Raw genomic sequence first — 223626 nt, 5'->3', positions numbered from 1 at the left:
GCTGCAACCCTCGGCGGTCGGGGCTTCCGTCGAGACCTTCAGGCCCTCGATGCCCCCGAACCACTTCTCCAGGAGCTGCTTCATCGTCCCCTTCTGCCAGAGCGACTGGACCGCCTTGTTGACGGCCTCACACGTCTTGGTGTCGCCCTTCTTCAGGCCGATGCCGTACTTCTCGTCGGTGAAGCCCTGACCCAGCACCTTGAAGTTGCCGCCGGCCTGCTTGGCGAAGCCCGCCAGGATCAGGTCGTCGGTCGTGACCGCGTCAAGGTTGTTGCCGCCCAGCTTCTGGATGCACTCCGAGTAGCTGGCCGCGTCGACCGTCGTGGCGTCGAGGTCGAGCTCGCCGTCCGGCGGCGGGTCGGTGATCCGCTTGTAGGAGTTGGAGCCGGCGGCCTTGCAGATCTTCTTGCCGACCAGGTCCTGCGGGGTGTTGATGGAGGTGTCGTCCTTGCGGACCATCACGTCCTGGTGGGCGATCACGTACGGGCCGCCGAACGTCACCTTGGACTTGCGCGACTCGGTGATGGAATAGGTGGCGAAGATGATGTCGACAGTGCCGTTGGCCAGGAAGGGCTCCCGGTTGTCGGACTTCGACTCCTTCCATTCGATCGCCACGTCCTTGCCGCCGTTCATCTCCTTCAGGACGGCCTTGGCGACGTCGACGTCGAAGCCCTCGGGCTCGGCGCCCTTCTTCAGGCCCAAGCTCGGCTGGTCCCACTTGGTGCCGACCACCACGGTGCCGCCGTCGGCGACCTTGTCGGCCACGGACGCATAGGTCTCGCCACCGCCGCAGGCGGCCAGCCCCGCGGCCATCGCCGCAAAGGACAGCACCGCTCCCATTCGACGCATGTGCATGTGTACCTGCCTCTTGCTCGTCAGTGCGTAAGGATCTTCGAAAGGAAGTCGCGCGCCCGATCCGTCTGCGCGTTGGTGAAGAACTCGTCCGGGGTGTTCTCCTCGACGATCTGGCCGTCGGCCATGAACACCACCCGGTTGGCCGCCCGCCGGGCGAACCCCATCTCGTGCGTGACGACCATCATGGTCATCCCGTCGCGAGCCAGCCCGATCATGACGTCGAGCACCTCCTGCACCATCTCCGGGTCCAGTGCCGAGGTGGGCTCGTCGAACAGGATCATCTTCGGATCCATCGCCAGGGCCCTGGCGATCGCCACACGCTGCTGCTGGCCGCCGGACAGCTGCGCCGGGTACTTGTCGGCCTGCGCCGCGATCCCGACACGCTCCAGCAGCTCCATCGCCCGCTTGTCCGCGGCGTCCTTCGCCTGGCCGCGCACCTTGACGGGGCCCAGGGTGACGTTCTCGCGGATGGTCTTGTGAGCGAACAGGTTGAACGACTGGAACACCATGCCGACTTCGGACCGCAACCGCGCCAGTGACTTGCCCTCTGCCGGCAACACCTGGCCGTCGAAGACGATCCTCCCGCCGTCGATGGTCTCCAGCCGGTTGATCGTCCGGCACAACGTGGACTTACCACCGCCGGAAGGACCGATGACGACCAGAACCTCGCCACGAGAGACGGTCAAGTTGATGTCCTTCAGGACGTGCAGCGCCCCGAAGTGCTTGTTGACGTTCTCCATCTGCACCAGTGGAGTGACGTCCCCGTTCTCCGTCATGGAGTCAAACGGTAGAGGCACGAAGGGCGCTGGTCACTAACCGGCCGGTACCGATCCGGTCACATCGTGCCGTCAAGCTGGACTTTTAGCTCCGGAGGGCTGTCGCGATCCGCGCAACGACTACCCTTGAACATGCGATGACTGTGACCCAGGAGAGCGCCCGCACCTATCAAGTGCGCACATACGGGTGCCAGATGAACGTGCACGACTCCGAGAGGCTGTCCGGCCTGCTGGAAGACGCCGGTTACGTGCCCGCGGCCGACGGCGAGACCGCCGACGTGGTCGTCTTCAACACGTGCGCCGTGCGCGAGAACGCCGACAACCGCCTCTACGGCAACCTCGGCCACCTGCGGCCCGCCAAGGTGTCCAACCCGCGCATGCAGATCGCTGTCGGCGGCTGCCTCGCGCAGAAGGACCAGGGCGAGATCGTCCGCAAGGCGCCGTGGGTCGACGTGGTCTTCGGCACCCACAACATCGGCTCGCTGCCCGTGCTGCTGGAGCGCGCCCGCATCGAGGGCGAGGCGCAGGTCGAGCTCAAGGAGTCGCTGGAGGTCTTCCCCTCCACGCTCCCCACCAGACGCGAGTCCGCCTACGCCGCCTGGGTGGCCATCTCCGTCGGCTGCAACAACACGTGCACGTTCTGCATCGTGCCGTCGCTGCGCGGCAAGGAGAAGGACCGCCGGCCCGGCGACGTGCTCGCCGAGGTCCGCACGCTCGTCGAGCAGGGCGTCCTCGAGGTCACGCTGCTCGGCCAGAACGTCAACACCTACGGCGTCGAGTTCGGCGACCGGCTCGCCTTCGGCAAGCTGCTGCGCGCCTGCGGCGATGTCGAGGGCCTGGAGCGGGTCCGCTTCACCTCGCCCCACCCGGCCGCCTTCACCGACGACGTCATCGCCGCCATGGCCGAGACGCCCAACGTGATGCACCAGCTCCACATGCCGCTCCAGTCGGGCTCCTCGCGCCTGCTCAAGGCGATGCGCCGCTCCTACCGCGCCGAGCGCTACCTCGGCATCATCGAGCGGGTGCGCGCCGCCATGCCCGACGCCGCGATCTCCACCGACATCATCGTCGGCTTCCCCGGCGAGACCGAGGACGACTTCCAGCAGACCCTCGACGTCGTACGGCAGAGCCGCTTCGCCAACGCCTTCACCTTCCAGTACTCCATCCGGCCCGGCACCCCGGCCGCGACCATGGACGACCAGATCCCCAAGGAGGTCGTCCAGGAGCGCTACGAGCGGCTGGTCGCCCTCCAGGAGGAGATCTCCTGGGAGGAGAACAAGAAGCAGGTCGGCCGCACCCTGGAAGTGCTCGTCGCCGAGGGCGAGGGCCGCAAGGACGACGCCACCCGCCGCCTGTCCGGGCGCGCCCCCGACAACCGGCTCGTCCACTTCGCCGTCGGCGACCGGACGCCCCGGCCCGGCGACATGGTGACCGTCGAGGTCACCTACGCCGCCCCGCATCACCTCGTCGCCGACGGCGCCCCCAAGGCCGTGCGCCGCACCCGCGCGGGCGACGCGTGGGAGTCCCGCCAGGCCGGCCCGACGCAGGGGCCCGGCGTCCTGCTCGGCATGCCCGCCATCGGCCGCCCCGCCCCTCTCCCGCCGCCGGTCAACGGCTGCTCCACCCACTGAGCCGTACGCGACGCCCCCGCACCGAAGCCAGGCGCGGGGGCGTCGGCATGCGTGCTGAAGGGTCAGCCCACCGGCCTTTGCCCGGCGTGCGTGCCGGGGGTGGTCAGCCCACTGGCCCCGGTCCGGCGGGCGTGCCGGGGGTCAGCGGGTGAGCTGGTCCAGGAAGCGGTAGCAGGGGTCGCGGCGGAAGTCGTGGAAGGTCGCGCACGGGTCGGGGCCCAGGCGCGCCGTGGACGCCGGGGTCGGCGCGGGCGGCGGCGGGGTGGTCGCCGGGGCCGGGGCCGGGAGCGTGCCGGTGGCCTTCGCGGACGGGGGGCGGGTGGACGACGGAGCCCGGGTTCTGGCGGGGGGCGGGACGGCGTGCGCCCATCCGGTCGTGGCGGCCGGCGAGGGCGCTCCGGACGAGGGCACGCCTGCTTTCGGGACCCCCGCCGAAGGCGCGGTCCCGGACGGAACGCCCGGTGACGGCACCCACGTGAGCCCGCCTGAAGGCGCCCCCGACGGCGCCCCCGACGGCCCTTCGGAAGGCGTCCCCGAGGGGGCCGGGCGGACGGGGGATGACCAGGGAGTTCGCACAGATCCGCTTGATCCATGGAAAAGCGGCTTTTCCTGATCATATTCCGGCGCGCTATTCCGGCCTTGATTCCCCGGGGCGGTGAACGCCAGCAGAATGCCGAGACCGGCGACGGCCAGGACCGCGATCACGCCGGCGGCGGGTGCGAGCCGCCCCCGGCTACCTGGGCGAATGGATCTAAGGGGGGACAAGTCGTGATTCCTTTGTGATTGTTGCGCGAGCATTCAGCTGTTGCGGCTAGTGTGGTCCATCGCCCGCGGAAGCCGGAGAGCTTTCCCGATACGACCGCAGGGAGCTGTAAAACCATGCAAGATCCGACCGAGCCGGATCGCCAGGAGATCCTCGACGGGCCGGGTGACCGCCGTCGCAGGCCAGGCAGGAACAACAAGAAGACCGCGATCATCGCCGCCTCCGTCGTCGCCCTCGCGCTGGCGGCCGGGGGAGCGGGCTACCTGCTGACCGGTGGCCCGTCAGGCACGACCCCCGCCTCGACCCAGCAGCAGCAACAGGCCGAGCCCGCCCCCGACCCCGCGGAGCAGGAGCTGCTCGGCGAGGAGGAGGCCGAGATGGGCGACGCCAAGACCGACGCCCCGGCCGAGGACGCCCCCGCCGAGGACGGCGGAGTCGGCGACGTCGCCGACCCGGCCCCCGACAGCGGCAACACCGGCAACACCGATGCCGGCGACACCGGCGACACGGCCACGACCGGCAACACGGGGAACTCCTCCGACAAGGGCTCCGCCGGCAAGAAGGACGACAACACGGGCAAGAAGCCCACGACCGCCCCCAAGCCCTCGGAGGACGCCGGCAGCAGCCCGGCGGACGGTCCGGCGGGCGCCGTGACCGGTCAGTGCGCCAAGGACGGCTGCTGACCAGGGTTCTCCTTCGCGGGCTGTGAAGGCAGCGCGGGGCCGCGCGTCCGCCCACCCTCCGGACCGCGCCCCGCGCTTCCCTTTCCGGCCGCCCCAGGAGCCAGGCCAAGTGCCGTTCCAGGGCCCGGCCAAGTGGTCCGGCGGTAACCGCCGCGACTGGACCTACAGGCGCGCCCGGCCGCTCCGTAGGGTTCCGGCATGACGACTGACAGAGCAGCCGAGCTGCGGGCCCTGCACGTGCCCGGCAAGCCGCTGATCCTGCCCAACGCCTGGGACGCCGCGTCGGCGCGGGCCGTCCGGGAGGCGGGTTTCCCGGCCGTCGCGACCGGGAGCGCGGCGGTGGCGCGGGTGCTGGGCTACGACGACGGCGAGCACACGCCGGTCGAGGAGATGCTGGCCGCGGTGGCGCGGATCACGCGGGTGGTGGACGTGCCGGTGACCGCCGACCTGGAGCGCGGGTTCGGGCTGGAGCCCGCCGAGCTGGCCGCCAGGCTGGCCGCCACGGGCGCGGCCGGGTGCAACCTGGAGGACTCCGACCCTCGTACGGGCGAGCTCGTGGACGTGGAGACGCAGGCGCGGTTCCTGGCGGAGGTGCGCGCGGCGGCAGGGCCCGGGCTGGTGCTGAACGCCCGGATCGACACCTACATCGCGGGCGACTCCAGCCGCGCGGCGGCGGTGGCGCGGGCACGCGCCTACCTGGACGCGGGCGCCGACTGCGTCTACCCGATCGGGCTGGCCGACGAGCGGGAGATCGACGCGCTGGTGTCGGAGGTCCCGGGGCCGGTGAACATCCTGTTCAGGCCGGGGGTGCCCGGCCTGGCGAGGCTGGCCGCGCTGGGCGTGGCCCGGGTGAGCTACGGTCACGGCCTGCACCAGGCCGCGCACGCGTACGCGGTGGGCCTGATCGAGGCGGTCGCGCAGGGCCGCGACCCCTACCAGCGGGGGGAGTGACCGGGTCCCACTACGCTGACGCCTGTGCTTGTCGCCGCGGCCGTCTGCCCGCACACCCCGCTGCTCGTCCCCGCCCTGGCCGGCGCCGGCCAGGGCGAGCTGGCCGGTCTCCGTTCCGCCTGTCATGAGGCCGTCGCCGCCCTGCTCGCCGCCGGGCCCGACCGGGTCGTGGTCGTGGGCGGGGCCGATCACGACAGGGCGTTCGACGGGTGGGCGGCGGGCTCGCTGCGCTCCTACGGCGTGGACGTGACGACCGGGGCGGGCGTGCCGGTGCTGCCGCTGTCGCTGACCGTCGGCCGCTGGCTGCTGGAGCGGGCCGCGTACGACTTCGGCGCGGTCGCGCTGCGGGCCGTGGCGGCGGACGCGCCGGCGGACGCCTGCCTGAAGCTCGGCGCGGAGCTGGCGGGGGAGGGCCGGGTGGCGCTGCTCGTCGCGGCCGACGGGTCGGCCTGCCTGACCGCGAACTCCCCTGGCCACCTCGACCCGGCGGCGGCCCCGTACGACGACCTGGTCGCCGGCGCGCTCGCCGGGGGCGACCACGAGACGCTGGCCGCGCTCGACCCCGGCACGGCCGACCGGCTCTGGGCGAGCGGCCGGGCCGCGCTCCAGGTGCTGGCCGGGGCGGCGGCGGGCGGCGCGTTCGACGGTAGCCTGCTCGCGCGGGCCGCCCCCTACGGCGTCGGCTACTTCACGGCCGTGTGGCGACGGCGCGGCGCGGCACCGGGATCTTCATAAGGTCCCTGGCCAGGATCACCTCACCGTCGTAGGAGCGCCGCACCTCCTCCAGGAACGCCGCCTCCTGGGTGATGCCGTAGCGCTCGGAGAAGTGCGTCAGCACCAGCCGCCGCACGCCCGCGTCGGCCGCCACCACGCCCGCCTCGTACGCCGTCAGGTGCCCGTACTCCTTGGCCAGCACGCCCTCGGACGACAGGAACGTGGCCTCGATCACCAGCAGGTCCACCCCGTTGGCGAGCTCGAAGACCGTGTCGCACAGCCGCGTGTCCATGACGAACGCGGCGCTCTGCCCCGGCCGGGGCTCGCTGCACTCGGCGAGCGTCACGCCGCGCACCGACCCGGTGCGCTGCAGCTCGCTCACCTCCGGGCCGCGGATGCCGTGCGCGGCGAGCCGGTCGGGCAGCATGCGGACGCCCGGCGGCTCCTGGACGCGGTAGCCGTAGGACTCGACCGGATGCGACAGGCGGCGCGCGGTGAGCGGCCCGACGGCGGCGCGCGAGCCGGAGACGGGGTGCTCCTCGATGACCTGCGTGTCGGCGAAGGCGGCGGCGTGCCGCAGCCGCCGCCAGTAGGACGTGCCGGACGCGGGGAAGACCGCCCGGACCGGATGCCGGACCCGGTCGCGGGCGATGCGCTGCACGACCCCGGGCACGCCCAGGCAGTGGTCGCCGTGGAAGTGCGTCAGGCAGATCCAGTGCACGTCGTGCGCGCTCACCCCGGCGTGCAGCATCTGCCGCTGTGTGCCCTCCCCGGGGTCGAAAAGGTAGCCTTGGCCGTCCCAGCGCAGAAGGTAACCGTTGTGGTTGCGGTGCCGGGTCGGCACCGCGCTGGAGGTGCCGAGGACCACGAGCTCACGTGAGGACATGATGGCCGCATCTGCCGTTACGGTCGCGTTCGCCGAGGTGCCGACGCCGGTCGGCGCGTTCGTGCTGGCCGTCACCGAGGACGGGCTGGCCGCGTCGGGCTGGGGCGCCCGCGAGCGGCTGGGCGAACTTCTCGGCCTGCCTGAAGTTCATGACCCGGATCGTACGGGTTTCGTGGTGGAGGAGTTGCATGCTTATTTCGGCGGCGGGTTGCGGCGCTTCGAGACGCCGATCGACTGGCGGCTGACGTCCGGCTCGCGCCGCCGCGTGCTCCAGGCCCTGTTCGAGGTCCCGTACGGCACCGCCGTCACCTACGGCGAGCTGGCCGAGCGCAGCGGCTCGAACGTGCCCGCGCGCGGCATCGGCTCGATCATGGGCTCCAACCCGCTGCCGATCGTGGTGCCCTGCCACCGGGTGGTCGCGGGCAACGGGCTGGGCGGGTTCAGCGGCGGCGTGGGCGTGGAGACCAAGCGCTGGCTGCTCACCCACGAGGGCTACCTGCAGCCGACGCTGCTCGATCTGTGAGAGTGGCGAGGGTGCGCGAAAAGCCGGTCATCGCCGTGGTGGGGCCCACCGCGGCAGGGAAGTCCGATCTCGCCGTGGACATCGCGCTGCGGCTGGGCGGCGAGTGCGTCAACGCCGACTCCATGCAGCTCTACCGGGGCATGGACATCGGCACCGCCAAGCTGACCCTGGAGGAGCGGCGCGGGGTGCCGCACCACCTGCTCGACATCTGGGACGTCACGGTGACGGCCAGCGTCGCCGAGTATCAGAGGCTGGCCAGGGCGGTGATCGAGGCCGTCGACGTGCCGGTGCTGGTCGGTGGCAGCGGCCTGTACGTGCGGGCGGCGATCGACGACCTGGAGTTCCCCGGCACCGACCCGGAGATCCGGGCCAGGCTGGAGGCGGAGCTGGCCGAGACCGGCCCGGCGCCGCTGTACGAGCGGCTGCGCGGGCTCGACCCCGTCGCGGCGGCGGCGATCCTGCCGAGCAACGGCCGCCGCATCGTGCGCGCGCTGGAGGTGATCGAGCACTCCGGCAGGCCGTTCTCGGCGACGATGCCGTCCTACGACGCGGTCCACCCCGCCGTCCAGATCGGGCTGGAGGTGCCCAGGCCGCAGCTCGACGAGCGGATCGAGGTCCGGGTCGGGCGCATGTGGGCGGCCGGTCTGGTGGAGGAGGTGCGCGGGCTGCTCGGCCAGGGGCTGGCCGAGGGCCGCACGGCCGGGCTGGCGCTCGGCTACGCGCAGGTGATCCGGTTCCTGCGGGGCGAGTGGAGCGAGGAGCAGGCGTACGAGGAGACGGTCCGGGCCACCCGGCGCTTCGCCCGGCGGCAGGAGTCGTGGTTCCGCCGCGATCCGCGGGTGTGCTGGCTGCCCTATGACGCCCCCGACCTGCTCGAACGGTCCCTGGCGCGGATAGCGGGGGAAGGCTGCGCTTAAAATTCGACCATGCGCTTTCTCAAGGGGCACGGCACCGAGAACGATTTCGTCATCCTCCCCGACCCCGATGGCGAGCTCGACGTATCCGCCTCGCTGGTCGAGAAGATCTGTGACCGCAGGGCCGGGATCGGCGCCGACGGCGTGCTCCGGGTGGTGCGCACCAAGCAGGCTCCCGAGGTGGCCGACCAGGCCGGTCAGGCCGAGTGGTTCATGGACTACCGCAACGCCGACGGCAGCGTGGCCGAGATGTGCGGCAACGGCGTGCGCGTCTTCGCCCGCTACCTGGCCGAGGCCGGGCTGGCGGAGTCCGACGAGTTCGGCGTGGCGACGCGGGGCGGGGTGCGCCGGGTGCGGCTGGAGCCCGGCGGTGACGTCACCGTCGACATGGGCAAGCCGCGCGTGGGCGGCACCAGCGTCACGACGGTCGCGGGGCAGGAGTACGAGGGCATCTGCGTCGACATGGGCAACCCGCACCTGGCCTGCTCGATCGGCGACCCGGTGGTCCAGCTCGACCTGTCGCACCAGCCGAACTTCGACCCGGGGGTGTTCCCGGCCGGGGTCAACATCGAGCTGTTCAACGCGGTGGGCACCAGCCGGGCGGTGATGCGCGTGTTCGAGCGCGGCTCCGGCGAGACCCGCGCCTGCGGCACCGGCGCGGTCGCCACGGCCGTCGCGGCGGCGGCGCTGTCGGGCGACACCACCGGCACCTGGACCGTCGAGGTGCTGGGCGGCACGCTCACGGTCACGCTCGACGAGGAGACGAGCTACCTGAGCGGCCCGGCCGTGATCATCGCGTCCGGCAACCTGATGCTTGCAGAATGATGTTCTCCTGAGCGATGCTGGGTCTGCTAACCGAACCGAGAGGGGTGGAGATGGCGGACCCGCGAGCCACCGCGGTGGCGGTCAAGGGGCCCATCGGGCACTACGGCGGCGGCTTCATGGTCTCCCGCGAGGCCAAGGCCGTCTGCGAGGAGCACGGCCTGGGCCCCAGGGAGCTCTACTTCCGGGGCCGCTGCGGGGTCCTCGGCGAGTGCGACGCCGACGTGGTCGTCTCCGTGGCGGTCTTCTTCCCGGCCGAGCACGTCGCCGACAACTGGAACGGCGGCCGCAAGATGCCCGTCGAGCAGGCCGTCGACCTCTACGCCGAAGCCTGCCGGCAGTGGGGCAGGCGCAAGCTCGGCGGCTACGCCGGGTGCGCCAGGATCGCCGAGCTGCTGGAGCCGGTCGTCGAGCACGCCTCGCCCGTCGGGGCGCCGCTGTTCGCCGGGTGGCGGGCCGTCCCGCTGGCCGACGACGCGCCCGCGCGGGCCACCCAGCTCATGCACGTGGTCCGCGAGCTGCGCGGCGCCCTCCACGCCAACGCGGTCGTCGCCGCCGGGCTGCACCCGCTCGACGCCACGCTCGCCGCCGCCCACGACGGCACCCCGTTCGGCCCGGCCGCCGGAGAGGTGATCGCCCGCTTCTTCACCTGGCCCGAGCCCTACGACACGCCGGGACCTGACCTGATCGCCCGGCGGGCCGCTGTGGAAGATGTCACCGACGATCTGATGGCACCGGTCTTTTCGGTCCTTAACAGTGACGAATCAGACGAGCTCATCGAGCTTCTGCGTTTTGGGCACGGTGATTGACCTGGCAGACTGACTGCCCATGGACGTGGACATCTGGGCCTGGGTCGGCGAAACCCAGCAGCAGCTTTCCGAGGCGGGCAACGTTGGCCTCGCCATGGCGCTGGGAGACCTCCCCGCACAGGCCTATGAGGGGCGTTATCCCCAGCTCGACGTGATGGCCCCGGCCATCGCCCAGCAGGCGGAGACCCTGGAGCAGCCCTGGCTCGAGTTCTACGCCCGCTACTGGCACCTGATCGGCCGCATCGGCGACCGCGCCCAGGGCGCGGTCGCGATCGAGGACGCCCAGCACCTGCTCGCGTTCGCCCAGCGCGAAGAGGTGCGCTCCTGCCCGGCCACGCCGGCCGCGGTCGAGGCCCTCGCCATCGCCTGGGCCAACGCCGACGGCCCCGGTTACGCGGCCGAGCGCCTGGAGACGCTCGGCGCCGCGATCGAGCAGGCCGAGCCCGCCGGTCCCGCCTACAGCGGCCTCGTGACGCAGTACGTCGCCGCCCTCGTCGACGCCGGCCGCGCCGGTGAGGCGGTCAGCTACGCCGAGTCCGCCGTCGAGCGGCTGCGCGCCGCCGGCCGCGAGTCGAGCTGGGAGCTCGGCGCCGAGAGCGCCCGCGCGCTGCTCGTCGCCGGCCGCGCCGAGGACGCGCTGACCGCGCTCCAGGCCGCCGCCGGCTTCCAGGCCGACGACCCCGTGGCCAAGGACCACCGCGACGGCGTCCGCCGCGCCCTCATCCTGGCCACCCTCGGCCGCGTCGCCGAGGCCGTCGACGCGCTGCCCGACCTCGACGTGGTCGGCGAGCACCCGAGGGTCTTCGTCGAGTGGACCCGCGCCGTCAGCCTGCTGGCGAGCTCGTCCCAGATCACCAACACCTGGCAGCTCGGCCGCGTGCTGCGCCAGTGGATCGACTACTTCGGCATGATGGGCGGCTACCGCTCCCGGGTCGAGCTCGCGCTGGTCGCGGGCGACCTGGCCGTCGCCCGGCAGGGCGTGTGGCAGGCCCGGCTGCTGGCCGACCTGGCCGAGTCCGGCGCGGGCGAGCTGCGCGACGCCTCCGGCGTGGCCGAGCGGGTGGCCGCCCTGCGCGCCGCCGCCGACGCCGCCACCGAGCCCGAGGCGCCCGGCCCGCTGGAGGAGCGCGTCGGCTACTTCGACGCCGCCGACGGCTACAACGCCGACCCCGAGCGCTGGGTCGGCTGGCTGGCCCCGCTGTCCGGCAAGGACATCGAGGCGACCCGCCGCCACACCACCACGCTCGGCTTCCTGGGCTACCCGTCCTCCGGCGCCGACATCTACTGGAAGATGCTCGTCGACAGCGGCGACATCGCCTCCGCCGACGGCGACGACGTCGCCTACCTCACCACGCTGCTCATCGAGGCCCGCCAGGACGAGCGGCTGGAGCAGATGGCCGGCAAGCTGCCGCACGACGCCAAGTGGCTGACCCTGGCCCGCCTGCACAGCGCCCGCGAGCGCTGGGCCGAGGCGCTCGACGCCGCCGAGCACGCGGTGGCCGCCGGCGCCGGGGTGGAGGCCCGCCGGGTGCTCGCCGGAGCCGCCCAGCAGGTCGACGAGAACGCCAGGGGCGCGGGCGCGCTGCTGGAGGTGCTCGACGAGCTCACCGACGAGGACGTCTGGCGCATGATCGTCATGGCGACCGCCGCCGAGGACTGGGACACCGTGCGCAAGGGCGCCGCCAAGATCGGCATGCCGATCAAGTCCACCGAGGGGCCGATCGAGGAGGAGCTGGGCCTCATCCGGGTCATCCTCCCGGCGCCCGACGGCGGCCAGCGGCAGGTCCTGTCCATCCGCACCGGCCCCGCCACCGCCCGGCTCGCCCTGCCGCAGCCGCGCGGGATGGAGTACAACGCGGGCGACCTGGTCGTCTTCGACCCGCAGCTGCTGGAGCCGCTGCCCGAGGACCCCCAGGAGCAGCAGAACTTCGTGCCCCCGTTCGCCGCGGTCAGCATCCTGCGCCCCGGCGGCTACACGAGCTACTTCTTCGACGGCGCCGCGCCGAGCGAGGCCGACTGGACCGAGTTCACCGAGGTCATGGCCGAGCGCGGCTGGCCGATGTGGGTCTACAGCGACGAGAACTACAAGGTCACCCACCCGACCACCGGCGAGCAGATCCCCGGCGTGTTCGGCTGGGTCGCGGTGCCGCCCAACGTCTCGGCGGTCGAGGTCGACGCCCTGCTCGACGACGCCACCGAGCGCTGGTCCCACCCGCTGGCCTGGCTCGACCTGGCCCGCGAGGTCGACGTCGAGGTCGAGCGGCACGAGCGGATCGTCAAGGAATACGGGCTCTGACATGCTGGGCCGCTTCAGCCTCGACGGCAAGGTGGCCATCGTCACCGGCGCGTCCGCGGGGCTGGGCGTCGCCTTCGCCCGCGGCCTGGCCGAGGCGGGGGCCGACCTCGTGATCGGCGCCCGCCGCGCCGACCGGCTGGAGGAGACCAGGCGGCTGGTCGAGGAGACCGGCCGCCGCTGCGTGGCCGTCGCCACCGACGTGACCCGGGTCGAAGACTGCGACGCGCTCGTCGCGGCGGCCGTCGACGGGCTGGGCGGCGTCGACGTGCTGATCAACAACGCGGGCGTCGGCACCGCCGTGCCGGCGCTGCGCGAGACGCCCGAGGAGTTCCGGCAGGTCGTCGACATCAACCTGCACGGCACCTACTGGATGGCGCAGGCGTGCGCCAGGGTGATGCGGCCCGGCTCGTCCATCGTCAACATCGGCAGCGTCCTCGGCGAGACCACCGCCGGGCTGCCGCAGGCCGCCTACAGCGCGTCCAAGGCGGCGGTGATCGGGCTGACCCGCGACCTGGCCCAGCAGTGGACCGGGCGGCGCGGCATCCGGGTCAACTGCCTGGAGCCGGGCTTCTTCGCCTCCGAGATGACCGAGCAGTACAAGCCGGGCTATCTGGAGGCGATGCTGGAGCTGCGCGTGCCCATGCGGCGGGCGGGCGATCCGGCCGAGCTGGTCGCCGCCGCGATCTTCCTGGCGAGCGACGCGTCCTCGTACATCACCGGGGTGACGCTGCCCGTCGACGGCGGGATTCTGATCACCTAGCCGCGCCCTCCGGGAGCGGGGGCCTTGTCGGAGGTCCCGCTCGGCCTTATGTTCGTTGCGTAATCCGGTCCATGTTGCGCATCAGGGAACAACCGGAGGGCCCATGGTGAGCCGGCCGCGTACCGTGATCATCGGAGCCGGCATCGTGGGCTGCGCCCTGGCCGACGAGCTCACCGGCCGGGGGTGGACCGACGTCACCGTCGCGGACCGCGGGCCGCTTCCCGCCACCGGCGGATCCTCCTCCCACGCGCCCGGCCTGGTCTTCCAGACGAACCCGTCCAAGACCATGACGGAGTTCGCCGCCTACACCGTGCGCAAGTACGCCGCGCTCGGCTGCTTCGAGCGGGTCGGCGGCCTGGAGGTGGCCACCACCCCGCAACGCTGGCTCGACCTGCACCGTAAGCACGGCTGGGCCGAGTCGTGGGGCGTCGAGGGCCACCTGGTCGACGCCGCCCGGTGCGCCGAGCTGTGGCCGCTGCTCGACCCCGCCCGGGTGCTCGGCGGGTTCCACGTGCCCGCGGACGGGCTGGCCGACGCCGTGCGCTGCTGCGAGGCCCAGGCCGGGCGGGCCGTCGGGCGCGGCGCCCGCTTCCTGCCCGGCCACACCGTGGTGGGCGTGCACCACAAGGGCGGCCGGGTCACCGGCGTGGCCGTCGAGCACGCCGGCGGCTACCGGGTCGTCGAGGCGGACGTGGTCGTGTGCGCGGCCGGGTTCTGGGGGCCCTCGATCGGCGCGATGGCCGGGCTCACCGTGCCGCTGCAGCCGCTGGCCCACCAGTACGCCAGGTCGGGGCCGGTGCCCGGCGCGGCGGCCGGGCCGATCCTGCGCCACCAGGACCGTGACCTCTACTTCCGCCACCACGGCGACCGGATCGGCGTCGGCTCCTACTCCCACCGCCCGATGCCGGTCGCCCAGCACGAGATCGAGCCCGGGGGCACCACGATGCCGTCGGTGCGGGCGTTCACCGAGGAGGACTTCGAGCCCGCCTGGCGTGACGCCGCCGAGCTGCTGCCCGCGCTCAAGGAGGCGGGCTACCGCGACGGGATCAACGGCGTCTTCTCGTTCACGCCCGACGGGTTCCCGCTGATCGGGGAGGCGCCGGGGCTGGACGGGTTCTGGGTGGCCGAGGCCGTCTGGGTGACGCACTCGGCGGGCGTCGCCAGGGCCGTCGCCGAGCTGCTGGTCGACGGCCGCTCCGGCTACGACCTGCACGAGTGCGAGCTGAGCCGGTTCGAGCCCGTCCAGCTCGCCCCCGCCTACGTGGCCGAGCGCGGCGCGCAGAACTTCGCCGAGGTCTACGACGTCATCCATCCGCTCCAGCCGATGAGCTCGCCGCGCCCGATGCGCACCAGCCCGTTCCACGTCCGCCAGCGCGAGCTGGGCGGCTGCTTCCTGGAGGCGGCCGGGTGGGAGCGGCCGCACTGGTTCGAGGCGAACCGGCCGCTCGCGGACCGGCTCGCCGAGCCCGCGCTGGGCGCCGCCCGGCGCGACGAGTGGGCGGCGCGGCACTGGTCGCCGGTCGCCGCCGCCGAGTCGCACGCCACCCGCGAGGGCGTCGCGCTCTACGACATGACGCCGCTCAAGCGGATCGAGGTCGGCGGGGCCAAGGCGGCGGCGTTCCTGCAACGGCTGATGACCAACGACGTCGACAGGAAGCCGGGCTCGGTCACGTACACGCTGCTCCTGGACGCGGGCGGCGGCATCCGGTCGGACCTGACGGTGGCGCGGCTGGCGGAGGACCGGTTCCAGATCGGCGCGAACGGCAACCTGGACCTCGACTGGATCACCCGGCACGCGCCCGGCGACGTGTACGTGCGCGACATCACGCCGGGCACCTGCTGCGTCGGGGTGTGGGGGCCGCGCGCCAGGGAGCTGGTGCAGCCGCTGACCGACATGGACCTGTCGAACGAGGGCTTCCGCTACTTCACCTGCCGGACGGGACACGTGGGGATCGTGCCGGTGACCGCGATGCGGGTCTCGTACGTGGGGGAGCTGGGCTGGGAGCTCTACACCACCGCCGACCTGGGGCTCAAGCTGTGGGACACGCTCTGGGCCACCGGGCTGCCGGTCGCGGGCGGGCGGGCGGCCTTCAACAGCCTGCGGCTGGAGAAGGGCTACCGGCTCTGGGGGGTCGACATGACCACCGAGCACAGCCCGTACGAGGCCGGGCTGGGGTTCGCGGTCAAGGAGGGCAAGGACTTCGTCGGCAGGGACGCGCTCAGCCCCGACATCGGCCGCACCCTGGCGCCGCTGCTGCCGGACGAGGTGGTCATGGGCAAGGAGCCGGTCCGGCACGCGGGCCGCACGGTCGGGTACGTGACCAGCGCCGCCTACGGGCACACGATCGGGCGGCCGATCGCGTACGCGTGGCTGCCGGTCGAGCTGGCCACCCCCGGGACAGAGGTTGAAATTTCCTACTTCGGGCGGCGGGTTGCCGCCGAGGTCGCCGCCGAACCGCTGTACGACCCGCGGATGGAGAAGATCCGACGTTGACCCACCCCGACTTCCTGTGGCGCGACCCCGACCCCCGGCCCGCCTACGACGTGGTGATCGTCGGCGGCGGCGGCCACGGCCTGGCCACCGCCTACTACCTGGCCCGCGACCACGGCATCACCAACGTGGCCGTGCTGGAGAAGGGCTGGCTGGCCGGCGGCAACATGGCGCGCAACACCACGATCATCCGCTCCAACTACCTGTGGGACGAGAGCGCCGCACTCTACGAGCACTCGCTCAGGCTGTGGGAGGGGCTGAGCGACGAGCTCGGCTACGACCTGCAGTTCAGCCAGCGCGGCGTGCTCAACCTCGCCCACAGCGTCGCCGACGTGCGCGAGGGCAGGCGGCGGGTCAACGCCAACCGGCTCAACGGCATCGACGCCGAATGGCTCGACGCCGCCGAGGTCAAGAAGTTCTGCCCGGTCCTCGACGTCTCCGGCAGCGCCCGCCACCCGGTGCTCGGCGCGACGTTGCAGCGCCGGGGCGGGATCGCCAAGCACGACCACGTCGCCTGGGCGCTGGCCCGCCGGGCCGACGCGTACGGGATCGACCTGATCCAGGACTGCGAGGTCACCGGGTTCGAGATCACCGGCGGCCGGGTCGGGGCCGTGCGGACCTCGCGCGGCCGGATCGCGGCCGGCAAGGTCGCGCTCGCCGCCGCCGGGCACACCTCCGTGCTCGCCGGACGCGCCGGGCTCCGGCTGCCCCTCCAGTCCCACCCCCTCCAGGCGCTCGTGTCGGAGCTGCTCGAACCCGTGCTCGACTGCGTCGTCATGTCCAACGCCGTGCACGTGTACGTCAGCCAGGCGCACAAGGGCGAGCTCGTCATGGGGGCGGGCATCGACGCCTGCAACTCCTACGGGCAGCGCGGCGCCTTCCACGTCATCGAGGCGCAGATGGCGGCGGCGCTGGAGCTGTTCCCGATCTTCAGCCGGGTGCGGGTGCTGCGCACCTGGGCGGGCGTCGTCGACGTGTCGCCCGACGCCTCGCCGATCATCGGCCCCACCCCGGTCGACGGCCTGTACGTGAACGCCGGCTGGGGCACCGGCGGCTTCAAGGCCACCCCCGGCGCCGGTTCCGTCTACGCCCACACGATCGCGCACGGCGTCCCGCACCCGCTCGCCGAGCCGTTCGCCCTGGAACGGTTCGCCACCGGGGCGCTCATCGACGAGCACGGCGCGGCGGCGGTGGCGCACTGATGATGCTCATCCCCTGCCCGCACTGCGGCCCCCGCGACGAGAACGAGTTCCGCTACGGCGGTCAGGCGGGCGTCGCCTACCCCGAGACGCCCGCCGAGCTCACCGACGACGAGTGGGCCCGGTACGTGTTCCTGCGCGACAACCCCAAGGGCTGGTTCCACGAGCGGTGGTTCCACGTGCACGGGTGCCGCGTCTGGTTCACCGTCGAGCGCCACACGGTCACCCACGAGATCCGGGATGCCCCCTCATGACCCGTCTGCCGTCCGGCGGTCTCATCGACCGATCCGTCACGCTCCCGTTCCGTTTCGACGACCGTCCGCTGCACGGGCATCCCGGCGACACGCTCGCCTCCGCGCTGCTGGCCGCCGGGGTGCGGGTGGTCGGGCGCAGCGTCGAGCTGGGCCGCCCGCGCGGCGTCTTCACCGCCGGGGCCGAGGAGCCGAACGCGCTCGTCCGCGTCGGGGACGACCCGATGCTGCCCGCCACCACCGTCGAGCTGCGCGCCGGTCTTGAGGCGTGGAGCCTGCGCGGCAAAGGCCGCCTTGACCCCGCCCGCCCCGTCACTGGGGCCGTCCGCTGCGACAAGGCGTACCTGCACTGCGAGGTGCTGGTCGTCGGCGGCGGCCCCGCCGGGCTCGCCGCCGCCCTGGCCGCCGCCGGGACCGGGGTCCGGGTGATCCTCGCCGACGACCAGCCCCGCCTCGGCGGCGACCTGCTCAACGGCCGCGACCCGCTGGACCGGGCCGGCGGCGCCGCCCGCCGGCTGGCCGGGATGCCCGAGGTCCGCGTCCTCACCAGGATGTCCGTGATCGGCTACTACGACCACAACCACCTGGTCGCCGTCGAACGCCGCCACGACGGCGAACGCCTGTGGCACTTCCGGGCCGCGCAGGTCGTGCTGGCGACCGGCGCGCACGAGCGCTCGCTGCCCTTCCCGGGCAACGACCGGCCCGGCGTCATGCTCGCCTCCGCCGCCCGCGCCTACGTCAACCGGTACGGGGTCCGGCCCGGGCGGCGGGCGGTCGTGTACGCGTGCGCCGACTCCGGGTACGAGGCGGCCCGCGACCTGGAGGCGGCCGGGGTGGAGATCGCCGCCGTCGTCGACCCGCGCCCCGGCGGGGCGGGCCAGGTGATCACCGGGACCACCGCCGATGGCGACGGCCTGCTCACCGGCGTCCGCGTCGGCGGCCGGCACGTGGCCGCCGACCTGCTCGCCGTCGCGGGCGGCTGGAACCCGGCCGTGCACCTGTTCAGCCAGTCGCGGGGGACGATCGTGTTCGACGAGGCGCTCCAGGCGTTCGTGCCGGGCCGCTCCGCGCAGGCCGAGCGCTCCGCCGGGGCCTGCCGCGGCCTGTACGGCACCGAACAGGCGGCCGAGGACGGCCACGCCGCCGGGCTCGACGCCGCCCACGCAGCCCAGGGACGGCCCGCCCGCCGCGCCGCCCGGCCCGTCCCCGCCGGTGACGCGCCCGCCGCGTACTGGGGGGAGCTCGCCCCCGACCCGACCGCGTTCGTCGACCTCCACCGCGACGTCACCGTGGCCGACCTCGCCAGGGCGACCGGCGCCGGGCTGCGCTCCGCCGAGCACGTCAAGCGCTACACCACCGCCGGCACCGGCGCCGACCAGGGCAAGACCTCCGGCGCGCTCGTCGCGGGCGTCCTGGCCGCGCTCCTCGGCGCCGCGCCCGGCCAGGTCGGCCCGACCACGTACCGCGCCCCGTACGTGCCGGTGGCCTTCGCCACGCTCGCCGGCCGCGCCCGGGGCGAGCTGTCGGACCCCGTCAGGACCACGGCCATGCACGACGCGCACGTCGCCCGCGGCGCCGTGTTCGAGGACGTCGGCCAGTGGAAGCGGCCCCGCTACTTCCCGATCGGCGGCGAGGGCATGCGCGAGGCCGTGCTGCGCGAGTGCCGCGCCGCCCGCGCCTCCGTCGCCGCGATGGACGCCTCCACCCTCGGCAAGATCGACCTCCGGGGCCGCGACGCCGCCGTCCTCCTCGACCGGATCTACACGAACCTGTACTCCACGCTCCCCGTCGGCGCCTGCCGCTACGGCCTCATGTGCACCGCCGACGGGATGGTCCTGGACGACGGCACCACCACCCGCCTCGCCGGCGACCACTACCTGATGACGACCACGACCGGCAACGCCGCCACCGTCCTCGACCGGCTGGACGAATGGCACCAGACCGAATGGCCGCACCTCGACGTCCGCCTCACCTCCGTCACCGACCACTGGGCCACCGTCGTCGTCGCCGGGCCGCACGCCCGCCGCGTCCTGGCCGCCGTCGCCCCCGGCGCCGTGGACCTGCCCTTCATGCGGTACGCCGCCACCCCCGTGCTGGGCGTCGCCGGGCGCGTCTTCCGCATCAGCTTCTCCGGCGAGCTCGCCTACGAGGTCAACGTGCCCTGGGCCTACGGACGGGCGCTCTGGGAGACGGTCCTGGACCTCGGCGCCGTGCCGTACGGGACCGAGACCATGCACGTTCTGCGCGCCGAGAAGGGCTTCCCCATCGTCGGCCAGGAAACCGACGGCACCGTCACGCCGCACGACCTCGGCATGTCGTGGATCGTCTCCCGGAGCAAGCCCGACTTCGTCGGCAAGCGCTCCCACAGCCGGCCCGACACCGCCAGGACCGACCGCAAGCGCCTCGTCGGCCTCCTCCCGGACGACCCGGCGGCCCTCCTGGAGGAAGGCGCCCAGCTCGTCCCCCCGGACGCGGCCCCGGTGCCGATGGCAGGGCATGTGACCAGCAGTTACGAGAGCGCCGTGCTGGGGCGGACGTTCGCGCTGGCCCTGGCGCGCGGGGTGGGCCCCGGGGACCGGCTGGTGGCCGTGGCGGGGGAGACGGCCGTCGGGGTGCGCGTGGTGGATCCGGTCTTCTACGACCCGGAGAACGCCAGGCGGGAGGGCGACCCGGCGCCCGCGCGGCCGTGGGCGACGGTGGGACCGGCGCGTGCGGAGAGCCCGGCGGCGGCGTTCGCGGAGCGGTTCGCGGCGGCGGGCGGCGAACGGGTGCGGCTGCGGGAGCTGCCGCCCGTCCCCAGGTGGGAGGTTCGCGGCGCCGACCCCGGGAGGGGGCTGCGGCTGGGCCCGGCGTGGTGGCTGGTCGAGGGGGAGGGCGAGGACGGCTGGGTGGACGTGTCGGGCCAGCGCACGGTGCTGGAGCTCGGCGGCCCCGGCGCGCTCGACGTGCTCATCACCGGATGCGCCCTCGACCTGCACCCGAGCGTGTTCACCGGCCCTGCCCAGACGCTGCTCGCCGGGGTGCCGGTGATCCTGGAAAAGGGGATGGACGCGTACAAGATCCACGTACGTTCCTCGTACACGCGATACCTCGCCGAATGGCTTCTTGACGCCATCAGGAGATAAGTGCGGCGTTACGGGTAATTGATATACCTAGGCTTTTACATCAGGAGTCTGGGGGCAAACGTGCGGGGACGGGCGAGAATGGCCGCGGCGGCGCTGGCTGTCGCGATGACGGTGACAGGCTGCGGGGAGCTGGGGTCGAGCCTCACCCCCGATTCCGGCAAGGCCGCCAAGGGGGACGCGGCCGACGTCGGCGAGGCGCGCAAGAAGCTGGACGACCTGGTGGTCAAGGGCCGGGCGCCGAAGACGGGGTTCGACCGTGACGAGTTCGGCCCGGCGTGGGCCGACGTCGACCACAACGGCTGCGACACGCGCAACGACATCCTCAAGCGCGACCTGCGCGAGGAGACGTTCAAGAAGGGCACCCACGACTGCGTCGTGCTCACGGGCATCCTCGACGACCCCTACAGCGGCAAGCGGATCGACTTCAGGCGCGGCCAGGACACCAGCTCCGAGGTGCAGATCGACCACCTGATCCCGCTGTCGGACGCCTGGCAGAAGGGCGCCCAGAAGTGGTCGGAGACCAAGCGCAAGGAGTTCGCCAACGACCCGCTGAACCTGCTCGCGGTCGACGGCCCGCTCAACGGCCAGAAGAGCGACTCCGACGCGGCGACCTGGCTGCCGCCGCGCAAGTCGTACCGGTGCGCGTACATCGCCCGGCAGATCGAGGTGAAGGCCAAGTACGAGCTGTGGGTCACGGCGGCGGAGAAGGACGCGATGAAGGGCGTCCTGTCCTCCTGCTGACGCCGGGCCGGGAGGGGACCAATCGGGGCGGATTGGCTCTGGGGCCGGGCCGCCCGAGGGGTCACGATGGCCGGCATGGAGCTGATCGTGCACGACCCGGCCGAGGGCGTCTACGCCGCCACCGACGACTACGCGCACGCGATCGAGGTGCGTGATCCGTCCCGGTTCCTGTTCGTCGCGGGGACGATGGGCCTGGACCGCGACGGCGTCGCCGGGGCCACGCTGGACGAGCAGCTGGAGCTCGTCTGGGCGAATCTGCGGGCGATCCTCGCGGCGGCGGGGATGGGGGTGGACGACATCGTGCGGCTGACGAGCTACCTGCGTGACCCCGGCTACGCCGAGGCGAACGCCAGGGCCAGGGTGGCCGCCCTGGGCGGACGCCGGGTGCCCACCACGGCGGTCGTGGCGCAGACGCTGGCCGGCGACTGGCTGGTGGAGATCGAGGTGGTGGCGGCGGGCTGAGCGCCGGAGGCTCAGTCGTCGTCCCGGTCGCCGTCGTCGTCGACGGGCTCGGTCTCCTCGTGGAGGAGCTTGCCGGTGGCCGCGTCGATGTCGAGCTCGTGCGCGACGTCGCCCTTGACGACCTTGACCTCCCACACGTCGGGGCGGGTGCCGCGCCGGTCGAAGTCGACCTCGCACACCCAGGAGCCGGGCACCTGCTTCTGGGCGAGCTGGATCGCCTGCTCGGCGCTCACCTTGGGGGCGGGCCGGTTGACGGCGGCGAAGGCGGCGGACCCGCCGGCGACGAGGGCCATGGTGACCCCGCTGGCAACGATGATCTTCTTGGTGATGTGCATACCCAAGACGAAACCGCGAACGACGGTAAACGCGCGCTAAGGCCGCGTTAACACCATCTCCACGATGGCGCCGCCGTGGGAGGAGACGGTCAGGCGCCCGCCGCAGGACTCGGCGGTGCGGCGGGCGATGTCCAGGCCGAGCCCGGTCGAGCCGGCGCCGCTGGTGCCACGCGCGAGCAGGGCGGGGTCGAAACCGGGGCCGTCGTCGCTGACGGTCAGCACGGCCCCGGAGGGGTGGGGCGCGAGCCGTACGGTGAACGACACGCCCTCGGGGGTGTGCGCGAAGACGTTGCCGAGCAGGGCGTCCACGGCGGCGGCCAGGGCCTCGCCGCCGACGGCGACCGGCAGCTCGCCCTCGGGCAGCGCGACCGTGACCGCGCGGCCCTGGTCCTCGGCCAGCACGGACCAGAACCGCACCCGCTCGTCCACCACGGCCGTGGCGTCGCAGCTCTCGCGCCCGGCGGAGCGGCGGCGGGCGTCGGTGATGACGGCGCTGACGGCCCGCTCCAGCGCGTCGACGCGGGCGCCGATGCGGGCGGCCTCCTCCGGGTCGCGCAGCGACTCGGCGTCCAGCCGCAGCCCCGTCAGCGGCGTGCGCAGCCGGTGCGACAGGTCGGCGACCGACTCGCGTTCGGCGGCGAGCAGGTCACCGATCCGCCCGGCCAGATGGTTGAGCGCGAGCGCGACCGAGCGCACCTCGGGCGGCCCGCCGGGCTCGGCCCGCGCCTCCAGGTCGCCGCCCGCGAGCCGGTGCGACACGCGCGCCAGCCCGTCGACCGGCCGGGTGACGGCCAGCGCCAGCCGGTCGGCCAGCGCGATGCCCAGCACGACCAGCGCGAGCCCGAGCCCGAGCAGCGCCAGCCACGCCTCGCGCACGCCGCGCCACAGCTCGTCCTCGCTCACGTACACCCGGATCACCACCGTGCCGTCCGGTGACTGCACGGCGACCAGCACCTCCCGGCCGCCGTCGTCGCACTCGGCGGTGACGCTGCGGCCCGTCGCCGCCAGCCGGACCGCGGCGGAGCGCTCGGCCTTCTCCCCGAGCCGCCCGCCGTCCGGCAGGAACACCGTGACCGGCCGCGCCACCTGCTCCAGCGCCAGCGACAGCTCCGGCGTGCCGACCGCGACGGCGACCGACTCGGCGGCCGTGGTGGCGCGGCTCGTCGCGCCGTTCTCGGCGACGGCGCGGATCAGCAGCGCCATCGGCACCAGCAGCGCGACCAGCACCAGCGACGTGGTGGCCGCCACCAGCAGCGCCAGCCAGCGCCTCACGACGGGCCGACCAGCTTCACGCCGACGCCGCGCACCGTGTGCAGGTAGCGCGGCTCGGAGGCGGTCTCGCCGAGCTTCCTGCGCAGCCACGACAGGTGGACGTCCACGGTCTTGTCGGCGCCGCCGTACGGGAGCTGCCACACCTCGGTCAGCAGCTCACGCTTGGTGACCACCTCGCCGGCCCGCGCCGCCAGGTAGTGCAGCACGTCGAACTCGCGCGGCGTCAGGTCCAGCGTGGCCCCGTCCAGCCGGGCCTCCCGCGCCCTGGGGTCCACCCGCAGCCCGCCCACCCGCAGCGGCTCCTCCGGCGTCGCGTCGGCGGCCCGCCGCAGCACGGCCCTGATCCGCGCGTCGAGCTGCGCGGCGCTGTACGGCTTGACCACGTAGTCGTCGGCCCCCGCGTCCAGCACCGGCACCATCTCGGCGTCGCCGTCGCGGGCGGTCGCCACGATCACCGGCACCCTGCTCACCGCGCGCAGCATGCGCAGCAGCTCGGCCCCGTCCAGGTCGGGCAGCCCCAGGTCGAGCACGATCAGGTCGGGGCGGTCCTGGACGGCCAGCCGCAGCCCGTCGAGCGCCGTGGGGGAGGAGGACACGGCGTGGCCGAGATCCCGCAGGCCCCGGCTCAGCGCGGTGCGGATCGTCACGTCGTCCTCGATGAGCAGGATGTCAGCCATATACGGAAACGGTAGACGGTCGGCGGTGTTGTGACGTCGCCTGTTATCGCGGTCTTAACCTGGGCTTAGCCGTACAGGGGGGAAGGTGGCGGGGTGAAGAGACTCGTCCTGGCCTGGGCGGCCACCGCGGTGGCCGCGACGGGCGCGGCCGTGGCGGTGCTCGGCCTGGTCGGCGGCGCGCTGACGGGCTCGTCCGGCGAGGTCATGACGCAGGACGAGGCTCGCGCCGCGCTCGCCACCGCGTCGGCCCGGCAGCCGGCGCCCGCGACCACGACATCCGGCCCGTCCGCCCAGCCCACTTCGCAGGGCGGTGAGTTCGTCCGCAGCCCCGGCGGCACCGTGATCGCCTCCTGCGACGGCGACCGGGCGACCCTGCGGTCCTGGAGCCCGGCGCAGGGCTACTCGGTCGACGGCGTGGAGCCGGGCCCCGCCCTCGAGGTCCAGGTGGAGTTCGAGGCCGACGAGGGCGAGGACGTCGAGCTGACCATCGGCTGCCGCGGCGGCCGGCCGGTCACGCTGACCGGCTAGCTCTCACGCCTCGGCGCTGAGCGCCGACTTCGTCAGCTCCGCCTGCCGCCTGATCTGCCCCATGACGATGGGATTGAGACCCTTGGCGGCGAACGTCGCGACCATCGCGTCCATCACCGCGTGCGCCTTGCGCAGCTCGCCCTGCCGCGCCTCGGCCCGGGCCAGCCGCCGCATCACCAGGTTGAGCGTGATGTTGTCGATGCCGCCCATCCTGGCCACCTCGGCGAGCTGCTCGACGCCCTGCTTGGCGTCCGGCGGCCGGACCCGCAGCCGGTTGCCGGGCGTCAGCGCCTTGAAGCCGCGCTCGGCGTTCAGCCCCTTGACCAGCCGGGCGTACACCGACAGCGGATGCCCGCCGTAGCGGTCGATGACCTCCTCCAGCGCCAGGTTGCCGGAGCGCAGCGCCGGGGAGTCGGAGCCGAGCAGCGAGAACAGCTGGCCCTGCTCCTCGCCCAGCATCAGCTCGGCCACCCGGTGGTCGTCGTCGCCGACCGGCCGGCGCACCCGGACCAGGCACGGGGGCGAGACGACGCGGGAGCCGTCGGCGGCCACGTACTGGGCCCTGACGTGATACTCGCCGGGCTGCTGGAAGTAGTGCCCGTCGCGGCCATGCCCGATGTACGCGCTGCGGTACATGGCCGGGTTGCCCGCGTCGAGCCGGATCCGCGGCGAGCTGTCGACGCAGTGGCGCATCATCGGCCGGTACAGCACGGTCCTGCCGCCCGGCTGGGTGATCGTCACCTGGGTGAACTCGGTGTCGGGATGCAGGTGGCCGTGCGTCGTGCGCGGCTCACCGGTGCACGACAGCCGCAGCTCGACCACGACCGGCTCGCCGAACCCGAACGACTCCTTGGCCCGCAGCTCCAGCGCCAGCCCCGACAGGTCCTCGACCGGCTGCTCGAACGGGGCCGGCTCGGCCGCGCCGCTGCCGAACGCGCCGCCGCCCATGACCACGTCCCGGTAGAAGCCGTGGCGCAGGTGCACCAGCTCGGAGTCGGTGAACTGGAACGGGAACGCCGCCCAGTAACCGGCCTCGCCGCCCGGCTGGTAGTTCTGCACGTAGTTCATCCACGACAGGTCGCCGAAGCCGCCCGACGGGCCGAGCGGCTGGGGCGGCGTGGCCAGGTTCTTCTGCCAGGAGTGCAGCAGGTTGAAGGCGTGCCCGAGCTCGTGCACGTACGTCCTGAGCATGGCCCGCTGCGCCTGCGGCGAGTCGCCCTTGATCGCGTCGTGGAAGACGGCGGCGCCCTGCCGCTGGTGGGCGTCGCCGTAGTCGAACATGATGCCCCGGTAGCCGCCGACGTGCTTGCTGGCCACCAGCAGCCACACCCGCCAGGCCGCCGCGTCGCCGAACCTGCTGAACTGCTGCGTCATCGCGTGGTGCAGCTCGGCGTCGTCCCACGCCAGGTCGGCGCCCGCGCCGTCGACCGGGATGACGCCCGGCTCGGCCACGGTCAGCTCGATGCCCGCCTCCGCCCACGCGGCGGCGACGCTCAGCTCGCGCGCGGGCGACCCGGCGGGCCCCGGCAGCGAGCCGGTGTCGTAGCTGACGAACGGCACGGCCCCGGCGACGGAGTCCTGCTCCAGCAGGACCTTGCGGAAGTGGCGCGAGACGAACGTGATCGGGTAGGTGCGCCCCGCCACCTGCGCGGTGCCCGATTCGCCGGAGATCGTGACGCGCACGTCCTGATCGCCGGTCTCGTACGTGAACGCCCCGCGCCCCTCGACGGCCCCCGCCGTCACGGCCGGCGCGTGCACCACGAACGAGCCCGTGTAGCCCGTCGTGGCGCCGGAGACGGTGAACAGGTCACCGCTGACGCGCCCGGTCGGCCTGGTCCCGTCGACGTCCACGCGCAGCTCCAGCCGCGAGTCGCCGTCCTGCCCCTGGTAAAGCCCGCTGATCATCGCGGCCCCCTGCAGTCGGTGTGGTTACACCGGGGACACTTCTCCGGCGGGCCGGGCCTGTCAACGGCTTCCGCGAACCTGCAATGCGGCCAGCAGCTCCTCCGAGGCGCGGGTGATCGTCTCGACGGCCCGGTCGAACGCCTCGGCGTTGTGGGCGGCGGGGGCGCGGAAGCCCGAGATCTTCCTGACGTACTGCAGCGCGGCGGCCCGCACGTCCTCCTCGGTCACGTCCTCGGTGTAGGGCGGGCGCAGGGTCTTGATGCTTCGGCACATGCTTTCAACGGTAATGGCCGATCCGCTGGCTTATCTCCCTCGCGCCGTCGGCCATGACCTCGCCCACCTCGGGCAGCCGCTGCGGCGTCAGCCGGTAGGAGGGCCCGGAGACGCTCACCGCCGCCACCACCGCGCCGTCGCCGCCCCGCACGGGCGCGGCCACCGCGTTCAGCCCCAGCTCCAGCTCCTCGACGGTGAAGGCCCAGCCGCGCCGCCTGATCTCGGCCAGCCCGAGCAGCCGCGCGTCGGTGATGGTCAGCGGCGTGAACCGGTCGAGCACCTCGGGCAGCGCGAGCGCGCCGAACGCCAGCAGCACCTTGCCGCTGGAGGTCGCGTGGGCGGGGGTGCGCTGGCCGACCCAGTTGTGCCCGCTGATCGCCGACGGCCCGCGCACCTGGCTGATGTTGACCGCGCACCCGTCACGCGGCACCGCGACGTTGACGGTCTCGCCGAGCTCCCCGGCCAGCCGCAGGCACACCTCGCGGCTCTCCTTGGCCAGGTCGAGCTGGGCGGTGGCGGCGCCGGCCAGCCGCACCACGCCGAACCCGAGCCGGTAGCGGCCCCGGTCGCCGCTCTGCTCGACGAGCCCGCCCTGCTCCAGGGCGGCCAGCAGCCGGAACGCGGTGGACTTGTGCACGTCGAGCTCGGCCGCCAGGTCGGTCACCCGGCTCGCGCCGTCGCGGGCCAGGATCTCCAGGATCGCGATGGCCCGATCGACCGACTGCACCGAGCCGTTGCTCATGGCGCAACACTTTACCCCGCCGGTTACCGGGCGGCCGGGCTCAGCTCCGCCGCGAAGTCACGGGCGATGCCGCGCATGCCCTCGGCCAGCTCGCCCCGGTCCAGCGCGCCGATCCGCTCGGCCGGGCCCGACACCGACATCGCGGCCACCACCCGGTCCCCGTCGAGCACCGGCACGGCCAGGCAGTGCACGCCCAGCTCCTCCTCGCCCAGGTCCATCGCGTAGCCCCGGGACCTGACCTGGCCCAGCTCGGCCAGCATCGACTGGATGTCGGTGATCGTGTTGGGGGTGCGCCTGGGCATGCCGGTCCGCTCGAACACGGTCACCGCGTCGCCGCCGGGCCGCCAGGCCAGCAGCACCTTACCCACGGCCGTGCTGTGCGGCAGCACCCGCCTGCCGACCTCGGCGAACATCCGCAGCCTGCGCGGCGACGGCACCTGCGCCACGTAGACGATGAAGTCGCCCTCCAGCACCGCCAGGTTCGCCGTCTCGCCCGACAGCTCGACCAGCCTCGCCAGGTACGGCTGCGCCCACACGGCCACCATGCTCTCGGCCACGCCGCCGAGCCGCACCAGCCCGCCGCCGAGCGCGTAGCGCCGGTCGGACTCCTGACGCACGTAGCCGCGCGCCAGCAGCGTCTGCAGCAGCCGGTGGATCGTTCCGTAGGGCAGCCCGGTCCTGGCCGCGATCTCCGACAGCCCGGCCTCGCCGCCGTGCTCGGCCAGCGCCTCCAGCACGTCGAGCGCCCGCTCGACCGACTGCACGCTCACAGGCCCACCCCGCGCAGCGACGCGTCGAGCACCTCGGCGGTGTGCGCCACCCTGATCGCGGCGCCTTCGCGCCGCATCGCCGCCGCGATCTGCATCGTGCACCCCGGGTTCGCCGACACCAGCAGCTCCGCGCCCGTCGACCCGACCGCCTTGGCCTTGCGGTCGCCGAGGTCGCGCGCCGCCTCCGGCTCGAAGATGTTGTACGTGCCCGCCGACCCGCAGCAGACGGCCGAGTCGGGCACCTCGCGCAGCTCCAGCCCCGGGATGCCGCGCAGCAGCTCGCGCGGCTGCGCCCGCACGCCCTGGGCGTGGGCCAGATGGCAGGCGTCGTGGTAGGCCACGGTGACCGGCAGCGGATGGCGCTCGGCCGCCGGCCCCAGCTCGGCCAGCCACTCCGACAGGTCCACGACCCGGAAGCCCGGCTCCTCGCCGAGCAGGTCGCCGTACTCCTTCATCGTCGACCCGCACCCGGCGGCGTTGACCACGACCGTCTCGACCCCCGCCTTACGGAACGCGCGGACGGTCCGGCGGGCCAGCCGCCTGGCCTGGTCGCGCCGCCCGGAGTGCACGCTGAGCGCCCCGCAGCAGCCCTGCCCGGCCGGGACGATCACGTCGCAGCCCTCCAGCGCCAGCACCCGCGCCGTGGCGGCGTTCACCTGCGGGAAGAACTCGCCCTGCACGCACCCGGTGAGCATGCCGACCACCGCCCGGCGCGGACCCCGGGCGCGCACCAGCCGGGGCAGCCGCTGCCGCCGCGCCACCTCGGGCGCGAGCCCGGCCATCGCCCCCAGGCCCGGGTGCGCCCGCGCCAGGAACGGCGCCAGCCGCCGCGCGATCCCCAGCCCCGGGCGCAGCAGCCGCAGCCTGCGCGGGTAGGGGAACAGCCCGAACACCAGCCCGCGCACCGCCCGGTCGCGCGGGTCGCGCACGTGCGTGCGCTCCACCTCGGCCCTGGTCTGCTCGATCAGCCGGTCGTAGCGCACCCCCGACGGGCACGCGGTCACGCACGCCATGCAGCCCAGGCAGGCGTCGAAGTGCCCGGCCATCTCCGGCGTGACCGGAGTCCCCTCGACGTGCTGCTTCATCAGGTGGATGCGGCCGCGCGGCGAGTCCATCTCCTCGCCCCACAGCACGTACGTCGGGCAGGTCGGCAGGCAGAACCCGCAGTGCACACAGTCGTTGATCAGCTTCGGGTCCACGTCAGAGCCCTCCTGCGAACCGCCCGGGAGACATCCTGCGCCCCGGGTCGAACCGTTCCTTCACCCGCCGCATCAGCGGCAGCGAGCTCACCTCGCCCCACCGGTCCACGCCCTCGTACGGCGTCGCCAGCACGGTCATCCGCGCGCCCAGCGCCGTCAGCCGCTCACGCAGCCCGCGCAGCGCGGTGACCGTCTTGTCCTCGCCGGGGTCGTCCCACAGCTCCAGCCACATCCGGCCCGACACCGCCGACCCGCGCAGCGAGAACCCGCTGTAGTGCACCGCGTCCAGCACGCCGGTCAGCCTGGACGGCCGGAAACGCACCTCGGCCAGCACCTCGTCACGCACGATCGCGCCCCACTGCGGCGGCGGCTCCGCGCGCACCGAGCGCAGCGCGTCGCCCATGAGCGCGGCCAGCGCCTCGGCCCGCTGCGCCGCGGCGGCCCCCTCGACCAGCACGCTCATCCAGATCGGCCCCTGCCCGTGCGGCCAGTCGAGCTCGACCGCGCTCGGCTCGGCCTGCGAGGCCGCCAGCGTCGCGGCCAGCTCCCGGACCCGGCACGGTCCGCGCTCGGCCATGCCGGGCGGGTCGGCGACGGCCACGATCCAGCGTCGGTCGGCGGGCAGCGGATGCAGCCGGAACGCCGCCTCCGCGATCACGCCGAGCGAGCCGTGCGAGCCGGTGAACAGCTTGCCCAGGTCGTAGCCGGCGACGTTCTTGACGACCTTGCCGCCCGACTTCGCCACCGTGCCGTCGGCCAGCACGACCGTGACGCCGATGAGCAGGTCGCGGGCCGTGCCGTAGCGGAACGCGCGCGGCCCGGCCACGGCCGTGGCCAGCGTGCCGCCCACGGTGGCGTCGGGGAACGGCGCGTCCAGGGCCAGCTCCTGCCCCTCGGCGGCGAGCGCCCCGGCCAGCGCCCCCATCGTCACCCCGGCCTGCGCGCGCACCACCAGGTCGCCGGCCGCGTGCTCGACCACCCGGTTCAGGCAGCACAGGTCGAGCAGCACGTCGAAGCGCTCAGGCGGCGGACCCCAGTGCAGCTTGGTGCCGCCGCCCACGGGCACCACCGCCAGGTCGTCGCGGGCGCACGCGCGCAGCACCTCCGCCACCTCCTCGACGCTCTCCGGCAGCGCCACGCGGCGCGGCAGCATCCCCAGGACCGCGTCGTCCGGCCCGGGGTCCCTGACCGTCACGCCCGTCTCCAGCATCAGAACTGCTCCGCCTTCCCGGACTCCACCAGCGGATGCGCGCCCTTGCGCACGCCGGGCACCTCGCCGCAGAGCCGCGGCGTGGGGAACACCTTGCCCGGGTTGGACAGCCCGGCCGGGTCGAACGCGCAGCGGACGAGCTGCATCGTGTCGAGGTCGTCGGGCGAGAACATCCGCGGCATGTGCTTGGCCTTGTCGACGCCCACGCCGTGCTCGCCGGTGATCGAGCCGCCGTGCGCGATGCACAGGTCGAGGATCGCGCCCGACACCGTCTCGGCCCGCTCGCCCGCCCCCGGCTCGGCGTCGTCGAACAGCACCAGCGGGTGCAGGTTGCCGTCGCCCGCGTGGAAGACGTTGGCCACCCTGATCCCGTGCTCGGCCGACAGCCTGTCGATCTCCGCCAGCACCCGGGGGAGCGCGGTGCGCGGCACCACGCCGTCCTGCACGATGTAGGCGGGACTGATCCGGCCGACGGCCGCGAACGCCGACTTGCGGCCCTTCCAGATCGCCGCCCGCTCCTCGGCCCCGGCCGCCACCCGCAGCTCGAACGCGCCCGAGCAGATCTCCCGGAGCTGCGCGAACTGCCGCTCGACCTCCTGCGCGGGCCCGTCCAGCTCCACGATCAGCACCGCGCCGGCGCCGCGCGGGTAGTCGCAGGCCACCGCCGCCTCGGCCGCCTCGATGGCCAGCGCGTCCATCATCTCGATCGCCGCGGGCACGATCCCGGCGGCGATGATGGCCGACACGGCCTCGCCGCCCCGCTCGATGCTCTCGAACGCCGCCAGCACCGTGGTGACCGCCTCGGGGGCGCGGCTCAGCCGTACCGTGATCTTGGTGGCGATGCCGAGCGTGCCCTCCGAGCCGACGAACGCGCCCAGCAGGTCGTAGCCCGGGTCCATCCGGTCCAGCGTCACCAGGTCGCCGTCCGGGGTGACGATCTCGCACGCCTCCACGTGGTTGACGGTGAAGCCGTACTTCAGGCAGTGGGCGCCGCCCGAGTTCTCCGCCACGTTGCCGCCGATCGAGCAGATCTGCTGGCTGGACGGGTCGGGCGCGTAGTAGTAGCCCTGGTCGCGCACCGCCTCGGTGATCGCCAGGTTGGTCACCCCCGGCTCGACCACGGCCCGGCGGTCGGGCAGGTCGATCTCCAGGATGCGCCGCATCTTCGAGGTCACGATGAGCACCCCGTCCTCGCGGGGCAGCGCGCCGCCGGACAGGCCGGTGCCGGAGCCGCGCGCCACGAACGGCACGCCGGCCTCCCGGCACAGCCTGACCACCCCCGCCACCTGCTCGGCGGTCTCGGGCAGCACGACCACGCCGGGGGTCGCACGATGGTAGGTGAGGCCGTCACACTCGTAGGTACGCAGCCGGACCGGGTCGGTTATCACCGAATCGGCGGGCAATATGCCGGCCAGCGCCGCCGTCAGCTCATCCAGCATGGCCTCACCTGCTCTCTATATCAGGATATTTACGGCATGCGGGCGTATGCCGGAAGCGTCAGGAACTCGGCGAAGTCGTCGTCCAGCGCCACCTCCTTGAACAACGCCGTCGCCTGGCCGAACAGCTCCTCGTCGTAGCCCGGCTCGGCGGCGGCCTTCGCCAGCTCCTCGCCGATGATGCGCTCCACCAGCTCCTTCGTCACGGTCTCGCCCGTGTCGGCCAGCGTGATGCCGTTGTGGATCCACTGCCAGATCTGCGAACGGGAGATCTCCGCCGTGGCTGCGTCCTCCATCAGGTTGTGGATCGCCACCGCGCCCAGCCCGCCCATCCACGCGGCCAGGTAGCGCAGAGCCACGTCCACGTTGTTGCGCAGCCCCGCCTCGGTGATGTCGCCCGGCGTCTCGGAGACCGCCAGCAGGTCGGACGCCGACACCGACACGTCCTCGCGCAGCCGGTCGATCTGGTTGGGCCGCGAGCCCAGCACGCCGTCGAACACCTCACGGCAGATCGGCACCAGGTCCGGGTGGGCCACCCACGAGCCGTCGAACCCGTCGCCCGACTCGCGCGTCTTGTCCGCGCGCACCTTCTCCAGCGCCGTCGCGTTGACCTCCGGGTCACGCCGCGACGGGATGAACGCCGCCATCCCCCCGATCGCGTGCGCGCCGCGCTTGTGACAGGTGCGCACCAGCAGCTCGGTGTAGGCGCGCATGAACGGCGCCGTCATCGTCACCGCGTTGCGCTCGGGCAGCAGGAACTCCCGGCCCCGGGTGCGGAACTTCTTGATCACGCTGAACAGGTAGTCCCAGCGCCCCGCGTTGAGCCCGGCCGAGTGGTCGCGGAGCTCGTACAGGATCTCCTCCATCTCGAACGCGGCCGGGTACGTCTCGATGAGCACCGTCGCCCGGATCGTGCCCTGCGGGATGCCGAGCAGCTCCTGGGCGCGGACGAACACCTCGTTCCACAGCCGCGCCTCCAGGTGCGACTCCAGCTTGGCCAGGTAGAAGTACGGGCCGCGGCCCTTGTCGAGCTGCCGCTGGGCGCAGTGGAAGAAGTAGAGGCCGAAGTCGAACAGCGAGGCCGCCACCGGCCGCCCGTCGACCAGCGCGTGCTTCTCGTCCAGGTGCCAGCCGCGCGGCCGCACCACCACAGTGGCCAGCTCCTCGTCGGGTCTGAGCGCGTACGTCTTGCCGCCGGTCTCGAAGTCGATCGCGCGGTCGAGCGCGTCGCGCAGGTTGAGGTGGCCGCTGACGCAGTTGTCCCACAGGGGGGAGTTGGCGTCCTCGAAGTCGGCCAGCCACACCTTGGCGCCGGAGTTGAGCGCGTTGATGGTCATCTTGCGGTCGACCGGCCCGGTGATCTCGACCCGCCGGTCCTCCAGGCCGGGCGCCGGCGGCGCGACCCGCCACTCCGACTCCCTGACCTCCTTGGTCTCCGGGAGGAAGTCGAGGGTGCCGCCCGCCGACAGCTCCTCCTGCCTGGCCTGGCGCGCGGCGAGCAGCTCCAGGCGCCGGGGGCCGAACTCCCGCTGGAGCGCCGTCACGAAGCCGAGCGCCTCCGGCGTGAGGATCTGGTCGAACCGGTCGTGCATCGGGCCGGTGATCTCCATGGCTCCTCTTTTCCGTATGGTGGAAACCAAGTTCTGAATGATGAAAGTGACGCTAGAGCATGGGGGTTCGGCAGGTCAAAGGCAGGGGTCGTCCCGGGGGGAACCCCGATGCCCCCGTCGCCCGTCCGCGACATGATCGAAGGCATGAAGACGATCGCGATCGCGGGCGGCGTGCTGGCCTCCGCGCTGCTGTTGACGGGATGCGGCCTCGGCGGGCTCGGCGGCCCCACCCACCAGGACACCGTGTCCTATGAGGTGACCGACAAGGTGGCCAAGCTGTACGTCAAGAGCGAGTCCGGCGACACGGTCATCACCGAGACCGGGGGCAGCGCCATCCGGGTCGTCGAGACGCTGCGCTGGCGCGACAACAAGCCGCAGGCCGAGCACGCCGTCGAGGGTGACACCCTGCGCGTGAGCTTCGACTGCAAGCCGAGCTGGGGGAGCTGCGGCGTCGACTACCGCATCGAGGTGCCCAAGGGGCTCAAGGTCGAGGCGGAGTCGGGCTCGGGCGACATCACGCTGCGCTCGCTGAGCGGCCCGCTCGTCCTGACCGCCGGCTCCGGCGACATCGACGCCTCCGGCCTGACCGGCAAGACCGTCACCGGCGAGGCCGGCTCGGGCGCGATCGAGCTCAAGTACGCCAGCGCCCCCGACAGCGCCGACCTGGAGTCCGGCTCCGGCAACGTGACCCTGCGGGTGCCCGCCGGCGCCTACGACGTGACCGCCGACGTGGGCTCCGGCGAGGCCACCGTCTCCGTCGACGACGACGACGCCTCCCCGCGCAAGCTCAACCTCACCTCCGGCTCCGGCGACGTGAGCGTGCTGCCGGGATAACCAGGTGATGACATGAGTGAGGTCGTGTCACCATCGGGGAAGACACCGAGGTGCCCAGACGTTCCCTAATAGAGATGACACGAATGCACGATTACTCCGAGCTCGACGACTTCGCGACCGGCGACATGGACCTCGAGGAGCGGCAGGCCCTGCGCCGCGTGGCGGGCCTCTCCACCGAGCTCCAGGACGTCTCCGAAGTCGAATACCGCCAGCTGCGGCTCGAGCGGGTCGTCCTCGTCGGCGTCTGGACCTCCGGCACCGCCGCCGACGCCGAGAACTCACTCCAGGAGCTCAAGCTCCTGGCCGAGACCGCCGGTTCCCAGGTCCTCGAGGGCCTCATCCAGCGGCGCAAGTTCCCCGACCCCGCCACCTACATCGGCTCCGGCAAGGCGCTGGAGCTGCGCGACGTGGTCGAGTCGACCGGCGCCGACACCGTGATCTGCGACGGCGAGCTGAGCCCCGGCCAGCTCCGCCAGCTCGAGGAGACGGTCAAGGTGAAGGTCATCGACCGCACCGCGCTGATCCTCGACATCTTCGCCCAGCACGCCAGCAGCCGTGAGGGCAAGGCTCAGGTCGAGCTTGCCCAGTTGCAGTACCTGCTGCCGCGCCTGCGCGGCTGGGGCGGCAACCTGTCCCGGCAGGTCGGCGGCCGTGCCGCCGGCGGCGTCGGCATCGGTGGCCGCGGCCCCGGTGAGACGAAGATCGAGCTGGACCGCCGCCGCATCCGCGAGCGGATGTCCAAGCTGCGCCGGCAGATCAAGGGCATGTCGACCGCCCGCGACACCATGCGCCAGCACCGCCAGAGCCGCGAGGTGCCCGCCGTGGCCATCGCCGGCTACACCAACGCGGGCAAGTCCTCGCTGCTCAACCGGGTCACCGGGGCGGGCGTGCTGGTGGAGGACGCGCTGTTCGCCACCCTCGACCCGACCGTGCGCCGCTCGCGCACGCCCGAGGGCCGGGTGTTCACGATCGCCGACACCGTCGGGTTCGTGCGCCACCTGCCGACGCAGCTCGTCGAGGCGTTCCGGTCCACGCTGGAGGAGGTCGCCGACGCCGACCTGATCCTGCACGTGGTCGACGGTTCGCACCCCGACCCCGAGGGCCAGCTCGCCGCCGTGCGCGAGGTCTTCGCCACCATCGAGGGCGCGAGCGACGTGCCCGAGATCGTGGTGATCAACAAGGCCGACGCCGCCGACCAGGAGGTGCTCGACCGCATCAGCAGGCGCGAACGCGACAGCATCGTGGTCTCCGCCCGCACGGGCGCCGGCATCCCGGAGCTGATGAGCCTCATCGAGCGCCGGCTGCCGCACCTGGACCACGAGGTCACGCTGCTGATCCCGTACGAGCGCGGCGACCTGATCTCGCGCGTCCACAAGGAGGGCGAGGTGCTGTCGCTCGACCACGTCGAGGACGGCTCGATCCTGCACGCCCGCGTGCTGCCCAGCCTCTTCCAGGAGCTGGAGCGGGTCGGCAAGCCGGTCGAACGTGTCGCATAAAGGCACGGCAGGGCAGCTCTCGCTTTAAAAGGCGCAGAGCTGCCCAAAAGCGGCAGTGGTCCCGGGCGGCTGGTGTTGCTACGATGAGCCAAGCCTTACGAAATTGAGACAGAGCACGGGTTTCGACGATGGCTGCTGTGGTTCTGGACACGCGCGGGGGCCTGTGTGTGAGATCGGGGCCGAGTGGCGGCTGGGATGAGTGGGCTTTCTTCCGAATAACCCTGTACAGCGAGCCCACCTGTGAAATAACGTAACTGAACTGAAATCGCCGGATCATGCGTCCGGCGATACGGTCACCGCACAGCATTTGCGGATGAGAGCAGGAGACCCCCCATGTCGTCCGGACCCGGAGCGGACTCAGTGGGCGCGGCACAGGCCGTGCGCTGCGTGCTGCTCATGCACGGGGCGGTGATGCGGTGACCGTTCGCCTTCTGACCAACATCGGCCGCCTCTGGACCGGCAACGAGGTCCTCAGCAACGCGGCCATCCTCGTGCACAACGACCGCATCGCGTGGGTCGGGCGGGCGCCCGACCTGCCGCAGAGCGTGCCCGGCGTCGTCGACGACATCGTCGACGTCGACCACGTCGAGAACCTGGGCGGCGCCCTCGTCACGCCCGGCCTCATCGACGCCCACACGCACCCTGTTTACGCCGGCAACCGCTACGCCGAGCTGGCCATCCGCACCGGCGGCTCCAGCGCGGCCTCCATCACCGCGGCGGGCGGCGGCGTCGGCTCCACGGTCACCGTGACCCGAGGCACCGACCCGTGGACCCTGTGCAACGGCGTCCGCGAGCGGCTGCGCGGCTGGCTCCTCAACGGCACCACGACCGTCGAGGCCAAGACCGGCTACCACCTCACCCGCGACGGCGAGCTCGCCGACGTGCGGCTCCTGCGCGAGCTGGAGAAGGAGCCGATGATGCCGCGGGTGCACGTCACCTTCCTCGCGGCCCACGTCGTGCCCCCCGAATACTTCGGCCGCCAGCGCGAATACGTCGAGGCCGTGGGCGCCTGGTGCGCCGACGCGGCGGCGGCCGGCGCCGACAGCGTCGACGTCTACTGCGACGAGGGCCACTTCACCACCGAGGAGTCCCGCTGGGTGCTCGCCTCGGGGCGCAACGTCGGCCTGCTGCCGCGCATCCACGCCGGGCTGTTCAGCCGCCGCGGCGCCGTCCAGCTCGCCGCCGAGCTCGGCTGCGCCTCCGCCGACGGCCTGCACCACATGTCCGACGAGGACATCGCCATCATGTCGCGCTACGGCGTGCCCGCCGTCGTCTGCCCGGCCACCGCGCTCCAGCGCGGCAACCTGCCGCCGGTCCGCCAGATGATCAAGCACGGTGTGCAGATCGCGCTCGGCAGCGACCACAACCCCGGCCACTGCGGCATCACCTCGATGTCGCTGGTCATCGCGATGGCCGTGTCGGCGTTCGGGATGAGCGTCAACGACGCGCTGCGCGCCGCCACGCTCGGCGGCGCCACCGTGCTCGGCGCGCCCGACCGCGGCGTGCTGGCGCCCGGGCGGCTGGCCGACATCGTCCAGTGGGACGCCGACCACGAGGGCGCCTTCGCCTGGTCCTTCGGGCTCAAGCCGCGCCGGGTGTGGCGGGGTGGCACGCCGGTTCAGTAGTTACTCTCGGGCTATGCCGTCTGAAGTCGCCGTGGTGACCGATTCCACCGCATACCTGCCCGAGGTGCCCGGCGTCACGGTGGTTCCCGTACAGGTGGTCTTGGGGGAGATGGCCTGCGACGAGGGCGATTTTTCGGGAAATATCGCCACAGCAACCACTTCGCGGCCCGCGCCGTCCCGCTTCGCCGCCTGCTACGAGGCGCTCGCCGCAGGCGGCGCCTCCGCGGTCGTCTCGATCCACCTGTCGGCGGCCCTCTCCGGTACGGCCGAGTCCGCCCGCACGGCGGCCCGCGACGCCCCCGTCCCGGTCGAGGTCGTCGACAGCCGCTCCATCGGCATGGGCCTCGGCTACCCCGTCCTGGCGGCGGCCCGAGCAGCCGCCGCGGGCGGCGACGCGGAAGCGGCCGCCACGGCCGCCCGCGACTGCGCCGCCCGCACCCGCACGTTCTTCTACGTCGACACCCTCGACCACATCCGCCGAGGCGGCCGCATCGGCGCCGCCGCGTCCCTGCTGGGCTCGGCCCTCCTGATCAAACCGCTGCTGCACCTGGTCGACGGCCGCATCTCCCTCCTGGAGAAAGTCCGCACCCCTTCCCGCGCCCTGGCCCGCCTGGAAGACATAGCCGTCCACGCGGCCCAGGCCATGGGAGCCGCCGAGAGCGCCGGGGCCCCCGGAGCCTTTGACCCTCCCGGCATGGGCAGCATTTCCGGCACCGGCACTCCCAACACCTCCGGGGGTACCGGGGGCGAACTGGTCGAGATCGCCGTCCAGCACCTCGCGGCCCCCGACCGCGCCGAGGCCCTGGCGGACCGCCTGGCCAAACGGCTCCCCGGGCTGCCGCGCCCCCACGTCGTGGAAGTGGGTGCCGTCATCGGCGTCCACGTGGGCCCAGGCATGCTGGGCGTCACCATCACCCCCGCCCACTGAACCCCGGGTTATCCACAGAACTCCATTCGGCCCCACCGCACCACCCACCGCGTCCGTACATTCCTCGCCGTGCGCACCCACGACCTCGCCGCCGAGCGGGCCATCGCGGAGACCCGGCTCCGGTCCATCACCACCCCGGCCCGGGCCCCACTGCTCACCGGCATCCCCACCTCCTTCCAAGCCTTCCGCGCCTCCACCCGCACCGGCACCGCCCCCACTCCCCACATCTCACCAGCCCCGCCCACAGCTTCCGCCCGGTCCCCACTGCTCGGCTCCTCCGCACTGTCAGACGCGGCCCCCGGCGCTGGCGGGGCCTACGTGTCTGGCGCGGCCCCCATATCCGGCCCGTCCCCCGTGTCCGGCCTGACCGCCGCTTCCGGGGAGTCCATACTGTCCAAACTGGCCGCCGCTTCTGGCATGCCCCGCCCCGCCCTGGACCCTGGCCGCCCAGGAGTACGCGCACTCTTCGCCCTGGCCGTCGTGGCCGTACTGGTCGCAGGGTTCTTCCTCTGGCGCTCCCGCCCCGCCCCGGAGCCCCTGCCCGCCCCCGCCCCGATCGCCTCCCCACCGGCGACCACCACCCCCACCACCGGCAAGGTCACCGTCCACGTCGCCGGCAAGGTCCGCGACCCCGGCGTCTACACCCTGCCCATCGGAGCCCGGGTGACCGACGCCATCACAGCCGCCGGGGGAGTCCGCCGTGGAGCCCCGCTGGGCCCGGTCAACCTGGCCAGACGCCTTGTGGACGGCGAACAGATCATGGTCGGCGCCCCCACCGCAGCCACCGCCGCTGCGCCCGCCCCCGAAGCCTCCGTCCTGGACCTCAACTCCGCCACCCAGGACCAACTGGAGCAACTCCCAGGCGTAGGCGAGGTCCTCGCCGCCCGCATAGCCGAATACCGCAGTGCCCACGGCGGCTTCACCAGCATCGACCAACTCCGCAACGTGACTGGCATAGGCCCTCGAACGTTCGAAGAAATCAAGCCCAAGGTCCGCGTCTGACATGCCCCACCGCAGCCCCCAACCCGCCGACCGCCCCCAGCCCGGCCACAGCCCCCAGCCGCAGTGCCATCCTCAGCCCGAGCCCAAGCCCCCATCCCGCCTGCATCCCGACGCTTGCCCTCAGCCCCAACCCCAGCTCCAAGCCCACCCCCACCCTCCAAGCCGGCCCCGACCCGGGACCCCGTCCCAGTCTGATCCCGAGTTCGAAGGAGTCGTCCAGCGCGCCTGGCCACTCCTCCTCCCCGCCCTGGCCTCCTGGACGACCGCCCTGACCCTCCTGACCACCTCGACTCCCGCCGCCACAGCCACCGCCGCCCTCGCAACGGCGTCGGCCCTAGCGGCATGCGCCCTCATCCCCACCTCCGCACGCCGCAACGTGCTGATCGCCATCCTCGTCTGCGTCGCCGCGACCGCCGCCTCGATCGCCCTGCGCCTCCACGCCGTCACCACAGGCTCTGTGGCAGCCCTTGCCGCCCAGGACATCACGATGACCGCCGAGATCACTCTCACGAACGACCCCAAGATCAGACGCCCCAAGCCTGGCCACTTCGGCCGCGACAGCGTGGTAGCCGAAGCCACCCTCGAATCCCTCCGCACCCCACGCCACCACCTCACCGTCCACACCCCCATCACGGTCTTCGCCGACGGCCCTCAATGGCGCCACCTGCTCCCCAGTCAGCGCGTCGAGGTCACCGGCCGCCTCGTCAAGCCCACCTCCGCGCCCCTGACCGCCGCGACCCTCCTGGTCCGCACCCCGCCCCGCATCCTCACGCCCCCGTCCAACCTTCAGTCGGCAGCCGGAATCTTCCGCAAGGGCCTCCGCGATGCCGCCGACGTCCTCCCGCCGGACCAGCGCGGCCTCCTCCCGGCCCTGGTCGTAGGCGACGTCTCCCGCATCGATCCCCAACTCAACTCCGACCTCCAGGAAGCCGGCCTCAGCCACCTCAACGCCGTCAGCGGGGCAAACCTGGCCATAGTCGCAGGCGCCGCACTGGCCCTCTCCCGCCTCGTCGGCCTCCCCTTGGCCCCCAGAGCCGCCTTCGCCGCACTGGCCATGCTCGCCTTCGCCGTGGTGGCCAGGCCGTCCCCGAGCGTCCTGAGGGCCCTCCTCATGGGCCTCGTCGCAGTGCTCGCCCTGGGCACCGGCCGCGCCAAGGACGGCCTGGCGGCGCTCTCGGTGACGGTCCTCCTGTTGATCCTCTTCGCCCCCGACCTGGCCCACTCCTACGGCTTCGCCCTGTCGGTAACGGCAACGGCAGGCATCCTGCTCCTGGCCCCCCGCTGGCGCGCCCACCTCACCAACACCCCCACAACAGCCCAGAGCCCAACGTCGCCGGGCCCAACGTCGCCGGGCCCAACGTCGCCGGGCCCAACGTCGCCGGGCTCGACGCCGCCGGGCTCGACGTCCACAGGCCCGGCGTCCACGGGCTCGACGCCCGAGGGCCCGACATCCACAAGCCCGACGTTCCTGGGCCCAACGCCCCCGCGCCCGACGCCCCCGAGCCCGACGCCCCCGGGTCCGAGCTCCCCGTGCCCAACGCCCTCGCACCCGCCGCACCCGAATCCGACCCCCCAGGGTCCGAGCTCCCTGTGCCCCACGCCCTCGGACCCGCCACCCCTGCCGCCCACCTGGGAACCGGCATCACCCCTCGCCCCGTACCGATCGGACGAACACCCCGGAGCTGGTGCGACGAAGGGGCGGCGGTGGCGGATGCCTCGGTGGGTGGCGGAGGCGATCGCCGTGCCGGCCGCAGCTCAGGCTGCCGTAACCCCGGTGCTGGTGCTCATGTCCGGCCAGATCAGCCTCATCGCGGTCCCCGCCAACCTGCTGGCCGGTCCGGCTGTCGCGCCCGCGACCCTGCTGGGGTTCGCCGCCGCGCTGATCGCCCCGGTGTGGCCCGAGGCCGCGCAGTGGCTCGTGGTCCCGGCGGGCTACGCCGTCGGCTGGATCATCCTGGTCTCCCAATGGGCCGTGAACGTCCCGATGGCCAACATCCCCTGGCCGGGAGGCGCGGCAGGACTGGCCCTGCTGGCCCTGGTGGCAGCCGTGGCGGTGCTGCTGCTGAGACGCCGCGCTTGGCGGACGATCACGCTGGCCGTCGTAGCGGGCACCCTGTTCACGATGATCGCGCTACGGCCCATCATCGCCCCCTGGCCGCCCAAGAACTGGCTCATGGTGATGTGCGACGTGGGCCAGGGCGACGGCCTGGTGCTGGCGGCCGGTCCAGGCCGCGCGGTGGTCGTCGACACCGGCCCCGACCCCTCCGTGATGGACGCGTGCCTGCGGCGCCTGTCCGTCCGCGACGTCCCGCTCGTGATCCTCACCCACCCGCACGCCGACCACGTGAACGGCCTCCCCGGCGTCTACCGCAACCGTCGCGTCGGCGCCGTCGTCACCACTCCGCATCGCCACCCGACGCCCCAGACCGCCCGCCTCACCGAGGAGCTCGCCCATCACCGCACACCCGAATGGACCCCGCCCCCAGGCACCGGCTGGGACCTGGGCCCGGCCTCCCTGACCGTCCTGGCACCCAGCGCGGACGAAGCCACGGCGGAAGGCCCCGGCGAAGGCAGCGTCCTCAACAACGCCAGCATCGTGATCCACGTACGATGGCGCTCCGGCACGGCCCTCCTCAGCGGTGACATCGAGTCCGAAGCCCAGGAGAGCCTGCTGCGCGCCACCGTCCCGCAGGCGGACATCCTCAAGGTTCCCCACCACGGCTCGCCTCGGCAGGTCCCCGCGTTCTTCGCCGCAGTACGCCCGCGCGCCGCCCTGATCAGCGTCGGCGAGGACAACACGTACGGGCACCCGGCCCCGCCGACCCTTGCGCACCTACGCCACCTCGGCGCCCGCATCTACCGCACGGACAAATCCGGCGACCTCGCAGTCATCACCCACAACGGCACCCTGGCGGTGGTAGCTCGTGGCCGCTGACCGCACCCCGCCGAAACCACGCCGCCGCGCAGAATGCGGCTCGGTGTGGTCAGGCGGGTTCGCCGAGTTGGGCGGCCAGCCGCTCCAGGCCGCCCTTGATGAGCCGCCCGTAGTCGTCGTCGCCCAATGCGCCGATCTCGGCCCGTGCTCGCCGGAGGTGGTCACGGGCGCGGTCGAGGTCGCCGAGCTTGCGGTAACACTCGCTCACGTTGAGGTGCAACGACGGGTACAGGCCGGCCACCGAGAGCGGCACGCCGGCCTCGGCCACCCGCTCGTCGGTGACGAGGTCGGCCGCGGCGAGCGCCCGCAGGTCCCACATCAGCTCCTGGCCCACGTCGTCCTGGACGTCGGCCATCGAGTGGGCGAGGACGCAGACGTGCAGCGGGTCGCCCTGTTCGCCGCCGATGTCATCCCAGATCTGCGCGAACAGGTCACGGGCGGCGTCACGACGGCCCTGCTGGTGATTGAGCTCCACCCCCTGGCCGATCCGGGTGATCGTCGGGTCGGTGGTCATGAGCCGCTCCTTCACCGCCGGGGGCGATCGCGTTCGGACTGCTGGCCTGACGTGCTTCGACGACATGCCTACCAGCGATCACTCGAACGCGCCAAGCGGGCAGGTGAGGGCAGCGCCGGTGGACGGCGCGATCGGCGGGGATCCGGTTTCGGGTTGTCGGTGGGGCATGGCATGCTGCTCGACATGGCGGGAACCGATCCAGCACCTGTGACCTTGGTGGTCGGCGACGAGGAGTTGCTGGCCGAACGGGCCGTGAGCGCCGTGGTGGCCGCGGCGCGCGCCGCTGAGGCGGCCGAGGTGCACGATCTGGTGGGGTCGAAGGTGACCGCCGGTGAGCTGAGGCACCTGACGTCGCCGTCGCTGTTCGGTGATCGGACCGTGGTGGTGATCCGGTCGGCGCAGGACCTGGTCAAGGACGTCATCGCCGAGGTCGTGGCCTATGCGAAGCAGCCGTCGGACGAGGTCGTGCTCGTGCTGTCGCATCCCGGCGGCGTCAAGGGCAAGGCGCTCGTCGACGGGGTGAAGAAGGCCGGGGCGTCGGTGGTCACGGTCAACAAGGTGACCAAGGCGGGGGAGCGGCTCGACTTCATCAAGCAGGAGGTGAAGCGGGCGGGCCACGGCATCTCCGCCGACGCCGCCCAGGCGCTGCTCGACGCCGTCGGCAACGACCTGCGGGAGCTCGCGGCGGCGTGCAGCCAGCTGGCGTTCGACACGCAGGACAAGACCATCAACCTCAACGCCGTGGCCCGCTATCACAAGGGCCGGGCCGAGGTCACGGGCTTCAACGTGGCCGATTCGGCCGTCGAGGGCCGGCTGGCCGAGGCGCTGGAGCAGTTGCGCTGGGCGCTCGGCACGGGGGTCGCGCCGGTGCTGCTGGTGAGTGCGCTGGCCGGTGGCTTGCGGTCCATCGCCAAGGTGGGCGGCGCACCGCGTAACCTGCGCGGCGGGCAGCTGGCCAGCCACCTGGGCATGCCGCCGTGGAAGATCGACCGGGTCAAGCGCCAGCTGAACGGGTGGGGGCCGGAGGGGCTGTCGCGGGCCATGCAGGCGGTGGCCGACGCCGACGAGCAGGTCAAGGGCGGCGGCGCCGACCCGGCCTACGCCTTGGAGCACACGGTCCAGGTCATCGTGGCGAGCCGCACCGGCCGCTGACCCGGCGCGGGCGTTCGGCCCTCCGCATGGGGGCTTCTCGGCGCGTCACGTGTGAGGGCTGGCTACCGACCGGCCGGTATTCGAGGGTGTCCAATCCCTGGGGGCCGGGGCCGGGGCCGGGGCCGGGGCCGGGGGCTAGGGCCGGGCCTGGGTTAGGAGCGGGCGCTGTCAGGAAGGGCGGGATTCGACGCTGGTCAGGAGGGTCTTGAGGAGGCCGTCCAGGGTCTGGCGTTCGGCGGGGGTGAGGGCGGCGATGAGGGCGGTCTCGACCTCGGCGCGCAGGAGCATCGCCTCCATCCACAGGTCGTGCCCGCGGGCGGTGAGCTCGACGTCGACGCGCCGCCGGTCGGAGGTGCCGCGTACGCGACGGACGAGGCCGGACTTCTCCAGCGTGTCGAGGCGGCCCGTCATGCCCGCGGGTGACAGGAGGAGCTCGGCGGCCAGCTGGGAGGGGGTGGCGGTGCCTCCGGCGGCCACGAGGCGGTGCAGGGTCTCGTACTCGAAGTCCTGCATCCCGACCTGGGCCAGGGCCGTCTCCTTGCTGTGGGCCAGGTGTTTCACCAGGACCTGCATGCGGGTGACGATGCCCTCCACGCGCTCGTCGTAAGGGGCCTTGCCGCGCCAGCGGGCGAGATGACGGTCGACGGAGTCCTCCACGCGACGCACTATACGGCAGCAAGTATTTTGTTGACGAAACATTAGCTGACGAATTAACGTCGTGGCCCATGACGAGACGGTTGCTGATCGGGCGTGCGCTGTCCGCGCTGGCCACGGCGTTGATCCCGACCACGCTCACGCTGGCGGTGCTGCGGGCCACGGGGAGTGCCGAGGATCTGGGTCTGGTGCTGGCGTGCGAGCTGCTGCCGCTGCTGCTGTGCCTGCCGGTGGCGGGGGTGGTCGCCGACCGGCTGCCGCCCGCGCGGGTCGTGCTGGTCGCCGACCTGGTGCGTTGTCTGGCTCAGGCGGGCATCGGGATCGAGCTGCTGGCGGGGGTTGGGCGGATCGCCGATCTGGCGGTGTTGTCCGCCGTGACCGGGGTGGCGATCGCGTTCGGGATGCCGGCGGTGCCCCGGCTGGTGGTCGCCGTCGTTCCGCCGGACGCGCGGCTGCGGGTGAACGCGCGCATCGGCGTGGCCACCAGCCTGTCGAGCGTGCTCGCGCCCGCTCTGGCGGGCGGCGTCGTGCTGGCCGCCGGTCCAGGCTGGTCGGCGCTGCTCACCGCCGCCGTGTTCGCCTGCTCGGCCCTGACCCTCGGCGGCATCCGTACGAGCTCCGACTTGAAGGCGGGTGGTGTCGGGTCGGCCCCCGCGCCGGGTGGCGTCGGGTCGGTCCCTGCGCGAGGTGGCGTCGGGTCGGCCCCCGCGCCGGGTGGCGTCGGGTCGGTCCCTGCGCGAGGTGGCGTCGGGTCGGCCCCCGCGCCGGGTGGCATGGCGTCGAGCCCCGCGCTGGATGACGCCCGTACAGGGTCCACCTCGGCGACGGATGGCGTTCGTACGGGGTCCGCTCCGGCGGCGGGTGGCGTTCGAACGGGGTCCGGTTCCAGGGCGGGAGGGCGGGGAGGCAGGGGGGCGTTCGGGCGGGAGCTGGCCGAGGGGTGGCGGGAGGTGCGGGCGCGGCGCTGGTTCGTGGCGGCGGTGCTGGGGCACGGGGTGTGGCATTTCGTGGCCGGGCTGTTCCTGACGCTGGGCCCGCTCACGGCGGTGAACGCGCTGGGCGGCGAGGCGAGCTGGGTGCTGATCGTGCAGTGTGGCACGGTGGGCCTGGTGCTGGGCGTGCTGGTGGCGCCGAGGCTGCCGGTGCGCAGGCCGCTGGTGGCGGCGCAGGCCGGGGCGGCGCTGTACGTGCTGCCGCTGGTCGCGCTGGCCGTGCCGTTGCCCGCGTGGGGGATCGCGGGGGCGTACCTGGTGGCGATGTTCGGGCTGGGCGTGCTGAGCCCGCTGTGGGAGACGCTGCTGGCGGAGGAGATCCCGGAGGCGGCGCTGGGCCGGGTGCGGTCGTTCGACGGGCTGATCTCGTTCGCGTCGCGGCCGCTCGGGCTGGCGGTGGCGGCGCCGCTCGCGGGGGTGACGGGGATGCCGGGGCTGCTGGTGGCCGGGGCGGTGCTGGTGGCCGTGGCGAACCTGGCGGCGGTGGTCAGGTTTCCTGCAGCGCGGCCTCTCGCAGCACGCCGTCGCTGATCTCCAGGACCCGGTCGGCGAGCGTGATCAGGCCCGGGTCGTGGGTGGCGACCAGGGCGGTGACGCCTTCGCTGCGGACGAGGGCGCGCAGCAGTTGCATGATCTGCCGGCCGGTCTGGGAGTCGAGCTGACCGGTCGGCTCGTCGGCGACGAGCAGGCGGGGCCGGTTGGCGAGCGAGCGGGCGATGGCGACGCGCTGCCGCTGGCCGCCGGACAGCTCGTAGGGGCGCTGGTTGGCGTGCTGTTCGAGGCCGACGAGGGCGAGCAGCATGCGGATGCGCTTCTCGCGCTCCTCGACGGGGGTGCGGGCCAGGCGCATGGGCACGCCGACGTTCTCGGCCGCCGACAGCACGGGGATCAGCCCGAACGACTGGAACACGAACCCGACGACGTCGCGGCGCAGCGCGAGCAGGTTGTCCTCGGACAGCGAGGTGACCTCGTGTCCGGCGACGACCACGCGGCCGGCGTCGGGCCTGTCGAGGCCGCCGATCTGGTTGAGCAGCGTCGTCTTGCCCGATCCGGACCGGCCTCGGATGGCGACGAGCTCGCCGGGGTACGCCTCGAACGACACCTCCCGGAGCGCGACGACCTCCTTGGGCCCGCTGCGGTAGACCTTGCGGACGCCTTCGACGACGACGAGCGGCTCACTGCTCACCGGACGGCTCCTCTCTCGCCGGCCATACCCCGATATGGTCGGATTCCAGCTCCAGGCGCACGCGGCGCTCCATCTCCAGCGCGTTCATGAAGTCGCGCGGCAGCTGCAGGCGGCCCACGCGGTCGAGCACCGCGTACTCCTCGGCGATGATCTGGCCCTCGGCGTCCTCGCGGCGCAGCGTCTCGCTGCTGGTGCGGCCGTCGCGGATGCCGACGGTGCGGTCCACCTGCTCCGACACCAGCGGGTCGTGCGTCACCACGACCACGGTCACGCCCAGCTCCCTGTTGGCCTTGCGCAGCGCGTCGAACACCTGCTCCGAGGTGTCGCTGTCGAGCTCGCCGGTGGGCTCGTCGGCGAGCACGAGCTGCGGGCCGTTGGCGAGCGCGACCGCGATGGCCACCCGCTGCTGCTCGCCGCCCGACATCTCGGGCGTGGTCCGGTCGGCGCAGTAGCCGACGCCCAGGAGCTCCAGCAGCTCCGTCGCCCGGCCGCGCCTGGCCTTGCCGGCCAGCTTCATCGGCAGCTCGACGTTCTCCCGCGCCGACAGGTACGGCAGCAGGTTGCGCGCCGTCTGCTGCCAGATGAACCCGACCACCTCGCGCCGGTAGCGCAGCCGGTCCTTGGCCGTCATCGACAGCAGGTCCATGCCGCCCACCTTGGCGACGCCCGCCGTGGGCACGTCCAGCCCGGACAGCACGTTGAGCAGCGTCGACTTGCCGGAGCCGGACGCGCCGACGATGGCCAGCAGCTCGCCCTTCTGCACGAGCAGGTCGAGCCCCTGGAGGGCGACGACCTCGACGCCCTCGGTCTTGTAGATGCGCACCAGGTTGTCGCAGACGATGTGCGCGTCGCCGCCGAAGGCGGCCTTTCCCTTGCTGGCCTGCGCCTCCAGCTCGGACAGGGTCGGGTTCAAGACAGATCACCCACTCGGAGTACGGCGCCGAGGCTGCGGCGGCGGCTGATGGCGGTGTGCGCGTAGGCGCCGAGCACGGCCACGAGGGTGAGCCCGGCGGCCAGCGCCGTCGGCGTGACCAGGTCGAGCTCGTAGTCGCCGACGGGCAGCCCGCCGGCGTAGGCGGACAGGTCGACGCCGGGCCCGAGCGCGGCGGGCAGGACGAGCCCGAGGGCCAGGCCCACCAGGGCGGTGACGAGGATCATGGGCATGACCTCCAGCACGGTCAGGCGTTGCGCCTGCCGGTCGGACAGGCCCAGCGTACGCAGGAACGACAGCGCCCTGGCCCGGTCGGCGGCGCCGATCACCAGCGCGATGATCACCGCGACGAGCGCGTACGCGGACAGCGCGATCGTCACCACGAGCAGCGTGGTGCGGACGGTGCCGGTCAGCGGGTCGTCCTGGATGTCGGCGAGCGCGGCGGCCTGCGTCCGCACGATCGTGCCGGGTAGGGCGGCGCGCAGCGCCTCGGCGGACGCGGTGCCGCCGACGATCAGCGTGTTGACCACCGGCCGCTGCCCGACGTCGAACGGCACCACGATGAACTTGCCCTCGGTGAAGAAACCGGGCAGCGTCGGGGCGACGCCGGTCTCGGTGATCTTCAGCCGCGAGTTCCAGCCGATCTCGAACGTGCCGCGCCCCGCCAGCGCGGGCGAGACCACCGCCGGGATGCCGGACGGCGCGGTCCCCGCGGTGGGCAGCGTGATCGGGGAGCCGCCGAGCAGCCCCTGCCAGCTCCGCAGGTCGACCGCGAGCAGCTCGGCCCGTTCCGGCGTGTGGCCGACCTGGACCGAGGCGTACTGCGCGGGCACCACGGCGGTCACGCCGGGCACCTGACGCACGCGCTCGATCGTCTCGGCGGGCAGTTCCATCCTGGAGGTGACGGTGGCGGGCGCGCCCACGCTCTGCCAGGAGGCCAGCCGCTGCGTGTCGCCGACGCCGCCGGAGACCACCGAGGCGAACACCGACACGCCCAGCGCCGGCAGCAGGATCAGCACCGGCAGCATGCTGAACGAGCGCGCCCGGGCCGCCCGCGTCAGCCCGAGGAACGGCACGGCCGGCCGCATCCGGGCCGCGAGCCGTACCAGCAGGCGCAGCGGATAGGGGTAGCAGCGCATGGTGATCAGCCCCGCGGCGAGCGCGAGCGCGAGCGGGACCAGCAGCAGGAACGGGTCCTGTCCCTCGGTCCGCACGTCGGTCGTCAGCCCGCGCGTGCGCAGCAGGTAGGCCCCGGCCAGCGCCAGGCCGACGACCAGCACCTCCAGCGTGATCCGCTTGGCGGACGGCCGGGCGGTGGCCACGTCGTCGCGCCGCTCGTTCAGCGGGGTCCGGTGGGCGACGGCGATCCGCGCCGCCGCGAACGCCACCGCCACGACGACCACGAGCAGCGGGCCCCCGTGCACGAGCGGCAGCACCGGCCCGGGGAAGAGGTACGAGAGCGCGTACCCGGCCAGGGCGGCGGGCACGACGGCCAGCGCGACCAGCCCGGCGCCCGTCCCGGCGAGCTGCCGCAGCGCCCCGCCGCGCGCCCGCATCAGCCCGAGCGCGGTGTCCATCCGGTCGGCCAGGAGCTGCACGGCCAGCAGGATCACGCCGAGCGCGACCAGCAGCAGCCCGCCGAGCACCAGGTACATGACGGTCTGCGCGGTCGCCAGCCGGGCCTGGAACGAGCCGAGCATCTCCGGCAGCCCGGTCCGCAGGATCTGGCGCGGCAGCATCCCGTCGGCGACCTTCATCCGCCGCTCGAACTCCTTGATCGCCGGGAGCAGTTCGGGCACGTCGAGCGCGGTGGCCGCCTGCGTGCGCAGCGGCAGGATCCAGAAGTAGGTCAGGTTGCGGTCGCGCCCGCTGAGCTTGCTCAGGCCCTGGTCGGAGATCAGCGCGGTGGCGTGCACCTCCTCGTCGAGGCTGCCCGCCGGGCGGTTGAGCTGGAGGTTGATGACGTCCTGGTTGTGGCTCCAGTAGCGGTCGGCCGGGTCCTTGGCCTCGAAGGCGCCGACGACCTTGACGGCGGCGTAGTTGTTCTCGCCGATGACCCGCGTGTCGCCGATCTTGATGCCGAGCGCCGACATGGCCTCGCGGGCCATGCCCGCCTCGAAGAGCGTGAGCTCCTGGTTGTTCCAGGTGGTCGTGGCCGGCTCGCCGGGGGCCCGGCCCTCGACCCAGGTGACGCGGCGTTCCTGGTCGGACAGCCAGGCGAGGTTGAGGTACTGCTTGCCGCCCGTGCCGGAGACCGGCGTCCCGTACGTCTTCGCGCCGGAGTGGCCGGTGCCCGTGCCGGCGGGGGCGATCAGCCGGTCGAGCGGCGCGGGCAGCACCGCGCGCATGTCCTGCTCGACCTCGTCGAAGGACTGGGCCCGGGTCAGGTCCTGGCCGGGGGAGTCGGTCGTCATCATCGTCGTCAGGTCGACCCGCTCGGCGGGCGCCTTCAGCAGCGCCTCGCGCAGCGCGGCGTCGAACGCCGCCTGCGTCACGCGCGGCAGCCCCGCCACGAGCAGGCACGCGCTCAGCGTCAGCGCGAGCAGCACGGCCACCGCGCCCAGGTGTACCCGGGCCAGGTGCAGGAGCTTCACTGGTCCTCCCCGATCCGCAGGACCCGGCCGAGCCCTTGCCTGCGCAGGTTGCGCGCGAGTCCCGCGACGATGGCGAACAGCACCAGCGCCACCAGCGCGAGCATGCCCGCGGTCGCGAGCCACGGAATGTCGAGCAGCACCGACGGCGTGACCGCCGCCGCCTGCCCGGTCAGCACGATGTGCGGCACGACGAGGTTGCCCACGACCACGGCGAGCGCGGTGCCGGCCACCAGCGACAGCCCGACGACGAACGCCTGCTCGACGGCCAGCAGCCCGAACACCTGCCGGAAGCTCACGCCGAGCGCCCGCAGGATCGTGAACTCCGACATCCGTTCGCGCGCCGCGACGGTCGCGTTCACCAGGAAGCCCAGGGCGGCGAACACGAGCGCGGCCAGGAAGCCGAGGATGAGCGCGCCCTGGAGCCCGCTGGCCAGCGGGTCGTCCTGCAGCTCGGCCGCCAGCCGCCGCTGGTCGGTCACGGTGACGTTCCACTGCGGGTTGACGCGCAGCGCCGCCGTCGCCGCGCTCGTCTCGCCGTCCTCGGTGGCCAGCCACCACTCCGTCGCCGGTCGCGGCAGCAGCGCCGCGGACAGGCCGTGCTCCTGGAGCGTCGTCCAGTCGGCCAGCAGCGCCGGCTGGGCGGGGTCCGTCGTGGGCATCCGGTCGACGACGCCGGCGAGCGTGACGTCGATGACGCGGCGGTCCAGGTTGATCCGCCCGGTCTGCCCGGCGGTCAGCTTGCTGGCGGCGGCCAGGTCGGCGGTCATGACGACGGGCAGCGGGGCCGGCTTCGGCAGCGGGGCGAACGTCCGCAGGACGGGCAGGTCGCCGACCACCTCCATGCTGACCTGGGGTGCGCCGAGGTCGCGGCCGTCGGCGGCCAGGCCGGACACGGTGACGGTCACGGCCGCCTCGTCGACGGGCGGCGGCGTGGCGATGAACCCGCGGACCGTCAGCGGGTAGGCGATCTTCCCGGTCTTGCCGCCCAGCCACTTGAGGTCCACCCGGCCCGTGCCCTGCTGGTCGACGACGACGGGCAGGTCGTGCCAGACGCCGAGCGCGTCGGAGATCCGCGCCCGCACCGGCCACACGCGGTTCGTGCGCACGTCCGCGGTGAGCGTGGTGGGCTGTCCTGGCAGTTCGAGGCCGGTGGCCTCGGCCCGGCCGGCGACCAGGCCGCGCGCCATCGCCCCGACCGACTGCGCCGACAGGTCGGGCCGGAGCTGGAAGAGCCGCTCCAGCTTGCCGCCGTCCAGGGCGAGCAGGGTGACGGTCTGGCCGCTGAGGTCGACCTGGCCGCGGAAGGCGGGCGAGGCCGCGGTGACGCCGGGCAGGGCGGTGAACGCGGTGCCGCGCCCGGACACGCCCAGCTCGGGCGATTCGGGAGGTCCGGACAGCCGCAGGTCGGCGCCCGCCTGATGGCGGGCCTGGTCGAGCTGGGAGGCCCGCCAGGTGGAGGCCGTGGCCATCGACACGATGCCGATCGCGATCGCCATGGTCAGCAGCAGCGCGGGCCCGGAGTAGCGCAGCGGCCGCCTGCTGACCTGCCACGCGCCGAGCGCGGGGGCCAGGCTGGGCCGCTTGGCCGTGAGCCGTTCGGCCAGCCGGGAGATGCGCGGCACCAGCCGCAGGCCGAGCATGCCGCCGGTGAGCAGCGCCAGCGCCGGGCCGGAGATGATCAGCGGGTCGATGCCCAGGCCGCCGCCGGCGGTCGTGGTGACGGGCGCGCCGTAGTGCTGGAGCTGCCAGATCGCCAGCGCCGCCACCACCAGCAGCGCCAGGTCGGCGCCCGCGCGCTGGATCAGCCCGCGCCCGCCGCCGCGGCCCCGCGACGCCTGCTCCTCGACGTACGTGCGCCGCGCCCCGGCCAGGGCGGGCAGCATGAGCAGCACGGCCGAGGCCAGCGCCACGCCCGCGGAGACGAGGAACGTGCCCAGGTCGGCGACGGGCGCCAGCCGGACGCCGGAGGCGGCGATCCACGGCAGCATGTTGATGAGCGCGAGCAGCGGCGGCGCGAGGAACGGCGCGGCGACCGCGCACGGCACCGCCACCAGCAGCGCCTCGCCGCCCGCCAGCCCGGCCAGGCGCAGCGTCCCGGCGCCGCGCGAGCGCAGCAGCGCCACCTCCATCCGCCGGTGGTCGGCCAGCAGGCGGGCGGTCAGCATGAGCGCGTACGCGGCGAGCAGCAGCAGTTGCAGCACCGGGATGAGCATCGTGGAGCGGGCGACCAGCGAGGCGGTGTCGAGCTGGGTCAGTACCTCGGCCAGCCGCGTGGTCGTCTGGCAGGACGGGCAGCCGCCGGACTTGAGCGCCTCGGGCAGCTCGTCCACGGCGGCGGCGAGCGGGCGAAGCTGCTCGGGCGTCAGGTCGCGCACGGCGGGGACGAGCGTCCACGTGGTCGTGACGTGGGTGGCGAACTTGGACAGGAACGTCTCGCGCGGCACCATCAGCGGCCCGTACGTGGTGAACTGCCCGCTCTCCACGCCCCGGCTGAGCAGCTGCTCGCCGGTCCAGCGGTCGCCGAATGGGTCGTCGAGCTGGAAGACGCCGGTGATGCGCACCTTGACGGTCTTGCCGTCGAGCCGGCCCTCGGTGCTGATCTCCTGACCGGCCGTCAGCCCCGACGCCGAGGACGCCGACAGCGGGATCGCCGCCTGCACCACGTCGCCGCCGGGCTCGGGCCAGGTGCCGGAGACCAGCTTGGCGTGCTTGTCGAGCCCGTCGTAGGCGCCGAACCTGAGCAGCTCGGGAACCTTGCGGTCCTGCTGGCCCGGCATCGCGTACGAGTCGGAGCGGAAGCTGGTGGAGATCTCGGCCGGCACGCCCCCGAAGGCCTCGGCGGCGGCGTCGCGTACGGTCTTGTCCTGCCTGCCGAAGTCCTCGGCCGTCACCGGGGCGTTCACGGTGACGGCGATCTGCCGCAGCGGCGCGGTCTCCATCGTCCGGAGCACGCCCGCCTCGGCGATCGAGGAGGCGTACATGGTGAGCGCGACCAGCGTGGTGGTGGCGAGCAGGATCGAGCCGAACGCCGCCAGCAGGAGCAACGGCTCGCTGAACGCACGCTTGACGACTAACGGCCCCCGCATGCGACCCCCATTCACCCGGTTAGGTGAACCTTTGAGCAGTGCCCGCTCCGGCCGCAAGGTCGTCTTTTCAACGGTGACACAGCCGATACGCTGCGGCGATGCGTATGTGATATTGAAACTGTGACACATTCCGCATGGACATACTTCACTCAGCGGAGTATGGGAGGAGTGGGGGCGCAACACAAAACGCCGCACCCCCCGTCAGAGGGTGCGGCGTCGCGCTGAAGCGTTACTTGGCCAGGGCCGCGGCCTGCTTGGCGATCGCGGACTTGCGGTTGGCGGCCTGGTTCTTGTGGATGACGCCCTTGCTGACGGCCTTGTCGAGCTGACGGGCGGCGACCCGCTGGAGCGCCGCGGCCTGCTCGACGTCACCCTGCTCGGCAGCCTCGCGGAACTTGCGGACAGCCGTCTTCAGGGAGGACTTGACCGCCTTGTTGCGCAGGCGGGCCTTCTCGTTCTGCCTGTTGCGCTTGATCTGGGACTTGATGTTCGCCACGAAGAAGCCTCGGTGAAAGTCTTAGGTGATGGATGAAGCGCGCGGGCTCGAGAGAGGGCGCGCCACACGCAGTTGCCCAGGCTACCAATAACCCAGCTGGCAGCTCAAATCAACGGCGTTCTACGACAGCCAGCGTGTCCGGTATTCCGCCCAGTCCTCCGCCGTGGCCGCGAAGTCCACGTACAGGGCGAGGCCGAACCGCTCGCGCGGGCCGTGGCCGGACAGCGCCAGCTTGGCGCCCTCGGCCGCGAGCGCGACGCTCTCGGCCGCGTCGCTCCACGGGACGTCGTGGTCATGATAGGCGGGCGCGCCGACGAACACGTGCTTGGTCTCGGGCACCAGCTCCAGCGCCAGCTCAGCCTGCCTGGCCACGTGACCGCCGTAGAGCGACTGCAGGGGCAGGCCCGAGTCGTACGTCATGACGGCGACCTGGTCGACCCGGTCGGCGACCTCCTGGAAGAAGCCCCGCGACCAGTACTTGTCGTGGGTGAGGACGGCCCTGGTGGCCAGGCGCATGCCCGGGTACGGCTCGATCTGGGGCGTGGAGGTCGACAGCAGGCGCGTGTGCTTGCGCGTCTCCTCCAGCAGGACCAGGAAGTCGGTGTCGCCGTCGCCGATCGGCTCGAAGTTGTAGTGGATGCCGTCGTAGCCGGTCCGCATGACGGCGGCGACGCCAGCCAGGACGTTCCGGCGGGAGGCGGGGTCGTCGAGGTCGAGCGCGTCCTCGACGGACTGGCCGAGCCAGGCGGAGACGCGGACCCCGGGGAGGTAATTCTTCATCCATTGGACGAAATTTTGGGCGTCGGGGTATTTGGCGGGATCTAGTCGGCCATCCATCTCGAACGGCCCGGAATGCACGTACACATCCTTGATGCCGGTGGCGCGCAGCCGCGTGGCCAGCTCCCGCACGTCCGCCTCCGTGCGGCGGCCGTCCACCCACATGTGGCCCAGCCACATGGCGTCGTTACCGGTGCTCTTCGCCCAGCCCGCGGGCTCGCCGGTAAACTGGAGGCGGAACGCTGCGGCTACGACGCCGGTCAGCACCACCACGACGGCCACGACCAGCGCGACCAGGCGCAGGCCGCGGCGGATGACGGCTCGGGAAGTCACCCGGGCATGTCACCATGAAAGACTGCTTGTCCTCAACCCTGTCGAAACGGACTTCGGTGCGCACTCAGCCTGGCCAGACCGACCCCGCGTTGATCCGCAACTTCTGCATCATCGCGCACATCGACCATGGCAAGTCGACCCTTGCCGACCGGATGCTGCAGATCACCGGTGTGGTCGACGACCGCTCCATGCGCGCCCAATACCTCGACCGGATGGACATCGAACGCGAGCGCGGCATCACCATCAAGTCCCAGGCGGTCCGCCTGCCCTGGGACGGCCACGTGCTCAACATGATCGACACGCCCGGCCACGTCGACTTCACCTACGAGGTGTCGCGCTCGCTCCAGGCGTGCGAGGGCGCGATCCTCCTGGTCGACGCCGCCCAGGGCATCGAGGCGCAGACGCTGGCCAACCTCTACCTGGCCATGAACGCCGACCTGCACATCATCCCGGTGCTCAACAAGATCGACCTGCCGGCGGCCCAGCCGGAGAAGTTCGCCGAGGAGCTGGCAGGCCTCATCGGCTGCGACCCCTCCGACGTGCTGCGCGTCTCCGGCAAGACCGGCGTGGGCGTGCGCGAGCTGCTCGACCACGTCGTCGCCACCGTGCCCGCCCCGGTCGGCGACGCCGACGCGGCCGCGCGGGCGCTGATCTTCGACTCGGTCTACGACACCTACCGGGGCGTCGTCACGTACGTCCGCGTCATCGACGGGCACCTGGGCAAGCGCGAGCGCATCCTCATGATGTCCACCGGCGCCACCCACGAGACACTGGAGATCGGCGTCATCTCGCCCGAGCCCAAGCCGTCCGAGCCCGGCCTCGGCGTCGGCGAGGTGGGCTACCTGATCACCGGCGTGAAGGACGTACGCCAGTCCCGCGTCGGCGACACCGTCACCACCGCCGTCAAGTCCGCCCGCGAGATGCTCGAAGGCTACGAGCACCCCAAGCCGATGGTGTTCTCCGGCCTCTACCCGATCGACGGCGACGAGTACCCGGAGCTGCGCGAGGCGCTCGACAAGCTCCAGCTCAACGACGCCGCGCTCGTCTACGAGCCGGAGACGTCGGCCGCGCTCGGCTTCGGCTTCCGCGTCGGCTTCCTCGGCCTGCTCCACATGGAGATCGTCCGCGAGCGGCTGGAGCGGGAGTTCGGCCTGTCGCTGATCTCCACCGCGCCCAACGTCGTCTACCGCGTCGTCATGGAGGACGGCACGGAGCTGACCGTCACCAACCCCTCGGAGTTCCCCACCGGCGGCAAGATCGCCCAGGTCTTCGAGCCGGTCACCAAGTCCACCATCCTGGCCCCCGCCGAGTTCATCGGCGCGATCATGGAGATCTGCCAGGGGCGGCGCGGGCAGCTCCAGGGCATGGACTACCTGTCGGAGGACCGCGTCGAGATCCGCTACACGCTGCCGCTCGGCGAGATCATCTTCGACTTCTTCGACCAGCTCAAGTCGCGCACCCGCGGCTACGCCTCGCTCGACTACGAGCCCGCCGGCGAGCAGGAGGCCGAGCTTGTCAAGGTCGACATCCTGCTCCAGGGCGAGGCGGTCGACGCCTTCAGCGCCATCGTGCACAAGGACAAGGCCTACGCCTACGGGGTCGACATGGCCAAGAAGCTGCGCGAGCTCATTCCCAGGCAGCAGTTCGAGGTGCCGATCCAGGCCGCCATCGGCGCCCGCGTCATCGCCCGCGAGAACATCCGCGCCATCCGCAAGGACGTCCTGGCCAAGTGCTACGGCGGCGACATCTCCCGTAAGCGCAAGCTGCTGGAGAAGCAGAAGGAAGGCAAGAAGCGGATGAAGATGGTGGGCCGCGTCGAGGTGCCCCAGGAGGCGTTCGTCGCCGCGCTGTCCACCGACTCCGGCGGCGACAAGACCAAGAAGTGACGCCCGGCTCCCGCTGAGGAGCCGGGCGGTTCAGCGGGCCCGCAGCACGTACGCGGCCAGCACCGCCGCGCCCGTCACCGCCTGCGCCACCAGCGTGGCCGTGAGCGTGGCGGGCGTGAACATCAGCGCGTTCACCAGCGGCAGCGCGCCGATCAGCGCCAGGTCCGGCCCGGTCGCCGCCCAGAACACCGGGCCCAGCGGGATCGCCCCCGACCCCGTGTCGAGAATGGGCAGCGAGTGGTCGACCGGCCGCCTCCTGGCCATGCGCAGCGCCGCCGCCGCCAGCGCGGGCGCCATCAGCGGGCCCATCAGCCACCACGCGCCCACCGGAGGCAGCGCGCCCGCCAGCGACAGGCCTGCCAGGGCCAGCGCCGCCCACACGCCGCTCGTCAGCGCGGGCAGCAGCGCCCTCGCCAGCAGCGCCGGGCGGCGGCCCACGCCGAGCAGCCGGGCCAGGGCCGGGTTGTCGCCGTCCCTGCGCGCCCCCGACACGCCCGCCGCCGCCACCGCGAGCGCCCCGCCGAGCACCGCCGCGCCCGCCACCGCACCGGCCCCCGCCAGCGCCAGCAGCGCCGGGAGCGCCGCCGCCGCGAACGTCGCGGCCAGCCGCCACGGCCGCCTGGCCGTCCGCAGCCAGTCCTGCCACGCCAGCGCGAGCGGCGCCGGCAGCGACGGCCAGCGGACCGAGCGCAGCCGCCTGGCGCGCCAGTGGTTGTCCTCCGCCATCCAGGTCAGCGCCCCGGTGTCGAGGCTCACGGCCGCCGTCGCCAGGTGCCCGGCGCGGGCCGAGGAGGTCAGCAGCGCCGCCGCCGGGATCCGGTCCGCCCGCGCCCACGCGCGCCCCACCAGGAGCGCCGAGGCCAGCGCCGCCACGGCCGCCACCGCGGCGACCGTTCCCAGCGGCGCCCCCGCCACCGCCTCGACCACCCCGCGGAACGGCGCCTCCGCACCGTCCCCCACGGCCGCGGCTGTGCCTGCGGTCGTGCCGGTCACGGCGGCGGTGGTGAAGGAGGCGCGGGCCGTGCCCACGGCGGCGACCGCCGCCGTCACGAGAAGCGCCACCACGACGGCCGTCAGCCAGAGGTGCCACGTGTGAGACGTCTGAGCCAGTACGGCCAGCGCCATCCCGCCCGCCGTCGCCGAGACCCCGACGACCATTGCCGCCACGAGCCGCCACACCAGGTGGTCCGGCGCCCCCACGAGCGCCAGCAGCGCCAGCCCCAGCACCCCGCCCGTCACCAGCGCCACCACGGCCAGCACCCGCAGGGGACGCCCGAGCACCGCGCGCCGGTCCAGCGGCGACATCACCAGCCAGCCCGCGTCGGACCCGCTCAACGCCACCGGCCCCACCGCCCGGGCCAGCGCCAGCCCGCCGGCCAGCGCCACCAGGGTGACCGCCACGCCCGGCGCCACCCCGGCGAGGTCCGCCGGGCCCCGCAGCCCCGCCACGGCGTCGGCGACCGGCCTGCCGAACACGGCCACGGCGATCGCCGTCATGATCAGGCCCGCGTACCGGTCCAGCGCGCCGACCGGCGTGCGGCGGCGGCGCGTGCGCACGAACGCCCGCACCTCACGCACGGCCGTCACCGGGCCACCTCACCCGTGGGAGAGGCGGCAGGAGAGGTGGCCGACGAGGCGGCGGGCGAGGCGGTGGACGAGGCGGTGGGCGAGACGGCGCGGCCACGGGCGGCGAGGGCCGCGTCGTGGGTCGCCATCACCACCGTGCCGCCCTCGCCCGTGTACGCCTTCAGAAGCCCGGCCAGCCGCTCGCGGAAGGCCGCGTCCAGGCCGCGCTCGGGCTCGTCCAGCAGGAGCAGGTCGCTGGGCCTGAGCAGCGCGGCGGCCAGGGAGAGGCGCTGGCGCTGCCCGGTGGACAGGTTCAGCGGCGGCGCGTCGGCGCGCACCTCCAGCCCGAACACCGAAAGCGCCTCCGCGACCGTCATGCGCGGCCCGGCGTGCACGGTCAGCATCAGCTCCAGGTGCTCGCGGGCCGTCAGCCCCGGGTACCACGCGGGCTCGTCGGCCGCCAGCGCCACCCGGCGCCAGAAGGCGGGCTCGTCGGCCGGTGGCGTGCCGAAGACCTCCACGGTGCCTTCGGTGGCGGGTTGCAGCCCCGCCAGGCAGCGCAGCAGCGTGGACTTCCCCGCCCCGTTGGGGCCGACGACGGAGACGGTCTCTCCCCGGCTGACGGTGAGGTCCATGCCCTGGATGACCGGGTTGCCGCCCAGGTCCACGGTCAGATCGCGGACATGAATGATCTTGTTGGACACCGTTCGAGTCTATGGCGCGGCACCCGCCGCCGCTGTGCCGCCGCTGTGCCGCCGCTGTTCCCGGCGGAATTGTCGGTGGCGCTGGCTAGCTTGTTCACCCGAACACTTGTGCGACTGGAGGGTGACATGATCGCTGCTGAGCGCTTTGAGCGTGCCGCGGTTCTGGGGGTGGCCGTGGCGGAGGAGACGCGGCGGCTCCTCCGGCTCCACCTGACGCCCGCCGCCGTGGGGGAGGACGGCAAGGTGGTCGTCGACGTCCCCTATCCGGACGCGGCGGTGGTGACAGCGCTGCTCGACGTGGCGGCCGACTGCTTCGGCGAGCAGGGCGACTCGGTCGAGGAGGTGCGCCAGGCCGCGCTGCGCACCCTCTTACAGCTCGCCGACCTCGACGACACCTCCCGCCTCAACGCCTCCCGTTAGCCGATCGCCGGAGGGGGCCGGTCCGGGTTACCGTCGGGCATGCGCGTTTTGTCAGTAAATGTCGGCACTGCCGTCGACGCGGAGTGGGCGGGCAAGCTCAAGCGCACCGCCATCGACAAGAGGCCGGTCACCCACCGGGTGGAGGTGCGCGCCGGCGGCCTGGCCGGTGACGAGCGCGCCGACCGGGAGCACCACGGCGCCCCGGGCCACGCCGTCTACGCCTATGCCCGCGAGGACTACGACTGGTGGGAGGCCGAGCTGGGCCGCGAGCTGCGCGACGGCCGCTTCGGCGAGAACCTCACCGTGTCCGGCGTCGACGTCAACGGCGCGCTCATCGGCGAGCGATGGCGAGTCGGCACCGCGCTGCTGGAGGTGACGGGGCCCCGGGTGCCGTGCGTGGTGTTCCGCAACTGGCTCGACGAGCCCGCCTGGGTCAGGCGCTTCACCGAGGCGCGGCGCCCGGGCGCGTACCTGAGGGTGGTGGAGCCGGGGGAGCTGGGCGCGGGCGACGCCGTGGACGTGGTGTCCAGGCCCGGCGGGAGCGTCACGGTGGCCGAGTCGTTCCTGGCCTACCACGGTGACGAGGAGCTGCTGCGCCGCATCCTGGCCCTGCCCGGTTACGACCCGCGCTGGGACCGGGTGGCCGTACGGGTGCTGGGGGTCGTGTCCTGAGGAGCCTCGCGCGGAACGACCGCGCGGAAGGGGCCTCGCGGAAGAGGCCCGCGCGGATTGGGTTGCGCGGAAGGGCCTCGCGCGGACGTGGGCGCGTTTCACGTCCGCGCGAGGAGCACATCTCCTCCTACGACCCCGCCTGCAGAGCCTGGGTGCGGTTCGGGGCGGGTTCGCGGGTGGGGTGGGGGAGCGCCGGGTCGGGTGGTGGGGCGCTCCCCCGAGGGTGCTGTCTCACTTGAGGACCCTGTAGAGGGCCGTGGTGAGGGAGGCGCGGGAGTCGTCCTGGTCGATGGACCACATCATGGCGCCGCCGAGGCGCTTGAGGCGGATGTAGGCCGCCTTCTGCGTCAGCACCACCGGGTCGTCGTACGACCAGAACTCGTTGCCGTCGTAGAGCCAGACGGCACCGGTGCGCAGGTCGCGGTGACGCTTGCCGGGCTTGTTGACCAGGTCCTTGTAGTCCTCGGCGCCGGCGGCCCACTTGCCGGGGGCGGGGCCGGTGGCCGGCTTGTAGAGGCCGTCGCCGCCGTCGGTGACGCCGGTCCAGCCGAGGCCGTAGGCGGGGACGCCGATGACGAGCTTGCGGGCGGGGGCGCCGCGCGAGAGGTAGTCGCGGACGGTCTGGTCGACGCTGTAGCGGGGGTCGTTGGGGTCGCGGCGGTCGGTGAGGAGGTTGCTCTGGTGGCCGGTGCGGTTCTCCCAGCTGCCGCGCAGGTCGTACCCCTGGACGGTGGCGAAGTCGAGCTGGCGGAACACGCGCCGCACCTCGAAGCCGGCGTCGATCTTGGCGGCGGCGGCGGGGAGGAACGCGGTGAGCTGGGCGTCCCGCGAGAACGCGCGGAGCTGCGAGCGGAGCTCCTCGACGAACAGGGTGAAGTTCTGCTTGTCCTCGGGCCGGATGATGTTGCCGTCGGCGCCGGAGGAGCCGGGCCACTCCCAGTCGAGGTCGATGCCGTCGAAGACGCCGGCTCCGGCGCCGGGCTCCAGGCCGGGCAGGTTGCCGCGCAGCCACAGGTCGATGCACGACTGGGCGAGCTTGGTGCGCGATTCGGCGGTGAGGACGGCGTCGGAGAAGTACTTCGAGCCGGTCCAGCCGCCGAGCGAGATGAGCGCCTTGAGCCCGGGGTGCTTGGCCTTGAGCTTGCGGAGCTGGTTGAGGTTGCCGTTCAGGGCCTGGCCGGGCTCGTCGGCGACGCCGTCTACGCTCTGCTCGGCCGGCACCGGGCGCTGCCAGTCGGCCCACGGGTCCGCGGAGTAGCAGGCGCCTTCGGCGTTGACGAAGCCGAACGCGTAGTTGACGTGCGTGAGCTTGGCGGCGGCGCCGCTGACGTCCATGTCCTTGACGTGATAGTTGCGCCCGTAGACGCCCCATTGGATGAAGTACGCGACTCGCTTGTAGCGGTCGTTCTCCGCCTGGGCGGGCACGGCGATCGCGGTGAGGGCGACTAAGAGCGACGAGAGAGCGATGAGGATTCTCTTCACGGGGGGCGCCTCCCGGGGCACGCAACTTATAGGAAACTTTCCTGTAAGTTGTCCCGGATCGTAGGGCCAGGGGATCAGGCAGTCAATGGCAGCGGGCACACTGGAGACGTGCCATCGACGCTGCCAGACGGAGACCCCGCGCCCGCCTCGGGCGAGCTGCCCGAGAGCGCCCTGCGGGGGCTCGGCGAGCGCCCGTTCGGCTTCTACGTGCACGTGCCGTTCTGCGTGACCCGCTGCGGCTACTGCGACTTCAACACCTACACCGCCGCCGAGCTGGGCCCCGGCGCCTCGCGCGCCGACTACGCGGCCACGGTGGTGGAGGAGATCCGGCTCGCCCGCCGCGTGCTCGGTGACGCCGAGCTGCCGGTCGAGACGGTGTTCTTCGGCGGCGGCACGCCCACGCTGCTGCCCGCCGAGGACCTGTCGAGGATCCTGGCGGCCATCGGCGCGGAGTTCGGCCTGGCGCCCGGGGCCGAGGTGACGACCGAGGCGAACCCCGAGTCCGTCGACCCGAAATACCTGGAGAGGCTCCGGGAAGGCGGCTTCAACCGGGTCAGCTTCGGCATGCAGAGCGCCCGCGACCACGTCCTGCACGTGCTCGACCGCCAGCACACCCCCGGCCGGGCCGGGCAGGCGGTGCTGGAGGCCAGGAAGGCCGGGTTCGACCATGTCAACCTGGACCTGATCTACAGCACGCCGGGGGAGAGCGACGACGACTGGCGCGCCTCGCTGGCCGCCGCCGTCGAGGCCGAGCCCGACCACGTGTCGGCCTATTCGCTGATCGTCGAGGACGGCACCCGCCTGGCCGCCCGCATCCGGCGCGGCGAGCTGCCGATGCCCGACGACGACGTGGCCGCCGACCGCTACGTGATCGCCGACGAGATGCTGGCCGAGGCCGGGTTCCGCTGGTACGAGGTGTCCAACTGGGCGACCTCCGACGACGCCCGGTGCCGCCACAACCTGCTCTACTGGACCGGCGGCGACTGGTGGGCCGCCGGGCCCGGCGCCCACAGCCACGTCGGCGGCACCCGCTGGTGGAACGTCAAGCACCCCGCCCCCTACGCGCAGCGCCTGGCGGAGGGCCTGTCGCCCGCGCACGCCCGCGAGGAGCTCACCGGCGAGGACCGGGCGACCGAACGCCTCATGCTGGAGCTCCGGCTCGCGTCCGGCTACCCGCTGGCGGACGTGCCGCCCACGGGCCGCACCCACGTGGCCGCCGCGCTGGCCGACGGGCTCCTGGAGCCGGAGGCGTTCAAGTCCGGCCGCATGGTGCTCACCCTGCGGGGCCGCCTGCTCGCCGACGCCCTGGTCCGCGACATCCTGAGCTGATCAGGCCGCCGCGCTCACGAGGCTGCCCCGGTGACGAAGTCGATCAGCTCCTCGACCCGGCCGAGCAGCTCGGGCTCCAGATCGGCGTAGGTCGAGACGGAGCCGAGGATGCGCCGCCAGGCGTCGGCCGGCTCGCCGCGCCAGCCCAGGGCGGCGATCACGCCCTCCTTCCACGGCACCCCGCGCGGCACGTCCGGCCAGGCCGCGATACCCACGGCCGACGGCTTGACCGCCTGCCAGATGTCCACGTACGGGTGCCCGACCACGAGCACGTGCGGCGAGGTGACCTGGGCGGCGATGCGGCTCTCCTTGGAGCCCGGCACCAGATGGTCGACCAGCACGCCCAGCCGCCGCCCCGGCTCGGGCGCGAACTCCTCGACGATCGCCGGCAGGTCGTCGACGCCCTCCAGGTACTCGACGACGACGCCCTCGACCCGCAGGTCGTGACCCCAGATCTTCTCCACCAGGGCGGCGTCGTGCACGCCCTCGACGTAGATGCGGCTCTCGCGGGCCACCCTGGCCCGCAGCCCCTCCACGGCGATCGAGCCCGAGGCGCTGCGCCGGGGCGCCCGGGGAGCGGCGGCCTGGGGCCGCACGAGCGTCACGACCTTGCCCTCCAGCAGGAACGCGGCGGGCGCGAGCGGGAACAGCCGGCGCCTGCCGAAGCGGTCCTCCAGCGTGACGGCCTCCTTGTCGCAGGCCACCACAGCGCCGCAGAAGCCGCTGTCGGCGTCCTCCACCACCAGGTCCGGCTCGGCCGGCACCTGCGGGATCTTGCCCTTGCCCGGGCGCCGCCAGTTTCCCGCGAGAACATCACCGTCGTACACACCGGGGACCGTAGCAAATCACCCGCCCGCCGCGAGGCGCTTGCGGTGCCCGCTGCGTCGTATCACGACCACGATCGTCACGAAGGCCGCCGCGAGCACGCCGATCGCGGCCACGATCGCGGCCACCGCCGCGCCGCCCACGACCCCGGCCGCCGCGCCGAGCACGCCCGTGCCGATGCCGAACCGGGCGTCCGACTGCTGCTGGGTGGCGCAGGTGACCTGGTACTGGCCCGCCGACGGCGCGTTGACCAGCGCGATCTGCTCCCAGCGGGTGCCGTCGACGGTGAGCGTGGTCGTGCCGGAGGGCGCGATGAGCGTGGCGCCGCCGGAGATCTGGCAGTCGTAGCTGACCGGGCCGTCGGAGGCGAGGTAGAGGGCGGGGCCGTCGGCCGGGTCGAGCGTGGCCGCGACCGTCTCGCCGGCGGCGAACGTGCGGCTCGGCGCCACGTTCGCCACCGTGCTGAACAGGCTGCTCACGAACAGCGCCCCGGCGGCCAGCACGCACACGGCCGCCACGCCCCATGCGACGCCGATCCACCGCAGCCGGGGCCGGATCGCCTTCGGGTCCACCCGCTGCCCGTACGGAGGCGGGAACTGCTGCCCGTACGGGGGCGGCGGCGGGGCGAAGTAGGGCTGCTGACCAGGGGGAGGGGGCGGATACTGGTGGTGGGTCCCCGGCTGCGGCCCCGGCGGAGGCGGCGGGCCGTACGGCGAATTGTCCGTCATGGCGGCAAGTGTGAGGCTTGGCATTCGGCTTGTCATCGGGCCCCCGGCGTTATCGCACCTTGTGGGTGAGAGCCGTACACTTGGCACTCGGGAACACAGAGTGCTAGACCTGGCGTTTCCCCTAAAGGCAGCGGTAGGAGGTGCGCACGTGCTCGACGATCGTAAACTCGCGGTGCTCCGCGCCATTGTCGAAGACTACGTGTCGACCAACGAACCCGTCGGCTCGAAGGCGCTCGCCGAGCGCCACAACCTCAAGGTCTCCCCGGCGACGGTCCGCAACGACATGGCCGCGCTGGAGGAGGAGGGCTACATCACCCAGCCGCACACCAGCGCGGGCCGAGTGCCGACGGACAAGGGTTATCGCCTGTTCGTCGACAGGCTCTCGCAGGTCAAGCCGCTCTCCGGAGCGGAGCGCCGGGCGATCGAGACCTTCCTGGCGGGCGCGGTCGACCTCGACGACGTGGTGACCCGCACGGTGCGGCTGCTCGCGCAGCTCACCAGGCAGGTCGCCGTCGTGCAGTATCCGACCCTGACCCGTTCCACGGTCCGGCACGTCGAGCTGGTCCCGCTCGCCGAGCGGCGGGTCATGCTCGTCCTGATCACCAACACCGGCCGCGTCGAGCAGCGCGTGATCGAGCTGCCCGAGGTGGTGGAGGACACCCGCATCGCGCACCTGCGTGCGGTGCTCAACGCCTGTCTCGACGGCTGCGGCCTGGCCAGCGTGCCGGAGCTGGTGTCCGACCTGCCCGAGCGGCTGCCGGTCGAGGACCGGCCGGTGGTGGCGACGATCCTGTCGGTCCTGCTCGAAACGCTCGTCGAGCGGCACGACGAGAAGATCGTGTTCGCCGGCGCGGCCAACCTCGCCGGCGCCGACTTCAGCGTCGGCCTGCGCGACGTGCTGGAGGCGCTGGAGGAACAGGTCGTGCTCATGCGGCTGCTCGGCGAGACAACCACAGACACCCCGTCCGCTCTCACCGTGCGCATCGGTTCCGAGAACGCCTATACCGGACTGCGGGGCACGTCCATCGTCGCCACGGGATACGGTCAAGGCGACAACCAACTGGCCCGGCTCGGCGTGCTGGGCCCCACGAGGATGGACTACCCCGTGACGATGGGCGCCGTACGCGCGGTGGCACGCTACGTCAGCCAGATCCTGGCTGCATCTTAAGAGGTCGATAAGTGGCAAACAGCGACTACTACGCCACCCTCGGGGTGCGCCGTGACGCCAGTCAGGACGAGATCAAGAAGGCCTACCGCCGGCTGGCCCGCGAGCTGCACCCTGACGTGAATCCCGATCCCGCCACCCAGGAGCGGTTCAAGGAGATCACGCAGGCCTACGAGGTGCTGTCCGACCCGAGCAAGCGCCAGATGTACGACCTCGGCGGCGACCCGTTCGGCGGCGGCGGCGCGGGTGCGGGCGCCGGCGGGTTCGGCGCCGGGTTCCCGTTCAGCGACATCATGGACGCCTTCTTCGGCACCGCCGGCGGCACGCGCGGCCCCCGTTCGCGCGCCAGGCGCGGCCGCAACGCGACCATCCGGGTCGAGCTCGACCTGCGCGAGACCGCGTTCGGCACCACCCGTGAGCTCGTCGTCGACACGGCCGTCACCTGTGAGGTGTGCCAGGGCGCCGGCACCGCCCAGGGCACCCACCCCGACACCTGCGACATGTGCAACGGGCGCGGCGAGATCTCCCAGGTCACCCGCTCGTTCCTGGGCCAGGTCATGACCTCGCGGCCGTGCCCGCAGTGCGGCGGCTTCGGCAGCATCATCCGCCACCCGTGCCAGGAGTGCTCCGGCGACGGCCGGGTGCGCACCCGCCGCACGATCAAGGTCCGGATCCCGGCCGGCGTCGAGGACGGCACCCACATCCAGCTCGCCGGCGAGGGCGAGGTCGGCCCCGGCGGCGGCCCGCCCGGCGACCTGTTCCTGGAGATCGCCGAGAAGCCGCACGAGATCTTCGAGCGGCGCGGCGACGACCTGCACTGCACGGTCCAGATCCCGATGACGGCGGCCGCGCTCGGCACCATCCTGTCCGTCGAGACGCTCGACGGCCCGGAGGAGGTCGACGTGCGGCCCGGCACCCAGTCCGGTCAGGTCATCACCATGTACGGGCGCGGCGTCCAGCGGCTCAACGAGTCGGGCCGCGGCGACCTGCTCATCCACGTCAACGTCGAGACGCCCGGCCGCCTCGACCCGGCCCAGGAGGAGCTGCTGCGCGAGCTGGCCAAGCTGCGCGGCGAGGAGCGCCCGCCCGGCAAGTTCGCGCCGGGCCAGCAGGGGTTCTTCTCACGGCTGCGCGACGCGTTCAACGGCCGCTGAGGCCGCCGTCAGGAGCTCCTCCGGCAGCGCCACCCGGGCGGTCACCCCGGAGCGGGGCGTCTCGTGCAGCCACACCCGCACGCCGAGCCGCTCCGCCAGCCGGCCCACCACGTGGTGGCCGAGGCAGCGGTCGGGCGCGGCCAGGAAGCTCTCCTCGCCCCTGAGCCGGGCGTTGGCCGAGGCCAGCTCGGCGGGCGTCATGCCGACGCCGTGATCGGTGATCGTGATGCGGCACTCGCCCTCGTCGGCGCGCGCCCAGATCTCCACCTCGGCGTCGGGCGGCGAGAACGCCAGCGCGTTCTCCACCAGCTCGGCCAGCAGGTGCGCCACCTCGGCCACGACGGCCCCGCGCACCAGCGGGCCGTCCAGCACCCGCAGCGTCACCCGGTGATGGCCCTCCATCTCCGCCAGCGTCATCCGCACCACGTCGGCCACCGGGACCGGCTCCGACGAGCGGCGCGCCGCCCGCTTGCCCGCCAGCACCAGCAGGCTCTCGGCGTTCCTGCGCAGCCGCCCGGTCAGCCGGTCGAGCTCGCACAGCCGCGCCAGCGCCGCCGGGTCGGACTCGTGCCGCTGCAGCACGCCGACCGCGCCGAGCTGACGGTGCACCAGGTCGCGGTTGCGCCGCCCCAGCTCGGCCAGCGCCTCCGCCGTGCCCTCGCGCAGCGCCGTCCGCTGGGCGGCCAGCCGCGCCGCCGTCGCGTGCATGCCGCCGACGGCCCACGCCACCTCGGTGAACGCGTCGGCCCGCGCCCTGCCGGGGCCCGCCTCCCGTACGCCGGACTCCAGCTCGGCCGCGTGGTCGCGCAGGATGGCCGCCTCCGTGGCCAGGTTGCGCAGCGGGCGCAGGACCGAGCGCACGACCAGCGCCCCCAGCGCGAGCAGCACCAGCGTCAGCGCGGCGCCGGAGGCCGCCAGCGTCAGCAGACGGCGCGTCTCGCGCTCCACGGCGGCCACGGCGGCCGCGCGGGCCTGACCGCCCGCCACCCGCTGCGCGGCCCTCAGCGCGTCCGTACGGGCCTCCGTGGCGCTCTCCCATGCCCGGGGCCCCGCCGTCACCGCCGTGCCCGAGGCGCTCGCCACGGCCTCCTGCTCCAGTGCGGCCACGCGGGCTACCGGGCCGGACCGCAGCGCCCGGTCCAGCGCCGCCGCGCCCGTCCGCCCGGCCATCCGCCCGTAGCGGGCCAGGGCGTCGTCCGTCACGGCCCCGGCCCGCAGGAACGCCGCGTAGTCGGCCGCCGCGAACCCGCCCGCCGCCAGCGCCCCCGTCACCAGCGCCCGCTGCTGCGCGGCGGCCTCCTTGCCCCGCGCCAGCGCCTCCAGCGGCCCCGCCCGGTGCGAGGCCGCCAGCACGGCCGCGATCGTCGTTGTATAGGCGGTGAACACCGTCAGATGCCGGGGCCGCGCCCCCACCTCCCCCGGCACGGCCGCCGCCCCCGGCACGGCGCTGCCGGCCGAGCCCGGCACGACGGTCCCGGCCGCTCCCGGCACCGCGCTTTCGGCCGCCCCTGGGACGGCGGTTGCGGTTGCGCCTGGGACGGCGGTTGCGGTTGCGCCTGGGACGGCGGTTGCGGTCGCTTCGGGGACGGCGGGCGTGCCGGGGGCGGTGGTTCCGGCGGCGCCCGGCACGGCGGCTCCGGTCGCTCCGGGGACGGCGCCCTCGGCCGTCCCGGAGGCGTTCCCGGTGTTCCCAGCGTTCCCGGCGTTCTCCCCGGCCGCGCGGATCTCGGCCAGGGTGCCGGGCCCGGGAAGCGACTCGCGTACGCGCCCGGCCCCGGCGCGGCCGCTGAGCAGCGGGGCGAGGGCGGTGTCGGTGGCCCGGCGGGCGGCGGCGAGGTCGGCGGCGAAGCGCTCCTCACCCGCCGCGCGGCCCGCGGCGAGGGTGCGTTCGCGCTGGAGGGCGTGGACCAGGTCCTCGGCGGCGAGCGCCACGTCCACCTGGCGGACGCCGGACGCGGCCTCGGCACGGGCCGCGGCGAGGTCCGCGACGCCGGCTCCCGTCGCCGCGATGAGCAGCAGCGCCGGCACGGCCGGCAGCAGGAACAGGCGCGCCCTCAGGGGCAGCCCGCGGGCGGGGGACATGGTCATCGCGCTGGGCCCTCGTAAAGTGACGTCAGGAAAGTGCGAGTGCACGTGACACGATATTGCGTCGCGTGTTCGCTTGACTGCGTGACGTGAAGAATCTGGAGTGCGACACGGTGACGGTTCCGGTGTTCCTCGCGGCGGATCTGAGCGGGTCCGAGCTGGTGCTCGACGGCCCCGAGGGGCGGCACGCGGCGTCGGTGCGGCGGCTGCGTGAGGGTGAGCGGGTCGACCTGACCGACGGCGCGGGCACGATGGCCGAGTGCGTGGTGCGCGAGGTGCTGAAGGACGCGCTGCGGCTGGACGTGCTGGCCCGCCACGAGGTGCCCGCGCCGCGGCCCCGGCTGGTCGTGGTGCAGGGCCTGCCCAAGGGTGACCGGGGCGAGCTGGCCGTGGAGATGATGACCGAGGCGGGCGTCGACGTGATCGTGCCGTGGGCCGCCTCGCGCAGCATCACGCAGTGGAAGGGCGAGCGGGCCGCCAAGGCGCTGGGCCGGTGGCGGTCCACGGCGCGGGAGGCGGGCAAGCAGGCGCGCCGGTTCCATCTGCCGGAGGTGGCCGAGCCCGCCACGACGGCCCGCGTCGAGGCGCTGCTGGCGGGCGCGGCGCTGGGGCTGGTGCTGCACGAGGAGGCGGCCGAGCCGCTGTCACGGGTGGCGCTGCCGGCGGGCGGCGACATCGTCGTCGTGGTGGGCCCGGAGGGCGGCGTGTCGGAGGACGAGCTGGCGCGCTTCGAGGCGGCCAAGGCGGTGCCGGTGCTGCTGGGGCCGACGGTGCTGCGCACCTCGACGGCGGGGGTGGCGGCGGCGGCCGTGCTGCTGGCGCGCTCCGGCCGCTGGTAGCGTCCCGGCGGACAACGAGCCTGAGGGCGTCAGGGGAGCGGGGGCGGGGTGGCGAGCAGCGGGCTGGGCGCGTCCGACGCGGTCGGCGCCGGGTCGCCCGGCGGGCACTCCTCGGCGGGGCAGGGCGCCTCGGGCGCGGCGGTCTCCGAGATCGACGGGTCCGGCGAGGGCGAGGGCGTGATCTCCGGGCAGTCGGCGGGCGGCTCCGCCTGTTCCTCGGCGGCCGTCGGGCACGGCGTCGTGCTGGGCTCGGAGCTGGGGGAGGGGGAGGGCTTGCTGGTCGACCTGGCCGTCTCCGACGGCTGCGGCGAGGGCGGCGGCGTGGACGGGTCGGGGACGACGACCGCCGGCGGGTCCTGCCGTACGGTGGCCTTCGGCTCGGCGGGCCGGCTGGTCGACGACTTGGCCGGCGGGGTGGCGCTGGAGGTGGCCTCGACCTCCTGGACGGGCACCTGCTCGATCACCTGGTTGCGCAGCTCGGGGACCACCATCACGATCGTGGCGGCGACCAGGACGGCGCTGGCCGCGGCGGCGCCCACCCGCCACCAGATGAGGTTGCGCGCCCCGCGCCGCTCGATCCGGGCACGGATGATCTCCAGCCCGTCCGGCGAGGGCACGACCGCGTCCGCCTCCGCGTGGAGCGCACGGCGCAGGGCGTCGCCGTGCTCGTCGGGGGGCTGGGTCATGACATCTTCTCCAGGACGGATCGCAAGGCGGCCATGCCACGCGCCGTGTGGCTCTTGACCGCGCCCTTGCTGATGCCCATGGCGTGGGCGATCTCAGCCTCGGACAGATCACCGTAGTAACGAAGGACCAGTGCCTCTCTCTGACGGGTGGGCAGGGCTCGCAGCGCCTCGATCACGGCGGAGCGTTCGAGCTCGCCGATCGCGCCGTTCTCGGCGCTCGGCGCGTCGGGCAGGCCCTTCGGCGCGTATTTCTCGACGACCGCGCGGTGACGCAGCACGGAACGGGACCGGTTGACGACGGACTGACGCAGGTAGGCGAGTGCTTTGTCGGGGTCACGCAGTCTGCGCCAGGCGCCGTGGATGGCGACGAACGCGTCCTGCACGACTTCCTCCGCGGTTGCCATGTCGCGCACCAGCAACACAGCGAGACGTACCAATGACCGAAAGTGCGCGCTGTACAGCGCGGTCACGGCCATGTCGGCGTCCCACCCGACCGGCACCGCCCCCATGGACCTGTCGGCCAGGAGGGTTTCGGTGGTCACTTCAGTGGGACGCGCGGCCTTGCCTGAGGGTTTACGCTCTTCCGGTTCCTTAGGGGGCATGACCCAGTCGTGTCCTCGCCAGGTGGCCTCGCCCGACCCTGAATCGTCTCTTTTCCTTGAAGTGTCGCACACACACCCTAACCGCGTTGATCTTCGGACGCCACGCGGGAAGCGGTCACCGATTCGCAACGCCGATCAGGCGATGTCCCGTGTCGGTAAGGTGATCGGGTGACCGACTGCCTCTTCTGCAAGATCGTGGCCAGGGAGATCAAGGCCGAGATCGTCCTGGAGACCGAGCGGGCGCTGGCCTTCCGCGACATCAACCCGCAGGCGCCCACCCACGTGCTCGTCGTCCCGAAGGCGCACCACGCCGACGCGGCGGCCCTGGCCGAGGCCGACGACGGGCTGGCCGACGACGTGCTCAAGGCCGCGCACGCGGTGGCCGTGCAGGAGGGCGTCGCGCCCGGCGGTTACCGGATCGTGTTCAACACCGGGGCCGGCGCCGGGCAGACCGTCTTCCACGTGCACGCGCACGTGCTGGGCGGGCGTGACCTGACCTGGCCGCCCGGGTGATATTGGCATGAGCGATCGGCCTGGTCCCGGCTACCATGGGGGCACAAGCAATGCCAAGGAGACCGGGAGGCATCAGGCCGCTGGCCTGCCCATGTCCGAACTACACGAATCCCGACGAACGGCACCTCCCTCGCGCACTCAAGCCAAGGTGCTGATTCCGGACGAATACCCGATGGTCAGCCTCCTGGGCTCACGTGACGAGCTGCTGCGCGTCATCGAGGGCGCCTTCAAGGCCGACATCCACGTGCGCGGGAACGAGATCACCGTCACCGGCAGCCCCGACGAGAGCGGCACCGTGGTGCGGCTGTTCGAGGAGCTGGTCGAGGTGCTGCGCAGCGGCGGCGAGCTCACCCCCGACGCGGTCGAGCGGAGCATCGCCATGCTCCGCATGACCTCCGACCGCCCGGCCGAGGTGCTGTCGCTCGACATCCTCTCCTCGCGCGGGCGGACCATCAGGCCCAAGACGGTCAACCAGAAGCGCTACGTCGACGCGATCGACAAGCACACGATCGTCTTCGGCATCGGCCCCGCCGGCACCGGCAAGACCTACCTCGCGATGGCCAAGGCCGTGCGCGCGCTCCAGGAGAAGCGGGTCAACCGCATCATCCTGACCCGCCCCGCGGTCGAGGCCGGCGAGCGGCTCGGCTTCCTGCCCGGCACCCTCTACGAGAAGATCGACCCCTACCTGCGGCCGCTCTACGACGCGCTGCACGACATGGTCGACCCCGACTCGATCCCCAAGCTGATGGCCGCGGGCACGATCGAGGTCGCGCCGCTGGCCTACATGCGCGGCCGCACGCTCAACGACGCCTTCATCATCCTCGACGAGGCCCAGAACTCCTCGGCCGAGCAGATGAAGATGTTCCTGACCCGTCTCGGCTTCAACTCCAAGATCGTGGTGACGGGTGACGTCACCCAGGTCGACCTGCCCTCGGGCACGGTCAGCGGCCTGCGGGTGGTGCAGGAGATCCTCGAGGGCATCCCCGACATCCACTTCGCCCGGCTGACCAGCTCCGACGTGGTCCGCCACAAGCTGGTGAGCGAGATCGTCGACGCCTACGGGCGCTACGACGCACTCCAGGAGCCGAAGCAGATCCAGCAGCAGCGGGGAAAGCGCCGATGAGCATCGAGATCAACAACGAGTCCGGCGTCGGCGTCGACGAGGAGACCCTCGTCGCGCTGGCCGGCCACGTCCTCGCCGAGATGGGCATCAACCCGCTGGCCGAGCTCTCGATCGTGGTCGTCGACGAGGACGCCATGGCCGAGCTGCACGAGAAGTGGATGGGCGAGCCCGGCCCGACAGACGTGCTCGCCTTCCCGATGGACGAGCTGCGTCCCGGCGGCGGCGCGCGCGGCGACGGCGAGAGCCCCGCCGACCCGGCGCTGCTGGGCGACGTGGTGCTCTGCCCGCAGGTGGCGGCCCGGCAGGCCGAGGAGGCCGGCCACAGCGCCCAGGCCGAGCTGGAGCTGCTGTGCACCCACGGCATCCTCCACCTGATGGGCTACGACCACGCCGAGCCCGAGGAGCACAAGGAGATGTTCGGGCTGCAGGCCCGGCTGCTCGAAGCCTGGCGGGAGGTGCGCGACTCCCGGTGAACGCCTGGTTGCCGTTGGCCATCGTCCTCGTCGTGGTCGGTGGCCTCATCGCCAGCGCGGAAACGGCGTTGACGCGCATCTCCCGGGTGCGCGCCGAGGAGGCCGTGCGAGACCGCAGGCGCGGCGCCGACCGGCTGCACGCGATCGTCTCCGACGCGCCGCGCTACCTCAATCTGCTGCTCCTGCTCCGGCTGAGCTGCGAGCTGGTCGCGACGGTGATCGCGACGTTGCTGTTCATCGACCTCATGCACGACCAGGGCTGGGCGTACGTGTCCGCCGCGGCCGTGATGATCGTGGTGAGCTACGTGATCGTCGGCGTCATGCCGCGCACCCTGGGCCGCCAGCACGCCGAGCCGATCGCGCTGGCCAGCGCCCCGATCGTCTACGGGCTGACGAAGATCTTCGGGCCGCTGCCCAAGCTGCTCATCCTGCTGGGCAACGCGCTGACGCCCGGCAAGGGGTTCCGCGACGGGCCGTTCACCTCCGAGGCGGAGCTGCGTGACCTGGTCGACCTGGCCGAGGAGCGCCGGGTCATCGAGCCCGACGAGCGCGAGATGATCCACTCGGTGTTCGAGCTGGGCGACACGCTGGTGCGCGAGGTCATGGTGCCGCGCACCGACATGGTCTACATCGAGCGGGGCAAGACGCTCAGCCAGGCGCTGTCGCTGGCGCTGCGCAGCGGCTTCTCCCGCATCCCGGTGGCCGGCGAGAACGAGGACGACGTCATCGGCATCGCCTACCTCAAGGACATCACCCGGCGGGTGCACGAGTCGGGCGCCGACCGCGGGCACGAGCGCATCGAGTCGATCATGCGCCCGGCCACGTACGTGCCCGAGAGCAAGCCGATCGACGAGCTCCTGCGCGAGATGCAGGCCAAGCAGACCCATCTGGCCATCGTCATCGACGAGTATGGCGGCACGGCCGGCCTGGTCACGATCGAGGACGTGCTGGAGGAGATCGTCGGCGAGATCACCGACGAGTACGACCAGGAGGCGCCCCGGGTCGAGCCGATGCCCGGCGGGGCGCTGCGGGTGACGGCCCGGATGCCGGTCGACGAGCTGGCCGAGCTGTTCGACACCGAGATCGAGGTCGACGACGTCGAGACGGTGGGCGGGCTGCTGGCCCACGCGCTGGGCCGGGTGCCGATCGCCGGCTCCCAGGCCGAGGTGGCGGGCCTCAGGCTGACGGCCGAGAGCCTGGCCGGGCGGCGCAACCGGATCAGCACCGTGGTCGTGCGGCGGGTGCTGCCGCTGGGCGACGACGTGGTCCCCGCCCGCGCCGAGCACGACTGACCGGCGGGTCCAGGTTGTCGCAAGCGTTCTACAAGTCTTCTGCAAGCGCCGTCCGCCAGTCTTTCTCTCGACACCCTGTGCGGTGGGTGTCACGAGGGGGGCTTCCGAGCGCCGGGTGGGGTTCGCGGCGGGAGGAAGGCTTCCGGGGGGACGGCAACGTCTCGATCAGCTAGCCGATCGTGACGTTGTTCGGCGTAAAGGGTGTTCTCGTCCGAACAGGACGGGAGCACCCTTTTTGCGTTTGATCCTTTGTTGGTAGTAGCGGTGGATTGCCGTAATTGCCGACCGGGGAGGCTGCCGGTCGGAGGGAATCATGAAACGCGGACAGCGGATCATCGCCTGCGGGCTCCTTGCCGGTGCCCTGACAGGCTGCGGAGACGGCGGCCTCGTCCAAGGGGTCGACGTACAGGCCCTGGCCCAGATGCGGGAGGTTCTCAAGAAGGAGCCGCGGCTGCCCGAGGGCTTCTCGCCCCGGCCCGAGCAGGCGTGGCGGGCGCCGTTCACCCCGGCCGACCGCAACTGCCGGGCCGTGCTCGACGCGGCGGGCGGGCGGGCGCCCGCGCAGGAGCTGACCGCGCAGGCCGCGGCCAGCTATCAGGGCGACGAGCTCGGCGAGCAGGTCGGCGTCGGCCTGGCCCGCTACACCGGCGCCGCCGCCGAACAGCACCTGGCCGAACTGACCCGAGCCCTGGAGGCGTGCCGCGCGGTGCGCCAGGGCACCGGCACCCACCTGCGCACCACGCTGGTGCCGGTCGGGAAGGTGGCCGACGAGGCGGTGGGCGGCGAGCTGCGCGGACGGCTGAACGGCTATCCCTACACGCTCGACGTCGTGCTCGCCCGCTCGGGCGACACGCTGGTCTCGCTGGTGCACACGAGCATGGCCGAGGTGGACCCGCAGCGCACGCGGCAGCTCCTCGACGCGGTGATGCGGATGGCCAGCGCCTAATCTGGTCCTCGTGACTCTCGATCCCGAAGACAGCAAGATCATCACCCTGGCCCGGTCGTCCCGGGCGCGCAACGGCTCCGCCCAGGGCGCCGCCGTACGCGACGAGACCGGCCGCACCTACGCGGCCACCGACGTCGCGCTCACCTCGCTCACCCTGTCGGCGGTGCAGGTGGCCGTGGCGACGGCCGTCTCCAGCGGCGCGCGGTCGCTGGAGGCCGTGGCGCTGGTCACCGACGGCGACGGGCCGAGCGCCGCCGACGAGGCCGCCGCCCGCGAACTGGGCGTCAAGACCATTCTCGTGGCCGGCCCGGACGGCACGCTGCGCGACGGCACGCCCGGCGGAGCCTGACATGCCGATGTCGCCGTTCCTGGCCGACCTGCGCGCCAAGGTCGGCTCCCAGCTCCTCATGCTGCCGTCGGTCAACGGCTGCGTGTTCGACGAGAGCGGCAGGCTGCTGGTGGCACGACACGGCGACGTCGGCCTCTGGGCCACCCCGGGCGGCGGCGTCGACCCCGACGAGCGGCCCGAGGACGCCGTCGTGCGCGAGCTGCGCGAGGAGCTCGGCATCGAGGTCCGCGTACGCGCCCTCATCGGCGCCCACGGCGGCCCCGACTTCCGCGTCCTCTACCCCAACGGGCACCAGGTCGCGTACGTGATCATCACGTACGCCTGCGCCATCGTCTCCGGCACGCCCACCCCCGACGGGGACGAGATCACCGACGCCCGCTGGGTCACCGAGCCGGAGCTGGCCGGGCTCAGGATGACCGCGTGGAGCCCCCACGTGCTCCCCCAGGTCTTCGCCTGGTGGCGTGACCAGGCCGATCGATGAGCCAGAATGCACTATGTGACTTCGCCAGACAACCATCGCGCCGGATTCGCCTGCTTCGTGGGGAGGCCGAACGTCGGCAAGTCCACGCTGATGAACGCCCTGGTCGGCACGAAGGTGGCGATCACCTCGTCCAAGCCGCAGACCACCCGCCGCGCCATCCGCGGCATCGTGCACCGGCCCGAGGCCCAGATCGTCATCGTCGACACGCCCGGCCTGCACCGCCCGCGCACGCTGCTCGGTGAGCGGCTCGACAGCCTCGTGCTGTCCACGCTCACCGAGGTCGACGTGATCGGGTTCTGCGTGCCGGCCAACGAGCCGATCGGCAAGGGCGACCGGTTCATCGCCGACAAGCTCGCCGCCGTCAAGAACACGCCCGTCGTGGCCGTGGTCACCAAGTGCGACCTGGCGAGCCGCGACCAGATCGCCGCGCAGCTTCTTGCGGTGTCGGAGATCGCGGAGTTCGCGGCGGTCGTCCCGGTGTCGGCGCAGTCGGGCGAGCAGCTCGACGTGCTCGGCGACGTGCTCATCGAGCACCTGCCCGAGTCGCCGCCGCTGTACGAGGACGGGCAGCTCACCGACGAGCCCGAGCAGGTGCTCGTGGGCGAGCTCATCCGGGAGGCGTCCCTCGAAGGCGTCCGCGACGAGCTGCCCCACTCCATCGCCGTCGTCGTCGACGAGATGCTGCCGCGCGAGGGGCGCGACGACCTGCTCGACATCTACGCCCACCTGTTCGTCGAGCGGCCGTCGCAGAAGGCCATCGTCATCGGCCACAAGGGCGAGCGGCTGCGCGAGGTCGGCACCGCGGCCCGTAAGCAGATCGAGGCCCTGCTCGGCACCCGCGTCTATCTCGACCTGCGCATCAGCGTGCTCAAGGACTGGCAGCGCGACCCCAAGCAGCTGCGCCGCCTGGGCTTCTACGACTGACGGGTGGCGGCCGGGGCCCTGCGGAACAGCGCCAGGACGGCCAGCACCACCACCGCCAGCGACGCGCCCAGCGCGGCGAACCAGCCGTAGCGGATGACCGGCTCGATCGACAGGAAGCCCAGGTCGATCGAGACCCGGTCGGGCAGGCCGGCCGAGCCGGTCACGAACAGCACCAGCACCACCGCCGCCAGCGCGCCCGGCAGCGCGGCCAGCGCCGCGACGCGCGGGCGGCCGATCAGGCCGGCCAGCCCGCAGCCCGCCGCCGCCAGCCCGGCCAGCAGCGTCCACACGCCGGAGGCGTCGTCGATGCCGCGCACGTCGCGTGACAGCCCGGCGCCGACCAGGTCGCTCGTCGCCTGCGTCCCGGCCCAGGGCAGGACGACGCAGAAGATCAGCAGGCCGCCCGCGAGCATGACGGCGAAGGCGTGGAGTCTCCCGGCGGGTGACGGCGTGAGATGGTCGGCCACCCGATCACCATAAGCCGATCGTGCCGCCGCCACCACCGTCCGCGACGCGCCAACCGTGTGTCCGCGGCGTACGGCCGGGCGTGCGGCGAGGTCAGGAGTGGCGCCAGGTCTTGGCCTGGTCCTTCACCCAGGCGGAGACCTCCGCCGCGGTGGGATCCTGCCTGATCGAGGTGAACACCACTGGACCGCCGCCCCGGACCGCCGCCGCGTCGCGGGCCATCGACTCCAGGTCGGCGCCCACCAGCGGGGCCAGGTCCGTCTTGTTGACGACCAGCAGATCGGCCTGGGTGACGCCGGGGCCGCCCTTGCGTGGCACCCGGTCGCCGCCCGCCGCGTCCAGGACGAAGATCTGCCGGTCGGCCAGCTTCCGGCCGAACGTCGCCGCCAGGCTGTCGCCGCCGCTCTCCACCAGCACCAGGTCCAGCGGCCCGAACCGCTCCTCCAGCGTCTCCACCGCGTCGAGGTTGGCGGCGAGGTCGTCGCGGATCGCGGTGTGCGGCAGGCCGCCGGTCTCCACGGCCAGGATGCGCTCGGGGTCGAGGACGTCCGCGCCGCGCAGGAAGTCGGCGTCGTCGGTGGTGCGGACGTCGTTCGTGACGACGGCGAGCTGCAGGGCCGGGCCGAGCGTCCGGCACAGGGCCGCCACCAGGGCCGTCTTGCCGCTCCCCACCGGCCCGCCGATCCCCAGACGCAGTGCGCGCCCGTGGCCGTCGGGGGTGTGGTGACGATCGCGGAGGTTGGCGCCCATGGGTGGGTTCCTTCCTGTCGGGAGGTGAAGAGCCTGACGTGGGGCCTGTGCGTACCGTTCTGCGAGGAGAGCCGAGGCGTGGGCGCTGCGTCGGAGAGGCGGTGCGCGTCCACCTCGGCATCCGGCTCCTCCCACGAGGGCGGGTGACCGGGGAGGGACAGCCATCCTCCGGGGACGGCCCTGCGGGCGGGACGTCCCTCACGTCTGGAGTTTCCCTCCGAAACGCGGCACCGTCCAGGGGCGGCGCCCCCAAGATCAGCCCGCCGAGATCAGCCCGCCGAGATCAGCCCGCCACCCACGCCCGCGCCGAGCGGACGATCTCCTCCAGGTCGCCGCTGTGCGCGCCGTGCCAGTAGACCTGGCCGCACACCCGGCACCGGCCGTAGGCGTCGTAGCTGCGCCGGGTGCCGTCACGCAGCACCGGCTCCACCTCCCGCTTGGCCACCGCCTCCAGCTCCCCGTTGCAGGCCGTGCAGCGCGTCCACGGCCGCAGCGGCGGCGCGAACCGCTCCAGCAGGTCGCGGAGCTGGCCGGGCGCCCGCGTGCCGCGCACGTACGCGCCCAGCCACAGCGCGCGGCGGCGCAGCAGGCCGCGGTCCTGGGTGAGCAGCACCCGCCGCTCCGCGTTCGCCTGCGCCACCAGCGACGGGTCGTCCATGTCGTTGTGGTAGGCCGTGTCGATGCCCAGCAGGCGCAGCCGCCTGGCCAGCGTGCCCAGGTGCACGTCCAGCAGGAAGCGCGGCTCGCCAGGCAGCGGCTGCGGGCGGGGCACCCCGAGCACGTCCACGACGTCGCCGGGGCGCGGCTGGTAGGACGGCGGCACGCCGACGCCGCCGACCGTCATCGGGCCCACCTCCGTCAGCGGGATGCCGGCCGACTCCACGTGGTGACCCAGCGTCGACGAGCCGTCGGGGGTGATCGGCTGTGCCTCCCGCCGGCGGCTCGCGGGCAGGAACATCAGCAACTCCGGCGCGATGCGAAGAAGCGCGTCCATGACGTCCATTCTGTACGGTCACCTCAGGGGCGGGACGGCGAGCGCGGCGCGTTCCAGGGCCAGTTCGGGCCACCATGAGCCGCCGACGGGGCTCTCCTCGCCGCGCAGCGGATCCTCCTCGCCGCCGGCGCCCCGGCGGCAGCGCCCGCTGGAGGTGCCCGCCCGGTTGATCCACAGGTACGCGTCCACCAGCTCGTCGCCCGTCCGCGTCGTCGGGCGTGCGCCCGCGCCCCGGCCCGGCGGGTTGCACCAGGGCTGCGGGTCGGGCAGCTCGGCCGCCTTCCCCTCCGGCACCCACGGGCCGCGGCCGTTGCGGCTGGTGTCGATGACGAAGTGCGGCAGGTCGGCGGCGTCCACCGTGACGTCCGCCGGGCAGCCCGTGCGGCCCGTCGCCGCCAGGACGGCGACGCACGTGGACAGCTTCCTGCCGTACGCGACCAGGCCGGCCGTCGGCTGGTAGCCCTGGGCGTTGAGGAAGAAGCCGTCGGCGGCCGTCACGCCCGCGCCCACCAGGCTCTGGGCGATCTCCGCCGTGGCGGGCCAGTCCTCGTGGCCGCCGTCCAGGTAGACGGCGGTACGGCCGCCGCGCTTGAGCTCGCGGACCGCCGTGGCCAGGTCGTGGTAGCGCCGGCTCGGGCTGCCCGGCAGGTCGCAGGCGGCCGTGCCGGGGATCTTGACCAGGCTCGCGGGCTCCAGGATCACCACCGCCTCCGCGCTGCCGAGCTGTCCGGCGATCCCCTTGATCCAGCTCTGGTAGGCGGCCACGTTCTCGGCGCCGCCCGGGGCGCAGTCGCCGCCCGGCAGGTGGTCGATCACGAACACCGGCACCCCGCCGGCCCGCTCCGCCTCCTCGACGGCCGTGGCCACCGTGGCCACGGCGTCGTCGCCGGCCAGCCGGATCGCGTGCGGGACGGTGGCCAGGGCGCGCATCAGCGCGGCGTCCTCCGGGCGGTCCGCGGCGGCCAGGAACAGCGCCTCGCGTGCGGCGTCCGGCTCCGGCGGGGCGAACAGCCTCACGTCCTCGGCGGCCCGCAGCGGGTTGACGCCCACCGGGGCGGCCTCGTCGCCGGGCCGCAGGGCGACCACCGCCGTGGTGACCGCGACGGCCGCCGCCAGCGCCGCCACTCCGATCGTCAGCCGTCTCCCTGTCGCCGTCCGCTCTCCGCCCGCCGCCGGGCCGTCGCGTACCGGCTCCTGGGGGTCTTCGCCGGACGCGCCGGAGGAGAGGCGGTCGAGGAGGGCCTGGGCCGTGGGACGGTCGGCGGGATCCCGGGACAGGGCCGCCGCCACCAGCTCGCGCAGCGGCTCGGGCAGCGGCGGCAGGACCGGAGGTTCGTGGACGATCCGGTACAGGATCGCCGGGACCGACTCGCCCGCGAACGGCGAGGCGCCCGTGGCGGCGAAGGCCACCACACAGCCCCAGGCGAACACGTCCGACGCCGGCCCGACGGGCCCGCCCCGCACCTGCTCCGGTGACATGTACGCGGGCGTGCCCACGACGGCGCTGCTCAGGTCGGCGCCGCCGAGCTGGGCGATGCCGAAGTCGATGACCTTGGGCCCCACCTGCGAGAGCAGCACGTTCGACGGCTTGAGGTCGCGGTGCACGACGCCCGCGCCGTGGATCGCCCGCAGCGCGGTCGCCGTCGCGGCGGCCAGCCCGTCGAGCGCCGACCCCGTCAGCGGCCCGGAGCGGCGCACCGCCTCGTCCAGGCTGGGGCCCTCCACGTACTCCGTCACGATGTAGGCGGGATCGCCGGTGACGTCCGCGTCGAGGACGGGAGCCGTGCAGAAGCGGGCGACCCGGCGCGCGGCGGCCACCTCCCGGGCGAACCGCCGCCGGAAGCCCGGGTCGGCGTCCAGGCCGGGGTGGATCAGCTTGACCGCCACCCGGCCGCCCGCGGGGTCCGCGCCCAGGTAGACGGCGCCCATGCCGCCCTCGCCCAGCCGGCCCAGCAGCGTGTAGGGGCCGGCGTGCCGGGGATCCCCGTCTCGCAGCGCAGCCACGCTCATGATCGCCAGGTTAGACGTCGAGCCGCCAGTCGTTCCACTCGTCCAGCAGCTCGAACCCCATGGCCTCGTTGATCGCCAGCATGTGCGTGTTGGACCGGGCGTTCCAGGTGATGACGCGCTTCACACCGGGCTCGCTCTCGCGCAGCCAGAACAGGTTCGTCAGCTTCATCAGCAGGCCCAGCCGGTGGCCGCGGTGCCCGGCCAGCACGGCGGTGTCGGCCTGGGCGGCCCAGCCGCCGGGGACGTCGGGGGAGATGAAGATGCGCGAGAAGCCCGCCGGGGCGCCGTCGGAGATCCGCCGGGCCAGCACGGAGTAGACGGTCTCGCCCGCCAGCCCGATGCGCTCCTCGGCGAAGCGCACGCTGTCGAGCGGGAAGCGGGACTCCTCGACGCCCTCGCCGCGCGGAGCGTCGTTCATGCCGCCCAGCAGGGTGGCGAGATCGGGCAGCAGGCCGGGCTCGGCCGGGCCGAGCCAGCGCTCCACCCGGTAACCGGCGGGCTCCGGCAGCATGCGGCGCAGCCCGTCCCAGTCGGCCGCGCGCAGGTCGAGCACCCGGCGCGCCTCGCCCAGAGAGAGCGTGAACCCTCGCGCCGAGGCGAACCGCGCCCCGTCGCTCCCCGCCTGCGTCTCGCTCAGCACGAGACGCCTGCCGCGAGCGCGTACCCGCTCCACGGCGTGCGCGAGCAGGGCGGACCCGACGCCGGCCCGCTGCCGCTCCGGCCGCACCACCAGCACCGCCAGCCGGCCCAGGTGGAGGTTCTCGTGCACGGGGAAGGCCAGCATGGTGCCGCCGATCACCTCGTCGCCGTCGACCGCGACGTGCGCCTCGACCTCCGCCCCCGGAAAGCCCCTGGTCACGTCCACCTCGAACCGCCTGCGGGACCACAGCGGCCCCGGCTGGCCGGCGTACGCGGCGACGAACGCGTCATGGAGCGCGGGCAGCAGCCTGCCCGGCCGCTCGGGATCGATGCGCTGGATCTGCATGCGTCCCAGCCAAACGCACCGGCGACGGCGACGCGACCGGTTTTCCTACTGGCGGTAGTTCTCCACCTCGCCGGCCGGCCGCACGGCGGCGTCGTCGGGGTTCTCGCCCGCGCTGCGGCGGGCCCGGCGCTGGCGCAGCAGGTCCCAGCACTGGTCGAGCGCCGTCTCCAGCTCCCTGACCCGGGCGTTCTCCTCGTCGGAGGGCAGCTCGCCCGCGCGCAGCCTCTCACGCAGGCCGCGCTCCTCGTCGACCAGCTCGCTGATCCTGCTGAGAATCTCGTTGTCCCGCATGCTCAAGATCCTACGTATCGCGTGATAGAACACGCCCTATGGCTGGTATCGCGCTGGTAAGAAAGCCTGGTTCGCGCATCGCCGAGGGCATCGTCACCCACCTCCAGCGCCAGTCCGTCGACCCCGAGCGCGCCGCAGCCCAGCACGCCGCGTACGTGGCCGCGCTCGACGCCGCCGGCTGGCGGCCCGTGCACGCCGAACCCGCCGACGACCTGCCCGACGCGCCGTTCGTGGAGGACACGGTCGTGGTCGCCGGGACGCTGGCCGTACTGACCAGACCGGGCGCGCCCGGACGGCGGCCCGAGGTCGAGTCCGTCGAACGCGCCGTACGCGGCCTCGGCCTGACCACGGTCAGGATCACGCCGCCCGCCACGCTCGACGGCGGCGACGTGCTCCAGACCGGGCCCACCGTGTACGCGGGCCGCTCCGGACGGACGAACGACGCGGGCATCGCCCAGCTCACCGCGCTGCTGCCCGAGCGCGACGTGGTGCCCGTCGACCTGACAGGCGTGCTGCACCTGAAGTCCGCCGTCACCGCGCTGCCCGACGGCACGCTCATCGGCGACCCCGCCCACGCCGACCTGCCCGGCCTGCTCGAACCGCCGGAGGAGTCCGGCGCCCACGTGGTGCCGCTCGGGCCCGGCAGCGTGCTGATGGCCGCCTCCGCGCCGCGCACCGCCGCGATGCTCGGCAGGCGCGGGCTCGACGTGGTGACCGTGGACATCTCCGAGTTCGAGAAGCTCGAAGGCTGCGTCACCTGCCTCAGCGTCCTCATCCCGGCACCGCGCTGAACTGCCTGCTCTCACCATGTGAGAACCGGGGCGGTCCACGGCGAGACGTCTGGTAGCGTGAACGGCATGCTGCGCGGGCTCCTTCTTAGCTGCCGCGGCGGGGGCCACTGAGGCCGGCTCCCTCGCCGCGGAGCCAGTCATGCGCGTCGGCCGCTTCGACCCGACCGACAGGAGCACCCGACATGACCGCCCAGCGACCCAGCCCGATGCCGTTCCAGCGTTACCAACCCTTCGAGCCCGTCCGGCTGACCGACCGCACCTGGCCCGACCAGGTCATCACCAAGGCCCCGCGCTGGTGCGCGGTCGACCTGCGTGACGGCAACCAGGCGCTGATCGACCCGATGGACTCCCACCGCAAGCTCCAGATGTTCGAGCTGCTGGTGAAGATGGGCTACAAGGAGATCGAGGTGGGCTTCCCGGCCGCCTCCCAGACCGACTACGACTTCGTCCGCCAGATCATCGACGAGGACCGCATCCCGGACGACGTCGTCATCCAGGTGCTGACGCAGGCCAGGCCCGAGCTCATCGAGCGCACCTTCGAGGCCGTCCAGGGCGCCCGGCAGGCCATCGTCCACCTGTACAACTCCACCTCGACGCTGCAGCGCCGCGTCGTGTTCGGCCAGGACAAAGACGGCATCACCGCCATCGCGGTCGAAGGCGCCAAACTGGTCAAGAAGCTGGCCGACGCCACCGACGTCGACGTCTACTTCCAGTACTCGCCCGAGTCGTTCACCGGCACCGAGCTCGAATACGCCGTCGAGGTCTGCGACGCCGTCAACGAGGTGTGGCAGCCCACCCCCGACCGCAAGGTCATCGTCAACCTGCCCGCCACCGTCGAGATGGCCACCCCCAACGTCTACGCCGACCAGATCGAGTGGATGCACCGCCACCTCAAGCACCGCGACTCCATCATCCTGTCGCTGCACCCGCACAACGACCGAGGCAGCGCCGTGGCCGCCGCCGAGCTCGGCTACATGGCCGGCGCCGACCGCATCGAAGGCTGCCTGTTCGGCAACGGCGAACGCACCGGCAACGTCTGCCTGGTCACCCTCGGCATGAACCTGTTCTCCCAGGGCATCGACCCCGAGATCGACTTCAGTGACATCGACGAGATCCGCCGCGTCACCGAATACTGCAACCAGCTCCCCGTCCACCCACGCCACCCGTGGGGCGGCGAGCTCGTCTACACCGCCTTCTCCGGCTCCCACCAGGACGCCATCAAGAAGGGCTTCGAACACCTCGAAGCCGACGCCGCCGCGGCCGGCATCCCGGTCGACTCCTACACCTGGGCCGTCCCGTACCTGCCGATCGACCCCAAGGACATCGGCCGCACCTACGAAGCCGTCATCCGCGTCAACAGCCAGTCCGGCAAGGGCGGCGTCGCCTACATCATGAAGGCCGACCACCAGCTCGACCTGCCGCGCCGGCTGCAGATCGAGTTCTCCAAGGTCGTCCAGTCCCGCACCGACGCCGAAGGCGGCGAAATCAGCCCCGCCGCCATGTACGGCATCTTCCAGGACGAATACCTGCCCACGCCGCACAACCGCTGGGGCCGCCTCGGCCTCATGGCCCACCGCCACGAATCCACCGTCGACGACCAGGACCGCATCAGCGCCGACGTCCGCATCGACGGCGAGATCCGCGAAGTCGCCGGCACCGGCAACGGGCCCATCTCCGCGTTCATCGACGCCATCGCCAAGGTCGGCATCCAGGCCCGCGTCCTCGACTACGTCGAACACGCCATGAGCGCCGGCACCGACGCCAAGGCCGCCTCCTACCTGGAGTGCGAGGTCAACGGCCAGGTGCTGTGGGGCGTCGGCATCGACGCCAACACCACCACCGCCTCCCTGAAGGCCATCATCTCAGCCGTGAACCGGGCTTACCGGTGAGCTGCTGAGTAGCGCTGGCCGTGGCTTGAGGGCTGTGCGACTGCGCTCCCTGGGGGGTACAGTCGTACAGCTCGCCGTAGCGGGACTGGGCTATGCGCATGAGGGCGATAAGATCCTGGATCGCATCCCTGCCTTTGGCCACTTTGGCCAGGCTTATGTCGATCAGCCGATCATCGCTTCCGCACCGAAACTTCGCGCTGACCCGGTAGGGCTGATCGGCGAATATTGAATCGGGCATATACCCAGCCATTCCGTCGCCAAGTTCGACTGGAAGCTGGATCCCTCCGTGCATCGCAAATATTGCCAGCCTATCCTCCAGCAAAAAGTCCAAGTGCTCCTTTGGCATGCCGGGTCCCTTGCGCATCCATCTCACTTCTAGAGATCGAGGAGTCGCATCCGGAGCCCAGCAGTCACCGTTTCTCTCACTGCCGTCAGTCTTCTCCGCTAGAGGTACCGCCTCGCCGCTGACAAGGTGGAAGGCTTGTTCAGGCAGGAGCCTGCAAATGTATGGTGAGGAATCCGAAACGGGTTGAGGGGGTGAGGCTAGCGTGGAGGCGACAGGCTTCTCTTGAGTGCACGCTCCAGTGGCCAGGGTGAGAATCGCCAGTGAGGCGAAGAGGTTTGAATGCCTCATTTTCCGCTCCCAGAGGAAGTCGGAATCCCTAGATTGAGATAGTCATCGACCTCGCTGGTTGTGCGGAAGGCGTTGCGAAAGCCTTGCAGAAGGCCGCTGCTTCCACCCGTCGTGCGAGTCCACACCAAGAACTGAGTGTACTCCTGGGAGTTCATTTCGTCGAATGGCTTGATAGTTGGCGGTGTTCCGGCTATGAATATTCGACCTTCTCGATCAAACTCATCCAGTGCCCCCTTGTTCAGCATGGCTGTGGCAATCATTTGTTCGGCTAGCCTCTCGACTGCAAGGCGGTTGTCTGCCAGCGTCTGATGTGTGGCGTCCATGCCCTGGCCGCGCTCGGACATCTGCTTGGCGGCATATTTTCCGAGTTCGTCGTACGCGGATCCGGCGAGCTTGTCATAGCCTGCGCCGAGCATTTCTCCGAACGCTCCGGTAGCCAGTTCGCCCACGCGTCTGGCGCCAGGTACCGGCAGGAGCCCGAGCGCGTTGCTCACCATGGTCTTGAGCGCCTCATCCGCTTTCGCGTCGTCCAGTCCTTGGGCGATCAGCACCTGGCGGCGGGTCTCAACGATGTGATTGAAGGGGGATGCCTCCTCCCCGATACGGTCCTCCAGGAATTGCAGGACGTCGCTTCTGTCGACGCGTCCGGTTCCGTTGAGGTCGAAGCGCTTGACGTCGGCCTGTGTGAAGCCGAAGCGTTCGGCGTTGGAGGCGTCGAGGCCGACCGGGGGGACGGTGTCGAGGGCCGCGCGCATGTGTTCGGTCTGCGCTCTCACCAGGGCTTCGAACCCGGCGTCGTGCGACGTGGCCAGCAGCAGCGCGTAGGACATGTCCTCGGGGGCGACTCTCTCGAAATGGGCGCGGTTCAGGTACAGCTGAGACAGTTCGTCCACGTTCGCGGCGATGGCCCGGGCCAAGGGGTACGACAGAGGCGTGTAGCGGTCGAACAGTTCTCTGTTGACGAGTTTGAGGTTGCCGTCGTCCGCTTTGCCGAAGGCGCTCCGCACCTCGTCGGACAGGATCTTGGTCAGCTCGGCGGCAAGGTGTCGTGAGGTGGGGTCCTGGCCGGTGGTGGCGGTGATCAGCAGGTCGTTGAAGGGTGCGTGGTCCTTCAGGTAGAGGGAGGCTCGCCAGCGCGTCGTCAGCAGGTAGTCCAGCGTGGACTCCTTCCAGCCGGGCGGGGTGTGGGCCAGGAGGGCGTGGGCGGCTTCGCGGCTGGACTTGGCGGCGTGGAAGAGGTCGTCCACGACCGCGGAGGATCCTCTGGCGCCGGGGACGCCGGCGTGGATGCCGGGGCGGAGGAGGGTGCCGAGACCGAGGGCGCCGGCGAGGTCGGGGACGGGGATCTGGGTGCTGCCGAAGAGGCGGCCGAGCGCGTCGTCGGTGGCTGCCCATTGGGCTTTGCGCTGGTCGTGTTCGTAGGCGATGGCGTCGCGGCCGACGACGGTCATGAACTCCCGGGAGAACGGGGTCCGGCCGTCGTGGGCTCGCCAGATGAGGGCCTGGGCCTGGTAGCCGGTGTAGGTGGTGTCGCCGGTCCGGTGGGTGGCGCGGCCCTGCTGGGTGAGGTCCTTGAGGAAGGCGGAGCCCAGGTACGCGGGGTTGCGCGGGTCGGTGGCCTTGGCCAGGGCGGTGGCGAGCAGGCTGAGGACGTGGGGGGCGGTGGTGGTGAGGGGGGTGGTGGCCTGGCGGTCGCGGGCGTCGCGGAGCTGGGCGGCGAGGGAGCCGGGGAGGCGGGTGACGCCTTCGGCGCCCAGGACGCCGAGGAAGGTCTTGACGAATGCGGCGTCTGCGGTGCGGGAGGCGTACGCGCGTAGTTCGGCGAGGGCGCGGGTGTCGCCGTCGGCGGCACGCCGGGCGGCGCGGGCGGCGAGGGTGCCGTCGAGCAGGGCCTGGGCGGCGTCGAGGGTGTCGGGGAGCTCGACGAAGCTGCCGGCGGGGGTGCTGGTGCCGAAGGTGACCTTCTGGCGTTGGAGTTCGTGGACGAGGCGCTGCCGCCGGCGCAGGTCGCCGGCCTGGGTGGTGACGCGGGTGGCGAGGTCGCGCAGGCGGGTGGCGGGGGTGGTGTCGAGGCCGGCGGCGTGCAGCTCGCGGTGGAGGGCCTGGGCGAGCTGCTCCAGCCGGCGGGCGGCCTGGGTGTGGGCGCTGGTCATGGCGTCGAACTGGGCCGGTTTGACCCCGGTGAAGCCGCTCATGGGGTGTCCCGCAGCGCGGCGAGCTTGCGGTCGGCGCTGTGGACGGCCTCGGTGAGCATGGCCCACAGCTCGCGCTGGTCGGCGTGGAGCTGGGCGCCGAACCGGTCGCCGGTGGGGCCCACCCAGGCGTCGTCGGCCATCAGGCGGCAGGCGGGGGCGAGCGCCCACCAGTGTTCGTCCGACAGCCGCCGGATCCGCTCCGCCGTCGCGCGCATCGCCTCGCGGTCGAGGTCAGCCACGATGATCCCCTCGTATGGCTCGTGCACAGAACCAGATCAGGAGGCGGCGTTCCTCCACGTCACCCCGACGGTAATCACGATCACGACGACAAGACAAGTTGAACGTCAGCGAAAGTATGAATGCGTTCGATATTCGCCGGGAATTGTGTGGATTTGCGGTACGAAATTCGGGCGGGGGAAATCCGGTCGCCGTGATCTCGTGTGCCACGCTTGACCGCATGGGACATGACGCGAGGATCGCGGTCACCGGGGTGACCGGTTATGTGGGCGGCAGGGTGGCGCGCAGGCTGGCCGAGGAGGGGGTGGCGCTCCGGCTGGTGGCGCGCGACCCGGCCCGGGTGCCGAGGCTGCCGGGGGCGGTGGTGGAGCAGGCGTCCTACGGCGACGCGGAGGCCGTGCACCACGCGGTGGCCGGGGCCGAGGTGGTGCTGATGGTGTCGGCGACGGAGGCGGCCGACCGGCTGGCCGAGCATCGGGCGTTCGTGGACGCGGCGGCTGAGGCGGGGGTGCGGCATCTGGTCTACACGTCCTTCTGCGGGGCCGCGCCGGAGGCGGCGTTCACGCTGGCGCGCGACCACTGGGCGACGGAGGAGCACATCCGGGCGTCCGGGATGGCGTTCACGTTCCTGAGGGACAACCTGTACGCGGACTTCCTGCCCGCGATGGCCGGTGACGACGGGGTGATCCGGGGGCCGGCGGGCGACGGGCGGGTGGCGGCCGTGGCGCGTGACGACGTGGCCGACGCCGCGGCGGCGGTGCTGTGCGGGCCGGGGCGGCACGAGGGGGCGACGTACGACCTGACGGGGCCGCAGGCGCTGACCCTGGCCGAGGTCGCGGCCGTGCTGACGGAGGCGGGCGACCGCGAGATCACCTACCACGCCGAGACGGTCGAGGAGGCCTACCGCTCGCGTGCCTCGTACGGGGCGCCGCCGTGGCAGGTGGACGCCTGGGTGTCCACGTACACGGCGATCGCGCGCGGCGAGCTCGACCGGGTGAGCGGCGACGTCGCCCGGCTGACCGGCCACCCGGCCACCGCCCTGGCCGACCTGCTCCACCGCCTGTAGCCCCGCGCAAGCCGGTGCAGCCCCGTGCAGCCTCGCGCAAGCCGGGACGGCGGAGGTCCATAGCGGAATCACAGAGGATGCAAAGCGCCCGTCCGTACGCTGCGGCCCACGGGGAGCGGAGGGCAGGCATGTTCAAGGTGCTCGGTACGTTGGAGCTGGACTTTCCTGGGGAGAGCGTCGAGATCGGCGCGGCGAAGCAGCGGGCCGTCCTGGCCGTGCTGCTGTTGCGGGCGGGGCGCCCGGTCGGCGCGGACCGGCTGATCGCGGAGGTGTGGGGCGACGCGCCGCCGCCCACCGCGCGCACGAGTCTGCGCACGTACGTCTACCGGCTGCGGCGGACGCTGGCGCCGCTGTCGGGGCCGGGGCTGCGGCTGGCCACCCGGGGCCGGAGCTATGTGCTGAGCCTGCCGGAGGACGCGCTCGACGTGAGCGTGTTCCAGCGGTCGGTGGCGGCGGCCGGGGCGGCGATGGAACGCGGGGACGCTCCCGGCGCGGCCGGGACGCTGCGTTCGGCGCTGGAGATGTGGCGCGGGCCGGTGCTGCCCGAGCTCGACCTGGAGCTCGTCCGGCAGGAGCGGCACCGGCTGGAGGAGGCCCGCGGGTACGCCCGCGAGCTGTGGCTGGAGGCCGAGCTCGGCTGTGGCAGGCACCGGCAGGCCGTGCCGGCGCTGGAGGCGTTCGTCGCGGCTCATCCGTTCCGGGAGAACGTGTGGGCGATGCTGGTGCGGGCCCTGTGGATGTCCGGCCGCCGGGCCGACGCGCTGGCCGCGTACCGGAGGGTGCGCGCGCTGCTGGCGGAGGAGCTGGGCGTCGATCCGTCGGGCGAGCTGGAACGCCTCCATCAGGACATCCTCAGCGGGCGCGAGCCCTAGCGGCGGCGGCCCCGGAGCCGCGCGGGCTCCGGGGCGCCGGCCTGAGGCCGCTACTGCGGGAGGCAGGTCTTGCGGTGGTAGATGCTGCCGTCGGAGCGGCGGCACTGGTAGACGTAGCAGCACATGCCGTCACGGCAGTAGGAGCTGACGAGCTTGCAGGTGTCGGCGGCCTTCGCCGAGATGGTGGGGACGAGCAGGCCGGCGACGGCGCTGATGAGCTTCATGATCGGGTTCTCCTCAGTCTTCCGAACGCGGCCGGGGCTAGCCGCAGACCTTCTCGTAGCGGGTGCCGCACCTGTAGACGTAGCAGCACATGCCGTCGGGGTAGCAGTTCTTGGAGATCAGGACGCAGTCGGCCGCGGCGCGTGCCTTGAGGGTGGGGATGAGGCGGTCGATGAGCTTCATTTCTCTTCCTTCTTTTCGATCAGGTTCGGGGGCCTTGCGGGAGTGACCTCCTCTCCGGCCGGAGCGGGCGGATCATGACGCCGAGGAGGCTCGATCCCGGGAGCGGTCCCAGGTCCCGGGAGTCGAGGCTGACCTCGGAGTTGTCGCCCAGCACCACCACGTGTCCCGCGGGCACCGCCCTGCCGCACGGCACTCCCGGCGGGGCCGGGTCTCCGGGCAGGGCGGCGACGCGCTTGACGAGGTGGCCGGGTTCGGCGGGGTGGCGCAGGACGGCGATCTGGCCGCGGCGCAGGCGGGCCAGGCGGGTCCGGCGCAGGAGCAGGCGGTCGCCCGGCAGCAGCGCGGGCGCCATGCTGATCCCGTCGACGACCACGATCCGGTACGCGTGCCGTACCCAGGCGAGGGCGAGGGCGACGGCGGCGGCCACGAGCACGATGATCATCGCGGCACCGCCTGGTAGCCCTCGGCCTGGAGGCGGAACAGGCAGGCGTAGGCGCCGCCGGCGGCCATGAGCGCGTCGTGGCCGCCCCGCTCGGTGACCACGCCGTCCTCCAGGACGACGATCAGGTCGGCGTCGCGGACCGTGTTGAGCCGGTGGGAGATGAGCAGGCTGGTGCGGCCCTCGCGGTGCAGGCGCATGCGGGCGTGCACGTCGGCCTCGGCCTCCGGGTCGAGGCCGGAGCTCGGCTCGTCGAGGATCATCAGGTCCCGTCCGTCGCGGAAGAAGGCCCTGGCCAGCGCGGTCCGCTGCCACTGGCCGCCGGACAGGACGACGCCGGTCGCGGAGTCCTCCCGGTCCTCCTCGCTGAGGAACATCCGGGTCAGCAGCGTGTCGTAGCCGCGCGGCAGGCCGGACAGCAGCTCGTCCACCCCGGCCCGGCGGGCGGCGGCGCGGACGCGGCCCAGGTCGCCGAGGGCGGCGGGGTCGCCGATGCCGATGTTGTCGCGGGCGGAGAAGTCGTAGGCCATGTGGTCCTGGAAGACGCCGCTGATGCGCTGCCGCAGCTCCTCCGGCCGTACGTCGCGCAGGTCGGCGCCGTCCCAGAGGATCGCGCCCCGGCTCGGGTCGTAGAACCGGCACAGCAGCTTGACCAGCGTGCTCTTGCCGGCGCCGTTGCGGCCCACGAGTGCCACGGACGCGCCGTACGGGATGAACAGGGAGACGCCGCGCAGGATCCACGGGTGCTCGTCGCTGTAGCGGAACCACACGTCACGCAGCTCGATGCCGCGCCGCAGGGGCGGCAGGGGGAGCGGCGCGGCCGGAACGGCGAGGTCGGGGCCGGCGTGGACCACGCTCACGTAGTGGCCGAGCAGGCGCAGGCCGTGGTGGGTGCCGGCGATGCCGGACACGAGCGTGCCGAGCGCGTTCTGGACGCCGGCGACGGCGGCGGCGAACATGGTCACGTCGCCCGCGGTGAGCCGGCCGGCGAGCGCGGCGTGCCCGGCCCAGAGCAGGCCGCCGCCCGCCGCCAGCGCCGACAGCAGGGCGAGCGCGCCCTCGGCCGAGAGCTCGCGCCGGTCCATCCGCCGCTTGGCCGTGTCGGAGGCGCGCAGCTCGGCCATCATCCGGTCGCGCAGGAGCGGCCCGCTGCCGAACAGCCGGATCTCCTTGGCGGCCTCGATCGTGCTGAGCAGGCTGCCGTAGAAGAACTGCCGCCGTTCGGCGGGGCCGATCTCCCACAGCATGGCCGCGCGCCGCCGCGACAGGCGGAGCTGGGCGACGAGGGCGGGGACGGCGACGGCGGTTACGATCGCGGTCATGGCGGGGCTGATGACGAGCAGCGAGCCGACGAACCCGGTCAGCACGAGCGCGGAGCGGACCAGGCCGAACGCCCCGGTGACGAGGCCGCCCGCCTGGGAGGCGCCGTCCTGGGCCAGGCGGAGCCCGTCGAGGACGCGCGGGTCCTCGAAGCGGCGCAGCCCTGCGAAGCCCGCCGTCGCGGTGAACAGGCGCTCGGTCGTGCCGGCCGCCACCTCGCGGCCGATCTGGTTGCCCAGGTAGCGGGACAGGTGGGGCAGCACGGCGAGGGCGGTCCCGGCGGCGGCCAGTCCGGCGAGGGCGGCCGTCAGCGGGCCGGAGGCCCCGGTGAGGATGTCGATCACCAGCTTGGTGAGCCAGGCCACGGCGACCGGCGTCGCGGCCTCGGCGAGCATGACCAGGACGTACGCGGCGGCCGGGCGGCGGGCGCAGCTCCAGGCGATGCGGGCCGCCTCGCGCGCCGACGCGGTCAGCCGGATCTCGTCGCCCGTCATGCGACCGGGATGGCGTCGAGGTCGCCGGCGAGCACGGTGCCGTCGCCGCCGACGAGGAAGACCGCGGGGAACGCGGCGACTTGGAAGGCGCGCTGGACCGGGCCGCCGGGGCCTTCGACGACGACGCGGGCGGCGCCGGCGAGCCGGGCGGCGTAGCCTTCCGCGTCCTCGGCGCGTACCGCGTGGACGACGGCGAGGCAGTCGTGGGGCAGCGCGCCCGCCCGCGCCACGAACCGGGGCAGCAGGTCCTCGCACGGTTCGCAGCCGGGGGTGAAGAAGCCGACGAGCGTCGGTCCGGTCAGCAGCTCGCGGGCGACGGGCCGGCCCTCGGTGTCCTGGGCGGCGAAATCGCCGACGGGGTGCCCGACGGGGACGCCGCCGGCGGGGGCGTCGAACTGGCGCAGGCGGCGGATGAGCCCGGCGGTCAGCGCCAGGTTGAGCAGTGACAGCACGCCCAGCAGGACGACGGCGGCGACCAGGTACTGCATCAGACGCTCCTCACGTTTCCGGGAAGGACGATCAGCAACGCGGCGCCCGCCACGCCGGCGAAGGCGGCCACGGCGAGCCCGCCGGCCGTCGCGTCCAAATGCACGGCGGGCACGGCGGCCCAGCCGAGCGCGGCGACGGCGAGCAGCAGGCCGTTGCGCACCAGGTGCGCGGGGCCCAGGGGCCCGGAGGCGGCGCCGAAGCAGCGGCACTCCACGCGCGAGCGGCGGCTCTTGACGATCACCGCGCAGAACCCGAGCAGCAGGGCCGCCGCCAGGGCGAACCCGGCGCGCGGCAGGAACATCAGCGCGGCCACCGACGCCTCGGCCACGGCCACCGCCCCCGCCACCAGGGACGCGACGCCTTTCGGCACCAGCCGGAGCGCCGCCACGGACGCGGCGAAGGCCGCCGGATCGCGCAGCTTCGTCAGGGCCGCCACGGCGAACACGGCGCCGATCAGCACCTGGCAGGACAGGAGTGCGTAAGCCACGCCACCAAGGTGCGCGCGGCCGGTAGCGCCGCTGTAGCGGGGCTGTAGCACGGCACATTAGTGAACGTTGCGTTTCTTATGAGTGACGCCTATGCTCGATAGAGAACGGTTCGTTCTCTAAGGGGGGATCGGCGTGGCACTCGTGCTGGCGGGCCTGATGCTCGCGATGCTGCTCGGCGCGCTCGACCAGACGATCATGGCCCCCGCCCTGCCCGCCGTCGCCGGGAGCCTCGGCGGGCTGGACGAGATGCCCGCCGTCGTGACCGCCTACCTGGCCGCCGCCACCGTGGTCATGCCCGTGTACGGCAAGCTGGGCGACCGGTTCGGCCGCAAACCGGCGATGCAGGTGGCGATCGTGGTGTTCGTGACCGGGGCGGTGCTGTGCTCGCTGGCCGCGACGATGCCGCAGTTCATCGTCTTCCGGGCGATCCAGGGCGCCGGGGGCGGCGGGCTGATGATCGGCGCCCAGGCGATCATCGGCGAGATCGTCAGCCCCCGCGAACGAGGCCGCTACCTGGGCCTGATCGGCGCCATGTACGTCGTGGCCGCGGTCGGCGGGCCGCTGGTCGGTGGGCTTCTCATCGACACGGTCGGCTGGCGGTGGATCTTCGCGCTCTACCCGCCGCTGGGCGTGCTGGCCTTCGCCCTGCTGACGGCCGCGCTGCGGCTGCCCAGGCCGGTCTCCCGCGCGCCGATCGACTACGCCGGGGCCCTCACGCTGGCCGTGGCCGTCGTCGGGATCGTGCTGCTGGGGCAGAGCGGCAACCCGTGGTTCCTGGCCGTGTCGGCGGCCGGGGCGGCGGCCTGGCTGGTCAGCGCGCGCCGGGCCGCCGATCCGATCCTGCCGCTGCGGCTGTTCCGGGACCGGGCGTTCGCCGTGCCGGTCGCGATCAGCCTGCTCGTCGGCTTCGCCCTGTTCGGCACGCTCACGTACATGCCCGCCTACCTGCAGATCGCGCTGGGCAGCAGCGCGACGCAGGCGGGGCTGCTGGTGACGGCGCTGATGGGCGGCGTGCTGGTCACCACGGTCGGGTCGGGCCGGCTGATCACCAGGACCGGCCGCTACAAGGGCTACCCGGTCGCCGGGACGGCGGTGGCCGCAGCCGGGCTGGCCGCGCTGCCGCTCACCGGCCACCGGGCCGCGGCGCTGGCGGGCGTGATGCTCGTCATCGGGCTCGGCGTCGGCCTGGTCATGCAGGTCATGGTCCTGGCCGCGCAGAACTCCGTGGACTACGCCGACCTCGGGACGGCCACGTCGGCGGTGACGTTCCTGCGCCAGATCGGCGCGTCGGCCGGGGTCGCGCTCGTCGGCGCGCTGATCACCGCCCAGGTGCCCGGGGCGTCCGACCCGTCGCACCTGCCCGCCGCGGCCAGGGCGGCCTTCGCCGACGCCGTCCCGCCCGTGTTCGCCGCCATGGCGCCGCTGCTCGGGCTGGCCTTCCTGCTCGCGCTGGCGCTGCCCGCGCGACCCCTACGCACCACCGCGCACGCCGAGGAGAGATCATGAGACTCGTCGCACCCCTGCGGTCCTTCGGCCGCGCCGACCTGGCGTCGGCGGGCGGCAAGGGGGCCAACCTGGGCGAGCTGACGGCGGGCGGGTTCCCCGTCCCCGACGGCTTCGTCGTCACCACCGACGCCTACGCGCTGGTCGCCTCGGGCCTGACCGCCCGCGACGACGTCGAGCGGGCCGAGGTCCCGGCCGGGCTGCGCCGGGAGATCGCGGCGGCGTACGAGGAACTGGGCGGCGGGCCGGTGGCCGTGCGGTCCAGCGCCACCGCCGAGGACCTGCCGGGCGCCGCGTTCGCCGGCCAGCAGGACACCTACCTCAACGTGGTCGGCGAGCAGGCGCTCCTCGACGCCGTACGCCGCTGCTGGGGCTCGCTGTGGACGGAGCGGGCGCTCGCCTACCGCGACAGGCTCGGCATCGACCACGGCAAGGTGCGCATCGCGGTCGTCGTGCAGCGGATGGTCGAGGCGGAGGCCGCGGGCGTGATGTTCTCCGCCGACCCGGTCACCGGCGAGCGCGGCCACCTCGTGGTCGACGCGAGCGCCGGGCTGGGCGAGGCCGTCGTGTCCGGGCTCGTCACCCCCGACCACTACGTGCTCACCCCGGACGGCCGGGTGGTGGACTTCCGGCCGGGCCGCCGCGAGGTGGTCGTCCGGGGCACGGCGGGCGGCGGCGTCGTCCACGAGCGCGGCGACGGCACGCCCGGCGAGCGGCTGCCCGACGCCGCCCTGCGCGAGCTGGCCGCGCTCGGCACCCGGGTCGCCGCCCACTTCGGCCGCCCGCAGGACATGGAGTGGACCTACGCGGGCGGCCGGATCAGCCTGGTCCAGGCCCGCCCGATGACCGCGCTGCCGCCGCCGCCCGTGGGCCGGCTCAACCCGCTGCAGCGCAAGCTCCTGACGGTCCTGCTGGAGTACGTGCCCGTGCGCCCCTACCCGATCGACATGACGACCTGGGCCCCGTACGGCCCGGCCGGGCTGATGGCGCGGGTGACCGCGTACTTCGGGCTGCGCGGCGCCTTCGAGGGGTTCCTGGAGGAGCGCGACGGCGTCGTCTACCGGCTCAGGCCGCCCCGGCCGCGTCCCACCGCTCGCCTGCTCGGCACCCCGTTCCGGTTCCTGGCCAAGGCCAGGCGGTACGATCCCGCGCGCTGGACCGAGGACCCGCGCCTGCCCGCGTTCCTGCGCGCGACCCGGGAGCTGAACGAGCTCGACCTGGCCGCGCTGCCCTGGTCCGAGCTCGTCCGGGTGCCGCGCCGGGCGCTCGACGCCGTCCAGCCCATCGCCGGCGTGCGCATCGACTACCTGCCGGGGACCGGCCGGGCGCTGGTGCGGCTGCTGCTGGCGCTCAAGCTGCGCCGCAGGGGCAGGCTGTTCGGCGACCTGATCACCGGGGCGCGCACCCGCACCTCCGACGCCAACGACGCGCTGGCCGCGCTGGCGGCGGAGGGGCCGGACGGGCCGCGGTTCGAGGAGATGTTCCGGGCGTTCCTCGCCGAGTACGGCCACCGCGAGACCGCGACCCCGCTCCTCGTCACGCCGCCGACCTGGGCCGACGCCCCGCAGACCGTGCTGGACCTGGTCAAGGTGCTGGCCGCCGGGCCGCCCGCGCCGGAGCCGCCCGGCGGCGACGCGCTCGGGCGGCTGCTGGCCTCGCTGCGGTCGCCGCGAGCGAAGGCGAAGCTGGCCCGGCTGGTGCGCGACGCCCGCGCGGGGGTCGCCTTCCGCGAGGACAGCCACTTCTACTTCACGATGCCGCTGCCGGTCCTGCGCAGGTCGCTGCTGGAGCTGGGCCGCAGGCTGTTCGACGACTCGCAGGACGTCTTCCACCTGCGGCTGGAGGAGCTGGAGGCGATCGGCGACCCGGCCACGGCGGACCTGCGGGCGCTGCGGTCGGCGGTGACCGCCCGCGCCGCCAGACGGGAGGAGCTGGCCGGGGTGCGGCTCATCGACCCCAGGGCGATCTACCCGGTGCGCGCGACCGGCGACGCGCTGGCCGTCGGCACGCCCGCCGGCGCGGGCGTCGCCACCGGCCCGGTCAAGGTCATCCGCGACCCGTCGGAGTTCGGCAAGCTCGACGGCGGCGACGTGCTCGTCTGCCCCTACACGAACCCGTCGTGGACGCCGCTGTTCCAGCGGGCCGCCGCCGTCGTGGTCGACGCGGGCGGCAGCGCCTCGCACGCCGCGATCGTGGCCAGGGAGTACGGCATCCCCGCGGTCATGGGCACCGGCGACGGCACCACGGTCCTGGCCGACGGCCGCCTGGTGACGGTCGACGGCGACGCCGGGCTCGTCACGGCGGCAGCCCCCCAGGACGCCTGACAGGATGGCTCACATGGTCACCGACCACCGCAAGCTGCCCCGGCGCCGCGGCGAGGAGCTGAGCGCCGCCATCTACCGGGCCACGCTCGACGAGCTCGCCGAGTCCGGCTACGCCCGGCTGACCATGGAACGGGTCGCCGAGCGGGCCAGGGCCAGCAAGGCGTCGCTCTACCGCCGCTGGCCGACCAGGGTCGCCCTGGTCATGGAGGCCGTCTACCACTCGCTGCCCGACGCGGCCGACGTGCCCGACACCGGCAGCCTGCGCGAGGACCTGCTGGCGACGCTGCGCCGGATGGCGGCGGCGCTGTCGGGGCCGGCCGGTGAGGCCATGCGCGGGCTGCTGAGCGAGGCGCTGCGGGACGAGTCGAGCGCCGCGGCGTTCCGGGCGGCCTCGCAGGGCACCGGCCGCAAGATTCTCGCCGAGATCGTCCGGCGGGCGGTCGAGCGCGGCGAGGTCGATCCGGCCGACGTCACGCCGCGCCGCCTGGACGCCGGTCAGGCGCTGCTGCGGCACCACTTCCTCTTCCAGGGGCCGCCCATCCCCGACCAGCTCCTGATCGACATCGTGGACGAGGTCGTGGTCCCGCTGCTCACCGGAGGCCGATCGCCCCGCCCATGACGCGCATCGCGTGGTCGAAGGCCGTGTGCCGGTCCTCGATCGTGTTCGTGAACTGGCCGAACAGCTCGAAGCTGACCCATCCGTAGAGGCTCGTCCACGCCGCGAGGCAGCGGAACACCACGTCGTCGGGCACGCCCGGCATGAGCTCGCGCACCCGTTCGGCGTCCTCGCGCAGCGGCGCCGGGGGAGCGGGCGCCAGGGCGGGCGGGTCGACGGCGCCGGCCGCCTGGGCCTGCGAGACGATCCGGCCGAGCACCGCCACGTCGCGCACGCGGGCGGCGACCGTGTCCTGCGGAGCCTGGTAGCCGGGCACCGGCGAGCCGTAGAGCAGCGCGTACTCGTGGGGGTGCGCCAGCGCCCAGGTGCGCACCGCGTGGCAGGCGGCCAGCCAGCGGCCCGCGTAGTCGTCGTCCGGGCAGGCGGCGTCGGCCTGCTCGACCGCCTCGCCGAGGGCGTTGTAGCCGTCGATGATCAAGGTGGTCAGCAGGTCGTCGCGGCTGGGGAAGTAGCGGTAGACGGCCGACGACACCATGCCCATCTCGCGCGCCACCGCGCGCAGCGACAACCCGCCCGCGCCCTCGGTGGCGAGCTGACGGCGGGCGATGTCGGCGATCTCTCTGGTGAGCTCGGCTCTGACACGTTCTCTGGCAGTACGGCTCGCTGTCATGTCCGCCACGTTAGCAGAGCACCGAGAAAAAACGAGAGCACTGCTCTTGACGACTGGCGCTCTCTTGAGAGAGCATTGCTCTCGTAAGCGAACGCCAGTCACCGGAGGTAATGATGATCGCCAAGGGCGCCAACATGGTCCTGATGTTCCTGCTGGAGCTCGGCGTGATCGCCTCCGCCGGCTACTGGGGCTTCACGCTCCAGGCGCACTGGGCCGTCAAGGTGGTCGCCGGGCTCGGCGCGCCGGCGCTGTTCATCGCCGCCTGGGCGCTGTTCGGCGCGGGCGGCGGCGCCAACGCCACCTTCCCGCTCACCGGCGCCGGCCGGGTCGTCCTGGAGATCCTCTGGTTCGGCGGCGGCGCCCTGGCCCTGTACGCGGCGGGCCAGGCCCGCGCGGCCGCCGTCTTCGCCGCCCTCTTCGTCCTCAACGCGGTCCTCCGCATCGTCTGGAAGCAGGTCTGATCATGGGAAAGCACGTCGTGGTGGGCTCCGGCCAGGTCGGCACGCACCTGGCCGGCAAGCTCCTCGCCCAGGGACACGAGGTCACCGTGGTGACCCGCTCGGGCCGCGGCCCGGCCGGAGCCGTCAAGGTAGCGGCCGACGTCGCCGACAGCGCCCGCCTCATCGAGGCCACCCGGGGCGCGGACGTCCTCTACAACTGCGTGAACCCGCAGTATCACCGCTGGCTCACCGACTGGCCGCCGATGGCCGCCTCGTTCCTGGCCGCCGCCGAGGCGACCGGCGCCGCGTACGTCATGCTCGGCAACCTCTACCCGTACGGTCCCGTCACCGGCCCGATGACCGAGGACCTGCCGCTCGCCTCCACCAGCCCCAAGGCACGGGTGCGGGCCACGATGTGGGCCGACGCGCTGGCCGCGCACCGGGCGGGCCGGATCCGGGCGACCGAGGTGCGCGCCTCCGACTACTTCGGCCCCGGCGCGACCGACCAGTCCTACCTGGGCGAGCGCTTCCTGCCGGCGCTGCGGGCGGGCAGGACCGTCCAGCTCATCTTCCCGGCCGACATCCCGCACAGCTGGACGTACCTGCCCGACGTGGCCGACGCGCTGATCGTCGCGGGCGGCGACGAGCGCGCCTGGGGCCGGCCGTGGCACGTGCCGACCGCCGAGCCGCAGAGCTTCCGCCAGATCGGCCGGCGCATGGCCGCGCTGCTCGGCCTGCCCGAGCCCAGGATGACCACGTTGCCGTGGCCGCTGGTGCGCCTGACCGGGCTGTTCTCGCCCATGATCGGCGAGCTCCGGCACACCCGCTACCAGTTCACCGCCCCGTACGAGCTCGACTCCTCGGCCTTCCAGCGGACGTTCGGCGTCGCGCCCACGCCCCTGGACGAGGCGCTGAAGGTTACGCTCGAGGCGTGAAGATTGCCATGATCGGCCTGGGCGACATCGCGGCGAAGGCCTACCTCCCGGTGCTGGCCGCGCAGCCCGGCCTCGACCTCCACCTGTGCACCCGCGACAGCGCGAAGCTGGACCGGCTCGGCGACGCCTACCGGATCGCCGACCGGTCCACCTCCGTCGACGAGGTGATCAAGGCGGGGGTCGACGCGGCGTTCGTGCACGCCGCCACCGCCGCCCACCCCGAGCTGGTCGAGCCGCTGCTCACCGCCGGGGTGCACGTCTACGTGGACAAGCCGATCGCCGACAACCTGGCCGACTGCGAGCGGCTGGCCGCGCTGGCGCGGGCCGAGGGGCGGTCGCTGATGACCGGCTTCAACCGGCGTCACGCCCCCGGCTACACGGGGCTGGCCGAGCTGCCCCGGCACCTGGTGCTGATGCAGAAGAACCGGGAGAACCACCCCGACGTCGTCCGGCGGGCGATCTTCGACGACTTCATCCACGTCGTCGACACGCTCAGGTTCCTGGCCCCCGGCCCGGTCACCGGCACCACCGCCCGCACCCGCGTGCGCGACGGCCTGCTGGAGCACGTCGTGCTGGAGCTGACCGGCGACGGCTTCACCGCCATCGGCGTGATGAACCGGGTGAGCGGCGCCGGCGAGGAGAGCTGCGAGGTCATGGGGGCGGGCGTCAAGCGCCGCGTGGACAACCTCGGCGACGTGACCGACTACGCCGGCGGCGAGATCCGCACCCGGCGGCCCGACTGGGTGCCGGTCGCCCGGCAGCGCGGCATCGAGCAGGTCACGCTGGAGTTCCTGGCCGCCGTCCGCGACGGCCGCGTCCTCTCCGCCGACGACGCGCTCGTCACCCACGCCCTGTGCGAGGAGATCGTCACCGCTTCCTGAGCAGCATCGCCTCGTCGGCCTCGGCCAGCATCCGGGTGAACGACCTGTCGCCGAGCCGGGTGAGCACGGTGAACCCCTTGCGGTCGCGCAGCGGGCTGGACGACGACACCACGCCCGCGATCGCGCCGCCGTGCAGCGCCGGGCCGCCGCTGCCGCCCGCCGCCGCGTGACAGTTGCGCGTCACGAGCACGCCCGGCCCCCGAGCCGGACCCTCGGACGTGCCCTCCACGGCGTCGCCCAGGCAGTGGTACATCCGGGTCCCCGGATACCGCTTGCCCGCCGGATAGCCGAGCAGCTCCAGCCCCCGCAACGAGCTGCCCCTGCTGGTCGGCAACGGGCGCAGGCCCGGCCCGGTGACCTCCTCCAGCGCCTGCTGCTCCACCGTCGCCACCCCGACGATCCCCACGTCGTACGGGAGCAGCTTGGCGGAGTAGGGCCGGTCCCGGTAGCGGGCCGGCACCCAGGTGCGCACCGCAGGCCACACGCCCAGCGGCGGGCTGCCCCGGTCGTAGCCCGGCAGGAACGCGAGCTGCTTGAGCGGCCTGCCCTGGTTGTACAGGCAGTGCGCCGCCGTCAGCACCAGGCTCCGGCTCCGGCTGCCGAGCACCGATCCGCCGCACATCAGGTGGGTGCCCGTGACGGGATCCCGCCCCACCAGCACCCCCGTCAGCCGCCGCGCTCCGGTGTACGGGCGCGGCACGGGGGCGAAGCCGAGACGGTCACCCCCCGGGGTGAGCACCTTGCGCACCGGGATGCTGCGCTGGGAGACGTCAGCGGCGACGGTGGGGTCGAGCAGGGCCAGAGTAAGCACCAACCTGAGCACCCACCTACTTCTAGCAGCAAACGATCAGCCCGCTGACCTGCGACATCAAGGTTTACTAAGCCATGTACTGGGCGCCCAGCGCACGCAGCCTGGCGTGCGCCGACTCGTACACCGAAGGGGTGCCGAGGTAGGCCTTGGGCAGTTTGGCGACCATCGTATAGTTGGCGTCGCACACGTTGCCGACCGGCGCCTGCCCGGCCTGGCTGACGAGCTGGTAGGCGTCCAGCTCGTCGAGCCCGGTCAGCGACGACGTCCAGGTGACCAGGTCGTGCTGGCTGATGCGGTAGGCGTCCTCCAGCGGCCGGGCCGAACCGGTCGTCATCAGGTGCAGGTCGTCCTCCAGCCTCGGCCACGGCGTCGCCACGCCCTTGATCAGCTCGACCGCGACCACGGTGTTCATGGCCGCCTCGACGGCGGTGCCGCACACCTCGCCGTGCCCCTGGAGCCCGTGGCCGTCACCGATGGAGAACAGCCCGCCCTCCACGTTGACGCCCAGGTAGACGGTGACGCCCGCGCGCAGCTCCGGCGTGTCCATGTTGCCGCCGTGCGCGTCGGGGACGATCGTCATGCGGGACTCGTTCGCGCCGGGCGCCACGCCGACCGTGCCGTGCATCGGGTCGAGCGGCAGCTCCACCCGGAAGTCGCTGTTGCGCGCCTGGTAGACGGCCACGCCCTTGGCCACGTCCAGGTCGTACCACCAGACCCGCTCCTCCAGCGGCGGCTGGAGCATGGCCGTGGTGTGGGTGCCGGTCAGCGCGCCGAAGTGCGGGAACGTGCTCGAAACGGCCCAGTCCCTGGCCGGGGTGATGGACACGAAGTGCAGCGCCAGCGTGTCGCCGGGCTCGGCCCCCTCGACGTGGAAGGGGCCGGTGACCGGGTTGAGGTAGGGGAACTCGCACGCCTGTGACGGCAGGTCGTCCACCGACCGGACGCGGCCGGCGAAGCAGTCCTCGGTGAACAGCTCGAGGATCGTGCCGGGCCGCACCTTCCCGACGGGGGCCCGGCCGCCGAAGGTGTAGCTGTACTCCTCGGGGGAGGGGCGGTAAGAGATGACGTTCAAGAGACCTCCGAGGGCAGGACGGGACGGCGGCCCGTCGAGTAGAGAACCAGCGCCACGATCAGCCCGATCCCGAGCCAGACGAACCCGAGCACCTGGGCGGCCACCGAGGCGTTGATGACGACCAGCACCAGCACGGCGAACCCGATCACGGGGACCAGCAGGTGCGCGGCCCAGTTGCGGCTGCGCTGCCGCACGACATAGTGCACCACGACCGCGACGTGCAGAAGCAGGAACGCCGTCATGGCGCCGAAGTTGATGAGCGAGCTGAGCAGCGAGATCGCGTCGGCGTAGAAGCTCAGCCCGACGCCCAGCACCAGCGTGATCAGCGCGACGGAGAAGGTGGCGTTGACGGGCACCTTGTGCTTGGGGTCGACGCGGGCCAGGAACGAGGGGAGCTGCCGGTCGCGGGCCATCGCGAACAGCAGCCGCGAGGTGGCCGCCTGGGCGACGAGCGAGTTGGCGAAGCCCCACGCGATCGCGGTGGCCACCGCGCACAGCACGCCGAGCCAGGCGCCGCCGGCGTACGTGGCGGTGTCGTAGAAGGCGTTGTCGACGTTGGCGCCGGGCACGAGGGCGGCGCGGTCGGGCACGAGCAGGGCCGCCACCCAGGTCTGCACCACGAACAGCACGGCGGCCAGCGCCAGCGCGGCGACCATGGAGCGGCCCAGGCGCCGGGCGTCCTCGCGGTTCTCCTCGGCGAGCGTGGAGATGCCGTCGAAGCCGAGGAACGACAGCACGGCGACCGAGGCGGCGCCGAAGACCAGCGTCCAGGAGAACGCCGAGGAGTCGAAGACCGGCGTTAGCGCCCCGGCCGTGCCCTTGCCCTGCGCCAGCGCGATGCCGCCGATCACCAGGAAGATCGCCAGGACGACGAGCTCGGCGGCCAGCATGATGCGGGTGATCCGGGCGGTCATCTGGATGCCGAGCCGGTTGATCACGGTGTTGAGCACGATGAAGACGATCAGCCAGGCCCACACCGGCACGGCGGGCACGAAGGAGTGCATCGCGGCGCCGGCGACCATGTAGAGCAGGGTCGGCACGAGCAGGTAGTCCAGCAGGATCACCCAGCCGGCCATGAACCCGACGGGGGCGGCGATGCCGCGGCCCGCGTAGGTGTAGACCGAGCCGGCCATCGGGAACGCCTTGGCCATCTGGGCGTAGGACAGCGCGGTGAACGCCATCGCGACCAGGCCGATGATGTAGGCGAGCGCGACCATGCCGCCGGACGAGGCGAAGACGGTGCCGAAGATGCCGAACGGCGCGATCGGCACCATGAAGATCAGACCGTAGATCATCAGGTCGGCGAACCCGAGGGAGCGCTGGAGCTCCTGCCGGTAGCCGAACTGTTCGATGGTGCTCATGAACGGCTCCTTCAATGTGCTGGGGGTGATGAGCACATTAGAGGGTGAAGCTTTCTATTGAAAAGGTTTCTCTAGAAAGAAATCAAGGCCGTCCGCCCTGCCCAGATGCACCTGACGGCGCACCTGCCGGTTCAGCAGCGTCAGCGGCCCCCGCGCGCTGGTGATCGTGGTGCCGTCGGCCACGGCGTCGACCTCCGGCACCGCCAGCGAACCCGCCCGGGACGCCAGCGCCGCCAGCATCGCCACCGCCTCGTAGCAGCCCTGCCCGTGCGCGTTGAGCATCGGCGCCTGCGGCCCGAACCTGGCCGCGTAACGCTCGGCGAAGTCCAGGCTCGCGTCGGTGCCCAGGCCGTTGAAGTAGCCCATCGACGCGTACAGCTCGCCGGTGCCGTCGCCGCCGATGCCGAGCAGCCCGTGCTCCTCCAGCGCCCCGCACAGCCGGGCCGAGCCCAGCCCGCTGGCCGCGTAGGCCCGGTTGAAGTCCACCAGATCGGTGCCGATCAGCGTCAGCAGGATCGCGTCCGGCCGGGTGTCGGCCACCCGGTCGAGCCAGCGCGTCGCCTCCCCGTGACGGACGAACCGCTCGCCCACCACCCGCGCCCCCGCCGCCCGCAGCCGGGCCCGCGCGCTCGCGTGCACCAGCCGGGGCCACACGTAGTCGTTGCCCAGCAGGAACCAGCGCCGCGCCCCCCGCGCCCCCGCCAGCCACTCGATCCCGGGCGCGAGCTGCCTGCCGGGGGTCTCGCCCAGGAAGAACACGCCCGGCGCGTGCCCGATCCCCTCGTACGGCGGCGCGTACACGAACGGGGCCCGGCCGCCGATCGCCCGCACCACCGCCACCCGCACGTCACTGGCGTGGGAGCCGGCCACCGCCTCCACGGCGCCCGACCGGACCAGCTCGCCCACCTCGGCGGCGACCACCGGGGCGGCCCGGCCACCGTCGACCAGCACCAGCTCGACCGGCCTGCCCAGCATCCCGCCCGCGGCGTTGACCTCGCCGGCCGCCATCAGGGCGCAGTTGATCGCGCAGGGCCCCACCAGCCCCAGCACCCCCGACACGGGCACCACGAGCGCGACACGCAGCGCGCCGGAGGGGAGGAGCCGGGCCTCGAGAGGATCGACGATCGCCGCCACCCGACGAGTATCCTCCTGGAAAGCACCCGGGTGAAAGGACCTTGTTCAATGACCGCCACCGGGCTCGGGTCCTCTCTCGCGTACCTCCTCAGCAGCGCCGAGCGGAGCGTCAACCGAGGGCTGGCCGCCGCCCTCGCCGGCGAGGACGTCACCGTCGAGCAGTGGCGCATCCTGCGCGCGCTCGCCGACGGGCGCGGCCACTCGATGGGCGAGCTGGCGGCGGCCGTGCTCATGCCGCACCCGACGCTGACCAAGGCCGTCGACCGGCTGATCGAGCGGGCCCTGGTCTACCGCGGCCCCTCGGCGGGAGACCGGCGCAGAGTGGCCGTGTTCGTCGCCGGCCGGGGCGCCGACCTGCTGGCGCGGGTGGACGGGGCGGTGGCCGAGCACCACCGCCTCATCGCCGACGCCCTCGGCCACGACCGCATGGAGCGGCTGATGAGCGACCTGGAGTCGCTCGTGGCCGAGCTCGACCGCTAACGGGTCACGGGTAGAGGCCGCGCATCTGGTGCGCCTCGGCGACCCGACCCACGCCGATGACGTGCGCCGCCTGCCGGAGCGTCAGCCCGCGCTCGGCGGCCATCGACTTGACCTCGCCGTAGGCGCTCTCCATCAGGTCCTTGAGCTTGCGGGCGACCTCGCCCTCGCTCCAGGAGAAGGCCTGCATGTTCTGCACCCACTCCAGGTAGGACACGATGACGCCGCCCGCGTTGGCCAGGATGTCCGGCACCACGACGGTGCCGTTGGCGGCCAGGATCTCGTCGGCCTCCGGCGTGGTGGGGCCGTTGGCGCCCTCCACGACCAGCCGGGCGCGCACCCGCGCCGCGTTGGCCTCGGTGATGACGCCCTCGAGCGCCGCCGGGACCAGGATGTCCACGTCGAGCTCGAACAGCTCGTCGTGGCCCAGCACGTCGGCGTCGCGGTAGCCCAGCACCTGGCCGGTCTCGGCCACGTGCGCGCGCAGCGCGGCGACGTCGAGGCCGCCGGGCGCGTGGACGGCGCCGGTCACGTCGGAGACGGCCACGACCTTGCAGCCGGCGTCGGACAGATACTGCGCGGCGAGCGCGCCGACCTTGCCGAAGCCCTGCACGGCCACCGTCACGCCCTCGGGCGCGTGGCCCAGCGCCGACAGCGCCGCGATCTGGACGCCGCGCGAGGTCGCCCCCGCCCGGCCCAGCGAGCCGCCGAGCTGCATCGGCTTGCCGGTCACCACACCGGGCACCGCGTAGCCGGCGTTGACGCTGTAGGTGTCCATGATCCAGGCCATGGTCTGCTCGTCGGTGCCGACGTCGGGGGCCGGGATGTCCTTCTCCGGGCCGATCATCGGCAGGATCTCGTTGACGTAGCGGCGGGTCAGCCGCTCCAGCTCGCGCGTGGTCAGCGTGCCCGGATCGACGGCGACGCCGCCCTTGGCGCCCCCGTACGGGATGCCGACCAGCGCGCACTTCCACGTCATCCACATGGCCAGCGCGGTGACCTCGTGGATGTCGGTGCCCGGATGAAAGCGGATGCCGCCTTTGGCCGGGCCGCGCGAGACGTTGTGCTGCACCCGGAAGCCCTGGACGACGTCCATGCGGCCGTCCTCGCGCCGGACCGGGACCGAGACGGTCAGCGACCGGCGGGGCGTGGCGAGCATCGTGCGGAGCCCGTCGTCGAGCCCGAGGTGCTCGGCCGCCTGGCCGAGCTGGTGGAGAGCGGAATCCAGGGCCTGGCGGCCAGGGGTGGTCTGTGCCGGCGTCTTTGACGGCACCATGACGCTCATGAAGAGGTCCTCCTGTTATGGACGCCCGATGTCTGGGTAAAGCGCCGTTGCCTAACCCTTTTGGGCGTACTTGTCGTGATCAGCCTAGAGGGGGTGTCTGGAGTTGCCTAGTGCTCGATATGCGACACTCTGGCAGGCTTGTGGCCCAGAGTGTGCCGAACTGTCGAACCGGGGGGTGTGATGCCCGCACTGGTGGTCGGGCCGATGTTGCGCTACGTCGATTCTGCCAGCGCCTCGATCTTCGTGGAGGCCGAAGCGCCGTGTACGGTCACCGTGGAGGCAGGCGGTCGGCCGTACAAGTCGCCCACCTTCACCGTCCACGGTCACCATTACGCGATCGTCGACATCACTGATATTTCCCAGGATGTCATCACGTATTCCGTGCGACTTGACGGTGACCAGGTGTGGCCGCCGGAAGGACGGCCGGAGAGCCGGATCCGGCGGCTGCCCGAGAGCGGGCCGCGCTCGCTGGCGTTCGGGTCGTGCCGGACGAGCGTGCCGCACGACACCGCGCACGTCCTCACCCACGGTCACGACGTGCTGCGCGCCTACGGCTGCCACCTGGCGCGGGCGGACGAGGAGGAGTGGCCCGACCTGCTCCTGCTCCTCGGCGACCAGGTCTACGCCGACAGCCCGTCGCCCGAGATGCTCGAGTTCATCCGTGCCCGCCGCGACACCGAGCCGCGCGACGAGATCGCCGACTTCGAGGAGTACGCCGAGCTCTACCGCCAGGCGTGGACCGACCCGGAGATCCGCTGGCTGCTGTCCACCGTGCCCACCGCGATGATCTTCGACGACCACGACCTGCGCGACGACTGGAACACCTCCAAGACCTGGCGCGAGGAGATGGCCGCGACGAGCTGGTGGAAGCGCCGGGTGGTGGCCGGGCTGGGGGCGTACTGGGTGTACCAGCACCTGGGCAACCTGTCGCCCGCTGAACGAGCTGCTGACCCGCTTTATCGTGATTTGTCGGGCGCTGATGGCGACGGGGCCGCCGCGCTCGACGCCTTCGCCGCCCTGGCCGACGCCGAGCCGTCCAGCAACCGGTGGAGCTACGCCCGCGACCTCGGCCCATCCCGGCTCATCATGATCGACACCCGGTGCGCCAGGCAGCTCACGCCCGGCGACCGGCGCATGCTCGACCCGGCCGAACAGGCGTGGCTGGAGGAGCAGGTGTCCGCGCCCGCCGAGCGGCTGATCATCGGCTCGTCCATCCCGTTCCTGCTGCCCGAGGGCGTCCACGGCGTGCAGAACTGGAACGAGGCCCTGTGCGACGGCGCCTGGGGACGCACGGTCGCCCGCCTGTCGGAGCGCTTCCGCCAGGCGGTCGACCTGGAGCACTGGGCGGCGTTCCGGCGCTCGTTCGACGACCTGGCCAGGCTGTTCGCCGGGCTGGGCAAGCCGGTGCTCATCCTCTCGGGCGACGTGCACTACTCCTATGTCGCCAAGGCCCGCAAGGCGCCGGTCTACCAGGTGGTCTGCTCGCCGATCCGCAACCCGCTCAGCCGGCTGCTGCGCTGGGCCAACGTCTTCACCCAGTTCGGCATCGCCACGCTGGTCGGCGGGCTGCTCGCGCGCTCGGCCCGCATCCCGCGCCCGCCGTTCAGGTGGCGGGTGGTGGCCGGGCCGTGGTTCCAGAACGCGCTGGCCACGCTCAAGCTGCCCGAGGCCCGCGCCACCTGGCTCCAGTCGACCGGCGAGGAGGTCAAGGAGCTCGGCACTGTACAACTGGAATGAAAACCATTATCGTCTCGGCGTCATGAATCAGTATGACGTCGCCGTGCCCTTCTACGACCTGTGGCACGAGGACGGCCACGTGCCCGCCGCCCGCGCCGCCCTCCCGTCCGTGCTGGCGCGGGTGCGCGGGCCCGTGCTGGAGATCGGCGCGGGCACCGGCCTGATCACCGAGGTCATCGCCGCCGCCACCGGCGGCGAGATCTTCGCCGTCGAGCCCGCCGCCGGCATGCGCGCCGTGCTCGTCTCCCGCCTCGCCCAGCGGCCCGGCCTGCTGGAGCGCGTCACCGTCCTGCCGTACGGGGCCCTCGACGCGGACGTCGACGAGCCGGTCGGCGCCGTCGTCATGATCGCGGTGCTGCAGGCGTTCGACGCCGCCACGCGCCCGCGGCTCTGGGAGACGCTGGCCCGCCAGCTCCGGCCGGGCGGGCTGCTCGTGTTCGACCGCCGCGAGCCCGCGCCCGCCGTCCCCGGCGAGCCGGAGCTCCTGGGCTCCTACCGCGTCGGCAGGCACCGCTACGAGGTGCACGGCCACCTCCTGGCCGCCGAGGGCGAGCTGACCCGCTGGCGCTTCCGCTACGTGGTCACCCAGCGCGGCGTCGTCATCGGCGAGGACGAGGTCATCAGCGAGAGCCACCGCCCCACCCGCGCCCGCCTCGACGCCGAGCTCACCGCCGCCGGGTTCACCCGCGCCGACGCCCCCGGCGGCCTGGACGTCTGGCGTTTCGCGAAATAGTCGGCGTTTCGCGAAATAGTCGGAACTGTGGTCCCCCGTGCGGCCAAGAACCAGATGACCGCATGAGAGAGGACCGACGACGTGGTGGGTGTGCAGGAAGTGTCAGAGGCGCTGGACGACTCCGCGCTGATCGGGCGTTCACGCGACGACCCGGAAAGCTTCGCGGCTCTGTTCGACCGGCACGCCGACGAGATCCACCGCTACGCGGCCCGGCGCCTCGGCCCCGAACTGGCCGAGGACGTCACCGGCGAGGTGTTCCTGGTGGCCTTCCGCCGCCGGGCCCGCTACGACCCGGCCTGGCCCGACGCCAGACCCTGGCTGTACGGGATCGCCACCCGCATCGTCGCCCAGCACCGCAGGGCCGAACGGCGGCGCAACCACGCCCTGGCCAAGGTGAGCCCGGAACGGCCGGGCACCTTCGACGAGCGCAGCGCCGACCGCGTCACCGCCGAGCAGCTCCAGCCCCGGCTCGCCAAGGCGCTGACCGCGCTCAGCGCCGCCGAGCGCGACCTGCTGCTGCTCGTCGCCTGGGCCGACCTCACCTACGAGGAGGCGGCCCTCGCCCTCGGCGTCCCCGTCGGCACCGTGCGGTCCAGGCTGCACAGGCTCCGCGCCAAGGTGCGCAGGGCACTCGGCGGCAACGACCCCTTCGCAGCAGAGGAGCCCCGGCATGGATGAGGAGTTCAAGGAGTTCGCGGACGGCCGCCCGGCGGTGCCGCCCTACCCGCCCGAGGCCCGTTTCCGGGCCCGCGAGGCGCTGATGCGCGAGGCGCGCGGGGGGAGGGGGCTGCGGCTGCCCAGGTTCGGCTGGCAGGCCGTGGCCGCCTTCGGGGTGACGGTCACCCTGGTCGGGGGCGTGGCCGTGGCCCTGTCCGGGCAGAACGGGCAGTCGCCGGTCGCCGGCAGCTCCGTCACGCGGGCCGCCGCGCAGTTCTTCCCCGAGCTGCGGCCCCGGCCCGGCCAGTTCATCCTGATCGAGTCCGACACCATGTACGCCTCGTTCCAGGCCGGGGAGGACGGCGAGGAGAGCCGCCACCTCTACCGGACGCACCGGAAGATCTACCAGTCGGTGGACGGGAGCGCGGACGGGCTGCTGTACGTCGAGGGACGGCCGCCCGAGCCGTGGCCCGGCCGGGAGCTGCCCGCCGTGGCCCACGACTGGAAGGGCTCCGGCTGGAACCGGCTCGCGTCCTGCCCCGGCCGGATGGGGGACCGGCGCGACGACTACGCCTACCTGAGCGGGCTCGACGCGGCCGCCCTGCGCGCACTGATCCGCCGCGACGCGCCGCCCGGCAAGGCCGACGCCGCCCAGCAGGCGTTCGACGCGGCGGCCGAGCTCGTCCGCGAGAGCTACCTGCCCAGGGCGCAGCGCGAGGCGCTGTTCCAGGAGATCAAGGCCATCCCCGGCGTGACGGAGGCCGACGGGGTGGCCGACTCCGCCGGGCGACGCGGCGTGGCCCTCGGGCTGCCCGCCTCGGACGGGACCCTGCGGCAGCTCATCTTCGACCGCGGCACGTACAGCCTCCTCGGCGAGCGGGCCACGGTCGTGGACGCCCGCGCGGCGGAAGCGCCCGAGGGCAGCCTGCTCGCGCACACCGCCCAGCTCAACGTCACCGTCGTCGACCGGCTGCCCGAGGTGGACTCCCCGGACGGGGACGACAGCTGCGAGGGCCCCGCCGAATCCGCGTCCCCGGCCCCGACGGAGGACGTCCCGGCGGAGGACGTCCCGACCGAGACCGCCGCCCCGGCGGAGGACGCGCCGACGGAGGACGGCCCGACGGAGACGGCCGCCCCGGCGGAGGACTTCCCGGCGGCCGAGCCGACCCCCATCCCGTCGGAGTCCCGCCCGGAGGTCCCGGCGGAGGACTTCCCCGTGGACGAGTCGGCGTCCCCCACCCCGGCCGGCCCCATGCCCACCCCCACCGGCTGACCCCACGACCCTCCTGGGAAGAGCCGCCTCGCCCCCGTCACGGCCCGTCTCCTTGGGAGAGAGGGCCGTGACGGGGGATGGCGCCTTCACGGGCGGGAGGGCCCCTCACCTCCGCTGGTGGGCGGGGAGGGCGGTGGGTCAGCGGAAGGAGGCGAGGGCGTCGGCGAGGAGGTCGATGGCCCGGTGGAGGTCCTCCTCGGAGATGACGATCGGCGGCGCGAGCCGGATGGTGGACCCGTGCGTGTCCTTGGCCAGCACCCCCCGCTCCAGCAGGGCCTTGGACACCTCGCGCCCGGTGGCCAGGGACGGGTCGACGTCGACGCCGGCCCAGAGGCCGCGCCCGCGTACGGTCACGACGCCGTCGCCGACGAGCTCACGCAGCCGGGTGTGCATGATGTCGCCCAGCCGGGCGGCCCGCTCCTGGAACTCGCCGGTGTTGAGCAGGTCGATGACGGCGTTGCCGACGGCGCAGGCGAGCGGGTTGCCGCCGAAGGTGGACCCGTGCTGTCCCGGCTTGATGACGCCGAGCACGTCCTCGTTCGCGGCGATGGCCGAGACGGGGACGACGCCGCCGCCGAGCGCCTTGCCCAGGACGTAGATGTCGGGCACGACGCCTTCGTGGTCGCAGGCGAAGGTCTTGCCGGTGCGCCCGAGCCCGGACTGGATCTCGTCGGCGATCATCAGCACGTTGTTCTCGGTGCAGATCTCGCGCACCTGGGCCAGGTAGCCGTCCGGCGGGACGAGCACGCCGGCCTCGCCCTGGATGGGCTCGACGAGCACGGCGACGGTGTTGGGCCCGATGGCGGACCTGATCGCCTCGGCGGAGCCGTACTTCACCACGGTGAACCCGGGCGTGTACGGGCCGAAGTCGCCGCGCGCGTCGGGGTCGGTGGAGAAGCTGACGATCGTGGTGGTGCGGCCGTGGAAGTTGTCCTCCATCACGATGATGTCGGCCTGCTCGGGTTCGACGCCCTTGACCTGGTAGCCCCACTTGCGGGCGACCTTGATGGCGGTCTCGACGGCTTCGGCGCCGGTGTTCATCGGCAGGATCATGTCCTTGCCGGTGAGGTCGCCCAGCCCGGCGCAGAACCGGGCGAACTGGTCGTGGTAGAAGGCCCGGCTGGTCAGCGTCAGGTTCTTGAGCTGCTCCTGGGCCGCCTCGATGATCTTCTCGTTGCCGTGGCCGAAGTTGAGCGAGGAGTAGCCGGACAGGAAGTCCAGGTACCGCCTGCCTTCGACGTCGGTCACCCATGCCCCGTGCGCCTCGTGGATCACCACGGGCAGCGGGTGATAGTTGTGCGCGCTCCGGCGCTCACTGGCCTCGATGAGGTCCGCGCTGCTGGTCATTCAGTTCTCCCCCCTGATTTCCAGTGTGCAGCACTTGGGGCCGCCACCGGCTTTGCGCAGCTCCGACAGGTCGACTGGGATCACCTCGTAGCCGCGCCGCTTCAGCTCCAGCTGGAGGTCTCCGGCCTCGGCGTTGATGACGACGTTGGTGCCGTCGCTGACCGCGTTGAGGCCGAGGACCTCGGCGTCGGCGGCGGAGGCGAGCACCGCGTCCGGGAACATCCGGCGCAGCACCTGGCGGCTGCCTTCGGAGAAGGCGCCCGGGTAGTAGGCGACGTTGCGCCCGTCGAGCGGGAACAGCGCGGTGTCGAGGTGGTAGAAGCGCGGGTCGACCAGCCGCAGCGTCACCACGGGCCGGCCGAGGAACTCCTGGGCATCCTGGTGGGCCGCCGGGTCGGTGCGGAAGCCCGTACCGGCCAGGATGACCTCGTCCAGCGTGAGGAAGTCGCCCTCGCCCTCGTTGACCTGCGTGGGCTCCAGCACGGGGTAGCCGCGCTCGGCGAACCAGCGCAGGTAGGCGGGACCCTCGGGGCCGCGCTCGGGGAAGGCGAAGCGCGCCCCGTAGACCCGGCCGCCGGCGACGAGCGCCCCGTTGGCGGCGAAGACCATGTCGGGCAGCCCCTCGATCGGGTCGATGAGGCTGACCTGGTGCCCGAGGCTCTCGTACACCGCTTTGAGGCCTTCCCACTGCCGGATCGCGATGTCGCGGTCGGCGCCCGCCTCGGGGTTCATCCACGGGTTGATCGCGTAGGCGACCGTGAAGTGCTCCGGGCGGCACATGAGGAAGTGTTTGGGCATGCAGGGCTCCGTGTGTTCATGCTGGAATACGCCCTCACCTGGGAGGACGGAGCCACAGCCTAAGAATCGGGAGGCCTGTGGGGAAAGAGGGCGACATTGCGCGTGGGCGGTGTTCTGTTGCGTCTTGTGCCAGGTGAGCGGTGATTCGTTGCGCTGTCACGGCATGGCGGTTCCGGGAGGGCTGTCGACGAGCCTGGAGAGCACGATGGCGCTCTTGGTCCGCACCACGAACGCCTGCGCGGCGATGCGCTCGATCACCCGCTCGACGTGCCTGACGTCGGTCGCCCGGATGTGCAGCAGCGCGTCGGCCTCGCCGGTGATCGTGGCCGCGCCGACCACCTCCGGGAACCGGGAGACGGCCAGCGCGATGTCGGACGGCTTCGTCTTGCCCTGGCAGAACAGCTCCACGTACGCCTCGGTCGTCCAGCCGAGCGCCTGCGGCGCCACCCGGGCGCTGAAACCGGTGATCGCGCCGCTCTCGCGCAGCCGGTCCACCCGCCGTTTGACGGCCGGCGCGCTCAGGCCCACCTGCTGGCCGATCTCGGCGTAGGTCTGGCGGGCGTCGTCCACGAGCGCCGCGATGATGTCACGATCCAGCCGATCCAGTTCCACGCGCTCTGTATATCGCCTGGCCGTGTGGCGCGCGACGATCACCTCCCGGCAGACTGGGCGCCTCTAACACGCTGGAAGGTCACCGGTCATGAGCAGCACGCGCTTTCCCGAGGGTTTCGTCTGGGGCGTCTCCACGTCCGCCTACCAGATCGAGGGCGCCAACGCCGTCGACGGGCGCGGCCCGTCGATCTGGGACTCCTTCTCCGACTCGCGGGACGCCTGCGACCACTATCACCGCTATCCCGAGGACGTGCGGCTGATGAAGGAGCTGGGGCTGGGCGCCTACCGCTTCTCGGTGAGCTGGCCCCGGGTGATGCCCGAGGGGGCGGGCCGGGTGAACGCCGCCGGGCTGGGCTTCTACGACAGGCTGGTGGACGAGCTGCTGACGGCCGGGATCACCCCGTACGTGACGCTCTACCACTGGGACCTGCCCCAGGCGCTGGAGGACCGGGGCGGCTGGCCGGAGCGCGACACGGCGCTGCGTTTCGCCGACTACGCGCGGGTGGTGCACGAGCGGCTGGGCGACCGGGTCGGCACCTGGTTCACGCTGAACGAGCCGTGGGTGGCGGCGTTCCTCGGCTACGGCGCGGGCATCCACGCGCCCGGCAGGAGGTCGGCCGCCGACGCCTTCAGGGCCGCCCACCACCTGCTGCTCGGCCACGGGCTGGCGGCGGACGCGCTGCGCTCGGCGGGCGCCCGGGAGATCGGCGCGGTGCTCAACTTCGGGCCGGTGATGACCCCCGGCCAGGTGATCGGCTCGGCCCGCGAGCTGAGCGAGGAGGACGCCGCCGCGGTCGCCAGGATCGACGAGCTCATGCACGGCCAGTTCCTGGAGCCGCTGACGCGCGGCCGCTACCCGGACCGGGTGGTGGAGCTCGCCGGCACGGACCACGTGCGTGACGGCGACCTGGAGCTCATCTCCGGCCCGCTCGACCTGCTCGGCGTCAACTACTACGCGCCGACCGTCGTGCAGGCCCAGCCCAGCGAGCCCGCCGACCCCGCCTACCCGGGCAGCGACGGCATCCTGTTCTGCACCGTGCCCACCGCCGTGACCGCGATGGGCTGGCCCATCGTGCCCGGCGCGCTCACGCTGCTGCTCGACCGGCTGACCCGCGAGCATCCGGGCCTGGAGCTGATGATCACCGAGAACGGGGCCGACTTCGCCGACACCGTCACCGGCGACGGCATCCGCGACATGGACCGCATCCACTTCATCGAGGAGCACCTGCGCGCCCTGCGCACCTCCGTCGAGCGCGGCGCCCGGGTGCGCGGCTACCTCGTCTGGTCGCTGCTCGACAACCACGAGTGGGCCGACGGCTACCAGCGCAAGTTCGGGCTCGTGCACGTCGACTTCGCCACCCAGAAGCGGCGGATGAAGGACAGCGCGCTGTGGTACCGCGACGTGGTGCGCCGCAACGGCCTCGGCGGCGACCGGCCGCGCCGCCCCACGCTGGAGACCGTCGCCGCCCGCGCCGGCGTCTCCCGGGCGACGGTCTCGCGCGTCGTCAACGGCGAGGCGTCGGTCAGCCCGGAGGTCCGCGCCGGCGTGCTGCGTGCCGTCCGCGAGCTCGGCTACGTGCCCAACGCCGCCGCCCGCAGCCTCGTCACGCGCCGCACCGACGCGATCGCGCTGGTCCTGGCCGTGCCCCGGCAGGGCGGCGACGCCCTCACCGCCGCCGTCGTCCAGTACGTCACCAGCGTCCTCGAAGGCGCGGGCAAGCAGGTCACGCTCATGCTCGCCGACACCGCCGAGAGCCACCGGCGCATCCTGGAGCGGGTGGAGACCGGGCTGCTCGACGGCGTGGTGCTGCTGCCGCCCGACGGCCCCGACCCGCTGGCCGAGCGGCTGGCCCGCACCGGCACGCCCGTCGTGCTGCTCGGCAAGCCCGCCGTCGCCTCGCTCGTCCCGTACGTGGACGTGGACAACGCGGGCGGCGCCGCGGCGGCCACCGAGCACCTGCTGCGCCAGGGCCGCCGCCGCATCGGCGTCATCTGCGGCCCCACCGACCTGGTGGCCGTCCAGGACCGCCTGACCGGCCACCGCGAGGCCCTGGAACGCGCCGGGCTGCGCCCGCACCTCGCGCTCGCCGGTCACACCCGCGAGTCGGGCGCCGAGGCGCTCACCCGGCTGCTCGCCGAGGACGACCGCCTCGACGCCGTCTTCGCGACCGGTGACCAGCTCGCGATCGGCGCGCTGCGCGCCGCCGCCGCGGCCGGCCGCCGGGTGCCCGCCGACCTGGCGGTCGTCGGCTTCGACGACATCGACGCCGCCTCCGCCACCACCCCGCCCCTCAGCACCGTACGGACTCCCGTGACGGACCAGGCGATGGCCCTGGCCCGGCTGCTGCTGTCACGGCTGGAGGGCAGGCACGCCGGCTCGGTGGTGCTCCCGGCCCGCCTGGTGGTGCGCGGCTCCAGCGCCTGACCGGCCGGGCCGCCCCGGTGGAGGGGAGGCCCGGGGGCGGTCAGCTGGTGGAGAAGGTGAACCAGTTGACGTTGACGAAGTCGGCCGGCTGGCCGCTGGCGAACGTCAGGTAGACGGTGTGGGTGCCGGTGACGGGCGAGATGTTGGCCGGGACCGTGCGCCAGCTCTGCCAGCCGCCGGTGTTGCCGATCGCGAAGTCGCCGATCGGCGGGGCCGTCGGGCTGCCGAGCCGCACCTGGACCAGGCCGCTCACGCCGGCCCCCGCCCCGGACGCGACGCGCGCCTTGAACTGGCGGGCCGCCGTGGCGCCGAAGTTCACCCCGTCGAAGCGGAGCCAGTCGCCGTTGGCGATGGCGCCCACGTTCTGGCCGCCGCCCGCGTCGGTGGTGGCCTCGACCATCGTCCCGGACTGCGCCTGGTAGCGCTCGGCCTGGATGGTGGAGCGGGCGTCGACGCCGCCGGGCGAGGTCGGGGTGATCGTCGGCGACGGCTCGGTGGTGCCGCCGCTCTGCCACACCGCCACGTAGTCGACGACCATCGGCCGTCCCGGCACGGTGGCCGCGGTCGGCGTGCCGAACCCGGCCACGCCGTTGGGGAAGCCGCCGCCCATCGCCACGTTGAGCAGCAGGAAGTAGCCGGCGTGCCCGGTCATGTTGTTCCACGTGGTGGCGTCGAACTGGGACTGGCTCACGCTGTGGAACTGCTGGCCGTCCACGTACCAGCGGAGCTGGTTGGGGGTGACGCTGCGGTCCCACTCGAAGCGGTAGGTGTGGAAGGCCGACTGGCACGACGAGCCGGGGCAGACGCGGCTGGCGCCGAGGCCGTTGTTCTCGTTGCACGGCCCGCCGGGGCTGACGCCGCAGTGCAGCACGGCCCACACGGAGTTGACGCCGTTGACGTTCTCCATGATGTCGAACTCGCCGATGCCGGGCCAGTTCCAGTAGTTGCCCCGGTAGGGGGAGCCGAGCGCCCAGAACGCCGGCCAGTAGCCGAGGGCGGCGTCGCCGGTGACGTTCGGCATCTGGATGCGGCCCTCGATGCGCAGGACGCGCCCGGCGGCGGGCTTGAAGTCGGCCTTCCTGGTCTCGATGCGGGCCGACGTCCACTCGCCGGAGGAGCTGCGCAGCGGGGTGATGCGCAGGTTGCCGGAGCCGTCGAGGGCCAGGTTGGAGGGGCTGGAGGTGTAGTTCTGGATCTCGCCGGTGCCCCAGTTGGCGGGGCCGCCGGGGTAGGCGTGGCCGGTGTCGATCTGCCAGTTGGCGGAGGAGGGCGGGGAGCCGGAGGGGCCGTTGAAGTCGTCGGACCAGACCAGCGACCAGCCGGACGGGGTGGGCGGCACGGCGGCGGAGGCGCTCACCGCCACGTGCACGAGCAGGCCGCTGACCAGCGTCAGCGCCGCGGCGGCGGCCGCGAGCCGGCGGCGGCCGGGGGATCGGAGGGTACGTAACGTCATTCGCTGCTCCCGGGGGTGCGGAGGCAAACCGGAGAGAGCGCTCTCTCGATTAGCTGAACACACCCGCTGACCCGCTGTCAACAGTCCGTCCCAGCCTCGGATCGCCGGGACCGTTCCGATGGGAGAGCGCTCTCAGGTGAAGGCGCCCGGACATGCCGAAGGGCCGGTCGCTACGGCGACCGGCCCTTCGTGCGCGAGCGTTCGGCTCAGCCCTTCTCGGCCTCGCCCGTGGCCTGCTCCATGGCCTCCTCGGGAGAGGCCTCCAGGTCCTGCTCCGCCTCGGCGCCGGCCTGGGCGGACGCCTTGTCCAGGCGCACCCAGCTCGTCACGCTCTCCACGGCGAACAGCACGAACAGGTAGGCGGTCAGCACCGCCAGCACCGGCGTCAGCCAGCCGAAGGCGGCGCCCACACCGATGATGAGCAGCCGCAGCTCCCAGCCGAGCCCGGCGTGGAACACCCAGGCGGGCGGCCAGATCGACTGCCGGGTCCGGTAGACGGTGTCGTAGGTGTGGTAGCCGACCACGTACACGAGCACGAACAGCAGCCACTTCGGCGCGTCGGCGGTCAGCCCGACGACGATCAGCGTGAGGAACTCGGCGCCGCGCAGCAGCGGCGGCGTCAGCCAGTCGAAGCGGCCCAGGTGGTGGCGCGGCGCGGTCGGCAGCACCAGCAGCACCATGATCAGCGGCGGGACCAGCAGCATCGGCCCCGGCTCCAGCAGCCCGCCGGCGGTGACGGCGATGACGGCCAGCAGGGCGGCGAGCGTGGCGGGGACCGGCGGCAGACCCTTGCCGAGCTTGCCCGCGAGCGCGTGGACGAGCGGCCCGTCGTCACGGTAGGCGAGCAGGCGGGCGGTCTGGACGCGGCGGCGTTCCTCGTCCGGGTCGGGTGCGGGGGTGGCGGCGGCCTGCGGGTGGGTGATCATGCGAGCGACCTCATGAGGCGTCCGGTCAGGGTGTAGGCGGCGGCGACGGTGCCCCAGATCACCAGCGTGAGGAAGGTAATGCGGGCGTCGAAGAGGGCGGCGGTGATCGCGATGGCCGCGAACCGCTCGCCGATGGGGAACACGATCATCTTACGGGCCCAGTGGACGGCGCGGTACTTGCCGGCCTTGGTCCACATCTTGAGCAGCCCGCGGATGCCCTGGCTGCGCTCGACCTTGCGGCGCTCCAGCGCCTGGCGCAGGGCCCGGTCGTCGGGCGCGTCGAGCGGCAGCGTCGGGAGCTGCGCGGGCGCCTTGGCGCGCCGGTTGGCGATGCCGAAGGAGAAGTCGAGCAGGTGGCGCACGGACTGCAGGCCGATCGCCGCCAGCGCGAAGATCCAGATGGTGTCGTCGCCGTGACCCGCCACGACCCAGCCGATCGCCAGGCCGGCGAAGACCACGTACTCCTTGAACCGGTCGAACGTGGCGTCGAGCCACGCCCCCAGCACGCCGAACTTGCGGGCGTAGCGGGCGACCTGGCCGTCGACGCAGTCGAAGACGAACGCGAAGTAGATCAGGATGCCGCCCGCGACCATGCCGACCCGGTCGCCGGTGGCGAAGCAGGCGGCGGCGGCCACGCCGAGCGCGATCGAGATGAGCGTGACCTGGTTGGGCGTCAGCCCGCGCCGGGCCGCCCAGCGGGCGATGAAGCGGGAGTAGGTGGAGACGAAGTAGGTGGTGAAGAAGCCGTCGGCGCCCTTGACGGCGTTGTCGAGCCTGGCCCGGTCCTCGTCCATGCCGATGATCTCGGAGCCGGCCTCGTTGGCCTCCTCCTGGGTGGTGACGCGGCGGTAGAACAGGTCGCGGCGGCCGCGGATGCCGACCGAGACGCCGTTGCGCACCAGGCCGAACGCGATGATCTGCACCAGGTCGTCGTCGGGGCCGAAGGTGTCGGCCATGTCGGCGAGCTGGCGGCAGGTCTCGGCGAGCACCGGCGCGTTGCGCGCGCTGATGTGGACCGGGCCGAGCAGCACGGCGTTGGGCCGGGTCACCTTGTGGGTGGCGGTGCCGATCGACACCACCCGCGACTTGCCGATGCGGGAGCGAACCGGGAGCCCTTCGACCCGGTTCATGCCGATCTCTGGCTCTGCCTCCTCGATCGGAACGGCCTCGGCCGTCTCCTCCTGTCCCGCGCCGGGGTCCTCGTCGGAGTCCTCCCCGGCCGCCGGGCGCGGCTCCTTGGCGACGAGCACCAGCGCGCCGCGCTTGGACTTGGTGATCTGGTAGATCAGCTCGTCGTGGACGACCGAGTTTTCCGGGATGATGAACAGGCTTTCCGTCGCCGACTCGGCGACCTCGGCCAGTGCGCGCAGGGCGGCGGCCACGTCGCCTGACGCGATCGTGGCGGGCCGCGGGTCCATGGTGCGAAGCTGGCTGTGCAGCCGCTCGGAGACGGTGGGATTGCCGGGTAGCGCGGCGAGCCTCAGGCCGGTCGGAGCGGTGTCGGGGCCGGGCGAAGAGCCCAGCAGGACCACGCGGGTCATGACTCCCTTTCGAGGCGGTTTCGGGGGGTTGAACATCGGGCAATGCGGGACAGGCGTCAAAGTGTAGTAAGGGTTCCTGAGCAACGCGTCACCGCCGCACGGCCGGAGCACGAAGTGCCGACGCTTTCCCGGCCATAAGATGAGCGAGTGAGTCTCTACCGTGACGAGGGCGTGGTCCTGCGCACGCAAAAGCTCGGCGAAGCCGATCGCATCGTCACAATCCTGGCCAAGCGCACCGGCAAGATCCGGGCCGTGGCCAAGGGGGTGCGCCGCACCACCTCGCGCTTCGGCGCAAGGCTCGAGCCGTTCACCCACGTCGATCTGCAACTCCACACCGGACGCACACTCGACGTGGTCACCCAGGCCGAGACCATCAGACCTTACGGCGAGACACTGGCGGCCGACTACCCCCGCTACACCGCCGGCACCGCGATGCTGGAGACCGCCGACCGGCTCACCCACGGCGAGAAGGAGCCGGCGCTGCGCCAGTTCCTGCTGCTGGTGGGCGGGCTGCGCACGCTGGCCGACGGCGACCACGAGGCCAGGCTGGTGCTCGACGCCTACTTCCTGCGCTCGCTGGCCGTCGCCGGCTACGCGCCCGCGCTGGAGGCGTGCGCCAAGTGCCGGGCCCCGGCCGTCAGGGCGTTCGCCATCGTGGCGGGCGGCGTGGTGTGCGGGGCGTGCCGCCCGGCCGGCTCGGCCGTGCCCGCCGGGGAGACGATCGGGCTCATGACGGCGCTGCTGCGGGGCGACTGGGTCTCCGCCGACGCCTCCGAGCCGCGCCACCGCACCGAGTGCAGCGGCCTGGTGGCGGCCTACCTGCAATGGCACCTGGAGCACGGCATCCGCTCGCTGCGCCACGTAGAAAGGGAACCCGCGTGAATCCCCGCCCGCCGTCGCCGCACCCGTCCGGTGCGACGCCGCCGCCGATCCCGCGCGACCTGGTGCCCCGGCACGTCGCCATCGTCATGGACGGCAACGGCCGCTGGGCCAAGGCCCGCGGCCTGCCGCGCACCGAGGGGCACAAGGCGGGGGAGGCGTCGCTGTTCGACGTCATCGAGGGCGCCCTGGAGCTCGGCGTCCCCTACCTGAGCGCGTACGCCTTCTCCACGGAGAACTGGAAGCGCTCGCCCGACGAGGTGCGCTTCCTCATGGGCTTCAACCGCGACGTGATCCGCCGCCGCCGCGACGAGCTCAACGCGATGGGCGTGCGGGTGCGCTGGGCGGGCCGGCCGGGCCGGCTGTGGAAGAGCGTGATCTCCGAGCTGCAGACCGCCGAGGCCATGACCGAGCACAACCGGGCGCTGACGTTGCAGTTCTGCGTCAACTACGGCGGCCAGGCCGAGATTGTCGAGGCGGCCGTCAAGCTGGCCGAGGACATCGCCGCCGGCCGCGTCAGGGCGTCGAAGGTCAACGAGAAGGTCTTCGCCCGCTACCTCGACGAGCCGGAGATCCCGCCGGTCGACCTGTTCGTCCGCTCGTCGGGGGAGCAGCGCTTCTCCAACTTCCTGCTGTGGCAGTCGGCCTACGCCGAGATGGTGTTCCTGGACCGGCTCTGGCCCGACTTCGACCGGCGCGACCTGTGGGAGGCGTGCGAGATCTACGCCAAGCGCGACCGCCGCTACGGCGGGGCGGTGCCCAACCAGGTCTGAGCGCGCCCTGACGTGGGCAACGTCAGGACATGTGGCGACTGATCTGGAACTCCGCCCTGGTCATCGCGCTCTACTACCTCGTCCCGCTGGAGGCCGGCGGGCCCCTGTGGCTGAGGTGGGCGCGCGCGGCGGTGTTCGCGGCCGGGGTGGCGCTGGTCGTGGTGGGCGTCGCCCGCGCGGCCAGGCGGCAGGCGACGGCCGAGCCCGGCTCCCTGCCCGCGACCGGCCTGGCGGTGGCGACCGTGGCGGGCGTCGCCCTGTTCGCGCTGGCCGACTACGGGGTGGCCGTCTGGGGCGAGAACGAGTTCGCCGGGCTGCGCACGCGCACCGACGCCCTCTACTTCGCCGTCTCGACGCTGGCCACGGTCGGCTTCGGCGACGTGCACGCGCAGGGGCAGGTGGCCAGGGCGCTGGTGCTGGCGCAGATGGTGTTCAACCTGGTCGTCCTCGCCACGGCCGCCACCCTGCTGACCCGCCGCCTGCGCGAGCGCCGCCACCTGTGACGCCCCTCCCAGGAGGGTGACGCTCCTCCCAAGAAGGCCCGGGAGGGTGACGCCCCTCTCAGGAGGGTGACGGCGGCAGCGCGGCCAGGCGGCGGGTGGCCTCGGCGAGGTCGGCCGGGCCCGGGGCGGCGGCGAAGGAGAGCCGCAGGAAGGGGCCCGAGGGCTCGGCGGGGAAGTAGCGGGCGCCCGCGTCCACCGCGACGCCGTGGGCGCGGGCGGCGTCGGCCAGCGTGGTGTCCTGGACGCCGTCCGGCAGGCGTACCCACAGGTGCAGGCCGCCGGCCGGGTGCCGGGTGAGCGTCCAGTGCGGGAGGTCGCGGGCGAGACAGGCGGCGAGCAGCGCGCAGCGCTCGCGCAGGGCGGCCGAGAGCGTCCGCAGGTGCCGCTCCCACGCCGGGGTGCTGAGAAGCTCGACGGCGGCCTCCTGGAGCGGCCGGGCGGTGAAGAAGTCGTCGACGAAGCGCATCCCCCACAGCCGCCGCATCACCGGGCCGCGCGCGATCACCGCGCCGATGCGCAGGCTGGGGGAGGCGGGCTTGGTCAGCGAGGTGAGGTGGATGACGGTGCCGTCGCGGTCGCCGGAGACCAGCGGGGGCGGCAGCGGGCCGCCGTGGCCGAGATGGCGGGCGAAGTCGTCCTCGACGAGGAACGCGCCGGCCGCCCTGGCCACCTCCACCACCTGTTCGCGCCTGCCGGGGGCCAGGACCGTGCCGGTCGGGTTGTGGAAGGTGGGCTGGCAGTAGAGCAGCCGCGCGCCGGTCATGGCGAAGGCGTCGGCGAGCAGGTCGGGGCGGATGCCGTCGGCGTCCGCCGGCACCGGCAGCGGGCGCAGCCCGGCGGCGCGGGCGGCGGCGAGCGCGCCCGGGTAGGTGGGCGACTCCATGAGGACCGGGCCGCCGGGGGCGACGATGGCCCTGAACAGCATCGACAGGGCGCCCTGCCCGCCGCCGGTGACGAGCACGTCGTCGGCGGTCACCGAGCCGCCCGCCTGGCGGGCGAACAGGGCGCGCAGCGGCGCGAGCCCGGCCGTCGGGGCGCGGCGCCAGGCGCCGGGACGGCGGGCGGCGCGGGCGAGCGCGGCGGCCAGCGCCCGCGTGGGCTGCAGCGACTCGTGCGGGTAGCCGCCCGACAGGGCGACGGCGCCGTCCGGCAGCGGGACCGGCGGCTCGGCGGAGGCGTCGCGCCCGGCGAGCGCCACCGACTGCCAGGAGGTGTCGGCCCCGCCGCCCTGGTCCGCGGGGTGGGCGGCCACGAACGTGCCGCTGCCCGGCCGGGTCACGACGGCGCCCTCGGCGGCGAGCCGGGCGATCGCGCGGGACACGGTGGCCGGGCCGACGTGGTGGCGGACGGTCAGCTCGCGGCTGCTGGGCAGGCGGTCACCGGGGGCGAGCCCGGCGATCAGCTTCCAGAGAGCTGTCACCATCTCAGAAGTGCTACTCTCGGACATGAGAGGACATGGTAACGCTTCTGAGTTGAGCCCGGAAACGCTTCTGGCCCTGCGGGCCGACACGCCGGGCTGCGAGCAGGTCGTCCACTTCAACAACGCGGGCTGCGGGCTGCTGGCCACGCCGGTGCTGGACGCCATGCTCGACCACCTCCGCCTGGAGGCGGCCATCGGCGGCTACGAGGCGTCGGCCGCCCGCGCCGAGCAGGTGCGCGGCTTCTACACCGAGATCGCCGCGCTGATCAACGCCGGCCCCGGCAACATCGCCTTCGCCACCAGCGCCACCCACGCCTACGCCACCGCGCTGTCGGCGATCCCCTTCGAACCCGGCGACGTCATCCTGACCACCCGCAACGACTTCATCTCCAACCAGATCGCCTTCCTGTCGCTGCGCCAGCGGCACGGCGTCCGCGTCGTGCACGCCCCCGACACGCCCGAGGGCGGCGTGGACGTGCCCGCGATGGCCGCGCTCATGCGCGAGCACCGCCCCCGGCTCGTCAGCGCCACCCACATCCCCACCAACTCCGGCCTCGTCCAGCCGGTCGCCGAGATCGGCGCGCACTGCCGCGAACTGGACCTGCTCTACCTGGTCGACGCCTGCCAGTCGGTCGGCCAGCACCCCGTGGACGTGGCGGAGATCGGCTGCGACCTGCTCACCGCCACCTGCCGCAAGTTCCTGCGCGGCCCGCGCGGCTCCGGCTTCCTGTACGTGTCCGACCGCGTGCTGCGCGCTGGCTACGAGCCGCTGTTCATCGACATGTACGGGGCCCGCTGGGTCGCCCCCGACCGCTACGAGCCGGTGGAGAGCGCGGCCAGGTTCGAGGACTGGGAGTTCCCGTACGCCACGGTCCTCGGCTCGGCGGCGGCCGTCGCGTACGCCCGCCGGGTCGGCATGGACGCCATCGCTCGCCGCACCCCGGCCCTGGCGGCGCTGCTGCGCGAGAACCTGGCCGCGATCCCCGGCGTGCGCGTCCTGGACCGGGGCCCGGCGCTGGGGGCGCTGGTCACGTTCGCGATCGAGGGGTGGCAGGCGCGGCCGTTCAAGGCGGCGCTGGACGCGCGCGGCGTCAACTCGGCGCTCAGCTTCCGCGAGCTGGCCCAGTACGACTTCGGCGACAAGGACGTGGAGTGGGCCCTGCGCCTGTCGCCGCACTACTACAACACCGAGGACGAGGTCGGCCACGTAACGGAGGCCGTGGCGGGCCTCGTCCGCCCCTGACGGGAGCCGTACGGGCGTCCGTCGCGCCGCGGCCGGAAACCCGGTTGCGGTCCCGGGCGCGGGCACGGAACGCTAATCCGCGTGGAGATGCACGCAGGTCAGCTGACAGTCACGCCCGAGACGGTCCGCGCGCTCGTGGCCGAACAGTTCCCGCAGTGGCGGGACCTGCCGGTCACGGGCGTCGCCGCCCACGGCACGGTCAACGCCATCTTCCGCATCGGCGACGGGCTGGCCGCCCGCTGCCCCCTGGAGCCCCGCGACGTCGACTCGACGCGGGCCTGGCTCCAGAAGGAGGCGCGGGCGGCGGGCGAGCTGGCCGGGCGTACACGGTTCCGCACCCCCGAGCCGGTCGCGCTCGGCGAGCCAGGGGCGGGCTACCCGCTCCCGTGGTCGGTGCAGACGTGGCTGCCCGGCGTCGTGGCCACGGACGCGGACCCGGGCGAATCGGTCGCCTTCGCCCACGACCTGGCGGCCCTCGTCCACGACCTACGCGCCCTCGACACCCGTGGCCGCACCTTCAGCGGCTCCGGCCGGGGCGGCGACCTCAAGGACCACGACGCGTGGATGGAGACCTGCTTCACCCACAGCGAACACCTCCTCGACGTCCCCCGGCTGCGCCGCCTCTGGGCCGAGCTGCGGGTCCTGCCCCGCGAGGGCGCCGACGTGATGAACCACTGCGACCTGATCCCCGGCAACGTGCTCGTGTCCGGCGGGCGGCTCGCCGGCATCCTCGACGTCGGCGGCTTCGCCCCGGCCGACCCGGCGCTGGACCTGGTGAGCGCCTGGCACCTGCTGGAGGCCGGGCCGCGCCAGGCGCTCCGCGACGACCTCGGCTGCACCGGCCTCGAATGGCAGCGCGGCAAGGCGTGGGCCTTCCAGCAGGCGATGGGCCTGGTCTGGTACTACGTCGACAGCAACCCGCCGATGAGCCGCCTCGGCGCCCGCACCCTCCAGCGCATCCTGGCGGCCTCCTAGCGGCCGTGCCCGGCTCCCCGCGCCGCCGAGCGGCCGTGGTCTGCTTCCGGCCCTTAGGAGACGGCCGGTCCGATAGGGGTCAGCCCCGGCGGCGGGCTCGGTAGGCGGCGACGTGCATCCGGTTCCCGCAGGTGCGGCTGTCGCAGTAGACGCGCGACCGGTTGCGCGACTCGTCGACGAAGACGTGCTCGCAGTCGGGCGCGGAGCAGGTGCGCAGCCGTTCCCATTCGCCCTCGACGAGCAGGTGGGCGAGGGCAACGCCGCAGTCGGCGGCCAGGTGCTCGGCGAGGGTGGCGTCGGGCGCGAAGTAGTGGACGTGCAGCGGGTGCCCGTCGTGCTCGGTGAGCCGTGGGGTGATGCGGGTCTCGGACAGCAGCGAATTGAGGGTGCGCACGGCGGTGGGCTGGTCGGGGGCGACGAAGACGCGGTGGAACGCCTCCCGTACGATGCGTACCTGTCCGAGGTCGCGCGGGGTGAGGGTGCTGATGCCGCTCACCTGGCGCGAGTCGACGAAGGATTGCAGCTCGGCCAGGGTCGCCAGACCGTCGTCCCCTCCGGTGGAGGGCGAGGTGTTGATCAGCTCGACGACGGTGGCCAGCGCATGCACCATGTCATGGCCAAACGGCATATTGACTCCTGTCCGGGCCGGTTCTAGCGTGGTCGCAGCGTATCTCTCCCACGGGGGGTCGGGGGTTTCGGTGAGTGCACATCGTCGTTTCGTGCTGATCGCGATCGCCGGAGCACTGATCATCTCGACCTCCGCCCCGCTCGTCCGGCTGTCGGGCGTCTCGCCCGCGACCTCGGCGCTGTTCCGGTGCGCGTACGCGGTGCCGCCCATGCTTTTGCTGGCCTGGCTGGAGCGGCGCAGGCTCGGGCCGCTGACCGGCAAGCCGCTCTACCTGGCGTGGGTGGCGGGGCTCATGTTCGCGTTCGACCTGCTGTTCTGGCATCACACGATCGACTACGTGGGCGCGGGGCTGGCGACCGTGCTGGGCAACCTTCAGGTGTTCATCGTGGCGTTCGCCGCGTGGGCGCTGTTCCGGGAGCGGCCGTCGACGCCGCTGATGATCGCCACGCCGGTGGTGTTCGGCGGCGTGGTGCTGATCTCGGGGGTGTTCGACAGCGGGGCTTATGGCGCCGACCCGGCGCTCGGGGTGGTGACCGGCGTGGCCACGTCGATCGCGTATGCGGCGTTCCTGCTGCTGATGAAGGCCGGTTCGGGCCGCGCGGCCGGGCCGCTGGCGCACGCGACCGTGGTGGCGACGGTGGCGATCGCGGCGCTGAGCCCGCTGTTCGGCGGGGCGAGCTTCGTGCCGGAGTGGCCGGCGCACGGCTGGCTGCTGCTGCTCGCGCTGGGGCCGCAGGTGCTCGGCTGGTCGCTGATCACCTATTCGCTGCCCCGGCAGCCGGCCGTGCTGACCGCGCTGCTCCTGCTGGTGCAGCCGGTGACGACGGTGGCGCTGTCGGCGGTCGCGCTCGGCGAGCGGCCGTCGCCGCTCCAGCTCGCCGGCTGCGCGGTGGTGGTGCTGGGCGTCCTGTACGGGTCGCGGCGGGGTCAGGCCGGGCGCGGCGTGCGCGAGCAGGACGAGCAGGTGCCGAACACCTCGACCGTGTGAGTGATCTCGGTGAACCCGTGCTCGGTGCCGACGGTCTCGGCCCAGCGTTCGACGGCGGGCCCGGCCACCTCGACGGTCCGGCCGCAGCGGCGGCAGACCAGGTGGTGGTGGTGCTCGCCGGTCTCGCACGCCCGGTAGACCGACTCGCCATCGTCGGTGCGCAGCACGTCGACGTGGCCGCCGTCGGCCAGCGCCTGGAGGGCGCGGTAGACGGTGGTCAGGCCGATCTTGGCGCCGTGCTGGCGCATCTCGGCGTAGACGTCCTGCGCGCTGCGGAAGCCCTCGCTCTGGCGGAGGGTGTCGTGCACGGCGTCGCGTCTCGTGGTCATACGACCTCCTCGGCACGCGTGCTTGGCTCGGTCACTGTCGACTCCTGGGATCGGCCTCGGCGTACGAATTTACCCACACCCAGGGCCAGGACGAAGCCGGCCAGGGCAAGAAGCACGATCGAGGCCCCGGGCGGCACCCGGGTGGAGGCGGTGGAGGCGAGCAGCCCGCCCACGGCGGCGATGACGCCGAACAGCATGGCCAGCAGCATCGTGGTGCGGAAGCCGCGGGTGAGCTGCTGGCTGGTGGCCACCGGGATGACCATGAGCGCGCTGACGAGCAGCAGGCCGACCACGCGCATGGCGATGACGACGGTGAGCGCGGCGGTGACGGCGATGAGCAGGCTGAGGAAGCGCACCGGCAGGCCGCTGGCGCGAGCCATCTCCTCGTCCTGGCAGAGCACGAACAGCTCCCTGCCGAAGATCGCGACGACGGCGAGGACGGCGACGGCCAGCGCGCCGATGATCCAGATGTCCTGCTCGGTGACGCTGGCGATGGCGCCGAACAGGTAGGAGTTGAGCTTGGAGTTGCTGCCGCCGGGCGCGATGCCCATGAGCAGCACGCCGCCCGCGATGCCGCCGTAGAACATCAGGGCCAGGGCCACGTCGCCGCTGGTGCGCCCGCGCGCCCTGACCAGCTCGATGGCGACGGCGCCGGCCACCGCGACGAGGACGGCGGTGAGCACCGGCGCGGTGCCGGTCAGGAACCCGAGCGCGACGCCGGTCAGCGCCACGTGCCCGATGCCGTCGCCGAGCAGCGCGAGCCTGCGCTGCACGATGAACGTGCCCACGGCGGGCGCGCAGAGGCCGACCAGCAGCGCCGCGAGCAGCGCGAGCTGGAAGAACTGCCTGTCGAGCAACTCGATCATGCTTCTCCCTGCCAGCCCCGCAGCGGCCCCGCCGTGGCTTCGGCGGCGTGCGGGTGGACGTGCTCGTGTCCCGGCCTGGCGCAGTCGCCTTCGGGCCGGGGCGGCGGGCCGTCGTGCGCGACGAGGCCTTCGCGCACGACGACGCCGCGGGTGATGAGCGGCTCCAGCGGGCCGAGCTCGTGCGCGACGAGCACGATGGTCTTGCCGCCTGCCACCAGCCTGGCCAGCGTGTCGGCCAGGAGCTGCTGGGTGGCGGCGTCGACGCCCGCGGTGGGCTCGTCCATCACGTACGTGTCGGGCTCGCCGGCGAGGGCGCGGGCGATGAGCACCCGCTGCTGCTGCCCGCCGGAGAGCGCCTGAACGGGGTCGTGCGCCCGGTCGGACAGGCGGACGGCCTCCAGGGCGCTCGCCACGGCCGCCCGGTCGGCGGCGCTGGTGCGGCGCAGCCTGCTCTGCCGGGCGATGCGGCCCGAGGTGACGACCTCGCCGACGGTCGCGGGCACGCCGCCGCCGACGGAGAGCCGCTGCGGCACGTAGCCGATGCGCCACCAGTCGCGGAACCTGGCGGGCGGCGTGCCGTACATCAGGGTCTGTCCGCCGGACAGCGGCGTGAGGCCGAGCAGCGCGCGGACCAGGGTGGACTTGCCTGAGCCGTTGGCGCCCATGACGGCGACGACCTCGCCGGGGCTGACGGTGAGGTCGATGCCGCGCAGGATGGGCCGCCGGTCGAGCGTCACCCGCCCGTCGCGCATCTCGAAGGCGGTCTCGGTCAAGGTGTGCATCCCAACGCCGACTGCAGGGTCTTGAGGTTGCCCCGCATGGCCGACAGGTAGTCGCCCGAGGGCTTGCTCTCCAGCGGGTCGAGCACGGCCGTCTTCGCGCCCACCTCGGCGGCGAGCACCTCGGCGACCTTGGGGCTGACCAGGGCCTCGGTGAAGATGGTCGTCACCTTCTCCGCCTTGGCGAGCTTGGCCACCTCGTCGATGCGGGCGGGCGAGGGCTCGGTCTCGGGGTCGAGGGTGATGCCGACCTGCTTGAGCTTATACCGGTCGGCCAGGTAGCCGAACGCCTCGTGCGCGGTCACCATGGTGCGCGTCGCGCAGGTGGTCAGGCCGGTGGCGAGCTCCTTGTCGAGCGCGGTGAGCGAGGCGGCGGCGGTGGCGGCGCGGTCCTTGAAGCCCTGCGCGTGGGCCGGGTCGGCGGCGGCCAGGCGCTCGCCGAGCTTGCCGGCGACGGTGGCCAGGCGGGACGGGTCGAGCCACAGGTGCGGGTCGTAGGCGACCCCGTGGTCGTGGCCCTCCTCGGCGTGAGTCTCCTCGGCATGGCCTTCTTCGGCGTGACTCTCCTCGGCGTGGCCCTCCTCCCCGGCGTGGCCCTCCTCGGCGTGCCCGCCGGCCGGGAGCGTGGCCACGGCGGTGGCGGCGTCGAAGGAGCGCTCGGGGTCGACCGCCTCGTCCACGGCGGGCTGGACGCCCTTGATGTAGACGGTGAGCGTGGCGTCCTCGAGCTGGGCCATCTGCTGGGCGCCGAGCTCCAGGTCGTGCGGCTCGACGCCGGGCGCGGTCAGGACGGCCACCTGGGCGTCGGGGCCCGCGATCTGCTCGCTGAGCCACTGCAACGGATAGAACGCGGCGAGGACCTGGGGCTTGCCGTCGGCGGCCTCAGGTGTCGCGCCGGATCCGGCTCCGCAGGCGGTGGTCGTGAGCAGCGTGGCGCCCGCGAGGAGCCCGGCGGCTCGCAGGCGGGAATGTCCTGACATCATGTGAGTCAGTATGCTGCAAAATGAAAATGGTTGTCAAAATCGACCTTGGTAGGGATGCCGAACGGCGTGCTGGGGGCCAGGCGGCGCCGGACGGCATCCCCTCATCACCCCGGTGTTCGCGCGCCGGCAGAGCCGTTGCCGGCGCCCGGGGTGATGTCCAGCCGCCGCTCGCCCGCGTAGACGTTCATCGAGTCCCCGCGCAGGAACCCGATCAGCGTCAACCCCTCCTCCTCGGCCAGCTCGACCGCGAGCGAGGAGGGCGCGGACACCGCGGCGAGCACCGGGATGCCCCCCATGACCGCCTTCTGCACCAGCTCGAAGGAGGCCCGGCCGGAGACCATGAGCACGGTCGAGCGCAGCGGCAGCAGGCCCTGCCGCAGCGCCCAGCCGAGCAGCTTGTCCACGGCGTTGTGCCGCCCCACGTCCTCGCGCACGCACAGAGCCTCGCCCTCGGCCGTGAACAGGCCGGCCGCGTGCAGCCCGCCCGTCCGGTCGAAGACCCGCTGGGCCGCGCGCAGCCGGCCGGGCAGGGCCGCCACCGTCGCCTGGCCGAGCTCGACGGGGTCGTCGTGCGCGGACCAGCGGGCGACCGTGCGCACCGCCTCCAGCGACGCCTTGCCGCAGACGCCGCAGGAGGAGGTGGTGTAGAAGTTGCGCGGCGCGGGCGCCTCGACGCCCGGCGCGAGCCGCACGTCCAGGACGTTGTACGTGTTCCGCCCGTCGGCCAGGGCCCCCGCGCAGTAGCGGATGGTCGCGATGTCGCCGGCCGAGGCGACCGCGCCCTCGCTGACCAGGAACCCGGCGGCCAGGTCGAAGTCGTCGCCCGGCGTCCGCATGGTGACGGTCAGCGGCGTGCCGTCGAGGCGGATCTCCAGCGGCTCCTCGGCGGCCAGCGAGTCGACCCTGCGCGTCGGGGCGGAGTCCCTGATGCGCAGGATGCGGCGCTTGACGGCGACCCTAGACATACCCGTACCCGAAGCGGCCCTTGACGCAGAGGTTGCCCTTGGTGACGGGGTTGTCGTGCGGCGAGCTGACCTTCACGATCTTGTTGTCCTGTACGTGCAGCGTCAGGTTGCAGCCGACGCCGCAGTAGCTGCAGATCGTCGTGGTCTGCGTCTGCCGCGACTCGTCCCAGGTCCCGGCGGCGCGCATGTCGAACTCCGACTTGAACGACAGCGCCCCGGTCGGGCACACCTCGACGCAGTTGCCGCAGTAGACGCAGGCCGAGTCGGTGAGCGGGGCGTCGAACTCGGTGGAGATGTGCGAGTCGAAGCCGCGGCCGGCCACGGCGATGGCGAAGGAGTTCTGCCACTGGTCGCCGCAGGCGTCGACGCACTTGTAGCACATGATGCACTTGCTGTAGTCGCGCACGTAGAGGTCGTTGTCGACCTTGGCGGGCTGCTCGACCGTGGCCGCGTCGTCGCCGAACCTGCCGGGCTCGGCGCCGTACTCCTCGATCCAGCCGGCCGCCCGCGGGGTGGTCGACAGGTCCACCGACGAGCCGAGCAGCTCCAGCACCACCTTGCGGCTGTGGCGGGCGCGCTCGGTGTCGGTGCCGACGGTCATGCCGGCCTCGACCTTCCGGGAGCAGGCCGGGGCCAGGGTGCGCGACCCCTCGACCTCGACGACGCACACCCGGCAGGCGTTCTTGGGGGTGAGCGTGTCGCCGTAGCAGAGCGTCGGGACGTCCTTGCCCGCCGTCTGGCAGGCGTCCAGGATCGTCGAGCCCTCGGGCACCCGGACGGTCTCGCCGTCGATCTGCACGTCGACGAGCCGCCGGGGCGGCTGGAGCGGGATCACTTGTATACCCCCAAGCGGTCGATGGCCGATTCCACCGCGTTCCATGCGGTCTGTCCGAGGCCGCAGATCGAGGCGTCCCGCATGGTCCGCCCGACCTCGCGCAGCAGGAGCAGGTCGCTCTCGTCCACGCGCTCCGACAGCCGGTGCAGGGCCTCCTCCTGCCGTACGGTGCCCACGCGGCAGGGCACGCACTGGCCGCACGACTCGTCCCTGAAGAACTCGGCGATGCGCAGCAGGATGTGCTTGAGATCGACGGTGTCGTCCAGCACGAGGACGACGCCGGAGCCGAGCGTGGCGCCCGCCGCCCGGGTGCCCTCGAACGTGAGCGGCACGTCCAGGTCCGTCACGAACGCTCCGGCCGCGCCGCCGAGCAGCACCGCCTTGAGCGTCCCGGCGGGCCGGGCCAGGTCGAGCAGCTCGCGCAGCGTCGCGCCGAACGGCAGCTCGTAGATGCCGGGCCGGTCCACGCTGCCCGACACGCAGAACAGCTTGGTGCCGGTCGAGCCCTCGGTGCCGACCGCCGCGTACGCCTGGGCGCCGTGCTCCAGGATCGGCAGCACGTTGACCAGCGTCTCCACGTTGTTGACCACGGTCGGCTTGCCGAACAGGCCCTTCTCCACCGGGAACGGCGGCTTGCTGCGCGGCTCGCCGCGGAAGCCCTCGATCGAGTTGAAGATCGCGGTCTCCTCGCCGCAGATGTACGCGCCCGCGCCCCGGCGCAGCTCGATGTCGAAGGAGAAGCCCTGGCCCAGGATGTCCGCGCCAAGCAGGCCGCGGGAGCGGGCCGTGGCCATCGCGTGCTCCAGCCGCCGCACCGCCCGCGGGTACTCGCCCCGGATGTAGAGGTAGCCCTTGGCGCAGCCGGTGGCGTAGGCGGCGATCGTCATGGCCTCGACGAGCGCGTACGGGTCGCCCTCCATGATCACGCGGTCCTTGAAGGTGCCCGGCTCGCTCTCGTCGGCGTTGCACACCAGGTAGCGCGGGTGGTCCGGCTGGCGGGCGGTGGCGTCCCACTTCCGGCCCGTCGGGAAGGCCGCGCCACCCCTGCCGACCAGGCCGGACTCCAGCACCTCCCGGATCACGCCCGCCGGGCTGAGCTGGAAGGCCCGCCGCAGCGCCGCGTAGCCCCCGGTGGCCCGGTAGGCGTCCAGACTGGCCGGGTCGACCACGCCGATCCGTTTCAGCAGCACCAGGCCGTCGCGCCCGGCCTGGGGCACGGCCGCCTCGGCGGGCGGCTCCCAGCCGGTCGGCCCGGAGCCGTTCGAGCTCGCCGGCGCGGTGACCTCGTCCCCCTGGACCGGCCCGTACACCTGGGTGGCCGGGGTCTCGCCGGCCTCGATGGCGAGGGCGGCCGGGGCGCGCTCGCACAGGCCCAGGCACGGGCTGGGCTGCCAGGACGAGCCCGCCGGCCCGAGCCGCTCCTCGACGCGCTTGCGCACGTCCTCGGCGCCGCGCGCCTGGCAGGCCAGGTCGGTGCAGACGTGCAGCACCCGCGCCGGACGCGGCTTCAGCGACAGCAGCGAGTAGAACGACGCCACCCCGTACGCCTCGGCGGGCGGGACGGTGAGGCGGCGGCAGATGTAGTCCAGCGCCCCCTCGCTGATCCACCCGACCCGGTCGTTGACCGCGTGCAGGGCGGGCAGCAGCAGATCGCGGGCCGGTTCGGGGCGAGCCGCGTAACGCAGCTCCGCCTCCGTCCTGGCGCCGCCCTCCCAGCCGGTGGCCGGCGGGCCGAGCAGCGCGTCGACGGCGGCGCGCTCCTCGGCGGACGGCTGCGCGTCACGGAACCTCAGATCCATCTGTTCACCCGGCCTTGACGAGCTTCTCGACGCGTACGGCTGCCGCCTTGAACTCGGCCGTGCCCGCGATGGGGCAGGTGGCCTCGATGGTCAGGGCGTTGGTGTCCACCTCGTCCGGGAAGTGGAACGTCATGAACACCAGCCCGGGCCGCAGCCCGGGGTCGATGAACACCGGCGCGACCACCGAGCCGCGCCGCGAGCTGATCCGCACCTCTTCACCGGCGACCAGCTCCAGCCGCTCGGCGTCCTCCGGCGACATCTCGACCGTCTCGCCCCGCCGCAGCGGCGAGGCGAACCCCGACGACTGCACGCCGGTGTTGTACGAGTCCAGCCGCCGCCCGGTCGTCAGCCGGAGCGGGTACTCCTCGTCCAGCAGGTCGACCGGCGGCGAGTGGCGCAGCACCGCGAACGGCGCGGGCGTGCCCCGCTTGACCGGGTCGCTCTCCCACAGCCGCCCGTGGAGGTAGGGCGGTTCGATCGCGTCCTCCGACGGGCACGGCCACTGGATGCCGTGCAGCTCCTCCAGCCGCCGGTAGGTCATGCCGCTGTGGTCGGGGGACAGGGCGCGCAGCTCGTTCCAGACCTCCTCGGCGCCGTCGTAGTGCCAGTCGTGGCCCAGGCGGCGTGCCAGCTCGCACATGATCCAGATGTCGTCGCGCGCCTCGCCCGGCGGGTCGAGGGCCTTGCGCACCCGCTGCACCCGCCGCTCGCTGTTGGTGAACGTGCCGTCGGCCTCGCACCACGCGGCGCTGGCGGGCAGCACCACGTCGGCCATCTGGGCGGTCTTGGTGAGGAAGATGTCCTGCACGACGAGGTGGTCGAGCATGGACAGGCGCTTGATGCAGGCCAGCGAGTCGGCCTCGGACTGCACCGGGTTCTCGCCGATGAGGTAGCAGGTGGTGACCTCGCCCTCGGCCATCGCCTCCAGCATCTGGGTCAGGTTGTGGCCGTAGCGCGGCTGGATGCCGACGCCCCAGGCCGTCTCGAACTTCCGCCTGATCGCCGGGTCGAGGAGGTCCTGGAAGCCGGGCAGCCGGTTGGGGATGGCGCCCATGTCGCCGCCGCCCTGCACGTTGTTCTGGCCGCGCAGCGGCGACAGGCCCGAGCCGTAGCGGCCGACGTGGCCGGTCAGCAGGGACAGGTTGATCAGCGCCCGGACGTTGTCGGTGGCGTTGTGGTGCTCGGTGATGCCGAGGGTCCAGCACAGCTGGGCGCGGTCGGCGCGGGCGTAGGCGTGCGCCAGCTCGCGGATGGCGTGCGCGGGCACGCCGGTGACCTGCTCGGCGGCGCTGAGCGTCCACGGCTCGACGCACGCGCGGAACTCCTCGTAGCCGGTCGTGGCGCGGTCGATGAACTCCTGGTTCTGCAGCCCGGCGTGGATGATCTCGCGGGCGATGGCGTGGGCGAGCGGGATGTCGGTGCCCACGTTGAGCCCTAACCACAGGTCGGCCCACTGGGCGGTGCCGGTGCGGCGCGGGTCCACGGCGAACATCCGGGCCCCGTTGTGTATGCCCTTCAACACGTGCTGGAAGAAGATCGGGTGGGCGTTCCGCGCCGCGGAGCCCCACATCACGATCACGTCGGTGTCCTCGACCTCCTGGTAGGAGGAGGTGCCGCCACCGCTGCCGAACACGGCCGAGAGCCCCGCCACGCTGGGCGCGTGGCAGGTGCGGTTGCAGGAGTCCACGTTGTTGGTGCCGATCACCACGCGGGTGAACTTCTGCCCGACGTAGTTCATCTCGTTGGTGGAACGGGCGCACGACAGCATGGCGAAGCTGTCGGGGCCGTGTTTGTCGACGTTGCGCCGGAACCCCTCGGCGGCGCGGGTCAGCGCCTCCTCCCAGGTGGCCTCGCGCAGCACGCCGTCCTCGCGCACCAGTGGACGGGTCAGGCGGTCATAGCTCATGATCCCTCCATTCTGTATACAATCTACGGTATGCCTCGCTAGACCGCTCGGACAAGGTTCTCCGCCAGGAGGTCGCTCACCGCGTGGATCGCGCGCAGCGTCGGCACCTGCGCGCCGGTCAGGTCGGCCAGCTCGACCACCGCCGCGAGCAGCACGTCCAGCTCCAGCGGCTTGCCCTTCTCCAGGTCCTGGAGCGTGGACGTCTTGTGCTCGCCCGCCTTCTCGGCCCCGCGCAGCCTGCGCTCGATGGAGATCCCGGGATCGCAGCCCACGTTCGCCGCCACCTCCACGGTCTCGCGCATCATGGCCCGCACCAGCTCCCTGGTGCCGTCGTGGCGGCAGATCCCGGCCATGGTCGCCCGGGCCAGCGCGCTGATCGGGTTGAAGGCGATGTTGCCCATCAGCTTGATCCACACGTCGCGCCGCAGGTCCCGCTCGACCGGGCACTTGAGCCCGCCGGCTACCGCCGCGTCGCTGAACGCGGCGCACCGGCGCGTCAGCGTGCCGTCGGGCTCGCCGATGGAGAACCGGGTGCCCTCCAGGTGCCGGATGACGCCCGGCTCCTCGATCTCGGTCGCGGCGTAGACGACGCAGCCGATGGCCCGTTCCAGGGGCAGCGCCGCGCTGACCGCCCCTCCCGGGTCGACGCTCTGGATGCGGTAGCCCTCGTACGGGCCCTTGAGCCCGTGGAAGTACCACCAGGGGATGCCGTTCTGCGCGGCGATGATGCTCGTGGCCTCGTGCAGCAGTGGCTTGATCATGGGGCCCGCGGCGGCGTAGCTGTTCGCCTTGAGGCCCAGGAAGACGTGGTCCACCGGGCCGACCTGGTGGGGGTCGTCGGTGGCGTGGGGACGGGCGACGAAGTCGCCCCTCGGGCTGAGCACCCGCACACCGGATCTGCGTATGGCGTCCAGGTGCTCACCTCTGGCGATGAGGTGCACCTCGACTCCCGCCCTGTGGAGGGCGGCGCCCACGTACGCGCCGATGGCGCCGGCGCCAAGAACAGCGACCTTCATGCTGCGCTCCGTTCTCGCGTCGGATCGTATGTCCGGCCCCCCGGCCCACCGCGGGCCGGTGGATGCGACCCGCAGTGCATTCGGTATACAGTATGGAAAATTTGGGGTCAAGGGAGCCGCTTCATGACCGTTCTCCGTGACGAACCCGTGCTGGAGGCCCTGTCCTGGGCCGCCGCCAGAGACCTGGCCGCCGGATGCGCCCGTCCGCTCGATCCCGTCCCGGTGCCGCTCGCCGACGCCGCCGGCCGCCGCCTCGCCGATCCGCTGCGGGCCCTGGTGCCCGTCCCCGGCGTGGACGTGGCCGCCATGGACGGCTACGCGGTCTGCGGGCCGCCGCCCTGGCGCGTCGTGGCTCACGTCCTCGCGGGCGGCGCGCCGTACGCCGGGGCGCTGTCGCCGGGGGAGGCGGTCGAGATCGCCACCGGCGCCCCGGTCCCGGCAGGCACGTCGGCGGTCCTGCCGTACGAGCAGTCCGTCCGCCCATCAGGCGGGACGCGGGCGCGCGGATCGGGAGGTGCGCTGTGGGTCGGCGGCGACGCCGAGGACGGCCGCCACGTGCGGCGGCGCGGCGAGGACGTCGCCGAGGGGGCCGTCGTGCTGGGGGCCGGCGCGGTGGTGAGCCCCGTGGTGCTCGGGCTCGCCGCGGCGCTCGGCCACGACACGCTCCGGGTCCGCCCCAGGCCCCGGGTGCGGGTCCTGGTGACCGGTGACGAGGTCGTCGGCCACGGCCTGCCTGCTCCGGGCCGGGTCCGCGACGCCATCGGCCCCTTCCTGCCGGGCCTGGTCGCGTGGGCGGGCGGCCGGCTCACGAAGAGCGTCCGCCTCCCCGACGGCCCAGGCCCGCTGCGCGACGCCCTCGCGCCACCGGGCCGCCGCGACGGCTTCCCGCGTGACGCTCTCGCGTCCGGTGCTCCCGCCGAGGTCGTGGTCGTGTGCGGGGCGTCCTCGAAGGGGCCCGCCGACCACCTGCGCGGCGTGCTCGCCGACCTCGGCGCGGAGGTGCTGGTGGACGGGGTCGCGGTACGTCCCGGCCACCCGCAGCTGCTGGCGCGGACGCCGCACGGGACGTGGGTCGTGGGCCTGCCGGGGAACCCGTTCGCGGCGCTGGCGGCGGCGGTGACGCTGCTGGCGCCGATGCTGCGCGCGATGTCCGGCCTGGAGGCGCGTACGGAGGTGAGCGCGCTGGCGGGGGCGGTGCGGACGCATCCGAGGGACACGCGGCTGGTGCCGGTGCGCCGGTCGGGCCGCGGCGCGGTGCCGGTCGGGCACGACCGGCCGGGATCTCTGTGGGGCGCGGCGATGGCGGATGCCCTGGCCGTGGTGCCCGCGGGGTGGTCCGGGGAGCCGGTCGAGCTGATCGAGTTGCCCGAGGGGGGCTAGACAGGCCGGTGACGGCAGGGTAACCATTGCGTTCATACGGTATGCAGTATGCGGGAGACAGTCGCTGGGAAAGGGACGCATCGATGTCGGAAACGATCTCTGGCGGTCATCTGGTGGCCAAGGCGCTCAAGGCCGAGGGCGTGGACGTGATCTACACGCTCTGCGGCGGGCACATCATCGACATCTACGACGGCTGCGTCGATGAGGGCATCGAGGTCATCGACGTGCGCCACGAGCAGGTGGCCGCGCACGCGGCCGACGGCTACGCGCGCATCACCGGCAAGCCCGGCTGCGCGGTGGTCACCGCCGGCCCCGGCACGACGGACGCGGTCACCGGCGTGGCCAACGCGTTCCGCGCCGAGAGCCCGATGTTGCTGATCGGCGGGCAGGGGGCGCTGAGCCAGCACAAGATGGGCTCGCTGCAGGACCTCCCGCACGTCGACATGATGACGCCGATCACCAAGTTCGCCGCGACGGTGCCGAGCACGGAACGGGTGGCCGACATCGTGTCGATGGCCTTCCGCGAGTGCTACCACGGCGCGCCGGGCCCGTCGTTCCTGGAGATCCCACGCGACGTGCTGGACGCGAAGGTGCCGCTGGAGAAGGCGCGCATCCCGAAGAACTACCGGGCCTCCACCCGCCAGGCCGGCGACCCGGAGGCCGTCGAGAAGCTGGCCGACCTGCTGGCCCACGCGGACAAGCCGTGCATCCTGCTCGGCAGCCAGGTATGGACCTGCCGGGCCACGGACGCGGCGATCGACTTCGTCCGTCAGCTCAACGTGCCCGCCTACATGAACGGCTCGGCCCGGGGCACGCTGCCGCCCGGCGACCCGCACCACTTCCAGCTCAGCCGCCGCTACGCCTTCACCGAGGCCGACCTGATCATCATCGTCGGGACGCCGTTCGACTTCCGGATGGGCTACGGCAAGCGGCTGTCGCCGACGGCGACGGTGGTGCAGATCGACCTCGACTACCGCACCGTCGGCAAGAACCGGGACATCGACCTGGGCATCGTCGGCGACGCCGGGCTCATCCTGGCCGCCACGGCGCAGGCGGCCAGCGGCCGGGTCTCCGACTCGGCGGCCAGGCGCAAGGAGTGGATCGAGGAGCTGCGCGCGGTCGAGGCAGCGGCCTACGACAAGCGGCTGCCGCGCCAGCTCTCCGCCGCCCAGCCGATCGACCCGTACCGGCTGGTCCACGAGATCAACGAGTTCCTCACCGAGGACACCATCTACATCGGCGACGGCGGCGACATCGTCACCTTCTCCGGCCAGGTCGTCCAGCCCAAGTCGCCCGGCCACTGGATGGACCCGGGCCCGCTCGGCACGCTGGGCGTCGGCATGGCCTTCGCGATGGCGGCCAAGCAAGCCAGGCGCGACAAGGAGGTGCTGTGCCTGTTCGGTGACGGCGCCTTCAGCCTCACCGGCTGGGACTTCGAGACGATGGTCCGCTTCGACCTGCCGTTCATCGGCGTCATCGGCAACAACTCCTCGATGAACCAGATCCGCTACGGCCAGGCCGCCAAGTACGGCGAGGACCGCGCCCGCGTCGGCAACACGCTGGGCGACATCCGCTACGGCGAGTTCGCCGAGCTGCTCGGCGGCTACGGCGAGGAGGTCCGCGACCCGGCCGAGATCCGCCCCGCGCTGGAGCGGGCCCGCGAGTCCGGCAAGCCGTCGCTGATCAACGTCTGGGTCGATCCCGACGTGTACGCGCCCGGCACCATGAACCAGACCATGTACAAGTAGGGCAGGTCCCGACATGAAGGCACTCGAAGGTGTCCGCGTCCTCGACATGACCCACGTCCAGTCCGGCCCGTCCGCCACCCAGCTGCTCGCCTGGCTGGGGGCCGACGTGGTCAAGCTGGAGTCGCCGACCGGCGACATCACCCGGCAGCAGCTCCGCGACCTGCCGGACGTCGACAGCCTCTACTTCACGATGCTCAACTGCAACAAGCGCAGCATCACGCTCAACATGAAGAGCGAGCGCGGCAAGGAGCTGTTCACCGAGCTGGTGAAGGGCGCCGACGTGCTGGTGGAGAACTTCGGCCCCGGCGCGGTCGACCGCATGGGCTTCACCTGGGACCGGCTCCAGGAGCTCAACCCGCGCCTCGTCTACGCCTCGATCAAGGGCTTCGGCGCCGGCCGCTACGCCAAGTTCAAGGCGTACGAGGTGATCGCCCAGGCGATGGGCGGCTCGATGTCGACGACCGGCTTCGAGGAGGGCCCGCCGCTGGCCACGGGCGCGCAGATCGGCGACTCGGGCACCGGCATCCACGCGGTGGCCGGCATCCTGGCGGCCCTCTACCAGCGCGAGCGCACCGGGCGCGGCCAGCGGGTGCAGGTCGCCATGCAGCACGCGGTGCTCAACCTGTGCCGGGTCAAGCTGCGCGACCAGCAGCGGCTGGCGCACGGCCCGCTGCGCGAGTACCCGAACAAGACGTTCGGCGACGAGGTGCCGCGCTCCGGCAACGCCAGCGGCGGCGGCCAGCCCGGCTGGGCGGTGCGCTGCGCGCCGGGCGGCCCGAACGACTACATCTACGTGATCGTGCAGCCGGTCGGCTGGAAGCCGCTGTCGGCCATCATCGGCCGCCCCGAGCTGGCCGACGACCCCGAGTGGGCGACGCCGGAGGCGCGGCTGCCGAAGCTGGACAAGATGTTCCAGCTCATCGAGGAGTGGACGATCCGGCACGACAAGTGGTCGGTGCTGGACCGGCTGAACGCCGAGAACATCCCGTGCGGCCCGATCCTGTCGACCAGGGAGCTGGTGGAGGACGAGAGCCTGCGTGAGGAGGGCATCGTCGTCGCGGTCGACCATCCCGAACGCGGCGAGTTCGTGACCGTCGGCAGCCCGCTGCAGCTGTCGGACTCGCCGGTCGACGTGAAGACGCCGCCGCTGCTGGGCGAGCACAACCAGGAGATCTACGGCCCCCTCGGCGTGAGCCCCGAGGAGCTGGCCGAGCTGAAGACGAACGGAGTCATCTAGTGAGTGCAGTCAGGGACATCCTGGACAAGGCGCTCGCCGAAGGCCGCACGGCCCTGACCGCCCCGGAGGGGCGCGGGATCTGCGAGGCGTACGGCATCGCCACCCCGGGCGAAGGGCTGGCCACCTCGGCGGCCGAGGCCGTGTCGATCGCGGAGGACATCGGCCTCCCGGTCGTGCTGAAGATCGTCTCGCCGGACATCCTGCACAAGACCGACGCGGGCGGCGTGCTGGTCGGCCTCAGGACCGCCGAGGAGGTGCGCGACGGCTTCGAGACCGTCATGGCCAACGCCCTGGCCCACAACCCGGGCGCCCGTGTCGACGGCGTCCAGGTGCAGCAGCTCGTCGGCGGCGGTCACGAGGTCATCGTCGGCGCGGTCACCGACCCGACGTTCGGCAAGGTGATCGCGTTCGGGCTGGGAGGTGTCCTGGTTGAGGTGCTCAAGGATGTTACTTTCCGGCTTGCCCCGGTTTCGGCGGAAGAAGCCCTGGGGATGCTCGACGACATCAAAGCGGCGGACGTGCTGAAAGGTGCCCGTGGTGCCGAGCCCGCGAACCGGGAGGCCCTGGCGGCACTGATCGAACGCGTCGGCAGGCTGGTGAGCGACTTCCCCGAGATCACCGAGATCGACCTCAACCCCGTCTTCGCCGACGCCCGCGGCGCCGTGGCCGCCGACGTGCGCATCCTCATCGGCGAAGCCCCCGCCGAGGTCGGCCGGCTGCCCCGCGAGCGCATCCTGGAGCAGATGACGCGGATCTTCAAACCGCGCTCCGTCGCCGTCATCGGCGCCTCCGCCGAGACCGGCAAGATCGGCAACTCCGTCATGCGCAACCTCATCAACGGCGGCTACCGGGGCCAGATCTTCCCGATCAACCCCAAGGCCGACGACATCATGGGGCTGCCCGCGTACAAGAGCATCGCCGACGTGCCGCACGACGTGGACGTGGCCGTGTTCGCCATCCCCGCCAAGTTCGTGCCCGCCGCGCTGGAGGAGGCCGGGCGCAAGGGCGTCGGCGGCGCCATCATGATCCCGTCGGGGTTCGCCGAGACGGGCAACGTCGAGGGCCAGGCCGAGATCGTCGAGATCGCCCGCAGGCACGGCGTGCGCATGCTCGGCCCCAACATCTACGGCTACTACTACACGCCCGAGAACCTCTGCGCGACCTTCTGCACCCCCTACGACGTGCGCGGCGGCGTCGCCCTCACCTCGCAGAGCGGCGGCATCGGCATGGCCATCCTCGGCTTCAGCCGCACCACCAAGATGGGCGTGTCGGCGATCGTCGGCGTCGGCAACAAGGCCGACGTGGACGAGGACGACCTGCTCACCTTCTTCGAGCAGGACGACAACACCCGCGCCGTCGCCATGCACCTGGAGGACCTCAAGGACGGGCGCGGCTTCGTCGAGGCCGCCCGCCGCGTCGTCAAGGAGAAGCCCGTCATCGTCCTCAAGGCCGGCCGCACCGCGATGGGCGCCCGCGCCGCCGGCTCCCACACCGGCGCGCTCGCCGGCGACGACAAGGTCTACGACGACATCCTGCGGCAGGCCGGCGTCGTGCGCGCCCCCGGGCTCAACGACATGCTCGAGTACGCCAGATCGCTGCCGATCATGCCGACGCCCCGGGGCGAGAACGTCGTCATCATCACCGGGGCGGGCGGCTCCGGCGTGCTGCTGTCGGACGCCTGCGTCGACGCGGGCCTGACGCTCATGGACATCCCGCCCGACCTGGACGAGGCCTTCCGCGCCTACATCCCCCCGTTCGGCGCGGCGGGCAACCCCATCGACATCACCGGCGGCGAGCCGCCCTCGACCTACGAGAACACGGTCCGGCTCGGCCTCGCCGACGACCGGATCCACGCGCTGGTCCTGGGCTACTGGCACACGATCGTCACGCCGCCGATGGTCTTCGCCGAACTCGTCGCCCGCGTGGTCGCCGAGGAGCGCGCGAAGGGCAACGTCAAGCCGGTCGTCGCGTCACTGGCCGGGGACACCGAGGTCGAGGAGGCCAGCGAGTACCTGTTCGAGCACGGAGTGGTCGCGTACCCGTACACGACCGAGAAGCCCGTAGCGGTGCTCGGCGCGAAGTACCGCTGGGCCAGGGCAGCCGGACTGCTGGGCTAAGAGCCAAGCCGCAGCAGAGCCAGGCGAGGGGGCGCATTCGGGGCAGCGCAGGAGAACCAACAAATCCCCCCAGGAGGTCCGTAGGTGGACACATCAAAACCCCCGGCGACGTCTGCGCCGCCGGTCGAGGACGAACGAGTATGGAAAGCGGGCCGGCTGGAGCCGATGCCCATCAGGAAACTCCCCGACGCGCCTCCCTCGGTGCACATCCTCGGGCCCACCGTCTTCCTCGTGGCCCTCGGCGTGGGGATGGGCGAGTCGTACATGTGGCCCCGGCTCGTGCTGCTGTTCGGGCCGGAGATCAGGTGGCTGTTCCTGATCGGCGTGACCCTCCAGGCCGTGGTCATGCTGGAGATGGCCCGCTACGCGATGGCGACGGGGGAGAGCATCTTCTCCGGCGCCGCCCGCGTCTTCAAGCCGCTCATGTGGTTCTTCTTCATCGTCGCCATGGCCGTCTACATCTGGCCGGGACACCTGTCCGCCGGGGCGGCGGCGCTGGAACAGATCTCCGGCATCCCCTGGATGGTCACCGCCGTCGCCGGGCTCATCCTGGTCGGGGTGATCTTCAGCTTCGCCAAGGTCATCTACAACCTGCTGGAGAACGTGCTGTCGCTGCTCATCGGCGCGCTCGTGATCGGCACCGCGGTGGTCGCCGCGATGGTCGGCTCCTGGAACGACGTCGTCACCACGATCACCGGCATGTTCGCCTTCGGCTACCTGCCGGCCGAGGCCATGACGGCCGCCTGGTTCCCCGTCATCGTCGGCGCCTGCGCCTTCGCCGGACCGTCCGGCATGCAGCAGATGTGGTACACGCTGCACCTGCGGGCCTCCGGCGCCGGCATGGGCGCGCACATCCCCAAGGTCCACGGGCTGCGGCACGCCGGCGAGGAAGAGGCCATGCCCTCGCGCGGCTTCATGTTCGACACCGAGGACCCGGCCGAGATGGCCAAGTGGAAGGGCTGGCGCCGCTGGGTGACCTTCGACGCCTTACTGCTCTTCTGGGGCATCACCATGCTCGTCACGGTCTCCTTCACGGTGATCGCCCAGGCGGCCGTCCGGCAGAACCCCGGCGTCCGCGACGTCATCCAGAACGAGGAGCGGGAGGTCGCGCTCACCGCGATGGCCGACGCCGTCTCCTCGGCGGGCAGCTCCGTGCTCGGCGTGATCTTCCTCGGGTTCATCGCGCTGATCGGCCTCAACGCCACCCTCGGGCTGTTCGACTCCTTCTCCCGCGGCCAGGCCGACATGACGTACAACTTCGTGAAGGGCGCGAAGAAGCTGCGCATGTCACACCTGTACGCGGGCTTCCTCTGGGGTGTGATCGTCTTCGGCATCCTGATCCTGCTGTTCGGCCCCGCTGACGGACCGGCCGGGATCCTGGACACGCTGGCGTTCCTGTCGACGTTCGCGATGGGCGCCTACTGCGTGACGCTGCTGCTGGTCAACAACCGCATGCTGCCCAAGCCGATCAGGCCGAGGTGGTGGTCGAACGTGATCATCGGGTGTGGCGCGGTCTTCTACCTCGGCATGCTGTTCTACAGCCTGTTCGCCTTCGGCGTGGTCGTGGGCTGATGATCGATCGGCACAGCCTCGAACTCGCCCTGCCAGGGGCGTCGATCGGAGCCGTCGCCGGCGCCATGGCCGGTGGGCTGACCCTGTTCGCCGGGGTCCCCACCGGCCTGGCCGCCCTGTCGGCCCTCATGCTCGCGCTGCCCCTCGGCCTCTTCGGCGGCCTGTACGGGGTCCTGCTCGGCCGGGGCGTCTTCCGGCCCGGCACCTTCGGACCGTGCGGGCTGTACTGGATGGCGGCCTTCCCGCTGTCCAGGCTCGTCCAGGAGAGCATCGCCGGGACCGGCGGCCTGGCCGGCGGGGCCGGAGGCTTCCTGCTCTACCAGGCGATGGTCTCGCTCGGCTTCGCCATCGGCTTCGTCTGGATCCACGAGCGGCTCATGCCGCACTGGCTCCTCCGCGTCGCCCCCGCCAACCCGCGGGCCGAAGAGCTGCTCGGCCTGTACGTCCATCACGCCGAGGCGCTGCGCGCGCGGAAGGGAGCCGGCCGATGAACCTGCCCGGCTGGGTGTGGCTCGCCACGATAGGCGGCTTCGCCCTCGTCCTGGCGCTGGACTTCTACCTCGTCGCACGCAACCCGCGCGAACCCACCTTCAAGGAGTGCGTGGGCTGGGTGTCGTTCTACGTGGGCCTGGCCGTCCTGTTCGGGATCGGGCTGCTGGTCGTGTCGGGCCCCGGCCACGGCGGCGAGTTCTTCGCCGGCTGGATCACCGAGTACTCGCTCAGCGTCGACAACCTGTTCGTCTTCCTGTTGATCATGAGCCGCTTCCAGGTGCCCCGCCAGTATCGCCAGAAGGTGCTGCTCATCGGCATCGTGCTGGCCCTGCTCATGCGGGGCGCCTTCATCGCCGCCGGCGCCGAGGCGGTGTCGAGGTTCGACTGGCTCTTCTACGTCTTCGGCGCCTTCCTCGTCTACACCGCGTGGAAGCTCGTCGGGCACGAGGAGGACGAGGCCGAGTTCTCCGAGAACCTCGCCCTGCGCACGGTCCGCCGGGTGCTGCCCACCACCGACACCTACCACGGCGCCCGCCTCACCGTGCACCTGGGCCGCAGGATGGTGACGCCGATGCTGATCGTCATGGTCGCCATCGGCACCACCGACCTGCTGTTCGCGCTCGACTCGATCCCGGCCATCTTCGGGCTCACCAAGGAGCCGTATCTCGTCTTCACCGCCAACGCCTTCGCCCTCATGGGGCTGCGGCAGCTGTTCTTCCTCATCGGCGGCCTGCTCGACCGGCTCGTCTACCTGAGCAAGGGCCTGTCGGTGGTGCTCGCCTTCATCGGCGTCAAGCTCATCCTGGAGGCGCTGCACCACGACGGCGTGTCGTGGGCTCCGGAGATCCCGATCCTCGTGTCGCTCGGGGTCATCCTCGGCACCCTGGCGGTCACCACGGTGCTGAGCCTGGTCAAGTCGTCGCGCGACGCCCGGAAGGAGGTCGCCGAACCGGTGGAGCGCTGACCACGCCGCGCGCCGGGGGCGTCCGTCTCCCGGTGCGCGGCTCAGCTCTTGGGGCTCTTGCGCACGTCGTGCTCCGCGGCCCACTCCCGCAGGTGGAGCTCCGCGTCGTCGGCGGAGTAGTGCTTCCTGAGCGCCGCGCTCAGCCCGATGCCCAGGGCCCGGCCGTCGGCGGCCTGACCCAGGGGATCACCAAGGAGGAAGCGGACAAGCGTCTTCTTCATCGTTCGAACACCTCCCAGTTTCTGCTTCATGTGCTGCCCGGGACGGCCCCGGGCAAGCGGAATCCGCCGCCCGGACCGTCTCCGGGCGGAAAGGCCGGGCGCCGGCCGCGGCGGCTAGTTCGTCGACGGGGTCGCGCGCGGGCGGCGGCGGCGCACCGGCTTGGGCGCGGGCTCCACCGGCTCGTTCTCGCGCTGCTCCATGTACGAGGCGCGGGTGTGACCGGTGTGCTCCCGCATGATCGACGCGGCCCGGTCGGCGTCACCGGCCTCGATCGCGTCGATCAGCGACCGGTGCTCCTCCCACGAGGCCATGCCCCGCTGGCGGGCCACCGGCGTGTGATACCACCGCACCCGCCGGGCCACCTGGCTGGCCAGCTCCTCCAGCACCTTGTTGCCCGACAGCGCCGTCACCAGCGCGTGCAGCTCCGAGTTGGTGGCGACGGCGCCGTCGACGTCGTCGGAACGCACGGCCGCCATGCCGCGCTCGCACAGTGCCCGCAGCCGCCGCACCCCCTCCTCGCCGGCGTGCTGCGCCGCGAGCCGCGCCGACTCCGTCTCCAGCAGCGCGCGCACCGCCAGGAGCTGGTCGGCCTCCTCCACCGTCGGCACGTGCACGAACGCGCCCTGCCCCGGGTGCAGGTCGACCCAGCCCTCGCCGCTGAGCTGCTGCAGCGCCTCGCGCACCGGCTGCCGCGACACCCCGAGCAGGGCGGCCAGCTCGCTCTCGACCAGGTGCTGGCCGGGCTTGAGCTGGCCGGAGACGATGAGCTCCTGAATGGCCTCGATCACGCTCTCCCTGAGCGTGGCAGGGCGGGGAATCTTGGTGGCCGCCGCCTGACCGGCCTGATCCGACAGCAACATGACGACTCCAGAGACTGCGCAACAAAATGGTTTTGGTCGACTGCCTACAGCATACTGCGCAGGCTGCACGGCCCGCCGTGAGTCTCATCACAGAGAGCTACATCACAGCGTTTCACACCGCGTTTCGCCCCGCATTCACAGCGGGATGGTCGCGGGGAGCCCCGGCGTGCGCAACCTGAGCGTGGCCAGCGCCGGGAGGGCGGCGAGGGCGGTGGCGGCCAGCAGGGCCGGGCCCGGCGTGGTCAGAGCCCCCAGCGCGAGGCAGGCGGCCAGGACGCCCGCCACGGCCTTGGCGCTGTAGACGACGGCCTGGATCTCGCCGACCTTCTCGACGCCGAAGAACTCCCGTACGAGGCTCGCCACCAGCGGATAGAACGCGCCGCCGCCCAGCCCGGCGGTGATCGCGCCGAGCCACAGCAGCGGGCCGCCCGCCGCTCCCGTGACCTCTCCGGGGCCGGGCGCGGGGGTGTGGAGGGCGGCCAGGAGGAGAAGCTGGCCCGCGGCCAGGATCGCGAGCACGGCGGCGAGGACGCGACGGCGGCCCAGGGCCTCCGAGGCGCGCATGGCCGCCGCCCGGCCCGCGCCGTTCAGCGCCACCAGCAGGGCCAGCGCGCCCCAGGAGCCGGTGGCGGCGACCACGATCACGTCGAGGACGGACACCGCGCCCGCGCAGGCGAGGATGGCGGCCAGCGCGGGGAGCGCCCGGGTGCGCAGGGCTTGGGCCAGGCCGAACTGGCGGACCGCGCCGGGCGTGCGGCGCAGGATGGCCGCGTCCAGGGCGTGCGCGCGCGGGTCGACGGTCGCGGGCCACCAGTGGCGCGGCGGCAGTCGCAGGCGCCGGGCCGCGACGCCGATAGTCACGGCCGCCGCGAGCGCCGCCGCCCCGAACGCCCACGGGGTCGTCGCCGGGGCGATCCCGGCCCACACCAGCAGCGGGACCGCCCCGTACCCGAACGCCCCCGTCACCAGGCTCACCCGAGAGGCGGGCCGGTCGGGGTACCAGGCCGAGACCACCTCGCTGCACACGCCGTAGACGGCCCCCGCCCCGAGCCCCCCGAGCACCGCGTACCCCAGCACCGCGTACCCGAGAAACGCCACCGCCGGCCCAGTGGGGGCGGGGAAGGTCAGGGCGAGGGTGAGGAGGCCGGCGGCGGTCAGCGCGGCGCCCGCGGCGAGCGCGGTGCGGACCGGGAGTCGGCGGCGGCGGACGAGGTGGAGGGCGGGGAGCGCCCCGGCGGCCTGGAAGACGAGGCAGGCGGCCAGGAGCAGCAGCCCGGCGCCGTCCCGGGCGAGCAGCGCGGCGAAGCCGTACTGCAGCGGGCTGATGGCGGCCATGGCCACGAGGGCGAGCCGGAACATGCGGGTGCGGTCGGCGGGGACCGGTCCGACGAGGTAGGAGCGCCCGCGCCAGTCCCGGACAATTTCTGCATTCTCCATACCGTATGGAATATCCAGTAACCGCCCCCCTGTCGAGACCTAGACGGCGGATATTCCATACGGTATACCGTCTACAAAGGAGGCTCGAATGGACCTGTACGAGTACCAGGCGAAGGAGCTCTTCGGGCGCCACGGGATCCCGGTCCCGCCGGGCAGGGTCGCGGAAACGCCTGGGCAGGCCCGCGCGATCGCGGCAGAGCTGGGCGCCCCCGTCGTGGTCAAGGCCCAGGTGAAGACCGGTGGCAGGGGCAAGGCGGGCGGCATCAGGGCGGCGGCGGGCCCGGCCGCGGCCGAGGAGGAGGCGGCCCGCGTCCTCGGCATGGACATCAAGGGACATATCGCGAAACGGGTGCTGGTCGAGGCCGCGACCGTGCCCTTCGAGGAGTACTACGCGGCCTTCCTGGTCGACCGGGCCGAGGGCGGCTTCCTGGCCATGGTGTCCGCCCAGGGCGGCATGGAGATCGAGGAGCTGGCCGCGACGGACCCCGGCGCGATCGTGCGGCTGCCGATCGACCCGGCGACCGGCGTGGACGCCGGCACGGCGCGGCTGCTGGCCGCCAAGGCGGGCCTGCCGCAGGCCGCGGCCCCGGTCCTGGAGCGGCTGTGGACCGTGATGGCCGAGGAGGACGCCCTGCTCGTCGAGGTGAACCCGCTCATCTGCACCACCGGCCAGCAGATCGTCGCCCTCGACGGCAAGGTCACCCTGGACGACAACGCCGCCTTCCGCCACGAGCGGCCGGCCGGGGAGCGCACCGGCAGCCTGGAGGACCGGGCCAGGGCCAAGGGCCTCAACTACGTCAAGCTCGACGGCAGCGTCGGCGTCATCGGCAACGGCGCCGGGCTGGTGATGAGCACGCTCGACGTGGTCGCCGGCGCGGGCGCCGACCCGGCGAACTTCCTGGACATCGGCGGCGGCGCGTCCGCCCAGGTCATGGCCGACGGCCTGGAGATCATCCTGGCGGACCCGGACGTCCGGTCGGTGCTGGTCAACGTCTTCGGCGGCATCACCGCCTGCGACGCAGTGGCCAACGGCATCGTCACCGCGCTCGAACTGCTCGGCGAACGCGGCCACAGCAGGCCCATCGTCGTACGCCTGGACGGCAACAACGCCGAGGTGGGCCGGCGCATCCTGAGCGACGCCCGGCACCCGGTGGTCCGCCAGGTCTCCACCATGGACGGCGCCGCCGAGATGGCGGCCAGACTCGCGGCAGGTGCGTGATGGCGATCTTCCTGACGAAGGACAGCCGGGTGCTGGTCCAGGGCATGACCGGCGCGGAGGGCAGCAGGCACACCGCCCGCATGCTGGCCGCCGGTACCGAGGTGGTGGCCGGGGTGACCCCCGGCAAGGGCGGCCGCTCGGTCGACTTCGGCGAGCGCGCGGTGCCGGTGTTCGGCTCGGTGGCCGACGCCGTGGCGGAGACCGGCGCCGACGTGTCGGTGGTGTTCGTGCCGCCGCGCTTCACGCTCGCGGCCGTGGAGGAGGCGGTCTCGGCGGCGGTGCCGCTGTGCGTGGTCATCACCGAGGGCGTTCCCGTACGCGACGCGATCCGGCTGCGCGCCGCGGCGGCGGGACGGACCAGGATCATCGGCCCGAACTGCCCCGGCCTGATCAGCCCCGGCCAGTCCTCCGCCGGGATCATCCCCGCCGACATCACCTCCTCGGGGCGGATCGGTCTGGTCTCCAAGTCGGGCACGCTCACGTACCAGCTCATGTACGAGCTGCGCGACCTGGGGTTCTCCACCGCCGTGGGCATCGGCGGCGACCCGGTGATCGGCACCACGCACATCGACTGCCTCCAGGCGTTCCAGGACGACCCGGGCACCGACGCGATCGTGATGATCGGCGAGATCGGCGGCGACGCCGAGGAGCGGGCCGCCGCGTACATCGCCGCGCACGTCACCAAGCCCGTCGTCGCCTACGTGGCCGGGTTCACCGCCCCCGAGGGCAGGACGATGGGGCACGCGGGCGCGATCGTGTCGGGCTCGTCGGGCACCGCCCAGGCCAAGAAGGAGGCGCTGGAGGCGGTCGGCGTGCGGGTCGGGCGGACGCCGTCGGAGACGGCCAGGCTCATGCGGTCGGCGCTCGGCAGGGCGGCGGCATGAGGTTCGCGGTCAACCTGTCCATCCTGCTGACGGACCTGCCGCTGCTGGAGCGGCCCGCGGCGGCGGCCAAGGCCGGGTTCGACGCGGTCGAGCTGTGGTGGCCGTTCGCCACGCCCGAGCCGGACCCCGCGGACCTGGCCGCGCTGCGCGCCGCCGTCGAGGACGCCGGCGTGCGGCTGTCGGGGCTCAACTTCGACGCCGGCGACATGGCCGCCGGCGAGCGCGGCCTGCTGGCGCGGCCCGACGGCTCCGCACGCTTCCGGGCGAACATCCCGGTGGCGGTCGCGTTCGCCGGCGAGCTCGGGTGCGGGGTGCTCAACGCCCTGTACGGCAACGGTCCCGGCACGGACCGCGCGCTGGCGGTGGAGAACCTGAGAAGGGCCGCCGACGCGGCGGGGGAGATCGGCGCGACCGTCGTGGTCGAGGCCCTCAACTCCCACGAGAACCCGCACTACCCGATCACGTCGTCCCAGGAGGCGTTCGACCTGATCGACGAGGTGGGCCGCGAGAACGTGGCCTTCCTGGCCGACCTCTACCACCTGCACCGCATGGGTGAGGACGTGCTCGCGCTCGTCGGCGGGCACGCGGCGAGGTTCGGTCACGTGCAGATCGCCGACGACCCCGGCAGGGGGCAGCCCGGGAGCGGGCGGATGCCGTACCCGGAGATCCTCGCGCGGCTGGCGGAGGCCGGCTACCGGGGGCACGTCGGCCTGGAGTACCGGCACGAGGGGCCGGGAGCGTTCGCTTGGAGGCAGGGATGACGATCGCGTTCGTCGGCTTGGGGATCATGGGCAGCCCGATGGCCGCCAACCTGGTCGCCGCCGGGCACGCCGTGACCGGCTACGACGTCAGCGCGGAGCGGGTGGACGAGCTGGTCGCGCGGGGCGGCAAGGGCGCCTCCAGCGTGGCCGAGGCGGTGACCGGCGCGGCCGTGGTGATCACCATGCTGCCCGACTCGCCGCAGGTCGAGCAGGTGGCGCCGGACGTCGTCGAGCACGCCTCGCCCGGCCTGCTCTACCTCGACATGAGCACGATCCGGCCCGAGACCTCCCGCTGGGTCGCCGGGCTGGCGGCGGCCAGGGGCGTGCGGGCGCTGGACGCGCCGGTCAGCGGCGGCGAGCGCGGCGCGATCGACGGCACCCTGTCGATCATGGTGGGCGGCGCGGCCGAGGACGTGGAGGCGGCCCGGCCGGTGCTCGGCGCGCTCGGCACCACGATCGTGCACGTCGGCCCGGCCGGCGCGGGCCAGACCGTCAAGGCGGCCAACCAGCTCGTCGTCGGGGGGATCTACGGGCTGGTCGCCGAGGCGATCGTGCTGCTGGAGGCGTCCGGCGTCGACCCCGTCGCCGGGCTGGACGTGCTCGCCGGCGGCCTGGCCGGCTCGCGCATCCTCGACCTCAAGCGGCACACCATGATCAGGCGGGAGTTCGCCCCGGGCTTCCGCATCGACCTGCACCACAAGGACATGGGCATCGCGGTCGCCGCGGCCCGCGAGGCCGGGGTCAGCCTGCCGCTCACCGGCCAGGTCGCCCAGCTCGTCGCGGCGGCCAGGGCGCAGGGCCACGGCTCGCTCGACCACTCCGCGCTGCTCAAAGTGATCGAAAGGCTCAATTCATGACACGAGTCCCCTGCATGGAGGCCGTGGTCGCGGTGCTGGAGTCGGAGGGCGTCGACACGGTCTTCGGCATCCCGGGCGCGGCCATCCTGCCGCTGTACGCGGCGCTCCAGCACAGCTCGATCCGGCACATCACGGTCCGCCACGAGGAGGGCGGCACGCACGCCGCCGACGGCTGGGCGCGCGTCACCGGGAACGTCGGCGTCTGCATCGGCACCTCCGGCCCCGCCGGCACCAACATGATCACCGGCCTCTACACCGCGATGGCCGACTCGATCCCGATGATCTGCGTCACCGGGCAGGCGGCCACCGCCAAGCTGCACCAGGAGGCGTTCCAGGCGGTCGACATCGTGGAGGTCGCCCGGCCCGTCACCAAATGGGCGGTGCAGCTCAAGGAGCCCGCCCAGGCGCCGTGGGTGTTCCGGGAGGCGTTCCGGATCGCCCGTTCCGGAAGGCCCGGGCCGGTGCTCATCGACCTGCCGATCGACGTGCAGCGCGGCACCTGCCTGTACGACAGGACGGTGGACGCGCCGCTGCCCGTCGAGGTGCCGCGGCCCTTACCCCGGGCGGTGCGCCGGGCGGTCGACCTCATCGGCGAGGCCAGGAGGCCGCTCATCCTGGCGGGCGGCGGCGTGATCATCGCCGACGCGGCGGAGGAGCTGCTGGCGCTGGCCGAGCACCTCCAGGTGCCGGTCCAGGTCACGCTCATGGGCAAGGGCGCCTTCCCGGAGGACCACCCGCTGTTCGCCGGGATGGCCGGCATCCAGACGCAGACCCGGTGGGGCAACGCGGCGTTCCTGGAGAGCGACCTCGTGCTGGCGGTCGGCGCGCGGTTCGGCGACCGGCACACCGGCGACCTGGACGTCTATCGGGGCCGGCGCACGTTCATCCACGTGGACATCGAGCCGACCCAGCTCGGCCGGGTCTTCGAGCCCGACCTCGGCATCGTGAGCCACGCCAGGCCGGCGCTGTCCGCGCTGCTCGACGAGGCGCGAGGCCGGGGCGAGGCGCGCGAGCCGGGCGCCTGGCCGCGCCGGGTCGGCGAGCTGCGCGCCACGATGGCCCGCCGCGACGACTTCGACGACGTGCCGATCAAGCCGCCCAGGGTGTTCAGGGAGCTCAACGAGTTCTACGGCCGCGACACCACGTTCGTCACCGCGATCGGGCTCTACCAGATCTGGTCCGGCCAGTTCCAGACGACCTACCTGCCGCGCCGCTACCTGGTCTGCGGCCAGGCCGGGCCGCTGGGCTGGGAGGTGCCGGCCGCGATGGGCGTCAAGTGCGCCCACCCCGAACGGCAGGTCGTGGTGGTGGTCGGCGATTACTCCTTCCAGTTCCTCATGGAGGAGGTCGCGGTCGCCGCCCAGTACCGCATCCCGTTCGTCATCGTGATGATCAACAACGAGTACCTGGGCCTCATCAGGCAGGCGGAGATCCCGTACGAGATGAACTTCGCCGTGGACCTGCACTACGGCGAGGGCGGCATCGACCATGTGAAGGCCATGGAGGCGTTCGGCTGCCCGGCGCGCCGGGTGGAGGAGCCGGGCGACCTCCGCGACGCGCTGGCCTGGGCGAGCGCCGAGGCCGCCCGCGAACGGCTCCCGGTGCTGGTGGAGGTGATGGTCGAGCGCGAGGCCAACGCCGCCATGGGGCCGTCGCTGAAGGAGATCAAGGAGTTCGAGCCGCTGCCCGAGCTCATCGCCGTCGACTGGTCCGACTGAGGAGGCGCCATGCTGCTCAAACCGGGTACGGCCTGGCAGGACACCTACGCACGCGGTCACGCGGTGGCGCCCGAGGCGTTCCACGAGGACCGGGTGCTCAACCACTGGGGCGGGTTCTGGCAGCGTGACGGGCGGCCCGCGCCCGTCTTCTCGCCGCTGGACGGCACCGCCATCGCCGGGCCGCCCCGGCTGGACCGGGCGGGCGCGGGCCGGGCCGTGGCGGGCGCCGTCGACGAGCACCGGCAGTGGCGGCACCTGCCGCTCGCCGAGCGCAAGGCCCGGGTGGCGGCGGCCGTGGAGGCCATGGCCGAGCACCGCGACCTGCTGGCCCTGATGCTCGTGTGGGAGATCGGCAAGCCGTGGAAGACCGCCCGCGCCGACGTGGACCGGTGCCTGGACGGGGTGCGCTGGTATCTGGAGGAGATCGACCGCATGGTCGCCGGGCGGGCGCCGCTGCCCGGCCCGGTGAGCAACATCGCGAGCTGGAACTACCCGATGAGCGTGCTCATGCACGCGATGCTCGTGCAGGCGCTGGCCGGCAACGCGGTGATCGCCAAGACGCCGACCGACGGCGGGCTGTGCTGCCTCACGCTCGCCTGCGCGCTGGCCGTGCGGGAGGGGCTGCCCTTCACGCTGGTCAGCGGGGGAGGTGCGGAGCTGTCACCGGTGCTGGTGGCCGGGCGCTCGCTCGGCTGCGTGTCGTTCGTCGGCGGGCGCGACGCGGGCGCCAGCGTGGCGACCTTGCTGGCAGACCCGGAGCGGCGGCACGTGCTGGAGCAGGAGGGGCTCAACTGCTGGGGCGTGTGGGAGTTCTCCGGCTGGGACGCGCTCACCCGGCAGATCCGGGCCTCGTTCGACTACGGCAAGCAGCGGTGCACCGCCTATCCGAGGTTCGCGGTGCAGCGGTCGCTGTTCCCGGAGTTCCTGCGGGCGTACCTGGCGGCGGTCGGGTCGCTGCGGTTCGGGCATCCGCTGGCCGTGGCCGAGCCCGGCGATCCGCTGCCGGAGCTGGACTTCGGGCCGCTGATCAACGCCTCGAAGGCCAAGGAGCTGGCCGACCAGGTGGACGAGGCGGTGGCGCGGGGCGGGGTGCCGGTGCACCGGGCGTCGCTGGCCGACGGACATTTCCTGCCGGGGCAGGATATTTCGGCGTATTTCGCGCCGGTGGCGTTGCTCAGCCCGCCCCGCTCCTCGCCCCTCTTCCACGCCGAGCCGTTCGGCCCCGTCGACACGATCGTGCTGGTGGACACCGAGGCCGAGCTGCTGGCCGCGATGAACGCCAGCAACGGGGCCCTGGTCGCCACCCTGTCCTGCGACGAGGAGGACACGTACGGCAGGCTCGCCCGCGACGTGCGGGCCTTCAAGGTCGGCCACAACCGGCCACGCTCCCGGGGCGACCGGGAGGAGCTGTTCGGCGGGCTCGGCGCCTCCTGGCGCGGCGCGTTCGTCGGCGGCGAGCTGCTCGTCCGGGCCGCCACCCAGGGCCCCGAGGGCGAGCGCCTGCCCGGCAACTTCCCGCACTACACGCTGCTGCCGTGAGGCCGTGACACCGGCGACCGGACCGGCTAGAACGCCCCGAACCTGGTCGCCGCCAGCAGCACCAGGAACGTCAGCATCGCCACCCGCAGCAGCTTCCCGCCCACCCCCAGGGACGGCCACGACAGGTAGGCCAGCCAGCCGATGAAGACGAGGACGGGCAGCACCGCCACGCCCCCCAGCCAGTTGGTGACCGCGAACCCGGCCAGCAGCAGGACCACCATCACCGCGGGTGTCACCCACCGGGGCACCTGCGTGAACAGGAACGCCATCGGCGTGGCGCTGCGCTCCTCCACCGACTTGCGCAGGCCCGTCGCCCCCGGCGTGAAGAACTGCTCGCCGGGCGGCAGCGGGCGCTTGGCCCCGGGACGCGGCTGGGCGAGCGGGTGTCTGCGGCGGTCGTCGTCTGTGCCCACGGTCCCGAGCCTAGCGCCGCGCGAATCGGCCCGGAGGCTCCGCGCCGTCTGACATCCTGGGGGCGTGCTCGCCGTGATCCGCTACACCGTTCCAGAGTCCCAGTCCCAAGACTTCGCCAAGCAGGGCCAAGCCATCCTCGACCTGCTCGCCGAACAGCCCGGCTACGTCCGGGGCCGGCTGGCGCGGTCCGTCGACGAGCCCAACCTGTGGGCCGTGATCAGCGAATGGGAGGGCGCCGGGTTCTACCGCCGGGCGCTGTCCGCCGCCCGGATGGCGATGTATCCCCTCATGACGCTCATGGTCAACGAACCCAGTGCCTTCGAGGACGTCTACCTCCTCGAAGGCGCGTAACGTCACTCGCGCACGGGGCCGCGGCCCCGTCCCCTAAGCTGGGACCTCACTGAGAGTCCACTGAGAATTCCCTCGCCGACCTCCAGCCGGAAAGAGAACCGACCAACATGGCACGACGCACCGACGTCATGGACACCATCGTCAGCCTCGCCAAGCGCCGCGGGCTCGTCTACCCGTCGAGCGAGATCTACGGCGGACTGCGCGCGTCATGGGACTACGGTCCGCTGGGCGTCGAGCTGAAGAACAACGTCAAGCGGCAGTGGTGGCTGTCGATGGTCCAGGCCCGCGAGGACGTCGTCGGCCTCGACTCCTGCGTCATCCTCGCCCCCGAGGTGTGGCAGGCCAGCGGCCACGTCGAGACCTTCACCGACCCGCTGACCGAGTGCCAGTCCTGCCACAAGCGCTTCCGCGCCGACCACCTGCTCGAGGCGTACGAGGAGAAGAACGGCAAGGAGCCCGCCGGGGGCCTGGCCGACATCACCTGCCCCAACTGCGGCAACAAGGGCTCCTTCACCGCGCCCAGGCAGTTCAGCGGCCTGCTCAAGACCTTCCTCGGCCCGGTCGAGGACGAGTCCGGCCTGGCCTACCTGCGGCCCGAGACCGCCCAGGGCATCTTCATCAACTACCAGAACGTGCAGCAGTCGGCCCGCCGCAAGATCCCGTTCGGCATCGGCCAGATCGGCAAGTCGTTCCGCAACGAGATCACGCCGGGCAACTTCATCTTCCGCACGCGCGAGTTCGAGCAGATGGAGATGGAGTTCTTCGTCAAGCCCGGCACCGACGAGGAATGGCACCAGTACTGGATCGACGAGCGCTTCCGCTGGTACTCCGACCTGGGCATCAACAAGGACAACCTCCGGCTCTACGAGCACCCCAAGGAGAAGCTGTCCCACTACTCCAAGCGGACCGTGGACGTCGAGTACCGCTTCAACTTCACCGGCTCGGAGTGGGGTGAGCTGGAGGGCATCGCCAACCGCACCGACTTCGACCTGACCGCCCACTCCAAGGCGTCGGGCGTCGACCTCAGCTTCTTCGAGCAGGACACCGGCGAGCGTTACGTCCCGTACGTGATCGAGCCGGCCGCCGGCGTCGACCGGGCCACGCTGACGTTCCTGCTCGACGCCTACACCGAGGACGAGGCGCCCAATGCCAAGGGCGTGATGGAGAAGCGCACGGTCATGCGCCTGGACCACCGCCTGGCCCCGGTCAAGGCCGCGGTGCTGCCGCTGTCGCGCAACGCCGACCTGTCGCCGAAGGCGCGTGACCTGGCCGCCCAGCTCCGCCGCCGGTGGAACGTCGAGTTCGACGACGCGGGCGCGATCGGCCGCCGCTACCGCCGCCAGGACGAGATCGGCACGCCGTTCTGCATCACGATCGACTTCGACACCCTGGACGACCAGGCGGTCACCGTGCGCGAGCGCGACTCCATGAGCCAGGAGCGCATCGCCCTCGACCAGGTCGACTCCTACCTGCGTCAGCACCTCAACGACTGACGCGCACGCGTTCACGGAAGGGCCGCACTCCGGTGCGGCCCTTTCGCGTTCCGTTCGCGCCGATCCTCGCATATCTGGACGTACCACCACATGCCTCGCTTGTAGCATTCATGAACTGCCGATGTCCCGATCTGCCCGGAGGTCACCCTTGACCGCTCACGCCGATGCCACCAGGCGACGCATCCATGACCTGCTCACCGCCGAGGAAGAGCGGGTGCTGCGGCGCTGGACCGCCCTGGCGAGGACGTCCGGCGAGGAGCTGCGGGACATCTACCAGGCGCTGCGCCTCGCCATCGGCGAGGGGCGCGACGACCTGACCGACGTCCGCGGCCTGCTCGCCGAGCTGTCGCGCGAGCGCGCCCGGCAGGGCCACACCCCCTCCGACACCGCGCGCGCGGTCTACAGCCTCAAGGAGGCCGTCTACGAGGCCGTCGAGAGCGACGGCTCCGCCGACGCCCTGCGCGGCTTCATCTGGTTCTCGCGGCTGATCGACGACCTCGGCCTCTACACGTTCGAGGTGTACGCCACCGCCCGCGAGACGATCATCCTGGACCAGGCGGAACAGCTCCTGGAGCTGTCGACGCCCGTCGTCAAGCTGTGGGACGGCATCGTCGCGGTGCCCCTGATCGGCACCCTCGACTCGGCCAGGACCCAGGTCGTGATGGAGAAGCTGCTGCAGACGCTGGTCGAGACCGGCTCTGAGCACGCCGTGATCGACATCACCGGCGTCCCCGCCGTCGACACCCAGGTCGCCCAGCACCTGCTCAAGACCGTCTTCGCCGCCCGCCTGATGGGCGCCGAATGCGTCATCTCCGGCATCCGCCCGCAGATCGCGCACACCATCGTCACGCTCGGCATCGAGTTCGGCGACATCGTCACCAAGGCCTCGCTCGCCGACGCCCTCGCCTACGCGCTCAGCCGCAGCGGCACCGAGATCAGCACCCCCCGCCGCACCCGCATCGCGGTGCGCACCGAGGAGGTCTGATGGAGCGCGTCCCCATTCTCAAGCTGGGCGACATCCTCATCATCTCCATCCAGGTCGACCTGGAGGACCAGAGCGTGCTGGCCCTCCAGGAGGACCTGGCCGACAGGGTGGTCTCCACCGGGGCGCGCGGCGTCATCATCGACATCACCGCCGTGGAGATCGTCGACTCGTTCATCGGCCGCATGCTGGCCACGATCGCCGCCATGTCGCGGATGCTCGACGCCGAGACCGTGGTCGTCGGCATGCGCCCGGCGGTGGCCATCACGCTGGTCGAGCTCGGCCTGTCCCTGGGCGGCGTGCGCACCGCCCTCGACCTGGAGAAGGGCGTCGCGTTGCTGGACCACACCCGGAGCACGTCACGATGACCGGCGGCGGTCACGAGCTGCCGATCACGAGCAACGCCGACGTCGTGGCCGTGCGCCAGCGGGTCCGCGCCCTGGCCGTGGACGTCGGGCTCTCCCTCGTCGATCAGACCAAGGTCGTCACGGCGGCCAGCGAGCTCGCCCGCAACGCGCTCGTGTACGCCGGGGGAGGCCGGGCCAGCGTCGAGATCGTCGACAACGGCCTGCGCCGGGGTCTCCGCCTGTCCTTCGCCGACGAGGGCCCCGGCATCCCGGACGTGGAGCAGGCCCTCACCGACGGCTGGACCACCGGCAGCGGCCTGGGCCTGGGCCTGGGCGGCTCCCGGCGGCTGGTCGACGAGTTCGAGCTGACCTCGGCCCCCGGGAAGGGGACGACGGTGACCGTGACGAAGTGGGCCAGATAGGTGGCCGGATAGGTGGCCGGATTAGTGGACGGCATCAGGCAGTTCGGCGACGACACCTGGATACGCGCCGAGGACCCCAGCGCGGTCGGCGCGGTGCGCCGGCTGGCCACCGGGCTGGCCCTGGCCTCCGGGTTCGGGGACGACCGCACCGGCCAGGTGGCGGTGGCGGCCACCGAGGCCGTCTCCAACCTGGTCAAGCACGCCGAGCAGGGGATGGCGCTGGTCCGGCTCTGCCCGGGCGTCCCGGACGTCGTCGAGCTGATCACGCTGGACCGGGGGCCGGGCATGCCCGACGTGGCGCGCGCCCTGCGTGACGGCTACTCCACGTCCGGCACGCTCGGCATCGGCCTGGGCGCGATCGCCCGCATCGCCTCCCGCTACGACGTCCACTCGCTGCCGGGCAAGGGCACCGTGCTCGCCGTCCAGTTCGGCAAGGCGGAGCTGGACGCGCTCCCGCCGGCCAGCGGCCTGGTGCGGCCCATCGGCGAGGAGAGCGTGTCGGGCGACTCGTACGCGATCGTCACGGACGGGCCGGTGACGACCGTGCTGGTGTGCGACGGGCTGGGGCACGGCCCGGCCGCCGCGCAGGCCTCCCGAGAGGCGGTGGCGCTGTTCCTGCGCTCGCCCGGCGACGAGCCGCGCGAGATCCTCGCCCGCGTCCACCGCGGCCTGAACTCCACCCGGGGCGGCGCGGTCGCGGTGGCGCGCGTCACCCCCGCCGCCGTCAGCTACGCCGGGCTCGGCAACGTCTCCGGCTGGATCTCCCGCGCCGACGGCCGCCAGGGCATGATCTCCGTGCCGGGCATCGCCGGCCACCAGGGCGGGACGCTGCGCCAGTACGAGTACGAGCTGGGCGAGCACGCCAGCGTCGTGCTGCACTCCGACGGGCTGACCGAGCGCTGGTCCGCCGGCGCGGTCCCGGGCCTGTTCACCCGCTCCCCGGCCGTGATCGCGGCCGGGCTGCTGCGCGAGGCGGGCAGCCGCCGCGACGACGCCTGCGTGGTGATCGTGAGGCCGCGGCCATGAGCGGGACCGAGGTGGCCCGGCTGCGGCTGGCCGGCGACCAGGACGTCTTCTCGCTGCGCCGCCTCGGCCGTGCGGTGGCGCGGCTGTCCGGGCTGGAGACGCAGGACCAGGTCCGCGTGGCGACCGCGCTCAGCGAGGTCGGCCGGGAGATGGTCGGCACCGGCGCCCTGGTCGTGTTCTCGCTGGAGAGCGACCGGCTGCTCATCACCGTCGAGCGCGCCCCCGACGCGCTGTGCTCCTCGGAGGGCCTGGCGCTCGCCCGGCGCCTGGTGGACGAGGTCACCGCCACGCCCGGCGGGCCGGTCACGATCGTCAAGCGGCTGCCCCCGCGCCGCCAGGGCCCGCCCGCCGAGCGCATCCGTGACAGCCTGGCAGGCTTGACCCCGGTCAGCGCGCTGGAGGAACTGCGGGCGCAGAACAAGGAACTGGCCACGGCGCTGGAGGACGTGCGGCGGCTCAACAGCGAGCTGCAGGAGACCAACACCGGCGTCCTGGCGCTGTACAACCAGCTCTCCAGCGAGCTGGAGGAGACCAACCGCGGCGTCGTCGCCCTCTACGCCGAGCTCGACGAGAAGTCCACCCAGCTCCGCGAGGCGTCGGAGGCGAGGAACCGGTTCTGGACCACGCTCAGCCACGAGCTGCGCACCCCGCTCAACTCGGTCATCGGCCTGGTCCGGCTGCTCGTCGGCCCCGGCGGCGAGCCGCTCACCGAGGAGCAGGCGCACCAGATCCGGCTCATCGGCAGCTCGGCCGAGACGCTGCTGGCGCTGGTGGGCGAGCTGCTCGACATGGCCAAGGCCGAATCGGGGCGGCTGCAGCCCGAGCTCGGCCTGTGCGACCTGGCCAGGCTCGTGGAGCAGCTCCGGGTCACGATGCAGCCGACCGGCGAGGTGGAGCTGCGCACCTCGGTCGCCCCCGAGGCGGCCGAGATCTACACCGACGCGGTCATGCTCACCCGGGTGCTGCGCAACCTGCTGTCGAACGCGCTGAAGTTCACCCGGAGCGGCGAGGTGCGGCTGCGGGCGGAGCTCGACGAGGCAGCCGACGAGGTGGTCGTCACCGTGGCCGACACCGGCATCGGCATCCCCCGAGAGGACCTGGAGCACGTCTTCGAGGAGTTCTACCAGGTGCCGGGCCCCCTCCAGGCCGCGGTCAGGGGCACCGGCATCGGCCTGCCGTACGCGCGCAGGCTGGTGGAGGCGCTGGACGGGAGCCTGGAGCTGGCGAGCGCGGCGGGCGAGGGCACGACGGTCACCGTCCGGCTGCCGCGCCACCACCTGGTGCCCGAGATCGAGCGGCTGCTGATCGCCGACGACGACGAGGCGTTCCGCGCGCTGGCCCGCAGGATGCTGCACGGCTTCGCCGTCCACGTGGACGAGGCCGGCGACGGCGCCGAGGCGCTGAGCATGATGAAGGAGCGGCGGCCCGGCGTCGTCGTGCTGGACATGCTGATGCCGCGCCTCGACGGCAACGCGCTGCTCCAGCGCATGGCGGAGGACGAGAACCTGCGGGAGGTGCCGGTGGTGGTCGTGACCGTGGCGCCGGGCAGGGCCGTGGCGGGCCATCCGGTGCTGTCCAAGGACCGGCTGCGCCGCGAGGACCTGCTGCGCGCGGTGCGCGAGGCCACGGGGACGAGCCGTGGCTGAGCCGCCCGCGACGGTCCTCGTGGTGGACGACACGCCCACCAAGCGCTACATCCTGTCGAGCTGGCTGCGCCGGGCCGGCCACCAGGTCGTCGAGGCCGGCACCGGGGAGGAGGCCCTGGAGGTGCTCGCCCGGGGCGGCGTCGACCTGGTGGTGCTGGACGTGCGGCTGCCCGGCCTCGACGGCTACGCGGTGTGCGAGCGCATCAAGGCCGACCCGGCGACCGCCTCGATCCCGGTCATCCAGGTGTCGGCCAACGCCGTCACCGTGGCCGAGCGGACCGAGGGGCTGGAGCGCGGCGCGGACGCGTACCTGTCGGAGCCCATCGAGCCGGACGAGTTCACCGCGACCGTCGTGGCCACGCTGCGCTACTCGCGGGCGCGGCGGCAGGCCGAGGTGATGGCCTGGCGCCTGGCCAGGCTGGCCGAGACGACGCTGCGCGTCAACCGGGCCGACTCCTTCGAGCGGCTGCTGTCGGTGGCGGTGGCGGGCACCGCCGAGATCATGGGCCGCGTCTCCGGCGCGCTGGCGCTGCCCGCCGACGGGCGGCTGCGCCGCTACCGGGCACGCCCCGGCGAGGCGGCGGCCGGCAAGGGCGTCGCCCCCAGCCTGCTGGAGCGCCTGACCGCGATCGCGCTCGGCCGGTCGACGGGCGCCGAGGTGATCACCCTGCCGCCCGGGCGGTGGCGTGAGCTGGTGCCCGACGCGGAGGACGGCGTGCCGGTCACCGGGGTCCTCTGCCGGACCAGGAAGGGCAGGCCGCCGCTCTTCCTCGGCGTGGAGTCCGGCCCGGAGCTGGACGCCGACGAGGTCAACCTGCTGCGCCAGCTCGCCCAGGAGCTGGCCCTGGCCGTCGACGCGCGGCGCGCCTACACCGAGGAGCACGCGATCTCGATCACGCTGCAGCGCAGCCTGCTGCCCTCGCACGTCCCGGACGTGCCCGGGGTGACGCTGGGGCTGCGTTACGAGCCCGCCGGCGGCGGGATCGAGGTGGGCGGCGACTTCTACGAGGTGCTGAGCCTGGGCGAGCGGATGCTCGTGGCGATCGGCGACGTGATGGGCCACTCGCTGCACGCCGCGACCGTCATGGCCGAGCTGCGTCACGCGCTGCGTGCCTCCGTCATGGACGAGGTGAACCTGTCGGCGTCGATGGACCTGCTCAACAAGGTGCTGCGGCGCTACCACCCGGGCATGACGGCGACCGTCTGCCTGATGCTGCTGACCCCGGCGACGGGCGAGATCGCGCTGGCCAACGCCGGGCACATCCCGCCGCTGATGGCCGGGCCGGACGCCCGCTACCACGGCATGGGCAACCTCATGCTGGGCGTGGCCGACGAGGAGTACAAGGTCGACCACCTCGTGCTGCCGCCCGGCGGGACGGTCATGCTGTTCACGGACGGGCTGGTGGAGGACCGGCACACGCTGCTGGACGACTGCCTGGAGCGGGCCAGGGCGCTGGCCGAGACCGTCGGGGAGGACCTGGAGGCGTTCTGCGACGGGATGCTGGCGGCCTTCGGGACGCGGGAGGACGACGTCGCGCTCGTGGTGCTGCGGCGCGACGCCTGACCACCCCACCGAAAAATCGCATAAAGGCCGCAGTTACCTACGTTTTCGCGCCCGCTTGATGACATGGCCCTGAACCCGATGAAAGGGACAGGGGATCCATGCCACGTACCACACGTATCGCCGCCCTTCTCCTGGCCGGCGGCGCGCTGCTCCTGACGGGCGGCGCCGCGCACGCCGGGCCGGAGCCGTCCGCGCTGGAGCTCCGGCTCGTCGTGGACGACTGCCCCGAGGTCAGGCCATGACCGACGCCGAACTGCTGGAACGGGCGCTGTTCGAGGTCAAGAGGGTGATCGTCGGCCAGGACCACATGGTCGAGCGGCTGCTGGTCGCGGTCCTGGCCAGGGGGCACTGCCTGCTCGAAGGGGTGCCGGGCATCGCCAAGACGCTGGCGGCCCACACCCTGGCCACCGTGGTGGGCGGCACGTTCGCCCGCATCCAGTTCACGCCCGACCTGGTGCCGTCCGACATCGTCGGCACCCGCATCTACCGGCCGTCGACCGAGACGTTCGACATCGAGCTCGGCCCGGTCATGGTCAACCTGCTGCTCGCCGACGAGATCAACCGGGCGCCCGCCAAGGTCCAGTCGGCGCTCCTGGAGATCATGGCCGAGCGGCAGGTGAGCATCGGCGGCGTCACCCACCAGGTGCCGACGCCGTTCCTGGTGCTGGCCACGCAGAACCCGATCGAGTCCGAAGGCGTCTACCACCTGCCGGAGGCCCAGCGCGACCGCTTCCTGCTCAAGGTGGACGTCGGCTACCCCAGCGAGTCGGAGGAGCTGGCGATCGCCTACCGGATGAGCGTCGACCCGCCCGTGCCCCAGCGCGTGCTCGACCCCGACCGGCTCACCGAGCTGCAACGCCGCGCCGACCAGGTGTTCGTCCACCACGCCGTCGCCGAGTACGCGGTCCGCCTCGTCCACGCCACCCGCGCCCCCGACCGCTACGGGCTGCCCGGCCTGGGCCGCCACCTCGCCTTCGGGGCCGGCCCGCGCGCCACGCTCGGCCTGCTCGCCGCCGGACGGGCGCTCGCCCTCATGCGCGGCCGCTCGTACGTGCTGCCCGACGACATCCGCGACCTCGCGCCCGACGTGATGGCGCACCGGCTGGTGCTGTCGTTCGACGCGCTGGCCGACGACGTGCCGCCGAGGTCGATCGTGGACCAGGTCCTGTCGGCGGTGCCGCTCCCGGTCATCGCCCCGCAGCAGGACGCGGCCGCATGACCGCCCACCTGGCGGCCGAGCCCGCGCTGCGCAGGCTGGAGCTGGTCATCACCAGGCGGCTCGACGGGCTGCTCCAGGGCGAGCACCTGGGCCTGTTCCCCGGGCCGGGCAGCGAGCTCGCCGAGGCCCGGCCGTACCGGCCCGGCGACGACGTGCGGCGGATGGACTGGAACGTCACCGCGCGCACCGCCGAGCCGCACGTGCGCGAGCAGGTCGCCGACCGCGAGCTGGAGGTGTGGACGCTGCTCGACGCCACGGCCAGCATGGACTTCGGCACCGCCACGATGGAGAAACGCGACCTCGCGCTGGCCGCCGTGGCGGCGGTCGGCTTCCTCACCCAGCGGACCGGCAACCGGATGGGCGCCCACCTGCTGCACGGCGACGGCGTCCGCGTCCTGCCCGCCAGGACCGGGCGGGCGCACCTGATGGCGGTGCTGCGGGCCGTGTCCGCGCTGCCCCGCACCCCGCCGGGCGCCGCCCCGCCGCCGCTCGGCGCGGCGATCGAGCGATTCGGGAAGGCGGTGCGGCGGCGTGGCCTCGTCGTGGTGGTGTCGGACTTCCTGGACGAGCCGGCGGCCTGGGAGCCGGCGCTGCGCCGCCTCGCCGTCCGCCACCAGACGCTCGCGGTGGAGGTGCTCGATCCGCGCGAGCTGACGCTCCCGGACGTCGGCGTCCTCACGCTCGTCGACCCCGAGACCGGGCGGCGGCGCGAGGTCTCCACGGCGGGCGCCCGGCTGCGGCTGCGCTACGCCGAGGCCGCCGCCGCCCAGCGCGCCGCCATCGCGGCCGCCCTGCGCCGCGCCGGCGCCGCCCACCTGCGGCTGCGCACCGACGGCGACTGGCTCCGCGACCTCGCCCGCCACATCCTCACCCACCGCCGCCTCGCTCACGCCCCCACCGCCCCCGCCGCGCCCGGTGTCGCCGGGGCGTTGTCGTCGGGAGGTGGGGGCCGGTGACGCTGCTCTCGCCGATGTGGCTGCTGCTCCTGGCGCCCGTCGCCCTGCTCGCGGTCGCGTACGTGGTGACACAGGCGAGGCGCAGCGCGTACGCCGTCCGGTTCACCAACCTGGACCTGCTTGACAAGGTGGCCCCGCGCGGGCCCGGATGGCGGCGGCACGTGCCGGCCGCGCTGCTGCTCGGCGTGTTCGCGCTGCTGGTCGTCGGGTTCGCCAGGCCCACGGCCGAGGTCCGGGTGCCCAGGGAACGCGCGACGATCATGGTGGCGTTCGACGTGTCCGCGTCCATGGAGGCCACCGACGTGTCGCCGGACCGGTTCACCGCCGCCCGGCAGGCGGCCCGGCAGTTCGTGGACGGGCTGCCGGAGCGGTTCAACCTGGGCCTGGTCGCGTTCTCGTCGGACGCGTCCGTGGCGGTCCCGCCGACCACCGACAGGCAGGCGGTGCTGACCGCGCTCGACCGGCTGTCCACGTCCGCCGGCACCGCCATCGGCGAGGCCGTCCTGTCGTCGCTGGAGGCGATCGCCGCCCTCGACAGCCAGGAGGAGGCGCCGCCCGCGCACATCGTGCTGCTGTCGGACGGCTCCAGCACCACCGGCAGGACGGTCGCCGAGGCCGCGCGGGAGGCGGCCGCGCGCGGCGTGCCCGTCACCACCATCGCCTACGGCACCCAGGGCGGCGTCATCGAGCTGCAGGGCCGCCAGGTGCCGGTCCCGGTGGACGGCCCCGCCCTGCGGGAGCTGGCCGAGACCGCCGGGGGCGGCTTCTACGAGGCGGCCAGCGGCGACGAGCTCCAGGCGGTCTACGAGGACATCGGCACGTCGGTCGGCTACCGGACCGAACGGCAGGAGATCTGGCAGTGGTTCGTGGCGGCGGCCCTGGTCCTGGGGCTGCTGGCCGCCGGGGCCTCGATGCTCTGGTTCGCGAGGCTGCCGTGATCGGGCTCGGCCGGCCCAGCGGGCCGGAGTTCGTCACCCCGCCCCTGACCCGCCCGGCCCCGGCGGTCACGCCGGGCGTGCGGGCGATGGCCGGGCCGGCCGCGCCGCCTCGGGGCGGTCGTCTGCTGCTCGCCGCCGTGCTCGTCGCGGCGGTCACCGGCGGCGCGGCCGGTCTGGCCGGCGCGGCGGTGTTCGCCGGGAGCGAGCCGCCCGCCGCGGCCGCGCTGCCCAGGGCCGCCCCGGCCCCGGCGGGCAGCCTGGCCGGGATGAGCGCCACCGCCGCCCGCGTGCTCCCCAGCGTCGTCTCGATCGAGCTGCGGCGCGGCGGCGGCTCCGGGTTCGTGGTGGACGGCCGGGGCCACGTCCTCACCAACGCGCACGTCGTACGCGGTGAGAGCGAGGTGACCGTGGTGCTCGGCGACGGCCGCAGGCTGGCGGCCCGGGTGCTCGGCGCCGACGACGACGAGGACCTGGCCGTGCTGCGCGTCGACGGCGCCGCCGGGCTGCCGCCCGCGACGCTCGGCAGCTCCGCCGCCCTGGCCGTCGGCGAGCAGGTGCTCGCCATCGGCTCGCCGCTCGGCCTGTCCGGCACGGTCACCGCCGGCATCGTCAGCGCCCTGGACCGCGAGGTCAGGCTGGGCGGCTCGGCCCGCACCGCCGTGCAGACGGACGCCTCCATCAACCCCGGCAACTCCGGCGGCCCGCTCGTCAACGCCCGGGGCGAGGTCGTCGGCGTGAACACGGCCATCGCGGCGGACCGGGGCGGCGGCAACATCGGCATCGGCTTCGCCATCCCGATCGACCGCGCCGCGCCCATCGCGGAACGCATCATCCGAAATTAGGGTCCAGGCATGCGATTGCTGGTGGTCGAGGACGAGGAGGACCTGGTCGACGCGCTGCGCGTGGGCCTGGTCCGGGCCGGATACGCCGTGGACGTCGCCTTCGACGCCCCGGCGGCGCAGGAGAAGCTCCAGGTGAACGGCTACGACCTGGTGCTGCTCGACCTCAACCTGCCCGGCGGCGACGGCTTCCAGCTGTGCCGGGCGGCGCGGGCGGCGGGCAACGACGTGCGCATCATCATGGTCACCGCCCGCGACCGGCTGGACGACCGCGTGCGCGGGCTCGACGAGGGCGCCGACGACTACCTGGTCAAGCCGTTCGCCTTCCCCGAACTGCTGGCCAGGGTCCGGGCGCTGCTCCGCAGGGACACCGGCGGCACCTCCGTCCTCGAAGTCGGGCTGCTGCGGATCGACACGGCGAGGATGGAGGTGTCGCTGGGCGGCCGGGCGCTGGCGCTCACCCCCAAGGAGTACGGGGTGCTGCACTACCTGATGACGCGGCCCGGCCACGTCGTCTCCAGCGAGGAACTGCTCGAACACGTCTGGGACGAGCACGCCGACCCGTTCACCAACACCGTGCGGGTGACCGTCGGCAACCTGCGCCGCAAGCTCCAGGCGGACGGGCTCATCGAGACGGTGATCAGCCGGGGGTACCGGCTCAGGGAGCCCACATGATCCACACCATCCGGTTCCGGCTCACCGTGCTCTACTCCGGGCTGCTGTTCCTGCTGGCGGCGCTGGTGCTCGGCGGCATCTACCTCGCCGTCTCGCGCACGACCGAGCAGCGGGGGTACGCGACCGAGGTCGCCAAGGCGTTCCGCGACGGCGAGTACATCGGCAAGCGGGAAGTGGTCCTCATGGAGGAGGTGGAGAACGCGATCAACGTGCGGACGATGGACACGCTGCGCGACTACTCCCTCTACACGCTCGGCGCGCTGTTCCTGGCCAGTCTCGGCATCGGCTGGATGCTGTCGGGGCGGGTGCTGCGGCCGGTCCGGTCCATCACCCGGACGACCGAGGAGATCCAGGCGACCGACCTGACCCGGCGGATCACGCTCGGCGGCCCGAACGACGAGCTGAAGGACCTCGCCGACACCATCGACACCATGCTCGACCGGCTGGAGGAGGCGTTCCGGGCGCAGCGGCAGCTCATCGACGACGCCTCCCATGAGCTGCGCAGCCCGTTGACGATCATCCGGGCGAACGTGGACGCCGTCCTGCTGTCGCCGGAGGCCAGCGACGAGGAGCGGGCCCGCGCGGTCGCCGTCGTGGACCGGGCGACGACCCGGATGACGCGGCTGGTGGAGGACCTGCTGGCCAGCGCCAGGCGGCAGGGCACCGCCTTCGCCGACACGGACCTGGACCTGGCGCGGGTGGCGGGGGAGGCGTGCGAGGAGTACGCGGCGCTGGCCTCGGCCCGCTCGCTCACCATCACCCGCGAGCTGACGCCGGGGCTGGAGATGACCGGCGACCAGGACGCGCTGCGGCGCGCGGTGGCCAACCTGCTGTCCAACGCGGTGCGCCTCTCCCCGCCGGGCGGCCGGGTCCGCGTCGCCGCCGGCCGCTGGGGCGCCCCGTGGACGGCCGCCGAAACCCTTTCCACCTCCGCCGGGCCCCCGGCGGCACGGCGGCGGGAGGCCGGCCCCGGGAGGGAGCGGCGAGGGAGTGAGCGGCGGGCCCCCGGGAGGGAGCGGCCGGGCCCCGGGGCGGACGGCGGGTGGCTGTGGGTGGCGGTGCGCGACGACGGGCCCGGGCTGGAGGCGGCCGACCAGGCCCGGGTGTTCGACCGGTTCTGGCGCGGCGAGGCGAGCCGCAGGGACCGCCACACCGGCCTGGGCCTGGCGATCGTCCGGCAGATCGTGGAGTCGCACGGCGGCAGGGTGGCGGTGTTCTCGCAGGTGGGCCGGGGGTCGACGTTCGTGCTGTGGCTGCCGGCGCGGGACGGCGCGCCGGGCCCGGCGCCGGAGGCGGACCCGCTCATTTGAGCACCCGCCCGACCAGCTCGCCCTTGCGCGGCACGGCGATGCAGTAGGCGGTGCGGTGGCGCGGCCACTCGTGCTCCAGCGGGAGCACGGCGGTGGCCTCCACGAGGTGCCGCTTGTCCGGGAGGACCCGCATCTTGTCGGCGCACCAGGCCCTGGACTTGCGCATCGCCTCGGTCTCGCCCGGCCATGGGCCTTCGGGGAGCACGTACATGGAGGAGAACTCGGCGGCGTGCGGCAGCCCGCACGGCACGAGCGTCGCCGTCAGGTCGCCGTAGATCTCGGCGATGCAGTCGCCGGGACGCAGCACGGTCATGTGGAAGAGCTCCCCGGACTGGGGGGTCGTGGCTGCGCAGGCGACCGCTCCCGCCAGGCAGACGGCGGCCGTCAGTCGGCGTGTCGTGGAAAGCACGGGGCCGAGGATCCCAGCCGCCGGTCACCGTGGGATCGCGGGGACGGGGCTGAACAGTCACGCTGCTCCAGTCAGGCCGGGTTGTAAAGGGCGTGGTTCCGCGCCCCCGATTCCGCCCGGGCACGCGGAAACCTCTTCGGAATTGGTTTGAACCATTGGTATAAACCAATTGTCGAAGCTTGCCGAATATTGAGTGGATTAGACCTCTGTTTCGGTGTTGACCAGGCAAAACAGTGGTTTATCCTAAGGGTGCAGTTTCATCATCTATTTCGCCGGTAGAGTCCCGGACAGAAGCGTTGATTGGAGCTGTGGTGGCCAAGTACGTTTACGACTTCACCGAGGGCAACAGGAATCTCAAAGATCTCCTCGGCGGCAAGGGAGCCAACCTCGCCGAGATGACCAACCTGGGGCTGCCCGTCCCTCCGGGGTTCACGATCACCTCGGAGGCGTGCCGCCACTACCTCGCCGAGGGCGCCCTGCCCGACGGCCTGGAGGACGAGGTCGCCGCGCACCTGAGCGCGCTGGAGGCAGGCATGGGCCGCAAGCTCGGCCAGGCCGACGACCCGCTGCTGGTCAGCGTCCGCTCCGGCGCCAAGTTCTCGATGCCCGGCATGATGGAGACGGTGCTCAACATCGGGCTCAACGACGAGTCCGTGCACGGCCTGGCCAAGCAGTCGGGCGGCAACGAGCGCTTCGCCTGGGACTCCTACCGGCGGCTCATCCAGATGTTCGGCAAGACCGTGCTCGGCATCGACGGCGAGCTGTTCGAGGACGCGCTCGACGCGCTCAAGGGCGACCGCCAGGACACCGACCTGAACGCGGGCGAGCTCCAGGGCCTGGTGGAGACGTACAAGGGCATCGTGCGCGAGCGGACCGGCCGCGACTTCCCGGCCGACCCGCGCGAGCAGATGCGGCTGGCCGTCATGGCCGTCTTCGACTCCTGGAACGCGCCGCGCGCCATCCTCTACCGCCGCCAGGAGCGCATCCCGGCCGACCTCGGCACCGCCGTCAACATCGTGGCGATGGTGTTCGGCAACTGCGGCGACGACTCCGGCACGGGCGTCGCGTTCACCCGCGACCCGGGCACCGGCAGGCAGGGCATCTACGGCGACTACCTGCAGAACGCCCAGGGCGAGGACGTGGTCGCCGGCATCCGCAACACGATCCCGCTCCAGGACCTTGAACGCCTCGACAAGCGCTCGTACGACGAGCTGCTGGCGATCATGGAGAAGCTGGAGAACCACTACCGGGACCTGTGCGACATCGAGTTCACGATCGAGCGCGGCAAGCTGTGGATGCTGCAGACCCGGGTCGGCAAGCGCACCGCCGCCGCCGCGTTCTGCATCGCCACCCAGCTCGTCGACCAGGGCCTCATCACGATGGACGAGGCCGTCACCCGCGTCACCGGCGACCAGCTCGCCCAGCTCATGTTCCCGCGCTTCGACGGCGGCGCCGAGAAGAAGAAGATCGCCAAAGGCATGAACGCCTCGCCGGGCGCGGCCGTCGGCCAGGCCGTCTTCTCCTCCGAACGCGCCGTCGAGCTGGCCGCCCGGGGCGAGGACGTCATCCTGGTCCGCCGCGAGACCAACCCCGACGACCTGTCCGGCATGATCGCCGCCCGCGGCGTCCTGACCAGCCGCGGCGGCAAGACCTCCCACGCCGCCGTGGTGGCCCGCGGCATGGGCAAGACCTGCGTGTGCGGCGCGGAGGAGCTGGAGGTGTCCGTGGACGAGCGCCGCTTCACCGCCCCCGGCGGCGTCGTGGTGTCCGAGGGCGACGTGATCTCCATCGACGGCACCAGCGGCGAGGTCTACCTGGGCGAGGTGCCCGTCGTCGACTCGGCCGTGGTGGAGTACTTCGAGGGCTCGGCGGGCAGCGGGGACCGGTCCGACGACGACCTCGTCCGCGCCGTCGACCGGATCATGCGGCACGCCGACTCCGTGCGCCGCCTCGGCGTGCGGGCCAACGCCGACACCCCGGACGACTCGGCCCGCGCCCGCCGCTTCGGCGCCGAGGGCGTCGGGCTGTGCCGCACCGAGCACATGTTCCTGGGCGAGCGCAGGCAGCTCGTGGAGGACCTGGTGCTCGCCTCCGGCGACGAGGAGCGCAAGGCCGCGCTCGACGCGCTGGAGCCGCTCCAGAAGGCCGACTTCGCGGAGATCTTCCGGGCGATGGACGGCCTGCCGGTGACGATCCGGCTCATCGACCCGCCGCTGCACGAGTTCCTGCCCGACATGGTGGCGCTGTCCGTCAAGGACGCCACGGGCCGGGCCACGGACAAGGACCGCGCCCTGCTGGCCGCCGTCAAGAGGCTGCACGAGCAGAACCCGATGCTCGGCCTGCGCGGCGTACGGCTCGGCCTGGTCATCCCCGGCCTGTTCGCCATGCAGGTCCGGGCGATCGCCCAGGCGGCCCGCGAGGTGCCGGGGGCCAGGCCGGAGATCATGATCCCGCTGGTCGCCGCCGTACAGGAGCTGGAGGCCGTCCGTGAGGAGGCCGCCGCGATCCTCGCGGAGGCGGGCGTGGAGGCCCTGATCGGCACCATGGTCGAGACCCCGAGGGCCGCGCTCACCGCCGGGCAGGTGGCCGAGGCCGCCGAGTTCTTCTCCTTCGGCACCAACGACCTCACCCAGATGGCCTGGGGGTTCTCCCGCGACGACGTGGAGGCCGCGTTCTTCTCCCGCTACCTGGAGCTGGGCATCTTCGGCGTGTCGCCGTTCGAGACGCTCGACCGCGACGGCGTCGGCAGGCTGGTGGCGCTGGCGGTGCAGGAGGGGCGGGCGGCCCGGCCCGGGCTCAAGGTCGGCATCTGCGGCGAGCACGGGGGGGACCCGGACTCGGTGCACTTCTGCCACGACACCGGGCTCGACTACGTCTCCTGCTCGCCGTTCCGCATCCCGGTGGCCCGCCTGGAGGCGGGCCGCGCGGCGCTGAGCGGCAGCGACTCCGACTCGCGCTAGCGGACCCTCATACCGCCGCCACGGGCGCCGGCTGCTCGGCGCCCGGCGGCACGTAGTCGTGGGGCACGCCCTGGTCGCCCAGCCAGGCGCGCAGCCCGGCGACGGCGGCCGGGCTGGCGGCGACCTGGGCCGCGTACTCGGCCAGCGCCGCCTCCTCGCCGTCGTCGTAGAGCAGCCGGGCGGGGCCCGCCCACGACAGCGACCAGCGGGCCTGGCCGTGCTGGATGAGCACCGCCTCCAGGGCCAGCCGCAGCACGGTGGCCAGCACCGGCCCCTCGGACTCCCAGCCGGAGGCGCGCAGCCGCTCCTCCAGCTCGGCCTGGCGGCCCCGGGCGATCGCCTCGAACGCCGCGTCCAGGTAGGGCCGGTTCGCCCCCATGACCTGCCCGCCGGCCGTCGCCAGGTCGTGCAGCGCGCCCGCGTTGCGGACCGCGTACATGCCCTCGGCGACGAGCTCGTCCCACGACGCCGGCCGCAGCTCCGCCAGCGCCTTCGGCGTCCACATCGACTCCTCGACGGCGTGCGCGGCCACGTTGGCGTCGCGCAGCAGCGTCAGCGCCGAACGCGGGTCCGGCACGTGCTCGGGCTCCGGTAGCAGCTCGATCGCCGCCAGCCGCTCGGCCAGGCTCGGATGGGAGTCGTACGGGGACGTCTCCTGAGGCTGCTCGCCCAGCCGCGCCAGCTCGGCCTGCCTGGCCGGATCGTTCAGCAGCGAGTAGAAGCCGCCGAACACCGCCGCGGGCCGGCACCCGCCCGCCCCCGTCAGCGCCAGATAGCCCTCGGTGTAGAGGTCCCACGCGATCGCCGTGTGGTGGATCTTGCGCAGCGCCTGCGCCATCGCCTGCCGGCCGCCGATCGCGACCGCGTGCTGATCGGCCTCCAGCTCCTGCCGGCGCGAGACCGCCTGGGAGATGCGCAGGTAGAGCTTGGCGTAGGCGGCGAACACCTTCTGGATGATCGGATGGCGGCCCAGGTGCCCCACGGTCGCGATGAGCGAGACGCGCCCCCGGTAGACCGGCGCGCCCAGCCGGGTGTGGGAGCCGCTGTAGTGGCCCAGCTCGTGCCCGAGCACCGCGCGCATCTCGTCGACCGTCAGCGTCTGCAGCAGCGGCAGCCCGACGTACATGCGCCGCCGCGTCGCCACCAGGCCGAGGAAGCGGGTGTCCTCCGCCACGGCCGCGTTCACCTCCGGCACCAGGCGGATCTCGTCGGGCGGCGCGGTGCGCACCCGCCGCGCCAGCTCCTCGACCGTCTGCCACAGCACCGGCTCGTGCTCGCGCGACACCGCCACGCCCGGCTCCTCACCGCCCGGCCGCCGGCTCACCATGACCAGCGCCTGCACGAGCGCGGCGGCGGCGAGCGTCAGCACGATCGCCGCGCGCAGCCCGTTGGCGTGGAAGTCGACGACGAGCAGCACGTCGAACACCAGCGCCGCCGTCACGACCGAGCCCACCAGCACGTAGAAGCCGGCGAGCAGGGTGAAGGCCAGCACGGCCCGGAACGCAGTCGTCATGAGGGGAGGGCTCCCGGGGAAGGGGGTTCTCGCGAGGCTTGACACTAGCGGAGTCCGGAATCTGGATAAAATCACTGCACTTATGGCCGCCTACGACACGCACGATCAGGCCCGATGGGTCCCGGAGCCGCCCGGCAACCCCGAGCGCAGCCCGTTCGAGCGCGACCGCGCCCGCATCCTGCACAGCTCCGCGCTCCGCAGGCTGGCCGCCAAGACCCAGGTCGTCGGGCCGGGCGAGACGCTCGGCGTCGGCCAGCACGTCCCGCGCACCCGGCTGACCCACTCGCTGGAGTGCGGCCAGGTCGGCAGGGAGATGGGCGCCACCCTCGGCGTCGACCCCGACCTGGTCGAGACCGCCTGCCTCGCGCACGACCTGGGCCACCCGCCGTTCGGCCACAACGGCGAGGTCGCGCTCAACGCCCTGGCCGAGGGCTGCGGCGGGTTCGAGGGCAACGCGCAGAGCCTGCGCCTGCTCACCCGCCTGGAGCCCAAGGTGATCGCCGCCGACGGCACCAGCGCCGGGCTCAACCTGACCAGGGCCGCCCTCGACGCCTCCGTCAAATACCCGTGGACCCGCGACCGGTCGGCCAAGTTCGGTGTCTACGACGACGACCTGCCCGTCTTCCGCTGGATCAGGGAAGGCGCCCCCGAGGGCCGCGTCAGCTTCGAGGCCCAGATCATGGACTGGGCCGACGACGTCGCCTACTCGGTGCACGACCTGGAGGACGCGCTGCACTCCGGCCACGTCACCCCCGAGGCGCTCCGCTCGCCCGCCGAGCGCAGGCAGGTGTGCGAGATCACCCGCACCTGGTACGCGCCCGGCGCCGACCTGGGCGAGCTGGAGGAGGTCTTCGCCGCCCTGGTGGCCGAGCCGCTGTGGCCGCGCCGGTTCGCGGCCACGTTCGCCGACCTGGCCGGGCTCAAGGCCCTCACCAGCGGCCTCATCGGCCGCTTCTGCCGCGCCGCGCAGAGCGCCACCATCGGCGCGTACGGGCCCCGCCACCGGGCCGACCTGCTCGTCCCGGAGACCACCCGGCTGGAGTGCGCCCTGCTCAAGGGCATCACCGCCCACTACGTGATGACCACCGACGACCACCACGCCACCCAGGCCAGGCAGCGCGACCTGATCAGCGAGCTGGCCTCGCTGATCACGCTCGGCGCCCCCGGCACGCTGGAGCCCGCCTTCCGGCCCGCCTTCCTGGCGGCGCCCGACGACAAGGCCCGCGTCAGGGTCGTCATCGACCAGATCGCCTCGCTCACCGACACCTCCGCCGTCGGCTGGCACCGGCGGCTCAGCCGCTGACCCGCGTCACTGCATGGTGGCCGGGTTGCCCGTCGGGTTGAGCGTGAACGGGTCGTCGTCCGGCTTGGGCGACTTCGTGGTCTTCGGCGCCTTCTTCGACGCGCACAGGACCGTGCAGCGCGGCGACTCGCCCAGCCTGGCGCGCATCGCCAGCGTCTCCTGCCGGGGCGACAGCGTGCGGTTGCCCGACAGCCAGGCGTCCAGGTAGTCCCACGGCTCCACCATGCCCCGGCGCACCCACCACAGCGACGGCCCGGTCTTCCAGGAGATCGCGAAGTAGAGGTTCGGCCCGGTGGTGCGGGCGTTGCCCGAGTTGCCCACCGTGCCCAGCACCTGGCCGCCGGAGACGCGGACGCCCGGCCTGATCCCGTCGGCGACGCTGTCGAGATGCCCGCCCAGGTAGCGGACGCCGTCGTCACCGATGATCGTGACGAAGCGGCCCTCCCGGTGCGCGCCCGCGTCGGTGGACGGCAGCCAGCGGTTGCGCGTGTTGACCTCGTCCACGACGCCGCCGACCGGCGCCACGAACGCGCACCCCTCGGCCGCCCAGATCGTCGTCTTGGGCAGCACCAGGAGCCTGCGCTGGTAGCTCACCCGGCAGCCCCTGACCGGGAACGTGTAGGTGTACTTCGACAGCTTGGGCGGCGGCACCCGTACCGGGTCGTCGCCCTCGGGGGCGCGCACCGACGCCTGCCGCTCGGGCGTCGGCGGCGGGATCGTCGCGGTCACGGCCGCCGAGCCGCCCGTGCCCGGCGAGCTCGGCGCGCCGGACGTGCCGGGCGAGGCCGGCGTCCGCGCGCTGACCCCGGCGACCCCGGTCGCCGGGCTGCACGCGGCGACCGCGAGCAGGGCAGCCGTCGCCGCCACCCACCGTGTGCTCCGCATGATCTCCACCCGCGTCACCGTATCCGACCCCAGCCTTTACCTTTGTAGCCGACGGGGGGCGTTCCCATAACAGCTTTTCCGCTATCGGATGCTGTCCGCTCTCGGAGGGAAGAGTGTGACGGATGCTGTTCCCCTATCCGGCGGTGCCCGCTGTCGGGTCGCCCGTCGGTGAGAGTCTGTCGGGGGAGCCGAATAGACTCACCGCGTGGCTGGCCGGATCCGTGATGTCGACATCGCGCTCGTACGCGAGCGTTCCCCCATCGCCGACGTGATCGGCGAGCACATCCAGTTGCGCAACGCCGGCGGGGGCAATCTCAAGGGCCTGTGCCCCTTCCACGACGAGAAGAGCCCGTCGTTCAACGTCACCCCCGAGCGCGGCATGTTCTTCTGCTTCGGCTGCTCCGAGGGCGGCGACGTGATCACGTTCGTCGAGAAGATCGAGCACCTGTCGTTCGGCGAGGCCGTCGAGCGGCTGGCGCAGCGCGCCGGCATCCAGTTGCAGTACGAGCAGGGCGGCTACGTGCCGCGGCGCGACCACGGGGAGCGGGCTCGGCTGATCGAGGCGCACAAGGTCGCCGCCGAGTTCTACGCCGACAAGCTGTTCGGCCCCGACGCGGCCGCCGGGCGGCGGTTCCTGTCCGAGCGGGGCTTCGAGCGGGCCGACGCCGAGCTGTTCGGCGTGGGCTACGCGCCCAACGAGTGGGAGGCGCTGGCCCGCCACCTGATGGCGCGCGGCTTCAGCGCCGACGAGATCGTCAAGGGCGGCCTGGCCAAGCAGGGCAGGCGCGGCCCGATCGACCGGTTCCGGGGGCGGCTGATCTGGCCGATCCGCGACGCCACCGGCGACGTGATCGGGTTCGGCGCGCGCAAGCTGATCGACGCCGACGACGGCCCCAAATACCTCAACACCCCCGATTCGCCGCTCTACAAGAAGAGCCAGGTGCTCTACGGCCTCGACCTGGCCAAGCGCGAGATCTCCAAGCGCGCCCAGGCGGTCATCGTCGAGGGCTACACCGACGTGATGGCCTGTCACCTGGCCGGGGTGCCCACGGCGGTGGCGACCTGCGGCACCTCGTTCGGCGAGGAGCACATCAAGATCCTGCGCCGGTTCCTGCTCGACCAGGCCGAGTTCCGCGGCGAGGTGGTGTTCACCTTCGACGGCGACGCGGCGGGCCAGAAGGCAGCGCTGCGCGCGTTCGCCGACGACCAGAAGTTCGTCACCCAGACGTACGTGGCGGTCCAGGCCGACGGGCTCGACCCGTGCGACCTGCGGATCAAGCAGGGCGACGCGGCGGTGCGCGACCTGATCGCCGGGCGCGAGCCGCTGTTCCAGTTCGCCATCCGCAGCACGATCTCCCGCTACGACCTGCGCAGCAACGAGGGCAAGATCGCGGCGCTCGACGCGGCGGCGCCCATCGTGGCCGGGATCAAGGACGCCGGGCTGCGCAAGCGCTACGCGATCGACCTCGACCGGTGGCTGGGCTTCATGGACGAGCGGTTCGTCATCCAGCGCATCGCCGACGCCGCCCAGACGCAGCAGGGCCGCCCCCAGCGCGCCCCCAGGCCCGCGCCCGTCGACCCGCACGTGCGGGTGGAGGCCGAGCTGCTCAAGCTGGCGGTGCAGCGGCCCGCGCTGCTGGGGCCGCGTTTCGACGCGCTCGACCAGCAGGCGTTCACCGCCCCCGACCACCTGGCGCTGCACCAGGTCATCGTGGCGGCGGGCGGGCTGGCCGCGGCCGGGCCCGGCGGGCGCGCCTGGGTCGACCGGCTGGTGGAGCACGCCCACGCCGAGGGCGCCCGCGCGCTGGTCACCCGGTTCGCTGTGGAGGCGATCCAGGCCGACTCCCACGCCGAGGAGCGCTACGCCGCCGCCATGCTGGCCGCCATCGAGGCCACCGCGGTCGACCGCGCCATCGCCCAGGTGAAGTCGCGCATCCAGCGGCTCAATCCGGTCGACGAGCAGCAGGAGTACAACCGGCTGTTCGGCGAGCTGGTCGCCTTGGAGCAGCAGCGCCGCGTCCTGCGTGATCGCGCCGCCGGAAGTTGAAAGATCCTTTTACCACGGTAAATCCGGGTGGTTGAGTGGGAATCGCCCGGAGGCGTCCGGGCAGGCAGACCACGGTGCCCGGCCTGGGGGGACACCGGGCACGCAATCCGTAACGCGTAATTGACTTTACTTTCCTGATCAAACTCCGGCTAAACATTGAAGGGATCTCAATTCCGTAAGGGTGACGGCCTTACCTTCAGTGCCAAAAATGGGTCTGCCATTTTATGGAACCAATACTGCAGACTGTCTCCCGTGGGTGCATCGGTGCTGTCAAGTGGACCGCCATCCGTAGACCAGGTGGCGGACCTCGTCGCGAAGGGAAGGGAGCGCGGAAGCGTAACCGTCGATGACGTCGCAGCCGCGCTCGACCGATCCGAGCTCCCGTCCGACGCGCTGGAACGCGTCGTGCGGATGCTCGCCGAGAACGGTGTGGAGGTCCTCGAGCCCCAGGGCGACGAGGAGACCACCCGCGCCGATGAGGAAGACGTAGGCAAGCGCGCGCCGACCAGCGATCTGGTCCGCATCTACCTGCGGGAGATCGGCCGCGTGCCCCTGCTGACGGCCGAAGAGGAGGTGGAGCTCGCCAAGTCGATCGAAGCCGGCCTGTTCGCCGAGGACAAGCTCGGCAACGGGGTCTCGCGTCTGGCCTTCCCGGAATTCAGGGAGCTCGTCTGGCAGGGCACCCGGGCCAAGCAGCGCCTCATCGAGGCGAACCTGCGGCTCGTGGTGTCGATAGCGAAAAGGTATGTCGGGCGCGGCATGCTCTTCCTGGACCTCATCCAGGAGGGCAATCTCGGCCTGATCCGAGCCGTGGAGAAGTTCGACTACACCAAGGGCTACAAGTTCTCCACCTACGCCACCTGGTGGATCCGCCAGGCGATCACCCGGGCGATCGCCGACCAGGCGCGGACCATCCGCATTCCCGTGCACATGGTGGAGACCATCAACAAGCTCGTCAGGGTGCAGCGCCAGCTCCATCAGGACCTCGGCCGCGAGCCGGTGCCCGAGGAGATCGCCGCGGAGATGGACCTGCCGGTCGACCGGGTCGTGGAGATCCAGCGGATCGCCCAGGAGCCGGTGTCGCTGCAGTCTCCCATCGGTGAGGAGGACTCCGACCTCGGCGACTTCATCGAGGACGCCGACGCGGTGGTGCCGATGGAGGCGGCGGCCTTCATCATGCTGCAGGACCAGCTCGACGACATCCTGGCGACGCTGTCCGACCGCGAGCAGCGCATCATCCAGCTCCGCTTCGGCCTGGCCGACGGGCATCCCCGCACGCTGGAGGAGGTGGGCAGGGAGTTCGGCGTCACGCGGGAGCGCATCCGGCAGATCGAGTCGAAGACCCTCGCCAAGCTCCGCCACCCGACCAGGGCGCAGATGCTGCGCGACTACCTCGACTGACAGGTGAGGCCGCTCGGGCCGGCGCCCCGCGGGGCGCCGGCCCGAGGCATGTCAGCAGCTGTTGGCGCCGTCGAAGGTCCGGATGCCGCGCGGCACCTGGGACGAGATCGTCTGGCCGGGGTCGACGGTGTAGCAGGAGCCGTCGGTGCCACGCGCCCAGACGATCTTCAGGCGCAGCCGCCTGTCGCAGTCGTTGCGCGCGTAGCCGGTCTTGGTGACGCGGCCGGTGGTCTCCCAGACGGCCACGCACTCGGGCGCGTTGCCCGCGGGCGCGGCCAGGGCCGGCGCGGCGGCGAGGACGGCCGGGGCCAGGGAGCCGCAGACGAGCGCGGCGGCGGTGAGGGAGGTTCGGGTGAACAGGTGCATGAAGCGGTGTTCCTTTCCGGGGACGACTCTCCGCTACAGATTGCCCACTCGCGGTGACCGATCTCGCGGAGACGCCCGGCTGGAGCACCAACGTTCTACGAGCACCCCTCGAACTGCGGCACGGCGACCCGGTCGACGACCAGCCCGGTGCCCCCGAACCACTTCTCCAGCAGCCGCGCGGCGGTCCCGTCCTGGTACATGTCGATGATCGCCCGGTTGACCTCCTCGCACCCGGCCACGTCGCCCTTGCGCAGCCCGACCCCGGTGCGCTGCTCGTTGAACTGGGTGCCGACCAGGCGCAGCCCGCCACCGCCCTGCTTGGCCAGGCCCGCGAGGATGACGTCGTTGGTGGTGATGGCGTCGACCTGGCGGCCCTTCAGCGCCGTCATGCAGGCCGCGTAGTCCTTGAACGGCAGCACCCGCGCCGCCACCTTGCGCTCCTCCACCACGCGCCGCGCCGCGTTGGAGCCCGTCACCTCGCAGATGCGCCGGCCCCGGAGGTCGCGCACGTTGCGGATGCCGTTCTCGTCCGGCCGCACCAGGATGTCCTGGTAGGAGATGTGGTACGGGCCCGCGAACAGCACGGTGTCCTTGCGGTCCTGGCTGATCGTGAACGTGGCCACGACCAGGTCGGCCTTGCCGTCGACCAGCACGTCGTCCCGGTCGTCGGCCAGCACGCCGATGAGCTCGGCCTCCTTGCCGAGCTTCCCGGCGATGTAGCGGGCCACCTCGACGTCGAACCCCTCGAACGAGCCGTCGGCCTTGCGGAAGCCCACCAGCGGCAGGTCGGGGCGCACGCCGATGACCAGCCGGTCCTTGTCCAGGACGCTCTCCGCGCCGTCACCGGCCAGGCCGCACGAGGCGGCGAGCATCGCGATCACGGCCAGGACCGCGGGCAGCAGCCGCTTCATCGGTACTCCTTCAGACGTGGCCACACCCCGGCGACGAGCAGCACGCCGATGCCGCCGATCGCGAACGGGAGCAGCCGCCACAGGTTGTCCAGCGCGGACTGGCCCGCGCCGACCGCCCGCTCGAAGACCGCCTGGTGCCGGGCCGCGAGCGTCACCAGCTCCTTGTCATAGGCGTCGAACGCGTCGCGCACCGAGCCGAGCCGGGAGGCGACGGCCGCGGCCGGCCGGTCCCCGCTCGCCATCGCGCGCAGGGTCGCGTCCGTCCGCTGGAACCTGGCCCAGGCGTCGAGCGCGGCCCGGCCCCGGTCGCCGCCGAGCTGGCGGCCCAGCATGCCCCGGTAGTCCTCGTCGCGCCCGGCGACGGCCGCGTGGTAGCCGCCCAGGTTGCCCGCTTCGAGATAGAGCAGCCGCTGCGCCTTGTCCAGGTAGGTGTGCTCGTAGGTGTCGGCCCGCTCCTCGTCGAGCAGGAACCGGCTCTGGTCGCCCTGCATGCTGTTGCCGATCGCGCGGGCCTTGGCGAGCGTGACGATCGAGTCGAAGCCCTCCTCCTTGGCCGTGCGCAGGTGGTCGGCGTCCTGCTGGAGCGCCGACGCCCCGGTCACCGTCGCCACCAGCGTCACCACGGTGGCGGCCAGCAGCGCCGGGCCGAGGATCCGGCGGAACCGCCGCGCCAGGAAGGCCTGGAGCCACGCCAGGCAGCCGATGGCCAGCAGCCCGGCCGCCACCACCGCCACCCGCAGGAGCGGCAGCGTCACCGCCGTCTCGTCGTAGGTGCGCCGCACGATCGTGCCGCTCTCCAGCGTCAGGTTGTACGCCTGCGGGAGCAGCACCTGGCGCATCAGGTCCGTGGCCTCCCGGTAGACGGTCACCACCCCGGACGGCGGCGGGCCGGCGGCGTGCCCGGACTGCTCGTCGAGCAGCAGCGCCCGCGCGGCCAGCCGCTCGTAGCGGGCCAGCCCGTCGAGCACCGACTCGATCGTGCGCCGTTCGGCGGGGTCGTCCCCGGCCAGCTCGAACGCCTTCAGCAGCGCCTGGTTCGCCATCGTGCGCTGCTGCTCGTACCGCTTGATGGCGGCCTGGCGGCGGGCGTCGTCGCCGCTGCCCATCACGAGCACGTCGGCGATCTGCGCGTCCATGTCGCTCAGCCCGAAGTAGAGCCCGGCGGTGGCGACGACCTGGGGACCGGCGTCGCGGCCGATCACCCGCAGGCCCTCGCCGGCGGTCGCGCCGCCGGCCGCGATCGCGCCGAACAGCAGCGCCAGGGCCGCGGCCGCGACGCCGGTCAGGAGCCGGATCCGGCCGGGCACGCCGCGCCGCGCGGGCGCGGGCCCGGCCTGCCGGGCGGGCGCGGCGGGCGCGACCGGCGGCGGCGCGGGCGGGGCGGGGGGCGCGGTGGGCGTCATCGTCAAGGCGTGCCCTCCCTGATCGTGATGACCGTCCACGCGCCGAGGTGGATGCGGTCGCCCAGGCCCACGGGTACGGGCACGTTCACGGTGACGGGCTTGCCGTTGACGTAGGTGCCGTTGGCGGAGCCGGGGTCGACGAGCGTCCAGGAGCCGTCCGGCTGGGCGAGCAGCACCGCGTGCAGGTGCGACACGCCCGGGTCGGACGGCGGGCCGGTCAGGTCGATCTCCGGCCGGATGCCGCGGGCCTTGCTCTCGCGGCCGATGCGCACCTGCTCGCCGGCCATCCGGAAGGACCGTTCCGGGCAGTACGGCGGGAACGCGATGGAGCCGGCGTCCGGGCCGCCCTGGGCGATCACCTGCTCGTAGTAGGCCCGGTCGGCCGCCGTGACGGCCTCCCAGCGGGTCCCGCCGCCGGTCACCGCCCCGCGCGCGGGGGCGGCGCCGCCGGCGAAGGAGTGGCCGCACAGCTCGCAGAACTGCCCGGCGCGCGGCGTCTGGCAGACCGGGCAGGGCTCGGCGGGCACGGCGGGCACGGCCCCACCGGCGCCACCGGAAGAAGCGGCCGGGGGAGCGGACGGGGAGGCGGCCTCGGACGGGCGCCGGCCGGCGGCGGGGGTGGTGCCCGCGGCCTGGATCTGCAGGCCGCAGGTGTCGCAGTAGTCGTCGCTGTCCGACTGGTGGCCCTGCGGGCAGGTCACCATCAGCTGCCCTCCTCGCTCTTGCGCAGCCTGCTGGTGCGGACCGACACGGTGTCGAGCTCGATCTCGTCCGCTTTGTCCACGTTCCGGCGCAGCCTGGCCGTACCGCTGCCGGGGTCGACCTCGACCAGCCTGTTGAGCAGGCGGGCGGTGTCCTCGCGGCCGGACTCGGTGGCGAGCTTCATCGCCCGGCCCAGCCGGGCGGTGGCCCCGTCGACGTCGCCCGCGGCGCGGGCGCTGAGCCCGTCCTGGATGAGGTCGTTGAGCTCGGCCTGGCCGGTGTAGTGGGCGACCCGGTTGTTGATCCGCGTCGACAGCGCCAGGTCGTCGGTCCACTGGGCGAGCACGTTGCCCCGGGCGTACTCCTCCTGGGTGTCGGGGCGCACCAGCTTCACCCAGCCGGCCCGGATCTCCTGGCCCGGCTGTCCCGGCGGCACCTCGATGCAGACGTGGTACTCGCGCTCCTCGGCGCCCCACGCCCCGATCGGGTAGTCGCCGGTCAGCGGGTTGACCTCGACCCGCTTGGCCGTCAGGTCGAACAGCTCGGGGACGACCTGCTTGACGAAGACGAGCCGGGCCCCCTGCGGCGCCCACAGGCGCAACGCCAGGTCGGGCACCGTCTTGCTCATCGAGGTCTGGATGATGCGGCGGAAGAAGTCCTCCAGCTCGTGCTGGTTCCTGACGAACTCCACGGTGCCGAGCAGCGCCTCGGCAACCTTGCGCAGCTCGCCGGTCTTCCAGTCGGTGCCGATGCCCAGGCAGTCGCAGGTGAACCTGCCGCTCCACGCCTTCAGCACCGACTCGAACACCGAGTCGCGCTCGTTGTTCTGGCCGTCGGTCATCAGGATGGCGTGCCGCACCGCGTTCGGGTGGGCCGACAGCAGGTTCCCGGCCAGCTTGAGCCATTCGCCGATCGCGGTGCCGCCGCTGGCGCTCAGCTTGCCGATCGCCCGGATCGCCTCCGCCCGGGTGGCCTGATTGGCCTGGACGAGCCGGCCGCCGCCCGGGTACACGACCTTGGCGGTGCCGGTGCCCGAGATCACCGCGAAGTACGCGCCCTCGCGCAACGTCTCCACGGCGGTGGCGGCGGCCTGCCTGGCGTCACGGATCTTGCTGCCGCTCATCGAGCCCGACGTGTCCACGATGATCACTTCGGCGGCCTCGGTGGCCGACACGTCCGCCGGGGCGCCGCCCGACGACGTCACGGTGAGCACCGCGTGCACCTCGCGGCCGTCGGTCGGCAGGTACTTGTTCTGGTCGACATGGAGCGTGAAAGTGGGCTGGTCACCCATGCGTGCCTCCTAGGGGGATCAGGCAGATGGTCACGTTGTCGTGGCCGCCGGAGTCGAGCGCGTGGCGCAGCATCCGGCGGGCCCTGGCCAGCGGGGTCCCGGCGGCGGGGAAGTCGTAGCCGTTCAGGTAGCGCCACAGGCCGTCGCTGCACACGAGCAGCAGGCCGGGGCCGGGCGGGGTGAAGACGCGGGTCCTGGGCGTCACGTCGGGGTAGTCGGCGCCGAGCCAGGCGGTGATCTCGCCGCCGCGGGCGACGTCGTCCTCGGTCAGCATGACGCCGTCGGGCAGCCAGTAGGCGCGCGAGTCGCCCGCCCAGCAGATGCTCACCCGGTCGGGCCTGGCGACCGCCGCCACGTACGTGCAGGCGGGGGCGTCGTCGGGAGAGGTGGCGAGCTTGCCGACCGCCCGGCCGGCCAGCGCGAACGCCTCCTCGTGGGTCAGCCCCCTGGTCAGGGCGTCGGCGGCGGCCTCGCAGGCGGCGGCCGACGCCTCGTCGGCCCGCGGCGAGCTGCCGACGCCGTCGCAGACGACCGCGACCACCGCGGGCGGGCCGCCGCCGTGCGGCTCCGCCGGCACCGGGACGGTCCGCGCCGAGTCCGGTACGGGGACCGGCCCGCCCATGACGGCCAGGGCGAAGGCGTCCTCGTTGCGGGAGCGGCGCAGGCCGCGGTCGGTGATCCCGGCGGTGCCGCCGGGCAGTTCGAGCTCGGCGTGGTCGCGCCCGCTGGGCTGGCGCAGGCCGCAGCGCTCGCAGTAGCCCTCGGCGTCCACGGCCGCCGCGCCGCAGGACGTACAGGCGGGGGAGGTCAGCGGGTGGCCGCAGGTCTCGCAGAACGCGTCGCCGGCGACCACGGGCGCCTCGCAGAGCGGGCAGCTCATACCCACGTCCGGGGGCGCACGGCGTTGGCCAGGTCCACGAGGGCGTGCCGCTCCTGGCGGGAGGCGGCCCCGCCGGCCAGGCCGCGGTAGATCGCCTCCAGCCGCCGCCGGACGTCCCGTTCGGTGAGGGGCGCGCCCGCCAGCCGCAGGGCGGGGTCGGGCGTGCCGGTGCCGAGCCACGTCAGGGCGGCGCGCAGGACCTCGGCCGCCAGGAGGTCGCGGCGGCGTGGATCCAGGCCGGGCAGCCGGTCCAGGCGGGCGGCGGCGCCGGCCAGGGCGCGCGCCTCGTCCGGGCCGGACGAGGCGGTCCTGGCGGCGGCGGCGACCAGCGCGAGCTGGGCCGGCACGTGGTGGCTGGAGGTGGCGGGCACCTCGTCGAGCACGTCCACCCGCGCCGTCCTGGCCAGCCCGAACGCGGCGCCGACATAGGAGTGGTCGGTCCGCCACACGCTCTCGTACCAGCGGGTCGCCTCGGGGCGGCCGGACAGCTCCAGCGCGTAGGCCAGTCCCAGCCGGGGCGCGATCTCGCCGGGCATCAGCGACACGCACGCGTCGAACATCGCCACCGCCCTCGGCAGGTCGCCGGTGCTGAGTCCCGCCACCGCCCGGTACCAGGTGACGCGCCAGTCGCGGGGCAGGTCGCCGGCCAGCTCGTCCAGCACGGCGAACGCCTGCGGCGAGCCGCTCTCGGCGTGCAGCCTGGCGAGCGTGAGCCGCGTCTCGGGCGTCGGCGCCATCGCCGACACCTGGGCCAGCAGCTCGTCCGGCAGCCGCCCGGCCAGGCCCGCGAGCGCGCCCGCCGCCGGGTCGGCCGGGTCCAGCAGCGGCACCGGCAGCGCCGCCGCGACCTCCTCCGGGTCCAGCGGGTCGAACACCCGCGGGCCGGACTCCGCCGGGCCCGCCCCCACCGCCTGCCGTTCCGGCCCGAACAGCGTGGACGAAGCCGGGTACGGCACGCCCTCCTCGGCGGCGCTGATCTCCCGCAGCACGCCGACGAGCTGCTCCTCCATCTCCTCGGCGCTCTGGAACCGGTCCGCCGGGTCCGGCGCCGTGGCCCGGCGCAGCAGCCTGGTGAACGACTCGTGCCCGCAGTCGTCGGGCAGCGGCATCGCCACGCCGTTCTTGGCCGGGCTGAACCCGGGCACGGCCAGCACCGCCAGCGTCCGGGCCACCGTGTAGAGGTCGGAGGAGACCGACGACGGCTGCGTGTCCAGCTCGGGCGCGTGGTAGCCGACCGTCACCCACGAGGTGCCCGCCGGCGACCCCAGCCGCTGTACGGCGCCGAGGTCGATGAGCTTGAGCCGCTTGCCGACCCGGATCACGTTGGCCGGCTTGAGGTCGCAGTAGACCAGGCCCTGCTCGTGCAGGTAGGCGAACGCGCGCAGGATCTCCCGGCCGTAGATCAGCGTCTCACGCAGCGGCAGCGGCCCCTGCCGGCGCAGGTCCAGCAGCGACTGGCCGCCGACGTACTCCATGATGATGTAGCCGAGGCCGCCGGAGCGCTGGAAGTTGAAGACGTTGACGATGTTCGGGTGGTCGACCATCGTGAGGAACTTCTTCTCGGCCTCGGCCGACTCCAGCGCCTCGGCGTCGGCGGTGTTGAGCAGGCCCTTGAGCACCACCCACAGGCCGTCCAGGTTCTCGTCGGCGGCCAGGTAGATCCAGCCGAGCCCGCCGTGCGCCAGGCAGCCCAGCACCCGGTACTGCCCCGCCACCAGGTCGCCCTTGGTCAGCTTGGGGGTGAAGGAGAACCGGGTGCCGCAGTTGGGGCAGAAGCCGTCGGCCACGCCCGGCCTGCCGTCGCGCGTGCGGCCGACGGGCTGGCCGCAGTCGGGGTTGGCGCAGACGCGGTTCTTCTCGGGCACCATCGGGTCGGCCATGACGGCGGTCGCCGGGTCGCGGTAGGGCGCCGAGGGCAGGTCGGCGATCCCGGCCACCACGCCCGCCCGCGACCTTCCGCTGCTCGCCGGAGAGGTCACCGCGCCGCTCATCGGGCCGCTCATCGGGCCGCTCACCGGCCCGCTCATGGGGCTGCTGACGGCTCCCGGCGGGCCGGTCAGGGGCTGGGACAGGGCGGCCGGCGCGGCGGAGCCCGTGGCGGGCGACGCCGGGAACACGACGGGCCCCGCCGCCGTGGCGACCGCCGCCGGGTGACCGCACAGGTCGCAGTACCCGTCGTCGATCGTGCCCGTGCACCCGGGCTGAGCGCAGGACGTCATCGGCCACCTCCGTGGATCGCACGCTTGTACAGCTCGACGGCCTGGGCCGCCTCGGTCAGGTCACAGGGCGCCGTCCACAGCAGCAGCCGCGCCCGTTCGTACAGCCGCAGGGCCTCGGGGTCCTCCACCGTGCCCTGGCGCGCCGCCTTCGCCTGGCTGGCGCCGAGCAGCCCGCGCAGCTCGTCCCGCCGGCCGATCAGCCCGGCCAGCGCCGCCGCCGTGGCCCTGGCCTGCGCGGCGGCCTGCCGGACGCGCTCCTCCAGCCCGGTCAGCCGCTCGGCCCGCTCCACCCAGGTGCCCGCCGACACGTCCAGCGCGTCCAGCTCGGCCACCAGCTCCGGCACCCGGGTGCGCGGCTGCGCCTGCGGCGGCAGCGCGATCTTCACCACGACCCGGCCGTGCGCCAGCCGGGCCTCGCTCTCGGCGGCGCGTACGTCGTCCAGGGCGGCCACGAGGTTCTCCCGGCGCGTCGCGTACTCGTCCTTGACGGCCACCGCCCGCTCCAGGCCGGCGCGGGTCTCGGCCAGGCGGCGGAGGAGGGGGTCCAGCTCCCGCTTGACCGGCCCGGCGTCCAGCGGGTCCGCCAGCACGGCGGCGCGCAGCCGGGCCAGGCCGGACTCGGCGGAGGTCAGGTCGGCGGGTTCGCCCAGGCGGCCGTGCAGCTCGCGCACGTCGCGCAGCGTGCGGTCGGCCTCGTCCAGGCGGGGCAGCAGCGCGGTCCACGCCGCGTCGATCTCGGTCAGCGCGTCCGTGGCGGTCCGGAACGCGGCGTCCATCCGCAGCACGGTCTCGTCCAGCGTCAGCCGCTCGTCCGCCTGGGGTAACAGCGAGCGCTGCTCGACGGGCCTGGCCGGGGCCTTCAGCACCACCGACGGCCCCGACAACAGCTCCGTCAGCCGTTCGAGCTGGTCGCCGCCCAGCCGGGAGCGCTCGGCCCGGACCTGCTCGGCGGTCCGCAGCACGGCCCGGTAGGCGTCGTTCAGCGACCACAGCGTGCCCAGCGCGTCCAGCGCCGCCGACCAGCGCGCCTGCGTGGCGCCGCGTAAGGAGGCTCCCTTGAGGAGCTGGTAGGTGGTGTGCGACTCCAGGTCGAGCAGGTCACCCGAGATGCGGTCGCGTTCGGCGGCCCGGGTTCGCAGCGCGTGCTCGGCGCCTTCCCTGCTCATCGGTGGTCCCAGGCTCATCACGCTCCCGTGGCAGCAGGTCCCCGCCGTCTACCGGCACAACGGGGGCTCTGACCGGTTGGTTCCAGAAGTATTGGTTCCAGAAGTAAGGGTGGTCCCTGACTTGTCCCTGATTGAACCCCCTGACGCCTGCAATTCGCTTAAATGATCTCGTACCGTCATGGACATGGGACGAATTCTTCTGGTCATTCTGGCGGTCATCGCCGCACTCTTCCTCGTCGGCCCCCTGCTCGGCTTCGCGTTCGGGGTGCTCAAGTGGGTTCTCATCATCGGCGGTGTGGCCGTCGCCGTGATGCTCGCCTCGAAGTGGTTCAGCCGGGCGTAGCTTCGGCGGGCCTTCCGGCGCATAGTGGGTTGATGGAGGCGCGGCCGGCGGTCGACGACGCCGCCCTCGGGCGCGAGGCACTGTCCGTGCTCGAGGCGAACTGGACGGGCAGCGCCACCGTGCCCGCGCCCGGCCTCTACCCGCACCAATGGAGCTGGGACTCCGCGTTCGTGGTGATCGGCCTGGCCCGCCACCACCCCGAACGGGCCCGCGCCGAGCTCCTCAGCCTGTTACAGGGCCAGTGGTCGACGGGCATGCTGCCGCACATCGTCTTCCACACGCCCGAGGCGTACTTCCCCGGCCCGGCGGTGTGGCGCTCCCACGACCACGAGGCCGCGCCCCGCGTGCTCACCTCCGGGCTCACCGCGCCGCCGCTGCACGGGCTCGCCCTGCAGTGGCTCTACCGGCACACCGGCGACGCCGCGCTCGTCCGGCTGGCCTTCCCGGCGCTCGCCGCCCAGCACGCCTACCTCGCCGAGGCGCGCGACCTGGGCGGCGCCGGCCTGGCCGCGATCGTCCACCCGTGGGAGTCGGGCATGGACGACAGCCCGGCCTGGGACGAGCCGCTGGCCGCGCTCCCCGAGATCCGCTACGGCTACCGCAACCTCGACCTGGACGAGCGGCACCCCGACAGCGACCACGACCGCTACGTGTGGCTGGCCCTGCGCTACCGCGACAGCGGCTACCGGCCCGAATACCTGCGCGACGAGCACCCGTTCGCCATCGAGGACCCGATGTTCAACGGCATCTGGCTCGCCTCCTGCCACGCCATGACCGAGCTCGCGCGGGTGGCCGGCGCCGACCCCGCCCCGCACGCCGAACGCGCCGACCGCATCAGGCACGCGCTGCTCGACCGCCTGTGGGACGGCTGCTTCTACGCCCGCGACCTGCGGGCCGACCGGCTGATCCGGGTCTGCACCGTCGGCGCGTTCGGGCCGCTGCTCGACCCCGGCCTGCCCGGCGAACAGCTCCGCGCCTGCGTCGAGATCCTCGAATCGGCCCGCTTCATGGGCGCCACCGGCTACCCGGTGCCGAGCTGCGAGATCCGCGCCGCCCAGTTCGACCGCACCCGCTACTGGCGGGGGCCGTCCTGGGTGAACACCAACTGGCTGCTGCGCCACGCCGCCGGCGTGCACGCACTCGACGCGCTCGGCCGCCAGCTCACCAACGGCACCCTGCGCCTGGTCCGCCAGGCGGGCTTCCGCGAGTGCTTCGACCCGTTCGACGGCAGCGGGCGCGGCTGCCGCGACTTCTCCTGGAGCGCGGCGCTCACCCTCGACCTGCTGGCCGACGCCCTGGCCGATACCTTGGAAGGATGAAAGTCTTCCGCCGCCTGCCCGCCGACGCCCGCCGGTCCCTGAAGACCGAGCCGGGGGAGCGGGTGCTCACGTTCGCGCCGTCCGGCGACGGCTACCTGGTGGCCACCACGCTGGCGCTCCACCTGCCCGGCGGGGGACGCATCCCGTACGAGGACATCGACCGGGCCTCATGGGACGAGAACGGCCTCAACCTGATCACCACCGGCGGCGAACGCCACCGGGTGGGCACCACCGAGCCCGGGCTGCTGCCCGAGACCGTGCGCGAGCGCGTCAACGCCACCATCGTGGTCAACAAGCACGTCGACCTGCCCGGCCGCGGCGGCGTCCGGCTGGTGGCCAGACGCAGGCCGGGCGGGGAGGTGACGGGCTGGACGCTCGTGTTCGACGACGGCCTCGACCCCGACGACCCCGGGCTGCGCGCCCAGGCGGAGCAGGCCCTCGAAGGACTGCGGCGCAGCATGGGCGTGTGACCCCGGACGATCCGGCCGCCACACGCCCACGCGGCGGCTAGTAGGGCATGCCGGTCTGTCCGGCTCCGGTCTTCGTCTGGTCGACCGTCTCGTCCGGCCAGCCGGTGCCCCGATCGCCGTCATGGTCATGCTTGTGCATGAACGGCATCTGGCGGTTGCTGATCTTCTCCTTGGCCATCCCGCCGACCTTCGACATCTGCGCGTTGAACACCCCCGCGGCCTCCTGCACCCGGGGGCTGTCGGCCACACGCTGGGCCGTGCGCTTGATCTGCTCGTAACGCTCGCGCCCCGCCCGGCTGCCCAGCACGTAGCCCAGCGCCAGACCGGCGACGAATGACATTCGGTATCGCATGTTTCGCACCTCCGCTCCCACCGCCCTACCCCGATGACGATGCGACACGCACTCCCGGAGTGCGCTAATCTATTCCTGCGCACGACGGAGGGGCCAAGCCCCACCGGCAGGCGCACAAGCGCAATCCCGCGTAGCTCAACGGCAGAGCAGCCGGCTGTTAACCGGCAGGTTATAGGTTCGAGTCCTATCGCGGGAGCTTGCCCACCTCAGGCCCCCTTCCGACCCTGGAAGGGGGCCTGAGTCGTTCCCGGAATCTGTCGCCTGTCCGGTGAGGTCGGCGCGGCGGGGGAAGCCGCCGCCACGTCCCGGGTCAGGTGCTGAGCAGGGGTCGACAGCAGGGCGGCGAGCCGGTCCAATGGTGCATGCCGAGAAGGACGGCGGGCCGGGTGCCCGCGCGAGAGGTGCTCGCCGCCGCTACGGCGGCGCGGGCCAGACGGGCCGCGCACCGGCCGGACCCCCCGGGCACATCAGCGGACGCGCCGGCGGACACGACGGCGGACACGACGGTGGACACGACGGTGGACACGACGGTGGACACGCCGGGGGCTGGCGGGGACGCCGGAGGCCGGGGGTGGGGGAGGCTCTGGGGGTCGCTTCGGCTGCTGGGCGGGACCGCGGCGACGCTGGGCTGCCTCTACCTGGCGCTCCTGCTCGCCAGCCTGCCCGACACGGAGGTCCCGTGGTGGATCATCGCCATGCCGCTGGCCGTCGCCGCGACGCTGACGATGGCGGGAGTGCTGGGGCCGCTGGCCCGGCGCCTGGCCGGTGAACGCCGTCCCTTCACGGCGCGCGAACGGGCGGCGCTGACCGTACGCGAACGCATCGACCTGGTCGACAGCCACCGGGCCATGCTCATCCAGTCCGTGACCGGGCTCCTGCTCCTGGGCGGGCTGGTCTTCACCGCCCAAGGGGTGATCTACACCGCCCGGACGGTGGAGGTGGCGCAGCAGGGCCAGATCACCGACCGCTACACCAAGGCCGTCGAGCAGCTCGGCTCCGCCACGCTGCAGGTGCGCCTGGGCGGCGTCTACGCTCTGGAACGCCTCGCGGAGGACTCCGGGCGTGACGCCGAGAGCATCCACGACGTCCTGGCCGCGTTCGTCCGCGACCGCGCTCCCGGGGCGGGCTCCGCGGACACGGCCGACAAGCCCGCGACCGATGTGCAGGCGGTGCTGACCGTCCTGGCGCGCCGCCCCACGCCGAACGAAACGGTCTTCAGGGACGGGGACGGGCGCGAGTACCTGGACGAGAGCGACGCGCAGATCATCGACCTGAGCGGCACCCGGCTGCGTGGCGCGGAACTCGGCCTCGTCTCCGGCTACCTCGGCGCGAACCTCCTCCGGGCGAACCTCGCCGGGGCCGACCTGACCGGCGCGAACCTGGCCGGAGCCCTCCTAAGAGGCGCCGACCTGAGCGGGGCGACCCTGACCGGCGCCGATCTGCGCGGTGCGGACCTGCGCGGGGTCGCGGGGATCACCGAGGCGCAGGTGCGGGCCGCCGCGAGGACCGATCGGGAGACCCGGTTCGGCGCCTGCCTGCCGGAGTTCACCTGCTGGGACCGGATCAGGTGACGTGGGGTGCAGGTAGCCCGGTGTAGTCGGCGGGTTACGCGGTTTCGTGTTTTGCCGGACACGGGAGGGATCGGCGGGTAAGGATGGGACCGTCGCGCCGGGGTCCGCCTCGGGGCGGCTGCCGCGGACAAGCCCGGGACGGTGGCGTGGAGAGGACGCCGCCGGCAGGAGACGCCGCCGACCCGGAATCGGCGGGGCGCTCCGTGAACGGAAATGTGCTGGTTACTGCGTGCGTACCTGGATCAAGTCCCTGCGCCCCACCGAGCCCCGTACCGACGCCCGGGAAGCCGAGCGGTTCATCAGGCTCTTCCATGCCGAGAACCCGGGCGGCGGCCTGAACGCCCGGTTACGTGACGTCGCCCGGGAGATCGCCCGCCGGGGCACCTACACCCACACCGGTGAGGAGCTGCGGTTCGGCGCCCGGGTGGCCTGGCGCAACAGCAATCGTTGCATCGGCCGCCTCTACTGGAAGTCGCTGAGGGTGCGTGACCGGCGGCACGTCACCGGGGCCGAGGGGGTGGCCGTGGAGTGCGTGGCGCACCTGCGCGAGGCCACCGGCGACGGCCGGATCCGGCCGACGATCACGGTGTTCCCGCCCGACGCGCCCGGCCGTCCCGCCCCGAGGGTGCTGAACGAGCAGCTTGTCCGCTACGCCGGATACCGGCGGCCGGACGGCTCGGTCGCCGGGGATCCGCGCTATGTGGCGTTCACGGCGCTGGCCCGCGAGCTGGGGTGGCGGGGCGGCGGCGGAGGCAGGTTCGACGTGCTGCCGCTGGTCGTCGACCCGGGCACGGGCGGCAGGCCGCTGCTGGCGAACCTGCCGGGGGACGCGGTGCTGGAGGTGCCGATCACGCATCCGGAGTTCGCCTGGTTCGCCGAGCTGGGGCTGCGCTGGCACGCGGTCCCGGCGATCTCCAACCTGTGCCTGGAGATCGGCGGCGTCTGCTACCCGTGCGCGCCGTTCAACGGCTGGTACATGGGCGCGGAGATCGGGGCGCGCAACCTGGCCGACGCCGACCGCTACGACCAGCTCCCGGCGGTCGCCGCCCGGCTCGGCCTGGACACCTCCACCGAGCGCTCGCTCTGGCGCGACCACGCGCTGGTGGAGCTGAACGTGGCGGTGCTGCACTCGTTCGCGGCGGCGGGGGTGACGATGACCGACCACCACACGGAGTCGAGCCGCTTCCTGACCCACCTGGCGCGCGAGGAGAAGGCCGGGCGCACCTGCCCCGCCGACTGGTCGTGGATCGTGCCGCCCATCTCCGGCGGCGTCACCCCGGTCTTCCACCGCTATTACGACAACCCGACGCTCACGCCGAACTTCGTGCCCCGGCACTGAGCCGCCTTGCACCCCCGACCTAGAACATGCTTCTGTTAAGCATGGCCGAACTCGTGCTCTCCGCCCTCGACCGGGGCGTGCTCACCCTCACCTTCAACCGTCCCGACCGGCTCAACGCCTGGACCGGCGACCTGGGCCGCCGCTACTTCGACCTGCTGGAGCAGGCGGAGAAGGACCCGGACGTGCGGGCGATCGTGGTGACCGGGGCGGGCCGGGGGTTCTGCTCGGGCGCCGACTTCCAGACGCTGGCGTCCATCCAGACCGGCAGCTACGACGAGGAGCCCGACCCCCGGCCCGTCACCTTCCCCACGACCGTCGCCAAGCCGGTCGTCGCGGCCGTCAACGGCGCCTGCGCCGGGCTCGGCATGGTCCACGCCCTGGTCTGCGACCTGGTCTTCACCGCCGAGGACGCCAAGTGGACCACCGCCTTCTCGCGGCGCGGCCTGATCGCCGAGTACGGGCTGTCGTGGGTGCTGCCCCGCGTCATGGGCCAGCAGCGGGCGATGGACGTGCTCCTGTCCGGCCGCACCTTCACCGGGCGGGAGGCGTACGAGCTGGGCCTGGCCAACCGCGCGCTGCCGGGCGGCGAGCTGCTGGAGCACGCCCAGCGGTACGCGGCCGACCTGGCCGCGAACGTGTCGCCCGCCTCGATGGCGGTGATCAAGCGGCAGGTGTGGGGCGACTGGACGGCGTCGCTGGAGGAGGCGGCGCGGGCGGCCGCCCGGGAGATGGCCGCCTCGTTCGGGCGGCCCGACTTCGCCGAGGGCGTGGCGAGCTTCCTGGAGCGCCGCCCGCCGAACTTCCCCCCGCTGTGAGCCAGGGGGCCGCTCGGTCAGGAGACGCGGTGGGCGCCCCGGGCCGGGGTGGCCGGCAGGAAGCGGGGCGCGGCCCAGGAGCGCTCGGCGTAGGCGGCCGAGACCGACGCCTTGACGCTGTCGAGGCGGTCCTCGGCGACCAGCGCGATCGCCGAGCCGCCGAAGCCGCCGCCGGTCATGCGGGCGCCCCGGGCGCCGCCCCGGATCGCGGCCTCCACGGCCACGTCCAGCTCCGGCGAGGACACCTCGTACTGGTCGCGCAGCGACAGGTGTGAGGCGTTGAGCAGCGCGCCGATCTCGGCGGGCTTGCCCGCGCGCAGCATCCCGACCAGCGCCTCCACCCGGTGGTTCTCGGTCACCACGTGCATGACGCGCTTGCGCTCGTCGCCCTGGAGCAGCTCCAGCGCCCCGGCCAGGTCGTCCACGTCGCGCAGCGCCTCGACGCCCAGCTTGCGGGCCGCCGACTCGCACTCGGCGCGCCGCTTGGCGTACTCGCCGCCCGCGTGCTCGTGGTGCACGCCGGTGTCGATGATCAGCGTGCTCAGCCCCTCGGCCGCCAGGTCGAGCGGGATCCCCCGGGAGCCGAGCGAGCGGCAGTCGAGGAACAGCGCCTGGCCCTCCTTGCACAGCGCGGAGGCGGCCTGGTCCATGATGCCGCAGGGCATGCCGACGAAGTCGTTCTCGGCGCGCTGGGAGAGCAGCGCGATCTCCATGGGCGTGAGGCCGAGGCCGTGCAGGTCGTCGAGCGCGGAGGCGACCGACACCTCCAGGGCGGCGCTGGAGCTCAGCCCGGCGCCCTGCGGCACGTCGCCGTCGACCGCGATGTCGGCGCCGGGCACCCGGTCGCCCAGCATGGCCAGGACGCCGACGACGTAGCGGGTCCAGCCGCGCGACTCCTCGTGGGCGGCGATCGTGACGGGCTCGGGGGAGCCGGACTGCAGCGAGAGCAGGCGGATCGTGCGGTCCGCGCGCGGCGTGACGGCGGCGGTGACGCCCCACGGCACCGCGAACGGCAGCACGAAGCCGTCGTTGTAGTCGGTGTGCTCGCCGATCAGGTTGACGCGGCCGGGCGCGTGCCAGACCGTCTCGGGGTCCGAGCCGTACGCGGCACGGAAAGCTTCAACAACCCGCATAATCCAACACTCCTCAACATTGGCCCGACCGTAGACTAGCGCCACGGGCACCACGGGGCGAAGGAGAGGCATGCAGGAGCTTCCGGCACCCGGTCCCGTGCGCGTCTTCCTCAAGCGCGACGACAACAAGGCGCGCAAGCTCCGCCACAACCTCGGCCACGCCCGCGTGCTCACCTTCGGCGGCGCCTACTCCGGCCACATCCGGGCGGTCGCGGCGGCCGGGCGGCGCCACGGGTTCGAGACGATCGGCGTGATCCGCGGCGAGGAGCACCTGCCGCTCAACCCGTCGCTCGCCTACGCCGTCTCCTGCGGGATGCGGCTCGACTACCTCGACCGCGCCGCCTACCGGCGCAAGCACACGCCCGAGATCGAGGCGATGCTGCGGGAGCGGTGGGGCGAGGTGACGATCCTGCCCGAAGGAGGCAGCAACGCCGCCGCCGTCCGCGGCTGCGCCGAGCTCCCCGCGGAGATCACCGGCCCGTACGACGTGATCTGCTGCCCGGTGGGCACCGGCGGCACGCTGGCGGGCATCGCGGCCGGGCTGCCGGAGGGCCGCCGGGCGCTCGGGTTCGCGGTGCTCAAGGGGGCCGGGTTCCTGGCGGGCGAGGTGGCCAGGCTGCAACGCGAGGCGTACGGGCACGTCCGGCCCAACTGGTCGGTCAACCTCGACTACCACTTCGGCGGCTACGCCCGCACCACCCCCGAGCTCGACCGGTTCGCCGCCGAGCACCGGGTCGAGAGGGTGTACGTCGCCAAGATGCTCTACGGCGTGCTCGACCTCCTACGGCGCGGCCACTTCGCGGCGGGCACCCGGATCGTCGCCGTCGTCACCGGCGAGCCGTGGCCGCCTCAGCCCTCCACGCCCGTCGCCGTGTGCGCCGCGCCGACCGGCTTGGACTCGGGCGAGCCGCGCTGGCGCAGATAGATGGAGAGCACCACCATTGACAGCACGGCCAGCAGCTCCGACTGCCAGTTCTGCAGGCTGCGGTCCCAGAAGTCGGGCGAGGTCACGTAGCCGCCCCAGGTGACGGGATCGCGCAGGGCGCTGAGCCGTTCGGCGTTGTACGAGGCCAGCCCCGCCACCGACTGGGCCAGCCACGACAGCACGAAGATCGTCCCCATCGTGAGCCCCAGCGAGTTGCTGAACAGCCACAGCCGCAGCCCCCTGGCCCGCGCCCAGGCCGGCGAGTCGGCGTCCGCGTAGCGGCCGATCTGCTGCTCCTCGTCCGACTCGGCGCCCTCCTTGCCGGGCTCCTTCGACTCGGGCGACCCGCGCTGCACCATCCAGATGGTGAACAGGATGAACAGCAGGAACTGCAGATACTCCGACTGCCAGTTCTCCGCCACGTTGACCGCGAAGGCCGAGGACGTGACGTAGTCCAGGTAGCCCACCGGCTGACCGCCCTCGACGAGCTGCTGCTCGTTGTGGCCGAGCATGCCCGCGAGCCCCTGCCCGGCCAGGCACAGCAGGAACAGCGTCATGAACGCGATCGACAGTGCGTTGTCCCTGATGCGTCTCATAGGTGCGAAAGCCCCATCCCGAAGAAGAAGATCAGCCCCGACACGATGATGATCAGGGTCAGCGTGAACATCACCCGCATCAGTTCTCCACCTCGCAGTCGTAGGGGAGATCGGGCACCGGCTCGCAGCCGGCCGCCTTGACCCGCCACCCGTCGGTGTAGCGCTGGAGGAAGAGCGTGTCGCCCGCGAGCCTGACCAGCGCGGTGTCACCCCAGACGGTCACCTCGGTCACCCCGCCGGGATCGCCCAGGTTCAGCTCGCGCAGCGCCTCCGGGCAGCTCTGGCCGCGATCGGGCAGGTTCTCGGCCGTCTTCCTGGCCAGCATCGCGCAGGCCGCCTCCGCCTGCTGGGCGGCGAGCGCGGCGCGGAACCGCTCGGCCGCGCGGGCCGGTCCGGCGGTGTCGATGGCGCAGCCGGTGACCAGCGCCAGCGCCAGCACCCCGGGAACGATTCTCATGAGCCACTGCTACCCCGGCGATGATCGGGCATGCTTGGGCGATGCAGAGGACCGACACTCCCGCGACGTGGGACGAGCGGCCAGGAAGGCGCCCCTGCCGGCCTCGCCTCTCATGACCGTCGCCGGCGTGGTCAACCACCTGCGCTGGAAGCGCCAAGGGCGCCTGACCCGGGGCCGTCAGGTGACGGCGGCCAGCGCGTCCAGCAGGTGGCGGACGGCGGGGGCCGGCGGGCCGGGGGCGACGGCCAGCGAGGTGGTCAGCGTGAGCCCGGCGAGCGGGCGGATGACCACCCGGGGGATCTCCGGCAGGGTGGAGACCTCGTAGAAGACCGTCCACGACGGGGCGCCCGCGCCGATGCCGGCGAGCGTCTCCTGGAACGTCGTGAACGGCGGCCCGGGAGGCGGCGCGACCCCCGCCTCGCGGCAGGCGTCGGTGACCAGGTCGTGGAAGGGCGGGTTGTCCTCGCGGGGGGCGAGCCGGAGCGGGAGGTCCGCGAGGTCCTCCAGCCGGAGCTCCGCCGCGTCCGCCCTCCGGTGCCCGGCGGGCAGCGCCACGTAGAGCGGGTCCGTCCAGATCGGGAGCAGCTCCAGGCCGGGCGCGTCGCCGAGCGCGCGGACCAGGGCCGCGTCGAGCTCGCCCGACCGCACGGCCGCCAGCCGGGCGGGCAGCGGCAGGCGGCGCGGGCGGACCTGGAGACGCGGCGCGCGGGCGGCCAGCTCGTTCAGCGTCCGGAAGATCCGGTCGCCGGGCCCCTGCACGATCCCCAGGCGCAGGACGCCGTCGGCGCCCGCGCGGATGTCGGCGGCCACCTGCCGGGTGCGGTCCGCGGCGGCCAGCACGGCCCGCGCCTCGGGCAGCAGCCGCTCGCCCGCGCCGGTCAGCCGCACGTGCCGGGTCGACCGGTCGAACAGCGGCACGCCCAGCTCGCGTTCGAGGCGGCGGATCTGCTGGCTCACCGCCGACTGCACGATGCTCAGCCGCTCGGCCGCGCGGCCGAACCCGCCCTCCTCGGCGACCGCTGCGAAGTACGCGAGCTGCCGCAGCTCCACCGGCGCCCCTCGATTCATCTCGATCGGTGATGACTGCAGGTCATAACCGCTTCTGGTTCACGGCTTGTTCCCGGGATCGAATGAACCCCGGACCTGAAGGGAAACGGATATGACCACATCGCAGGCTCATGTCGTGCACGCCGGGGCGGCGGAGGTCGTCGGCCTCCCCGGGGGCGGGGCGTTCACGTTGCTCACCGACGCGAGCGCCACCGGGGGCGCGCTCGGCGCCAACCGGCTCACGCTGGGGCCGGGCCGCGACGGCGCCAGGCCGCATCACCACGCGCTCTCCACCGAGTTGTTCTACGTCCTGGACGGGGCGCTGGAGTTCCTGCTCGGCGAGGAGGCGGTGACCGTCGCGACAGGCGGGCTGGTCGTCGTGCCGCCGGGGCTGGTCCACGCGTTCGGCGCGGCCCCGGGGACGGGCGCCGAGCTGCTGTCCGTCCTGACGCCGGGCGTCGAGCGGTTCGGGTACTTCCGGCAGCTCGCCAGGATCCAGCACGGCTCGGCGTCCTTCGGCAGCCTGCTGCCGGAGCAGGAGCGCTACGACGTGCACTTCGCGGACGCCGCCGCCTGGACGTCGCCGCGGAGCTCCCGATGACCGCCGCGCCCGTCGCCGTGACCGGGGCGGCGGCGATCGGGCCGGTCTCGACGGCCGTGCGGCTCGGCGGCCTGTTCGGCCCGGCGATCTTCGGCGTCACGGCCGCCGCCGTGGCCCTGCCCGAGGTCGCCGCCGAGCTGCGCGCCGGGCCCGCCCAGGTCGCCTGGATCCTGACCGCGCACGCGCTCGCGCTCGGCGTCGGCACCGCCGTGTCCGGGCGGCTGGCCGACTCCCGGGGAGCGCGCCTCACGCTGCTGATCGCCTCGCTGTCGCTCGCCGCCGGTGCGCTCGTGTGCGTCCTGGCGCCGTCCCTCGGCGTCCTGGTCGCCGGGCGGCTGCTGCTGGCCGCCGGGTCCGGCGGCGCGTCGGCGGTCGCCGTCGCGCTGCTCGCGGGCGTGGCCCCCGGGGAGCGCCCGCGCGTGCTCGCCGGGTACGGCGTCGTCCTGGCGCTCTTCGCCTCCGGCGCGACGCTGCTCGGCGGGCTGGTGACGACCGGGCTGAGCTGGCGCGCCGCCCTCGTGCTGCCGGTGCTGTCGGTCCTGGCCGTGCCGTTCTGCCTGCGCCTGGCCGTGCGGCCCGGCTCGCGCCGCCCGCTCGACGTCACCGGGGCCGCCGCGCTGACCGTGACCGTGAGCACGCTGATCGTGCTCATCCAGGCCAGGACGCTCAAGCTCGGCCTCCCCGTGATCCTGGCGCTCGCCGTGGTGCTCGTGCTCGCCGCCGCCGCGCTGGCCTGGTGGACCGCCCGGCGGCCGGACGGCTTCGTGCCGCGCCAGGTGATCGGCGACGGGGCCTACCGGATCGCCGCCGCGATCGGCGCGGGCGTCTTCGGCGCCCTGTTCGCCGCCATGTACGTGATCCCGCAGTTCCTGGCCGCCACGTACGGGTGGAGCGTCCTCACGGTCGGCGTGGCGCTGCTGCCCGGCGCCGTGGTCGGCGCGGTGCTGTCACGCCGCGCCGGACGCCCCGGCGCGCGCGGGGCCCGCCTGCTGCTGGGCGGCACCGCGCTGGCGGCGGCGGTCGCCCTGGCCGTCACCGCGACGGGCCGGGGAGGCCCGTGGCCCGCCGTGGCGGCGGCCTCGATGAGCCTCGCCGCGTTCGCCGTCACCCAGGTCGTGATCACCGGCGAGATGTCGGCGCGGCTGCCGCTCCCGCTGCGCGGGGCCGGGATGGGGCTGCTCAACCTGACGTTCTTCGTCGGCGGCGGCGTGGGCTCCGCCGTCGCCGGGGCGCTGTCGGACGCGATGCCGCTGCACCGCACGCTGATGGTCGTCGCCCTCTTCCCGCTCGCCGCCGCCGTGGTCGCCGTGACCCGCGCGCCTAACCGAGCTGGTCCAGCACCGGCCCCACCACGTCGTTGAGCGTGCGGGCCAGCACCGACACGGCCCGCACGGCGCTCTCCTCGACCCTGTCGTGCGGGCCCTCCGGCTCGGGCGGCAGCCCGTCGAGCGGCACCGGCACCTCGATCAGCAGGCTCGCCCGCAGGAACGGGTGCCGGGCCAGGTCACGCTGCGTCGGCTCGACGTACTGGCCGAACGTCTCCTGCCAGCCCAGCCAGCCCCGGTCGTGCCACCACGCCCGCGTCCGCGTCAGCTCGGCCGGCAGCGGCGAGACGACCCTGATCCGCGCGTTCAGCGTGCCGTCCCAGGTGTTGCGCACACAGGTCGCGTCGAGCACGCGGCGGTCCCAGCGCACGTAGCCCGGGGACAGCGACGGCGGAGTGGCCAGCCGCCAGGCCGCGCAGGCGAACCGCACCGGCGCGATGTCGCCCCAGTCGAACGCCTCCAGGCTCTTGCGCACGTGCGCCGCGTAGCGCCCGTCGCGCTCCCTGTCGAACTCCTGGTCGATCCAGAACGCCTTGGCCATGTCCTCCACCGTACGACCCGCTCAGTGTGCCGAATGCCCTGTGACGCGAGTGACACGTGTGTAGTTTTTTCACTTTATAGGTGACTAAGGAGTGACTACATGACGTCAGAACGGCTCGTGCCCGCCATGAGGAGCTGGGAAGCGGGGGACCTCGACCAGGCGGCCGTGCTGTTCCGGGAGATCGCCGCGACCGGCGACCCCGAGGCGTCACACCTGCTGGCCTCCCTGCTGGAGGAGGCCGGTGACCTCGACGGCGCCGAAGCCGCGCACCGGTCGGTGATCCAGTCGGGCGACCCGGTGTTCGGCCAGCGCTCGGCCATGGCCATGGGCCTCATGCTGGTCGCCGCCCGCGAATGGCCGGCCGCGCACCGGGTGCTGGGCATCGCCGCCGACGGCGCCGACTTCGAGGTCGCCGCGCTCGCCGAGACGGCGCTCGTCCTGGTCTGCACCGAACTGGGCGACCTCGCCGGCGCCGAAGCCGCCCTGGAACGGGCCCGCCGCTGCGACAGCCCCGCCGTCGTCGAACTCGCCGACCGCCTCGAACTGCCCGACTTCACCCCGGCCGGCACCGCCACCCCCGCCGAGCTGTACGAGGCCGCCGAGGACGAGGACGACTACCGGCGCCTCCTCACCTGCGGCGACCCCGAGACCGTGTCGCGGGCCGCGTTCCGCCTCTACCAGCACTACGCCGATGAAGAGGACTTCGAGGCCGCCCGCGAAGTGTGCGAGCACGCCATCGCCGCCGGGTCCGCCGCCCACCTCGCCACCGCGTACAAGCTGCTCGGCGCCGTGCTCGTGGACCTCGGCGAGTACGCCGAGTCCGTCGCCGCCTACGCCAGGGCCGCCGAGGACCCCCGGCCCGGCATCCGCCTGCCCGCCCTCCTCGAACAGGCCAAGGTCATCGCCCAGCTCGGCGACGAGGACGCCACCAAGGCGATCTTCCACCGGGTGATCGCCAGCGGCCAGCGCGAGTACGCCGTCGAGGCCCACGCCTGCCTGGCCCAGATGCACACCGAGGCCGGCGAGGTCACCGAGGCGCTGACCCACCTGCGCACCGTGCTCGACGCCGGCGAGTCCCGCTGGTCGTCCGTCGGCGTCACCCTCCTGTCGATGCTGGTGGACGCCCACCCCGGCGCGTACGAGGACCTCATGGAGCTGGTACGCGCCGCCGCCGGGCACCCCGACCCCGACACCGCGTACAAGGCCGGGCTGCTGCTCGACCTCGACGCCCGCCGTCAGCCCCTCCCCGACCCCGCCGAGGAACAGGCCCTCCAGGACGCCGACGCCGGCCTCGCCCGGCTGCAGGCCGGTGACCTGCCCGAAGCCCGGCGGCTCCTCCGCCGCGCCGCCGACGCCGGCGGGCCCGAACAGCCGGTACGCGCCATGGTCATGCTCGCCGAGCTGGAACTCGGCGAAGGCGACCGCGAGCAGGCCGACGAACTGCTGTCGTACGTGGCCGAAGGCGAACACGTCATGCAGGGCTTCAGCGCCACCTTCCTGCTGCACCTGCTTCGCGCCTCCGGCGACCGCCTGCACCCCGTCCTGGAGGCGATCGTCGACCACCAGCGGCTCGGCCGCGAGGAGGGCCTGCTCCGCTACCGCGCCGCCGCCCGCCACCCCGACCCCGCCGTCGCCGCCATCGGCACCGCCGTCCTCGCCCAGGTGCTCGCCTCCATCGGGTACGACCTGTCGGAGGCGGCCGGGCTCTTCCGCGAGGCCGCGGGCGGCGGCGACCCGTTCGCGCTCTCCTACACGGCGGCCGTCTTCAAGGAGATCCTCCTCGCCCACGACCGGCACGACGAGGCCGCCGACCTGCTGCGCCGCGCCCGCGCCGACGGCCACCCCGCGCTCGCCCCCTGGGTCGCGTACGCGCTCGGCGGGCTCGCCGGGGACGACCTGGCCGAGGCGCGGGCCGCGTTCACCGAGGCCCTGGAGACCCGCCACGCCGGGCTGCGCCGCGAAGCCGCCACCCGGCTGGCCCAGGTGCTCGAACGCCAGGGCGACCTCCTGGCCGCCTGCCGCCTCTACGAGCGCGTCCCCGGGGCCCGCAACGCCGCCCTCCTCGGGCTCACCCGGCTCCGCCTCGACGACCTCGACGGCGCCCGCGCCGCCTTCGCCCAGCTCCCGGCCCCCTCTGCCGACGCCGACGCTGCCGACGCCTCCGAGGCCGCGGACGGCGGCGAGCTGGGGCGGTTCGGCCGGAGCCTGCTGGAGCGGGACTTCGCCGCCGCCGAACGCGCGATGACCGCGCTGCCCTCCGAGGGCGGCCTCTGGATGGCCACCCTGCTGGCCATGCAGGCCGCCCACGCCTGGCAGCGGACCGGCGACCCCGCCGCCGCCGGGGCCGCACTCACGCTGGTGCTGACGGCCGGGCAGGAGGAGAGCCGCCAGGAGGCCGCCCTGTACCTGGCCGCCCTGCGCGACGACGCCGGTGACACGCGGGGCGCGATCGCCGCGTGGGAGCTCGCCGCCACCGGCGACGACCCCGCCCTCGCCGCCACGGCCCTCCGCGCCGCCGGCCACGCCCTGCTGACCCACCCCACCCCCACCCCCACTGGGGGGACACCAGAGGAGGAGGCGGCCACCCCCTCCGGGGAGGCGGCCCTCTTTGGCGGGCCGGTGGCCACCGGGGGGACGCCCCAAGGGCCGCTGGCCTCCGGCCTTCCCGCCGTGGGGACGGCCGCGGAGGTGGCGGCCGTCCCCTCCGGAGAGGCGGGTCCCTTCGGTGAAAGACAGGGGTGGGAGGAGGCGGTCGGGGCGTTTGAGAGGGCGTTGGAGGTGGAGCCGGGGGATCAGCGGGCCGTGCTGGGGCTGGGGGAGGCGCTGGTGGCGGCGGGGCGGACGGAGCGGGCCGGGGAGGTGCTGGCGGAGGCGTTCGGGAGCGGGGCGCCGCTGCATCTGGCCGCCTTCCTGCGGGCGTACGGGCACCGGGACGAGGCGGTCGCCGTGGCCGGCGAGCTGGCGGTCCGGGAGCCGGGGGAGGCGCCGGTGGCCGAGGGGGCGAGGCTGCTGGGGGAGATGCTGGCCGAGGCGGGGGAGACGGCGGGGGCGCGGGAGGCGTTCGAGCGGGCGGTCGCGGCGGACCCGGAGGGGGCGGGGGCGACGCTGGTGTGCGCCGGGGTCAGCCTGGAGCGGGCGGGCGATGCCGAGGGGGCGCGGATGGCGTTCGAGGGGGCGGCGCGGGACGCCGACCCGTGGGCGGCGCGCGCGGGGCGGGCCCGGCTGGGCACGGCGAGCGCGGAGGAGCTGCCGTGGGGGCTGCTGGCGCTGGGGGACGAGGAGGGCGCGCTGGCCGCGCTGACCGGGACGGCCGGCAGCCGGGAGGCGGCGGAGCTGACGCTGGCGCTGCACCGCGAGGACGTCGCCACCGTGCGGCGGCTGCTGACCGCGCGCCCGTCGGCGGAGGTGTTCGCCGGGACGCTGCGGGCGGCGGCCGAGCGGGGGGAGGCGGCCGAGGAGCTGTACCGGCTGGTCGTCGAGCTGGCGGAGCCGGCCGTGGCGGCGGAGGCCAGGGTGGGGCTGGGCCGGCTGCTGTCGGACGACGGCCGGCACTGCCGGGCCGAGCTGTGCCTGCTGCCCGCGACGGAGGAGGCGGCCACGGCGGGGGCGGCGTGGCGCGCGGTCGGGACCGCCCGGCGGCGGCGCGGGGATCTGACGGGTGCGGTGGAAGCCGTGCGTGAGGCGATGCCGGACGCGGCCGTACAGCTCGCGGAGCTGCTGGAGGAGCTCGGGGACGCGGACGGCGCGCGGGCGGCGCTGGGCGAGGGCGCCGCGGCGGGTGACCTGGAGAGCCTGCGTCACCTGCTGGTGCACCTGCTGGAGCGGGGCGAGTACGACGCGATCCCGGCGCAGGCGGAGCGCGCCGTGGCGACGGGTGATCCGCAGACCGTGGCGATGGGTCACTGGGTGTGGGGTGACGCCTGCCGGTCCACGGGTGACCTGACGGATGCGGTGAAGCTGTACCGGCTGGCGATGGAGGCGGGGGACCCGGACGTGGTGCCGGGTGTGCGCGGCGACCTGGCGCAGGCGCTGCGGGCGCGGGGTGACGGCGGCGCGGCGGCCGAGCAGGCGTGGCTGGCGATCGAGACCGGCGACCCGGATACCGCGGCGCGGGCGGGCGTCAACCTGGGCTGCTGGCTGCACGAGGATGGCGACCCGCTGGGCGCGGCCGACGCCTTCGCCGCCGCGCTCCAGGCGAGTGACCAGCCGGGGGAGCCGCAGGGGGCGGCGGGGACCGCGCTCGGGAACCTCGCCGTGCTCGCGCGGCAGGCCGCCGGGCGGGGCGAGCACCAGCTCGCCGCGCAGGTGCTGTCGCGGATGGGACGGCACGCGGGCGAGACGGCGCGCGAGCTCGGGGCGGCGTGCGACGATCCGGCGGCCGTGCGGGGCTACTTCGAGCTGGCCGGGCACGGCCCGGTGACGGAGCTGGAGATCGCCGGGCGGCTGGCGGAGCTGGGGCGGACGGCGGAGGCGCGGGCGGTGTACGAACGGCTGGGCGGTGACGAGGACCCGGACGTGCGGTTCGTGGCGGGAGGCAGGCTGCTGGAGCTGCTGGATGAGCAGGGCGACGAGGACGCCTTCTACAGCCTGGCCGAGCGGCAGGCGGGTGACGCCGCGAGCCCGGCGCGGGCGATGTTCGGCAGCCTGCTCGGCATGCTGCAGGAGCGCCAGGGTGACACGGAGGCGTCGCTGCGGACGTTGCGGGCGGCGGCGGGGTCGGGCGCGCCGCCCGCGCTGGCGGCGCTCGCGCAGGCGCTGGTCGGCGACGGTCAGGTGGCGGAGGCCAGGCGGGTGTACGAGCGCGTCGTCGCCGGCGAGGACGCGGAGCTGGCCGTTCGGGCGATGGTGGCGATCGGGCACACCTATCACGACGACGATCCGGGCCTGGCCAGGGAGTGGTACGTCCGGGCGGTCGAGTCGGGGGCGGGGCACGCGAGCGCGCTGGGCGCGATGTACCTGGGCGCGCTGGCCAAGCGGGAGCGCGACTTCCCCGAGGCGCTCGGCTGGTACCAGCGGGTGATCGACGCGGGCGACCCGGAGTCGGGCATGGCTGCGGCGCATCTGGGCGAGCTGTGCTACTGGCTGGGCGATCTCGACGGCGCGCTGCGCTACTACGAGCTGACGCTGAGCTTGACGGACCGGCCGGAGCTGGTCGCGGAGGCGGCCTGCCGGGCGGGCGAGATCCGCTACCGGCACGGTGACCTGGCCGCCGCGGGGGTGCTGCTGGCCCGGGCGGTGGAGACGGGGGACGAGACGTTCGCCGGGGAGGCGGAGGCGCTGCTCGGTAAACTTGCGGTTAATTAAATGACGTCATAGTCTCATCCAGTCAAACATTTAGGGGTGAGGCTGATGGGCAAGGCAGGACGACCGCCCCTGGACCCGGCGCGCCAGCTCGAACGGGCGCACCGGATCCTCGACGCGGCAGCCGAGCTGATCCTGCGCTGGGGCTACGACAAGACCACGATCGACGACGTGGCCGGGCAGGCCGGGGTCGCCAAGGGCACCATCTACCTGCACTGGCGCACGCGCGACGCGCTCTTCTCCGCGCTGCTGCGCCGCGAGCGGGTGCTGATGGTCCAAGAGGTGCGCGAGGCGGCCCCGGCCACGCTCCGGGAGCTGGTCGGCGCGCTCGCCGCCGCGCTGCTGGGGCGCCCGCTGATGAGGGCGCTGCTCGTCGGCGACCGCGAGGTGCTGGGCAAGCTCCGCGCGCTGAAGCAGGACAGCCCGGCGACCCCGCTGCTCAGCGACGCCTTCGAGGACTACCTCGGCAGGCTCGACCGGCAGGGCGTGCTCCGCCCCGGCCTGACCGGCCAGGAACGGCTCACGGTCCTCGGGTCGGTGCTCTACGGTTTCGTGATCTCGCAGCCGATGATGCCCGAGCCGCCGGCCGCCGACCGGCTCGCGGAGCTGATCGCCGACACCGCCGACCGGGCGCTGTGCGCCGACGGGCCGCCCGGCGACGCCGCCGAGATCGCCCGCGCCACCCTGGACTACCTCGACTCCGTCGAGGCGATCGCCCGCGGCAAGCTGGCAGGCTCCCTCGGCCTTGAGGAGGTGTGACGTGCGGACCGTGCTCCCCCTCGGCGACGAAGCCGCCGACCTCGCCACGGCGGGCGGCAAGGGCGCGTCGCTGGCGAAGCTAACCAGGGCCGGGCTGCCCGTCCCCGGCGGCTTCCACATCACCACCGGCGCCTACCGCGCGTTCGTGTCGGCCTTCCGCGACGAGATCGACCCGGGCGACCCCGCCGCCGTCGCGGAGCTGTTCGCCCGGCACGAGATCCCCGGCGACCTGGCCGCGAGCATCAGGGCCGCCTACGAGGCGCTGGGCGACGGGCTGGGCGACGGGCTGGGCGACGGGCTGGGCGACGGGCTGGGCGACGGCGTGCCGGTGGCGGTGCGGTCGTCGGCGACGGCCGAGGACCTGCCGGGCATGTCGTTCGCCGGCCAGCAGGACACCTACCTCAACATCCGGGGCGACGGCCTGCTCGACGCCGTCAGGCGGTGCTGGGCCTCGCTGTGGAACGCCCGCGCGATCGCCTACCGCGAGCGGAACGGCGTCCCGCACGACGACGTGGCGCTGGCCGTCGTCGTCCAGGAGCTGGTGGACGCCGACGCCGCGGGCGTCATGTTCACCGCCAACCCCGTCACCGGGGCGCTCGGCGAGACCGTGATCAACGCGTCCTGGGGGCTCGGCGAGGCGGTCGTGGGCGGCCAGGTGACCCCCGACACGGTCGTGGTGACCTCGGGCGCCGTGACGGAGGCCCGTACCGGGGACAAGGCCGTGATGACCGTGCGGACCGAGGGCGGCACCGAGGAGCGGCCGGTCCCCGAGGAGCTGCGGCGGGCGGCGGTGCTCGACGAGGCGCAGGCCGTCGAGCTGGCCGCGCTCGGCGCGCGGGTGCAGGAGCTGTACGGCACGCCCATGGACGTGGAGTGGGTCCGGCGCGACGGCGCGTTCGCGATCGTCCAGGCCCGCCCGGTCACCGGCGTCAAGCCGCGCACCGAGGAGTGGAACGACAGCCTCAGGGGCGACTACCTGTGGACCGGCGGCAACCTCGGCGAGGCCATCCCCGACGTGATGACGCCCGCGACCTGGTCGTTCGTGCGGATGTTCATCCACGAGGCGATGTCGGCCTCCACGCTGCCCGGCTTCGACCTGGTCGGCAACATCGGCGGACGCTTCTACATGAACCTCAGCGTGACGTTCTCCGTCGCCCGCGCGCTCGGCATGTCGGGCCGGCTGAGCGCCGTGGAGCAGGTGTTCGGCAGGCTGCCGGCCGGGCTGGAGCCGCCCATGCTCGACGTCTCCCGGTGGCGGATCGTCAAGGCGGTCGTGCCGATGGCGCTGGCCATCCGCAAGCGGGTGCGCGAGCACCTGCGGGCCATGCCCGCCTTCCTGGCCGGGGCCGCCCGGCGCGGCGAGGAGCTGCGCGGACGGGTCGCCGCCACCGCCACGCCCGCCGAGCTGGCCGTGCTCTGGTCACGCGAGATCGAGCCGTACTTCGTCACCGCCTGCCGCATGCTGGAGGCCGCCGGGCGGCAGGGCGGCTCGACGCTCGTCTACACGCGCGACAACCTGCGCAGGCTGGTGGGCGAGGCCGACGCCGAGGCCATGCTGACCGGCGTCAACAGCGACGGCGAGCTGGCCAGCCTCGGCCTGCTCACCGGGCTCGGCCGGCTGGCCAGGGGCGAGATCACCAGGGACGAGTTCGCCCGCGCCTACGGGCACCGCGGGCCGCACGAGTTCGAGGTGTCGATGCCGCGTCCCGGCGAGGACCCCGGCTGGATCGACGCTCAGCTCGCCGGGCTGCGCGACCTGCGCGAGGACACCCGGGAGCTGCTCGCCCGCCAGGAGAAGGCCCGCGAGGCCGCCTGGGCGCGCTTCGCCGAGCGCCATCCGCGCAGGCTCGCCGGGATGCGGGCCAGGGTGCGCCGGTGGAACGCGGTGGTGCGCGACCGGGAGGCCACGCGGTCGGAGGTCATCCGGGCGTTCTGGGTGCTGCGCGCCTTCGTGGTGCGTGCCGGTGAGCTGACCGGGCACGGCGACGCGCTGTTCTTCCTGGCGGTGGAGGAGATCCTCGACGTGCTCGGCGGTGACGCCGCCCCTCTGGCGAACGTCCCCGTACGGCGTGCCACCTACGAGCGTTACGCGGCGCTGCCGCCGTACCCGGCGCTGATCGTCGGCCGGTTCGACCCGGTGCGCTGGGCGGCCGACCCGGACCGGCGCGCCGACCTGTACGACGCGCGCGGCGGCGGCACGCCGGTCAGCGACACGGTGACCGGCTTCCCCGGGGCTCCCGGCGTCGTCGAGGGCGTGGCCCGGGTGCTGTCGGGGCCGGAGGACGGCGACCGGCTCAAGCCGGGCGAGATCCTGGTGACCACGCTGACGAACGTCGGCTGGACGCCCATGTTCCCGCGTGCCGCCGCCGTGGTGACCGACATGGGCGCGCCTCTGTCGCACGCCTCGATCGTGGCCCGCGAGCTCGGCATCCCGGCCGTGGTCGGCACCGGCAACGCCACCATGCGGCTGCGCGACGGCGACCGGATCCGGGTGGACGGCGAGCGGGGCACGGTGGACCTGTTGGGGGGCTGACAGGAGTGGCTGAAAGCCCGCATACGTGTATAACTGCGCCATGCGGACCATCAGCGTTCCTGTCGACATCAAGGCGTCCCCCGAGCGGGTGTGGGAGGTCATCGCCGACTTCGCCGCCTACCGGGAGTGGAACCCGTTCATCCGGGAGGCGGCCGGCGAGGCCCGGGAGGGCACCACGCTCACGCTGCGGATGTTCCCCGAAGGAGGCAGGCCGATGAGCTTCCGCCCCAAGGTCCTGCGCGCCGAGCCGGGGCGGGAGCTGCGCTGGCTGGGCAACCTCATCGTGCCCGGCCTGTTCGACGGCGAGCACGCCTTCGAGCTGAGCGCGACCGGTGACGGCACGCGGATGGTGCAGAGCGAGCGGTTCAGCGGCCTCCTCGTGCCTCTCTTCGGCAAGGTCGTCTCGCGGGCGGAGGGCGACTTCGCCCGGCTGAACGAGGCCCTGCGCCGGCGGGCCGAGGAGACCTGACGGGCCGGGCCCCCGGCGTCCGGGGGCCCGGCGGGTCACAGGCCGTTGGCCGCGACCACGTCCCGATACCAGTGGGCGCTGTCCTTCCAGGTGCGCTCCATCGTGTCGCGGTCGACGCGGACGACGCCGAACCGCTTGGCGTAGCCGTGCGCCCACTCGAAGTTGTCCATCAGCGACCACAGGAAGTAGCCGCGCACGTCGGCCCCGCCCTTGATCGCCTCCAGCACGGCCGTCAGGTGCCGACGCAGGTAGTCGACGCGGTCGGCGTCGTGCACCCGGCCGTCGGCGCCGACCGGGTCGGGGAACGCGGCGCCGTTCTCGGTGATCATGACGGGCAGCGCGGGGTAGTCGCGGCGCAGCCGCAGCAGCAGCTCCGTCAGGCCGGTCTCGTCGATGTTCCACCCCATCTCGGTGTACGGGCCGGGCTGGCGGACGAACTCGACGTCCTCGCAGCCGATCCACGGTGACGCCGTGCCGTCCGCGTGCCCGTCGGCCGTGTCGCGCGCGCCGCCCCTGTCCCACTGGCGTACCAGGATCGGGTTGTAGTAGTTGATCCCCAGCACGTCGAGCGGCGCGGCGGCGGTGGCCTCGTCGCCGTCGCGCACGAACGACCAGTCGGTCACCGAGGCGGTGTCGTCGATGAGGTCGCGCGGGTAGGCGCCGTCGAGCATCGGCCCGAGGAAGGCCCGGTTGGCCACCGCGTCGACGCGCCGGACGGCGTCGGCGTCACGCTCGGACACGCCGCGCGTGTGGTGCAGGTTGAGCGTCACCGACACCTGCGCCGTGGCCGGGATCACCTCGCGCAGCGCGCGGGCGGCCAGGCCGTGGCCGAGGTTGAGGTGGTGCAGCGCGGCCAGGGCGGCGGCCGGGTCGGTGCGGCCGGGGGCGTGCACGCCGGAGGCGTAGCCGAGGTAGGCCGAGCACCACGGCTCGTTCAGCGTGATCCAGGTGTGCACCCGGTCGCCCAGGGCCTCGCCCATGCGGCGCGCGTACTCGCCGAACCGGAGCGCGGTGTCGCGGGCCGGCCAGCCGCCGGCGTCCTCCAGCTCCTGGGGCAGGTCCCAGTGGTAGAGCGTGGCCACGGGGGCGATGCCGCGCTCGCGCAGGCCGTCGACCAGGCGGGAGTAGAAGCTGAGCCCGGCCTGGTTGAGCCGGTCGCCGCCGCCGGGCAGCACGCGCGGCCAGGAGATGGAGAACCGGTAGGCGCCCACGCCGAGCCCGGCCAGGATGTCGAGGTCCTCGTCGAGGCGGTGGTAGTGGTCGCAGGCGAGGTCGCCGGTGTCGCCGCCGGTCACCAGGCCGGGCGTGTGGGAGAAGGTGTCCCAGATCGAGGGGCCGCGGCCGTCCTCGTTCCAGGCGCCCTCGACCTGGTAGGCGGCCGTGGCCGTGCCCCACAGGAAGTCGTCGGGGAAGGTGGGCATGGGGGGTCACTCCTCGGTGGTCAGGACGATCTCGATCTGATCAGTGTCGCCGCCGGCGGTGACGCGCACACCCGGGTGCGTCCCGCCGCCGGCGGTCACGTCGTGGGCCGCGTGGGCGTACGCGCCCCGGGTCCCCGGGCGCATCCGCCAGTAGCCGTCCTTGAACTTCATGTCGTCCGTCTCCGAGGGGATCAGCAGGGCCGCAGCGCCACGACGTCCTGCGGGGCGAGCGTGACGTGGCCGGCCACGGCGGACCCGGTCAGCAGGTCCTCCGACGGCTCGGGAACGGGCACGCGCACGGCGCCGCCGCCGTGGTTGAGCAGGAACAGCACGGGGCCGCGCCGTACCGCCTCGACGCCGGGCGGCAGGCCGGGCAGCACGCCGGTGACGCCCGCGTCGGCGAGCAGCCGGCCGGTCAGCTCGCCCAGCGCGTCCTGATCGGGCAGCGTCGCCAGGTACCAGGCGGCGCCGTCGCCGGTCGCGTGCCGCAGCACGGCCGGGCCGCCGTCGTCGAAGGCCGCGACCGTCTCGGCGCCCTCCGCGCGCACGAGCTCCGTCCAGGTGTGCGCGGTGAACGCGCCGCCGTCGCTCCAGCGGCAGCCGACCGGCCCGTCGACGGGCCGCCACTCCTCGCCGGACGCGCCCAGCGCCTCGCGCAGCGGCGCCGGGAAGCGGCCGGTGCGGACGTGCGCCCGTGGATCGACGATCCCGGAGAACGGCCCGACCAGGAGCACGCCGCCGCCGCGCGCGTACGCGGTGAGCGAGGCGGCGTCGCGGTCGCTGATCAGGAACAGGTTCGGCACCACGACCAGCGCGTATCGGGACAGGTCGGCGGACGGCGGGACCACGTCGGCGCTCACCCCGCGCTCCCACAGCGGCCGGTAGTGCGCCAGCAGCCGCTCGACCGGGTCGAGCCGGTCGCTGGGCAGGTCGCCCTCCTCCAGCGCCCACCAGCTCGGCCAGTCGTGCACGAGCGCCACCCGCGACTCCACCCGGGCGCCCGCCACGCCGGCCAGCCGGCGCAGCTCGGCGCCGTGCGCGCGGACCTCGGCGTGCAGCCGCGTGTCCGGCCCGGCGTGCGGCACCATCGCGGCGTGGAAGCGCTCCGCGCCGGACCGCGAGGCCCGCCACTGGAAGTAGCACGAGCCGTCGGCGCCGTGCGCCACCGCCTGCAGCGACTCCAACCGCAGCCGGCCGGGCGGCTTGGGGAGGTTGTGCGGGCGCCAGTTGACCGCCGAGGTGGCCTGCTCCATGAGCATCCACGGCCGCCCGCCCGCCAGGCCGCGCATCAGGTCGTGGGTCAGCGCGGCGCGCACGGCCGCCAGCGGGTCGGCCGGGTCAGGGTAGTGGTCGTCGGAGACCACGTCCTCCTCGGGCGCCCAGGTCCAGTAGTCGACGGGCTTGAAGAAGCCCATGAAGTTCGTGGTGACGGGGATGTCCGGGGTGCGGGCGCGCAGCACGTCGCGCTCGGCCCGGAAGTGCGCGAGCAGCGCGTCGGAGCCGAACCGCCGGTGGTCGAGCCGCTGCGACGGGTTGACCAGGTACGGCGTGCGGCGCGGGGTGAGGATCTCGTCCCAGTCGCTGTAGCGCTGGCTCCAGAACGCGGTGCCCCACGCCTCGTTGAGCGCGTCCAGGTCGCCGTAGCGCTCGCGCAGCCAGGCGCGGAAGGCGGCCGCCGCGTCGTCGCAGTGGCAGAACTGCCCGTACTCGTTGCCCACGTGCCACATCGCCAGCGCCGGATGCCCGGCGTAGCGGTCGGCCAGGTCGCTCACCAGGGCCAGCGCCCGCTCCCGGTAGACCGGCGAGGACACGCAGAACTGGTTGCGCGCCCCCCACCAGAGCCGGTGCCCCGACTCGTCCACCGGCAGGGTCTCCGGCCACCGGCGCCCCATCCACGGCGGCGGCGAGGCGGTCGGCGTGGCCAGGTCCACCGCGATCCCGGCCCCGGCCAGCAGGTCGAGCACCCGGTCCAGCCAGCCGAAGTCACGCGCGCCCGGCTCCGGCTCGATCCGCGCCCAGCTGAACACGCCGACGGTGACCAGGTTGACCCCGGACGTCCGCATCAGCTCGGCGTCCTCCCGCCAGACCTCCTCCGGCCACTGCTCGGGGTTGTAGTCGCCGCCGAAGAGCAGGCCGCGCCCGTCCGTCAGGGAGTGCAGGCCGGGGCGGGTCACCGGGCGGCCGATCCGCGGGCGGCGGGCGCCGCGGAGCTGTCGCCGACGACCAGCCGGCAGGGCACCAGCCGCTGCCGGGGCTCCCGGTCGCCGTCCTCCAGCCGGTCGATGAGCATGCCGGCGCCGAGCCGGCCCAGCTCGGCGCTCGGCGGCTCCAGCGTGGTCAGCCGGGGGTGGAACATCTCGGCCACCCGCGACGACGACAGCACCAGCATCAGCGTCAGGTCGCGGGGGACGCGCCCGCCCCGCGCGGCCACGGCGGAGATCACCCCGACGGCGGCCTGGTCGCTCATCACGGCCAGCGCGGTCACCTCCGGGTGGGCGGCCACGAGCCGCCCGTACGCCTCGCGGCCCTCGTCGGCCGTGGAGGCCCGCAGGTCGCCCACGTAGCCGAGCCCCGCCTCCGCCGCCGCGGCGGCGAACTCCCCGGCGGCCCGGATCGCCGGGCCGTACTGCTCCGCGTAGGCGCCGGGGGCGTGGCCGAAGAACGCCAGCGAGCGGTGCCCGAGCCCGGCCACGTGGGCGACGGCGTCGGCGGCCGTCCTGGCGAAGTCGATGTCGGCGTGGTCGACGCCGTCCGGCTCGCGGGTGCGGCCGATCATGGCGACCGGCACCCCGGCCCCGGCCAGCCACTCCACCCGCTCGTCGTCGAGCTTGACCTCCATCACGAGCACGCCGTCGACCAGGCCGAGCCCGGTCAGGTGGCGCAGCTCCTCGACCGGGTCGTCGCGCTCGGGGGAGAGGAGCAGGTGGTAGCCGCGTTCCTTGGCCGCCTCGGCCGCCGCGGTGGCGAACTGCATCTCGGTCAGGCCGAAGCCGTGGTGCGGGGCCGGGAACAGCAGCGCCAGGATGCGCGTGCGCTTGCTCACCAGGCCGCGGGCCAGCGCGTTCGGCCGGTAGCCGAGGTCGGCCGCCGCCTGCTCGATCCGCCTCCTGGTCTCCGCCGCCACCGGGCGGGTGCCGTTCAGCGCGGCCGAGGCCGTGCTGACCGCCACCCGCGCCCGCTCGGCCACCTCACGTAGCGAACTCATCACACCCCGGCCCGGATCAGCGTGTCGAAACGTTTCGCATGAACGTATTGGCCGGTTTGTGGTGATGTCAACGGTGGGTGAAGAGGCTCAGGGTTCGATGAGCCCCGCGCGGATCGCGTAACGGGTGAGCTCCAGCCGGTCGCGCATGCCGAGCTTGCCGAGCACGTTCGCGCGGTGCCGGTCGACGGTCTTGACGCTGATCACCAGCAGGTCCGCGATCTCTTTGGAGGAGTGCCCTTCGGCGATGAGCTTGACGATCTCCTCCTCGCGCGGCGTCAGGATGCTGGCCGGCAGGCTCTCGCGCTGGTCGTCACGGCGCAGGTAGTCGCGGATCAGCGCGGTGACCGCGCCCGGGTAGAGGAAGGGCTCGCCGCGCATAGCCGCCCGGCACGCCTCCAGCAGGTCGCGGTCGGCCACCGACTTGAGCACGTAACCGCTGGCCCCGGCCCGGAGCGACTCGAACAGGTACTGCTCGTTGTCGTACATCGACAGCATGAGCAGCCGGACCTCCGGCGCCCGCCGGGAGATCTCCCTGGCCGCCTGGATGCCGGTCATGCGCGGCATCGCGATGTCCAGGATCGCCAGGTCGACGCCCTCGGTGGCCAGCTCGACCGCCTCGGCGCCGTTGCCCGCCTCGGCCACCACCGTCAGGTCGGGCTCGGCGTCCAGGATGAGCCGCAGGCCCTGGCGCACCAGGGCGTGGTCGTCGGCGAGCAGGATGCGGGTGGGTGCCACGATCGGTCAGTCCCCTTCCTCGACCGGTACGGCCAGGCGTACGGCGGTGCCGCCCTCGGGCGGATGCTCGATGGACAGCCGGGCGCCGATCAGCAGCGCGCGCTCACGCATGCCGATGATGCCCGCGCCCTCGTGGATCGGGCCGCCGCGCCCGTCGTCCACGATCGACAGCAGCACCCCGCCGGGCCGCCTGACCAGCGACAGCTCCACCCGCGACGCGCCGGCGTGGCGGGCGACGTTGGTCAGCCCCTCCTGCGCGATGCGGTAGACGACCAGCTCCGCCTCGCCGCCCAGCGGCGGCAGCCGCGCGTCGAGGCGGCGGGTCACGGGCACGCCGGGGAAGTCGGCGGCCAGCGCGTTGAGCGCGCTGATCAGGCCCAGGTCCTCCAGCACGCCGGGCCGCAGCCGCCTGGCCACCTGCCGCACCTCGTCCAGGCTGGAGCGTACCGTCTCCTGGATCGTGCGCAGCTCCTCGCGCAGGTCGTCGGGGGCCCGGTCGGCGGTCCGCTTGAGCGCGAGGAGCACCACGGTCAGGCTCTGGCCGATCTCGTCGTGCAGCTCGCGGGCGATGCGCTGCCGCTCGCCCTCCTGCGCGGCCAGGGCGTGCGCGCTGGCCGCCGTCCGCTCGGCCTCCAGCCGGTCGAGCATCGCGTTGAACGTGCGCACCACGTCGGTGAGGTCGCCGTTGCCCCCGTCGGGCATCCGGTCGGTGGGGCGCAGCAGGTCGACCCGGCGCATCAGCGCGGTGAGCGCGCCGAGCGGCGCCAGGCTGCGGCGCAGCAGCAGCGCGTTGGCCGCCATGATCAGTGCCAGGCCGACGATCAGCACCGGGATCTCGGTCACCCGCACCAGCGGGGACACGGTGGCGGGGGAGAGGGCCAGCACCAGCGTCCCGGCGGTGAACACCAGCCCGTTGATCGCGATCACCCGCCGGAACAGCGCCTGCACGGGGCTCCGCCGTTGGTCGCTCATGCCCCCCAGCCTCACCGTCGGACGGCCCGGCCGTCCATCCGGTCCAGCACTCATCCTTGCCCGCGCGCGCCTACATGATGCCCACCGGCAGAGATGGGTGTCAGACCCGATGTCCGGATCGTCCCTGATTGTCGAGACTTGATGTTCCCGCCTTGATCTGGAGGACCGTCATGTCTCGCCTGTCACCATCATCACCCCGCACGTCCCGGGAGCGTACCGGCCCGCCGGGGCGTGTGCGATGACCGGTGCACTCGCCCTGACCGTCTTCGTGGTGGCGTTCTTCTTCATCGCCACCGAGAAGGTGAACAAGGTCAAGGTGGTGCTCGTCGCCGCCGGCCTCATGGCGGTACTCGGGCTGATCCCCGGAGCTCAGGTGTTCTTCTCCGAGCACGAGGGGATCGACTGGAACGTCATCTTCCTGCTCTTCGGCATGATGATCATCGTCGGGATCATCAAGCAGACGGGCGTCTTCGACTTCCTGGCCATCTGGGCCGCGAAGAAGTCGCAAGGCAGGCCGTACCGGCTCATGGTCATGCTGATGGCCATCACCGCGATCGCCTCGCCGTTCCTGGACAACGTCACCACGATCATGCTCGTCGCGCCCGTCACCGTCATGGTGTGCGACCGCCTGCACATCCCGGCCCAGCCGTACCTCATCGCCGAGGTCCTCGCCTCCAACATCGGCGGAGCCGCCACGCTCATCGGGGACCCGCCCAACATCATCATCGGCAGCCGGGCCGGCCTGACGTTCAACGACTTCCTCGCGCACATGGCCCCGGTCGTGGTCATCGTCTTCCTGGTGTTCCTGCTGCTCACGCGGGTGCTGTTCCGCAAGTCGTTCGTCTACAACCCCGACCGCGTGGCCGAGGTCATGGCGCTGCAGGAGCGGCGCGCGATCACCGACCCGCGCCTGCTCGTCCGCTGCCTGGTCGTGCTCGGGCTCGTCGTCATCGGGTTCGGGCTGCACGCCGTCGTGCACGTCGAGCCGTCCATCGTGGCGCTCGTCGGCGCCGGCGTGATGATGCTCGTCGCCCGCGCCGACACCGGCGAGACGCTGCGCGAGGTCGAATGGCCCACGCTGGTGTTCTTCATGGGCCTGTTCGTCATGGTCGCCGGGCTCGTCAACACCGGCGTCATCGCCACCGCGGGCGAGTGGGTGATCAGCGCCGTCGGCGACAACTACTTCGGCGCGGCCACGTCGCTGCTGTTCGGCTCGGCCGTGCTCGGCGCGTTCTTCGACAACATCCCGTACGTCGCCACCGTCGCGCCGATCGTCGAAGGGCTCGTCGCCCAGGCGCCCGACCCGGCCACCGGGCAGGCGATCTGGTGGGCGTTCGCGCTCGGCGCCGACTTCGGCGGCAACGGCACCGCGGTCGCCGCCAGCGCCAACGTCGTCGCGCTCGGCATCGCCGCGCGCTCCGGGCACCGGATCTCCTTCTGGGAGTTCACCCGGTACGGGCTGATCGTCACCGCGCTCACCTCGGTGCTGGCGTGGGTCTACGTCTGGCTGCGGTACTTCCTCTGATGACGCTGCCGGAGCTCTACGTCGTGCTGCTCGCCGGCGGGCTCGTGCTCCTGGCCGGCATCGCGGCGGTACGCACCGCCAGCCGGCTCGGCCTGCCCAGTCTGCTGCTGTTCCTCGGGCTGGGCATGGTCATCGGCGAGGACGTGCTCGGCGTCCGGTTCGACGACGCCCAGCTCGCCCAGACGCTCGGCACCTGCGCGCTGGCGCTCATCCTCGTCGAGGGCGGGCTCAGCACCCGCTGGACGGACCTGCGCACGCTGCTGGCCCCGTCGGCGATGCTGGCCACCCTCGGCGTCGCCGTCAGCGTGCTGGTCACCGCCACCGGCGCCCACCTGCTGCTCGGCCTCGACTGGCAGCTCGCGCTGCTGCTCGGCGCCATCGTCTCCTCCACCGACGCCGCCGCCGTGTTCGCCGTGCTGCGGACGCTGCCGCTGCCCCGGCGGCTGGCCGGGATGGTCGAGGCCGAGTCCGGGTTCAACGACGCGCCGACCGTCATCCTGGTGCTGGTCTTCAGCAGCGCCGCCGGGGTGCCCGACTTCGCCGTGATAGGCGGGCAGGTCGTCTACCAGATCGCCGCCGGGGCCGCCGTCGGGCTGCTCGCCGGCTGGGGCGGCGTCGCCGCGCTGCGCTACGTCGCGCTGCCCGCCACCGGGCTGTACCCGCTGGCCACGCTCGGGCTGGGCGTCATCGCCTTCGCCGCCGCGGGCGCGCTGAACGCCTCCGGGTTCATGGCCGCCTACCTGTCCGGGATCGTGCTCGGCAACGCCGTGCTGCCGCACCGGGCCGCCACCCGCTCCTTCGCCGAAGGCGCCGGCTGGCTGGCGCAGATCGGGCTGTTCGTCATGCTCGGACTGCTCGTCGACCCGAGCGAGCTGCCCGCCGCGCTGCTGCCCGCCCTCGTCGTCGGGCTGGTGCTCCTGCTGCTCGCCCGGCCCGTCTCGGTGCTCGCCGGGCTGCTGCCCTTCCGGGTGCCGTGGCGGCACCAGGTGTTCATCTCGTGGGCGGGGCTGCGCGGGGCGGTGCCGATCGTGCTGGCCACGTTCCCGATCGTCGCCGGGGTGCCCGGCAGCGGGCACCTGCTCAACATCGTGTTCGTGCTGGTCGTCGTCTTCACCCTGATCCAGGGGCCCGCGCTGCCCGCGCTCGCCCGGCTGCTCGGCGTGACCCAGCCGGGCCAGGCCAGGGAGGTGGACATCGAGTCCGCGCCGCTCGACGTGCTCGACGCCGAGCTGCTCACGCTGACCGTGCCCGCCGGGTCGCGGCTGCACGGGGTGGAGGTGGGCGAGCTGCGGCTGCCCGCGCCCGCGGCCATCAGCCTCGTCATCCGCGACCGGGCCACGTTCGTGCCCGCGCCGGAGACGCGGCTGCGGGAGGGCGACGAGCTGCTCATCGTCACCACCGCCGCCTGCCGCGAGGCCGCCGAACGCCGCCTGCGCGCCGTCGGCCGCCGCGGCCGGCTGGCCCGCTGGCACGGCGAACACGGCGACCCCGCCGACCCGGCCGAAGCCTTAGCCCACCCAACCGGCCACCCACCCGGCCACCCCCGCGCCGGGGAGCGGCCGCGGGACCGGCCGCGTGCTGGGGAGCGGGCGTGCGCCGGTGACCGGCTGCGCGACGGACCCGGCGCCGGGGAGCGGGCGTGCGCCGGTGATCGGGCTCCCGGGCCGCGCCGGAGCCCTCCCTGGGCGCTCACCCGTACGGGCCGCTCACCCGTACGGGACCCGTCGGGGTGAGGAGGGCGGCCCGTCAGCGGGACGGACAGGCCGCCGGTCAGCGGGGCAGGTGTCCGGGGAGCGGGACGGACAGGTCAGCGGGGCGGGTGGCCGAGCGCGGTGGACAGGTCGCGGGCGGAGTCGGCGATCGCCCGGCCGATCTCCTCCAGCCGGGGCGCGGCCGGCACCCGGGAGAGGGAGACGCTGATCGCGGCGGTGATGAGGCCGCGGTGGTCGCGCACCGGGGCGGAGACCGCGGCGGCGCTGTCGTCGAGCTCGACGTCGCTGGCCACGTAGCCGAACGTGCGGGCGTGGTCGAGGTCGGCCATCCACTGCTCCTCGCCGCTGACCGCCGAGTCGAGCCCGGCGGGCAGCTTGGCGCGCAGCAGCTCGCGCACCCGCTCGGGCTCCCAGTCGGCCAGCAGCGAGCGGCCCGCCGCGGCCATGATCACGGGCACCGACACGCCCTCCCAGATGCGGTGGTAGGCGCGCGAGGACGGCATGGACACCAGCGTGAGCACCTGGTCGCCGCGCAGCACGCACAGGTGGGCGTCCTCGTCGAACGCGGTGGCCAGCCGGCGCAGGAACGGCGCCGAAACCTGGACGAGCCGGGCCTGCTGGCTGCGCGCCGCGAGCGCGAACAGCCGCCAGCCGAGCCGGTAGCGGCGGGTCACCGGGTCGCGCTCGACCATGCCCTCGCCCTCCAGCGCCCGCAGTGCCCGTGACACCTGGCTCTTCTCGCGGCCGAGCCGCTGCGCGATCCAGCTCACGCCGAACCCGTCGGTGTCGCGCTCATCACCGTGACCTGCGAGAACGTCGAGGATTTCGAGGTCTCGGCGAAGGCCTGCGGAAGACACGGGGAGCTTCTCGCTCATGCCCATCCGTTCATAACAACTGGGTTGCGCTCATCGCAACAGATTTTGCGATGAGCGCAACTAGCCATACGTTTACATTCCCATGCAACTGTAAGCGAAGGCGGTTACTTCATGACTTTCAGCGAGTACGTGGTCTCCCGATGGGACACCCTCTCGCTGGCCGCCGCCGAACACGCCCTGGTCGTGGCCGTCGCGATCGGCATCGCCACGGCCGTGGGCGTCGGCATCGGGCTCCTGACGTACGAGACCCCGAAAGCGCGTGGCGCCTCCCTGGCGCTGTCCGCCGGCATTCTGACCATTCCCTCCCTGGCCCTGCTGACCCTGCTCATCCCGTTCACCGGCCTCGGCTGGAGCTCCACGCTGATCGCGCTGACCGGGTACGCGTTCCTGCCGATCATCAGGAACACCGTGACCGGCCTGCGCGGCGTGGACGCCGCCACCGTCGAGGCCGGGCGGGGGATGGGCCTGAGCAGCGCGCGCGTGCTGCTGCGGGTCCGGCTGCCGCTCGCCTGGCCGCTGATCCTGGCGGGGGTGCGCATC

At 73.1% G+C, this 223626-nt stretch carries 208 protein-coding genes, 1 tRNA gene and 1 pseudogene (2 of these 210 running past the window's edge); 112 read left to right on the top strand and 98 right to left on the bottom strand.

Features of this window, described 5'->3' with window-relative positions:
* Positions 1–855, bottom strand: the 5' portion of a protein-coding gene (locus AB0J53_RS22725; RefSeq protein ID WP_219513498.1) for a glutamate ABC transporter substrate-binding protein. 3 nt of this gene lie to the left of the window's left edge; only the first 855 of its 858 coding nucleotides appear in the window; it begins with the start codon at positions 853–855; its stop codon lies beyond the left edge, outside the window.
* A gap of 20 nt (positions 856–875) precedes the next feature.
* On the bottom strand, positions 876–1595 hold the full coding sequence (locus tag AB0J53_RS22720; protein WP_364175373.1) for an amino acid ABC transporter ATP-binding protein: 720 nt from the start codon (positions 1593–1595) through the stop codon (positions 876–878).
* A 173-nt stretch (positions 1596–1768) separates the two neighbouring features.
* On the opposite strand from AB0J53_RS22720, the gene miaB reads away from it, so the two are divergent.
* A complete protein-coding gene (gene miaB / locus AB0J53_RS22715) occupies positions 1769–3262 on the top strand; it encodes a tRNA (N6-isopentenyl adenosine(37)-C2)-methylthiotransferase MiaB (protein WP_364175370.1) in 1494 nt (497 codons plus the stop codon).
* 141 nt (positions 3263–3403) lie between these two features.
* Here miaB and AB0J53_RS22710 read toward each other — a convergent pair whose 3' ends face one another.
* The gene (locus AB0J53_RS22710) at positions 3404–3673 is read right to left on the bottom strand and encodes a hypothetical protein (RefSeq protein WP_364175367.1); all 270 of its coding nucleotides are present in this window, start codon (positions 3671–3673) and stop codon (positions 3404–3406) included.
* A 468-nt stretch (positions 3674–4141) separates the two neighbouring features.
* Between AB0J53_RS22710 and AB0J53_RS22705 the strand changes: the two genes are divergently transcribed.
* From AB0J53_RS22705 to AB0J53_RS22695, 3 genes are all read left to right on the top strand, one after another.
* Complete coding sequence (locus AB0J53_RS22705) at positions 4142–4708, top strand: hypothetical protein (RefSeq protein ID WP_364175364.1); 567 nt, start codon at positions 4142–4144, stop codon at positions 4706–4708.
* 198 nt (positions 4709–4906) lie between these two features.
* Entirely contained in the window at positions 4907–5659 is a 753-nt protein-coding gene (locus AB0J53_RS22700; RefSeq protein ID WP_364175361.1) for an isocitrate lyase/phosphoenolpyruvate mutase family protein, read from the top strand.
* Between the two features lie 24 nt (positions 5660–5683).
* Complete coding sequence (locus tag AB0J53_RS22695) at positions 5684–6394, top strand: hypothetical protein (protein ID WP_364175358.1); 711 nt, start codon at positions 5684–5686, stop codon at positions 6392–6394.
* Here AB0J53_RS22695 and AB0J53_RS22690 read toward each other — a convergent pair.
* Complete coding sequence (locus AB0J53_RS22690; RefSeq protein ID WP_219513516.1) at positions 6348–7259, bottom strand: ribonuclease Z; 912 nt, start codon at positions 7257–7259, stop codon at positions 6348–6350. The genes AB0J53_RS22695 and AB0J53_RS22690 overlap by 47 nt on opposite strands.
* Between AB0J53_RS22690 and AB0J53_RS22685 the strand changes: the two genes are divergently transcribed.
* The 12 genes from AB0J53_RS22685 (at position 7258) to AB0J53_RS22630 (ending at position 21652) form a co-directional block, all read left to right on the top strand.
* Entirely contained in the window at positions 7258–7782 is a 525-nt protein-coding gene (locus AB0J53_RS22685; protein WP_219513518.1) for a methylated-DNA--[protein]-cysteine S-methyltransferase, read from the top strand. The genes AB0J53_RS22690 and AB0J53_RS22685 overlap by 2 nt on opposite strands.
* An 11-nt stretch (positions 7783–7793) precedes the next feature.
* Complete coding sequence (gene miaA, locus AB0J53_RS22680; protein ID WP_364175354.1) at positions 7794–8699, top strand: tRNA (adenosine(37)-N6)-dimethylallyltransferase MiaA; 906 nt, start codon at positions 7794–7796, stop codon at positions 8697–8699.
* Between the two features lie 9 nt (positions 8700–8708).
* A complete protein-coding gene (dapF, locus tag AB0J53_RS22675; RefSeq protein WP_219513528.1) occupies positions 8709–9521 on the top strand; it encodes a diaminopimelate epimerase in 813 nt (270 codons plus the stop codon).
* A gap of 50 nt (positions 9522–9571) precedes the next feature.
* A complete protein-coding gene (locus AB0J53_RS22670) occupies positions 9572–10327 on the top strand; it encodes a hypothetical protein (protein WP_364175349.1) in 756 nt (251 codons plus the stop codon).
* 19 nt (positions 10328–10346) lie between these two features.
* Positions 10347–12623 carry a tetratricopeptide repeat protein gene (locus tag AB0J53_RS22665; protein WP_364175346.1) on the top strand — a complete coding sequence of 759 codons (2277 nt, stop codon included), beginning with the start codon at positions 10347–10349 and terminating at the stop codon, positions 12621–12623.
* Between the two features lies 1 nt (position 12624).
* The gene (locus AB0J53_RS22660; RefSeq protein WP_364175343.1) at positions 12625–13383 is read left to right on the top strand and encodes an SDR family oxidoreductase; all 759 of its coding nucleotides are present in this window, start codon (positions 12625–12627) and stop codon (positions 13381–13383) included.
* A gap of 103 nt (positions 13384–13486) precedes the next feature.
* Positions 13487–15877 (top strand): FAD-dependent oxidoreductase, encoded by a 2391-nt coding sequence (locus AB0J53_RS22655; protein ID WP_364175340.1) that lies wholly within the window; start codon positions 13487–13489, stop codon positions 15875–15877.
* A complete protein-coding gene (locus tag AB0J53_RS22650) occupies positions 15874–17076 on the top strand; it encodes a sarcosine oxidase subunit beta family protein (RefSeq protein ID WP_364175338.1) in 1203 nt (400 codons plus the stop codon). Before AB0J53_RS22655 ends, AB0J53_RS22650 begins: the two co-directional genes overlap by 4 nt.
* Positions 17076–17327, top strand: a complete 252-nt coding sequence (locus AB0J53_RS22645) for a sarcosine oxidase subunit delta (protein WP_364175335.1) — start codon at positions 17076–17078, stop codon at positions 17325–17327. The genes AB0J53_RS22650 and AB0J53_RS22645 overlap by 1 nt, the downstream gene beginning before the upstream one ends.
* A complete protein-coding gene (locus AB0J53_RS22640) occupies positions 17324–20449 on the top strand; it encodes a 2Fe-2S iron-sulfur cluster-binding protein (protein WP_364175332.1) in 3126 nt (1041 codons plus the stop codon). The genes AB0J53_RS22645 and AB0J53_RS22640 overlap by 4 nt, the downstream gene beginning before the upstream one ends.
* Before the next feature lie 105 nt (positions 20450–20554).
* On the top strand, positions 20555–21190 hold the full coding sequence (locus tag AB0J53_RS22635; RefSeq protein WP_364175329.1) for an HNH endonuclease family protein: 636 nt from the start codon (positions 20555–20557) through the stop codon (positions 21188–21190).
* Between the two features lie 75 nt (positions 21191–21265).
* A complete protein-coding gene (locus AB0J53_RS22630) occupies positions 21266–21652 on the top strand; it encodes a RidA family protein (RefSeq protein WP_364175326.1) in 387 nt (128 codons plus the stop codon).
* A gap of 11 nt (positions 21653–21663) precedes the next feature.
* On the opposite strand, the gene AB0J53_RS22625 is transcribed toward AB0J53_RS22630, so the two are convergent.
* From AB0J53_RS22625 to AB0J53_RS22615, 3 genes are read right to left on the bottom strand one after another with little or no spacing between them, the layout of a single operon-like run.
* A complete protein-coding gene (locus AB0J53_RS22625; protein ID WP_219517746.1) occupies positions 21664–21987 on the bottom strand; it encodes a PepSY domain-containing protein in 324 nt (107 codons plus the stop codon).
* 36 nt (positions 21988–22023) lie between these two features.
* A complete protein-coding gene (locus AB0J53_RS22620) occupies positions 22024–23259 on the bottom strand; it encodes a HAMP domain-containing sensor histidine kinase (protein WP_219517747.1) in 1236 nt (411 codons plus the stop codon).
* Positions 23256–23936 carry a response regulator transcription factor gene (locus tag AB0J53_RS22615; protein ID WP_219517748.1) on the bottom strand — a complete coding sequence of 227 codons (681 nt, stop codon included), beginning with the start codon at positions 23934–23936 and terminating at the stop codon, positions 23256–23258. The genes AB0J53_RS22620 and AB0J53_RS22615 overlap by 4 nt, the downstream gene beginning before the upstream one ends.
* A gap of 93 nt (positions 23937–24029) precedes the next feature.
* Here AB0J53_RS22615 and AB0J53_RS22610 point away from each other — a divergent pair, with 93 nt between their 5' ends.
* Positions 24030–24464 (top strand): hypothetical protein, encoded by a 435-nt coding sequence (locus AB0J53_RS22610; protein ID WP_364175321.1) that lies wholly within the window; start codon positions 24030–24032, stop codon positions 24462–24464.
* A 3-nt stretch (positions 24465–24467) separates the two neighbouring features.
* Here AB0J53_RS22610 and AB0J53_RS22605 read toward each other — a convergent pair whose 3' ends face one another.
* Genes AB0J53_RS22605 through aceB form a run of 8 tightly spaced genes read right to left on the bottom strand, consistent with a single transcriptional unit; the run spans position 24468 to position 33609 of the window.
* A complete protein-coding gene (locus AB0J53_RS22605) occupies positions 24468–26369 on the bottom strand; it encodes a hypothetical protein (protein ID WP_364175318.1) in 1902 nt (633 codons plus the stop codon).
* Between the two features lie 60 nt (positions 26370–26429).
* Positions 26430–26642, bottom strand: coding sequence for a DUF2277 domain-containing protein (locus AB0J53_RS22600; protein WP_219517752.1), 213 nt, complete (start codon positions 26640–26642; stop codon positions 26430–26432).
* Between the two features lie 4 nt (positions 26643–26646).
* Complete coding sequence (locus AB0J53_RS22595) at positions 26647–27384, bottom strand: IclR family transcriptional regulator (RefSeq protein ID WP_219517753.1); 738 nt, start codon at positions 27382–27384, stop codon at positions 26647–26649.
* Positions 27385–27407: 23 nt separating this feature from the next.
* Positions 27408–28154 carry an IclR family transcriptional regulator gene (locus tag AB0J53_RS22590; protein WP_357585181.1) on the bottom strand — a complete coding sequence of 249 codons (747 nt, stop codon included), beginning with the start codon at positions 28152–28154 and terminating at the stop codon, positions 27408–27410.
* Complete coding sequence (locus AB0J53_RS22585) at positions 28151–29353, bottom strand: heterodisulfide reductase-related iron-sulfur binding cluster (protein WP_219517755.1); 1203 nt, start codon at positions 29351–29353, stop codon at positions 28151–28153. Before AB0J53_RS22585 ends, AB0J53_RS22590 begins: the two co-directional genes overlap by 4 nt.
* Position 29354: 1 nt before the next feature.
* The gene (locus AB0J53_RS22580; RefSeq protein WP_364175312.1) at positions 29355–30563 is read right to left on the bottom strand and encodes an FAD-binding oxidoreductase; all 1209 of its coding nucleotides are present in this window, start codon (positions 30561–30563) and stop codon (positions 29355–29357) included.
* Positions 30563–32002, bottom strand: coding sequence for an FAD-linked oxidase C-terminal domain-containing protein (locus tag AB0J53_RS22575; RefSeq protein WP_364175309.1), 1440 nt, complete (start codon positions 32000–32002; stop codon positions 30563–30565). Before AB0J53_RS22575 ends, AB0J53_RS22580 begins: the two co-directional genes overlap by 1 nt.
* Positions 32003–32031: 29 nt before the next feature.
* Positions 32032–33609: a malate synthase A gene (aceB, locus tag AB0J53_RS22570; protein WP_364175306.1), complete on the bottom strand. Its 1578-nt coding sequence runs from the start codon at positions 33607–33609 to the stop codon at positions 32032–32034.
* Positions 33610–33753: 144 nt separating this feature from the next.
* On the opposite strand from aceB, the gene AB0J53_RS22565 reads away from it, so the two are divergent.
* The 5 genes from AB0J53_RS22565 to AB0J53_RS22545 all read left to right on the top strand — a co-directional run bounded on the left by AB0J53_RS22565 (position 33754) and on the right by AB0J53_RS22545 (position 39494).
* A complete protein-coding gene (locus AB0J53_RS22565) occupies positions 33754–34443 on the top strand; it encodes a DUF4097 family beta strand repeat-containing protein (RefSeq protein WP_357585175.1) in 690 nt (229 codons plus the stop codon).
* A gap of 83 nt (positions 34444–34526) precedes the next feature.
* Complete coding sequence (gene hflX, locus AB0J53_RS22560) at positions 34527–35939, top strand: GTPase HflX (RefSeq protein ID WP_364175301.1); 1413 nt, start codon at positions 34527–34529, stop codon at positions 35937–35939.
* 416 nt (positions 35940–36355) lie between these two features.
* The gene (gene hutI, locus AB0J53_RS22555) at positions 36356–37564 is read left to right on the top strand and encodes an imidazolonepropionase (RefSeq protein ID WP_219517764.1); all 1209 of its coding nucleotides are present in this window, start codon (positions 36356–36358) and stop codon (positions 37562–37564) included.
* 13 nt (positions 37565–37577) lie between these two features.
* Positions 37578–38492: a DegV family protein gene (locus AB0J53_RS22550; RefSeq protein WP_364175298.1), complete on the top strand. Its 915-nt coding sequence runs from the start codon at positions 37578–37580 to the stop codon at positions 38490–38492.
* A 69-nt stretch (positions 38493–38561) separates the two neighbouring features.
* A complete protein-coding gene (locus tag AB0J53_RS22545) occupies positions 38562–39494 on the top strand; it encodes a ComEA family DNA-binding protein (RefSeq protein ID WP_364175295.1) in 933 nt (310 codons plus the stop codon).
* A gap of 334 nt (positions 39495–39828) precedes the next feature.
* Here AB0J53_RS22545 and AB0J53_RS22540 read toward each other — a convergent pair whose 3' ends face one another.
* On the bottom strand, positions 39829–40437 hold the full coding sequence (locus AB0J53_RS22540) for a hypothetical protein (RefSeq protein WP_364175659.1): 609 nt from the start codon (positions 40435–40437) through the stop codon (positions 39829–39831).
* Between AB0J53_RS22540 and AB0J53_RS22535 the strand changes: the two are divergent.
* Together AB0J53_RS22535 and AB0J53_RS22530 are read left to right on the top strand one after the other, a co-directional pair.
* Positions 40366–40749, top strand: a pseudogene (locus AB0J53_RS22535) (ComEC/Rec2 family competence protein); the annotation flags it as partial. The gene AB0J53_RS22540 and the pseudogene AB0J53_RS22535 sit on opposite strands and share 72 nt — an antisense overlap.
* Positions 40750–41205: 456 nt before the next feature.
* Positions 41206–42429, top strand: a complete 1224-nt coding sequence (locus AB0J53_RS22530; protein ID WP_364175652.1) for a ComEC/Rec2 family competence protein — start codon at positions 41206–41208, stop codon at positions 42427–42429.
* A gap of 49 nt (positions 42430–42478) precedes the next feature.
* Here the strand turns inward: AB0J53_RS22530 and AB0J53_RS22525 are convergent, their stop codons facing one another.
* On the bottom strand, positions 42479–42943 hold the full coding sequence (locus AB0J53_RS22525; RefSeq protein ID WP_364175292.1) for a hypothetical protein: 465 nt from the start codon (positions 42941–42943) through the stop codon (positions 42479–42481).
* A gap of 171 nt (positions 42944–43114) precedes the next feature.
* On the opposite strand from AB0J53_RS22525, the gene holA reads away from it, so the two are divergent.
* Positions 43115–44095: a DNA polymerase III subunit delta gene (gene holA / locus AB0J53_RS22520; RefSeq protein WP_364175289.1), complete on the top strand. Its 981-nt coding sequence runs from the start codon at positions 43115–43117 to the stop codon at positions 44093–44095.
* Between the two features lie 168 nt (positions 44096–44263).
* On the opposite strand, the gene AB0J53_RS22515 is transcribed toward holA, so the two are convergent.
* Positions 44264–44752 (bottom strand): MarR family transcriptional regulator, encoded by a 489-nt coding sequence (locus tag AB0J53_RS22515; protein ID WP_219507482.1) that lies wholly within the window; start codon positions 44750–44752, stop codon positions 44264–44266.
* A gap of 68 nt (positions 44753–44820) precedes the next feature.
* Between AB0J53_RS22515 and AB0J53_RS22510 the strand changes: the two genes are divergently transcribed.
* The gene (locus AB0J53_RS22510) at positions 44821–46272 is read left to right on the top strand and encodes an MFS transporter (protein ID WP_364175286.1); all 1452 of its coding nucleotides are present in this window, start codon (positions 44821–44823) and stop codon (positions 46270–46272) included.
* On the opposite strand, the gene AB0J53_RS22505 is transcribed toward AB0J53_RS22510, so the two are convergent.
* From AB0J53_RS22505 to AB0J53_RS22480, 6 genes are all read right to left on the bottom strand, one after another.
* Positions 46229–46927, bottom strand: a complete 699-nt coding sequence (locus AB0J53_RS22505; RefSeq protein ID WP_219507485.1) for an ABC transporter ATP-binding protein — start codon at positions 46925–46927, stop codon at positions 46229–46231. The two genes, AB0J53_RS22510 and AB0J53_RS22505, sit on opposite strands and share 44 nt — an antisense overlap.
* Positions 46917–47840 carry an ABC transporter ATP-binding protein gene (locus AB0J53_RS22500; protein WP_219507487.1) on the bottom strand — a complete coding sequence of 308 codons (924 nt, stop codon included), beginning with the start codon at positions 47838–47840 and terminating at the stop codon, positions 46917–46919. The genes AB0J53_RS22505 and AB0J53_RS22500 overlap by 11 nt, the downstream gene beginning before the upstream one ends.
* On the bottom strand, positions 47837–50452 hold the full coding sequence (locus AB0J53_RS22495; RefSeq protein ID WP_364175281.1) for an FtsX-like permease family protein: 2616 nt from the start codon (positions 50450–50452) through the stop codon (positions 47837–47839). The genes AB0J53_RS22500 and AB0J53_RS22495 overlap by 4 nt, the downstream gene beginning before the upstream one ends.
* A complete protein-coding gene (locus AB0J53_RS22490) occupies positions 50449–53538 on the bottom strand; it encodes an ABC transporter permease (RefSeq protein WP_364175278.1) in 3090 nt (1029 codons plus the stop codon). The genes AB0J53_RS22495 and AB0J53_RS22490 overlap by 4 nt, the downstream gene beginning before the upstream one ends.
* 229 nt (positions 53539–53767) lie before the next feature.
* The gene (gene rpsT, locus AB0J53_RS22485) at positions 53768–54034 is read right to left on the bottom strand and encodes a 30S ribosomal protein S20 (RefSeq protein WP_049574879.1); all 267 of its coding nucleotides are present in this window, start codon (positions 54032–54034) and stop codon (positions 53768–53770) included.
* Between the two features lie 120 nt (positions 54035–54154).
* On the bottom strand, positions 54155–55144 hold the full coding sequence (locus AB0J53_RS22480) for a hypothetical protein (RefSeq protein ID WP_364175274.1): 990 nt from the start codon (positions 55142–55144) through the stop codon (positions 54155–54157).
* Between the two features lie 56 nt (positions 55145–55200).
* Here AB0J53_RS22480 and lepA point away from each other — a divergent pair, with 56 nt between their 5' ends.
* Positions 55201–57030: a translation elongation factor 4 gene (gene lepA, locus AB0J53_RS22475; RefSeq protein ID WP_357585155.1), complete on the top strand. Its 1830-nt coding sequence runs from the start codon at positions 55201–55203 to the stop codon at positions 57028–57030.
* Between the two features lie 30 nt (positions 57031–57060).
* Here the strand turns inward: lepA and AB0J53_RS22470 are convergent, their stop codons facing one another.
* Positions 57061–58617, bottom strand: coding sequence for a DUF6297 family protein (locus AB0J53_RS22470; protein ID WP_364175271.1), 1557 nt, complete (start codon positions 58615–58617; stop codon positions 57061–57063).
* Positions 58614–59300 (bottom strand): heme ABC exporter ATP-binding protein CcmA, encoded by a 687-nt coding sequence (gene ccmA, locus AB0J53_RS22465; protein WP_364175268.1) that lies wholly within the window; start codon positions 59298–59300, stop codon positions 58614–58616. The genes AB0J53_RS22470 and ccmA overlap by 4 nt, the downstream gene beginning before the upstream one ends.
* A gap of 126 nt (positions 59301–59426) precedes the next feature.
* Between ccmA and AB0J53_RS22460 the strand changes: the two genes are divergently transcribed.
* Positions 59427–59720: a hypothetical protein gene (locus tag AB0J53_RS22460; protein WP_364175265.1), complete on the top strand. Its 294-nt coding sequence runs from the start codon at positions 59427–59429 to the stop codon at positions 59718–59720.
* A 39-nt stretch (positions 59721–59759) separates the two neighbouring features.
* A complete protein-coding gene (locus AB0J53_RS22455; protein WP_364175262.1) occupies positions 59760–60392 on the top strand; it encodes an MOSC domain-containing protein in 633 nt (210 codons plus the stop codon).
* Positions 60393–60623: 231 nt separating this feature from the next.
* On the opposite strand, the gene AB0J53_RS22450 is transcribed toward AB0J53_RS22455, so the two are convergent.
* Entirely contained in the window at positions 60624–61874 is a 1251-nt protein-coding gene (locus AB0J53_RS22450; RefSeq protein WP_364175259.1) for a glycoside hydrolase family 18 protein, read from the bottom strand.
* A gap of 108 nt (positions 61875–61982) precedes the next feature.
* On the opposite strand from AB0J53_RS22450, the gene hemW reads away from it, so the two are divergent.
* Complete coding sequence (hemW, locus tag AB0J53_RS22445; RefSeq protein ID WP_364175256.1) at positions 61983–63203, top strand: radical SAM family heme chaperone HemW; 1221 nt, start codon at positions 61983–61985, stop codon at positions 63201–63203.
* 14 nt (positions 63204–63217) lie between these two features.
* On the opposite strand, the gene AB0J53_RS22440 is transcribed toward hemW, so the two are convergent.
* Both AB0J53_RS22440 and AB0J53_RS22435 read right to left on the bottom strand, forming a co-directional pair.
* Complete coding sequence (locus AB0J53_RS22440; RefSeq protein ID WP_364175253.1) at positions 63218–64030, bottom strand: DUF3097 domain-containing protein; 813 nt, start codon at positions 64028–64030, stop codon at positions 63218–63220.
* A gap of 18 nt (positions 64031–64048) precedes the next feature.
* A complete protein-coding gene (locus AB0J53_RS22435) occupies positions 64049–64756 on the bottom strand; it encodes a hypothetical protein (RefSeq protein WP_364175250.1) in 708 nt (235 codons plus the stop codon).
* Positions 64757–64904: 148 nt separating this feature from the next.
* Between AB0J53_RS22435 and hrcA the strand changes: the two genes are divergently transcribed.
* Together hrcA and dnaJ are read left to right on the top strand one after the other, a co-directional pair.
* The gene (gene hrcA / locus AB0J53_RS22430) at positions 64905–65924 is read left to right on the top strand and encodes a heat-inducible transcriptional repressor HrcA (protein WP_219507505.1); all 1020 of its coding nucleotides are present in this window, start codon (positions 64905–64907) and stop codon (positions 65922–65924) included.
* 11 nt (positions 65925–65935) lie between these two features.
* On the top strand, positions 65936–67075 hold the full coding sequence (gene dnaJ / locus AB0J53_RS22425) for a molecular chaperone DnaJ (RefSeq protein WP_219507506.1): 1140 nt from the start codon (positions 65936–65938) through the stop codon (positions 67073–67075).
* Here the strand turns inward: dnaJ and AB0J53_RS22420 are convergent.
* The gene (locus AB0J53_RS22420) at positions 67043–69163 is read right to left on the bottom strand and encodes a nitrate- and nitrite sensing domain-containing protein (RefSeq protein WP_364175247.1); all 2121 of its coding nucleotides are present in this window, start codon (positions 69161–69163) and stop codon (positions 67043–67045) included. The two genes, dnaJ and AB0J53_RS22420, sit on opposite strands and share 33 nt — an antisense overlap.
* A gap of 110 nt (positions 69164–69273) precedes the next feature.
* Here AB0J53_RS22420 and AB0J53_RS22415 point away from each other — a divergent pair, with 110 nt between their 5' ends.
* The gene (locus tag AB0J53_RS22415) at positions 69274–69999 is read left to right on the top strand and encodes a 16S rRNA (uracil(1498)-N(3))-methyltransferase (RefSeq protein ID WP_364175649.1); all 726 of its coding nucleotides are present in this window, start codon (positions 69274–69276) and stop codon (positions 69997–69999) included.
* Positions 70000–70028: 29 nt separating this feature from the next.
* Here AB0J53_RS22415 and AB0J53_RS22410 read toward each other — a convergent pair whose 3' ends face one another.
* A complete protein-coding gene (locus AB0J53_RS22410) occupies positions 70029–70685 on the bottom strand; it encodes a hypothetical protein (protein ID WP_219507509.1) in 657 nt (218 codons plus the stop codon).
* Positions 70682–71194: a SigE family RNA polymerase sigma factor gene (locus AB0J53_RS22405; RefSeq protein WP_049573205.1), complete on the bottom strand. Its 513-nt coding sequence runs from the start codon at positions 71192–71194 to the stop codon at positions 70682–70684. Before AB0J53_RS22405 ends, AB0J53_RS22410 begins: the two co-directional genes overlap by 4 nt.
* Before the next feature lie 261 nt (positions 71195–71455).
* On the opposite strand from AB0J53_RS22405, the gene AB0J53_RS22400 reads away from it, so the two are divergent.
* From AB0J53_RS22400 to era, 8 genes are all read left to right on the top strand, one after another.
* Positions 71456–71800, top strand: a complete 345-nt coding sequence (locus AB0J53_RS22400; protein WP_364175244.1) for a histidine triad nucleotide-binding protein — start codon at positions 71456–71458, stop codon at positions 71798–71800.
* A gap of 91 nt (positions 71801–71891) precedes the next feature.
* Positions 71892–72923 (top strand): PhoH family protein, encoded by a 1032-nt coding sequence (locus tag AB0J53_RS22395; protein WP_219507511.1) that lies wholly within the window; start codon positions 71892–71894, stop codon positions 72921–72923.
* Positions 72920–73396, top strand: a complete 477-nt coding sequence (gene ybeY / locus AB0J53_RS22390; RefSeq protein ID WP_219507512.1) for an rRNA maturation RNase YbeY — start codon at positions 72920–72922, stop codon at positions 73394–73396. The genes AB0J53_RS22395 and ybeY overlap by 4 nt, the downstream gene beginning before the upstream one ends.
* Positions 73393–74688: a hemolysin family protein gene (locus tag AB0J53_RS22385; RefSeq protein WP_357585144.1), complete on the top strand. Its 1296-nt coding sequence runs from the start codon at positions 73393–73395 to the stop codon at positions 74686–74688. Before ybeY ends, AB0J53_RS22385 begins: the two co-directional genes overlap by 4 nt.
* Before the next feature lie 313 nt (positions 74689–75001).
* A complete protein-coding gene (locus AB0J53_RS22380) occupies positions 75002–75634 on the top strand; it encodes a hypothetical protein (protein WP_219507514.1) in 633 nt (210 codons plus the stop codon).
* Positions 75635–75644: 10 nt separating this feature from the next.
* Positions 75645–75983, top strand: a complete 339-nt coding sequence (locus tag AB0J53_RS22375) for a cytidine deaminase (protein WP_219507516.1) — start codon at positions 75645–75647, stop codon at positions 75981–75983.
* 1 nt (position 75984) lies between these two features.
* Positions 75985–76464 carry an NUDIX domain-containing protein gene (locus AB0J53_RS22370; protein WP_364175239.1) on the top strand — a complete coding sequence of 160 codons (480 nt, stop codon included), beginning with the start codon at positions 75985–75987 and terminating at the stop codon, positions 76462–76464.
* Positions 76465–76479: 15 nt separating this feature from the next.
* Positions 76480–77388: a GTPase Era gene (gene era, locus AB0J53_RS22365; RefSeq protein ID WP_308125855.1), complete on the top strand. Its 909-nt coding sequence runs from the start codon at positions 76480–76482 to the stop codon at positions 77386–77388.
* Here era and AB0J53_RS22360 read toward each other — a convergent pair.
* The 6 genes from AB0J53_RS22360 to AB0J53_RS22335 all read right to left on the bottom strand — a co-directional run bounded on the left by AB0J53_RS22360 (position 77379) and on the right by AB0J53_RS22335 (position 82883).
* Positions 77379–77855: a hypothetical protein gene (locus tag AB0J53_RS22360; protein WP_364175235.1), complete on the bottom strand. Its 477-nt coding sequence runs from the start codon at positions 77853–77855 to the stop codon at positions 77379–77381. The two genes, era and AB0J53_RS22360, sit on opposite strands and share 10 nt — an antisense overlap.
* A 91-nt stretch (positions 77856–77946) precedes the next feature.
* Positions 77947–78603 carry an urease accessory protein UreG gene (ureG, locus tag AB0J53_RS22355; protein ID WP_219507522.1) on the bottom strand — a complete coding sequence of 219 codons (657 nt, stop codon included), beginning with the start codon at positions 78601–78603 and terminating at the stop codon, positions 77947–77949.
* Positions 78604–78886: 283 nt separating this feature from the next.
* The gene (locus AB0J53_RS22350; protein WP_364175232.1) at positions 78887–79597 is read right to left on the bottom strand and encodes a Mut7-C RNAse domain-containing protein; all 711 of its coding nucleotides are present in this window, start codon (positions 79595–79597) and stop codon (positions 78887–78889) included.
* Between the two features lie 18 nt (positions 79598–79615).
* A complete protein-coding gene (locus tag AB0J53_RS22345) occupies positions 79616–81607 on the bottom strand; it encodes a glycoside hydrolase family 6 protein (RefSeq protein ID WP_364175229.1) in 1992 nt (663 codons plus the stop codon).
* Positions 81608–81617: 10 nt separating this feature from the next.
* Complete coding sequence (locus tag AB0J53_RS22340) at positions 81618–82592, bottom strand: GNAT family N-acetyltransferase (RefSeq protein ID WP_364175226.1); 975 nt, start codon at positions 82590–82592, stop codon at positions 81618–81620.
* A gap of 45 nt (positions 82593–82637) precedes the next feature.
* Entirely contained in the window at positions 82638–82883 is a 246-nt protein-coding gene (locus AB0J53_RS22335; protein ID WP_219507529.1) for a DUF2630 family protein, read from the bottom strand.
* A 38-nt stretch (positions 82884–82921) separates the two neighbouring features.
* Between AB0J53_RS22335 and ddaH (AB0J53_RS22330) the strand changes: the two genes are divergently transcribed.
* Both ddaH (AB0J53_RS22330) and leuA read left to right on the top strand, forming a co-directional pair.
* Positions 82922–83674, top strand: a complete 753-nt coding sequence (gene ddaH / locus AB0J53_RS22330) for a dimethylargininase (RefSeq protein ID WP_364175222.1) — start codon at positions 82922–82924, stop codon at positions 83672–83674.
* Between the two features lie 182 nt (positions 83675–83856).
* Positions 83857–85563: a 2-isopropylmalate synthase gene (gene leuA, locus AB0J53_RS22325; protein ID WP_364175219.1), complete on the top strand. Its 1707-nt coding sequence runs from the start codon at positions 83857–83859 to the stop codon at positions 85561–85563.
* On the opposite strand, the gene AB0J53_RS22320 is transcribed toward leuA, so the two are convergent.
* The 3 genes from AB0J53_RS22320 to AB0J53_RS22310 form a co-directional block, all read right to left on the bottom strand.
* Positions 85532–85909 (bottom strand): hypothetical protein, encoded by a 378-nt coding sequence (locus tag AB0J53_RS22320; RefSeq protein WP_364175216.1) that lies wholly within the window; start codon positions 85907–85909, stop codon positions 85532–85534. The two genes, leuA and AB0J53_RS22320, sit on opposite strands and share 32 nt — an antisense overlap.
* A gap of 284 nt (positions 85910–86193) precedes the next feature.
* A complete protein-coding gene (locus AB0J53_RS22315) occupies positions 86194–88392 on the bottom strand; it encodes a hypothetical protein (RefSeq protein ID WP_364175213.1) in 2199 nt (732 codons plus the stop codon).
* On the bottom strand, positions 88389–88631 hold the full coding sequence (locus tag AB0J53_RS22310) for a hypothetical protein (protein ID WP_219507534.1): 243 nt from the start codon (positions 88629–88631) through the stop codon (positions 88389–88391). The genes AB0J53_RS22315 and AB0J53_RS22310 overlap by 4 nt, the downstream gene beginning before the upstream one ends.
* 218 nt (positions 88632–88849) lie before the next feature.
* On the opposite strand from AB0J53_RS22310, the gene AB0J53_RS22305 reads away from it, so the two are divergent.
* Together AB0J53_RS22305 and AB0J53_RS22300 are read left to right on the top strand one after the other, a co-directional pair.
* Entirely contained in the window at positions 88850–89695 is an 846-nt protein-coding gene (locus AB0J53_RS22305) for an SDR family oxidoreductase (RefSeq protein ID WP_364175210.1), read from the top strand.
* A 128-nt stretch (positions 89696–89823) separates the two neighbouring features.
* A complete protein-coding gene (locus AB0J53_RS22300) occupies positions 89824–90567 on the top strand; it encodes a BTAD domain-containing putative transcriptional regulator (protein WP_364175207.1) in 744 nt (247 codons plus the stop codon).
* A 50-nt stretch (positions 90568–90617) separates the two neighbouring features.
* On the opposite strand, the gene AB0J53_RS22295 is transcribed toward AB0J53_RS22300, so the two are convergent.
* Genes AB0J53_RS22295 through AB0J53_RS22270 form a run of 6 tightly spaced genes read right to left on the bottom strand, consistent with a single transcriptional unit; the run spans position 90618 to position 94201 of the window.
* Positions 90618–90791 carry a hypothetical protein gene (locus AB0J53_RS22295; RefSeq protein WP_364175204.1) on the bottom strand — a complete coding sequence of 58 codons (174 nt, stop codon included), beginning with the start codon at positions 90789–90791 and terminating at the stop codon, positions 90618–90620.
* A 37-nt stretch (positions 90792–90828) separates the two neighbouring features.
* Positions 90829–90972: a hypothetical protein gene (locus AB0J53_RS22290; RefSeq protein WP_219507539.1), complete on the bottom strand. Its 144-nt coding sequence runs from the start codon at positions 90970–90972 to the stop codon at positions 90829–90831.
* Between the two features lie 19 nt (positions 90973–90991).
* Positions 90992–91414: a signal peptidase I gene (lepB, locus tag AB0J53_RS22285; RefSeq protein ID WP_364175200.1), complete on the bottom strand. Its 423-nt coding sequence runs from the start codon at positions 91412–91414 to the stop codon at positions 90992–90994.
* Complete coding sequence (locus AB0J53_RS22280) at positions 91411–93225, bottom strand: ABC transporter ATP-binding protein (RefSeq protein ID WP_364175197.1); 1815 nt, start codon at positions 93223–93225, stop codon at positions 91411–91413. The genes lepB and AB0J53_RS22280 overlap by 4 nt, the downstream gene beginning before the upstream one ends.
* Positions 93222–93713, bottom strand: coding sequence for a TlpA disulfide reductase family protein (locus AB0J53_RS22275; RefSeq protein WP_364175194.1), 492 nt, complete (start codon positions 93711–93713; stop codon positions 93222–93224). The genes AB0J53_RS22280 and AB0J53_RS22275 overlap by 4 nt, the downstream gene beginning before the upstream one ends.
* Positions 93713–94201, bottom strand: coding sequence for a MauE/DoxX family redox-associated membrane protein (locus AB0J53_RS22270; protein WP_364175191.1), 489 nt, complete (start codon positions 94199–94201; stop codon positions 93713–93715). The genes AB0J53_RS22275 and AB0J53_RS22270 overlap by 1 nt, the downstream gene beginning before the upstream one ends.
* Positions 94202–94334: 133 nt before the next feature.
* Between AB0J53_RS22270 and AB0J53_RS22265 the strand changes: the two genes are divergently transcribed.
* The 3 genes from AB0J53_RS22265 to AB0J53_RS22255 are packed head-to-tail and all read left to right on the top strand — an operon-like array spanning position 94335 to position 98648.
* Positions 94335–95708 (top strand): MFS transporter, encoded by a 1374-nt coding sequence (locus tag AB0J53_RS22265; protein WP_364175188.1) that lies wholly within the window; start codon positions 94335–94337, stop codon positions 95706–95708.
* The gene (locus AB0J53_RS22260) at positions 95705–98029 is read left to right on the top strand and encodes a PEP/pyruvate-binding domain-containing protein (RefSeq protein ID WP_364175185.1); all 2325 of its coding nucleotides are present in this window, start codon (positions 95705–95707) and stop codon (positions 98027–98029) included. Before AB0J53_RS22265 ends, AB0J53_RS22260 begins: the two co-directional genes overlap by 4 nt.
* Positions 98030–98042: 13 nt before the next feature.
* Complete coding sequence (locus AB0J53_RS22255; RefSeq protein WP_364175182.1) at positions 98043–98648, top strand: TetR/AcrR family transcriptional regulator; 606 nt, start codon at positions 98043–98045, stop codon at positions 98646–98648.
* Here AB0J53_RS22255 and AB0J53_RS22250 read toward each other — a convergent pair.
* The gene (locus AB0J53_RS22250) at positions 98620–99315 is read right to left on the bottom strand and encodes a TetR/AcrR family transcriptional regulator (protein WP_364175179.1); all 696 of its coding nucleotides are present in this window, start codon (positions 99313–99315) and stop codon (positions 98620–98622) included. The two genes, AB0J53_RS22255 and AB0J53_RS22250, sit on opposite strands and share 29 nt — an antisense overlap.
* 113 nt (positions 99316–99428) lie before the next feature.
* Here AB0J53_RS22250 and AB0J53_RS22245 point away from each other — a divergent pair, with 113 nt between their 5' ends.
* From AB0J53_RS22245 to AB0J53_RS22235, 3 genes are read left to right on the top strand one after another with little or no spacing between them, the layout of a single operon-like run.
* A complete protein-coding gene (locus tag AB0J53_RS22245) occupies positions 99429–99776 on the top strand; it encodes a YrdB family protein (RefSeq protein ID WP_364175176.1) in 348 nt (115 codons plus the stop codon).
* Positions 99777–99778: 2 nt separating this feature from the next.
* Positions 99779–100690, top strand: a complete 912-nt coding sequence (locus AB0J53_RS22240) for an NAD-dependent epimerase/dehydratase family protein (RefSeq protein ID WP_364175174.1) — start codon at positions 99779–99781, stop codon at positions 100688–100690.
* Positions 100687–101571 (top strand): Gfo/Idh/MocA family oxidoreductase, encoded by an 885-nt coding sequence (locus AB0J53_RS22235; RefSeq protein ID WP_357585115.1) that lies wholly within the window; start codon positions 100687–100689, stop codon positions 101569–101571. The genes AB0J53_RS22240 and AB0J53_RS22235 overlap by 4 nt, the downstream gene beginning before the upstream one ends.
* On the opposite strand, the gene AB0J53_RS22230 is transcribed toward AB0J53_RS22235, so the two are convergent.
* Genes AB0J53_RS22230 through AB0J53_RS22215 form a run of 4 tightly spaced genes read right to left on the bottom strand, consistent with a single transcriptional unit; the run spans position 101558 to position 105949 of the window.
* A complete protein-coding gene (locus AB0J53_RS22230; protein ID WP_364175172.1) occupies positions 101558–102394 on the bottom strand; it encodes a hypothetical protein in 837 nt (278 codons plus the stop codon). The two genes, AB0J53_RS22235 and AB0J53_RS22230, sit on opposite strands and share 14 nt — an antisense overlap.
* A 55-nt stretch (positions 102395–102449) precedes the next feature.
* Positions 102450–103454 (bottom strand): acetamidase/formamidase family protein, encoded by a 1005-nt coding sequence (locus AB0J53_RS22225; RefSeq protein ID WP_364175169.1) that lies wholly within the window; start codon positions 103452–103454, stop codon positions 102450–102452.
* A complete protein-coding gene (locus AB0J53_RS22220) occupies positions 103451–104815 on the bottom strand; it encodes an APC family permease (protein WP_219507556.1) in 1365 nt (454 codons plus the stop codon). The genes AB0J53_RS22225 and AB0J53_RS22220 overlap by 4 nt, the downstream gene beginning before the upstream one ends.
* Positions 104816–104869: 54 nt before the next feature.
* A complete protein-coding gene (locus AB0J53_RS22215; protein WP_364175165.1) occupies positions 104870–105949 on the bottom strand; it encodes a substrate-binding domain-containing protein in 1080 nt (359 codons plus the stop codon).
* 48 nt (positions 105950–105997) lie between these two features.
* Here AB0J53_RS22215 and AB0J53_RS22210 point away from each other — a divergent pair, with 48 nt between their 5' ends.
* The gene (locus AB0J53_RS22210) at positions 105998–106429 is read left to right on the top strand and encodes a MarR family transcriptional regulator (protein ID WP_357585111.1); all 432 of its coding nucleotides are present in this window, start codon (positions 105998–106000) and stop codon (positions 106427–106429) included.
* 4 nt (positions 106430–106433) lie between these two features.
* On the opposite strand, the gene AB0J53_RS22205 is transcribed toward AB0J53_RS22210, so the two are convergent.
* The gene (locus tag AB0J53_RS22205) at positions 106434–107711 is read right to left on the bottom strand and encodes a Glu/Leu/Phe/Val dehydrogenase (RefSeq protein WP_364175162.1); all 1278 of its coding nucleotides are present in this window, start codon (positions 107709–107711) and stop codon (positions 106434–106436) included.
* A gap of 180 nt (positions 107712–107891) precedes the next feature.
* Here AB0J53_RS22205 and AB0J53_RS22200 point away from each other — a divergent pair, with 180 nt between their 5' ends.
* From AB0J53_RS22200 to AB0J53_RS22185, 4 genes are all read left to right on the top strand, one after another.
* Entirely contained in the window at positions 107892–109448 is a 1557-nt protein-coding gene (locus AB0J53_RS22200) for an alkaline phosphatase D family protein (RefSeq protein WP_219507562.1), read from the top strand.
* 22 nt (positions 109449–109470) lie between these two features.
* Complete coding sequence (locus tag AB0J53_RS22195; protein WP_364175159.1) at positions 109471–110181, top strand: methyltransferase domain-containing protein; 711 nt, start codon at positions 109471–109473, stop codon at positions 110179–110181.
* Between the two features lie 90 nt (positions 110182–110271).
* Positions 110272–110859, top strand: a complete 588-nt coding sequence (locus AB0J53_RS22190) for an RNA polymerase sigma factor (RefSeq protein ID WP_357585107.1) — start codon at positions 110272–110274, stop codon at positions 110857–110859.
* On the top strand, positions 110852–112111 hold the full coding sequence (locus tag AB0J53_RS22185; protein ID WP_364175156.1) for a CU044_5270 family protein: 1260 nt from the start codon (positions 110852–110854) through the stop codon (positions 112109–112111). Before AB0J53_RS22190 ends, AB0J53_RS22185 begins: the two co-directional genes overlap by 8 nt.
* 138 nt (positions 112112–112249) lie before the next feature.
* On the opposite strand, the gene rocD is transcribed toward AB0J53_RS22185, so the two are convergent.
* The 3 genes from rocD to AB0J53_RS22170 all read right to left on the bottom strand — a co-directional run bounded on the left by rocD (position 112250) and on the right by AB0J53_RS22170 (position 114868).
* Positions 112250–113458: an ornithine--oxo-acid transaminase gene (rocD, locus tag AB0J53_RS22180; RefSeq protein ID WP_364175153.1), complete on the bottom strand. Its 1209-nt coding sequence runs from the start codon at positions 113456–113458 to the stop codon at positions 112250–112252.
* Positions 113459–114256 (bottom strand): dimethylargininase, encoded by a 798-nt coding sequence (gene ddaH / locus AB0J53_RS22175; protein ID WP_364175150.1) that lies wholly within the window; start codon positions 114254–114256, stop codon positions 113459–113461.
* Positions 114257–114412: 156 nt separating this feature from the next.
* Entirely contained in the window at positions 114413–114868 is a 456-nt protein-coding gene (locus tag AB0J53_RS22170; RefSeq protein ID WP_219507572.1) for an Lrp/AsnC family transcriptional regulator, read from the bottom strand.
* An 88-nt stretch (positions 114869–114956) separates the two neighbouring features.
* Here AB0J53_RS22170 and AB0J53_RS22165 point away from each other — a divergent pair, with 88 nt between their 5' ends.
* Positions 114957–117293: a GH1 family beta-glucosidase gene (locus tag AB0J53_RS22165; RefSeq protein ID WP_364175147.1), complete on the top strand. Its 2337-nt coding sequence runs from the start codon at positions 114957–114959 to the stop codon at positions 117291–117293.
* A gap of 40 nt (positions 117294–117333) precedes the next feature.
* Here the strand turns inward: AB0J53_RS22165 and AB0J53_RS22160 are convergent, their stop codons facing one another.
* The 3 genes from AB0J53_RS22160 to AB0J53_RS22150 form a co-directional block, all read right to left on the bottom strand.
* Positions 117334–118746, bottom strand: coding sequence for a glycoside hydrolase family 16 protein (locus AB0J53_RS22160; RefSeq protein ID WP_364175144.1), 1413 nt, complete (start codon positions 118744–118746; stop codon positions 117334–117336).
* A gap of 206 nt (positions 118747–118952) precedes the next feature.
* Entirely contained in the window at positions 118953–119672 is a 720-nt protein-coding gene (locus AB0J53_RS22155; RefSeq protein ID WP_219507578.1) for a DUF5941 domain-containing protein, read from the bottom strand.
* Complete coding sequence (locus AB0J53_RS22150; RefSeq protein WP_364175141.1) at positions 119669–121213, bottom strand: CDP-alcohol phosphatidyltransferase family protein; 1545 nt, start codon at positions 121211–121213, stop codon at positions 119669–119671. The genes AB0J53_RS22155 and AB0J53_RS22150 overlap by 4 nt, the downstream gene beginning before the upstream one ends.
* Positions 121214–121360: 147 nt before the next feature.
* Between AB0J53_RS22150 and recO the strand changes: the two genes are divergently transcribed.
* From recO to AB0J53_RS22135, 3 genes are read left to right on the top strand one after another with little or no spacing between them, the layout of a single operon-like run.
* Complete coding sequence (recO, locus tag AB0J53_RS22145; protein WP_219507581.1) at positions 121361–122095, top strand: DNA repair protein RecO; 735 nt, start codon at positions 121361–121363, stop codon at positions 122093–122095.
* Positions 122092–122865 (top strand): isoprenyl transferase, encoded by a 774-nt coding sequence (locus AB0J53_RS22140; RefSeq protein WP_219507583.1) that lies wholly within the window; start codon positions 122092–122094, stop codon positions 122863–122865. Before recO ends, AB0J53_RS22140 begins: the two co-directional genes overlap by 4 nt.
* 29 nt (positions 122866–122894) lie before the next feature.
* Positions 122895–123368, top strand: a complete 474-nt coding sequence (locus tag AB0J53_RS22135; protein WP_219507584.1) for a potassium channel family protein — start codon at positions 122895–122897, stop codon at positions 123366–123368.
* Between the two features lie 58 nt (positions 123369–123426).
* Here the strand turns inward: AB0J53_RS22135 and AB0J53_RS22130 are convergent, their stop codons facing one another.
* On the bottom strand, positions 123427–124791 hold the full coding sequence (locus AB0J53_RS22130) for a PLP-dependent aminotransferase family protein (protein ID WP_364175136.1): 1365 nt from the start codon (positions 124789–124791) through the stop codon (positions 123427–123429).
* Positions 124792–124840: 49 nt separating this feature from the next.
* Here AB0J53_RS22130 and AB0J53_RS22125 point away from each other — a divergent pair, with 49 nt between their 5' ends.
* Together AB0J53_RS22125 and AB0J53_RS22120 are read left to right on the top strand one after the other, a co-directional pair.
* On the top strand, positions 124841–126031 hold the full coding sequence (locus AB0J53_RS22125) for an aminotransferase class V-fold PLP-dependent enzyme (protein WP_364175133.1): 1191 nt from the start codon (positions 124841–124843) through the stop codon (positions 126029–126031).
* Between the two features lie 87 nt (positions 126032–126118).
* Positions 126119–127006 carry an aminoglycoside phosphotransferase family protein gene (locus AB0J53_RS22120; protein ID WP_364175646.1) on the top strand — a complete coding sequence of 296 codons (888 nt, stop codon included), beginning with the start codon at positions 126119–126121 and terminating at the stop codon, positions 127004–127006.
* Positions 127007–127085: 79 nt separating this feature from the next.
* On the opposite strand, the gene AB0J53_RS22115 is transcribed toward AB0J53_RS22120, so the two are convergent.
* The gene (locus AB0J53_RS22115) at positions 127086–127634 is read right to left on the bottom strand and encodes a CGNR zinc finger domain-containing protein (protein WP_219509500.1); all 549 of its coding nucleotides are present in this window, start codon (positions 127632–127634) and stop codon (positions 127086–127088) included.
* A 91-nt stretch (positions 127635–127725) separates the two neighbouring features.
* Between AB0J53_RS22115 and AB0J53_RS22110 the strand changes: the two genes are divergently transcribed.
* On the top strand, positions 127726–128622 hold the full coding sequence (locus AB0J53_RS22110; protein ID WP_364175130.1) for a DMT family transporter: 897 nt from the start codon (positions 127726–127728) through the stop codon (positions 128620–128622).
* On the opposite strand, the gene AB0J53_RS22105 is transcribed toward AB0J53_RS22110, so the two are convergent.
* The 9 genes from AB0J53_RS22105 to AB0J53_RS22065 form a co-directional block, all read right to left on the bottom strand.
* On the bottom strand, positions 128562–128951 hold the full coding sequence (locus AB0J53_RS22105) for a transcriptional repressor (protein ID WP_219509502.1): 390 nt from the start codon (positions 128949–128951) through the stop codon (positions 128562–128564). The genes AB0J53_RS22110 and AB0J53_RS22105 overlap by 61 nt on opposite strands.
* Positions 128948–129817 carry a metal ABC transporter permease gene (locus tag AB0J53_RS22100; protein WP_219509503.1) on the bottom strand — a complete coding sequence of 290 codons (870 nt, stop codon included), beginning with the start codon at positions 129815–129817 and terminating at the stop codon, positions 128948–128950. The genes AB0J53_RS22105 and AB0J53_RS22100 overlap by 4 nt, the downstream gene beginning before the upstream one ends.
* Positions 129814–130599, bottom strand: coding sequence for a metal ABC transporter ATP-binding protein (locus AB0J53_RS22095; protein ID WP_219509504.1), 786 nt, complete (start codon positions 130597–130599; stop codon positions 129814–129816). The genes AB0J53_RS22100 and AB0J53_RS22095 overlap by 4 nt, the downstream gene beginning before the upstream one ends.
* The gene (locus AB0J53_RS22090; protein WP_364175125.1) at positions 130587–131579 is read right to left on the bottom strand and encodes a metal ABC transporter substrate-binding protein; all 993 of its coding nucleotides are present in this window, start codon (positions 131577–131579) and stop codon (positions 130587–130589) included. Before AB0J53_RS22090 ends, AB0J53_RS22095 begins: the two co-directional genes overlap by 13 nt.
* A 104-nt stretch (positions 131580–131683) precedes the next feature.
* Complete coding sequence (gene fdhD / locus AB0J53_RS22085; protein WP_364175122.1) at positions 131684–132544, bottom strand: formate dehydrogenase accessory sulfurtransferase FdhD; 861 nt, start codon at positions 132542–132544, stop codon at positions 131684–131686.
* Positions 132537–133376 carry a 2Fe-2S iron-sulfur cluster-binding protein gene (locus tag AB0J53_RS22080; protein ID WP_364175643.1) on the bottom strand — a complete coding sequence of 280 codons (840 nt, stop codon included), beginning with the start codon at positions 133374–133376 and terminating at the stop codon, positions 132537–132539. Before AB0J53_RS22080 ends, fdhD begins: the two co-directional genes overlap by 8 nt.
* The gene (locus AB0J53_RS22075) at positions 133376–135178 is read right to left on the bottom strand and encodes an NAD(P)H-dependent oxidoreductase subunit E (protein ID WP_364175119.1); all 1803 of its coding nucleotides are present in this window, start codon (positions 135176–135178) and stop codon (positions 133376–133378) included. The genes AB0J53_RS22080 and AB0J53_RS22075 overlap by 1 nt, the downstream gene beginning before the upstream one ends.
* A gap of 4 nt (positions 135179–135182) precedes the next feature.
* Positions 135183–137084 (bottom strand): molybdopterin-dependent oxidoreductase, encoded by a 1902-nt coding sequence (locus AB0J53_RS22070; RefSeq protein WP_364175116.1) that lies wholly within the window; start codon positions 137082–137084, stop codon positions 135183–135185.
* 38 nt (positions 137085–137122) lie between these two features.
* Positions 137123–138100, bottom strand: coding sequence for a 2-dehydropantoate 2-reductase (locus AB0J53_RS22065; protein WP_219509510.1), 978 nt, complete (start codon positions 138098–138100; stop codon positions 137123–137125).
* 123 nt (positions 138101–138223) lie between these two features.
* On the opposite strand from AB0J53_RS22065, the gene AB0J53_RS22060 reads away from it, so the two are divergent.
* The 7 genes from AB0J53_RS22060 to AB0J53_RS22030 all read left to right on the top strand — a co-directional run bounded on the left by AB0J53_RS22060 (position 138224) and on the right by AB0J53_RS22030 (position 147610).
* A complete protein-coding gene (locus AB0J53_RS22060) occupies positions 138224–139480 on the top strand; it encodes a molybdopterin molybdotransferase MoeA (protein WP_364175113.1) in 1257 nt (418 codons plus the stop codon).
* Between the two features lie 83 nt (positions 139481–139563).
* Positions 139564–141228: a thiamine pyrophosphate-binding protein gene (locus tag AB0J53_RS22055; protein WP_219509512.1), complete on the top strand. Its 1665-nt coding sequence runs from the start codon at positions 139564–139566 to the stop codon at positions 141226–141228.
* 13 nt (positions 141229–141241) lie between these two features.
* Positions 141242–142465: a formyl-CoA transferase gene (gene frc / locus AB0J53_RS22050; RefSeq protein WP_364175109.1), complete on the top strand. Its 1224-nt coding sequence runs from the start codon at positions 141242–141244 to the stop codon at positions 142463–142465.
* Positions 142465–144582: an acetate--CoA ligase family protein gene (locus AB0J53_RS22045; protein WP_364175106.1), complete on the top strand. Its 2118-nt coding sequence runs from the start codon at positions 142465–142467 to the stop codon at positions 144580–144582. The genes frc and AB0J53_RS22045 overlap by 1 nt, the downstream gene beginning before the upstream one ends.
* A 165-nt stretch (positions 144583–144747) precedes the next feature.
* A complete protein-coding gene (locus AB0J53_RS22040; RefSeq protein WP_364175103.1) occupies positions 144748–146154 on the top strand; it encodes an Nramp family divalent metal transporter in 1407 nt (468 codons plus the stop codon).
* Positions 146154–146645, top strand: a complete 492-nt coding sequence (locus tag AB0J53_RS22035; protein ID WP_364175100.1) for a hypothetical protein — start codon at positions 146154–146156, stop codon at positions 146643–146645. Before AB0J53_RS22040 ends, AB0J53_RS22035 begins: the two co-directional genes overlap by 1 nt.
* Positions 146642–147610 carry a TerC family protein gene (locus tag AB0J53_RS22030; RefSeq protein ID WP_364175097.1) on the top strand — a complete coding sequence of 323 codons (969 nt, stop codon included), beginning with the start codon at positions 146642–146644 and terminating at the stop codon, positions 147608–147610. Before AB0J53_RS22035 ends, AB0J53_RS22030 begins: the two co-directional genes overlap by 4 nt.
* A gap of 41 nt (positions 147611–147651) precedes the next feature.
* Here AB0J53_RS22030 and AB0J53_RS22025 read toward each other — a convergent pair whose 3' ends face one another.
* The 3 genes from AB0J53_RS22025 to AB0J53_RS22015 form a co-directional block, all read right to left on the bottom strand.
* The gene (locus AB0J53_RS22025) at positions 147652–147831 is read right to left on the bottom strand and encodes a hypothetical protein (protein ID WP_219509518.1); all 180 of its coding nucleotides are present in this window, start codon (positions 147829–147831) and stop codon (positions 147652–147654) included.
* A 114-nt stretch (positions 147832–147945) separates the two neighbouring features.
* Positions 147946–148692: a GntR family transcriptional regulator gene (locus AB0J53_RS22020; protein ID WP_364175094.1), complete on the bottom strand. Its 747-nt coding sequence runs from the start codon at positions 148690–148692 to the stop codon at positions 147946–147948.
* Between the two features lie 135 nt (positions 148693–148827).
* The gene (locus AB0J53_RS22015; RefSeq protein ID WP_364175091.1) at positions 148828–150129 is read right to left on the bottom strand and encodes a hypothetical protein; all 1302 of its coding nucleotides are present in this window, start codon (positions 150127–150129) and stop codon (positions 148828–148830) included.
* Positions 150130–150217: 88 nt separating this feature from the next.
* Here AB0J53_RS22015 and sucC point away from each other — a divergent pair, with 88 nt between their 5' ends.
* Genes sucC through AB0J53_RS21985 form a run of 6 tightly spaced genes read left to right on the top strand, consistent with a single transcriptional unit; the run spans position 150218 to position 157107 of the window.
* On the top strand, positions 150218–151348 hold the full coding sequence (gene sucC / locus AB0J53_RS22010; RefSeq protein ID WP_364175088.1) for an ADP-forming succinate--CoA ligase subunit beta: 1131 nt from the start codon (positions 150218–150220) through the stop codon (positions 151346–151348).
* Positions 151348–152232, top strand: a complete 885-nt coding sequence (gene sucD, locus AB0J53_RS22005; RefSeq protein WP_357585080.1) for a succinate--CoA ligase subunit alpha — start codon at positions 151348–151350, stop codon at positions 152230–152232. The genes sucC and sucD overlap by 1 nt, the downstream gene beginning before the upstream one ends.
* Positions 152229–152993 (top strand): TIM barrel protein, encoded by a 765-nt coding sequence (locus AB0J53_RS22000; RefSeq protein WP_364175084.1) that lies wholly within the window; start codon positions 152229–152231, stop codon positions 152991–152993. Before sucD ends, AB0J53_RS22000 begins: the two co-directional genes overlap by 4 nt.
* Positions 152990–153850: an NAD(P)-dependent oxidoreductase gene (locus AB0J53_RS21995; RefSeq protein ID WP_364175081.1), complete on the top strand. Its 861-nt coding sequence runs from the start codon at positions 152990–152992 to the stop codon at positions 153848–153850. The genes AB0J53_RS22000 and AB0J53_RS21995 overlap by 4 nt, the downstream gene beginning before the upstream one ends.
* Positions 153847–155568, top strand: coding sequence for a glyoxylate carboligase (gene gcl / locus AB0J53_RS21990; RefSeq protein WP_219509525.1), 1722 nt, complete (start codon positions 153847–153849; stop codon positions 155566–155568). The genes AB0J53_RS21995 and gcl overlap by 4 nt, the downstream gene beginning before the upstream one ends.
* Before the next feature lie 9 nt (positions 155569–155577).
* Positions 155578–157107, top strand: a complete 1530-nt coding sequence (locus AB0J53_RS21985; RefSeq protein ID WP_364175076.1) for an aldehyde dehydrogenase family protein — start codon at positions 155578–155580, stop codon at positions 157105–157107.
* A gap of 26 nt (positions 157108–157133) precedes the next feature.
* On the opposite strand, the gene AB0J53_RS21980 is transcribed toward AB0J53_RS21985, so the two are convergent.
* Positions 157134–157520, bottom strand: a complete 387-nt coding sequence (locus tag AB0J53_RS21980) for a DUF6703 family protein (RefSeq protein WP_219509527.1) — start codon at positions 157518–157520, stop codon at positions 157134–157136.
* A 64-nt stretch (positions 157521–157584) separates the two neighbouring features.
* Here AB0J53_RS21980 and AB0J53_RS21975 point away from each other — a divergent pair, with 64 nt between their 5' ends.
* The 15 genes from AB0J53_RS21975 to AB0J53_RS21905 all read left to right on the top strand — a co-directional run bounded on the left by AB0J53_RS21975 (position 157585) and on the right by AB0J53_RS21905 (position 171289).
* Positions 157585–157872 (top strand): antibiotic biosynthesis monooxygenase family protein, encoded by a 288-nt coding sequence (locus tag AB0J53_RS21975; protein WP_219509528.1) that lies wholly within the window; start codon positions 157585–157587, stop codon positions 157870–157872.
* A 107-nt stretch (positions 157873–157979) separates the two neighbouring features.
* Complete coding sequence (locus AB0J53_RS21970) at positions 157980–159365, top strand: glycine--tRNA ligase (RefSeq protein WP_219509529.1); 1386 nt, start codon at positions 157980–157982, stop codon at positions 159363–159365.
* A gap of 148 nt (positions 159366–159513) precedes the next feature.
* Positions 159514–160350 carry an STAS domain-containing protein gene (locus AB0J53_RS21965; protein WP_364175071.1) on the top strand — a complete coding sequence of 279 codons (837 nt, stop codon included), beginning with the start codon at positions 159514–159516 and terminating at the stop codon, positions 160348–160350.
* The gene (locus tag AB0J53_RS21960) at positions 160350–160715 is read left to right on the top strand and encodes an STAS domain-containing protein (protein ID WP_364175069.1); all 366 of its coding nucleotides are present in this window, start codon (positions 160350–160352) and stop codon (positions 160713–160715) included. The genes AB0J53_RS21965 and AB0J53_RS21960 overlap by 1 nt, the downstream gene beginning before the upstream one ends.
* Positions 160712–161116 (top strand): anti-sigma regulatory factor, encoded by a 405-nt coding sequence (locus AB0J53_RS21955; protein WP_364175066.1) that lies wholly within the window; start codon positions 160712–160714, stop codon positions 161114–161116. The genes AB0J53_RS21960 and AB0J53_RS21955 overlap by 4 nt, the downstream gene beginning before the upstream one ends.
* Positions 161117–161128: 12 nt before the next feature.
* Positions 161129–162142, top strand: coding sequence for an ATP-binding protein (locus AB0J53_RS21950; RefSeq protein WP_364175063.1), 1014 nt, complete (start codon positions 161129–161131; stop codon positions 162140–162142).
* A complete protein-coding gene (locus AB0J53_RS21945) occupies positions 162139–163788 on the top strand; it encodes an ATP-binding protein (RefSeq protein WP_364175060.1) in 1650 nt (549 codons plus the stop codon). Before AB0J53_RS21950 ends, AB0J53_RS21945 begins: the two co-directional genes overlap by 4 nt.
* Positions 163781–165352, top strand: coding sequence for a fused response regulator/phosphatase (locus AB0J53_RS21940; RefSeq protein WP_364175057.1), 1572 nt, complete (start codon positions 163781–163783; stop codon positions 165350–165352). The genes AB0J53_RS21945 and AB0J53_RS21940 overlap by 8 nt, the downstream gene beginning before the upstream one ends.
* Positions 165353–165450: 98 nt before the next feature.
* Entirely contained in the window at positions 165451–165594 is a 144-nt protein-coding gene (locus AB0J53_RS21935) for a hypothetical protein (RefSeq protein ID WP_364175054.1), read from the top strand.
* A complete protein-coding gene (locus AB0J53_RS21930) occupies positions 165591–166571 on the top strand; it encodes a MoxR family ATPase (protein WP_364175052.1) in 981 nt (326 codons plus the stop codon). The genes AB0J53_RS21935 and AB0J53_RS21930 overlap by 4 nt, the downstream gene beginning before the upstream one ends.
* On the top strand, positions 166568–167527 hold the full coding sequence (locus AB0J53_RS21925; protein WP_364175049.1) for a DUF58 domain-containing protein: 960 nt from the start codon (positions 166568–166570) through the stop codon (positions 167525–167527). The genes AB0J53_RS21930 and AB0J53_RS21925 overlap by 4 nt, the downstream gene beginning before the upstream one ends.
* Positions 167524–168465 carry a VWA domain-containing protein gene (locus AB0J53_RS21920; protein ID WP_219509539.1) on the top strand — a complete coding sequence of 314 codons (942 nt, stop codon included), beginning with the start codon at positions 167524–167526 and terminating at the stop codon, positions 168463–168465. Before AB0J53_RS21925 ends, AB0J53_RS21920 begins: the two co-directional genes overlap by 4 nt.
* Positions 168462–169307, top strand: coding sequence for a trypsin-like peptidase domain-containing protein (locus AB0J53_RS21915; protein WP_364175046.1), 846 nt, complete (start codon positions 168462–168464; stop codon positions 169305–169307). The genes AB0J53_RS21920 and AB0J53_RS21915 overlap by 4 nt, the downstream gene beginning before the upstream one ends.
* A 9-nt stretch (positions 169308–169316) precedes the next feature.
* Complete coding sequence (locus AB0J53_RS21910) at positions 169317–169979, top strand: response regulator transcription factor (RefSeq protein ID WP_364175043.1); 663 nt, start codon at positions 169317–169319, stop codon at positions 169977–169979.
* The gene (locus AB0J53_RS21905; protein WP_364175041.1) at positions 169976–171289 is read left to right on the top strand and encodes a HAMP domain-containing sensor histidine kinase; all 1314 of its coding nucleotides are present in this window, start codon (positions 169976–169978) and stop codon (positions 171287–171289) included. Before AB0J53_RS21910 ends, AB0J53_RS21905 begins: the two co-directional genes overlap by 4 nt.
* Here AB0J53_RS21905 and AB0J53_RS21900 read toward each other — a convergent pair.
* Entirely contained in the window at positions 171282–171698 is a 417-nt protein-coding gene (locus AB0J53_RS21900) for a hypothetical protein (protein ID WP_357585070.1), read from the bottom strand. The genes AB0J53_RS21905 and AB0J53_RS21900 overlap by 8 nt on opposite strands.
* Before the next feature lie 311 nt (positions 171699–172009).
* Between AB0J53_RS21900 and ppdK the strand changes: the two genes are divergently transcribed.
* A complete protein-coding gene (ppdK, locus tag AB0J53_RS21895; protein WP_364175037.1) occupies positions 172010–174658 on the top strand; it encodes a pyruvate, phosphate dikinase in 2649 nt (882 codons plus the stop codon).
* A gap of 7 nt (positions 174659–174665) precedes the next feature.
* Here ppdK and AB0J53_RS21890 read toward each other — a convergent pair whose 3' ends face one another.
* On the bottom strand, positions 174666–176171 hold the full coding sequence (locus tag AB0J53_RS21890; RefSeq protein WP_364175034.1) for a M48 family metallopeptidase: 1506 nt from the start codon (positions 176169–176171) through the stop codon (positions 174666–174668).
* 82 nt (positions 176172–176253) lie between these two features.
* Between AB0J53_RS21890 and AB0J53_RS21885 the strand changes: the two genes are divergently transcribed.
* Positions 176254–177474 (top strand): deoxyguanosinetriphosphate triphosphohydrolase, encoded by a 1221-nt coding sequence (locus tag AB0J53_RS21885; protein ID WP_364175031.1) that lies wholly within the window; start codon positions 176254–176256, stop codon positions 177472–177474.
* Positions 177475–177480: 6 nt separating this feature from the next.
* Here AB0J53_RS21885 and AB0J53_RS21880 read toward each other — a convergent pair whose 3' ends face one another.
* Positions 177481–178359, bottom strand: a complete 879-nt coding sequence (locus AB0J53_RS21880) for a peptidoglycan DD-metalloendopeptidase family protein (RefSeq protein ID WP_364175029.1) — start codon at positions 178357–178359, stop codon at positions 177481–177483.
* Between the two features lie 205 nt (positions 178360–178564).
* On the opposite strand from AB0J53_RS21880, the gene dnaG reads away from it, so the two are divergent.
* Positions 178565–180406: a DNA primase gene (gene dnaG, locus AB0J53_RS21875; RefSeq protein ID WP_219509548.1), complete on the top strand. Its 1842-nt coding sequence runs from the start codon at positions 178565–178567 to the stop codon at positions 180404–180406.
* Positions 180407–180703: 297 nt separating this feature from the next.
* Complete coding sequence (gene rpoD, locus AB0J53_RS21870) at positions 180704–181807, top strand: RNA polymerase sigma factor RpoD (RefSeq protein WP_364175026.1); 1104 nt, start codon at positions 180704–180706, stop codon at positions 181805–181807.
* A gap of 51 nt (positions 181808–181858) precedes the next feature.
* Here the strand turns inward: rpoD and AB0J53_RS21865 are convergent, their stop codons facing one another.
* The 8 genes from AB0J53_RS21865 to AB0J53_RS21830 all read right to left on the bottom strand — a co-directional run bounded on the left by AB0J53_RS21865 (position 181859) and on the right by AB0J53_RS21830 (position 190745).
* Positions 181859–182173: a hypothetical protein gene (locus AB0J53_RS21865; protein ID WP_219509550.1), complete on the bottom strand. Its 315-nt coding sequence runs from the start codon at positions 182171–182173 to the stop codon at positions 181859–181861.
* Positions 182174–182268: 95 nt separating this feature from the next.
* Positions 182269–183084, bottom strand: a complete 816-nt coding sequence (locus tag AB0J53_RS21860; RefSeq protein ID WP_357585064.1) for a transporter substrate-binding domain-containing protein — start codon at positions 183082–183084, stop codon at positions 182269–182271.
* Positions 183081–184493 carry a hypothetical protein gene (locus tag AB0J53_RS21855; protein WP_364175022.1) on the bottom strand — a complete coding sequence of 471 codons (1413 nt, stop codon included), beginning with the start codon at positions 184491–184493 and terminating at the stop codon, positions 183081–183083. Before AB0J53_RS21855 ends, AB0J53_RS21860 begins: the two co-directional genes overlap by 4 nt.
* Positions 184490–185191 carry an FHA domain-containing protein gene (locus AB0J53_RS21850; RefSeq protein ID WP_364175019.1) on the bottom strand — a complete coding sequence of 234 codons (702 nt, stop codon included), beginning with the start codon at positions 185189–185191 and terminating at the stop codon, positions 184490–184492. Before AB0J53_RS21850 ends, AB0J53_RS21855 begins: the two co-directional genes overlap by 4 nt.
* The gene (locus AB0J53_RS21845) at positions 185191–186480 is read right to left on the bottom strand and encodes a VWA domain-containing protein (protein ID WP_364175016.1); all 1290 of its coding nucleotides are present in this window, start codon (positions 186478–186480) and stop codon (positions 185191–185193) included. The genes AB0J53_RS21850 and AB0J53_RS21845 overlap by 1 nt, the downstream gene beginning before the upstream one ends.
* The gene (locus tag AB0J53_RS21840; protein WP_364175013.1) at positions 186473–187360 is read right to left on the bottom strand and encodes a protein phosphatase 2C domain-containing protein; all 888 of its coding nucleotides are present in this window, start codon (positions 187358–187360) and stop codon (positions 186473–186475) included. The genes AB0J53_RS21845 and AB0J53_RS21840 overlap by 8 nt, the downstream gene beginning before the upstream one ends.
* The gene (locus AB0J53_RS21835; protein ID WP_364175010.1) at positions 187357–189579 is read right to left on the bottom strand and encodes a tetratricopeptide repeat protein; all 2223 of its coding nucleotides are present in this window, start codon (positions 189577–189579) and stop codon (positions 187357–187359) included. Before AB0J53_RS21835 ends, AB0J53_RS21840 begins: the two co-directional genes overlap by 4 nt.
* Complete coding sequence (locus AB0J53_RS21830; protein WP_364175007.1) at positions 189576–190745, bottom strand: hypothetical protein; 1170 nt, start codon at positions 190743–190745, stop codon at positions 189576–189578. Before AB0J53_RS21830 ends, AB0J53_RS21835 begins: the two co-directional genes overlap by 4 nt.
* A 184-nt stretch (positions 190746–190929) precedes the next feature.
* Between AB0J53_RS21830 and AB0J53_RS21825 the strand changes: the two genes are divergently transcribed.
* The 3 genes from AB0J53_RS21825 to AB0J53_RS21815 are packed head-to-tail and all read left to right on the top strand — an operon-like array spanning position 190930 to position 192877.
* Complete coding sequence (locus AB0J53_RS21825) at positions 190930–191088, top strand: hypothetical protein (protein ID WP_219518299.1); 159 nt, start codon at positions 190930–190932, stop codon at positions 191086–191088.
* A 32-nt stretch (positions 191089–191120) separates the two neighbouring features.
* Positions 191121–192407, top strand: coding sequence for a hypothetical protein (locus AB0J53_RS21820; protein WP_364175004.1), 1287 nt, complete (start codon positions 191121–191123; stop codon positions 192405–192407).
* Positions 192404–192877 carry a hypothetical protein gene (locus AB0J53_RS21815; RefSeq protein ID WP_364175002.1) on the top strand — a complete coding sequence of 158 codons (474 nt, stop codon included), beginning with the start codon at positions 192404–192406 and terminating at the stop codon, positions 192875–192877. The genes AB0J53_RS21820 and AB0J53_RS21815 overlap by 4 nt, the downstream gene beginning before the upstream one ends.
* A gap of 37 nt (positions 192878–192914) precedes the next feature.
* Here AB0J53_RS21815 and AB0J53_RS21810 read toward each other — a convergent pair whose 3' ends face one another.
* Complete coding sequence (locus AB0J53_RS21810; protein WP_219518294.1) at positions 192915–193229, bottom strand: YtxH domain-containing protein; 315 nt, start codon at positions 193227–193229, stop codon at positions 192915–192917.
* Positions 193230–193353: 124 nt separating this feature from the next.
* Here AB0J53_RS21810 and AB0J53_RS21805 point away from each other — a divergent pair.
* From AB0J53_RS21805 to AB0J53_RS21790, 4 genes are all read left to right on the top strand, one after another.
* A tRNA-Asn gene (locus tag AB0J53_RS21805) sits at positions 193354–193425 on the top strand.
* 166 nt (positions 193426–193591) lie between these two features.
* The gene (locus tag AB0J53_RS21800; RefSeq protein ID WP_364174999.1) at positions 193592–194800 is read left to right on the top strand and encodes a pentapeptide repeat-containing protein; all 1209 of its coding nucleotides are present in this window, start codon (positions 193592–193594) and stop codon (positions 194798–194800) included.
* A gap of 229 nt (positions 194801–195029) precedes the next feature.
* Positions 195030–196139 (top strand): nitric oxide synthase oxygenase, encoded by a 1110-nt coding sequence (locus tag AB0J53_RS21795; RefSeq protein ID WP_308126222.1) that lies wholly within the window; start codon positions 195030–195032, stop codon positions 196137–196139.
* Between the two features lie 41 nt (positions 196140–196180).
* Positions 196181–196954, top strand: a complete 774-nt coding sequence (locus AB0J53_RS21790) for an enoyl-CoA hydratase-related protein (RefSeq protein ID WP_219518292.1) — start codon at positions 196181–196183, stop codon at positions 196952–196954.
* A 17-nt stretch (positions 196955–196971) separates the two neighbouring features.
* Here AB0J53_RS21790 and galK read toward each other — a convergent pair whose 3' ends face one another.
* Entirely contained in the window at positions 196972–198087 is a 1116-nt protein-coding gene (gene galK, locus AB0J53_RS21785; protein WP_219518291.1) for a galactokinase, read from the bottom strand.
* A 70-nt stretch (positions 198088–198157) separates the two neighbouring features.
* Between galK and AB0J53_RS21780 the strand changes: the two genes are divergently transcribed.
* The gene (locus AB0J53_RS21780; protein ID WP_364174995.1) at positions 198158–199012 is read left to right on the top strand and encodes a 1-aminocyclopropane-1-carboxylate deaminase/D-cysteine desulfhydrase; all 855 of its coding nucleotides are present in this window, start codon (positions 198158–198160) and stop codon (positions 199010–199012) included.
* Here AB0J53_RS21780 and AB0J53_RS21775 read toward each other — a convergent pair.
* The 3 genes from AB0J53_RS21775 to AB0J53_RS21765 all read right to left on the bottom strand — a co-directional run bounded on the left by AB0J53_RS21775 (position 198937) and on the right by AB0J53_RS21765 (position 201115).
* Positions 198937–199608, bottom strand: coding sequence for a DUF6766 family protein (locus AB0J53_RS21775; protein WP_364174992.1), 672 nt, complete (start codon positions 199606–199608; stop codon positions 198937–198939). The two genes, AB0J53_RS21780 and AB0J53_RS21775, sit on opposite strands and share 76 nt — an antisense overlap.
* A 79-nt stretch (positions 199609–199687) precedes the next feature.
* The gene (locus AB0J53_RS21770) at positions 199688–200065 is read right to left on the bottom strand and encodes a hypothetical protein (protein WP_219518285.1); all 378 of its coding nucleotides are present in this window, start codon (positions 200063–200065) and stop codon (positions 199688–199690) included.
* A 177-nt stretch (positions 200066–200242) separates the two neighbouring features.
* Positions 200243–201115, bottom strand: a complete 873-nt coding sequence (locus AB0J53_RS21765; protein WP_364174989.1) for a LysR family transcriptional regulator — start codon at positions 201113–201115, stop codon at positions 200243–200245.
* A gap of 109 nt (positions 201116–201224) precedes the next feature.
* Here AB0J53_RS21765 and AB0J53_RS21760 point away from each other — a divergent pair, with 109 nt between their 5' ends.
* Both AB0J53_RS21760 and AB0J53_RS21755 read left to right on the top strand, forming a co-directional pair.
* Positions 201225–201713 carry a cupin domain-containing protein gene (locus AB0J53_RS21760; RefSeq protein ID WP_364174986.1) on the top strand — a complete coding sequence of 163 codons (489 nt, stop codon included), beginning with the start codon at positions 201225–201227 and terminating at the stop codon, positions 201711–201713.
* On the top strand, positions 201710–203074 hold the full coding sequence (locus AB0J53_RS21755) for an MFS transporter (protein WP_364174983.1): 1365 nt from the start codon (positions 201710–201712) through the stop codon (positions 203072–203074). Before AB0J53_RS21760 ends, AB0J53_RS21755 begins: the two co-directional genes overlap by 4 nt.
* Here AB0J53_RS21755 and AB0J53_RS21750 read toward each other — a convergent pair.
* Complete coding sequence (locus AB0J53_RS21750; RefSeq protein ID WP_364174980.1) at positions 203034–203579, bottom strand: hypothetical protein; 546 nt, start codon at positions 203577–203579, stop codon at positions 203034–203036. The two genes, AB0J53_RS21755 and AB0J53_RS21750, sit on opposite strands and share 41 nt — an antisense overlap.
* 99 nt (positions 203580–203678) lie before the next feature.
* Here AB0J53_RS21750 and AB0J53_RS21745 point away from each other — a divergent pair, with 99 nt between their 5' ends.
* Genes AB0J53_RS21745 through AB0J53_RS21730 form a run of 4 tightly spaced genes read left to right on the top strand, consistent with a single transcriptional unit; the run spans position 203679 to position 212641 of the window.
* Positions 203679–208883 carry a tetratricopeptide repeat protein gene (locus AB0J53_RS21745; RefSeq protein WP_364174977.1) on the top strand — a complete coding sequence of 1735 codons (5205 nt, stop codon included), beginning with the start codon at positions 203679–203681 and terminating at the stop codon, positions 208881–208883.
* Between the two features lie 45 nt (positions 208884–208928).
* Positions 208929–209639, top strand: coding sequence for a helix-turn-helix domain-containing protein (locus AB0J53_RS21740; protein ID WP_364174974.1), 711 nt, complete (start codon positions 208929–208931; stop codon positions 209637–209639).
* Position 209640: 1 nt separating this feature from the next.
* A complete protein-coding gene (locus AB0J53_RS21735; RefSeq protein ID WP_364174971.1) occupies positions 209641–212172 on the top strand; it encodes a PEP/pyruvate-binding domain-containing protein in 2532 nt (843 codons plus the stop codon).
* Between the two features lie 40 nt (positions 212173–212212).
* A complete protein-coding gene (locus AB0J53_RS21730; RefSeq protein ID WP_364174968.1) occupies positions 212213–212641 on the top strand; it encodes an SRPBCC domain-containing protein in 429 nt (142 codons plus the stop codon).
* A gap of 35 nt (positions 212642–212676) precedes the next feature.
* Here the strand turns inward: AB0J53_RS21730 and AB0J53_RS21725 are convergent, their stop codons facing one another.
* From AB0J53_RS21725 to AB0J53_RS21700, 6 genes are all read right to left on the bottom strand, one after another.
* A complete protein-coding gene (locus tag AB0J53_RS21725; protein WP_364174965.1) occupies positions 212677–214062 on the bottom strand; it encodes a GH1 family beta-glucosidase in 1386 nt (461 codons plus the stop codon).
* A 6-nt stretch (positions 214063–214068) separates the two neighbouring features.
* Positions 214069–214233 (bottom strand): hypothetical protein, encoded by a 165-nt coding sequence (locus AB0J53_RS21720; RefSeq protein WP_364174963.1) that lies wholly within the window; start codon positions 214231–214233, stop codon positions 214069–214071.
* 20 nt (positions 214234–214253) lie between these two features.
* The gene (locus AB0J53_RS21715; RefSeq protein WP_364174961.1) at positions 214254–216236 is read right to left on the bottom strand and encodes a beta-galactosidase; all 1983 of its coding nucleotides are present in this window, start codon (positions 216234–216236) and stop codon (positions 214254–214256) included.
* Positions 216233–217267 carry a LacI family DNA-binding transcriptional regulator gene (locus AB0J53_RS21710; protein WP_364174958.1) on the bottom strand — a complete coding sequence of 345 codons (1035 nt, stop codon included), beginning with the start codon at positions 217265–217267 and terminating at the stop codon, positions 216233–216235. The genes AB0J53_RS21715 and AB0J53_RS21710 overlap by 4 nt, the downstream gene beginning before the upstream one ends.
* Before the next feature lie 87 nt (positions 217268–217354).
* Positions 217355–218005 (bottom strand): response regulator transcription factor, encoded by a 651-nt coding sequence (locus AB0J53_RS21705; protein WP_219508055.1) that lies wholly within the window; start codon positions 218003–218005, stop codon positions 217355–217357.
* A gap of 3 nt (positions 218006–218008) precedes the next feature.
* Entirely contained in the window at positions 218009–218974 is a 966-nt protein-coding gene (locus AB0J53_RS21700) for a histidine kinase (RefSeq protein WP_219508035.1), read from the bottom strand.
* Between the two features lie 238 nt (positions 218975–219212).
* On the opposite strand from AB0J53_RS21700, the gene AB0J53_RS21695 reads away from it, so the two are divergent.
* Together AB0J53_RS21695 and AB0J53_RS21690 are read left to right on the top strand one after the other, a co-directional pair.
* On the top strand, positions 219213–220499 hold the full coding sequence (locus AB0J53_RS21695) for an ArsB/NhaD family transporter (RefSeq protein ID WP_364174955.1): 1287 nt from the start codon (positions 219213–219215) through the stop codon (positions 220497–220499).
* Complete coding sequence (locus AB0J53_RS21690) at positions 220499–222232, top strand: potassium/proton antiporter (RefSeq protein ID WP_364174952.1); 1734 nt, start codon at positions 220499–220501, stop codon at positions 222230–222232. Before AB0J53_RS21695 ends, AB0J53_RS21690 begins: the two co-directional genes overlap by 1 nt.
* A gap of 74 nt (positions 222233–222306) precedes the next feature.
* Here the strand turns inward: AB0J53_RS21690 and AB0J53_RS21685 are convergent, their stop codons facing one another.
* Complete coding sequence (locus tag AB0J53_RS21685; protein ID WP_364174949.1) at positions 222307–223068, bottom strand: IclR family transcriptional regulator; 762 nt, start codon at positions 223066–223068, stop codon at positions 222307–222309.
* A gap of 129 nt (positions 223069–223197) precedes the next feature.
* Between AB0J53_RS21685 and AB0J53_RS21680 the strand changes: the two genes are divergently transcribed.
* On the top strand, positions 223198–223626 hold the 5' portion of the coding sequence (locus AB0J53_RS21680) for an ABC transporter permease (RefSeq protein WP_364174946.1). 225 nt of this gene lie beyond the right edge of the window; 429 of the gene's 654 nt are visible here — the first part of the coding sequence; its start codon is at positions 223198–223200; its stop codon lies off the right edge, out of view.

The organism is Nonomuraea sp. NPDC049725 (assembly GCF_040674795.1).
Lineage (GTDB): Bacteria > Actinomycetota > Actinomycetes > Streptosporangiales > Streptosporangiaceae > Nonomuraea > Nonomuraea ceibae.
The sequence above is the reverse complement of the archived record's forward strand: the minus strand, read 5'-3'. Positions and strand labels throughout refer to the sequence as shown.

Excerpts from the sequence above, each read along its gene's own strand:
- holA (WP_364175289.1), top strand. The coding sequence starts at position 43,115 with ATGCTGCTCGACATGGCGGGAACCGATCCAGCACCTGTGACCTTGGTG.
- AB0J53_RS22035 (WP_364175100.1), top strand. The coding sequence starts at position 146,154 with ATGATCGATCGGCACAGCCTCGAACTCGCCCTGCCAGGGGCGTCGATC.
- AB0J53_RS22290 (WP_219507539.1), bottom strand. The coding sequence starts at position 90,972 with ATGAAGCTCATCGACCGCCTCATCCCCACCCTCAAGGCACGCGCCGCG.
- AB0J53_RS22315 (WP_364175213.1), bottom strand. The coding sequence starts at position 88,392 with ATGAGCGGCTTCACCGGGGTCAAACCGGCCCAGTTCGACGCCATGACC.
- AB0J53_RS22345 (WP_364175229.1), bottom strand. The coding sequence starts at position 81,607 with ATGAGCGTGGCTGCGCTGCGAGACGGGGATCCCCGGCACGCCGGCCCC.
- AB0J53_RS21690 (WP_364174952.1), top strand. The coding sequence starts at position 220,499 with ATGACGCTGCCGGAGCTCTACGTCGTGCTGCTCGCCGGCGGGCTCGTG.
- AB0J53_RS21985 (WP_364175076.1), top strand. The coding sequence starts at position 155,578 with ATGCTGCTCAAACCGGGTACGGCCTGGCAGGACACCTACGCACGCGGT.
- AB0J53_RS21845 (WP_364175016.1), bottom strand. The coding sequence starts at position 186,480 with ATGGGTGACCAGCCCACTTTCACGCTCCATGTCGACCAGAACAAGTAC.
- AB0J53_RS21935 (WP_364175054.1), top strand. The coding sequence starts at position 165,451 with ATGCCACGTACCACACGTATCGCCGCCCTTCTCCTGGCCGGCGGCGCG.
- AB0J53_RS21865 (WP_219509550.1), bottom strand. The coding sequence starts at position 182,173 with ATGCACCTGTTCACCCGAACCTCCCTCACCGCCGCCGCGCTCGTCTGC.
- AB0J53_RS21955 (WP_364175066.1), top strand. The coding sequence starts at position 160,712 with ATGACCGGCGGCGGTCACGAGCTGCCGATCACGAGCAACGCCGACGTC.
- AB0J53_RS21720 (WP_364174963.1), bottom strand. The coding sequence starts at position 214,233 with ATGAAGTTCAAGGACGGCTACTGGCGGATGCGCCCGGGGACCCGGGGC.
- AB0J53_RS21800 (WP_364174999.1), top strand. The coding sequence starts at position 193,592 with ATGCCGAGAAGGACGGCGGGCCGGGTGCCCGCGCGAGAGGTGCTCGCC.
- galK (WP_219518291.1), bottom strand. The coding sequence starts at position 198,087 with ATGCGGGTTGTTGAAGCTTTCCGTGCCGCGTACGGCTCGGACCCCGAG.
- AB0J53_RS22165 (WP_364175147.1), top strand. The coding sequence starts at position 114,957 with ATGAGCAGCACGCGCTTTCCCGAGGGTTTCGTCTGGGGCGTCTCCACG.
- AB0J53_RS22255 (WP_364175182.1), top strand. The coding sequence starts at position 98,043 with ATGGTCACCGACCACCGCAAGCTGCCCCGGCGCCGCGGCGAGGAGCTG.
- AB0J53_RS22120 (WP_364175646.1), top strand. The coding sequence starts at position 126,119 with ATGCACGCAGGTCAGCTGACAGTCACGCCCGAGACGGTCCGCGCGCTC.
- AB0J53_RS21695 (WP_364174955.1), top strand. The coding sequence starts at position 219,213 with ATGACCGGTGCACTCGCCCTGACCGTCTTCGTGGTGGCGTTCTTCTTC.
- AB0J53_RS22135 (WP_219507584.1), top strand. The coding sequence starts at position 122,895 with ATGTGGCGACTGATCTGGAACTCCGCCCTGGTCATCGCGCTCTACTAC.
- AB0J53_RS22405 (WP_049573205.1), bottom strand. The coding sequence starts at position 71,194 with ATGGGGGCGGTGCCGGTCGGGTGGGACGCCGACATGGCCGTGACCGCG.
- AB0J53_RS21885 (WP_364175031.1), top strand. The coding sequence starts at position 176,254 with ATGGCCGCCTACGACACGCACGATCAGGCCCGATGGGTCCCGGAGCCG.
- fdhD (WP_364175122.1), bottom strand. The coding sequence starts at position 132,544 with ATGTCTAGGGTCGCCGTCAAGCGCCGCATCCTGCGCATCAGGGACTCC.
- sucD (WP_357585080.1), top strand. The coding sequence starts at position 151,348 with ATGGCGATCTTCCTGACGAAGGACAGCCGGGTGCTGGTCCAGGGCATG.
- AB0J53_RS22645 (WP_364175335.1), top strand. The coding sequence starts at position 17,076 with ATGATGCTCATCCCCTGCCCGCACTGCGGCCCCCGCGACGAGAACGAG.
- frc (WP_364175109.1), top strand. The coding sequence starts at position 141,242 with ATGAAGGCACTCGAAGGTGTCCGCGTCCTCGACATGACCCACGTCCAG.
- AB0J53_RS22280 (WP_364175197.1), bottom strand. The coding sequence starts at position 93,225 with ATGACGGGCGACGAGATCCGGCTGACCGCGTCGGCGCGCGAGGCGGCC.
- AB0J53_RS22070 (WP_364175116.1), bottom strand. The coding sequence starts at position 137,084 with ATGAGCTATGACCGCCTGACCCGTCCACTGGTGCGCGAGGACGGCGTG.
- AB0J53_RS22185 (WP_364175156.1), top strand. The coding sequence starts at position 110,852 with ATGGATGAGGAGTTCAAGGAGTTCGCGGACGGCCGCCCGGCGGTGCCG.
- AB0J53_RS22655 (WP_364175340.1), top strand. The coding sequence starts at position 13,487 with ATGGTGAGCCGGCCGCGTACCGTGATCATCGGAGCCGGCATCGTGGGC.
- AB0J53_RS21725 (WP_364174965.1), bottom strand. The coding sequence starts at position 214,062 with ATGCCCACCTTCCCCGACGACTTCCTGTGGGGCACGGCCACGGCCGCC.
- sucC (WP_364175088.1), top strand. The coding sequence starts at position 150,218 with ATGGACCTGTACGAGTACCAGGCGAAGGAGCTCTTCGGGCGCCACGGG.
- ureG (WP_219507522.1), bottom strand. The coding sequence starts at position 78,603 with ATGGGCGCCAACCTCCGCGATCGTCACCACACCCCCGACGGCCACGGG.
- AB0J53_RS22625 (WP_219517746.1), bottom strand. The coding sequence starts at position 21,987 with ATGCACATCACCAAGAAGATCATCGTTGCCAGCGGGGTCACCATGGCC.
- AB0J53_RS21745 (WP_364174977.1), top strand. The coding sequence starts at position 203,679 with ATGACGTCAGAACGGCTCGTGCCCGCCATGAGGAGCTGGGAAGCGGGG.
- gcl (WP_219509525.1), top strand. The coding sequence starts at position 153,847 with ATGACACGAGTCCCCTGCATGGAGGCCGTGGTCGCGGTGCTGGAGTCG.
- AB0J53_RS21825 (WP_219518299.1), top strand. The coding sequence starts at position 190,930 with ATGGGACGAATTCTTCTGGTCATTCTGGCGGTCATCGCCGCACTCTTC.
- AB0J53_RS22685 (WP_219513518.1), top strand. The coding sequence starts at position 7,258 with ATGATGGCCGCATCTGCCGTTACGGTCGCGTTCGCCGAGGTGCCGACG.
- AB0J53_RS21710 (WP_364174958.1), bottom strand. The coding sequence starts at position 217,267 with ATGAGTTCGCTACGTGAGGTGGCCGAGCGGGCGCGGGTGGCGGTCAGC.
- AB0J53_RS22640 (WP_364175332.1), top strand. The coding sequence starts at position 17,324 with ATGACCCGTCTGCCGTCCGGCGGTCTCATCGACCGATCCGTCACGCTC.
- AB0J53_RS21810 (WP_219518294.1), bottom strand. The coding sequence starts at position 193,229 with ATGCGATACCGAATGTCATTCGTCGCCGGTCTGGCGCTGGGCTACGTG.
- ddaH (WP_364175150.1), bottom strand. The coding sequence starts at position 114,256 with ATGCCCAAACACTTCCTCATGTGCCGCCCGGAGCACTTCACGGTCGCC.
- AB0J53_RS22460 (WP_364175265.1), top strand. The coding sequence starts at position 59,427 with ATGATCGCTGCTGAGCGCTTTGAGCGTGCCGCGGTTCTGGGGGTGGCC.
- AB0J53_RS22095 (WP_219509504.1), bottom strand. The coding sequence starts at position 130,599 with ATGCACACCTTGACCGAGACCGCCTTCGAGATGCGCGACGGGCGGGTG.
- AB0J53_RS22065 (WP_219509510.1), bottom strand. The coding sequence starts at position 138,100 with ATGAAGGTCGCTGTTCTTGGCGCCGGCGCCATCGGCGCGTACGTGGGC.
- AB0J53_RS22150 (WP_364175141.1), bottom strand. The coding sequence starts at position 121,213 with ATGACCCGCGTGGTCCTGCTGGGCTCTTCGCCCGGCCCCGACACCGCT.
- lepB (WP_364175200.1), bottom strand. The coding sequence starts at position 91,414 with ATGATCATCGTGCTCGTGGCCGCCGCCGTCGCCCTCGCCCTCGCCTGG.
- AB0J53_RS22155 (WP_219507578.1), bottom strand. The coding sequence starts at position 119,672 with ATGATCACCCACCCGCAGGCCGCCGCCACCCCCGCACCCGACCCGGAC.
- AB0J53_RS22600 (WP_219517752.1), bottom strand. The coding sequence starts at position 26,642 with ATGTGCCGAAGCATCAAGACCCTGCGCCCGCCCTACACCGAGGACGTG.
- AB0J53_RS21770 (WP_219518285.1), bottom strand. The coding sequence starts at position 200,065 with ATGAGAATCGTTCCCGGGGTGCTGGCGCTGGCGCTGGTCACCGGCTGC.
- AB0J53_RS22665 (WP_364175346.1), top strand. The coding sequence starts at position 10,347 with ATGGACGTGGACATCTGGGCCTGGGTCGGCGAAACCCAGCAGCAGCTT.
- dapF (WP_219513528.1), top strand. The coding sequence starts at position 8,709 with ATGCGCTTTCTCAAGGGGCACGGCACCGAGAACGATTTCGTCATCCTC.
- AB0J53_RS22635 (WP_364175329.1), top strand. The coding sequence starts at position 20,555 with ATGACGGTGACAGGCTGCGGGGAGCTGGGGTCGAGCCTCACCCCCGAT.
- AB0J53_RS22335 (WP_219507529.1), bottom strand. The coding sequence starts at position 82,883 with ATGCGGGACAACGAGATTCTCAGCAGGATCAGCGAGCTGGTCGACGAG.
- AB0J53_RS22580 (WP_364175312.1), bottom strand. The coding sequence starts at position 30,563 with ATGCTGGAGACGGGCGTGACGGTCAGGGACCCCGGGCCGGACGACGCG.
- AB0J53_RS22550 (WP_364175298.1), top strand. The coding sequence starts at position 37,578 with ATGCCGTCTGAAGTCGCCGTGGTGACCGATTCCACCGCATACCTGCCC.
- AB0J53_RS22420 (WP_364175247.1), bottom strand. The coding sequence starts at position 69,163 with ATGACCATGTCCCCCGCCCGCGGGCTGCCCCTGAGGGCGCGCCTGTTC.
- AB0J53_RS21755 (WP_364174983.1), top strand. The coding sequence starts at position 201,710 with ATGACCGCCGCGCCCGTCGCCGTGACCGGGGCGGCGGCGATCGGGCCG.
- ybeY (WP_219507512.1), top strand. The coding sequence starts at position 72,920 with ATGAGCATCGAGATCAACAACGAGTCCGGCGTCGGCGTCGACGAGGAG.
- AB0J53_RS22615 (WP_219517748.1), bottom strand. The coding sequence starts at position 23,936 with ATGGCTGACATCCTGCTCATCGAGGACGACGTGACGATCCGCACCGCG.
- AB0J53_RS22525 (WP_364175292.1), bottom strand. The coding sequence starts at position 42,943 with ATGACCACCGACCCGACGATCACCCGGATCGGCCAGGGGGTGGAGCTC.
- AB0J53_RS21740 (WP_364174974.1), top strand. The coding sequence starts at position 208,929 with ATGGGCAAGGCAGGACGACCGCCCCTGGACCCGGCGCGCCAGCTCGAA.
- AB0J53_RS21775 (WP_364174992.1), bottom strand. The coding sequence starts at position 199,608 with ATGAGACGCATCAGGGACAACGCACTGTCGATCGCGTTCATGACGCTG.
- AB0J53_RS21930 (WP_364175052.1), top strand. The coding sequence starts at position 165,591 with ATGACCGACGCCGAACTGCTGGAACGGGCGCTGTTCGAGGTCAAGAGG.
- ddaH (WP_364175222.1), top strand. The coding sequence starts at position 82,922 with ATGGCTGGTATCGCGCTGGTAAGAAAGCCTGGTTCGCGCATCGCCGAG.
- AB0J53_RS21760 (WP_364174986.1), top strand. The coding sequence starts at position 201,225 with ATGACCACATCGCAGGCTCATGTCGTGCACGCCGGGGCGGCGGAGGTC.
- AB0J53_RS22075 (WP_364175119.1), bottom strand. The coding sequence starts at position 135,178 with ATGGATCTGAGGTTCCGTGACGCGCAGCCGTCCGCCGAGGAGCGCGCC.
- AB0J53_RS21730 (WP_364174968.1), top strand. The coding sequence starts at position 212,213 with ATGCGGACCATCAGCGTTCCTGTCGACATCAAGGCGTCCCCCGAGCGG.
- AB0J53_RS22020 (WP_364175094.1), bottom strand. The coding sequence starts at position 148,692 with ATGTTGCTGTCGGATCAGGCCGGTCAGGCGGCGGCCACCAAGATTCCC.
- AB0J53_RS21850 (WP_364175019.1), bottom strand. The coding sequence starts at position 185,191 with ATGGTGACCTGCCCGCAGGGCCACCAGTCGGACAGCGACGACTACTGC.
- AB0J53_RS22220 (WP_219507556.1), bottom strand. The coding sequence starts at position 104,815 with ATGAGCACCATCGAACAGTTCGGCTACCGGCAGGAGCTCCAGCGCTCC.
- miaB (WP_364175370.1), top strand. The coding sequence starts at position 1,769 with ATGACTGTGACCCAGGAGAGCGCCCGCACCTATCAAGTGCGCACATAC.
- AB0J53_RS21995 (WP_364175081.1), top strand. The coding sequence starts at position 152,990 with ATGACGATCGCGTTCGTCGGCTTGGGGATCATGGGCAGCCCGATGGCC.
- AB0J53_RS22435 (WP_364175250.1), bottom strand. The coding sequence starts at position 64,756 with ATGACGGACAATTCGCCGTACGGCCCGCCGCCTCCGCCGGGGCCGCAG.
- AB0J53_RS21970 (WP_219509529.1), top strand. The coding sequence starts at position 157,980 with ATGGCACGACGCACCGACGTCATGGACACCATCGTCAGCCTCGCCAAG.
- AB0J53_RS22090 (WP_364175125.1), bottom strand. The coding sequence starts at position 131,579 with ATGATGTCAGGACATTCCCGCCTGCGAGCCGCCGGGCTCCTCGCGGGC.
- leuA (WP_364175219.1), top strand. The coding sequence starts at position 83,857 with ATGACCGCCCAGCGACCCAGCCCGATGCCGTTCCAGCGTTACCAACCC.
- AB0J53_RS22015 (WP_364175091.1), bottom strand. The coding sequence starts at position 150,129 with ATGGAGAATGCAGAAATTGTCCGGGACTGGCGCGGGCGCTCCTACCTC.
- AB0J53_RS22720 (WP_364175373.1), bottom strand. The coding sequence starts at position 1,595 with ATGGAGAACGTCAACAAGCACTTCGGGGCGCTGCACGTCCTGAAGGAC.
- AB0J53_RS22350 (WP_364175232.1), bottom strand. The coding sequence starts at position 79,597 with ATGGACGCGCTTCTTCGCATCGCGCCGGAGTTGCTGATGTTCCTGCCC.
- AB0J53_RS21890 (WP_364175034.1), bottom strand. The coding sequence starts at position 176,171 with ATGACGACTGCGTTCCGGGCCGTGCTGGCCTTCACCCTGCTCGCCGGC.
- AB0J53_RS22025 (WP_219509518.1), bottom strand. The coding sequence starts at position 147,831 with ATGAAGAAGACGCTTGTCCGCTTCCTCCTTGGTGATCCCCTGGGTCAG.
- AB0J53_RS21840 (WP_364175013.1), bottom strand. The coding sequence starts at position 187,360 with ATGAGCTGCCCGCTCTGCGAGGCGCCCGTGGTCGCCGGCGACGCGTTC.
- AB0J53_RS21925 (WP_364175049.1), top strand. The coding sequence starts at position 166,568 with ATGACCGCCCACCTGGCGGCCGAGCCCGCGCTGCGCAGGCTGGAGCTG.
- AB0J53_RS21815 (WP_364175002.1), top strand. The coding sequence starts at position 192,404 with ATGAAAGTCTTCCGCCGCCTGCCCGCCGACGCCCGCCGGTCCCTGAAG.
- hflX (WP_364175301.1), top strand. The coding sequence starts at position 34,527 with ATGCACGATTACTCCGAGCTCGACGACTTCGCGACCGGCGACATGGAC.
- AB0J53_RS22340 (WP_364175226.1), bottom strand. The coding sequence starts at position 82,592 with ATGCAGATCCAGCGCATCGATCCCGAGCGGCCGGGCAGGCTGCTGCCC.
- AB0J53_RS22565 (WP_357585175.1), top strand. The coding sequence starts at position 33,754 with ATGAAGACGATCGCGATCGCGGGCGGCGTGCTGGCCTCCGCGCTGCTG.
- AB0J53_RS22490 (WP_364175278.1), bottom strand. The coding sequence starts at position 53,538 with ATGCGGGGGCCGTTAGTCGTCAAGCGTGCGTTCAGCGAGCCGTTGCTC.
- AB0J53_RS22210 (WP_357585111.1), top strand. The coding sequence starts at position 105,998 with ATGACCGCCACCGGGCTCGGGTCCTCTCTCGCGTACCTCCTCAGCAGC.
- AB0J53_RS22040 (WP_364175103.1), top strand. The coding sequence starts at position 144,748 with ATGCCCATCAGGAAACTCCCCGACGCGCCTCCCTCGGTGCACATCCTC.
- AB0J53_RS22370 (WP_364175239.1), top strand. The coding sequence starts at position 75,985 with ATGCCGATGTCGCCGTTCCTGGCCGACCTGCGCGCCAAGGTCGGCTCC.
- AB0J53_RS21750 (WP_364174980.1), bottom strand. The coding sequence starts at position 203,579 with ATGGCCAAGGCGTTCTGGATCGACCAGGAGTTCGACAGGGAGCGCGAC.
- AB0J53_RS22595 (WP_219517753.1), bottom strand. The coding sequence starts at position 27,384 with ATGAGCAACGGCTCGGTGCAGTCGGTCGATCGGGCCATCGCGATCCTG.
- AB0J53_RS22305 (WP_364175210.1), top strand. The coding sequence starts at position 88,850 with ATGGGACATGACGCGAGGATCGCGGTCACCGGGGTGACCGGTTATGTG.
- AB0J53_RS22395 (WP_219507511.1), top strand. The coding sequence starts at position 71,892 with ATGTCCGAACTACACGAATCCCGACGAACGGCACCTCCCTCGCGCACT.
- AB0J53_RS22000 (WP_364175084.1), top strand. The coding sequence starts at position 152,229 with ATGAGGTTCGCGGTCAACCTGTCCATCCTGCTGACGGACCTGCCGCTG.
- AB0J53_RS22195 (WP_364175159.1), top strand. The coding sequence starts at position 109,471 with ATGAATCAGTATGACGTCGCCGTGCCCTTCTACGACCTGTGGCACGAG.
- AB0J53_RS22240 (WP_364175174.1), top strand. The coding sequence starts at position 99,779 with ATGGGAAAGCACGTCGTGGTGGGCTCCGGCCAGGTCGGCACGCACCTG.
- aceB (WP_364175306.1), bottom strand. The coding sequence starts at position 33,609 with ATGGAGATCACCGGCCCGATGCACGACCGGTTCGACCAGATCCTCACG.
- AB0J53_RS22100 (WP_219509503.1), bottom strand. The coding sequence starts at position 129,817 with ATGATCGAGTTGCTCGACAGGCAGTTCTTCCAGCTCGCGCTGCTCGCG.
- AB0J53_RS22605 (WP_364175318.1), bottom strand. The coding sequence starts at position 26,369 with ATGATCAGCGGGCTTTACCAGGGGCAGGACGGCGACTCGCGGCTGGAG.
- AB0J53_RS21780 (WP_364174995.1), top strand. The coding sequence starts at position 198,158 with ATGCAGGAGCTTCCGGCACCCGGTCCCGTGCGCGTCTTCCTCAAGCGC.
- AB0J53_RS22060 (WP_364175113.1), top strand. The coding sequence starts at position 138,224 with ATGACCGTTCTCCGTGACGAACCCGTGCTGGAGGCCCTGTCCTGGGCC.
- AB0J53_RS22275 (WP_364175194.1), bottom strand. The coding sequence starts at position 93,713 with ATGCAGTACCTGGTCGCCGCCGTCGTCCTGCTGGGCGTGCTGTCACTG.
- AB0J53_RS22670 (WP_364175349.1), top strand. The coding sequence starts at position 9,572 with ATGGCGGACCCGCGAGCCACCGCGGTGGCGGTCAAGGGGCCCATCGGG.
- AB0J53_RS22455 (WP_364175262.1), top strand. The coding sequence starts at position 59,760 with ATGCGCGTTTTGTCAGTAAATGTCGGCACTGCCGTCGACGCGGAGTGG.
- AB0J53_RS22320 (WP_364175216.1), bottom strand. The coding sequence starts at position 85,909 with ATGCCAAAGGAGCACTTGGACTTTTTGCTGGAGGATAGGCTGGCAATA.
- AB0J53_RS22690 (WP_219513516.1), bottom strand. The coding sequence starts at position 7,259 with ATGTCCTCACGTGAGCTCGTGGTCCTCGGCACCTCCAGCGCGGTGCCG.
- rocD (WP_364175153.1), bottom strand. The coding sequence starts at position 113,458 with ATGACCAGCAGCGCGGACCTCATCGAGGCCAGTGAGCGCCGGAGCGCG.
- AB0J53_RS22130 (WP_364175136.1), bottom strand. The coding sequence starts at position 124,791 with ATGGTGACAGCTCTCTGGAAGCTGATCGCCGGGCTCGCCCCCGGTGAC.
- AB0J53_RS21790 (WP_219518292.1), top strand. The coding sequence starts at position 196,181 with ATGGCCGAACTCGTGCTCTCCGCCCTCGACCGGGGCGTGCTCACCCTC.
- AB0J53_RS22705 (WP_364175364.1), top strand. The coding sequence starts at position 4,142 with ATGCAAGATCCGACCGAGCCGGATCGCCAGGAGATCCTCGACGGGCCG.
- AB0J53_RS21905 (WP_364175041.1), top strand. The coding sequence starts at position 169,976 with ATGATCCACACCATCCGGTTCCGGCTCACCGTGCTCTACTCCGGGCTG.
- AB0J53_RS22300 (WP_364175207.1), top strand. The coding sequence starts at position 89,824 with ATGTTCAAGGTGCTCGGTACGTTGGAGCTGGACTTTCCTGGGGAGAGC.
- AB0J53_RS22250 (WP_364175179.1), bottom strand. The coding sequence starts at position 99,315 with ATGACAGCGAGCCGTACTGCCAGAGAACGTGTCAGAGCCGAGCTCACC.
- AB0J53_RS21860 (WP_357585064.1), bottom strand. The coding sequence starts at position 183,084 with ATGAAGCGGCTGCTGCCCGCGGTCCTGGCCGTGATCGCGATGCTCGCC.
- AB0J53_RS21830 (WP_364175007.1), bottom strand. The coding sequence starts at position 190,745 with ATGAGCAGGGAAGGCGCCGAGCACGCGCTGCGAACCCGGGCCGCCGAA.
- AB0J53_RS21880 (WP_364175029.1), bottom strand. The coding sequence starts at position 178,359 with ATGCGGAGCACACGGTGGGTGGCGGCGACGGCTGCCCTGCTCGCGGTC.
- AB0J53_RS22200 (WP_219507562.1), top strand. The coding sequence starts at position 107,892 with ATGCCCGCACTGGTGGTCGGGCCGATGTTGCGCTACGTCGATTCTGCC.
- AB0J53_RS22105 (WP_219509502.1), bottom strand. The coding sequence starts at position 128,951 with ATGACCACGAGACGCGACGCCGTGCACGACACCCTCCGCCAGAGCGAG.
- AB0J53_RS21700 (WP_219508035.1), bottom strand. The coding sequence starts at position 218,974 with ATGAGCGACCAACGGCGGAGCCCCGTGCAGGCGCTGTTCCGGCGGGTG.
- AB0J53_RS21960 (WP_364175069.1), top strand. The coding sequence starts at position 160,350 with ATGGAGCGCGTCCCCATTCTCAAGCTGGGCGACATCCTCATCATCTCC.
- AB0J53_RS22030 (WP_364175097.1), top strand. The coding sequence starts at position 146,642 with ATGAACCTGCCCGGCTGGGTGTGGCTCGCCACGATAGGCGGCTTCGCC.
- AB0J53_RS22160 (WP_364175144.1), bottom strand. The coding sequence starts at position 118,746 with ATGACGTTACGTACCCTCCGATCCCCCGGCCGCCGCCGGCTCGCGGCC.
- AB0J53_RS22115 (WP_219509500.1), bottom strand. The coding sequence starts at position 127,634 with ATGCCGTTTGGCCATGACATGGTGCATGCGCTGGCCACCGTCGTCGAG.
- AB0J53_RS22700 (WP_364175361.1), top strand. The coding sequence starts at position 4,907 with ATGACGACTGACAGAGCAGCCGAGCTGCGGGCCCTGCACGTGCCCGGC.
- AB0J53_RS21945 (WP_364175060.1), top strand. The coding sequence starts at position 162,139 with ATGAGCGGGACCGAGGTGGCCCGGCTGCGGCTGGCCGGCGACCAGGAC.
- AB0J53_RS21820 (WP_364175004.1), top strand. The coding sequence starts at position 191,121 with ATGGAGGCGCGGCCGGCGGTCGACGACGCCGCCCTCGGGCGCGAGGCA.
- AB0J53_RS22260 (WP_364175185.1), top strand. The coding sequence starts at position 95,705 with ATGAGACTCGTCGCACCCCTGCGGTCCTTCGGCCGCGCCGACCTGGCG.
- AB0J53_RS22630 (WP_364175326.1), top strand. The coding sequence starts at position 21,266 with ATGGAGCTGATCGTGCACGACCCGGCCGAGGGCGTCTACGCCGCCACC.
- AB0J53_RS22530 (WP_364175652.1), top strand. The coding sequence starts at position 41,206 with ATGCCTCGGTGGGTGGCGGAGGCGATCGCCGTGCCGGCCGCAGCTCAG.
- AB0J53_RS22660 (WP_364175343.1), top strand. The coding sequence starts at position 12,625 with ATGCTGGGCCGCTTCAGCCTCGACGGCAAGGTGGCCATCGTCACCGGC.
- AB0J53_RS22245 (WP_364175176.1), top strand. The coding sequence starts at position 99,429 with ATGATCGCCAAGGGCGCCAACATGGTCCTGATGTTCCTGCTGGAGCTC.
- AB0J53_RS22205 (WP_364175162.1), bottom strand. The coding sequence starts at position 107,711 with ATGAGCGTCATGGTGCCGTCAAAGACGCCGGCACAGACCACCCCTGGC.
- AB0J53_RS21910 (WP_364175043.1), top strand. The coding sequence starts at position 169,317 with ATGCGATTGCTGGTGGTCGAGGACGAGGAGGACCTGGTCGACGCGCTG.
- AB0J53_RS22295 (WP_364175204.1), bottom strand. The coding sequence starts at position 90,791 with ATGAAGCTCATCAGCGCCGTCGCCGGCCTGCTCGTCCCCACCATCTCG.
- AB0J53_RS22055 (WP_219509512.1), top strand. The coding sequence starts at position 139,564 with ATGTCGGAAACGATCTCTGGCGGTCATCTGGTGGCCAAGGCGCTCAAG.
- AB0J53_RS22380 (WP_219507514.1), top strand. The coding sequence starts at position 75,002 with ATGAAACGCGGACAGCGGATCATCGCCTGCGGGCTCCTTGCCGGTGCC.
- AB0J53_RS22410 (WP_219507509.1), bottom strand. The coding sequence starts at position 70,685 with ATGACCCAGCCCCCCGACGAGCACGGCGACGCCCTGCGCCGTGCGCTC.
- AB0J53_RS22510 (WP_364175286.1), top strand. The coding sequence starts at position 44,821 with ATGACGAGACGGTTGCTGATCGGGCGTGCGCTGTCCGCGCTGGCCACG.
- AB0J53_RS21835 (WP_364175010.1), bottom strand. The coding sequence starts at position 189,579 with ATGACGTCCTGCGCTCAGCCCGGGTGCACGGGCACGATCGACGACGGG.
- AB0J53_RS22575 (WP_364175309.1), bottom strand. The coding sequence starts at position 32,002 with ATGCTGGATGAGCTGACGGCGGCGCTGGCCGGCATATTGCCCGCCGAT.